This window comes from Paenibacillus sp. JT22N15 (genome assembly GCF_059383755.1).
The window spans coordinates 173,014-403,699 of the sequence record NZ_JBXENV010000003.1 but is presented as its reverse complement, the minus strand read 5'-3'; the positions used below and the strand labels follow the sequence as shown (position 1 = coordinate 403,699).

Sequence of the window (230,686 nt, the reverse complement as noted above, 5' to 3'; positions counted from 1 at the left end):
ATTCAATATAACATATTGAGAACGATCGGTAAAGAATAAAAATGTTATTGCTAATCCATTCAATATCACAAACAATGAAAACGAACTATAGTCCGTAAAAAATGTATAAGATTAGTTTTTCTTATTACTTTGCTTAAGAATCATTTGACCCCAAGTATGCGTGATAAAATCCGGGGCGAACTTCATTGAAAAGCGCATAACTTTGGTAAAACCTACGTTCACGCGTAGTTTATTTCTCAACATGCCTTTAATACCAACATTAACAAGCTTTGTTAAGGGGAAAGAGATCAATTTATTCATCAATCCTTCATCATAAGTGTCCGTGAGATTGGTTTCAGAAATAACTGGTGGACAAAGCTCCATCACATGAATATTTTTTCCTTTGTAACGGATTTGCTCACGTAATGCATCACTGAACATGTGTATGCCAGCCTTCGTTGCAGAATAAGTCGGTGCGTTGGCTACTGTAATATTAGCAAGTAGTGAAGTAACGTTAACAATCATTGCCTCTCTTTGTTTGGCTAATAGTGGCAACAAAGCCTTGGTCACATATATTGTACCATTCAAGTTTGTGTTGATTTCTGAAATAAGATACTCGTAGGTAATACTTTCATCGAATAAGTCAAACTCGTTTATGATACCAGCATTATTGAAAACAATATCCAGTTTGGGATAATGTTTAGCTAATTCTTTGGCAAGTTGCTCAACGCTTTTAGCATCACTAACATCAGCTACCATCCCAATGATTCCAGGATTGTTCTTTACTGCTTGATCAATGCGTTTTTGTGAGCGCCCTGTGATGATCACTGTGTTTCCCATCTCATGAAAACGTTTTGCAAAAGCAGAGCCAATTCCAGACGTGCCGCCTGTCACCAGTATCGTTCTATTATTCAATTTCATTCTTCATCATCTACTTTCAATATGACTTTCCCTTGACTATGGCCTGTCGCAATTTTAGTAATTGCGGCATTCACTTGATCAAAGGGGTACTCAGAATCAATTACCGGCTTAGATTTTGCTTTTTCAAGATACTGTGTGAAAGCTGCTAATTGCTTGCCACTTGGTTGAACGTATATGAAATCATAACTTTTATTATGCCATTTCGCTAGCCCATCAAAAGGCAACCCCAGTAAACTGAAAAGAATCTTCTTCGCCGTTGACAAGTCTGCGCTTCGTTTAGCGAAACGGGCATTGGGACCAGCATTTAACGACAATAATTTACCACCGGGCTTTAATATTTTAATTTGTTTACTAATTTCACTGGCGCCCCGGGTATCAATAACATAATCATAGCCTCTCAGTATGTGAGTATAATCCTGCGTTTCATAGTCGATAAACTCATCTGCACCGAGTCGATTGGCCAAATCACGCGCTGATCCACTACCACTGACGGTCACAAACAGTCCTTGTGACTTCGCGTAAGGTATGGCAATCTGTCCAAAGCCCCCCGTACCTCCAGAGACAAATAATTTACTGCCTTGTTGAGCATCTAAAATATCTAGTGCTTGGATGATCGTCAAAGCAGACAATGGTACGGCTGCTGCTTCTGTAAAGGAATAATTAGCTGGTATTTTAGCCACAATAGATGCATCTACTGCGACATATTCAGCGAACGCTCCCATTGTATCTAGCGGTGGCATAGTGTACACGAAATCACCTGTTTTGAAATTTTGGACACCGGTACCGACTTCAACCACAACTCCAGCCAACTCGTTGCCTAGAGTCAATGGAAAGTTGTAATGATCGAACAACTTAACTTTTCCTGTAATCGCCAAGACAAGGTGTGGATCAACACCGGCTGCCTTAGTCTTGATCAGAACCTGAGTTGATGTGATTGATGGAACATCGACTGAGTTGATTTCCACTTCAAGTGTTTTGGAATATCTAGAAATTTGTGCAGCTTTCATTAGGTGCTCCCCTTAAAATCGGATAATGACTTTTCCTTTAGGATGACCAGTCGCAACAAGCTTCAGAGCCTCATTAATATCTTCAATGTGGAATTCAGTCGGGTCCACCGCTGGTACAATCCCGTTATCTTCAATAATCTTCGTAATTTTCTTTAATTGTTCGCCATCACTGCGAACAAAAATGAAATGATATTGAATCTTCTTTTTCTTCGCTTTGTGATCATACTTAGCCCCGGCAATGGTGAAGAGCTTTTGTTTCCAACCTGGCAAGCCCATATGCTCGGCGAAACGTTTGTTAGGTCCGGTCCGCAGAGAAAGAAGGCGACCTCCTGCTTTAATAATGGAAAGTTCATGATCAAATTCGCTTGGTCCCAACGTATCCATCACATAATCTACATTACTAAGCTGCTCCCAATAATTCTCAGTCGTGTAATCAATATATTGGTCTGCTCCAGTCGCCATTGTCCGTTCACGCGCTTGCGGATTTCCACTAACGATGACCCTCAGCCCCATGCTTTTGGCGATAGGAATGGCCATTTGGCCAAATGAACCAGAACCCCCGGGAATAAACACGCTTTCGCCAGCTTTGGCAGCCAATTCTTCATGCAAACCTTGATAAGCAGTCAATCCTGTTAATGGCGCAGCAGCACCGGTCACAAAATCGAGATTAGCGGGCAAGTGCCCGATGGCATCCGCATGAATCGCCGCGTATTCCGCAAAGGCACCGATTTTTTGTAGTGGCAGGCGTGAGTAAATTGCATCGCCAACTTTAAATCCCTGGACGTTCTTACCAACCTTTTCTATAACACCTGTCAGCTCGTTACCCAGTACCAACGGGAACTCATAATCCTGGATCAGCTTCACGCTCCCGGTACCAATGAGCAATTCCAAATGATTAACCGCCGCTGCTTTCACCTTGACCAAGACTTCGTTATCACTTATTTCCGGGACTGGAATATCATTGACTTCTACTATGAATTTTTTTGAATATTTGGTAATCTGTGCTGCTTTCATAATTAATAGCCTCCTATGCGCTGAATAATAAGTAACATTTATTTGTTTTTGTAACTTATGTGACAAGCATAATGCCAGAGGTTACAAAAGTCAACAATTGTTACTCATTGTTTTATATGATAAAATACAGGCAGGTGTATAAACGATTATTGGGGATTTATTGAAGAAAGAAGGGTTGGCAGCACAGTGGCTAAAATCACACAAGAGCTCATTATTGAAACAGCGGAGACATTAATTGAACGCACGGAAAAATCCGAAGTGACCCTCTCACAAATTGCGGATGAATTAAGTATCACCCACGCAGCGCTTTATAAACACTTTAAAAATAAGCAAGAGCTCTGGGCAGCCGTGTCGAAGAGCTGGTTCAACCGGATGATTTCAGAACAAATCAAAATAGACATGACTAATATGGCTAATCCACAGGAATTGCTCCACGATTGGCTTTGGGCATTTGCTAACGCAAAAAAACGTGCCTATAACGAGAATGCCAAAATGTTCGCCTTGAATACGCAATATGTTGACAGCAATCCACTGGTATTACGTGACGTTCTCTGGGATTCCTACCAAATTATTGACGGCTTAATGGACTATCACGATCCCCACTTGGAACGGGCAGAAGCGATTCTCTCCGCGTTTGCGGTGTTTAGCCTCCCGTCCTTCAAAGAATCCTGGAATTTACCAGACTACCAGGACAGGTTTGAACGCATCTGGAGTTTAATCAAACAGGGTCTCTGAATCCAAACCTCTAGTTGGATTCAAAAAAACCGCAAAAGAACTCTCTCTAAAACCAAGAATGTCCAAACCCTTTTTGGAGCTTCGTCGAATTCCAACTTCATCGTGAATCCCTTTTTTTCGTAGAGATATAGCAGTTGGATATACTAATCCGCATTCATCAGGGGTTCACCTAAAAAACAAAAGCAACTTATCCGCAGACAAGTCGTTTTTTAACGTTTTTATTTTAAAATACTACTTTGTAATTATCATTTCATTTCTTACCGCTTCACCTTATAAAACTCATGATACAGCTTCATCAGTGCTCTTTTCTCAATCCGCGACACATAACTCCGCGAGATCCCCAGCTCCTTCGCAATCTCCCCCTGCGTCCGCTCTTCCCCGCCGGTGTCCAAGCCAAACCGCCCACTACAACTTCCTTCCCCCGGTCATCCAGAATGTCGAGATTGCGGTAAATCTTGCTCTTCTCGATCTTCAGATAGACTTCCTTAACAATATCATCTGCATTGGTCGATTAAATGGAAACGATTTTCTTCACCGTGCAATCCGTAATGTACACATAAACCCCATTGCTGCGGGCTGCAGCTCAATTCAAAACAATACTTTACCTATCGTTCTCAATATGATAATATGAATTTGCAGACAGGAGGTGGGGCAGCAAAAGGGCGTGAGAATGATCATGGCGAGAAGCAAAGAGTTTGAAATCAACGTGGTATTAGACAAGGCAATGGACTTATTCTGGCGTCAAGGCTACGAAAAAACCTCCATACAGGGGCTTGTCCAGGGCATGGGTATTCACAGAAGAAGCTTTTATGATACGTTCGTAGACAAGCATCAGTTATTTATGGATGTCTTGAACCGATATACTTTGACTTTGAATTCAAATATTACGAATCGCATTCATCGCTCAAATTCTGCCAAAGAGGCTATCCAGCAGTTGTTTGAAATGATAGTCAGTTGTGAAGAGAATCAACCCAAGGGCTGTTTAACGGTAAATTCGGCCGTTGAACTGTCACTGCTCGATCCAGAAGTGGCAGTTTAAATTCATGAGCAGTTTTTTTGCTTCAGAGCAATTGTTGTATGATTTGCAGGTGAGCGTTCAGTTCAGAAAACGGGAGAAATTCCCGAACATTATGATGCTGTGAGCCTTTCCCTCTATCTGCATAATGCTTAGGTGGGATTGCGTGTAATGATTAAAACGACAGAAGACAAAGAAAAGCTGGAAAGCATTATTAATACAACTTTAGCAGTCCTGGGATAAATTTTTTAGCATAATTAGAACGATCGTTCTCGATTTAAATCTAAAGCGGCATTAATTTTAGGTATGATGCCAATCCTAAAATCATCAAGGCTAAGTCAAAGGACTGTATAAAATAAATCTTAAAGGAGAATTTAAAAATGACTATAAACATGGACGGCAAAGTTGCTTTTATAACTGGAGGAAATCGTGGCATTGGATTGGAAACGGCACGTCAATTAGGTAAGCTTGGAGCCACTGTCGTTATTGGGTCACGCGATTTGGAGAAAGGGAAGGTTGCTGTGGATACACTTCGTTCGGAGGGAATCCAAGCGGAGAATATCAAATTGGACGTCAATCTAGCCGAAGACCTTCAAGTTGCCTACAATTTTTTTGAACAGCGGTACGGTAAGCTTGATATGTTGATTAATAATGCTGGGATACAGATAGAGATTGAAGATCTTGCACCCATTAATGAAACAAGTACCGTTTCTCCGGTCGTTATGCGTGAAACCTTCGATGCCAATTTCTTCAGCATGGTTGAATTAACTCAGCTACTGCTGCCGTTGATTCGCAAAGCGCCAGCCGGAAGAATTGTTAATGTATCCAGTGCGCTTGGATCGAATACACTCCATTCCGATCCCGCTGCTCAAATTTATGATGTCAAGCTTCTTGCTTACGATGCCTCGAAGGCGGCAATGAATACCTTTACGACCCATCTTGCACATGAGCTGAAGGATACACCAATTAAAGTGAATTCTGCTTACCCTGGTTGGGTGAAGACTCCACTGGGCGGAAAATACGCTGATATGGATCTTGAAGATGGCGGTAAGACAAGCGTAATGCTTGCCACGTTACCTTCGGACGGACCGACAGGCAAGTTCTTTCATATGGACACAGAGCTGCCTTGGTAATACGGTAGTTAATAGAAAAACGTGTTAATACGGCGAGCGCTTTCCCAATATAACGGGAGAGCGCTCGCCTGATTAAAGCGAAAAAAATGATGTGAACTTATTTTGAAAGAAATAAGGTTTAACAGGTACATAACTCCGCGAGATCCCCAGCTCCTTCGTAATCTCCCGCTGCGTCCGCTCTTCCCTGCCGGTGTCCAGGCCGAAGCGGCCCACTACGACTTCTTTCTCCCGGTCGTCCAGAATATCCAGATTGAGGTAAATCTTGCTCTTCTCGATCTTCAGATCCAACTCTTTGATCACATCATCTGCCTCTGAGCCGAGGATATCGATTAACGTAATCTCATTACCTTCCTTGTCCGTCCCTATAGGGTCATGCAGGGATACGTCCTTTTTGTTTTTTAAATGCATCAGGATTTCGTTCTCGATACAGCGGGTAGCAAAGTAGCCAGCTTCGTGCCTCTGTACGCGCGGTAGCTCTCAATGGCTTTGATCAGCCCGATGGTGCCGATGGAGAGCGGATCCTCCATATCTTCACCTGTTTTTTCGATTTTTAAATAAATTGTGTCACAATATATAAAAATATTATATTTATACAGCAAAAAATCATTGGAATTAAACTAAAAGAAATACGGGTTTTGTGAAGATGTCTGTGAGAATCCGCGTAACCACGCGGGTTTATCGGTCCATTTGTCCAGTGATGTCCAGTGACACAAAGTTTATCCCTATATTGATAGCAACTTTACCCCTTTAGATAAAATGACACAATGATAACATAGTCTGAATCGTTAAACATCCTATCTGTTTATTAATCTGTTTATTTATTATGTAGTTTCTAATGGATTTGAAATAATGATATTTCTCATTTTCTCGGTGCTTACCTTGGTGTAAATAGTTGTAGTTTTAGGGTCTGCATGACCTAATAAATCTGCTATTGCCAAAAGATCTGCTCCTTCACCATCATTATATAATACCGCAGCACAAGTATGCCTTAGCTTATGAGGTGTGACCTTTAAATTATTTGCTTTTACTCCCGCGTCACGTGCAATTTCTTCAATAATAAGCTCAATTGCTCTTCTAGTAAGTCTTTGTCCTCGTTTCAAGGAAATAAATAACGCTTCTTCAGCCAAATTGTTTCGTTTCTGAAGAACTTCCCTCAAATACTTTGCCGGCTTTAGGATGATTTTTGGTACTCTTTTCAATTTTTTGAGGATGTCGTAGAGTTCCTAAGAACAATTGAAGATCGTTTGCAGTTATATCCCTTATGTATAAAATGTTACGAGTTTCTTGTAGCCAACAAGAAAGCCTAACCATAGTAGTATTGTAAGCCTGAACGGTTCCTAAAGTTTAGACGACGGGATCTTGGTTCGAATCTCGTTTGAGGCCTTTATAAGACACATAAACATACAAATAACTGAATTAGAGTGAATTTATCATAATTTAATTAAGCAACATAGCACATTCAAAGAAGGACAATAATTCCATTTGTACGTAAGATAATGATCGGGTCCATCCCGAGTTGAAAAAGCATTATTCTTGTTAAGAATATAATTACATTAGTGCTAAAAAGTAAAGATAGAGGGTATCCTTGGAACGAAAAGAATATTGATGGATATATAGCCACGATAAAAAAGAAAGAAACAGACAGTTTCCAAAAAGGCCTGGAATCTATCTGTCTTTTTAGCAGTTCTAAGGTACTTTACTATTTACAACACTATACTTGTTATAGAAGCTTCACTTGGCTATTTAGTACGAAAAGGTTTTTTGATCTCCGTCTCATAAACAGGGATCAGTTCAGTTCTAAGCAAGCCTACTTATTCTTTCGGGGAATAGAAATTATAGCTGCCAGAGCTGATTTTAATTACCCCATAAGGCTGGCCATTCTCCCATTCAGGATCGAACTCCCTTTCCTGCCCAGCCTCTAATACCTTGGCATTCGCTGAAGCAAGTGGAATCTTAACTTGACCTATGGTGTTAGGAGGCAGACTTACCTGTAATCTCACTCCATCTTGCCCATGCGAGAAATCGACTTGGATGATACCTCTAACGGAATGATAGCTTCCTCGCACAAAACGCACCTTATCAAAATAAATCGGCGCGATCCCAATTTCTTGATAAGCGTCTTTTATCGATGAGATACCAAGCATATGCTTATATAGCCACTCTAAGATGTGGCCCATCATATCATGATTGCGTGACCTAGAATCGTCCGTCCAAAATTCAGGCAAAGCCGTCTCGCCCTGCTCCACAAACCGGATATAACTCGGATGCTCCGGCTGCATCATCATATCGAATACGATATCGTTTCGATTTATTTTGGCTAATGCGCCAAATAAATAACGAAGCCCAATCTCTCCCGAGCGCAGCTGATGGCTGGCTGTCGCCTGAAGCAATGCGACTTCAATATCAGCAAGCTTCTCCTCCGGAACCAAGCTAAAATAAAGCGGCATCGCCTGCATGACCTGGTTCTCTGGATCATATTCGCCGTTCAGCTTGCAATAGGCGTAGCGGTTTTGACCTGGAACTGGTTTAAGCAGACGCTCATTATAAAGCTGTTTAGTTCGCTCCGCCTCGGCAGCATAATACGTATGCTCCTCGTTATATCCCAGCATTAAAGCATATTTTGCCATCAAACGGAAGGCTTCGTAATAGAAGGCGGTTTCCACGTTTTCAACATAATCACCGCCTGTCTGCGGTGCAATGCCCCAATCGCCTAATCCATGTCCAATGAATCCGCCATGAATCTCTCTGGTATGCAAGTAAGCCATATAAGCTTTCATAGCCGGATATGCCTCTTCTATAGCGGTCTTATTCCCGTATGTCTGCAACAGCAGCTCTGGCACGAGGATGATCGCGCTTCCCCATGCGATGGAATCACGGAACCCCTCTTCAAACCTGGAATACTCAGGAGCGATATCAGGAATGAGCCCTTCCTCTGTCTGAGCCTCCATCATGTCGCGCATTATTTTCAGCCAGAGCTCTTCCACCTGCTTAACATACATAATGGAGGGTCCCATCAGACTGGCCGTCTCTACCCAGCCCAGCTTCTCAATCGTCGGACAATCCGAATGTACGCTCTGTAAATTACTCTCGATTGCTTTAATGATAATTTTGGCAAGCTGTGTGATGCGCGGATCATCCGCCTCCAACTCGCCCACATTTTTCGCGGCAGAAGTGACAAAGTAACCTTTGACATCGTGTATGACAGGCTTGGCAGGGTCTCCACCATCACGCGTACAGCCTTCGATTTGCACCCATCTGGCCCCGTAGCAGGAAAAGTCAGGCTTCCATACCTCGATCTCACCCGTGCCGGCAAGGATGTATTCAGAAAAAGTAACAATATCCCAAGGCGTTGCAACCGTATTATCTTTATTTCGCAACTCACCCGGCTTGATCGTCACTTTGCTGCCTGCCGGTCCGCTCACATGGATCTCAAACATGCCGGACATGTTTTGTCCAAGATCGTAGACATATACCTGTTCAAGCGGCTCCTCAATTCCAATGGTGTCATATATTTTTCGCACGGTTATTGGTGGCTGATTTTGGCGAACCAATCTGCCTGATGGAGCTGCCAACACCACTGCCTGCTCCCATTCTGCAGCATCAAACGGAGCCTCATACCAGCCGACCGGGTAACGTCTTGCATCAAAATTTTCAGATCCGTACACATTCGCAAGCATCGTTGCGCTATCTCTAACCTTCCAGCGGTCTGCTTCCGTAAGGATTAGCGCTTTGGAGCCATCCTCGTACTCAATATGCCATTCTCCAATGGCAAGCAGGTTCTCTCCGAATGCTTCATACCCTTTTCCTATCGTGTAGAAATGTCTTCCGCCCGCATCTCCCGCATAAAAGCCATTGCCGACCGATAAGCCAATGACATTGGTTCCCATGCAGATATGATCCTTTACATCAAAGCACACATATTGCACGGACTGGTGATAATTCGTCCAGCCAGGGTCCATTTCATGGTTGCCTACTTTGCTGCCATTCATAAACAACTTAAAATGACCCAACCCTGAAACGACAGCATAAGCCCGTTTTACTTTATTTAATATTTGAAATTCATGACGGGCATAGAAAGGCTGCTTTCTTCCGCTGCCGATCCACTTTGCCTTCCATTCCGTTACATGCAAATAGCCTGTCAACAGTAGCTGCTGCTCGCTCCATGCCTGCTTGCCCGCCTGATTCCAAACGGCTACTTTCCAATAATAAACAGTTAGACTCTGGAGCGGCTGCCCCGCGTAATGTATATTCAACTGCTCGGTGGAGCTCACTTTGCCGCTATCCCAGCATAATTCTGTTTCCGCTAACAAGGCCTCCTCCGATTCAGCAACCACTATACGATAATATGCTTGCTGTTCTCCGTGATCTTTGCTTTCCAGCTGCCAAGCAAATATCGGACAATCCGTATCGATCGCAAGAGGGGAGTCATAGTTTTTAATTTGCAAATGAATAGGCCGAATGATGTTCACTCTCCTGATATTTACTTAAGACCATACTTTAATTTTGGCGGTTCCATAAGTCCATAAGGCTTGCCCTGGTACTCGGGCGTATATTCGCCCTCCTCCGGATGAAATGACCACCAATCCATCCAGCTAGGCCGAGGATCAGCAAGGTGGAGCGGCCCAAACAAATTGCGAGGACTGCCCACGACTTTAATGGCTATAGCATTTAAGCCTGGCTTCAGTATGGTATCCAGCTCTATGAACGCTTCGCTTCGCCAAGGAACCGTTTTGCTTGCGGATTCATTCACCTTTACTTCCAGCAAAACAGCCTGGTACTGGCCAAGCTCGAGCCTGCATCCTGTGCTATGCTCCGGCGGATGTTCCATCTCGAAGAGGTAATTCATGCTTCCGCAATAATAAGGATAGCCTTGGCTGCGCCAATCTCCATACGTTAGTTTTAATGGTTCATTTATCAGCTCTCGATGCTCATTAACAGCAAAGTCGCCGATGAGGTATCCATTCTCAAGCTCCATATCATTTTGATACGAAATTTGAATGTCTATTGTGTTAATTCCAACAGTCAGTGCAGGCAGCTTAAGCTTCTTCATGCTGACGTCCAAATAATAACCCTCGGCTTTCGCAGGCACTTCCTTTCCGTTAAGAGTAAAGCTGAAGCGTTCCGCATCCTCAAACACAAAAAACACATCGCTGCTCGGCAAATCGTTTACGTTAAAGGTAAACCGTAGCGAAATAGGAGTTCCATTCCCCGAATGCGGCTCATGAATCCAGAAATAGCGCTGTAAATTACCGGAATGAAACACCTGCCGCATCCCCAGACGTTCCCGAATTAGGCGCTGAGCCTTCCAAACCTCCATCGTCTCTGTCCATACCTCTTCTCCAAAACGATACTGGCATTGATCCAATATCAAAGCATTGGGCGCTGTGCGCTGGAAGCCTATAGGCTCCAAATGAAGGTCTGTCTTTCCTGCTGGAAATATCTTTATCTGCCCGGCTTCATCTTCCGGCTTATTCGAAAATAATACAAACAGCTTCGAGTCAGCAGGACCAAATGAAGCTCGAAAGCTGACCCCATGCTCTGTCGCTTCGGTTTCAATCGTTTTAATCTCACCTGTCCAAGCATCCCACTCCTGCAAGTAGCTGCCGCCTTCTAGTATAATTTGAACCTCAGAGCCTCTTTCACGATCATTATTGACGATGAACGCAATCGATTGCCCCTCAAGTGAACGATGCATATGAATAAAGAATGGGGCTTCCGATCCAGGATGCTCTTGAATACGGAGAGAACGCTTTGTCTCATTATCGAGCAGCCTCTCCAGTTCTTTCAAATCGGCTGCTTGCGTAAATCTTTCGTGTAGCAGCAGCGCAGCCAGCTTGTCTGATGTCTTGCCATCAATTAGCGAAGGCTGCTCACCGTAGGAAGCTACTTTACCACCATGACTCATAAACTCAAGCAGCAACTCCAAGGTAGAGGATAATAAATTCGTTAGTGAAGGCAGCACAACATAGCTGTACATGGCCTCGCCCACAACGATGCTGTCCCCCTGCACCTTGCCGAATTCCTTCATGATTAGTTCATCGCCTAGATCATAATCATGGTGAAGCTGGACAAGCCGATTCACGAATAGGTTGAAATCACGGTCATATTTTTGAAGCTCCTGCTCGTTGCCGGCACTGTTTTTCCAATCGGTTATCTTCACGTCATACCCTAGCCTCGTCCACACCGATGTAGAGGGATGAATAACCAATAGATCACGAGTAAGCTTGCCTTCACTCAGCACGGCGCTTAATCTGGCATAATAATCCTCCATGCCGCGGTTGTGCTCCCACCAGTTCGTATGATAATTAAAGGATGGCGGATAATCGCGCTTCCGGCAGCCGCGCAGCGAATACCAGGAAAGATGATGCGTCAGTACATTGACACCCAGCGCAAATTGCCAATCGCCAATCCATCTACGTGTCTCAAAGGTGAGATCCCAACCCGTTACGCCATACGTTTCGGTTATGACTCTCTTTTTCCCAAGTTGATTTGCAACGCTGGATGCCTGTTTCATCGTAAGATGCTCATCCGTTTGCTCGCATAAGGTATCGACACCGGGAATGTCCAAATACCTATAATGCGGCATTACTGCACCACTGTTCAAAGTGGAACCGATTAGACTGCTCTCCGAATGGAAATGTCCAGTGAATTGGATTCCCTGCTCTCTGCACCAAGCGCCAATTTGCTTCGTATACGATTCGCTGAACGTTTCCGTTATCGTGAGCCAGTAATCATGTCTGATCTGCTCCGAGCCCTCTCCCTGAAAAAAAAGATAGGGAAGCAGGCTTCCGATTGGATATCCTCTTCGATGTTCAAACGATTGCTCTATCACTTCACTCCAAGTCATCCAGGTCAGCTCCGGGTCATTTAAACGTTCTGAAAAACCTTTAACCGTGGGCTCATCTGTAAAAATACCAGGAATCGTCTTGCCGAACTCTTTTCCAACAGCTTGGCGATAAGGCTCATAATTGGCCTCAATAAACAATCGGGTCGTTTCGGGATTCATCAAATCTGTATACGTATCGCCATGGCACCAGTCATTTTTGGCAGCAATCCGTTGTTCGAATACAAGATAAACCTCGTTAGCAGCTTCAAGATACTCGCTTGGTTCATCTATGGATAGTTGTACCAGCGAGTAAAGATGATTTCCCTTGATGACGGCTCGGTAAACAAAACGGAGGTTAGCGCCTGGACGATAATCCCGGCATATATGAAGTGTCAGTGCCTTAGCCCGCACTGCGTCACCGCCAAGCCGTGGAACCATCCCTCCTCCCATACCAGAGGAATATCGATCCTCATCATAAAGCCATGCTTTAAGACCGATCTCCTTCGCTTTGGCGACGCACTCTTTTACACGATCCATAAACATTTCACTGAGATAAGGCGTCTCGAGTCCCTCTCGGACGTGCATCATAAATCCGCCCATCCCCTGCGCATGAAACCCCTCAATTTGACGGTCCAATTCCTCCTGCTTCAGCTCATCGTTCCAAGCCCAGAAAGGTACCGATCGGTAATCGATACCCGGATTCTGGAATGATGCTTTCAATTCATCCCGTTTCATCTCGCACCTCTATCGTTACAAAATTGGCTAACCTTTCACGCTTCCCAGAACAAGACCTTTAACAAAATATTTTTGCAGGAAAGGATAAATGCAAAGGACTGGCAGCATGGAAACAAATAGCTGTGCTGCAAGCACCGTCCGATTTGAAATATTGGCGATTAACGAGAGATCGCTTGCATTCATATTCGTTAAATCTCTAGCGACGATGACCGTTCTTAAATACGTTTGCAACGGGTAATTAGAAGGTGAATTCATATAAATCATGCCATCAAACCAAGAATTCCAATGAAAAATGATTGTAAACAATGCGATCGTAGCCAAGGAAGGCTTCGAGATCGGCAAATAGATGCTCCAAAGCGTCCGCCATACACCAGCTCCGTCCATTTGAGCAGATTCTTCCAGCTCAATCGGCTGCGTACGGAAGAAATTGAGCATGAGCACGATATTGAATACATTTACTGCTGAAGGAATAACAAGTGCCCAAATGGAATCCATAAGACCAGTCTCTTTGACAACCATAAAGGTCGGGATTAATCCGCCATTGAAGATCATCGTGATAACAAAATACCAGGAATAAATCGTTCTCGAACGGAATTTCAAGTTTGACTTAGATAATGGATAAGCAGCCAGTACGGTAAGAATGAGGCTAATCGATACGCCTAGAAACAAACGCTCAAAAGAGACAATCACCGTCTGTAGAAAGATATGATTACCAAATATATATTTGTATGAATCGAGGTTAAAGCCAACTGGCCAAATCGTCACCCAACCAGCCGTGACTGCTGAGTTGCTGCTCAGCGACATCGCCGCCATATGAAGGATAGGGAAGAGGCAAGTTAGTGAAAATAGCGTCAAAAAAGCATAATTCGCGTACAAAAATAAAACTCTAGAAGGCGTGCGCCGTTCGATCATCGTGAGAGTACCTCCCTTTCTTTAAAAGATGCGATAGTTGGCAATTCTGTAGGCCAGCAAATAAGAAACACATATAAAGATGAGCGACACGACCGATTTAAATAATCCAACAGCGGTCGCTACGCCATATTGCATTTGCTCCATCCCGATCCGAAACACGTAAGTATCCAGAATGTCCCCGCTGGAATACACTTGCGGACTATATAAATTAAATACCTGATCGAAGCCGGCATTCAAAACATTTCCGAGACTAAGCACGCTTAGCAGCACGATAATTGGCCTCATGCCCGGCAGTGTAATATGCCAGGCTTGCTTCATATGACCTGCCCCGTCAAGGGCTGCTGCTTCATACAACGACTTGTCGATGCTCAATATAGCAGCAAGATAAACAATCGTATCAAAACCTAATTCCTTCCATATATGAGAGGCTACAATAATGAAACGGAACCAGCCCCCTTCACCGAGAAAATAGATAGGCTCCATACCCAGAAATTGAAGGAAGTTATTTATAATGCCACCTGACGGCGAAAGAATATCAATGAGGATGCCTGATAAAATAATCCAAGATAGAAAATAAGGCATATAGACAATCGTTTGAACCGATCTTTTGAATAAGACATTTTTCACTTCATTTAACAATATGGCAAGCGTCAGCGGAAAAATAATGCCTACGATAATTTTCATAAACGAAATCAGTAAAGTATTACCGATTACCTTCATCGTGTCAGGCATCCCAAACACATATTTGAAATTTTCGAGTCCAATCCACTCTGAACCAAACCAGCCGCGAGAAGGAACAAAATCCTGAAACGCGATGGCAATACCCATGATTGGTCCATAGCTGTAAATAAGCACAAGGATGACCGCTGGCAAAAGCATCATATGATAAGCACCAGTGGAAAACCGGCGTTTGCGGATTCCTTTCATTTCCATAATTGCATACACTCCATCCATCTGAATAAAAATAAGGAGGGACTAGAGTTGCCCCTCCGCCTTCATTTATTTCTTAGCTGCGTCCCAATCGTTAACTTCCTTCGTCACATCTTCCAACCCCAGCTTATTTAGCTGCTCAACAAATTTTTCGAAATTGTCTACCGAATCCGAGCCCATAATCACTTTCGTATAGTACTCTACTACTGCTTGTTCAATGGTTTTCAATCGGTTTTTCATCGCATCTGTAGAAGCGCCGTAAAATTCATCCATTTTAAATAAGTTGTTTTCTACGTACTCATTCATCGATTTGAAGGAGCCTGTCTCGCCAAACACCTTTTCAAATTGAGCATTCGCATTGTCACCCGCTTTAAACTTCTCGATATTATCATAGTAGCCTTTTTCTTCTGCATTCAGCTTAGAGGCATCGCCTGTTTTGAACGCTTCAACAATTTTAAGATGCGCCTGCAAGTTCTTCTGCGCTTTCCATGCTTTTGCAACCGCATAGTGGTGGCCGGGAGCAGGCTCAGGTCCCATAAATTTATCGAACTCCGCTTGTGTCGTATCGCCGTAATTCAAGTCCGTCCAGAAATTCAACAGCTTCATAATAGCTTCCGGATGCTCATACCCTTTGCGTACAACAAAATAGTTTTCCACGTTCAGCTTAATTTGCGGATTAGCAGGTTGGTCATCCTTGGAAACAATCGGATGTGCAAGCCAGTTGGCACTCGGAAAATTATCGATTGTTTGCTGCAGTGGGAACATCCCATTCCACATCGCCCCAATATTAATGCCAACACGGCCAGAAGCGGCAAGTTCAGCAGCTTTGCTTGAATCCTTCGCTCCAAAATCCTTTTCAATCAATCCTTCCTTATACAGCTTGTTCAAATAAACGAGTGCGTCCTTCACTTCCGGCTGTGCGCTTCCGTATACAAGCTTGCCATCAGCTCCGCGAACCCAAGCTTTCGGATAAGCATCAAATGCGTTGAAGATACCAAGTGCTTCAGCTACGCCTGGCATCAAGAAATCTCTGTTCAGCATCATGCCCACTGTGTCCTTCTTGCCATTGCCGTCCGGGTCCTGCTCAACAAACGCTTTCATTACTTTATAAAGCTCATCTGTCGTTTTCGGAACCTGCAAGCCTAGCTTATCCAACCAGTCTTGACGGGCCCACAAGAAGGAAGCGCCGTCGATGGCCGAGTTTGTTCCGGGAATTGCAATCAACTTGCCGCCAAAGGTTGCGGATTCCAATGCAGAATTGCCTTCCTCCGTAATAATCTCCTTAGTAAGCGGTGTAGCATATTGATCATAAATATTCGTTAAATCCTCATACATATCGGTCTTGGAAAGCGTTGCCAGCTGCTCTTGGCTTACGGCCAGCAAATCCGGAATATCGCCAGAAGCAATCGCTACGCTTATTTTCTGTTTACCGGCATCAGCACCTTTGGTATACCATAGCGGCTTGATCTCTATGCCAAGCTCATCGCGATAGGCTTTGATCCACTCGCTGTTTTCCCATTTCTCCTCTGTAAAACCGTCGGCAATTGGATCACCAATCATCACGCCAACCGTAAGTTCAACAGGAGGATCGAACTTTGCTGTCGGATCTACGGGCGTATTGTCTACTGCAGCCCCATTACTGCCCCCGTTTGTTGCCTGTCCGTTATTAGCCGTATTGCTGCCATTACCCGTGCACCCTGCTAGAAGAGATACACTTAAAAGTACGACTGCTGCTGTAGAATACACATTCCTATTTTTCTTCATCATGCTTGCTCCCCCTCTGTTTATCGCGAAATGCTTACAAGTTCATCTTACACTTCGCACAAAAAGAAAACGATTTCAAAATTCCGAGATTTCTTGCACTCTACCGACTTCCTAATCGCTGTGAACGCAAAAAAAAGAAGCTGAGCCTCTTATCTCGAGAACGCTTCCAGCTTCTTCCTTACTCACATGTTATAGCTTACCAGATTTCCACTTATTCACTTCTCTTGTTGCGTCATCCAAACCAATTTTGTTCAGCTTGGCGATGAAGGCTTGAAACCCATCGAGGGACTCTACTCCCATTATTGCCTTTGTGTAATATTCTTCTACCAACTGATCCACCGTTAGAAGTCGAGTATTCATGGCATCTGTTGAAGCTCCATAAAATTCATCCATCTTAAATAGATTTCGCTGCTTGTAATCATTCATGACCGCGTAAGAGCCTGTGCTGCCAAATACTTTCTCATATTGGGCTTTGGAATTATCCCCTGCCTGGTACTTGAGAATATTATCGTAATAACCTTTTTCTTCAGCGTTCAAAATGGTATGATTTCCTGTCTGGAATGCCTCCATAATTTTCAAATGGGCTTGGAGGTTTTTCTCTACTTTCCATACCTTTGCCACCGCATAATGATGCCCTGGAGCAGGTAAAGGTCCAAGGAAATGGTCAAATCTTTCTTGGGTTGTATCACCGTAATTAAGCTCCGTCCAGAAATTGATCAATTTCAATAGCGCTTCCGGATGAGCATAGCCGCTGCGTACGACATAATAGTTCTCTACATTGAGCTTGACCTGCGGATTGGCAGGCTGCTCATCCAATGAAACGATCGGATATGCCCGCCAGTCGGAATCCGCATCATTGTCTTTAGTCAACTGCATCGGATACATCCCGTTCCACATGGAGCCAAACATAACGCCAACTTTCCCGCTGGCTACAAGCTCGCCTGCTCTTCCGGAATCCTTTGCGGCAAAATCCGTCTCCATCAGCCCTTCTTCGAACAGCTTGTTTAGAAAGGCAAGCGCAGGCTTTACTTCCGCCTGTACACTCCCATAAACAAGTTTCCCCTTCTCCCCTTCAACCCATATTTTAGGATACGCATCAAACGCATTAAATAGGCCAATCGCCTCAGCCAAACCCGTATTTAAAAAAGAGTTGCTGAGCGCTAGACCCACCGTGTCCTGCTTGCCATTGCCATCCGGGTCCCGCAGTGTAAAAGCACGAATCACATCATAGAGCTCCTCTGTCGTGCTAGGCACCTGCAACCCGAGCCGGTCCAGCCAATCTTTGCGAATCCATAGGAAAGATGCACCGTCAATGGCTGAGTTTAGCCCGGGAATCGCAACAAGCTTTCCATCAAAGGTCGCTGATTCCAAGCCCCTTAAATCATCTGCACTTATAATCGATTTGGTCAGCGGCGATGCGTATTGCTCGAATATATCCGTTAAATCCGTATATAAGCTTGTTTGGGATAAAGCAGACAGCTGTTCTTGATTAACGGCGATCACATCGGGTATTTTGCCTGAAGCTATAGCAACGCTCACTTTTTGTCTGGCGGCTTCCGCACCTTTGGTATACCATGCCGCTTTCACATCAATTCCCAGCTCCTGTTGGTACGCTTGCAACCAAACACTGTTCTCCCACTTCGCTTCCGAAAACTCCGGCGCAATCACATCGCTTATTCCGACGCCAGTCGTCAGAGCTATGAGCGGAGCAGCTTCATGACCTTTCTCGCTTGGGCCCTCACTTTTGTCCATGGTCACTGTGCTTCCGCTACAAGCCGATAAACCAATCAACATAATGAGTGGAACGAGAACCGTACGGGCTAATCTGTTATTCAAATAAACCAATTCCCTTCACCATTCGTCTGCGCCGTTTGATGTCTGTTTTACCCGCTTGTCCGAAACTCCTGCGGCGTCTGACCTGTTTCCTTCTTGAAGAAGCGGCTGAAATAGCCAGCCGACGTAAAGCCCAGCGACTTGGCTATGTCCTGTATAAGCAATTGCGGCTCAGAAAGCAGCTCTTTCGCTCTTTGAATTTTCAGAACGGCAATGTATTCACTAATCGTTATGCCTTTGGCTTGCTTAAATAAACGAGATAAATAATCCGGATTCAAATAAACCAGCTCCGCCAAGTTCGTCATGGACAGATCGCCATCCAAATGCATCTCGATGTACGTAAGAACCACTCCGAGCACATCGCCGCGCAAGCGGGAGGATTGCGCATTATGATAGCTCTCAAAAACATTAATCATATGTTCAAGCAAAATAATGCCGTCGCTTCGCACAGGAAGTGCTGCTGCATGAAGCAACTTGGCGACATGCGGCCCTGCTAGCGGGTCGCGATCCAGGCCGTATTTGTTGGCAGCCGACAAAAAACGCAGCGCGACTGCAGAATACAGCTCCATATATCTGATTTCATCAATGGCAGGCCAGCCTGAATACATGCTCAGCTCAGCAACGATTGCCTGTACTTCCTCTTTCTTGCCTGTTTCTAAATAGAGATCAAGCGCATTTGCTTTCTTGTGAAAAACATCGATGAAACCGCGTACTTCCTCATCATTCGATTGTGCATCATACGGCAGATTTTTGTCCGTCACGATAATCTGCTTCTCCGCGTAATATTGGGAGAGCAGCGCTTTCAGAGTGGTGAATTGCCTTGCCACTCCTTCGCAATCGACTGCGTTATCTGTGTACGCAAAAGAAAAGGTACGCCCGGTTGATTTTTCCACCGTTTTTTGAATGGTCTCCAGCGAGCCTTGCAAAAATGTCCTCAATCCCTCGGGATGAGGGGGCGTATTTTCTTGCGCCTGCAGGAACAATACATAATATTCCCGATTATAAACGACATCCATCATATTTACGTAGCCTGATAAATAACGAACACAGACTGAATGCAGCGCGGTCAACATCAGCTCTTTCTCAGAAAACCGCAAGGCACTCGACGCCAGATCCAGCCGCGCAGCCACCATAATAAGCGGCTTATTCGCCATTAGCCTGATTCCGAACAGATCAATCGTTGTTTGAGATAGCTCTTCTAAAGGCTGAAGTCCATCAAGCACATCAGAAAGCATCAAGGAGCGATGATGAACGGCCTGCTGTCGCTGCGTTTCCACAGCCTGCTTGAGCAGGGTTTCAACAGCCATTTGCTCATCAAGCTCCGCCACCGTATTGCGAACTGCCTCTACGATCGCTTCGTCTCCCTCGGATTTCAATATATAATTTTGGGCTCCATTGTTTATGGCGTGGTGCACATAGTCAAATTCGTCAAAGCCCGTTAGGAAAATCAGCTTGCATTCCGGCCAACTTTGCTTTACTCGGTCCCCCAGCTCCAAACCAGTCATTTTCGGCATTTTGATGTCCGACATCAAAATATCGATTCTTTGCTGCGACATCACAGTCAATGCATCAATGGCGCTAGAGGCTTTATAAAGCTCAAGGCGATGCCCTTCAGACTCCAAAAACAATTCATATAAGCCATCGAGCAGCAGCTTTTCATCATCTACGATCAGCATTCGGTACATACGCCATCTCTCCATCCCACTCAATAATCATTTTAACCTTAAGGCCGCCAAGATCACTTCTTTCTACCTGCAAACCACTTCCGAGCCCAAAGCTGTATCTCAATCTTCTATGCACATTTAATGTTCCCGTAACCTCTGCAGCCTCCTGCTCTTCTGATAGTAATGCCTGCAGCTTCTCCAGCCCTTCCTCGCTAGCTTCCCCGTTGTCTTCAACCACAATGATTGCTTTACCAGCCTGCTCAACAAAAGAAACCCGCAGCAGACCGCCCTCTGTCACATTTTCAAGTCCGTGTACAAATGCATTTTCGACAAGCGGCTGTATGATCAGGCGCGGTACGGATATGGGCTTCAGCCTCTCTGGAATGTCTCCAAAATCGATGGTCACCCGGTCAGAGAAACGTGCTAGCTGTAACATGACATAGTTTCGAGCATGTGCAGCTTCATTCTCTAAAGGGACCGTATCCCTTGTATTACGTGTAATAAACTGAAAATATTTCGCGAGCTGATTTGTAAACTGCACGGCCTCATCCTCTTTTTGCATCTTGATCAACCGAATAATACTGAACAGGCAATTATAGAGAAAATGAGGATTGATTTGCGATTGCAGCTGCTTTAGCTCCGCATTTTTCCGATGGATTTGCTGGTTGTACACTTCATCAATCGATATTTGGAGATTAACAAGCATTTCATTAAAGCGTTCGTACAAAAAACCAAACTCATCATCCTTGTGATGCCTAATATTCAGATCAAGGTTCCCTTCCTCTACTCGTTTGAACGCGCGCACGATTTTAACCAATGGTTTGTTTATGACCCGGTTAATATAGAAGAGATAGAGCCCTACCATAATAATGGTGGCAGCAAAAAACAACCAAAACCATTGAATATACGGAATGACAGATCGAAACATGGTTGGCTTGTACAGAAAATGATCCAAAAAAATGCCGCTTTCCTTGTCAACTGAGCGCACATAAATATAATCTTCAGCCTTGTCGGAAAATGAACCCTCCGTCAGTTTCTCCGCATCCACGTTAGAAGCATAACTCTGTTCCATTAATCGAGAAAGCTCTGATTTTTTGACAGATATGATCCTGTCTGAACTGCTGCTGAGGCCAAGCACCATTGCTCCCGTAAAGTCGCGTTCTGCTGCAGCCTTTAGACTCCGTTTCAACTCAGTAGCCCGCAATTCGATTTCCACGACAAGCTCCGGTGTCCCGCTGAGTGAGCTATCAAGCGGAAAAGCGACGATAAGCAGCTTGTTTTTGTACGAGATCACATTATAAGGATTTTTCAGTTTTTCTGCCGGAACCGCGTTTTTCTTGAGCTCACCATACCCGTCTACCGCCGATATTTCCACATGTATCGATGATAAATACAACCGGACGTCAAAGATCAAGTCACTGCTGTTCCGAATGGAGACAAGCTTTGCGCGGAGAAAGTTAATCAATTCAATTTTTCGATACGATTCTAAAATATCATACGCATTAACGAGCTGAACCAAATACATGTCGTTCATCATATCGTATTGCAGGGAATTAAACCGCTTAAACGTGCCATTTAGCTCCCTAATGTAGTTTTCGGACTGCGTTTCAGCCGAATTTACGATATCCTGTCTAAGCATGCCCGTCGCCCAGCTATACAAGATGCCTGCCAAAATATAAATTGGAATGGTGGCAATGATAAAGGCTATGATTAACCGCTTATAGATGGAAAACTGCCATTGTCGATGAGACGGTCTCATAATTAGCCCCCTTGCGCTTATTTTAATTTTTGATTATAGCTTACTCCAACCTATGAAAACAATGCTAAAATTCCGACTTGACTAGCATGATTCCGACTTTATGTATATTACAGAATCCCGAAAGAACGTAGCCCAGTAATCAGCTAATGAGTTTCTCCTCGCTTGTCTTCAAATGCTTCGTGACCGCCTTCACTACATTTCCTCATCCAAATCTTAATTTGACCTTTATCTTGTACGCCTAAATGTTCTACGGTTTTCGATAGCACCAGAATGGCATTCTGTTTCAGTAACTTAGGAAAATGTTTAACTTCTGTCCTTTTTTTGCTTACATAAAAGTGCACCCCTTAGAATTTAATCGGATAAACCAAGGGTTTATTCCAAGGTCTATTCTAAGGAGTGCACTTCACTCAAGGATTTCTTAAAAATCCAAAGCGAGTAGGAGGTATTTTTCCCAGTTCAAGATTTCTTGCAGCTAAAACTGTACAGTCCATACCTTGGAATGAAGTTAAGGCAATCGCAGAGCTTGGATCAGGCACTGGTGCCATAACAACGCACATTAATACACATCTAACTGATTCCGCAAAGTTGTTTTTGTTTGAAAGAGACAAAAAAATGAGGGAGAACCTAAAAGTAAAATACCCGGGCTCCATGTTCCATTCTAATGCATCCTATTTAATAAAAAAATGAATCAAGAAAGCGTTCATCAGCTTGACTGTATTATTTCTGGATTACCATTTTCTAATTTTTCAAATGGAATCAAGGAAAATATACTACATCAGATTATTAAAGCACTCAGGCCAGGCGGATATTTAGTTGCCTATCATTGCTCTCGTCGAATGAAAAAGAAATTTGCCAAGCAACTGATCCTCGAAAAAAGTGAGTTTGTTCGCTGGAATTTCCCTCCATCATTTGTTTATATTTTTCGAAAGAAATAAGAAGTCAGCTAAACGCAAATTCAACATACTTTCCCTAACAAAAAAAGCCGCTAGTTGGCGGCTTGTAAAATGAAACTACCTAATATTGACTTTCCTAATAATAAAAATAGCGGTAAGCCTTGGATTCCCTCATGAACGAAGCCTAGATGCTCATGTAATGCTGCAGAACCATCATTAAACGCATATACGTGAGCATTGACCTTTACATACGTAATTCCTCAAAGTATTACCCCAGTAAAGATTCCATGGCATCAGATGAATTGATGCGATGTTTATTCAGAAAACGTTAAACAGCCCCACTTTACTCGAAAGTGAGGTTTACCTGTTATTGACTCCTAGATTTAGGCTATTTTGAACAATGAGTCTTACGGGACATAGAACATTATCATTCTAGTCGGGAGGTAATTATTCAGAAATCTTATTGTTCATTATCGGAATAATTATTTATAGGCAGTCCTAAGATAAACTTGAAGTTGCCATCTTTATGATTGAGTTTTAAGGTTCCCCCATGCAATTCAATAATGTTTCTGGCAATGGAAAGACCTAATCCAGCTCCAGTCTGAATACCTTCTGTACTACGAGCTTCGTCAACTTTATAAAAACGTTCAAACAAATTGTTTTCTTGTTCTGGTGTAAGTGGATTCCCTTTATTTTCTATCGCGATAAAAGCGTTTGAAGCGTCTGATTCTATGTTAATGCTAACAGTTCCAGGTTTTAAAGAGTATTTAAGGGCATTCATAAGCAAATTATCAATGGCTCTGGCGATTTTCTCACTATCAAGAAGAGTGAAAATAGGAGGATTCCCGATTTTTTTTGCAACCGTTATTCCATTTTCTTGAGCGATCGGTTCAAACTCAAAAAGCAATTGTTCCAGAAGTTTACACACATTAATTCTTTTAAGATCCAAACGCGTTTCACTCGAAGTAAGCCTAGTGTATTCAAACAAATCGTCGAGCATGCTCTTTAAATGAATGGCTTTATTAAACGTATTTTGAATAAATCGCCGATATTCATCTTTTGATTGAAATAAATCGTTTCGTAACAATTCAATATAGCCAATAATACTAGTAAGAGGCGTTCGCAAATCATGAGAAATGCCGGAGATTAATTCCATTTTAGATCTTTCAACCTCCCTCTCTTTAGCGATCTGCTGTTGTAAACGTTCAGCCATTAAATTGATATTTAGCGCAACCCTTCCGAGCTCATCTTTTCGAACGACAGGTACCCGGTAATCTAAATCTCCTTCCGAAATAATTTGAAGCCCTTTCTCCAATGTAATAAGATCTGAGACAATTCGCCGTGTCAAAATAAAAAAAGTAGAAACGAAAATTCCTGTAAACATTGGAACAGTAAGGTATGCTAATATTTCGCTTACAGCTACACTAGCAAGATAAGCACAGTACTGCAGAACCGATGTTAGGATAATGGAAATAAAAAAACTAAAAACGGAATTCAATAAAATATTGATCTGAATTTTACTTTTTCTTTTATGTACTTTATTTGTCAATTTTATAGCCAACTCCCCATACCGTCTTAATATATTGAGGTGCTCTTGGAACTATTTCTATTTTCTCCCGCAAGTTGCGAATATGGACCATCACAGTATTATCTGAATAACCATACGGTTCTTTCCACACACTTTCGTAAATTTTTTCCGAGCTGAATACTTGTCCAGGGTAACTTGCGAGCAATTCTAGAATGCCAAACTCCAACGGAGTTAACGAAAGTTCTTTTCCTCTTAACAATACGGAATGTTTGACTTTATCAATGACGAGATCCTTGAGGTGAGTGACAGCTTGGATTTCTTCTTTATTTTTCATTGAACTTCGCCGAAATTGCGCCTTGACCCTTGCAAGTAATTCCAAGGGGTTAAAAGGCTTAATCATATAATCGTCTGCCCCTGTTGTAAGCCCTGTAATCTTATCAATATCTTCCTGCTTAGCCGAAAGCATAATGATGGGAACGTCATAAGACTCCCTTATTTTGAGACAAGTGTGAATGCCATCTAGTTTAGGCATCATAACATCCAAAATGACCAACTGGACTAAGTTTGTTTGGATGACATGTAGCGCTTCTAAGCCGTTTTCCGCTTCAAGAACAAAATACCCTTCATTGCGGAGATAAACATGTATGATATCTCGAATTTCTGAATCATCATCTACAATAAGGACCGTGTTCATTATATATTGCTCCCTTTCTCATGGTTATCTTTTTGCTCTTTACGACAAGTATAAACGAAAGCAGGCGGGAAATTAAGGGGGACAAAATCGATACTGCCTAAACTGAACTTCTCGGATAAACGATTTTTCAACTGACTCAAATTTATAATAATGGGATGATGAAAAATCTTCCGATAACAAAAAACGTCGCTGTCCACAATAAAGCACTCGAATAGGAAATGAGAATGAATGTTCTGAATTTGACATTACCTAACCCAACAAGCATAGGCATAATATACCTGACCACAGGAAGGAAAAAACCAATGACCATTGCCCAATTTCCGTGTCGCTGCAAGATGGTTTGAGCTTTTTGAAAGTAACGGTTTTTTTCTATTTTTTCTTTAAAATGTTTCCCAAAGACTTTTCCCATGAAATAAGACACGGTTACAGCTATTAACAGTCCAAGCAATATAACTAAATAGGTTACCCAAGGATTTAAGGTACCATTACTACTCAGAAAAGCGCCAGTTAATATTGATATTTCGTTTGGTATTGGGATTCCGAAAGGCCCTAGAGAAAAGGCAACTAAGAAAATAAAATACCCATATTGATCAATTAAATGCATGAATGTCTCGCTGATCATGTTGACCCTCCTCATCTCAAATTCCATAGATGAAGAATACCAGTCAAAACTAAGGAACCTATAAGAATTTTTCTAAAGAAATTCTGAAGAAAGGCTGCTACTAATCAAAAAGCACTTCTAAACAGGTCATTAAACCTGGCTTAGAAGTGCTTTGTCATATGTCACACCGAAGTTTCCATCAATCTGGAACGGAGGATGCGCATCAAATAAATTGGCATAACCCTGCAGGAGCTTGCTTATCTCGTTCAAGTTTTCAGAGAAACCAACGAACGTCTTGTCTTGAATGACAATGGTCGGTAACCAAACTCTTGTCCCGCGACACGAATCAAACGAATCAAACGATATGCCGCGCTAAGACTCCAGCTTCCACATTACAAGCAGGAGTACACGACATTTCGCAAGCGTCGCTGAACGTAAGGCTCCTGATTGTTCAGAAGGTGCTGCGCATACATAACGGTAAGCTTGGAATCCGGGTCAATGATAGCCATGCACCCGGCGGCGCCGCTCCATCCGAATTCGCCGAGCGGGCTCAGTGAGCCGCTTAATGACTGGGATACATGAGTACGGACACCAAGGCCATACCCGTATCCACTCATGTGATCCCATGAATAATCGCCGCGGGTCTGCTCGTTCAGATGGTCCTTGCGCATCAGTTCCACCGAGGCTTGTGACAGAATCCGCACGCCTTCGGGACTCGTGCCGTACCCAGTCAGTGCGTTCAGGAACAGTGAATAATCACTAACTGTGGACAACAATCCGGCGCCACCACTCTCAAATTCGCTACCAACCCGGTACCCGTTTCCATCCATACGTACGGCTTTTTCAAGCTCGTCATTGTACATATACTGCGGAATTAGTCGGGTCCGCTGTTCATCGTTCAGATCGAACGCTGTATCGTTCATGCCAAGTGGTCCGGTGATTTCTTCTCGCAGATACGTACCGAAGCGTCTTCCGCTGACAACCTCCACCAATGCCCCGAGCACATCGTGGCACATGCTGTAGTTCCAATGCGTGCCTGGCTCAAACAAAAGGGGTTCCTTGGCAAGCGCTTTCGCGAAAGCACGTGTTGGTAGTGTTCCGTTGGTGTTATGCACAGCTTCCTTAAAAGATGGAGAACCTATATCATAGGAGAACCCCCCAGTCATCGTAAACAAATCGCGTACCGTAATGAGACGGGTTGCTTTTTCAAGCCTAATTTCCCCGTTCGGCAAAGTTTTCCTTACCGTCATCTCGGCATACTCCGGCAGATAGTCGGAAACCGGATCACTTAGCAGCATATCGCCTCTCTCCACCAGTTGAAGCGCCGCCACGCAGGTCATTATTTTCGTCAAGGAGTAGAGATTGAAGATCGCTCTATCACCGATTGGCGTCTGTTCCTCCAAGTTAGCATAGCCGCTACGGTAACGGAAAACGGTATCATTTTGATACATCACCAGTACCTCTGCCCATGGAACTCGCCAGGAAGTGATACGGTCAACAAATGAAACAAGCGGTTGAAAATCCATTTTTTTCCCCTTCCTTCTATGTAGAATCGTTTATCATTGCGTAATGTGGTCCATGTTCTCTCTCATAATCCACATACTAATAATATACGACCATTCGCATGTAATGACCACCATCAATCGTACATCTCATAGGTAACCTAGGAGATGGTTCTCTATCATTTATCTGATTAGCATCCCTTTGTTAACATAATAATTGTTATTGAATCATAGTTACCCAAATCCATAGTCGACAATTGCATTAAAAAGGGTTAACCATTCGAAATGGCTAACCCTAACCTTTTTGCCCATCCCAATCAAATAGAACATCCGAACGTGCTCATTAACAGGCTCGCTGTACAATGCATGATGCTCCCTGTTTACGAACAACGCCCGGCAAAGCTGTGTAATTGGGAACCCTTCGCTCTACTACTTCAATAGCAGGCGTGCAATACGCTCAAGCTCTTCTTGGACCGAACGCCGATCCATGCGCAACGCACAGATGGCTGGAACAACTTCATGCTTGACGCAGGCTTAAGGGCGTCAGGTCGCTCCATACTTCCTTCACATAAGCTAGGCATTCTTCCTTCGTCCCACTCTTGCCGGCATTGCTCCAGCCTTCTGGATTGCTCAGATGCAATGGCCATATCGCATATTGCTCTTCGCCATTGACGACTACTTTGTAGCTGAATTCTAGTATTTCGTTCTCCATCAAAAGTAACCTCCCCTATTCCACAATTAAATTCTGACGCCCATCTGGCGGTCTGCTATTTGCTGCAACTGATCCTTATCTCGTATAATAACGGCATCCGGCACGGCATCCGGCAAGATTGTCTCCATATGACGCAGCTGCCGATAACGCATGCCAAGCAATCCCCAGATGAACAAGATGGCGCCAATCGAAGTGATCAACAGCCCGATACCCATTCCGCCTCCCGATCCAAACAGCCCGGCAGCTTCTGTACCAGCTGGCAGCGCCGATGCAAGCGGAACGAAAACAGATGCAACAAGCGGTCCTGCAAGGAGGAAGCTAAGCGGACGCATGCTGAAGGCCATAACTTGGTTCGTTGCCAATACGCGGCCTTGCAGCTCAAGCCCTACCTTCGTCTGTATGAGTGCCAGCCAGTGCGTATTGATAAGCGCCAGCGCAAAGCCAAAGCCGAACAAGCCGATGGCTGCCGTTACAAGCGAAGGATAGATCCCGGCAACCGCTATCGATAAACCGGTCAGCATAACGAAACCGACCATTCCGTCCGCCCGGCGGTCGAACCCGCCCCATATCGTCATAAGGATCGAGCCGATAAATAGCCCTGCACCCTCAAACGCGATAACGATGCCTACTTTGTCAGCAGTCATGAACTGCAGCAGAAACGGCGTTGTCAGCACGTTATATAAGCTCATGAAAAAATTGACAACGATAAAAAACACGACCATCGCGACCATGCTCTTCCTTTGAATAATGTACTTCCACCCTCCGACGATTTCCCTGCTCATCGGTTCCTCACGTTTCTTGAACATCAGGTTAGGGAATCGGATCAGTGAAAGGATGACTATAGATAAACTCAGCAGTACTAGATCGATAACAACAATGGTTTGCAGACCGATCAATACAACCAAAGCTCCTCCTAGCGCTGGTGCCATAATCCCGTTCAAGGACATGACAAGCTGTCCTAATCCGTTTGCATGTCCTAAGTACCTTTTCGGCACGAGTTGCGCTGTTGCTGCCTGATAAGCCGGCATCGTGAAAGCACCTGAGATTGATCCGATGCCTGCAGCCACATAGATCGCCCATAGTGACAACGCATCCAGATAGAGCATAGTCGCGAGGAAAATTACCGAGCCTAACGCTAACATTTGTCCCGCCAGCATTACCTTTCGTCTATCATAGCGGTCCACAACCGCACCGGCCACCGGAAGCAGCAGCAGCGTGGGCAAAATCGCATAAAGCGAGATCGTCGCATAATCCGAAATCGACCCGGTATGCTGAAATACCCAGATGCCAAGCGCAAATCCGGTCAGTGACGTGCCAATTGTAGCGATGATTAAGCACAGCGTCACCGTGAGAAAAGATTTCACGCTCGGCTGAATATCCTTCTGCTTTTGCTTGTGCTCCATCGCAAGTTTTGGTACTTGCTGAGGAGCAGAAGCAGTCTGAGAAATAGGGCTCATTGTCGTTCGGCTTTCCCCGTTGTCACGCTCTTCCTCCCATGCACGAATCTGCTGCGACATGATTTTCGCGGCATGGTCCGATTGATGCTTGTGAAAATAATGCCCGGCATGCTCAACAACATGCAATCGCACATCCTCGCTGAAATCATACCACTCCATATAACGCTCCTCGTAGAACTCGGTCATTCGATCAGCGCCACCCACGATGCAAGCTACAGGTGCCTTCAGCTTCGGCTTATTCGGCAATGCGTAGAGCGCCGTGTAATAATCCTCCGCCTCCCGTGCATCATGCCGCAGGTTGCGCAGAACGAACTTCTGCTCTTCCGGAGAGATCTCGTCATCGAAGCCGCCAAAGGCGCGGAGCATGTCGCGTGCGAACTTATCAGACGTCCACTTCTCCCGCGGAAACAAGCGATGCCACCATTCCGTCAGCTTGAATGGCAATCTTGCTCCCGGGAAGGTGCCCGCCATAAAAATCCCGCTTACCTCTACATTTGCTTCCTGCAGCAGCAACCCGGTGCGGAGCACCATTGCCCCACCTAAGCAATGGCCGTAGAGATAAACCTCACCCTTGACCTTGCTTTTGATTTCTTGAGCAATCCGAGCCGCCGTTTCCTCATGCGAGGCCAGCAACTGGCTAGGTCGACTGTAATCATGCCCGGGCAGTTCGACCGCATACAGGGCGTAGTTGGGAGGCAATCCCTTCGCCATTGGCTGGAACGTAATTGCGCTGCCGCCGCCATACGGCACGCAGACTAGCGTAATCGCTTTGCCCCCGATATTCGATGCCTTTTTGAATTCGATCAGAAGATCGTCGCTCCGTGTAGCGCCGGATGCGAGATGCTCGGCCAGCTCACGCACCGTCGGATACTGGAAGAGGTCCATTACGCTAAAGGAATTGCCCATCTTGCGTAAGACCTTAATCGCCTTGAATGAATCACCGCCAAGGTCGAAAAATTCATCGTTGATACCGATCTGTTCGAGCCCCAATACTTCCTGCCAAACAGCGGCGATTTCATGCTCTTCCTTGGTCTCCGGCGCAGCAAAGCCATTGTCTCCCGCTCGATTTGCAGCGCTTGGCGCAGGCAGCATTGCACGGTCCAGCTTGCCGTTCGCGTTAAGCGGCAGCCGCTCGATCTCGACAAAGGCCGAAGGCAGCATATAGTCGGGCAAAATGCTTTTTATGTGTTTTCGAATCGCGCTTACATCAAGCTGCGCTCCACGTACAGCCTGCTCCTGAGCGTCTGGTAACAAGCGCTGCTCCGGTACCAAATAGGCAACCAGCCGTTTGTCTCCCGGTTCATCTTCGCGAATAGTCACGACCGCATCGCGTAATCCTCCCATTTGCAGCAGAACATGCTCGATCTCGCCAGTCTCGATCCGATAGCCGCGGATTTTGACCTGTTGGTCCATTCGTCCAATAAACTGAATCATGCCGTTAGGCAAATGGCGAACCAGGTCGCCCGTGCGATACATCCGTTCTCCCGGTCGATCTGTGAACGGATTCGGCACGAATCGCTCGGCCGTCAGATCTGGCCTGCCGTAGTAGCCGCGCGTCACGGCGCTACCGCCGATGTACAACTCGCCGATGACGCCAGCTGGAACCGGCTGCAAATTAGCGTTAAGCACATAGACCGGCGCGTTCGGTATCGGACGTCCAAGCGGAAGCACTGCAAGATGATCTTGCTCGCTTCCACCTACTGGCACCTCATAGGTGAGTACGGAAACGGTTGTCTCCGTAGGACCATAATGATTTTGAATCCGACAGCCCGGACGAAGGCGCCGAATGTCTGCAATTGACCCCCAATGCGAGGCTTCGCCAGCAAGAATCAAGCATTCGCGCGGTATGATGACGCTGGGATTTGCTACGCCGAGCAGCACCTCCATATGGCTTGGAACGATCTTCATAACATCGATCGGATGCGCTTCGCAATAAGCGGCGAAAGCATCGGGATCAGCAGCACGCTCATACGGTATGACATGCAGGGTGCCTCCTGTTCCGAATGCCCCCCAGATCATCGGCGTTCCAAGATCGGCAGCAAGCGTGCTGACGATGGCGAAATGGAGGCCTTCCCGCAGCGCCAAACGCTGCATAATGCCTTCCAAATAGTTGGCATAACTTCGGTGCTCCACCGCCACGCCCTTCGGTTTCCCCGTTGATCCGGACGTGAACAGCACATACATAAGATCGTCCAGCTTTGAGATTACTTCGGGATTATTCGCATCTTCTTGCGCTATCTTATCCCAATCCCGGTCGAGCGAAACCATGCGTATGGGCGCCGACGCTGCCTCCTCGTTTTGCGGCAGCAGATCGGCGAAGGCTTCCTCGGTCACGATGACCGATACCTCAGCCTCCTGCGCAATCATTCGCAAGCGCTCCACCGGCAGCTTAGGATCAAGCGGCACATAGGCGCCGCCTGCCTTCAAGATGCCGACCAAGCCGACGATGATATCGACAGTGCGCTCCATGTAAAGGCCGACGGTTGTATTAGGTCCGACCTGCATACCGCGCAGATGGTGCGCCAAGCGGTTAGCCCGTTCATTCAGCTCAAGATAGGTAAGTGTACGCCCCTCTGAGCATACAGCTGCGGCCATAGGTGTAAGAGCCGATTGACGCTCCACGAGAAGATGCGGCAATTGGAGCTCTGTACCGGTAGACTCGCCAGCATTCCAGTCGACCAGAACCTTCTGCAGCTGTTCGCCCGAGAGAGCTGCAACTGCATATATCGGCAGCGCGGAATTGTCTATTACGCGTTCCAAAATCATGCAGTAATGCTCCGCCATTTGCTGGATTGTCGACTCGCGGAATAGATCTAGGCGATACGTCAATGTAACTTCCATGCCTAACTTTTGATTTTCGAATACCGTCATCGTCAGATCCAGCATCCCGCCTCGCGTACGATCACCCACGAACGGTACAATCTCAAGGTCAGGCAGTTCTCTCAGCGCCTGCCCATGCCGTTCGAACAGAAACATGGTATCAAAAAATAGCGCATGGCCTATAACACGATCTGGATTCATCTCTTCGACGATTCTGTCAAATGGCAAATCCTGATGATCATTCGCCTCCAGCACCGTCTCGCGGACTGCCGAGATAAAGTCGCTGAAGCTGCTGCCCATATCAATCGCGGAGCGAAGCGCGACCGTATTCGCGAAGAAGCCAGCAAGCTTCTCGATTTCCTGCTTGCCTCGATTCGCCATGGGCGTGCCGACAACGATTTCTTGCTTGCCGTTGTAGCTTGCGAGTAGTACCTTGTAAGCGGCTAGCAGCAGGACAAAAGACGTGCAGCCGAGCTGCTTGCTCGCTTCGCGGATACGCTGCGAGAATGATGGATCGAGCGTCAGGCTGAAGAAACCGACTTTGCGCTCAACTTGAATCGAGGGGCGCGGGTAATCCGTCGGCAGATCCAGCGTCGCCGGTGCTGGCATCAGTTTATTTTTCCAGTAGCGCAGCTGTTCTTCGTATTCCGATCCTGTCATCCACTGCCTCTGCCAGACGGCAAAGTCCGGGTATTGAATCGGCAGCTCCGGAAGGGAAAGCGGCTCTTCCAGGGCAAAGGAACGATAAATCGCGGCGAGCTCTTCGTCGAACACGTCGGCTGACCAGCCATCATAGATTAAGTGATGCGTCATCCAGACGAGAACATGCTTTTCGGGATCCAAGCGGAAGAGCATTGCCTTCACAAGCGGCCCGTTCAGGAAATCATACGGTGCCGTGGCTTCCTTCTCCATAAGCTCATAGACCTTGTTTTCATCAGCCAACTCGATAATTGGGAGGTCGATCGTCAGCTCGGGGCGAATGATCTGCACGTAATCGTCGTTCTCATAAGCAACAGCAGCGCGCATGATTTCATGACGCTTGATCATTTCGTTCAGCGTGCGATGCAGGGCAGAGACATTCAGCTTGCCGATGAGCTTGTAGCCGTTGGCAAAATTGTACCGCTCCGTCCCCGGCATATATTCTTCGAAAAACATAATTCGCTGTTGCGGAAATGATAGAGGAAACTTGTTAGCCCCTGCTTGCCTAGGCTGCTTTGGGATTACCGACGAAGCTGCGGCAGCCTTTGCCTTATTCTGTTTGGCTTTCAGGGCAAGGAGCGCCCGTCGTTCGGGCGAAAGCTGCTCGATGCGATCAATCGTTTTACTCATAGTGCGCCTCCTTCAAAGGCAGGGGATGACTTCCGAGCTGGCGCTGCACCAGCCACTGCGATAACAGTGAACGCTTGCCTGCTGATAGTGACTGATTGATCTCATCCAGGCGATGATCAGGCGCGGTCACTGCGCTCGGCAAGGGCTGCTGGCGCTGCGCTGCAACGTAATCAGCAATAAGCTGATCCGAGGCAATGGCGCAGTCGGGCTTGCCGATTACCGATTCCATGGCCGTGCAGGCCGCTGCCATCGTATCATGCTCCGCAATAACCCTTGCCAACTGGCGGCAGCGCTCTTTCACTGTGCTTGTCTGAATGCCTTTTATGGCATTTGCGATCAGCGCGGGCTCCCACTGAAGCGGCGGCAAATAATCACCTATGCCCAGATGCTTGATCCGCATTCCGTTATCTGGACGATCCGTATCGGCTGCGAGCGCCAGCTGCGGCACAGCGGCGGTCATGGCTCCCGTAATCGTACCGATTCCGCCGTGATGGATGACGCTGCTGATTAGCGGATATACACTGGCGAGCGGCAAAATCTTGTACCAGCGAATATGATCCGGCAGCTCGCCTTGAATGAATTCTTCATGCCTCGTAACAAGTATGGTTCGCTGCCCCAGCAGCTTGACGCCCTCGATTGCCGCTTGGTAGAAATTCGGCTTAATCATTTTCCCTGTCCCGCCCGTAATCAAGAGAGGCGGTTCGCCGGCGCGGATAAAATCTAGCAGGTCGTTTGGCAAAGGCTCATATTCGATCGCATCGGCCAGCGGAAATCCGACGGTATCCACCTTCAGCGCCCATTCTGGTGCTTCCACAGCAGCATCAAAGCTCTCATGCCAGAAACCGATGTTTTTTTTCACGGCGCCCATCCATGATGTCCAGCTTGAGACTGGCGTAAGTCCAAGATCGCTGCGAAAAGTGTTAATAAGTGATATCGCAAAGTCCAGTCCAAGCTCTTCCCAAATATGCAGCTGCGTCACATAGCTGGGCGCGAGTACGCCCGTGACGATTGGCACATGCATCATCTCAGATACGATCATTGCAACGAAGCCGTCACGCTCCTTGCAGATCAGCACGGAGTCCTCCGCTTGGCACAGCTCCGTCAGGATGTCATACTCCTGCTGGAATTTCTCTTTCGAATAATACTTGCGTTGGTAAGCTTCATAGAGGTCGGGCTTGTTCAGCGGATCCTCCATCATGTATAGATCCTTCATGATTTCGGTGTATTCCTCTGGTTTATCGATGCCGCGAAAAGCGATGCCGGACTTCTCGGCCAGCGGCGCAAATACGCCGTGAGTCACCAGGGTTGCCTGGTGTCCACGCCGGCGAAGTGCAGACGCTAACCGCAGAAACGGCAGTACATCTCCGTTCGTCATATGCGTGCTAAGAACGAAATTTGCCACGAATCGTCTCCTCCTGATCATCTACTGACTGTTACTTCAGCAGCGCCTCAATTTCCTCTTCCGACAGGTGCTCCATCTCGCTCAACAGCGCTTCGATCTCGGCATCGTCAGTCTCCGCAAGCAGATTGGCTTCAATAATTGACGCGAGGGCGCGAATCGTCGTTCCTTGTGTGAGCATATCCTTCAGCGATACCTTCACGCCGAAAACATGTCCACACCGGACAAGAATTTGAGTTGCGACGAGCGAATGGCCGCCCAAGTCGATGAAATCGTCGTCAAGCCCGAGCTGATCGAAACTGAAAAAACCTGACCAAATCACGGCAAGCTCCTTCTGGATATAGGTTTCCGGCGGAACATACGCCTGGCCAATCATCAGGCGTGACAGCGTCGGACTCGGCAGGAGCTTGCGGTCCGTCTTGCCGCTAGGGGTAAGTGGGAAGGCCTCCATCTCAACGAAATAAGAAGGGACCATATAGTCTGGCAAATGCTGCTGTAGATGGCTCCTCAGCTCGCTGATCGAGGGAGCGAACTCAGCATTTGGAATGAAATAGGCGGTAATGCGCTGGTCTCCGGGCTGATCCTCGCAGACAACCGTCACAGCTTGATTGACTCCTGGATGCTGTTCAAGCACCGTGCTAATTTCGCCCAGCTCGATACGGAAGCCCCGTACCTTCACCTGATCGTCGTTGCGGCCCAGACATTCCAGGTTTCCGTCCGTAAGCCAGCGCCCGAGATCTCCGGTATGGTACATCCGTGCCCCCGGTTCCTTGCTGTATGGATCGGGCACGAATCGCTCGGCCGTCAGGTCCGGTCTGCCGTAATAACCGCGCGCGAGCCCGATGCCACTGATGAAGAGCTCGCCAATCTCACCAGGTGCGACCGGTTCATAGCGGTCGTTTAATACGTACATAGCATTCTCAGGGATAGCCTTGCCAATTGGAATGACCGAACGGTTCAAGCTGCGATCGCTGGTCCAATTGGTAATGAATACCGCTGCCTCGGTCGGACCATACAAGTTGTGAAGCTGCGCGGACATCGTACGGCAGAACCGTTCGTTCAGCGCGGCAGACAACGGCTCCCCGCATAAGAAAACATGTTTCAGAAAGGGGAGGTCCTGAGCCTGCTCCGCACTCAAGAACGTCTGGAGCATCGTCGGAACGAATTGCACGAACGTAATACATTCGCGCTTGATGACCTCCCACATATATTCGTTGTCAAGGTGGCCTTTGGGCTTGGCCATGACAAGGCATGCTCCGCATATATGCGGCCAGAAAAATTCCCATACCGATACGTCGAAGCTGTATGGAGATTTCTGAAGAAGCTTATCATTTTCCTCCATTTCGAAAGTGTGCTGCAGCCAAAGAACCCGATTGCGAATGGCAGCGTGCGTATTCATTGCCCCCTTCGGCCTTCCCGTCGATCCGGAGGTATAGAACATGTAAGCCAGATGGCTCTCATGCAAGGCAATATTCGGGTTTCCCTCCTCATCTCCATATCCATCCAATGGCTCTGACTCGTCTAAAATCAATACATCACCGTCGAACCCAGCGAACTGTTCCGCAAATTGACGCTGCGTAATGATTCGTCTTACCTTGCTGTCCTGAATCATGTAGGCTAGCCGATCCTTCGGATAATCCGGATCCAGCGGCACGTAAGCGCCCCCTGCCTTTAGGACGCCGTACAGCGCGACGACCAGTTCAATCGAACGCTCCATGCAGATGCCTGCCAGCACGTCAGGACCGATACCGATCGCACGCAAGCGATACGCTAGCCGATTCGCGCGGCGGTTCAACTCGGCGTACGTTACTGACTTCTCCTCAAATCTAACAGCTTCACGACTAGGCGTACGTTCCGACTGCTGCTCGAATAACTGGTGAACCAAGCTTTTTGCTTGCATTCAATCACTCCTCATATGTAGTGACCATCACGATAATGCTAAAACATGTGCATAGAATATCCTACTTGAATATGGTAGAAAGCGCTAATGCTGGGATGACTTCTTTAACACTACTTTAACGCTAAAATGACCCTTTCCGGCAATCTCTCAAACATTAGCAAATTGCAGCCACACAACAAGAAGCCTCCGTGGATGGGAAGGCTTTAGAGGGTTTGTTTTATTTGTAAATATTGCATCTATTTTACAGTTCAGTCATTCCACATCCTCACAAAAACAGATGAACTCCAGATTCAAGAGGTCATCCGTCGGCTTGTTGTGTTCTTATTCTTATTGCTTTAAGTTAAAGAAGAAAAAAGTTTCATATCAAGCAGCCGTTTTATATCTATTAGGTATCCCTTCACTTTATTCTTATTTTCTTTTTATTTTTTTCGATCTTATTTGTACAAATAAATATTTACTCCACCTTGCATTAGATGTTGACTCATAGAAAAAATACTGCTACTGTTTCAATGCAGACTTCCTCAGTCAGCACATTCCTCTCTTTTTTACTAGGATTAAGCGGATAATTCTCCACTTGTAATAGGGGCTCAGATGAAGGATGGGAAGTGATAAACAGTGAATGAAACAAATGCAATCTACCGTTCAGAGCGCCGTGATGCCGCCGAGAACCGCCAGCGTATTCTGGATGCGGCTAACAAGTTATTTCAGCTCCACGGCGTCGAGCAGGTCAGCATGAACCAGATCGCCGTCGAAGCGCAAATCGGAGCGGGAACCCTGTACCGGCGTTACCGCAACAAAAGTGATCTGTGCATGCATTTAATCAAAGACAACGTGACGGTGTTGTTTGAGGATATTGAGGAATACTTGCAGGAGAACGCCTACCACCCGCCTAATGACCGATTGCGTGGGCTGCTTGCTGTGTTTATTCAGTTCAGAGAGAAAAATGCGCAGCTGCTTGCCGGTGTCGAGAATTCAGCTTATAATGTGCCGGACCCCAGAACGAAAAGTCCCATCTATGACAAATTTCATAAGCTGCTTCTTGGACTGATTGAAGAATGGATAGCAGAAACCAACCAACCACAGCCCCTCAGCTTATTCAAAACAGACATGCTTATGAACGCCCTCAGCAGCGATTCGTATCTGTTTCAAAAAAATGTGCGCGGCAACTCGCCCGACCGTATTTTGGAGCAGCTATGCCAGACCTTTCTTTAATGCATCACATTAATACGAACAAGCCTAATTCATCGACGGCAGTCTGCCGCTTGAATTAGGCTTGTTTTAAATGAAGCATGTTTTGTCGTCTTTTCCCTAAAAAACGACTGGCAGGGCAGCTAAACTCTGTGAGCTCAGCGCGAAATGCCAGGAGATGTCTGCCCGAGGAATGCTGAGTCGCAGGTTGGGCATCCGTCTCAGCAGCGTTTGAAATGCAATGTCTCCCTCTACGCGAGCTAGTGGCGCGCCCAAGCAGGAATGGATGCCATGACCGAAGGCTAGATGGCGATTAATCGTACGAGTTATATCCAGTTCTTCTGCTTGTGCGAACGGGCATTCATCCCGGTTTGCAGATTTCAATAAAGGGATCAGCATATCTCCCTTTTTAATCTGCTGACCAGCAAGTACAATATCTTGCGTTGCAAAGCGAGGTCCCGACATGGTAGCTGGTCCATTGAAACGAAGCAGCTCTTCGAAGGCGGACGGAGCCAGACTAAGATCAGCTTTGAGCTTCTCCAGCTGCTCCGGATGATCTAACAGCATCAATGTTCCTGTGGCAATGAGATTTGAGGTCGTCTCATGGCCTGCAAAGATCAATAGGGTAATCATGGAGATCAACTCTGGCTGACTCAGCTTGTCCCCCTCTTCTTCGATGGCGATTAACTGGCTGATCAAGTCATCAGCTGGATGCTTGCGTTTGTCAGCAACAAGCTCCGCCGTGTATTCACCGAAAGCACGCAAATGTTCCTCTACTCCCGGTGCGCGCACACCAAGACCCAAACCATGTGAAATCGCTTTAGACCAGTCATGGATCTGCGAGCGGTCTGCTTCAGGTACCCCAAGCATATCGGATATTACGTGAATGGGTAAAGGATAGGCATAATCTTTGACAAGGTCCATCTCACCGCGAGCTTGCACCTTATCCAGCAATTCATCCGCAATCTTCTGCACACGCGGTCGAAGGCTTTCCATGTATTTGGGCGTGAAGGCTTTGGAGACCAGCCTGCGTAACCGCCGATGATCAGGATCATCGACAGATAGCATGGATTTTCCGGTGAAAAAGGTATCTGGAGCGGATGCATCTGCGTTTTCCATAAAGGCTTTTTTAAATTCGTTGCTGCCACCGATCGTTTCTGGGTCTACAGTGAAGTGGGCATGATCCTTAAGTACCTGAGACACTTCTTCCATTCGCGTGACCAACCATTGTTGGCGATCTGTGCCACCCATAGGCACAGTAATAGGAATAACAGCTCCCGTTTCACGCAGCTGCGCGAAAATCGGAAATGGGTTTTCAGGACTGTCACTACTAAACAGGCTAAGCGCTGCTTTTTCACATACACTATTATCGGAATAATTCATCTTAAACCATCCTTTCGCTACTGCCTTTTATTTTAATGAAAATGGGTTATATAAATGGAGACTTACGTTATCCTGCTCCCCTCCTTTTATTGAGATTAAGTGGATAGTTTTCCACATAATCTCTTCTTAAGATTAAACGGAGAACTCTCCTCTTGTCAACTTTAACCAAATACAAGCGTTTTCCCCCTCCCCCTTGCTGCTCCCATACGGCTAAACAAAATAAGCAGCCTGAATTCGATTGTTCGAATCCAGGCTGCCCTGCTGCGCACTGATTACTTTTCAACTTTTAATTGGACTGTAAAGGTTGTGCCCTCTCCAGGTTCGCTCTTAACCGAAATGACACCGCCTACCAATTCAATTACGCGGAGCGAAAGAGCAAGACCGAGGCCATTCCCCTCCGCATGATGGGAAGGATCGCCTTGATAAAATTTATCAAAAATATGCTTCATCGTTTCCTCGTCCATCCCACAGCCTGTGTCTGATACCATGACCGTGATCGCATGTTCATCCGAAATTTGCTTTAGGGTGATCGTTCCCCCGGGAGATGTGAATTTTAAAGCATTGGAGAAAAGATTATGCCACACGATCTCCAACATACTTTCTTCAGCGCGAATGATGGCACGATCCTCTATATCGACCATAAATGCGATCTTTTTTTCTTCCCATGCATTTTCAAAGTATAGCGCGCAATCGCATAGCTGCCTGCACAGATCGTAGGGCTCGGCAACAGGCACAATCTCCTGATTTTCCAATTTGTTCAGCTTAAGGATGTTGACGACGAGTGTTGCTAGCTTATTGGTAGAAGAAATGATGGTAGCCGTATAATCCTTCCGCAGCTCCGGCGGCAAATCGTCCTGCGTCAGTGCTGTAGCGTAACCGTGAATGACGGACAGTGGTGTCTTGATTTCATGGGATACATTGGAAATGAAGTCGTTTTTCAGCGTTTCAATGCTGTTCAGTTCCTCGACCATCTTGTTGAAATCCTCGAACATCACATCCACATAGTTCTTCTTATCCGCTCTGTGTATAGGCTCGAGATAGACCGAAAAGTCTCCTTCTGATACCTGCTTGGCCGCCTCGCTGAGTTTTCGCATGGGCTTGTCAAAAGATTTGTACTTCTGCCTTGCGGTAACCAGGCAAAAAATAAGGCTAACGATAATCCAATAGCCCGAGATTCCGAAAATGTACGGCCAAGGCACGTGTTCGATTGGCCGATAAGCATCATAGATTAGCGCTTGTCCCGCAGTTAGCGTAGACAACACTAAATAAGTGACCACAAATTCTTTCCATGAAAAAAGAGGTGACTTCATTCTCGCATCTGGTTTCTGTTTCTTATTCATTGCAGCACTGCCTTGTAGCCTAGCCCATGCACGGTCATAATTTTGAAACCTTCACAGCAGGAAAACTTGTCCCGAAGCTTGACAATATATACGTCCACAGCGCGCAGGCTGGTTTGACTTTCAATGCCCCAGAACTCGTCCATAAGCTGGGCACGCGAAAAGGTATGTTTGGGATAGGAAAGCATTTTGTACAGGATGTTGAATTCTCGAACCGTCACGGGTACTTCCTTGCCATCTACTGTAGCGGTCATATCGTCTGCGTCCATCAGCAGGCTTCCTACCCTCAGTTTTTTTTCATGGGCAATATTCGCTCTTCGAAGCAGGGCACCCACCCGCAGAACCAGTTCATCCAAATCAATCGGTTTAACCATGTAATCGTCAATGCCGGCAAAAAAACCTTTTTGTTTGGAGGATATATCATCACGGGCAGTAACAAAAAGAATGGGAATGGTCTTATTGATCCCCCTTATTGTCTCTGCAAATTCAAAACCGTCGATCTCCGGCATCATAACATCGGAAATGAGAAGATCATAGATATGGTTATACATTAAATCATAAGCTTCACGCGGGTTCAGACAACCTTTAGCGTTGTAACCATTTTTGGACAAATAGGCGCAAAAAATTTGGTTAAGCTTTGTATCGTCCTCCACTACAAGTATATTGATCATAAAAACATCCTTTCTGACGCATTAGTATCATCATAATAGATAGTTGTTAAAAAATTGTTTAAGCTAAGCCGCGATATCAAGTAACATGAGGCCTGAATCGTTCTTATTTTCACGATTAATATCTCATAAACATTATTTTAACAACTTTGAAACATTATTATTGCATGATTAGGACATCCAATCGATCATTGGAATCTGTTGTAAGTATTTAGTCTATCCGATTAAGACTTAACAGATGCGAAAAAGCGGTTGAGCGATTAACATTCATGAGGAGTGAAGTTACATGATGAAGGCAGCGATCTATTCTGGCAAAAATGACATTCGAGTTGAAGAAAAAGCGATTCCTGTTGTAGGCCCAAAGGATGTTCTCGTAAGAAATCTGCGTGGCGGCATATGCGGTACAGATATTAATATTGTCAAAGTCGGTGCAGGCAATATGGGAATTACTCTTGGTTCGGAATTTGGACATGAAATGGTCGGCGATGTTGTGGAAATAGGGTCCGAAGTTTCTTCCCAGATTGAAATGGGAATGCGTGTAGGCATTAATCCGATTACAGCCAAAAAAGTCGGGAGGCGCAAATCGCTGGAGTGTTCCGGATTTTCACAGTATGTCTTAATAGAAGAAGCTGAACTTAACTATAACTTATATGAAATAGATAAAAGTGTTCCAGTGGAGGTAGCTTCACTGATCGAGCCGATGAGCGTCGGACGACATGGTGCTTTCAGCGCAAACCCGCAGCCTGAAGATCGGATTGTCGTTATGGGTGGAGGTCCTATCGGTCTTCTCGCAGCTGCCAGCTTGATTGCTGAAGGTATGAAGCACGTGTGTGTGGTCGACATTGACGAATGGCGATTGTCCAAAGCCGCTGGATTAGGGGCATTGACCGTCAATACGGCTGAAACGACACTTGAGGAGGGATTGGCTGGACATTTTGGCACCGTGAACGTATATGGTGTTGAAGTACCCAACGTAGACGTATTTATAGATGCGGCGGGTGCTCCCGTTTTGTTTGAAGCCATCATGAAAATCGTGAAGCCTAAAGCCAGAATTTCAATTATTGCAGTTTATAAAACCGATGTGCCGATTAGCTTGCAGCAGGTCATGTCCAAAGAAGTACAGCTTAAAGGCTCCAGCGGGTATACACATGAGGATTTTTCCAAGGTAGCCCAGCATCTTTCTACATTCAAAAATGAGTTGTCCACCCTTATTACGCAGGTTTATAAGCTTGATGATATTCAGGAAGCCTTTACTAAAGCCATTGAAGCTAAAGGTACGGTTAAAGTGGTTGTCGATTTAACATAAAATCTATCATGTAATCACTGAAGCTTTTCCTTTGAGAAGCCAGTGTAAATACAAGACAAGCTCTTGTCCTTTATTGGGACAAGAGCTTGTCTTGTTCAAGGAACGTATCTCACCCCCTGCTCCAGTTAGGAAAGTTCCAATCCTGCCATTTGAAACTGTGAGAACGATCGGATTTAAAAAAACGTTCGAATATACGCTTCTGATCCTGTAGAGAAATGCCAATGCACACGTCGGATATGCGAGCGATTACATTTTTGACATCTTGTTTGATTCTGACTTTACTAAAGCGCCATCCATCTCGAATACTCGACCTTTGTTCTACAGTTTTTTTACAAAAAGCAAAGTCGGCATTATAGATTCATTGACTGGATATGCTCTTTTGTCTCTGCCGTTCCTAGATGCCCTATTGTATTGTATATTTCTTTGAGATAGTAATCATATCCGTCATTCTCGAGATCGTGATGATATGGAATTCCTGGAATGGAGTTTCTTAACAAACTTTCGTTATCGAAATTTTCCATTTCTTCAAACAAATACAACAACTGTTGCAATTCCTCCGACGTTGCTTCGATTTCGAATTCGTATGAGGCATCTCCTTGCCTAGTCATTATAGTTTTGGATTGAACTGAAACATAATATTTTTGCTTCTCCATGCGCGTGCCCTCCTCTTATGACTCCTTCAGGAATATCCATATCATTGCAAGCACGATCGTTATCACAGGGGCGATTACATATATCATGAAGATTGGATTCGCGATGATCGGATGCTTGACCGTTGTTAAACTTACATCCTTGTCAAGGGTCGTATTTTTCACTTGCAGCTTTCGGGAAACCATGATTGATCCGAACACCCCGTAAACACAAGCCACTATTCCTAAAATCGCTAACAAAATATACAATTTGCTAGTCCCCTTTCCTAAAATCTTTGCCACCTTATTTTGTTTCCTTAGATATTTTTTATTCATTTTATGTTAGACAACAAAATTTTGATTTTTTGTCGGCTAAATCGAGTTATTGATACCGATGCTTTCCAAATGAGAGTCCTGCTTTTAAAAAAAGCCCTTGCCCCAGCTAGGGACAAGAGCTTAAGACATTGAGTGAATTCTCCTGCAACTGCGGCTTGGACAATCCGAATTATGTGTAGTGCGACGATGACCCCTCGGATTTACTTAAATCACTTCTCCGCTGAGCACTTTATTTACTTGTTCCATCGTTACAGTGGCAGGATTGTGCCCATTTAACATTCCGTAAGACTGGAATTAGTCTGCTTCATCATAAATTTGAAGATGGTAAGACTTGAGCTGATCATTCATAAACCTCAAGCCGGTAGCCAAGTCCGCGCACCGTCTCGATGCGAAATTCCGGTGTAGTCCCGAACCGTTCGCGCAGACGCTTAATATGTACGTCTATTGTTCGATCATCCCCAGCGTAATTGATCCCCCAAATTTGATCGATCAACTGCTCGCGCGTATACACTTGCCCGGGAGTTCCAGCAAGCTTATACAGCAATTCGAACTCCTTGAGCGGCAAAGTGAGCGACTCGCTCCCTCTCATCACCTTATAGGACTGCCGATCAAGGATGACGTTGCCAAACTGGATCGTCTGCGTGGAGCCAATCCGGTATCGTTTCAGCAATGCCCTAACCCGTACCGTCAACTCCAACGGATCGAATGGTTTCGTCAAATAATCGTCCGTCCCTAGCTCGAACCCCTTCACTTTCTCCCATGTTTCGCCTCGTGCAGTCAGCATAAGCAGCGGCAGATCAGGATTGGCTCTTCTGAGCTCCTTGCATAACGTCCAGCCATCCATTATCGGCATCATAATATCGAGTACAACAAGATCGACATGCGTCGAAGCGTAGACGTCCAGAGCTTCCTTGCCGTCCGCAGCTTCAACTGTTGCGAATCCGTCGTTGCGTAGAAATAAACAGACAAGTTCGCGAATGTTCGCATCGTCGTCAGCAACCAGTATTGTAAGCATTCGGTCCCTCTTTTCCTATTTTCCATCTCTTATTGAAGTAACCATTATACTACAACTAAATGGGGATTGTCCTATTCTTCCTGCATCATGATGCTAGGAAATTGACGATATTTTGAGGCATAGCTTGAGTAACAAGAAGGCTCGCGATACAGTACAAATGCCAAAAAGAAGATGGCCCGAACCAGGGCGATCTCCTTTATTTGTCTAGCGCTTAGCCAAAGCCAATATTTCTTCTGCAACAAGCTCCGGCTGGTATTGATGAATGTAGTGCTCGGTGTCTTTAACAACGATTTGCTTCGGCTGCAAGGACCAGGATGTAAACGCTGCTTGGGTTTTGGTCCACAGCTCTTCGCTCGCCCCTAAATAATCAGCCGTCAATATTGTAAGCGGAAAAGGAAACGGCTGTTTCGCATCCAATACGACCTTTGCATTAGCCTGTGAACGCAGCAGCTCGTCCTCTATATTGGCATTTTCAAGCTTAAGCAACGATGCTGTATGATCAATCTTCTTTAAGTCATCGGACACAAACTTCAATCCGTTGCGAGCAGCAAGCGAGCTTTCGATAACGCTGTCGGATTGAAATAGTAATCGAATCACACCCGTTTTGATCAGGAGCTTACTGAGGGTGCTACTTACTGGCTTTTCAGAATCGTTGTAATAATATTCCGGACTTCCGCCATCCAGCATCACAATTCCTTGAACTTCGTCTGGGTATTTCTGTGCATATCGAATGGTTTCCAGCGATCCCAACGAATGTGCCACTAGCAGATAAGGCGGCTTTTGACCAGATGTCTCCAGCAATTCGTGAATTTCATCCGTTATCGTATCGATATCACGCTTCTTATCTGTTGTATCACTATAGCCATAGCCAAATCTGTCGTAAACGGCGAATTTCACATGAGGTGCGAGCCTCTCATATAGCGGAGAAAAATCCACATAGGGATTGGCGGTGCCCCAACCGGAGGCAAACACAACGGTTACATCCCCTTGGCCGCCCGTATATACATGCATATTTTCCCCATGCACCTTGTAAAGCTTACCGCTAGGTGTGTAAGATTTCAAATCATTTCGGATGCTTGCTTGTTCATATACGGCTCCTGCTCCCAATAGCACAACGATAGCAAGCAAACCAAAAGCTACTGTCTTCCCTAACCGTCTAACCCATTTTCTCATCTGTCCCACTCCCCTTATCGTAGTCACATTATAGCGGTTCAATCTTATGTAAGAGAAAACTCTATCTTAATTCCAGCTTAATTGTTTATTCTGCTAACCTGCCATACGATCCAACTAGCTATTCTTCTTCAAAAAATAAGCTGTGGCCGCCGCAGAATCATGCTCTGCAGCGGCCACAGCCTGGTTACCTACATTTATTTTTTAGTGATACACCGTTGTTTCCCCATGTCGCTGACTGTCATCTGGCTGCAGCGACATAGCAGAAGCATTTTCTTTGTCTCTAAACTTATGTTTATACTGTTCAAAATCCCATTGTTCTAAAAACTTCTCCGCCGCCACTTGACCTGACAATAATAACGATTGCCTATCGTTTTGCGTTAAATCAAACTTTGTCGTCGTTACCGTTCCGGTTGGTATAAAAATCGATCGCTCTTCCGAATGTTCATCCACATGCCGCTGATCATGAGCCTGCAGCATCGTTTTAAATATAGCTTTGAGCATCGACACTGGACCATTAATGTTCTGGGATTGCGCATAAGTGCGTTTTTCCGATAAACGAAAACCAAAAGTTGGCCACCGCGGAATTCCTTGCACATCAAACAGCCAAATTGGATAGTTACTGAGCATGCCGCCATCAAGCATGTAATAGGGCTTCTTATTAATTGCGGTTTGCCACAAGTAAGGCTGAAAAAAGAAAGGAAGCGTAGTACTCATTCTTACAGCCGCCGCTATCGGAAAAGCAGCAGCTGATAAACCATAGTGGGGCAAATCATTAGGAAACACAACGATTTTTCCATTGCTTATGTTTGATGCAAGGATGGACAGCTTCCCTTCGGGAAGATCTCCGAACGTTTCAATTCCCTTTCTCTTTAACCACTCCGTCATAATCTGCTCCAAAATATGGTTGCTATAAATACCGGACTTCACCATCAAAGGAATCGTCTTGTTCAAAATGGGCAAGTTGTTCATTCCTGTGCGCCCGAGTAATTTTACGTAATCTAGAGACTGCATCAGTTGTTTAATTTCGGAACTCGTGTAATCACAGGCTAATAAAGCCGCGACTATCGCTCCAGCTGAAGTTCCCGCCAGCTTGTTCCACGTATAGCCCTTAGCCTCCATAGCTTCAATTGCGCCTACAAAAGCGATGCCCTTCACACCACCGCCTTCAAAAACAGCATCGGCCTTCATTTTCAGCAATCTCCTCCTGTGCATATTTCTGCTTATAGGAGTATTTTGCTTCTTCGCATTTTGTTTTATGCCTGAAATTATGAATCCTTATGATGGTCCAAAATAAGCTGGCCAACCCGGTTCAGCAGCTCCAGTCGGCCTATGGCCGTATAGGAATAGTTATAGTTATCGACATTCGAAATTTTATAAATGTTGCCTTTTTGGACCGCTGTTATATTGTTCCAGACGTTGCTGTCCTCCATTTTATTTTCATCATTTTCCATTAAAAGCATATGATCTGGATTGATCGCGGACAAGCCCTCCAAGCTGATTTGCTTGCCGCCCCAATCCTCGGGATCAGGTATGCCCTTCGTACGTTTCAAGCCTAGATCTTTGTAGATAAGCTCCGCCGATCCCGTAGTAGAGTAAACAACGATGTTGTTCGGATACGTTTCAACCATCCCGAAGGATTCATCCTTGATGACCGGCGCTAGCTTTTCTTTCCATTCCGTTGCTGCTGCATCATAACCGGCTATCCATTGCTTCATTTTTTCCTCTTCATTAAATAGCTCGGCCAAGAAGCTGAACCGCTCTCTCCATTCATAATAGGCATGCGGAATAATAATGGTAGGAGCAATCTGGCTAAGCTGCTCATACATTTCCGTATTAAACGTGGCTCCCAAAATAATCAAATCCGGATCTGCGGCTGTGACCAGCTCAATATTGATAGGCTCTGCATACCAGTCCAGATTAATCGTATCCTTGCTCATCCGGTCTTTAATGGTCGGCGACAGCTCGCTTTGATTTCCATAATCTGCATTTGCAGTAGCAATAGGTTCAATGCCGAGCAGCAGCAGCTCCTCGGTTGCTCCAGAAAGATCAGCAATGCGCTGAGGCTTGAGCGGAATAACAACCTCTTCTCCATTCGGGTTTTTCACCGTTTTCGTTGTTTTTGCCGCTTCGTTGCTTGCCGTCGTTTCAGGCTGGCTAGTCGCCCCCGTCCCATTCGCTGGCTGGCTGCCACAGCCCGCCAATATGATCATACAACTTAACACCAACATCACAACTGCCTTTTTCATCGTTGTTTCTCCTCTCAAAATGTATAAGCTAGATTTTTAGCCAGCTGTCTTAGCTCAGGTTTTAACCTGCCAGCCCTCGGCCTGCTGCTGCAAATGCCATAAACGGGAGTAAATGCCCTGTCCGCCCAGCAGCTGGTCATGTGTTCCTTCCTCGACCAAACGCCCTTGATCGAGCACGATAATGTTATCTGCGTTTTGAATCGTCTTTAAGCGATGGGCGATCAATATCACCGTTTTATCCGCTACCAGCGCATTAATTGCTAGCTGGACAGCCGCTTCATTTTCAGGATCAAGAGAAGCGGTAGCCTCATCGAGTAAAATAATAGAAGCGTTCTTTAGCAGCGCGCGTGCAATCGATATCCGCTGTTTTTCACCGCCTGACAGCGTTGATCCGCCTTCCCCAACTGGCGTGTTGTAGCCTTGCGGCAGTCTGGAAATAAAGTCATGACAGCATGCACGCTTCGCCGCTGCTTCAATTTCCGCTTGACTGGCATTCATTTTTCCAATCCGAATATTGTTTCCGATCGTATCTTGAAACAAATAAACATCCTGAAAGACGATAGAAATGTGCTGCAGCAGTTTTTCAGGAGCAATCGAGCGGATTGATTGCTCGCCGATGCGAATCGTCCCCGCCTGAATGTCCCAAAATCTCGCGATTAGACGAGTAATGGTGCTTTTCCCGCTCCCCGATGCCCCAACAAGCGCCGTAATCGTCTTTGGCTTAATCGTAAAGGATACGCCGCTGAGCACAGGCGTCTTCGCCTCATACCCGAAGGTCACCTGGTCAAAAATAATGCTGGGATGAGCCTCCGCAATATTTGCGCTCCCCTCCAGCGTCTGCTCCTGCTGCACATCCATAATGCGCTGGGCACTGTAGGCGGAATAACGCATTTCTCCGTAATTCATCAGCACAATCGTCAAAGGCTCAAAGATTTTCGTTCCGACGAGCAGAAACAGCAGAAAGACAGGCAAAGACAAGCTGCCGCCGACAAGCAAATAACTGCCGGTCCAAATCATTAGCGTCATTCCCGATCGGGCAAGCAGCATCGCCCCCATAATCATCGGTCCCATAATCGCTTCCAGCCGGATTGATGCTTGTTTTAGTCGGTCAAACGAAAGGCGCAGCCGCTCAAAGCGTTCGCCGCCCAAATGATGAGCTTTAATTTCACGAATGCCCATCAAATATTCCTGAAGACGGCTGGCCGCCTCATTTTTAGCTTGCACGTGGTTTTCGCTCAGCCGTGCTTGAAGCCTATCCGTCAGCCACAATAACAGCGCGCCAAGCGGAACGGCGATAAACATCGCCAGCGCCATTCGATAGTCCAGCCATATAAGACTGGTTAGCGCCATAATGGGCAGCACGACAGCGCTGATGAGCTGCGGCACATTATGAGAAATCGTATGCTCCACCTGTCCATAATCACTCAAAATAAGATTCGTCAAGTCCCCAGGATCACGTTTGCCGAAAAAACCGAGCGATAGATGGCGAATATGCTCTGCCAGCTTTAATCGCCCTGATGCAGCGAGGCTGTAGGCCGCCCGGTACGTTTTATCGTAAAGGGAAGCGTAAGCTGCATATTCCACAAGCAGCCAAGCGAACAGTACTATGCACACGACCCACATGCGGTTCGTATTCAGGCCAAGCTCTGGCTGCGCAAACGACATGTAAATCGTATTAAAAAGATCTACAAGCAGCGCGGCAGGAATGATTTTCGCGATGCCATCCAAAATAGCAGCAATAGCAGACGGCCATAAGCTTTTAGGCGAACCGCCGGAAATGTTATAAAAGTAGTTTCTCACAGCTGAGGCTCCCCTCCTCTAACGCCCAGTTTCCATGAAGCCGCGCTTTGATGGGCCAGCCACATTTGCTCATACAGCCCCTGTTTCTTGAGCAGCTGTTCATGGGTGCCTTGTTCGACAATTTTGCCTTGCTGGACGACTAGAATCTGCTGAGCCGAAAGGATGGTGGAGAGGCGATGGGCGATAATGATGACCGTTTTGCCTTTCACCAGCTGGGCGATGCCCTGCTGAATGTTGTATTCATTTTCAGCATCGGCATAGGCTGTTGCTTCATCGAGTACGAGTATCGGGGCGCGCTTAAGCAAGGCTCGGGCAATCGCAATGCGCTGAGCCTCACCGCCGGATAAATACGTACCGCCTTGTCCAATTTTGGTAGCGTAGCCTTGATCCAGCTTATCGATAAATTCATGGCAGCAGGCCGTTTTTGCAGCTGCTTGCACTTCATCTCTGGTGGCCGCCTTGTTGCCCATCCGAATATTTTCCTCAATCGTATCGTAAAAGAGGTGTACATCCTGAAAAACGAAGGATACGAGCTCCATCAGCTTGTCTGTTCCAATATCGCGAATGGGAATACCGCCAATCGAAATGGTGCCCTCCTGCACCTCCCAAAATCGCAGCAGCAAGCTCGCAATGGTTGATTTCCCTCCGCCTGATGGTCCCACTAGGGCAGTGAGCTCGTCAGCATGAGCTACAAAATTTACATATTGCAGGACTGGCTTAAAATCTTTGCTTTCCGTCTGCTCATAAGCGAAGGACACGTCTTGAAAGGCAATATCGTAATGATGAGGCATTTGGGGCGACGCCGGCTCTAGAGCGAGCTTCTCGGCAAATACAGCCTCAATCCGCTTATGTCCCTCGACAATTTCACGCAGCCCGCTTCCTAGATGCATTAGCTTCAGCAGCGGTGCCGATAGGCTTGGCGTAACGATGAGGAACAAAATAAACGTAATGGCGAAGGACTGGCTGCCTGCTTGACCGCTGAACAGCAATAGGCCGATCGGCACGACGAACGTAAACAGCGAAATAATGATGACAAAAAAGAGGCTGTACGACGTCTTGCAGATATCTGTAATTTTCAAAGAAACATCGCGGTATTTCATAACGGCTTGCTTGAACGTCAGAAATGAATCTGCGGTGATGCCGAACACTTTGACTGCGGGCATTCCCCGCACATATTCAATCCCTGTTGCATTCATCTCTTCAATCGCATACTGAAATTCACGGTACGCCTCTTTGCCAGCTTCACTGCCGAACAATCTGGTTTGCAGCCACACGCCTGCGGCAATTGGGAGCAGTAATACGAGTGCCATTCGGTAATCCAGCCAAAACAAATAACCGATTAACACGATTGGAATGACGATTGCGCTAATGAGATCGGGCAGCTGATGGGCAATAAACTTTTCAATCTTTTCCACGCTAACCTCAATAATCTTCTTGAGCTCTCCCGTTGCCGTTTTCGTATGGTATCCCATCGGCACTTTCGCCACATGCTCTGCAAGCCGCACCCGAAGCTCATAAAGAATGTTGAAAGCGGCAATATGCGAGCACATTCCCCCAACATACATTGCTGCAAGCATGGCAAGCAAGGAGACTAAAGCGACGATTCCCCAATGGATGAGCAGCTCTTTGTTCATATTGGCCGGCTGCTGCGCATGAATGAGCAGCTCCTGGACGATTTTATATACCGCAATAAACGGTACAATTTGCAGCAGGCTCGAAAGGGTCGAGAATATGCTGGCTGTTACTAACAGCCCTTTCCGCTCGCCGGCAATTTGAACTAAACCGGATATTTCAGATTTCGTCTTCATGTCACTCCGTCCCAACATAATTGATATTAAAAATCATTCTCATACATAAAGCGCGATGTATAAGCTAATATCGCATATATTGGGTTTGGGCTGATACCCAAATCGGGAGTAAAAGGTTCCATAAGCGGATTTTTAGCGGCGGTTTCCTTTTAGCGGATAGAATTTGAAATATTCAGAGGGGTTGATCCCGTATTTTCGTTTGAATTGTTCTGAAAAATGACTTGCTTTGCTAAAGCCGACGGCTGCCGCCGCCGCGGTAATATTCAGCTTCCCTTCCTCAAGCAAGCGATAGGCTTCGTCTAATCTTCGATTAATAATATAAGCATGAACAGGCAGGCCGAACAGCAGCTTGAAGCCTTTTTTGAGCTTAAATTCATTCAAGCAAACGAGCTTGCTCAATGCTTCCAAGCTAGGAGGCGTTACTAATTGCGCATCGACGATTTGTTTGGCACGGTGCAGGCTGTCAATATCAGTGCGGGATAATCCTGTCAAGCGTGGCTGTGGTTGCTCTTGCAAAATCGCTTCATTGAAATAAACGGCAAGCAGCTCAAACACCTTCCCGCTTAAATAAAGCTGTTTAATCGCTCCCTGATAATTGCAGTGAAAAATATGTTGCGTAATTCGCTTCATCTCCGGCGTCATCGAGGAATGATGAAAAGGCTCGCGATTTTCTGTCAATATGGATGAAATTTTATGCAGCGGCAGCTGCTGTAAAGCGCCAATCTCCGTTAGGCGATCCAGCTTGAGAGTTACCCCACGAATATGCTGATTGACGTTAAACTGGCAGCTGCTGCTTGTGGGAAGATGTCCGAAGGCTGAAACCTCCCCGTGCTCCAGCTGATATTCTTTTCCAAGCTCTTCTACATTCCATTGAAGCCTTTCCCCAAGACAAAAGCTTAGTTTTAAGCTGTTGTTCCGCTCCAGGCTTTGCAAGGAAGTAGCCTTATGGAATGAGGCGTCACATATGACAAGCTCCATGGACGAATGGATCTGATTGAGCTGCCAGTAACCGCGTCCAAGCTGTTCCGGCATATGTATCCTCTGTTCTGAGGAGCTGGAACGATACAGCTGATTCAAATTATCCGCTAAAGTGCAGTTTCGATTTACCGTATTGGCAATTTCATACCATCTTTCTGCTGCTGATTCCATTCATTGGGCCCCTCTCCCACGGCTGGTGTCGAAATTTTATAGTTGTTCTTTAATCTAAAGCAGGGATATGATCGATCCAATGCACAAACTTTTGCAAATAAGCCTGCAAATATTCCTTCGTCTTCTCATCCGTTAGGCGATGCTGCTCCGCATCTACTTTCGTGTGAACTTGTGAAATAAGCAGCTTCTGAAAAGGAAGCACCTGCGCCTGGACGGACTCTAGGATATGCCGGGTTTGTAGCTGGGCATGAACGGTACCCATGCCGCCCGGCGTTGCGCCAATGAGGCCAAATGGTTTTCTGCGCAGCACGGAGCCGCGAGATGGCCTGGACGCCCAGTCAATTGCATTTTTGAGCACGCCCGGAATGCCGGAATTGTACTCTGGCGATACAATTATAACGCCATCCACTGCTTGAATAGCCGCCTTAAACGCCTGTACCGCCTCTGGTCCGTCTCCCGCCTCCAAATCTTCATTAAACAAAGGAAGCTCCTGTAGCTCAATCCACTTAAATGCAATAGAAGCATCCAGTTCGCTCAGCGTCTGCGCCACCATTCGATTATATGAATTTTTTCGCAAGCTTCCTACGATTAGTCCAATTGTTTTTGTCATTTTAATTAGCCCCTTTCTCCGCAACACTTGATTCGATCTTTAACTTAAATACCATTTTACTTGCTTTCCAAAATATTGACTAGCTTTCCATTCAAATTACGCTCTGCGTTCATCGAATAATATAGCCAATTTTAGCCACAATAACTATGTGATCCGTACGAAAATGACAAGCTTTAGCAAAAGGAGCTGCAGAAAAATGCCCAAGAGCAAGGTAAACACGACGCGCGACCTTTATAATGAGCTAGTGACCGAGCTTGGCAACAGCTCAGATTTATCAACGAGAAACTGCTTAATCGGCGAGGAGCGTATTTCTGCCTCCGTCATTTGGATTGATGGACTCGTTAGCAAGCAAAATTTAAATGCCGATGTCATTTCGCCACTTATTTCAGGAACCCAGCAGCTTAAGCTTCTTCATCAAAGCGAGCCTCCTCATGAGCTCCTTTGCAGCTATATACTGACAGCGAATCATGTGAAAATGGTCAATACCTCTGATGAATGCGTGCCTTTGCTTGTTAGCGGCTGGACGATTATTTTAGTAGAGGACAGCGAAGGAGCCATTGCTGTCAATACGCAAGGCCTTGAAACCCGCAGCATTGATGAACCAGCTTCGTCCAGTGTCATCCGCGGGCCGCGAGATGGCTTCGTGGAATCTTTAAGCGTTAACATTTCGCTCATTCGCAGGCGTATTCGCGACAAGGCTTTTCGTGTGGAGACGCTGACGGTTGGCAATCTGTCGCATACCAAAATAGCAATGGTCTATATCCATGACCGGGCAGACAAGGAAACCGTTGACGAAATACGCAAACGGCTGCAGTCGATCGATATCGATGCGGTATTGGAGTCCCACTATATTGAAGAAATTATTAAAGACAGCCCGACCTCCTTTTTCCCGACGGTATACAGTACCGAGCGGCCTGATGATGTGGCTGGCATTATATTGGATGGGCGTGTAGCTATTGTGGTCGACGGCACTCCATTTGTGCTCGCCCTGCCTTGTACGCTGTTTCATTTGCTCAAGACGACCGAGGATTTATATTTGGCTTACCCTGTGGCTACTTTCATTCGGTGGATTCGTTATGCCGGTTTTTTCATTACGCTGCTGCTGCCCTCTACCTATGTCGGCATTTTGACTTACCACCCGGAAATGGTTCCCCCACAGCTGCTAAGCAGCATATTGTCTGCACGAGATGGTGTTCCTTTCCCCGTCTTGATGGAGGCGCTGATTATGGAAGTCATTTTTGAGGGGCTGCGCGAGGCCAGCATTCGAATGCCGCGGTCTATCGGATCTGCCATCAGTATTGTTGGAGCGCTCGTTATTGGCGAATCCGCAGTACAAGCAGGTATAATCTCTTCCCCATCGGTCATGATTGTTGCCGGCACAGCGATTGCCTCGTTCACGATACCTTCGATTTCTCTGTCGGGAACGATTCGCATGCTGCGGTTTTTCATGCTGCTGCTCGCTTCGCTATTAGGGCTTTACGGCATTATTATTGGGCTATTTATGCTGGGAGTTCAGCTTGCCTCCATTCAATCGGTGGGTTTGCCCTATTTATCGCCATTCGCTCCGTTTAAGAAAAAAGAAGCCGAGAAAGCTATATTTCGTGTTCCTTGGTTTACACTTCGCAATAAACGTTAAAATTGAAGTCCAAGCTGAAACGGCTGTCGCCGTCCTTTGGCGGCGCCGCGCGTTTCAATCCGAGAAATAGAGAGAAAGGATGGAAAAATCATATCCTTTCCTATATTTTAAAAAAGGGGGACTACTATGTGTTTCTCCACCTTAGTAAATATGCCTGTTTCCTTAGTATGCTGCTGCTGCTTAGCGGCTGCTGGAGCCAAATCAATTTTGATCAATTGACCGTTGTTTCAGCCATTGGTTTGGATGTAAATAAACAGGGGCAGCTCCAGGTTACCGTCCAGCTCGTGAATCCGACACTTCCCGTTGCCGCTGGTGGAGGCGGACAGCAGCGCAGAGCGATTGCCACATATTCGGCAAGCGGGTTAACAGTTGAAGATGCACTTGAGACGATTCGCAAGCAGGCGAAGAAAAGCCTCTTTTTCTCCCAGACGAAGGTTCTTCTCATTGGAGAACGTTTAGCCAGACAAGGCTTGGATCATAAGATGGATTTCTTCTGGCGGGAGCCGAATCAGAATTTCAACTGCTGGGTGATGGTTTCACGGCGTCCTGTCAAGGAAGTGCTGACTGATTCCAAAGAGCTGCAAGCTGTAGCCGCCGACGAATGGAAAGCTTATTTTAAAAATAAAACCTACAAGCCGACAAGCGGCGGCATCCAGCTTTATCAATTTTTGCCTAGACTGGAGCAGTCAAGCTTTCAAGTAGCAGTGCCTGGATTGCTTAAGGTTGACAATTCAGGCTCTAAGGATATCGTGATGGAAATTACGGACCTTGCTGTCTTTCGCAATAATCTGATGGTAGGCTGGCTGAACAGCGAGGAAACGCAGGTTGTAAGCTGGTTGACCCAGCTATCCGCGCAGGGCTTATTCCAAATGACTACCGAGGATAAGAAATCAATCATTTTTGATTTGAAAAACATCCATATTGCTATGAAGCCAACATTTGAAAACGGACAGTTGCAAATGAACGTACGTATGAAGTCCAATGCTTCCATTAAGACGTCCACCGATACGCTGGATTTGACGGATAAGAAGACGACAGACTTAATCAAATCAGAGCTGAGCAACGCGATTACGGCATCCATAGAGAAAACCCTGTATAAGCTCTTTCGCTCCTACAAGAGCGACGCTGTCGGTTTTGGAGAAACGATCCATCGCAAAGCCCCAAAAAGCTGGGAAACGCTGAAAGATGGCTGGAACGAGGAGCTTGCTAATATTAAGGTGCAGAGCAGCATTTCGATTGAGATTGTAAAATCCGGATTGCTAATTGACAGCAATATAAAAAAGGATGATGCACAGTGAAAAAGAGTCTAATTTCATCGGGTGAATTCTTTTTCATCATTTTCGTATCGATTACCTCGCTCACATTTTTCTCGGTTCCGAGCCTGCTGATCGCTAAGGTTAAGCAGGATTTGTGGCTGTCGATGGCTTTGGGCGCTTTAATCGATATTTATGTTGCTATTCTGCTTTATCGGCTGGGCAGATTGTACGCTGGCCAATCGTTAATTCAATATACACGCTCCATTTTAGGAAAAGCGGGCAAGGTTGTCGGCCTCATTTTCCTGCTGTTTTTTCTCGGAGTGATGGTTACGGCGATGTGGATTTATTGTGATTTTTTGTCTCGGACGCTTATGCCTGAGACGCCTCGCCTGGTCTTCTCGATCTCGATGACGATATGTGCCGGGCTGGCTGCCATAAAAGGTGTGGAGGCGATTGCAAGACTGAGCCAAATTATTGGCGTCATTATTTTGTTAACCTCCATTGTTTTATTTACCAGCTCCATTCCTTATATCCAGCTGCACTATCTGCTCCCGCCCTTTGAGTACGGCATTTTTCCCGCCATAAAAGGTGCCATCTACCCCGGCAGCTGGTTTGGCATTTGCATAATGATGGGGATGCTGATGCCGCATATCAAACAACAAAAGAGCATTTTAAAAATGAAGGTTTACGCCGTTGTGCTTGGCACTTCGATCATGACAATTTATTTATTGTACAGCATAGTGGTGATGGGACCCGTGATGGCAGCGCATTTTGAAAATCCAATCTATATCCTGTCGAGAATTACTCAGTTTATTATTTTCGAGAGGATCGAGGTGCTGCTGCTGCTCATCTTCATTTCCGGATCGTTCATTACCATCTCAACCTTGTATTACGCGATTACGGAAGGAACTGCGCAGTGGCTTGGGTTGAAGTCACATAAACCATGGGTATATGTATTCGGTGCCGTACTTGTGTTGAGCCCTATGTTTCCGTACAGCAATGAAGGCAGCATGGTTGATCGTTATTTAAGCTATTGGTTTCCGCTCGTATCGCTCATTATTGAAGGAGGCTTAATGACGTTCATTTTTATTTGGGCTATGATTAAAAATAGGGCGAGCCGCTCCTCTTCTTGAGCGATTCACCCTTAAGTCAAACATGATCCAATGTTATACATGAATGGAGCTTGTAGAGTGCCTAATGATCAGCTCGGGCTCCAAAACAATGCGCTCTGCTTTTGCGGCAGCTGATTTGTCCTGCAACGTTTCTACCAGCAAATCAACAACCTTTTTCCCCATCGCTTCAATAGGCTGGGCAATCGTCGTTAGCGGCGGGTCACTGACCGAGGCTAAAATCGTATTATCAAAGCCGATAACCGATACATCACGTGGAATACGAAGCTTAAGCTCCTTCGCTGCTTGCAGCGCGCCGATGGCGAGCAGCTCATTACAACAGAACAATGCGGTTGGCCGCTCCGTGAGCTTCAGCAGTTCCAGCGCTTTGCGCTTGCCGTCCTCCAGCGTATAGTCGCAAAACTTGACGGAGGCGTCGGACCAGGGCAGCCCCGCTGCTTCGACGACACTTCTAAATCCGCTAACCCGCTCGCGGCTGCTGCTGACCTTCATATGTTCGGCAAGCACCGCGACCCGGTGATGCCCTTCCTCAAGCAAATGCCGAGCGCCAAGCGCTCCTCCTTTAAAATCCTCCACGATGACCGTATGCACGGCCAGGGCAGGCATGTCCCGCGCAATGAGCGCTACAGCGATGGACTGTGTCAGCAGCGGCTTAATAATATCTTCGTTATCGATTCCGGTACCGATAATGATGCCGTCCACGCTTTTTTGCCGCAGCAGCGACAAATAACGCTCTACCCGCTCGTCTTTATTGTCCGTGCTGCATATGACGAGGCTGTAGCCTAATCGGCGGCTCTGATCCTCAACGGCGCGGGCAATTTCGGCGAAAAAGGGGTTGGATATGTCTGGAACGAGCAGGCCAAGTGTATACGTCCGCTTCCCGGTAAGCGCGGAAGCGATTACACTCGGCTGGTAGTTAAGCCGCTCCATAATGCGCATCACTTCATTTCGCCGCTCTTCGCTGATTTTCCCTTTGCCGTTAATGACTTGGGAGACCGTCGCAATGGAGACGCCCGCTTCTCTGGCGATATCATAAATAGTAGCTTTCATAAACGACCTCCGTTACTTTTGAACTGGTAGACTTATTATGTATCACAGCATGTTATCTTGCAATGAAATTGGTGTAATTGGCTTAAAATGATAGAAACCAGCCTCCGCAAAACGAAAGCTGGTTTCTACTATTAGTTGTTGCCCTTGTAAAACGGCGCTGCTTTCTAGGCTTTAGCCGTATCTTCAGAAGGCTTCGTCATAATCCAGGCATGGTCCGGATCATTATGAAATTTCCAAATACGGGTAGGTCCAGCCATCACGTTTAAATAATACACCTCATAGCCAGGAGGCGCACTTACAGGGTGGTAGCCGCGCGGCACGAGAACCGCTTCCCCATTGCGAATGACAAGCGTCTCGTCAAGCGAGCGGTCGTCCGTATACACACGTTGAATGGCGAAGCCCTGCTCAGGCTCTACGCGAAAATAATACGTTTCCTCCAGCAGCGATTCTTCCGGCAGCGCATTCCGGTCATGCTTATGCGGCGGGTAGCTGGACCAGTGTCCGCTTGGCGTAAACACTTCAACGACGAGCAGGCTGTCCGCCGGCGCTGTTTCTGGCAAAATATTATGGATTTGCCGCTCCAAATTGCCATATCCGCGCTGCTCTACACCTACAGCATCCGGGGCAATCAGTCTCGCTTGATGCTGGCCTTGGCCAGGAGCAGAGCAAATGGCGATATCCAGCGCAGTTACGGCTTCAATTTGATAAAAATCATCATTGGGCACGTAAACCGAATATGGCGGAATTTTCTCAAATACGCTCATCCGCTGGCCGATATTGCTCCACTCTTCTTTCTGAGTGCGCACATCCGCGCGTCCGCTCAGCAGCACGAGGCATACTTCATTTTCAGCCGTATTCTGCTTAAGCTGCTCGCCCGGCTCCAGATGGACGATGCGAAAACCAACATACTCCCATCCTGCGCTTTGCGGCGTTATGTTCATGAGCTCGCCCTGCTCGCCCGGAGCAGCGCTTGGTTTTACGATTAAATCAGACACTTGCGCACACAACCTTTCTTGTATCCGTCTACTTACGTAAGCTCGTGCAGCTCGCTTAGCTTCACTGGCCGTCTAAGCTTTACTGACAGCTTCGCCGCTCTTGCAATCCGCTCGGCTTGCAGCGCATCGTGACCATCGACCTTTACCTTCTTATCCAGCAGCAGCGCTTCGATAAACAACTGGGTTTCCTCTACATAAGCAGCATTGTAACGTTCAAGGAAGAAGTGCAGCGGCTTATCCCGCACAATGCCCTCGGCTGTGCTAATTTCCGCTGTATTCGGGTGATCATTCGTTGCGGCGGCACTGCCCTTGGAGCCGAATACCTCGACACGCTGATCGTAGCCATATACGGCTTGACGGCTGTTGTCGATTACGCCAAGCGCCCCGTTTTGAAAGCGCAGCGTCACAATCGCAGTATCGAGATCATCGCATTCCGCGAATACAGGATCAATGAGAACATTGCCTTGCGCGAAAACTTCCTCAACCTCGCTGCCTGCCAAAAATCTGGCCATATCAAAATCATGAATCATCATATCCATGAAAATACCGCCGGACACCTTGATGTAATCTTTATGAGGCGGGTTCGGATCGCGCGACGTAATTTTTATAATATGCGTCTCGCCAATCGTTCCCTGTTCCACATGCTCGCGAATCCGTTTAAAGTTGTGGTCAAAGCGGCGGTTAAAGCCGATTTGCAGCTTTACGCCCGCTTTCTGTACCGCTTCGACTGCTTCCTCTGTTTGTGAAAGCGTCATGCTGACCGGTTTCTCGCAAAAAATATGCTTGCCTGCTTCCGCAGCTTGTTTAATAAGCGGCACATGTGTATCTGTTGAAGAGCAAATGAAAATGGCGTCAATTGCTGGGTCTGCGATAAGCGCAGCGCTGTCTTTCGTAACGGTAGCGATGCCGCGTTCAGCAGCCCATGCTTCCAGCTCCGCGTTTGCGAACAAATCGCTGATTGCGGCAATTTCCACCTGCGGGAGCCGCAGCAAGTTGTCGGCATGGATTTTTCCGATGCGGCCTGCGCCGATAATGCCGATTTTAATTTTTTGTACCATTTTGATTGGTCTCCTTTATGCGATTATCCGTTTTTCAATAAGCTACCTATCAGGCTACCAACGAGCGGTCACCATTTTTTTGCGCGTATAAAATTCGACGCCATCTGTGCCGTTGGCATGCAGATCGCCGTAGAATGATTTTTTCCAGCCAGAGAAAGGGAAGAACGCCATTGGCGCTGGTACGCCAAGGTTGACGCCGAGCATGCCCGCTTCAATCGTTTCGCGGAATGTACGGACGTTGCTGCCATCCTTCGTGAACAGGCAGGCGCCATTTGCAAAATCCGACGCATTAGCAAGCTCAATCGCTTCTTCCAGCGTCGCAACCCGTGCAATCGCCAGTACCGGAGCGAAAATCTCATCTTTCCAGATCGTCATTTCCTTCTGTACGCCGTCAAACAAGGTCGGCCCTACAAAATAACCCTTCGCATCTGCCGCAGCATCTTTGCGTCCGTCGCGCAGCAGCTGTGCGCCTTCCTGCTCGCCGATTTCAATATAGCGAAGCGTCCGCTCTTTATGTGGTCCACGAATGACCGGACCGAGGAAAATACCTTCCTCCAAACCGTTGCCAATCGTTAGCGAATCCGCTGTTTGCAGAAGCTTGGCTACGAGTTTGTCAGCCACGTCACCGACAGCGACGACAACCGCACAAGCCATGCAGCGCTCGCCTGCCGAGCCGAAGGCAGCGTTCGTAATTTCTTTAACCGTCAGATCAAGGTCGGCATCCGGCATAACGATGGAATGGTTTTTCGCGCCAGCGAGCGCTTGAACGCGTTTGCCTTCCGCCGTTCCTGTGCGATAGACATACTCCGCTACCGGCTGCGAGCCAACGAAGGAAATGCCTTTTACATCGGGATGCTTCAGCAAGCCGTTAACGACATCATGCGCACCATGAACGATGTTCAGCACGCCAGCCGGAAGACCCGCTTCCTGAAAAAGCTCAGCAAGACGATTCGCAAGCAGCGGCGTCCGCTCCGATGGCTTGAGCACGAACGTATTGCCGCAGGCGATCGCAAGCGGGAACATCCAGCATGGCACCATCATAGGGAAGTTAAACGGTGTAATACCGCCGATTACGCCAATCGGATAGCGGTACATGCCAGATTCTAGTCCAGTCGCAATGTCAGGAAGCTGCTTGCCCATCATCAAATTAGGCGCACCCGCCGCAAATTCGACGCATTCAATGCCGCGCAGCACTTCGCCATAAGCTTCGGCGTAGCTTTTGCCGTTTTCTTTCGTTACAAGCTGTGCCAGCTCTTCCCAGTGATCAACGAGCAGCTGCTGGTATTTGAACAATACGCGTGCCCGTTTCGGTACAGGTGTGCGGCTCCATGAAGTGAATGCTTCCTTCGAATTGGCTACAGCCTGCTCCACATCTTCCTTCGAAGATAGCGGCACATAAGCCAGCACCTCTTCCGTTGCCGGATTGTAAACGGCTTCTGTCTGCTGTGATACGGAGGCTACCCATTTTCCACCAATCCAATTGCTTAATGTTGCTGTCATATCCACTCAATCCTCTCTGTTTTAAAATTAAATGATGATTTCGCCGCGGTTGCAGCGGTCAATATAGTCTTGAACCTGCTCGGCGGACGGCATAGCGTCAGAGCAGCTGTGGCTGGAAATGACGATACAAGCAGCGGCGCTGCCGAACTCCATGCTTTTCTCAATCGACCAGCCCTGCATGCTGCCGTACAAAAAGCCTGCCGCATACGAATCGCCTGCTCCGAACGTTTTAATGACTTTGGCAGGGAAGCTTTTGGCCCGGTGCGAAGCGCCATCCTTCGTGTAAGCAATGGAGCCGTCCTTGCCATGCTTGATAATGACAATTTGTGCGGCATAATTAAACCATTTCGCTGCGGTCACATGGTCATCACGCTCCGGATTAGGCTCGAATGTTTCCATATTGTCAAATTCTTCTCTAGTACCCATAATAATATCGCATTTTTCAGCAGCCAGGTTGTAATAGATCGCCGTTTCCTCCGGCGAGTTCCACGTATATGGACGGTAGTCAAGATCAAAGGCAATAACGACGCCATGCTTGCGGGCATAATCGATGGCCAGGAACACCGCTTCGCGTGAAGGGTTTTGCGCCAGCGCCGTACCCGAGATAAGGAGCATTTTAGACTGGGCAATCAGCTCTTCGCTAACCTCCTGCGGCTTAAGCAACAGGTCAGCGACGTTGTCGCGGTACATTAAGATGCTGCATTCGGACGGGCTTTTAATTTCGGTAAAAGCAAGCCCTGTCACTGCACCGCTGTCATCCGTAACGACGCCCGAGGTGGCAATTTGATTATTTTCCAAATACGTCGTAATAAAACGGCCCATTTGGTCATCGGCAACCTTGCCAATAAACGATGTTTTCATCCCGAGACGGGACATGCCAATCGCAATATTCGCCGGAGAGCCTCCAACGTATTTGGTAAACGTCATGGTCTCTTCCATCGGGCGATTAATTTCATTCGCATTCAGATCGATGCACAAGCGGCCAATGGCCGTAAAATCCAGCGGCTTCGCTGCGTCATAAGTGATATAAGCCATCCGAGGGCCCACCTCCTAAAGTTATTTAATGTTATGAAATACTTAATTAGATTTATTTTAAAATATAAGCATGTATAAGTTTCACACGTATCATCTGCTTATATTTCACCTTCGAAACGGTAGCTTAGCCGCCAAAGGACGGTGACAGCCGTTTCACCTTAACGAAGTTAAGTAACCAATCGCTTTCTTCGCATATTCATATGGATTATGAGTCGCAGGGTCCTGTTCGCCTTCAAGCATCGCCCAGCCGTTATAGCCGCGAGCCGTGAGCTCCTGAATAACTGGCGCAAAATCAAGGCAGCCGTCACCCGGCACCGTAAATACGCCTTTGCGAATACAAGTGACGAAATCGGCCTGCTCTGAGCGGGCTTCATCGAGTACTGACTGGCGAATATCTTTCAAATGAATATATGCGATGCGGTCATAATGTTTATTCAGCACATCCAGCGGCTTCGCTCCGCCATAATAAGCATGACCTGTATCAAACAACAGGTGCACATAGGCCGGGTCCGTCAGCTCCATCAGCTTGTCGATTTCCTCCGGCTGCTCAACTACGGTTCCGCCATGATGATGGTAAGCCAGCTTTAAGCCGTATTCAGCCGCTATTTTTCCGGCAGCGTTAAGGCCTGTCGCCAGCGACTGCCAGCCCGCTTCATCCAGCCGCAGCACTTCCGTCTCATTCGGCGTACGCCGCGGATCAAAATGCAGCGAGCCGCCAACCTCAGCCGTGCTAATGACCTTGCTCCCCATGCTTTGCAAAAACTCGGCATGCTTTCGGTAGCCCTCAAGCTCAGCCTCGCGGTAAGCGGGATCAGAGAACAGCACCGATTTCCACTGGGACACGAGCTGAATGCCTCGCTTGCCCAATTCCTCGCGCAATACGGCAGTGTCGGCCGGATATTTGCGCCCCATTTCCGTTCCGGTCAGCCCCAGCCGCTGAATATCATCCAAAATCTGCTCATAGGTCGTATCCGCCCCATGCTCCCGTACATCCTCGCCAACCCAGTTAATCGGGTGAATGCCGAGTGAAAATGTAAATGGCTTCATCGCTTACCCCAGCTCCTTATTCAAAAATAGGATCAACCTGTTACAGCTGCTTTGCCTTGCTGAGCTTTGCCTGCATCGCTTCATGCGCCTTGAGAACTTTGTCGCTCTCTGATACAGCAGGAACGCCAACATGCCACCAGGATTCATAGCCGCCGGAGTTCGTGCCCGGCAATACGCTAATTTCGATCAGCGTCGTGCGCTCTTCCTGTTTCGCCTGAAGCAAAGCCTCACGCAGCTCCTCCGCATTGGTTGCTTTGTATGCACTGGCCCCAAGACTGCGGGCATGGGCAGCAAAATCAATCGGCAGCGGCTGTCCGGTATATCTGCCTGTGCTCGCTTCGCGGTAGCGGAACTCATTGCCGAAGCCATCACTGCCATGCTCGCGCTGCAAGTTATGAATACACTGGAACCCATGATTGTCAAAAAGCAATATCGTAAACTTGCGCTGTTCCTGCAAACTCGTCACCAGCTCGGAATGCAGCATCAAGTAGCTGCCATCGCCAACCATCGCATACACCTCGCGCTGCGGCTCGGCGAGTGCTGCTCCGAAAGCGCCGCTAACTTCGTAGCCCATGCAGGAAAAACCATATTCCATATGATATGTTTTCGGCTCGGTCGAACGCCATAAGCGGTGCAAATCGCCGGGCAGGCTTCCGGCAGCGCCAACGACGACGGAAGACGAATCAATCGTTTCATTAATAACGCCGAGCGCGCGGGTTTGGGAGAAGCCGCCTTCATGCTCTTCCTTATAAAGACGATCAACCTCTGCATCCCAAGCCGCTTTGCGCTGCGCCACTTCCGCATCGGTGTAGCTGCTCTTGTAATTCGCTGCTTGCAGCGCACTTTGCAGCGCTTGCAAACCAGTGCGGGCATCGGCAATTACCGCTTCACCGCCCAGCTTCGCTGCGTCAGCGCCATTTAAGTTAATGTTGATAAACTGCACATCCGGGTTCGCGTATGCGGACTTGGAGGCGGTTGTAAAATCCGAGTAGCGCGTGCCGACGCCAATAACCAGATCAGCCTGTTTGGCCCATTCATTCGCTGCCAGCGCGCCGGTGACGCCAATGGCTCCTGCATACAGCGGATGGCGCCAATCGAATGCGCTTTTTCCGGCCTGCGTTTCCGTAACCGGAATGCCGAAAGCTTCGGCGAAGGCTTGCAGCTCGGAGGTCGCAGACGCATACAAGACGCCGCCTCCTGCTACGATAAGCGGATGCTTGCTCGCTGCAATGCGCTCTGCTGCACGGGCTACCGCATCTTTCGTCGGTTCGCGGCGGTCAACATAATGCACGCGTTTTGCAAAGAAGCTTTCTGGATAGTCATAAGCCTCCGCCTGCACATCCTGCGGCAGCGCGAGCGTAACCGCTCCAGTCTCTGCCGGATCTGTGAGCACGCGCATCGCTTGCAGCGCTGCGGTAATCAGCTGCTCTGGACGAACGATGCGGTCCCAGTAACGGCTGACGGCCTTGAAGGAATCCGTAGCCGAAAGGGTATAGTCGCTGCTTACCTCAAGCTGTTGCAGCACCGGGTCCGGCTGGCGCGAAGCGAAGTTATCGCCGGGCAGCAGCAGCACCGGAATGCGATTAACGGTCGCTGTTGCCGCAGCCGTTACCATGTTCAGGGCACCTGGGCCAATCGAGGTCGTGCAGGCATAAATCTGCTTGCGGTTACGCTGCTTGGCGAAGGCTGCTGCTGTATGCACCATGCCCTGCTCGTTTTTGCCTTGAATAAAGGTTAAGCGGCCTGCGCTTCTTTCCAGCGCCTCTCCCATGCCGGTCACATTGCCATGACCGAAGATGCCGAATACCCCTTCAACGAACTTCGTTTCCTCGCCATCTACCGAAATGTATTGCTGATCCAGAAACCGCAGCAGCGCTTGCGCCATCGTCAGTCGAATCGTCGTCATGCCCATTTCCTCCTATCGCAAATGTATGATTTTATCCTTTTCACCACAGTTATAATAAGTTGCCTTCTGCTCGTTTTACGCTTTGGATTAAGCGCTTAACTCACCAGAGGAATGGCGCCTAATGTTTTAGATTAAGCGCTTCACCCATAGGCTACTACAACATAGAGCCGCTGACAAGTTTTTTCTTTTGGCCTTGCTTTTACCACATCTTATTTTGCGTTATCGTCGTTTGTTTGCGTTTGCAAATGCCGCTTCAGCTTGGCAACTTCTGTGCCGGCAAGCATCATAATGCCGATACCGTGATTGTCGTTGACAACCGTCCGCAAATCCTGATCATAATAATCCGCTGTGAAAGCGTAGCGCGAGCCGCTGCATACGCCATGCACATTGCCCTGCCGGTCAATGGCGTAACGCGTCAAGCCGTCCCAGGCGCGGAACGCAGCATTCGTGATAGCGGCTGGCTGCTTCACCCAGCCGAAGCGAACGCCCCGAGCGAAGCCATAAGCAAACATTGCCGTGCAGGACGCCTCCAAATAAGTATCTGGACGATTGACTACCTGATGCCATAAGCCGCGATCTGATTGACGAGCGGCATAGCCTTCGCATAGCTCATTAAAGAAGTCCAGCAGTTCATCGCGCAGCTCATGAGCCGCAGGCAAAGCTTCCAGCACTTCTGTCAGTGAAAAAATCGTCCAGCCATTGCCCCGCCCCCAAGGGATGCCTGTCGCCCTGTCATATTTAAAATCATACACATGGGACATTAGCTTCTCACCGGGCATAAACAAATAGTTTTTGAAGCGCAAAAATTGCTTCGCCGCTTCATCCAGCGCCTCCCGATTGCCCGTTAAGCGAGCATAGCGGCACAGAAATGGCGTACTCATGTACAAATCATCGGCCCACATCGTATTGGCAGCATACTCGCCCTCGCAGGTGCGATAAAATGCGCCATCGGGCTTGCGCTCCAGCTTATTTAGCATAAAATCAGCGATGCGCTCGGCAATTGGCTCTACGCTTGCAGTAGCGAGCCCTTGTCTAGACTCCAGCATAGCCGAGCCGAATGAGCCGCAATTATCGAGCATTTTCATCATGACGAGCTGCTGATTAATGGCTGGGAACCCATATTGCTCACGATCCCAGAAGGAATAGTCGTACATTTCCGTACATGCCTCAACATGCTGAGTCGCATAGCTGACGATATCTGGACGATCCAGAAAACGACCGGTTTGCAGCAAGCCGTATATCGTGACGCCAAGCGGATAATCCCACCGCGCATAATTGGATACCGTACCGACTGTCCATTTATTGCTTAGCATGGCATTTTCGTAATAAGGACGTACCCAAGTGTTCGGTTGGTCGAGCTGCCAGTAGGTGTGCAACATCTGTCCCTGCTGAACAGGCTGCGATGCCTTGTTTAGAGCATATAGGCAATCCGTGCGAACAAGCTGCTCCCAAGCAGGGTTAGCCGCCCCAGCTTCAAACGGCCCGACATATAGCCATTGTCCTGCTCCCGAACCATGCACTTGCTGCGGCAGGCTCATTGTGACAGCGCTGCCATCATTGGCGTTAGCCGCCGTCAGCTCAAAGCCCCAAGACTGCTGGCCGCACACGCTGCGAGCTACGAAATGATGCTTGCCAGCTTCCAGCAAAAGCTCAATGCGAAACGATCCTGCCGCTGTGCTTTCACCTACCTGTTTTCCTTCAAGCCACAAGGTAAGCTCGCCAGAGGACTCGCCTTCAAGCACGACTGCTTGTTTCCCAGGCAGCGGCTGATACAATGTCGTCCACGCATAGGCAGCTTTGCCATGCTGCTCTCCGAAAATCCGCTCCAGCTGGCCAAGGCTGCGCTCCTCCTCTGTCCAATCGATAACCGGCAGCCAGTCCAGACCCGGCTCCTGCTGCTGTGATCCCATTAAATCCGGCTGCGCCACTTCTACCCGCTTGCCGGCCTCAAGGGCTGAATCAACCGGCTGCGAGAAAATCCATCCCGACTGCCCATAACGCTCCTCGAATGGTGCACGAACATTCATGATCCTTACTTTGGCCTCGTCGGAGCCGATTTGACAGCCGAAGCCCGCTGGCGTGCAAGTCATCGACAGCCATAAGCTGTTCCAGCCCTTTGCAAATACTAGACTCAGCTTAACCGTTGCATCCGGGCTAATTTCCTCTATTACATTCGAACGAAAAACTAGCTCGCCATTGAAATACAGTCTCACAGGACCAAGGCAGCGTACATTAATATCCAAGCTGCGCTCCTCATCGCTCCATACGAGCCCTGCTCCATAGCTCAGCTGCCCAGGTTTTGCCTCAGGAAACCGTGAAGCAAGATCCAGCTCATACAGTCCCTCTGCATTTTGCAAAACGCCATTTTTGTTGAAAGCGCGGAAAATAAATCCTGCCTGCGGATTCGCACCCACATAACGGTCGGCCAGCAGCTTCAAAATAGCGGTATCTTTGTCGCCAAAACGATGCTGTGCACTTTCCTCTGCTTGAAAATAAATCGACATCGAATGATCACAAATCCTTTCCATGGCGTAGCTTGCTATCCGTTAATCTATTTTATGAAAAAGCGATTAGGTATAGCGCTTAACTTGGTGAAAATGAACCGCGCTTGCAATCGCCAATGAACGGGCAATTTACATGACGCGGTATTGAAATTTAAACCTTATGCAGCCATTATAGCTGAAAGCGCTTCATTCTGTCATCTCTTTTTTTATAAAAAACGCCGCTATTTTTTGCTCGGGCTATTTATTCATTCGCTTGAACAATAAAATCGACCATTGAACGGGCCGTCACGCGGCTATCCTGCTCTGTTCCGCCCGTGCTTGCACCTGCGTTGAAATCTCCCAGTTCATGCGGTATAAACGTGACCGTCTTAACCGTGCCTGGCAGCAAATCAAAGAAATTATCACTGAAGCGGCCTTCACGCTCGCATGTCAGCCAGACGCCTTTGGCCAGCGTATTCGTCTCCAGCGTCCACTGTGCAACGCCGTTGTGCTCGGACTCTGTTATTTTGAGCTCGGCCTGCGCCAGCGTGATGTCCTTCATTGCCTCAAAATAATGCAGCTCGCTTGCCAGGGTGCCGCCATCTGTTTCATCCAGCAGCTCTGCCAGCAATACGCTTGCTGCGGTGTCGGCAGCTCCAAGCAGCTCGGAGCGCTGAAGCGTCAGCACATTAGCCGCAGTATTTGCTGTTACGCGGACAGGAGTACTTTGCTCGCCCAGCAGCTCACCGCTAAAGCTGTACAGGCGCAGGCGCAGCTGGCCTCGTACGGGAACAAGCTGATCGGATACGATGTGGAAGCTGATTTCCCCTGCTTCCTTGCGATCGTCTACCGACAGCAGGCAGTCTGCGAAGCTTCGTGCTGCATAATATTGCAGCGCCTTCCAGCGACCGTAATAATCCATGCCCGCCCAGGAGGCTACAGGCCAGCAATCATTCATCTGCCAATACAAGGAGCCCATGCAATACGGCTTGCGGCGGCGATGTGCTTCAATGGCCGTTTTCATCGCCTCAGCCTGCAATATTTGGCTCATATACAAAAACGAAGGGAAATCCTTCGGCTCGGACATATACATCTCCATATATTGCTTAATGAGACGGTTGCCGGCGCCATTTTTCTGATGGGCGAGCATGACTGTGGATTCCAGCTCCATATCCGCCTCTTCCGCATAGCTGCGCACCGATTTGTATTCCGGGAACGACTGGAAGCCATATTCGCTCATGAAGCGCCCGACGTAGCGATTATAGTTTTCGAATGGCTCTACATTATGCCAGACGCCCCAATAATGAATATCTCCGCTAATCGAGGAAGAATCCGAGTGCTGCGTAAGGTCGCCGGTCAAATCAACCATTGGCGAGGAAGGCCAATAATCGATTCCTACCGTCAAGGACGCTACAGCTTCTGGCAAAATGCGATGGAAAATCGCCTCATAGTCTGCCCATAGTTTCATTTGCTGCTCCTGCGTGTACGATTTTTTCCAGCCCCAGCCGCCATCTGGAATATAATGCGACCATGCGGTATCGATTTCATTATTGCCGCACCATAGGGCGATCGACGGATGATTGCGCAGACGCCTAATGTTATCTTCAGCTTCCAGCTGCACGCTGCGCAGAAACGCTTCGTCACCCGGATACATGCTGCATGCAAACATGAAATCCTGCCACACGAGGAGGCCATATTGATCACACAACTCATAGAAGGCTTTTTCCTCGTAAAAGCCCCCGCCCCAGACACGAAGCATGTTCATATTTGATTGTACGGCGCTTACGATTTCATGTTTATAACGGTCGTAGCCGACTCTCGTCGTAAAGCTGTCATTTGGAATATGATTCGCGCCTTTGGCGAAAACCTGAACCCCATTCAGCTCCATATAAAAGGAAGTGCCGACCTCGCCCTGCTGCCTAACGAGCCGGATTGTGCGAAGTCCCGTCGTTACCTTTTGCGAATCATATCGAACTTCGTTATTGCTATGCCAGCATTCGATCTGGAACGTGTACAGTTCCGGCTCGCCCAGGCCTCTGCACCACCATAGGCGCGGATTTTCAACTTCAAACGGAATTTCAATCGTCTGTTTGCCTGCGGCTAAAGAAGCAGAATGCCCGCTGAACATGCCATTATCGGATGCTGCCAGCTTCAGCAGGACATCGCATTCGCGCTCAGCCTCCAGTTCAATGACGGCTGTAAGCTTCGCTAGCTCTGCCCGCACCTCATCCTGACGGATGTATACATCGGTAATCCGGACATAGGACCAGCCCTCCAAATATACGGGACGCCAAATACCGCTCGTTACGAAACGCGGGCCCCAGTCCCAGCCGTAGTGGTAGGGGGCTTTACGGGCAAATACGCTAATCTTCTTATCGTCAAGTCCGCCTACTTCGGATTGATCATTTGGTGCCGGCAGCGCATAACCAAGCTGAGCCAGCTTCGGCAAATCTTCTTTAATCGGCGAGCGGAACAAAATACGCAGCTCATTGTCGCCAGCTGTCAACCTGTCCGTAACATCAACTCTCCACGTACGAAACATATTATCTGCCGCCAGTACATGTGAACCATTCAAATACACATCCGCATAAGTATCGAGGCCCTCGAACACGAGCTCCTGCTTCGCCCCAGCAAGCTGCTCCGGTGAAGGCTGAAAGCTCGATACGTATTCCCAGTCTTTTTTGTCCACCCACTGCGCGTCCTTCTCATTCGTTCCGTAAAAAGGATTTGTCAGCCGGCCATTTTGAATTAAATCCGTATGTACATAGCCTGGCACGGCAGCAGGCAGCCATTCTCCCTGCTCTTGTTCCTTAAATCTCCAATTCCCAATCGTCCATTGCTCTTTCATCGTATCCTCCTGAAAATGAAAAAAGTCAGCTAAACACATGAAACCTTACTCCGGGGACTGAGCCGCCGAAGCAAGGTTGCCATGCATTTTACCGCTAATTTAACACTAATAAATATATTGTTTATGACTTGTGTTGCTCTATTAAGATAAATCAGCTAGTGGAAGCTGCTATACTTAGTAGCCCAAAGCTGTTTTAGCTTCTTTCCATTTCGCATTCAGCTTGTCGAAAGCTGCTTGCAGATCGTCACCAACCAGATACTCTTGTACATAGTTGCCAGTACCGATGCCGATTTGCGCTTTATTGGCAATTTCATTGAATTTTGGATCTGTAGCTTCGCTTTCCAGCAGTGTTGGGTTAGTTGCTTGGAACTCAGCCAATTGAGCAATTGTCGACTGTGCCGACTTGTCGATTGGCATGAATCCGGATTGCTCTACATAACCGGACTCTTTCACGAAGAAGTTGACCCAAGCTGTCGCAAGCTCTTTGTTTTTGCTGTCTTTGCTTACGCCAACCAAATAATCCGAACCAAGCGGTGCATTGTATTTGCCGCTATTGTCGTATGGAAGCGGGAAGAAGCCAATGTCGTCTGACGATGCGCCAGCGCCTACGATTTGTGGAATGACCCAGTTGCCAAGGAAGTACATAGCCGCTTTACCCGATGCAACCTCGCCTTTCGACATTTCCCAGTTGTTTGTCGACAGATCTTTTTCAACCCAGCCTTTTTCAATGAAAGTACGGCCGATATTGGCAAGAATACCCCAAGCGTTGTCCACTTTGAATGGTGCTTCATCTGTTACGAGCTTGGATACAAACTGCGGATCGCCCGCAACGTACCATGCAGAGCCGTCACCCCAGTTGCCCATTGGCCATTGTGCGCCATAGTTCATATAAAGTGGAATGATGCCTGCAGCTTTCAGCTTTTCCGCATCCGCATACAGCTCATCAAGCGTAGCTGGAACTTTATCGATGCCTGCTGCTGCAAAAGCTTTTTTGTTATACACGATCCCTTGCGTATTTACGCCGGTCGACAATCCATAACGTTTGCCATCGAACAGCGACAGGTCAGCGAAAAAAGTATTGGTGAAAAAATCATCCGGCAGCGGTTCAAAATATTTCGGATATTCCGAAACGGCAAGTCCAGCCGGAAGCATCAATACGTCGCCTGCTTCGCCCGTTGTTAGGCGAACTTGGATGTCTGTCGCATAGTTCGTCAAGCCTTCAAACTCAATTTCAGCTTTCGGATATTTTTCTTTAAAAGCTGCTGCGTATTTATCTAGCGTCCCATCGTTGAGAAAATCGGTACGATGCGTCAAAACTTTAATTTTGCCGCTCAGCTCGCTAGCTGCGCTTGCTTCCGGGCTTGCCGCGGAATCGCTAGGGCTTGCCGAAGCAGAGGCTGCTGGAGCGCTTTCGGCCGGCGTATTATTGCCGCCACAGGCAGCGAGAATGGAAGTCATCAATAAAATTGCGGAAGATAAAGCCAAGCTTTTTTTCATTTTGTTTCCCCCTGAGTCATATTTGGTATCGCTTACATCGTAATCATATACGCTATGAAAGCAAAATAATATGACGCTGTTTTGTTTTTATTGTCATGAATTATGCTAACAGCGTCATCGTTTGTTAGTTTGCTTAGCTGCGGCGCAGAAAAGCGTATTCCGCCTGCTCCATCAATTGGAGATTGCGGCTGATCAGCTCCGTGCGCTGCTCGACGCTTGCCCGGGACCGCAGATGATCCGGCGGCGTTTGCTTCACATAATCGACAAGCTGGTCGATACTCGTTGCAGCAACATGTACTCTTGTATCGGAGGAAGCATAATAAATGTACACTTCGCCGCCAGGAAGCTGGACAGCTCCATTACAAAATACGACATTGGATACATCGCCTATCCGTTCAATCCCCTCCGGGGCAAGCAAATGACCACCTGGTGCGTACGTAACTTTGCTCGGATCATTCAAATCCGTCATGAACGCATACAGGACGTAACGAAGTCCTGCCGCTGTATTGCGCACACCGTGAGCAATATGGAGCCAACCTTCAGCCGTTTTTAGCGGCGCTGGACCCTGTCCATTTTTCACTTCTTTAATCGTGTGGTAAAGCTTGCTGTCGACGATTGTTTCTTCGGCGATGACAGCTGGGTTCATGCTCTCTGACAAGCCCCAGCCGATGCCCCCGCCTGCGCCTGTGTTAATAAAGCCGTCCTGAGGGCGCGTATAAAAGGCATATTTGCCGTCGACAAATTCAGGATGCAGCACGACATTTCGCTGCTGTGGCGACGGAGAAGCAAGATCCGGCAGACGCTCCCAGGTGCGCAAATCCTTCGTGCGGGCAATGCCGCCTTGCGCAACCGCGCTTGACGTATCGCCAGCTGGCGCTTCCGGATCTTTGCGCTCGGTGCAGAACAACCCGTAAATCCAGCCGTCCTCATGCTTCACAAGCCGCATATCATACACGTTTATATCCGGATCTTCCGTTTCCGGCAGCAGTACGGGATAATCCCAGAAGCGGAAGCCTTCTGCCGGAGAGTCGCTTTCAGCAACTGCGAAAAAGGATTTGCGATCAGCACCCTCTACCCGAACCATCAAATAAAACTTCCCACCCAGCTCAATGGCTCCCGGATTGAAAGCGGCATTAACACCAATTCGCTCCATTAAATACGGATTAGTCTCCGGGTCCAAATCATAACGCCAGTACAGAGGCGTGTGCTCATTCGTAATAACGGGATGCTCGAATCTTGCAAATACTCCATTGGACTGCGGAACTTGTTTATTAGGCGCATGAAGCAGCTGCTCATGCCGATCCGATATTTCTTTAAGCTGTTTCAACCATTGATTCATAAGGGCCTCCTTATTATTCATGTCTTATTTATGTCTGCTTTATTTATGTCCATTAATTATTAATGCCATTAATCTTAATTCGTTCCAAGCGCTCGATAGCTTCAAAGCAAGCCCGGCTGTTATGGTACGGACATTTCCATGGATCGATTTTTGGATAGCTTGTATCTGCCACACCTTCACGGGATACTTGCCAGTGCCACTCGCCTGTCTCCTTATCGGATACGCAAGCTGCAATGAACTGCCAGCTGCCCCAAGCGGCATTCAAATACCGCTCCTCCTGCGTCAGCTCATAAGCATTCAGAAACCCAACCATCGCTTCCGCCTGCGGCCACCAATCCTTCGCTGCATCCAGATGTCCGTCTCCGTCGGCTTCATTATAAACGCCGCCATCCGCATCTACGCCCTCGGCAAGCGTGACGTGGGCCATTTGAATAGCAGCTTCCCGCACGCGTTCCTCAAGCGCTTTATCGCCCAGCACTTCAGCCGCCTCCCACAGCAGCCAGCTTCCTTCTATATCGTGGCCATACGAGACATGGCGGGATATGGAGTTCCATGCATCATCAAAAAACAGCTTAAAGTGATGACTTTGCGGATCAATGATGTAATCCAAATGCAGCTCAATGAGCGTCTTCAGCTTGTCGCGAAGCCCTTCCGGCTTCCATACCCGATACAAATTCGTATAAGCTTCCAGCACGTGCAAATGCGTGTTCATCGATTTCCGCTCATTGAGATCCTTGCCGCTGAGGCTCAAATCATCCGTTTCCTGCCAGTTTTGCGCCAGCGCTTCAATATAGCCCAGATGAACCGGATCAAAGGCATGCTTCTCCAGCAATCTGTAAATTTCCTCTGCCCACGGCAGCACGTCCTGCTTGCCAGTAGCCCGTACATATTCCGCTAGCGCATAAATAACGAAGGCCTGCCCATATACTTGCTTTTTCGTCTGAACCGGCTGCCCGTCCTTATCGACCATCCAATACAAACCGCCATACTCCTGATCGTGAAAATGTTCCCGCAGCGCACCCAAAGCCCGCTCTGCCAATTCCAAATAAGGCGCTTCCTTATAAATGCGGTACGCTGACGAGAATGACCACAAAATCCGTGCATTGAGCACGAGGCCCTTATCTGCATTTTCCGAAATGGACCCGTCGCTTGCCATATGTCCAATAAATCCGCCGTTCTTCTCATCTACCGCATGCTTCATCCAGAAGCCAAGAATTTGCTCGCGCACTTCCTCCGTCAGCGATTTTTGCCACTCTACAAAATCCAGCATGTTTTGCGTTCCTGTTACGTTGCTCATTTTTCTTTCGCCTCCCTAGCTTACTGGCTGTCCTTGTCCCTTGGCATAGTAAGCGCGGATGACCGCTGCCGAACGTTTGCCATACATGCAATAATCATCGTTGCGGGCAGCATCTTTCACATCGTAAAGCTGAGCTGGCCAATCCCACAGCATGTAGCCGAGCATCCAATCGCGCTGGGCACAAGCAGCAAACATCGCTTCATAATAACGCTCCTGCTCGATTTCAGACGGCGCGCCTGGCAGCGACCAGTCATTCGGCTTTGCAGCCGAGCCATCACGGCTCGGACAGCCCGCCTCCATGAAGAAAAACGGCTTATTCCACTTCGCAATGCCCGCCTCTATACGATCAAGCTGCTCCTCGAATTGATCAATCGGATAATAGCCGCTGGACGAAATAATATCGACGGCATCCCACCAGCCCACTCGCTCTTCCTGATATTTATCGCAGTTATAAGTAATAGGTCCACTGTATAGCGTCCGTACCAAAGCAATTAAATCGCGCCATTCCTGCTCGCGTTTGTCCGTCTGGACCATTTCACAGCCGATGCAAAACATTTCGCAGCCCTCTTCCTCGGCTATCGCTGCATAATAGGCAATGAATTTTCCGTAGGAAGCGAACCATTCCCCCCAGCTCGGCTCCCCTGGCGTGTCCTGGTCGAAGAAGCCGATATGTGCCCGCCAAGTGCCATTTCCAACATTGACTACTGGCTTGAGGCATACTTTAATGCCGTGCCTTTTCGCCTCGCGAATCGCCCAGCGTATTTCCTCATCACTAACCGTCGGCTCGCTCCAATATGGAATTTCCGTCGATTGCGGCGTATCTTGAACTGCTGCGAACGCAATCGCCGTCCAGTTAACGTTCAGCTTGGCCATTTCAGCGATGGAAGCCGCCGCCGCAGGCCCCGCCCACGTACCACGAACTCCCGTCCAGCCCCATGTCATTCCAAAAACCTGCTCATTCCACTGCTGCAAGTGTGCTTCCCCCTTCAATTCGCTAACCTTGTATTGGATCGCCCTGTTATTTGACCGCACCGCTCGTTACCCCGGCGAAAATAAACTTTTGCATCGAGAGGAAAATCGCTACCGTCGGAATGAAAATTATTAAAATGCCCGCGGATATCACGTTCAGCTGAGCGGCATTCGGCCCGACAAAGGCATAAATAGCCGTCGATACAACCTTTAGCTTCTGGCTTGGCATATACAGATAAGGCGTGTAAAAGTCATTGTAAATCGAGATCGTCTTCAAAATAACGAGCGTCGCTGTTGCTGGCCCGAGCAGCGGGAAAATAATCGAGCGATAAATTTTAAACAGTGAAGCGCCTTCCATCATTGCGCTTTCGTCCAAATCTTTCGGAATACTGTTGACGAATTGCAAATAGATGACGATTTGCAGCACGTCGGCTCCCAAATAAAGAATGATTGGCGCACCCATCGTGTTGTAAAGCGAGAAATACTTAATGACGCTAAATGTAGCAACCTGCGTCGTAACCATAGGAATGACTTGGGCCACAAGGTACATGCCCATAATTCCCTTTTTCAGCTTAAAATCAAATCTTCCCAGCGCGTACGCCACCATCGTGCCGAACATAATGTTGCCCGCTACAGCGATGACCAAAATGATCGCAATATTGCGGAAGCCAAGACCGAGCTTGCCGATGTCGAACACCTTTTGAAAATTATCAAAATTCAAGAAATTTGCTGGCAAAGCAAGGCCGGATTGATAATACTCGACCTGTGTCTTAAACGCCCCGGTTACAATGGAGTACAGTGGGAATAAGACGACGAACAGCGCAAGAACCAGCGTTACATATTTGAAAATTGTAAATAATGGTGAACCTTCTCTACTCTGCCCCATCCTCTATTCCCCTCCTTTGAACAAAAATTTGCGCTGAATAACGATAAAGAGCAGAACCATCAATAGCAGCACAACCGCCATCGCCGAGGCAAGGCCGAAGTTTTGATATTTGAATGCCGTATCCACCGTCTTGATGACGAAGGTTGACGTATCGTTCGCACCTAGCAGCATGACATAAGGAATATCGAATGCTTCAAGCGCTCCTGTCAGCGTTAAAATAAGCATGAGCTCCAGCACTTTGCGAATGCTTGGCAGCGTGATGAATCTGAACTTCTGCCAGCCCGATGCGCCATCGATCGAACCCGCTTCATACAAATCGTCTGGAATCGACTGCAAGGCGCCGATGAAAATAACCATGTTCAGCCCCATATACTTCCACATGGAGATGAAGGCAAGCGAGAAGTTGACCAAATGCTTATCGCCCAGCCAGCTTTGCTGCCATGATTCAAGTCCAATGGCCCCAAGGAGCGTGTTTAGCGAGCCGTATTCCACATGGTAAACGTTTTTGAACATAATGACCGTTGCTACGCTGTGCAGCACATAGGGCAGAAACAAAATGACCCGAAACCCATTGCGTCCCCGCAGCTTGCCAGTCAATATGACGGCAAAATACAAGGAAAAGACAACTTGTATTAAACCACCGATGAAATAATAAGCATTGTTTTTAAGTGCTCCGAATACTTCGGGCTTGGTGAAAATCTCCTTGTAGTTGTCGAGGCCAATAAAATTCATATCCCAGCCAAGACCGCTCCAATCCGTCAAGCTGTAATACAGCAAAGATACGGCCGGGTAATACGAGAAGGTCAGCGACAGTAGGACGGGAATTGTCAAAAACCCGAACAAAATTAAATATCGCTGCGTTTTGTAAGAGAACTGATGCATAAGGCCACCCTCGCTTTCTTTTAATGAACACCATTGTTAGCGTTTTCATCATTATAGGAGATGCCGGGCCCGATTATAATGGTCTTTGTTATGTTTTATTGTCTTCAATTTGGATAACGGGAACCTAACTTTCTTCACCTAACTTTATCGCGATATTCCTTCGGTGTTAGGCCGGTCATTTTTTTGAACACTTTAGTGAAATAAGCCGGATCGGCATACCCTACCCGCTCACCGACCATATACGTTTTCAGCCCCTGCTCCTGCCGCAGCAGCTGCTTTGCTGCCTCAATCCGTACAGAAATCATGTAGTCGGTAATCGTCTCGCCCGTCTCCGTCTTGAACAGCTTGCTTAAATAGCTTGGCGTCAAATATACAATATCCGCAAGGCGCTGCAGCTCAAGCTCCTCGGTAAAATGCTGCTGGATATACGATTTAACTTTATCTATAGCTCTATTATCCGATCGCGCGCTGCCTAGCAAGGCGCTAATTTCCTCCATGCCCGTCCGCATACTTTGGGCGAAAGCTTCCCAATTTTCGCTAGCTTCCGGGTCGATCGGCATATTCACCTGCCCATATGCAAGCTGAACGCTGCGTTTTTTCAGCTCCTCGGCAATGAGTGCTCTAATGCCAAAGCATACCTCCTGCAGCTCCTTCCAGCAAATGCGCTGGGCGGCAGCCTCCTGCAGCCAGCTGTCAAATGCAGTCTGCGCCAAGGCGAAATCATTCATTTGCAGCGCCGGCAGCAGCTCCTTGCCCACAATATGCGTCAAACGCAGCAAATGATCAACAGGTGCAACACGGCTAACAGCGCCGGAGCACCAGCGCGGCTCCGTATTATACCAAGCATGCTGATAGGCGGAAAAAGCTTCGCTATAAGCATTCGTTAGCCAGCTGCTGCCGCGAAAAATGCTGCTGAAGCCTACTTTTGCACGCGTAAAGGCTGGCATTCGCTGAAGCAGTATAACAGCGAGCTCCCTGACGGTCTCGGCATGGTCGGAATCGTGAATGGCGATGAGGATAATCCGTCTGCCGCCTTCACCAGTAATAATCATTCGCTCACGCAGCCAGTCAGCCATAAACCGCTCCAACCGAACTTCGTCCAGCTCAGGGGAAGTCGTTAATAGCAGCACCGCGTAGTGATGGAGAAACAAGGGCAGCTGATCAAGCGTTCCGCACACATCCTCCACGACATAGGAAGGGAGCTGCTTCTCATCCGCGTAAAGCAGCAGGCTGATTAAATCGCCCGACTCCAGGCGGCTGCGGCTGCGCTCCTGCTTCACCTTGCTGTTCACCTTGGCGAGCAGGCGAATGAGCTCATCCAGGTTTACTGGCTTCAACAAATAATCCTCTGCTCCCTGCCGCAGCGATTCTCTGGCAAATTCGAAATCATTAAATCCGCTCAGCACAGCAAATTTAATATTTTTACCTAGCTTCTTTACTTTGGCAATGAGCTGGAGCCCTGTCATCTGCGGCATTTTTATATCCGTCAGCACAAAATCGGGATTAAGATGATCCAGTTGGTCAAGCAGCTCCTGCCCGCTGCCAAATGCGCCAATAATTCGGTATTCCTCGCCTGCCTGCTCAATGAGCTTGCATAATCCCAGCCTAATTCGTTCCTCGTCGTCTACAACAACTATATTCATCGTTGCCACTCCTTCCTTTTCGCTGCGCTTTTCATTCCTGTTCCAGCGGCATCCGAATCGTTACCCGTGTTCCCTTCCCCTGCTCGCTGTCGATCGTTAAGCCATAGCTGACGCCAAAACGCAGCTTCAGGCGCTCATGCACATTGCGCAGTCCAATGCCTCTTCCGTTTGGCTCTAGCGGCTCGGCAGCAGTCAAGGCATTGCGTACCCGAAGCAGCTGTGCTTCCTCCATCCCGCAGCCATCATCGGCAACGGTAAACCACTGCTCTCTGCCGACGATTCCCCAGTCAATGCGAATGAGCATCGTTTCCCGTGAATCCTCATACGCATGGTTGACGGCATTTTCCACAATGGGCTGGAACAGCAGCTTCATAACCCTTATGCCCCAGGCTGCTTCTCCCTCCGGAAGCTCCAGTTGAAACCGATCGCCGAAGCGGTCGTTAATCAGCCGCATATACATGCGCAAATGCTCAAATTCCTGGCTGGCCGTCACCGTTTCATCTCCTGCATGAATGCTGTACCTGAGCTGCTGCCCAAGAAGCTGGACCATCTCAGCTGCCTCAGGATCATCGTTCAGCACAGCGGTCATCCGAATCGACTCCAGCGTATTGTATATAAAATGAGGATTAATCTGGCGCTGCAAGCTCTCCAGCTCGATCTGGTTTTTACGCTGCTCCATGCGGTAAATGTTTTCAATCAGCAGCTGGATTCTCACCATCATGCGGTTAAAGGCATTGCCAAGCATGCCGACTTCATCGCGGCGGCGCACCGGAAAGGCGACATCGAGATTGCCCGCCTGTACCTGCTTCATCAGCTTCACCATTTCGCGCATCGGCTTCGTCAGCGCAAAAATCAGCACAATCGAAATGAGCAGAGCCAGCGTCATAATGGCGATTGCTGCCGCTGCCGTGTAATTACGCGTCTGAATCGCTTCGGCCTCCACCTGCTCCTTCGGAATGAGAATAAGAGTGAGCCAGCCGGATTCCTCGGATTTACGATAAATGACGAGCTGCTCCTTGCCATTTTTATCGACGATGTAGCTGCCGTTTTGTCCTTCTGCCTGCTGGAGCAGCGCATCGCCGGATAAATTTTCAGCAAGAAAGGCTTGCTCGCTGTCATAAATAACGGTACCCGCCTCATCCAATATGAGCGTTGTGCCTTTCGTCGTCTCATCCAGATCATTCACAACGTTCTCAATGACTTCAATGCTGGCATCGACCGCAATCATGCCGACGGAGTGGTAGGTGCTGTCAATAATATTGCGTACGATCGTGAATACATACCGCTTGCGATTCGTATCGCCGCTTACCTCCTGCGTGCTGATCAGCACAGGCTTGCCATTGGCAGCAGCAGCGGTTTCATGCCAGCGATTATAAAACTCAGGCAGATTGGCGCGGGCGCCCCCGCTCTTCATGACATAATAGGGATTGCCGTACGCATCAAATAAATAGACGCTGCTGGCGCCTTCCTTAATATTGTTCATAAAATAAATGCTGCTTTCGATTTTGCGCTGGATTTGCAGCTTCATTTGTATATTTTTTCCGTCATGCAGATTAGGGTTGCCTCCTGTTTCGGCTTCCACCTGCGAATAATAATGATTAGAGAGCTTAAGCCCCTCCTGAATTTCGCCGAGATAGGAAGGTATAATCGAAATTTTTTTCATATCCTTCGTATAGTCGTCGAGCTTGCTGACCATTTTGTCGGAAATTTCCGCTGCATAGGTAACTGTATTTTTCTCAATCGTATTCGTATAACGCAGCGAAGAAATATAAGTAAGCCCGCCAACCGGAATAATGATCAGCAGTACGAACACGATAAACAGCTTTGCTTCCATGCGGGTTGCCGGAAAGAAAGTCCAGCGCCGCAGCCCAAATTTCGAGTCTCCCATCGCATTCGCCCCTTAGCTTTGCGTCATGGAGCTGGAAGTCGATTCACGCATGACGAAATCGCCCGACAGCAAAATTTTCTCTTGCGGGCTGCTCGGGTGCTTCAGCCGGCGCAGCAGCATTTCCACAGCACGGCGGCCGAAAGCCTCCTTCTGCACATCGACGGTGCTGAGCGTAGGCTTTGACCAAGCCGCATCCTCAATATTGTCAAAGCCGACAACGGAGCATTCGCCAGGAACGGCAACATGTAGCTTAGCCAGCACCGTCATGATGCAGATGGCAATGGAATCATTGGCGCAAATGAAGGCGGTCGGCAGCGCTGCTTCCTGGACCATTTTTTTCACAATCAGCTCCAGTGCCTCTGTCATTTCTGATCGGTTATTTCCCTCGAACGTCAACAGCGCAGACTCCTGCTCTTGCACAAGCCCATGCTCCTCCAGCATGGAGCTATACCCGAGAAAACGGTCAAGAAAGCTGCGCGAATAGTGAGTGTTGCCGACAAATTGCAGCTTGCGGTGACCGCAGCCGATTAAATAATTGGTCACTCTGCGCATGCACTCCATATTGTTCATAAAGAGCGTATCCGACGGAATCAGCGGGTCTTCATGATCCACCAGCACGAAAGGAATGCCCAGACTTCTAATTTCAAGCAGCATTTGCGAGGTGATTTGGCCAACGCCAATAATGCCGCAAATGCTGCTCGGGTTAATGAACTGCGAGAAATGATTTTTGAACTGCTCCGTAATCATCATCGTGCCAATTTCCCGCTCCTCCAGCTCCATCGTAATGCCATCCAAAATTTTGCCCCAGAAAAAAGAGTCCCGCGTCTGGTATCTCACGTTAGGCACAAGCAAAATGACTGTATCGCGTGTTTGACGCTCGCTTGCTTTGTCGCCGCTTAAGCTGGCGGAAGGAGCTTTGAGCTTCTGTCCGGAAAAATAGCCGAGCTGCGTGGCAACGCTGACTATTTTCTCGCGCGTCTCCGCACTAACGCCCGGCTTTCCTGAAAGCGCTTTAGAAACAGCGAATTTTGAAACATTTAAATAGTCAGCAATTTGCTGCATCGTCACCTTGTTAGCCATAGCTGCACATCCTTTAGTTAAAATAGAGATATCGGTTAGTTTTGTTAGGTTTCGTTAATCATTTATAAGCTAACATTAGCATACGAACGACTTCCTGAAAAGCTTGTTTGCAAAATAAAAAAGACCCGCTTCAGCAGCGGATCTTTCAGCAGATCAAAATGATAAATTAGGCCTCTCTAACAGCACTCTATTATATATAGAAGAAACACGTCGCACACTGTTCAAATGGCAAGCCTAAATGCTAGCAGCATTTAACGCCGTCCATTCTGTGCTATCCCCATTTATTAAAACATCGCGCGGTTGCTGCTGTTCAGCTTTTGCTCAATCGACTGCTTGCTTTGTTGGGTAAACAGCAATCGCCCTTTTTTTACGACGAATAGCTTCTCTTCTTTCAGCATTTTCATAATTCGATTGACACTGCGCACCGCTACGCCAAGCTGCCGCGCCATTTCCTCACGAGTGGCAAAGAGCTCAAACACGGGCTTTTTCTGAAAATCAGCATGGCCCAATGCCTCGTAAAAATAGGCCAGCAGCTTATGCTCCATTGAATAAAAGCTGTTTTCAAGCGTCTTTCTCCCCTGCTGGAAAAGCTTATTCGCTAGCTGATCGTTCAATCGGTGCAGAAAAGCGGGACTGTTGATGACCCACTTTTTGAAGCGCTGCTTATCGAGGGCAAGCAGCGTAGACTCGCGTGTCGTCTCGACCTGATTAATAAACGGCATATCTAGGCTAATCTCAATATCGCCGATGACGTCGCCCGGCAGCAACATCGCGAGCCGGAACATTTTACCGTCGGATAGCTTTCGCTCTACAGCAAGCTCGCCGGAAATCAAAATATACACGTAGACCATGTCGCTGGCTTGATCACATACCGTCTCGCCCGGATGAAAGCGGCGCACTTCCCAGCAGTTCTGCACCTGCTCTGGAAGCTCGTCAAACATCTCCTTCAGCCAGCCATGTCCCTGAATGATCCGTTCAATGGAATCTGTATCTGTACGCAATTCTGTACGCAATATGGCACCTTCTCTGCTGTCGCTCATCCTCAGTTTCTTAAATGTAAACCTATTTTACCCTTTTAAAAAGGACATATGTCCTTTTTGGCAAAGTTTTTTCAGCCGTCACTTGCTCTCATACTGAATGCTGAGGCCTGCATGGCAAAAAGACAGCAAAAAAGCCGCGAATCATCGCGGCAATCAAGGCTTTTCAAACTTTTAGACGGAGCTGGAAGCGTTCATGCTGGTGATCCTCGCAGATTTACAGTGATTAATACTAGTTCAGTGCGTTCAAAATGCGGCCACATAAATCCATTGTGCCAATGTTGTCCCGACCACTCGAATTCGGCGTCAAATTTTGCTTGCAGCAGGCGATGAAATGGGCCATTTCACCGACAAAGCCGCGCGTATATAGGTCGCCAAAGCAGCCGGACATCGTGGAAATCGACGGCGTCAGCACCGTTGTTTCCTCGGACAGCGTCTGGTACGACGAGGAGCCAGACATAAGCGACTTGTGAATCGACAGCTTTTTGGAATCTTCGGCTACGACATGGCCGTTGTCGAAGGTAACCAGCACGCTTTCACTTTCGCTCGACCAAGCGGTCATGCCTGCAAAATAAACGCTGCCGGAAATACCGTTGTCGAATTTCAAAGAAAACGACTGGGAAATATTTTCGCCCAAATTGTTGTTAAACCCTGCAACTTGCGCCACTTCGCCAAACAAGCCGCGCATGAGATCAACGAGATGGATGGCAGCAAGCTTTAGGAATTGCTCCTCGTTTTTGCTAAAGCCTGTACTATCGCAGGCAAAACGAATTTGGAACGAGCGCGCTGCTCCGAGCTCGCCAGACTCAATCAGCTCTTGAAGCTTCAGATAGATCGGGGCATAACGTTTCATAAAGCCGACCATCAGCACGACGCCAGCCTTCTCAGCTGCTTCCGCAATGGCTGCCGCTTCTTCGGCAGTCCAGCCTAGCGGCTTGTCGACGAATACATGTTTACCAGCTCGAATGCAGTCCATTACGATTTCCGTTTGATCGCCAGGCTGAGCTACAACAATAACGCCATCGCACTCTTCATTTTGCAGCATTTGCTTGTAGTCATCATACGGTGTCCCGCTGCTGCCGAAACGTGTAAGAGCTGCTTGCGAACGCTCCAGGCTTCGGGTGGATACTGCTGCAATTTCAGCTCCTGCTTCTACTGCGGATGGAAAAATATTCGTCGAGGCATGAAAGCCTGCACCGATAAAACAAAGTTTTGCTTGGCTCATCATTTATCGCTCCTGTTCATCATATCGACAACGACATTAGCACATTTTCATACTCTGATACAAGCAAGCGGAAAAAATAAATTATTTTCTGCACGATATTGACTTAAAAATGAGATTTCAGTATGATTGCTCCTTAGAACGAGTGTAATGGCGTATGTATACGAGGAAGGATGATTTATAAATGTTAGATTTAGGGTTATTAATAATCCGTTTAGTTATTGGACTCCTTATGATTGGCCATGGCTGCAAGAAGCTGTTCGGCTGGTTCGGCGGCGAAGGGATTCAAGGAGCAGCTGGTTTTTTTGAGGCGATTGGCCTCCGTCCTGGTGCAATGATGGTCGTATGCGCTGGACTTGCCGAGCTGATCGGCGGAGTATTATTTGCTTCCGGTCTATCGGTTGTGGCGGGTGCAGTGCTGCTGATTTTGACGATGATTGTTGCCATCGTCAAAGTACATGGCAGCAAAGGACTCTGGTCGGTTAACGGCGGGTTTGAGTACAATTTAGTGATGATGGCATCGCTGCTTGGTGTCGCCCTTGCTGGCGGAGGCGCCTATTCATTTATGTAAAGATGAAAATCGACATTAAAATTTAACATTGTCGTTTAATAAAGTGAATTAATAGGGATTTTGTCGTTAAAGATATAAAAGAGGGACAAGTGGACACATAAAAGTCACAGCCGCCTGTTACATTATTAACCTGCAAGTAAAAAAAGGATTTCATTCATCAAGGGGCTGATTGACATGAATAAAAACTGGCTGCCCTCCCTCTGTACATTATTGAATTTGGGAGCCGGGACATTGTCTTTACTTTTTACGATAAAAGCCGAGTATAAGCTTGCTTTCGCCATGGTTATGACGGCTGCTTTATGGGATGTACTTGATGGACTGCTTGCCAGATGGCTTCATTGTGCAAGCGACTTCGGCAAACAGCTGGATTCGCTGGCTGATCTGGTCTCCTTTGGAATCGCGCCTGTATTTCTGGTCCTGCTGTACAAGCTCGACGGTTCATTGTGGCTAGGGCCGATTGCCGCTGTATTATTTCTAGCTTGCGGCGCGCTGCGTCTGGCAAGATTCAATATAAAAGGCCAAGTGAAAGGTTTTGTTGGTTTGCCGATTACAGCCGCCGGGGTTATTTTGGCGCTTGCTCCTTTTTTAAATAGTCAAATGAAGCCTGCTGCTGCTCTCGCCTTAATGGGTCTGCTTTCTGTCTTAATGGTCAGCCGAATTCCATTTCCCGCCTTCAAAAAAGACTACGCAAGGAAGTGAGCCGGTTATGACTTTTGCCATAGAAATGATTTCTCAGTACGGGTATTACGCCGTCTTCGGGCTGCTTGCTCTCGGCATTATCGGGCTTCCGGTTCCAGACGAATTATTAATGTTATTTATCGGATATTTATGTTCGATTATGGTGTTAAATTATTCCATTTCCTTGCTGGTTAGTTTCACGGGAGCTATAACGGGCATGCTTTTAAGCTACACGCTGGGCAAAACATTTGGACAGCCTTTAATCGACAAGCATGGCAAGTGGGTCGGACTCACAACCAAACGTTTTGAAAAGGTAAAGGGCTGGTTTGCCCGCTTTGGCATATGGACGCTGTTTTTCGGCTATTTCATTCCGGGTGTTAGGAGCATGACCAGCTACATTTCCGGCATTACTTCAATGCCTTTCCGCAAGTATTTGCTCATTACGAGTCTCGGCTCACTTACATGGGTGCTTATTTTTGTTACGATCGGCTACTTTCTAGGCGCCAGCATTAAATTTTAAATCAAAACATAAATGTAAAATCAAAACGATTAAGCCCCATCAGAAGAACACTCTCTTCTGACGGGGCTTTTGGTTGTATTTCAGGCCAAGTAAATCTTCCCATTACCTCTTCATTATAGCGGATTCAGATGCTTTTTAAGTGTCCTTCTCCATCAGGGAAAAATAACGGTTGACCTTCACGCGCCGTCAACGTGTACGATAAATTTGTCAGGAGGTGAGCATATGGAATACACCATTCAGAAGCTAGGCTATTTGGCTGGCGTTAGTACGAGAACGCTGCGTTATTATGATGAAATCGGCCTATTGAAGCCGGCACGCATCAACTCTTCAGGGTATCGGATTTATGGACTGAGCGAGGTAGAGCTGCTCCAGCAAATTTTATTTTACAAGGAGCTTGGCGTCACCTTGGAGGAAATTAAAGCGATTATTACGTCGCCTAATTTCGACGTTCATGCGGCACTGCTGGAGCATCGCAGCAAGCTGCTTGAGCGCAGGCAGCAGCTCGATCAGCTCATTGCCAATCTCGACCAAACATTATTGCAGAAGGAAGGGAAACAAACGATGAACGATAAAGAAAAGTTCGCAGGCTTCAAGCAGCAGCTGCTGGATGACAATGAGGCCAAGTATGGCGAAGAAATCAGGGCCAAATATGGGGAAGCAGCCGTCAACCGCTCAAACGATGCTATTAAAAATAGGACAGAAGCGCAGCACGCTGAAGTGGAAAAGCTCGGCGAGGATGTGCTGACGACGCTGGCGGCAGCCTTCCTGACAGGTGATCCTGCGGGCGAGCTGGCACAGAAAGCAGCTGACTTGCACAAGCAATGGCTGAGCTTCTACTGGGGCAGCTATTCGAAGGAAGCGCATGCTGGCGTTGCCCAAATGTACGTTGACGATGAGCGCTTCACTGCCTATTATGATGAGAAGCAGCCCGGTTCTGCTGGATTTTTACGCGATGCGGTGCTCGTTTACACAAGGCAGCCCTCTTAATCCAATGAAAAAGGACGGCACACCAAGCTTTATAGCCTGGATGCCGTCCTTTAGCTCTTTCCTGCTTTTTAGCTTATCGCCAGTAGAAAGTCCGGCAGCACAAGTCCGCTATACGCTCTCGTTAGCGTTCAGCTCTTTAGCTGCAACTTGCCGGGAAAGCAGCTCCACTAGCTGTGCGATGGACATCCCCTGCTGCTCATTCACGCCGCGCCTGCGAACCGAAACCGTCCCTTCGCTCGCCTCCTGGTCCCCGATTACGAGCGTATAAGGAATCTTCGCCAGCTGCGCCTCCCGAATTTTGTAGCCAAGCTTTTCGCTGCGAGCATCGACTTGCACACGAAGGCCTGCTTTCAGAAGCTGTTGCTTGACTTGCAGGGCATAATCCAAATGCACGCTTGAAACAGGAAGCAGCTTCACCTGTACGGGTGCGAGCCACAGCGGGAATGCGCCGCTGAAATGCTCTGTCAATATGCCCATAAACCGATCAATGGAGCCATATACGGCACGATGGATGACGACAGGACGGTGCTTTCCGCCATCCTCGCCGATATAAGTCAAATCAAACTTTTCAGGCATTTGAAAATCAAGCTGGATTGTTCCGCATTGCCAGCTGCGGCCAAGCGCATCGCGAATATGGAAGTCGATTTTCGGCCCATAAAAGGCGCCGTCCCCTTCATTGAGCATATAAGGGACATTTTGCTGGACCAGCACATTTTTGAGCGCTTCCTCCGCTTGATCCCATAATTGTGCCGAGCCCATGGAATCGGCTGGCCTAGTGGACAGCTCCACCCGATAAGTAAAGCCAAAGATCGAATAAATATCGTCAATGAGCGCCATTACTTTAGCGATTTCCTCCTCGATCTGATCGGGCCGGACGAATAAATGCGCATCATCCTGACAAAACGTCCGCACCCGCATCATGCCATTGAGCGCCCCGGAAAATTCATGGCGATGCACCTGTCCATACTCGGCAAGGCGGATCGGCAAATCTCGGTAAGAACGGAGCTCATTTTTGAATATGAGCATATGTCCCGGACAATTCATCGGTTTGAGGGCGAAAACCGCGTCATCAACATTTGTAAAATACATATTGTCTTTGTAATGCTCCCAATGACCGGACTGCTCCCATAACCGATTGTTCAGCATCAGCGGTGTACGAACCTCATCATAGGCCCGTTCGCGATGAATGCCGCGCTCCAGTTCCTCCAGCTCATTACGTATAATCATGCCATTCGGCAAATAAAACGGCATGCCAGGCGCTTCCTCCGAAAACATGAATAGCCCTAGCTCCTTGCCCAGCTTGCGGTGATCGCGCTTTTTCGCTTCTTCGAGCATATGGAGATGCTCCTCCAGCTGCTTGTTTTTCGGAAACGCTGTGCCATAAATGCGCTGCAGCACTTGGTTATTGGAATCACCACGCCAGTAGGCTCCCGCTGTGTGCAGCAGCTTGAACGCCTTAATCCAGCCAGTTGCTGGCAAATGCGGCCCGCGGCATAAATCGATAAATTCACCCTGTTCATAAAGCGAAATAACAGCATTTTCCGGCAAAGCTTGAATCAGCTCGACTTTTAGCGGCTCCTCTAGCTGCTCAAATAGCTGCAGCGCTTCCTCCCTGCTGACAACACGGCGAATGATCGGCAGATTTTGCTCTGCAATTCGGGCCATCTCCTGCTCAATGACGGCGAGCTGTTCATTCGGCAGCGGGCTTGCAATGGCAATATCATAATAAAAACCGTCGCTGATGACAGGCCCAATTCCGAGCTGAACCTCTTGCTTGCCATACAGCCGCTTCAATGCCTGCGCCAAAAGATGCGCTGTGCTGTGCCGATAAATTTCCACCCCCTCCGGACTGTCCAAAATAATGATTTCCACGTCGCTGTCTGCCTCTATGGAATAGCTTAAATCAACAGCTTCCCCATTGATTTTGCCAGCGACGGCTTTTTTTCGCAGCCCAGGACTGATTGATTCAGCGAGCTGTTCCATTGTTGTCCCAACTGGGCACCTTCTAATTGCGCCATCCGGCAGCTTGATTTGTATGTGATTTTGATTTTCGCTTTGATTTTTCATCGCTTGAGCCTCCACTTCTGCCTATTTATGAACGCAAAAAAAACGCCTCTATCCCGGAAAGGGACGAGTGCGTTCGGCTCGTGGTTCCACCCTTATTCGACCTTATCGCCAGCTTGCCACAGCCCTTGCTGCAGCGCCCCGGATAAAAGGCCCTTATTGGTATCCGTTATCGCAGATAAAGCGGTGAAGCTTACTTTCGCACAAGGGAGCGGGTTCAGCAGCACGGCTGCAAAGGGGTAAAACCATATCCGGTATCCGAAGAAGCTTGCAGCAATCGCTTCTCTCTCTGGGCGGCCCGAAATTGGAATCATGTCTTTGGTCAATGCCAGTTATGAAGATGTAGGTATTATATTACGACTGCTGGTTTAAAAAAGTCAAGTAGAAAAATGTTTTTCGGAGGCTGGCTGGCCTGCAGCCGCTTTATTTTTCACGGAAAGCAGTGTAATTCCCATAATGAGCACAATCGCGGCAACCGCGATAAAAGGCAGATGTTTATCCACCTGATATAAGGTCGTGCTTAGTATCGGCGCGATCACAGCGGACACTCCTTGAACCGATGCAACCATGCCTGCGACGCCGCCTTGCTGCTCTGGTGAAACGGAAAGCGAAGCGCCCGCCATAAAGCCCGGCATCATCAATCCCGCACCAATTCCGAATATAAAGAAAGCCGTATAAAAACCAATTAAGCTCATAGCAAAAAGAAAAATAGCCATGCTGACGAGCAAAAGCAAAGCGCCAGCAAGAATGAGCGGCTTTGGCTGCCATTTTGTATTTTTCATTTGCAGCCCTTGGGTAATAATCATCGCGACTCCGCTAAATATGAGGCCAAGCGATACCACGCGTGCGGTTTCCTGCGTCGTCAAAGCGAGCTGATCCTGAAAATAAAAGCCGCCAATGACTTGCAAAGTGACGATGCTCAGCATCGTGGCAAGTCCAGCAAACAAATACAGACGAAGCCCTTTGGCGAACGGATTAACTTTGGGCGGCTTCTCTCGAATGACCGGTTTTTGAGCGGGAATTAACAAGAGGACGACAACAAAGGCAATAAGCGGCAGCGCAGCACCGATATATAACGGCCATAGCAGCCCAATCAGGACAAAAACACCCGCAATTGCCGGTCCGAGCACCAGTCCCAGCCCATTGGCAGCCCCGATTAAGGCCATGCCGGCCGAACGCCCCTTTTCATCGGTCACATCCGCCATATAAGCTTGTGCCGACGAAGGTACGGCTGGAATGAATAGTCCAACCATCGCACGCGCTGCGATCAGCAGCACAACCAGCAGCGTTCCATTTATCATTTTCGACAGCCCAGCATACATGATGACCGTGAACAAAATGTAGCTGACAAACATGCCTATAAAACCGATTAAAATGACCGGCTTCCGCCCTAACGAATCGCTTCTTCGCCCCCATACCGGAGCCATCACGGCCATGGCAATGGAACCTAAGGAAATAATTAAGCCCGAGTGTGTTTCGCTTAGTCCCAATTCGCGGATAAGCGGCGGCATGACAGGAGCTATAATCATCAATCCAACCATGGCAACAAAAACGCTAAAAAATATACTGAGTCTAATTCGTACCATTTTCACCACTTCTCCTTTCGCAGCTGTTGTTTTGGCGCTGCTCTGCTTAAAGCGTAATCCAATGCGAAAATAGCGGCTACCTTAAAACGGATTCTAAATACCGCTAAACGGATTATTATTTAATCGTGCAATCCATTTACATTATGATATATATGGAAATTAATTTATGAAAAGAAATAAAAAAGACGTTTGCAGCGTTGGCAGTCTGAGCATAAACAATCTCAGTCCAACGGTTGCAATCGCCTTTTTGGGTGGAAATTATAGTTTATCAACCTGCAATAAAGAGATTTTTTTCGTTGTAAAGGTATCCTGCAGACTGGTTTCACTAATGACGTTTAGCTGCAGCAGGCTGGATACCTTTGCTGGGTCCACTTTGGAAACGAGGCGCCAGGCATCGGGCTCGGGAAGTGCTGCAAGCAGTTTCGCCTCATCGTATTCCCGCCTCTCCTGTGCGACAATTTTTACTTTATAGCGCCCTACAGTCAGCTCCCCTGCTTCCTGCTCTGCACAATAAGCTAAAATTTCCGTTCGCAGGCCAGCCAGCTCCTGCTCCAGTTCCTTTTGCTTCTGCTTAAGCTGGTAATATTTCTTCACCTTCTCGTTCAATTCATCACGCTCCTTCTACTCCCTATTTATATGCATTAGACACGCCGCTCCATGTCTTGCATAATCTGCTTTTAAACAGCTTTGCCTCATGATTCTGGAGCTAATTGGCAAAGATAGGTTTGACAGATGCTGTCATCGAGGCATATTATTTATATATGAGCACTTATTCATACATTGATAGGAAAGAGGGCTGAATCATGGTTGAGTATCGTGTTAAAGGTCTGACCTGCGGCCATTGCGCCCATACGATGGAGACGGAAATTCAAAAATTGACGTTTGGCGAAGATGCCAAGCTCAGCTATAATTCGGGCAAGCTGCTTGTCAATGCGCAAATTTCGATGCAGAAGGTTGAACAAATTTTGAAGTCGGAAGGCGCTTATTTAGAGAAGCTTTCTGCTCCCGCTGCCGTTAAAGGATCGGGATCGACCCATAGCGCTGATTCTCATGCTCATTCGGCTCATGACCACGCTTGCCATGACGGTCATTGCCATGAGGAAGCTGCTCATTCGCATGGCGACAGCCATGCTCACGACGACCATGGACATGATCATAGCCATGGAGGCGGAAACTCCCATATGCTGAAGCTGCTGCTTGCTTCCGGCGTACTCTATGGCGGAGCGCTGCTGCTGGAGCAGGCGCTAAGCGCACCACTGTTAATCGCTTTATACTTGGCAGCCATTGCCATCAGCGGTTATACGACCTTTTGGCGCGGACTGCGCAATTTGTTCAAGTTAAAATTCAACATTGATACGCTAATGACCATTGCGCTTGTTGGCGCCATCGCCATCGGCGAGTGGAAGGAAGCGACGCTCGTCGCCGTATTGTTCGGCGTCAATGAATGGCTGGAAGGCTACGGCATGGAGAAGGCGCGGCGTTCAATGGAGACGCTGCTGCAGGTAGCGCCAAAGGAAGCGACCAAGCTGATAGATGGAAAGGAATTGGTTATTCCCATTACCTCGCTGAAGGCGCAAGACATCGTCCGCGTCAAGCCGGGCGAGAAAATCCCATCGGACGGTGCTGTTACGGAGGGGAAAAGCTCGGTCAACGAAGCTGCCCTTACTGGCGAGTCGCTTCCGGTCGACAAAGCAGCTGGGGATACCGTATTTGGCGGCAGCATTAACAATGAAGGCGTACTGATCATTCGAATTGATAAAGCCTATGAGGATTCCTCGCTAGCGAAGATTTTGCATTTGGTTGAGGAAGCCCAGGAAACAAAGACGCCAACCGAGCTGTTTATTAATAAATTCGCCAAATATTATACGCCGCTTATTATGGCCATTGCTTTGCTTGTGGCTCTGCTTCCTCCTCTGCTGCTGCAAGGGGATTGGACAAAATGGCTTTATCAAGGCCTTTCTGTGCTGATTGTTGGCTGCCCATGCGCCCTTATTCTCTCTTCGCCCATTGCCATCGTTTCGGGTATTACGCGCAATGCCCGAAACGGCATTTTAATTAAAGGCGGCGTATATTTGGAGCAGCTTGGTAAAATCGATACGATTGCCTTTGATAAAACAGGCACCTTAACCAAAGGTGAGCCGCATGTCGTACAGGTGGAAGTTTATGAGGATGCACTTTTCTATAAGGTTGCCGGCGCGATGGAGCGCTCCTCCTCCCATCCGCTCGCTAAAGCGGTTATGAAGACTGTGCAAGAGAGCGGAGTCAGCTTGCCAGAGCCAGAGGAAATGATCAATGTAGCCGGCCGTGGAATGGAAGCTGTCATTGATGGAGAGCGCTACTGGCTCGGCAATGAGAAAAGCATCGCGCATTTAAGTTTTCCTGATCAGGTGCGCCACACGATCGAGCAGATGAAAGCGTCTGGACTCACGCTCGTCATTGTTGCAAATGCCAATCGAGTGCTTGGCGTGTTCGGAATCGCTGACGAAATTCGCGAGGAAAGCCGTGCGGTCATTGCTGCGCTTCATCAGCAGGGCATTAAACGTACGGTCATGCTGACGGGCGATCACCAAAAAACGGCCGATAAGGTAGCTTCGGCTGTCGGGGTATCTACTTTCTACGCAGGGTTGCTCCCTGAGGATAAAGTAGCGCGCATTAAAGAGCTTGGGGAAAGCGGCAAAGTCGCTATGATCGGTGACGGCATCAATGATGCTCCCGCTCTTGCCTCTGCCCAGCTTGGCATTGCCATGGGCAAGGGCACAGACAGCGCTATTGAAACAGCGGACATTGTGCTCATGCAGGATCATTTGGGCAAGCTGCCCGAGGCTATATCCGTTGCCAAGCAGGTAAACCGGGTGATTCGCTTCAACATTGCGGTTTCACTCGGGCTTAAGGTGCTTGCGCTGCTGCTGACCATACCAGGCTGGCTCACGCTGTGGATTGCCATTTTATCCGATATGGGCGCCACTATTTTCGTCACCTTGGTCAGCTTGACTATTCTCATCCCGCTGCGCAAAGCTCATGCGGTAAAATTAAGCAGCAGCAAGCCGCTGAAATAGAGACAAATTTTCGTTGTTGATTGGCTGGCCATTTTTAAAAAGGCAGAGGAACGGGCGCGCAAGGCCCTCTCCTCTGCCTTTTCTCTTTTTTCTCTCCTATTTCGTTATGAATATAGAAAAACAACGAAATTATCCAACGCAAAACATAACTTATAGATAACATATTGAGTTAACTAATTGGTTATTCTCTTAAATAAATTTAATATTTCATAAAAACTCTTGTCAAAATCAACTTTTAAATGTTAGTATACATTACATTAACTGAATAACGGTTTTACAGTTTACTAGGGTTCCGCCAATTTGGGTCAGGTCCGAGAGTAAACCGCTGCCGCTACCTTAATGCGTCAGTGACACGGAGGGATAAAAACCCGGGAGATTATTTCATAAATAATCTCCCGGGTTTTTATTTTTATTAGGGAGGTGCCTGTGCTTCAGTCTTTTAGAACGATTGGATAAGCAAGCCGATAACGAACACTTGGAGGAATCACCCATGACAAAAAAGCATATGTTTACAACGCTGTCACTTCTCTTCTCCGTAATGCTCCTCATTGCTGGATGCGGAAGCAATAACACACCTAGCCAATCCCCCGCTCTTACAGCTTCCCCATCCGGCGCACAAACCGCGGGTAACAACAGCGAAGGCGGCTCCAAAACGATTCGTTTCGGCTATAGTCCCTGGATCGGCTCTGCAGGGGCGATCATCGCCCAAGCCAAAAACCTTTTTGCGGAGAAAGGCGTTAACGTCGAATTTGTAAAAATGGAAGGCAGCACAAAGGATGCCTTTATGTCAGGCAAACTGGATGTAGTCGTGCAGTCGCTCGATGCTGTCGTGCAGATGAAATCGAAGGAAAAGGCTGATGACCCGATCCAAATTATTGCGGTCGTCGACAAATCCAAAGGTGCAGACGGCATTATTGCCAGTCAGTCCGTTATTTCTTTGGCCGAGCTTAAAGGCAAAAGCGTAGCCGTATCCATTGGCTCTCTCGCCCACTTTCTGCTGCTCCACGCCTTGGATACGGTTGGATTGCAAGAATCGGATGTCAAAATTGTAAATATGGACAACAACCTTGCCGGCTCGACCTTCATGTCCGGACAAGTTGACGCAGCGGTAACATGGGAGCCCTACCTATCTCAGGCGGTAGAAAAAAATGGACATCTGCTCTACTCCACAGCTGATGCACCTGATCTCATTGTCGATACTCTCGTAACCAAGAAAAGCATCATTGACCAATATCCAAATGAGCTGAGAAAAATGGCGGAAGCCTTTGATGAAGGCCTTGCGTTGTTCAACAATGGAGACGAAGGCAAGCAGCTTGTTGGCGATGAGCTTGGTATGGACCTCGAGGCTGTTAAAAGTACAGCAGCAACGCTTGATTTAGCTACACTTGCGGATTCCCAAAAAATGCTCATGGAGGATCAGACAGCTTGGGAGAAGCAAATGTCTGAATTCGTACAATTTTTTATCGAACAAAAAATATTGACCGAGTCGCTTGACACAAGCGGTGCCATTAATCCTTTCCTGTTTAAATAAACAGCTAGCTATGTAAAATATCGATGCGAATGGACAGCAGTCGGACGAATCCGCCTGCCGCCTGTTCGCATAAGCAGGAGGAATAACGTTGATGGACACCTTATCCAACCTTTTTAAAATCCGTGGGGAGATGAGCCGTAAAGCTTATTTGGCTACTGTTGTCGGTACCTTCGCCGCCGTGTTTGTGGTGTGGAGTTTATTAAGCTACTCTCAGCTGGTCGATCCGACCTTTCTGCCAACGCCTGGCACAGTCGGCAAAACCTTTTGGAGCAGCGTCCAGAGCGCTGATTTCTGGAGCTACGTCGGCATTAGCTCCTACCGGGTGCTCATGGGGTATTTGTTCACCTGCCTTCTTGCTATTCCACTCGGCATTTTGGCAGGTACGTTTAAATTTGCTGAAGCTGTGCTTGTACCGCTTACCGAATTCATTCGTTATATGCCCGCCACTGCCTTTATTCCACTCATTATTGTTTGGATTGGGCTTGGGGAGCCCGCAAAAATTATGGTCATTTTCGTAGGCTGCTTCTTTCAAATGCTGCTGATGGTTGCCGACAATGCCCGCGCAGTATCCAATGATTTGCTGCAGGCCTCCTATACGCTTGGCGCCAATAAGCTGCAGGTGCTTCGCAAGGTGCTCCTCCCTGCACTGCTGCCGGAGCTTATGAATACGATGCGCCTTATAATGGGATGGGCATGGTCTTACCTCATCGCATCCGAACTATTTGCCGCCAGCTCCGGGCTAGGATTCATGATTATTAGAGCGCAGCGCTATTTGCAGACGGATATGATTTTCATGGGCATACTCGTTATCGGCATGCTCGGACTCATCATTGATCGTTTGTTTGCTTTACTCAACAAGAAGCTATTTCCATGGGCAGAAGGAGGTCGCTAAGATGAATACTTTCCCCTTGCAAACGGAGCCGCATACAGCCAGCGCAAGCCAAGCAGCCAGATCCAGCAAAATTATCATCGACAGCCTGTCCAAAACCTACACAACCAAATCCGGCAGCTTTACTGCGCTGGATCAAGTTTCGGCACATATTTTAGAAAATGAATTCGTGACGCTCGTTGGCCCGTCCGGCTGTGGCAAATCAACGATGCTCCGGGTGCTTGCGGGCCTTGAGGAAGCAAGCTCCGGCAGCGCCTCCATAGCGGGCAGGCGAATAACCGGGCCTGGCGCAGACCGCGGCGTTGTTTTCCAATCCTATACGCTGTTTCCTTGGCTCACCGTACGCGACAATATTGAATTTGGCTTGGAGCTGAAAGGAACTCCCAAGCTGCAGCGGCGCGAAGTGTCGGATAAATATTTGGAGCTGGTCGGCTTGACGAAATTTGCTGATGCTTATCCGAAGCAGCTGTCGGGCGGAATGAAGCAGCGCGTCGCCATCGCCAGAGCATTAGCCAATTCTCCGGAAATGCTGCTAATGGATGAGCCTTTTGCCGCTCTGGACGCCCAGACACGCAGCGATATGCAGGAGCTGCTCATGAACATTCAGAAGTATGAGCACGCCACTATTTTGTTTATTACGCATGATATTGATGAGGCCATCTTTCTATCTGAGCGTCTATATGTGATGAAAAGCCGCCCGGGGCGCATCGTCCGCGAAATTGAAATTCCGGCTGCTATGCACCAAAATAAAGCGCTCCGAGATTCAGAGCCCTTCATTCAATTAAAACGGGAAATTGTAGATTTGCTTCATGCCTGACCGATGAAAAAGGAGGATCTTTAATGACATCAATTAAACGCTTCTATGTCCTGCTAGTAGGATATGAAATGGTGCCCAAGTCGTTGTCGCTGCGAGGCGGCGATAGCCGCATTATGATTGCAGAGCCGATATGCTGTTATTTGGTTGATACCGATACAGGATGGATTTTAATGGATACAGGCTTAGATGAATCGAGGCTCCGCGATCCCGAGCTCGCGAAGCAATTTTATACGAGCCGCGGCTGGAGCGCCCTTCCTGTCGTCCGTCCCGCCCACTCGCTTCTGGATCAGTTGAACGCCATTGGTGTTCAGCCAGCCGATGTTACCCGCGTGTTTCTTTCTCATATGGAAGCCGATCATACTGGTTATTTGAAGCTTTTCCGGCATGCCAAAGTGTACGTTCAACGCGCAGAGTATATTTTCGCCACGGAGACGCCGCCCTTCTTGGGCAATATTACGGAGGATTATGACTTTCCAGATATCGATTGGCAGCTTCTCGATGGCGACGCCGAGCTGGTGCCTGGCCTGCAAATCATTTCAACACCCGGACATACGCCGGGCCATCAATCTGCTGTCGCAACGCTGCCAAGCGGGACAAGGCTCGTGCTCACGTTCGATGCTGGCGATTTCCTCGAAAACTTTGAGCAGGAACAGCTGCCGGGCTCAGCAAGCGGTGGCGACGAGGCGGCGCTCGCCTCCATCCGCAGGCTGAATGAGCTGGCCAAACAGCCTGGGAGCATGCTTTTTCCCTTTCATGATCCCGTCTTTATTCAAGGTGTTAAGCTTGCTCCGCTCTATTATGAATAGAGGAATATAGCTCATTCGTGTTAATAAAAATGATTAGCCCGCTTTACTTCCTCCACAATAGCCGTTATGCCCTCATCGATTTGCCCTTCACTGGCCCGGGAGATGCTGATTCGCAAAAACTTCTCCCGCTCCAGATACCCTAGCAAATAAAAGCCTTTCCCGTCGACAGTCCGAATATGCTTTGCTGATAGCCGTTCCATGAGTTGTTCCATATTGACGGTAATAGGCAGTTTATATTGGGTGTAGATGCCCGAACTCACTCCAGAAGCTTGAATAAGCCCTGCTCCATTATGCCGATCGAGCGCTTCGTTCAGCAACAGCATTCGCGAGGTGTACAGGCTGCTTATGGCGCGCTTATGGCGTTCATACATCCCATTTTTAATATAAATGTCCAATGCCGCTTGGGAGAGGAATGACGTATCTCCGTATTTTTTATGGCGGTAAAACGTTTCAATGAGCTGTTCCGGCAATACAGCAGCCCCAAGGCGCAAGCCGGGAAAAATGATTTTCGAGAAGCTTTTCAAATAAACGACATGCTCCGTCAAATCATAGCTATAAATCGGATCAAACCCCCGTTCCACCCCTAGATCTGCCATATAGTCGTCCTCGACAATGTAGACATCGTATTTTTTCGCCAAGGCAGCAATTGCTTTCCGTTCCTCGGTTGTGTAGGAGGTGCCCAGCGGATTATGATAACGCGACATCGTGTAAAAAAATTTAATATCCTCGTCGCGAAATAACCGCTCCAGCTCCTGCAAGCTGATCCCAGACGTGGTGCGGGCAATGACCGCTGTCGGCAGCTGCTCGATTTCCAGAAATCGCAAATAAAGATTATAAGTCGGCTGTTCGACGAGAATGGTTTGCTTGCCGTTTGGGAAAGGCATTTTCGCCAATATTTCCAGCGCCTGCTGAGCGCCTGACGTCACGAAAATCCGCTCGGTTTTCGCAAACACCTGATCATTAGCCAAATGGCGAACGAGCGTTTCGCGAAGCTCGGCCATTCCTTGAGGATCGCCATACGTAAACAAATGATATTTGTACGTATCAATGGCTTTATTCAAGCAATGCTGAAAATCCAAATACGGAAACACAAACAAATCCGGCGATGCCGATGAAAAATCGATGCCCTCTCTTTGAATGTCGACTTCATTTTTCCCGCTTCCGCCGCCATCCTTGTCCACCACATAATAGCCGCTCTGCGGGATAGAATAAATCGCATGGCGCTTCTCCAGCTCTGCATACGCACGGGTAATCGTATTTGTGCTGCATCCGTACTGCTCCGCAGCTTTGCGAACAGACAGCAGCTTGCTGCCTGGACGGTAATGCCCGTCGCGAATTTTCCCTTCCATGTCGGACAAAATCGCAAAATACTTTTTCATGCTGTCCCTCCCTGCTCCTGTTACTGCTCTAGCTGTCTTCCTTCTCCCATGATTATACCGTATATCTCCCAACTGTATTGATACAGTTCGCGAAATCAGCTATCGTGCGGCACTGCCGAATGGTTTATCTTTAAATTAACAGATGAGCCGTTCGCGAACACGACCTCGCTTAACCTTAGGAAGGAAGTCATACCTATGAAAGATAAAAGTATTAAGCTCGCCTATATATTCGCTGTATTAAATGCCGTCATTATCGGATTCTCCTTTTTATTCGCCAAGCTGTCGCTCGGAAGCGCCCAGCCGCTAGATACGCTCACGTTCCGTTTTGCATTTTCGTTTCTCATCATGACAATCCCTGTAGCACTGGGCATGATTAAGCTGAATTATCGCGGCAAGCCCCTTTTTAAAGCGCTGCTGCTCGCAGCGATGTATCCGCTCGGCTTTTTCACCCTTCAGGCTTTTGGCCTGCTGCATGCAAGTTCCGCTGAAGGCGGCATTTTATATGCCTTTACGCCCGTTGTGACGATGATCATCGCCTCCATCTTTCTGAAAGAAAGGACGTCCTTGCTGCAAAAGCTATCGATTTTCCTCTCGGTATTTGGCGTTGTGTTCATTTTCATGATGAAGGGCAGCAGCATCGACTTATCCAATATGCTTGGCATTTCCCTGCTGTTTCTGACCTGCTTCGCGTTTGCCGGCTATAGCGTGCTTGCACGCTCGCTTTCCAAGCATTTTAGCCCAGCTGAACTTACGTATTTAATGCTTGGAATTGGTTTTGGCGTGTTTCTCTCTATATCATTGGTGCAGCACACGACTGCAGGGACGATGGACAGCTTCCTTACGCCGCTGCGCAGCGGATCATTCCTGCTATCCATCTTCTATTTGGGCGTTATTTCCTCGCTCATCACTTCTCTGACGTCCAATTACATTTTGGGACGGATCGAAGCTTCGAAAATGAGCGTGTTTACCAATTTATCGACGATCGTATCTATGGCGGGCGGTGCCCTTTTCCTCGGGGAAGAGCTGACGATGTATCATGTCATCGGTTCGCTGTTCATTATTGCGGGGGTTGTCGGCACTAATCTGCTGGGCAGCAAGCGTAAACGGCTGTCGCCGCCAGAGGGCGGCGAAGCGACCGTTTCGAGGGTGTAATATAAGGCGATTATAAGGGTGAAACTTATACATTCTTATATTAAAAAATCCGCCAGAGCGGCTGTGCTAGTGCCTCAAGCCTAAATAAGGCAAAAACAAGCTGCTTGGCGAATCTGTATAAATAATTCATGGCATTAACTAATTAGTTTATAACGTTAAATAATAATGCTTATACTCTGCATCTTGTGTATAGCCATTGCGTTCATACAGCCGCTGAGCCTGCACATTCATAACAGCGGTAGACAGCTCAATGCCTTTCGCTTGCAGCAGGCTGGCATAGCTTCTTGCCTGGTCCAGCAGCAATTGGGCTACGCCTTGCTTTCTGTGGGATTCCAAAACGTATAGATCGTTTAAAATATAGGAACGCTGCATTGATATCGAGGAGAATACAGGATACAACTGGGTAAAGCCGGCTGCCTCCCCACTCCCGGAATGCTTGGCCATAAAGATGACCGAATCCCGCTGCTCAAAGCGATTGAATAAAAAGCGGCGCGCTCCCTGCACATCCGGGGCTTGTCCATAAAACATACGGTACAAATCAAATAACATAGCCGCTTCATCCAACTGCTCTATCCCTGCTTGCTCAACAACATAAGTATTTTCCATTTTTCAGCCTCCTGTCTGAGTAGTATATCAAATCTCTATGCAGGAGAAAACAAGCGTAAACGGCTTTCGCCGACCTTTGGCGGCAAAGCTACCGTTTCGAGGGTGGAATATAGAGAAAGAATAGAAAAATCATATACTTTCCTATATTTTAAATGAAAAATAGCCGGCATGCCGCGAATTTCTCGCTGCACACCGGCTATTTTCTTAAAAACCGCTCAAGCCTTGGCTGCTTAGATTGTTTTTCACAAGCTGGGCGAGCTTCTGGGCACCTGCGTAGTTTGGATGCAGCGAATCGCCACTCATGTATAGGTTCAAAGTCGCTGCAGGGCCAATGGAGGTGAAATAGGCCGAGCTCAGCACATTGAGATCAACGAGCGTCACATTTTCCTCGGCAGCCAGCGCCATTGTCGCGGCTCTGTACCATCTTCCCGTTGAGCTGTGAACATTGCTCGCATTAAAATCAGTAGCTCGGCCTTGCGGCGTGGAAAGGACAACGGTCGCTCCCTTCGCCTTGACCTGAGTAACCATATCGCGCATAATTTCCTTGAACTGCGCTTCGGTCGTTTCATTTTTCGCATTCGTATCGTTTATGCCGAACTGGAGAATGAAATAATCGCCCGGTTTAATATATTTTAAAATCGCTTCCAGCTGTCCATCATCCCGGAACCCTCGCGCGAATTGCCCGCCTGTCGCCATATTCCGCACCTTGAACGTGCTGCCGTTTACATATTGCTCCAGCATTTGCCCCCAGCCGCCCTGTACGCTGCTTGCCAGTGGATAGTAATTCGCGACCGTGGAGTCGCCGCCAATATAAATCGTCCGGTTCGTTACCGGATTGTTCGAGATTTTCGTAATTTCCAGCGAGCTAAGCGTAAAAACAGTACCCGCCTTGCCTTCCGTTACCAAAATATTAAGCTGACCATCGGTAATTGGAATTTGAAAAGAGTCCGTCGCATTATTGCCTGTCATATTCATAATTTGATAAACGCCTTCTGCGGCCACACTCGCTCTCGACGTATTGCCGAGCATAACCTTCACTTCGTACAGGCCGTTCGACAAATCTACATTAAATGTATTTGTACTCTTCGTACCGAATGTCAGGAATCGTACTGCATCACTGCCTACACCCGTACCGGAAGCGCTTACATTTTGCATATTGGCTGGTGTGTTGAAGCCATAACCGGTCGAAGCCAAATAGCCGAGCGTAGCGGAGACGCCAATGTAGCCAGAGGCCACACCACCATTGCCGAAATCAAATTTATAATTGTCCGCTGCGCTAGCCTGCTCCCCCTGCCCCAAGCTTATCCCCCCAAGCAGCAAAGTAAATGCCAAGCACATTAAAAAAGCTTTTGACCAGCGTTTCTTTGTCACTTCAATTCCTCCTTTTTAATAGGTTGTCCTATACAGATGCGATGATATGGAAGCGCATTCAAAAAGGACCTTATAGGAACTTTACCATAAATATCCTTCATTTTCTACATGGTTACAAAAAATAGAATATTTTCTTATCTCCATATGACAAATAGCCCCCGCTATTACGAGTCTAGTTTTTTCCCAGACCTAAGCCCTGTAAAATTGACATCTTGTAGAACTGGAATGGCAACTAACTTGGCAAGTTCTGCGTTTTGCTGGTGATCCTATATTTAAACGCAAAATAAAATAGAGCATCCGGAAGAGCTTCCGAATGCTCCATCCAACCTAATAAATGGGTTGCGTGTTTATTAGCTTTTGGGCAAGTATTTACCCATTTTCTTGTTCTAATTCCTTAATCGCCGTATATACAGCCTGCTTAATCTCTTCGGGTTCATTGTACAAATCTTCTGGAAACTGCACAGAGGCAATGCTTCCTGGCTTAACGACAATGTCCTGAAGCTTCACTTCAAATTTAAAGCCATCAACGAAATCTATAGCGTCACGATCACGATAACAATACATTCCGGAAACATCTTCTTCGTCAACGATCAGTACCGCATTTTCAGTCAGCTTCAATGCTTTTCCCCCATTCCATTCGCTTTACACATTAGTATAAAAGAATTTGGAGAACAATGACAACTCAGCAAGCCTCATTTCAGTAGGCCTTATGCCTTATTACTTTAGCGTCGTATCAATCGGTTTCAACCGTGCTTCGATTGCTTCGCGGCGCGGTTCCAGAAACGGAGGAAGCGCAAGCGATTCACCAAGCGTCTCGAAAGGCTCGTCGGTTACAAAGCCTGGACCGTCTGTAGCCAATTCGAACAAAATGCCATTCGGTTCGCGGAAATATAACGAACGGAAGTAGTAGCGCTCCACAAAGCCGGAGTTTTGCAAGCCCGCCTTATTCAGCACGTCGATCCACGCCATTAGTTCTTCCTTATCCTCTATGCGGAAGGCAACATGGTGAACACCGCCTTTGCCAAGGCCAGCAACGGATAAATCGCTGCGCGGCTCTACCTGTATTTCAGAGCCAGAGCCACCCTCATGAGCCTGCATAATAATAATATCGTCCTGTCCTTCGACGAGAGCAGGAACGCGGCCTGTTTCTTCAAAGCCCAGCAGCTTAAGTGCGTCAACAGTTGAATCAGGCTTGCGGACGGTCAGTTTTACAGGACCAAGACCGGTAATTCCGTATTCTACCGGCACAGGGCTTCGATCCCAAGGTGTTCCGGCTGCAACCCCGCTGTTCGTTTCATCCGAGACAAGAGCAAGCTGCTGCCCTTCTGGATCTTCAAAAAAGATGACGCTGCGACCGGCAAATGGCGTAATTTCCGAATGTTTAACCTCGTGCTGGTCAAAACGCTCAAGCCAATATTCCAGCGCCTTGTCGCTTGCTACACGCAGCGATGTACCGGAGATGCTGCTAACGCCTGGACGATTGCTGCCAATGCCGGGGAAATCAAAAAACGTCAATTCCGTACCCGGATTGCCTCTCTCATCGCCATAAAAGAGATGGTAAGCCGAGGTATCGTCCTGATTTACCGTCTTCTTAATCAGTCTCATGCCAAGCACTTGCGTGTAGAAGCTATAGTTTAAGGATACGCTGCCTGTCATGGCAGATAGATGGTGGATTCCTTTTACGTTCATTATAAACACCCTTTCGAGTTATATTGTAACTTTATAATTGTAAGTATATAACCTTTCGGTTAGAAAAGCAAGTCTTCCCCGCTGCCCATGCCCGCTTGCTAATAAACACGTCAAAAAGCCGGAGCAGCACGTTCGCATGCTCCGGCTTTCCGTCCTCCTTATGCATTTTGCATTCAGGACTTTCCCGATTTGTTCGCCAGCCCGATGATCATGATGACAAGCACGAGTAATTGAATGAGTAGCTCAGCGCTCATTTTCATACCTCCATTGCTGTTCAAAATGCTCCTTCGTTCCGGCTTCTCCTCTGCAAGTGACTTGAAACTTCGCTCCCACTTTATATGTATGCGGCAGCTGTGGTCAATATGACCCTGCTTTCAGAAAGTGGTTACCTTAAGTATTCCAATAATGGATCAAGCATCCTATTACACGGATTTTTCATTAGATTTTTAATGAAAATTTATTTTATTGCAAAATTAGTATTAATATTATTGCATGCTTTGACGATATAGTCCTTAAGTAACAAATTCACAAATTTACCAATTCAATAGAGGTGACTGAATGAAACTCAAAATGAAATTAATGTTAATGTTTGCGATAACAGTCCTTTTTGCTGCCACCCCATTAGTTGCGGTGGGGCTTTATCAAATTGAGAAGCAGGCTGCCCGCGGGGTAGATGCCAAGCTCGATGGAGCAATGGCTTCCGCTGCCAACCAACTTGACAGCTGGCTGAGCAGCAATGCAAAAGTAGTAGAAACGCTCGGTTTTGCAATTCAGGAAGGCATTCCCGAAGGCGAACTCACTGAAAATTATTTTTCAATTATGAATCTCGGTACGAACAAAGAAAACATGTCTGACTTTTACTTTGGCAGCGAATCGGACGGAACATTCATGAATGGCGCTGTTTGGTCGCCGAATACTGGCTACGACTCTCGCCAGCGTCCATGGTATATAGAGGCCAAACAAGCGAACAAGCTCATCTTTACTGATCCGTATCAGGATACGATGACCAAACAATTCGCCGTATCGATTGCTATGCCGGTAAGCGGTAAAAATGGCGGCATCCAAGGCATCGTTGCAGGCGACCTGCTGCTTTCGACTATTACGGAAACGGTAGAAAAAATTAATTTGGATGATCTTGGCTATGCTTTTCTGCTGGATAAGAAGGGCATGATTTTAGCACATCCTGATGAACAGCAGGTCAATACATCTGCTGTGGAAAATGCGGAGCTGAAGCCGTTTCTTGCAGGCATGCAAGCTAATGAAATGGGCCAGCAGACCTTCAGCTTTGAAGGTGAAACCTATTTGCTTTACTACAACCAAATACCTAGTACCGGCTGGATTGTAGGCTCCGTCATTTCAGAAAAGGTTGCTTTTGCCGATTATTACAAGCTTCGTAATCAATATATTGTCATTATTTTTGCTACATTGCTTATCGTCTTGGCGGCATCTTACTTTATAGCCACGCGCTTCGTCAAACCGCTGCAAAGGCTGCGGGCAACGTCCCAGCAAATGTCGGAAGGCGATTTTACCGGGAGGGTGACTTTAAAAGGCAAGGATGAATTTGCTGAGCTGGGCACAGCCTTTAATCACATGTCAGATAAATTAGGTGTCCTGCTCAAGCAGGTTGCCGAGTCTGCGAGCCAAGTTCACAGCGTCTCCCTTGAAATGGACGAGCATACGAATAATACGCGCAGGATATCTGAGCAAATTGCCTTGGCAACGGAAGAGCTGGCGAAAGGCTCAAGCTCGCAGGCCGATTCCGTCTATGCAGGCTCCGAGCGGCTGTCTGAAATGAGCGAATCTGCCCGCGGCATCAGCCACAGTGTGGAACAATCCGTTGCGATGATAAATGAAGCAGGAAGCGCAATGAATGCAGGCCTGCAGGCCGTGGCTCATCAGGTGAAGCTTGCAGCAGACAACCGCCAGTCGATTGATCGCGTTGGCAAGTCTATCGCCCTGCTTGTAGATAAATCGCAAAAAATTGAAGTTATTGTCGGTATTATTCGCGGCATCGCCTCCCAAACGAATTTACTTGCCTTAAATGCGGCTATTGAAGCAGAGCGGGCTGGCGAGAACGGACGAGGGTTTGCAGTCGTGGCAGACGAGGTCAGGAAGCTTGCTGAGCAGTCTACTGGCTCCGCTGGCGACATCATTGTGCTGCTGGATGAAATTCAGGCGGCTAGCCGTCAGAGTGTAAGCGAGGTGTCGCATGCGGAAGGTTTTGTGGAGCAACAAGTAGCAGCGGTAAATGAGACGCGGGATTCGTTCGAGCGAATTCAACAATCCATTGACGGTATTGGCAGCCAAATTCGAGCCGTCTCTGTCTCGACGATGGAGCTGGACGATAATGCCGGCAAAATTTCGGAGGTCATAGCCAGTGTAGCTGCCATGTCGCAGCAAAGCGCAGCTTCGACGGAAGAAGTTGCTTCCTCGACGCAGGAGCAGTTTGAATTTATTTCGAACATTTCTGAGCGATCAAATGAGTTGACCCAGCATGCCAATGCACTCTTTGAAGAAGTGAAAAAGTTTAAAATTTAGCTAGGGCGTGTATGCAAACGTAAGCAAGCCAGATCGTGATCAAATTTAGCGTCAAACGTTTGGCCTCTGCTAGTGAATATACCCTGAACAAAGATAGATTTGGCGGACACAGCAGCCTCTATTTCAACAGAATCATGAGTTAAGGCACAGGCTGCGGACTCAGGAGCCACTATTGTGCTGTAAATGACCTTTTTGATGGGATAATGAGGGGGATTAAGGCTTTCCTGTCCGCTTACGGCCTGAAAGCGGGCAAAAATCCAGAATAGCGGAACCTCAGTCCGCCAAAAAAGGGGAGCGGCCCTAAGCAGCTGTGTGCTCTAAGCAATCGTGTTTTCAGTAACAATCGCATGCTTCGGTTCTCAACTCTAAGTTATGAGTCACCAGATGAGTTTGGCATCGGTTCTCCAGCAGCGAATAAGCTTTGAGCAAGGTGTTGCAGGCTGACTCCGGTTTGAATACACACCCCTAGTCCACAATAAAAAACGCTAAGCCCTCATCGTCCGATGGCTTAGCGTTTTTATTTTCAGATTGACCAATTTCCTGTTTGAGCCTTAATACGTCGCGCCTTGCAAAAACTTCACTCGTTCGCCCATTGGCGGAATTTCATTGCCATCCACAATAATTTCTACGACGATAGGTCCACTTTTGCCTTCAGCAAACCACTGCTGCACGTGCTCGGCTTGAAGCTGCTCTGTGGATTCGACTTGCACATGGCGGATGCCAAGCGACTGTGCGACTGCTGCAATGCTGACGCGCTGCTGCGAGAAATCGCTGAGACAGCGCTCGTATTGCAGCATATGACCATGGTATACCATGCCCAGTCGAGCATTGTTAATGACTACGAAAACGATGGGCAAACCGTATTCTTTCGCCGTCATTACTTCAAGGCCATGCATGAAAAAGCAGCCGTCCCCCGTAATGCAAAGCACGGGACGATCAGGCTCTGCAAACTTCGCACCTAGCGAGCCCGCTATGCCTGAACCCATACCGCCAAAATTAATATTAATATCGAATTGCTGCTGCTCACGAATAAGCAAATTTTGAATCGAATAGGTCATGAATTCGCCGATATCGATGTAAAAGCGGGTTTGCTCCGGAGCGTTTGCCCCAAGCAGACGGATCGCTGTACGTGTATTCCACGTCTCCATCGCCGAAGCATCCGCCGCCGCCTCTAACCGTGCAAGATGCAGCTGCTCCAGCAGCATTTTTCTCTCTGCGGTCAAACCGCTTCCGGCGTGGGCAAGCCCTGCGCTCAGTTCGCGCAATACATCTGCAATTTCACCATGCAGCGCAATGTCCGCTTCATAGCAGCGTCCAAGCTCCCGCTCATCATAATCAACATGAATAAGCTGCTTGCCTGCGGCCAGCCGTGCTTCCCAATTGCAGGTTGCAAGCTCGCCGAGGCTTGACCCCAGCACCAGAAGAAGCTTATGGCCATCGCTGTTTAGAAATTCAACCGCTTTATCATTGCCGGCCAGTCCGTACACACCAAGCGATTGCGGATGGTTCTCAGGGAACGCTCCTTTGCCCCGCGGCGTCGTGGCGACCATCCAGCCTGCCCGCTCCGCAAATTCGAGCACTTCCGCCGGGGCGCTTTTCGCTCCATGTCCGAGCAAGATTGCTCCCCGCTCGCCAACTTGCAGCACGGCTTGCAAGGCCGCGTTGATGAGCACTTTATTTACCGGTTCCATCTGCTCTTGTATTAATGGCAGCTGAGGCAGTACCATTTCGCCTATATCAGCCATTTGCAGGTCGATAGGGATTGACAGGTGCACGGGTCCCGGAACCCCGCTAATCGCCGTCCAATACGCCTCGGCAATAGCCGCTGGCAGCTCCTCCGCATTCGTTACCATTCGGCTGAGCTTTGTGACAGGCGCAAAAATCGGATCAGCTCCGAGCTCCTGTGCGCCTCCTTTGCCCAGCTTCGTCGATGGTACCGAGCCAGTGAGGAAGATGACGGGCAGCTTCTCTTTCCATGCGCTCGCTGCTGGTGTCACCAAATTAGTCGCTCCCGGGCCGCTGGAGCCCACGCAAACTGCCGGGATTCCGGTGATTCGCGTATAAGCTGCCGCCATATAGCCCGAGCTTGTCTCATGCTTGGCGACTACCGCCTGCAGCTCTGGCAAATCATATAAACAATCGTAAAGGGCATTAATCGAACCCGCAGGAATGCCAAATATATATTTAACCCCCTGCTTGATCAAAAAGCGCAGACCCGCTTCGATAGCACGCATTATCTCCGCCCCCTTTTTGGCAGCATAAACGTAAATATGGAGCCTGCTCCTTCATTACTTTCAAACCAGATTTGACCGCCATGCAGTTCGATCAGCTGCTTGGAGATAGCAAGCCCCAGCCCCGTGCCATTAATTTGATTGTTAACCTGGTAAAATTTCGTGAAAATATTTTTTTGCTTCTCAAGCGGTATGCCGATACCATTGTCGCATACTTCCAGCTTCAAATGTTCATCGTCAGAAGAAGCACGGATCGTAATTTGGCCTTGCTGCGGCGTAAATTTCACCGAATTGGACAACAAATTCAGCAATATTTGCAAAATGCGTTCCCGATCGGCCTGAATAATCATGTCGGCCGTCTCTTCGATTTCTATTTCCAGGTTGATTTTCTTCTTATTGACCAGCGACTGGACGATCCGTGCAGCCTCATGAATTAAATCATTGAAATCGGCAACCTTGTAGCTGAGCTCAAATTTCCCATTTTCCATCTTGGCAAAATCAAGCAGCTCGTTTACCTGATTTAATAAACGTTCAATGGATCTGCCCGCCGTATCAAGCAAATCATGCTGCGCATCGTTTAATTGACCAAGCAGCCCTTTGCCCAAAATATCGACGGTGCCCTTGATTGCAGTGATTGGCGTTCTCAATTCATGCGACAGCGTTGCAATGAAATCATTTTTTAGTTCGTTTAAGTATTCGAGTTCCTTGACAAGCCCCTCCAGCTTGAAGTTCGCCTGCTGCAGCTCCATCGAGCGCTCGCTCACCGCCTGATCCAAATGCTCGGTATGCAGAGCATTAGACAAAGCCGTTGCCGTTACATCAGCAATGGAATGGCAAAACTCTATTTTGCCTTCCTCATATGCTGTAGGTTTATGAATTGACGGAATAGCAATAATGCCGAATACGCTGCCCTTGGCAACAAGCGGAATCGCGAGCAAGCTTTTAATACCAAACATTTCACACGCTTTATGATTAGGACGCTCGTCCGCAAAAACATCCGGAATGAAAATCGCCTTCTTGTGCATAATGACTTCGTAAAACAGCTTGTCGCTGTCGATGTTCAGCTTGATTACATCACGATGCTTCCCGCGCCAGTCCTCCTCCTTCACATTCAGAGAAGAGAGATGGAAAGGCTCGACTGTCCGATCCTTCTCATTGAACAGATGAATGGCAACATCATCGGAGCCGCTGGCACGCTGCATATAATAAAAGCAGGTTTTCAAAACTTCGCGCACGGACAGCGATTTGGACAGCGACTTCGTTGCATCAAGCAGCAATTGCTGCTTCTCCAGCAGCTCCTGCGACTGCTCGAACATTTGCAAATTGCGGATCGCCACGCTGGCCATATTGACGAACGCTTCCGTTACATCCATTTGCTCCTGCGTTAAATTCATAGGCTTGCCAAAGTCATGAACGAACACAAGGCCGAATATTTTATCATCGACAATAACCGGAATCCCGAGAATCGACTTGATGCTCAGCAGATTTTTTTTCGTATCGTCAATGCGATTGTCTTTGCTCGTATCGGGAATGTAGCCAATCGTACGATTCTCCATAATATCGTGAACGAAAGCGTCCTTCAATGGATCAATGATTAGCTCTGTTATATCGACAGGCATTTTATTGCCTTTATAGCCCTTGTACGTTCCATCCGGCTGCTTGAGAAAAAAGCCAACAAGGTCGGCCTGGGTAATCTCGCTCGCTATTGCATCAACAAACACTTGTAAAATTTCGGACTGCTCATATTGCGAGTTAATAATCTTGGTCATATGGAAAAGCTTCTTGAAGCTCTTTAATTCCATCACTTCACATCATCCATTCATCGTAGATTACTTCACCGTTATTTGGTGCCTGCCGCCTCGTTTTGAGCCTAACAATGCAGAGTCCGCTTGCGATATCATCTGATGAAGGGTGCTAGAGTCTAAGCTGTATGACACTCCGATGCTAACGGAAACTTGAATCTGCTTTTGAGAAGGATGGCCGACCTGTATTTGATCAACAGCCGCAATAATGGCTTCCGCCGCCTCGAGCGCTGCCCCGCTATCCTGCAATATAACGAGAAACTCATCTCCCCCATAGCGGAAAGTCACATGCACATAAGGAGACAGCACCTGGTACAGGATGTTTCCAATGTCGCGAAGCGTCTGGTCGCCGATCATATGGCCGAAGGTGTCGTTAATCGTTTTAAAATTATCCATGTCGATCATCAGAACGGACTCATAATGCTTATCTCCGTCTTTAATTTGCTGAGCGACCACTTCCAAATATGTACGATTGTAAAGCCCCGTTAGTGCGTCCACATAAGCCAGCTCTGCAAGCTGCTCATTATCCTTCTTCAAATTGAACAGCTTCATTTTTTGCTGCAAGGCAATCGACACCTTCATCTCCAGCAAATCGAGATCATAAGGCTTGGTTAAATAATCGAATGCGCCCAGCTGAAGGCCTTCCAGCATCGCCTTCTTCTGCACATTGGCAGACAGAAAAATGATCGGCACATCAAAATCATCTTTGTCCAGCCAGCGTTTATAAACCTCAAATCCCGACAAATCCGGCATCATAACATCCAGTAAAATCAAGTCCGGCGCAACAGCGTCAATCATTTCCACCGCCTGCCTGCCGTTCTCGGCTACATAAATGTCATAATTCAGCGATGTCAAGAAAACACGGAGTATATGGATGTTGTGAGGCTCATCGTCGACAATAAAAATCCTCTTGCGCATATATGTCCCCAACCTTCTTCACTATAAAATCACTCATCCCAAACCAATCTGTCCATAATCATATGATCATCAAGCATTTGCAGAAATGCCTGCACAAGCCGCCCGTCAAACTGCTTGCCTACGTTGATTTCCAGCTGCCTGCGAACCTCGAAGACAGGCAGGGAGTGCCTGTACACTCTCGTGGAAGTCATGGCGTCGAAGGCGTCTGCCAGACTGACAATCCGCACAAGCAAAGGAATATCATCCCCGCTGAGTCCGTCCGGATAGCCACTGCCATCAATACGCTCATGATGCCAGCGTACGACAGGCAATATTTTCTGAACATCAGGCAAATCCTTGAGCAGCTCGTAACCGATTGCAGGATGCTGTTTGATGACCGAAAATTCGTCATCCGTCAGTCGATCAGGCTTGAGCAGTATCGAATCCGGTATGGCAATTTTACCAATGTCATGCAGCAGTGCCGAGATTTTGAGCTGCTCCAGCTGCTCAGCATCAACCCCTACTTTGGCGCCCAACAAAGATGCGTAGAAGGCCACATTATAACAGTGATTAAGCGTAAAGCCATCCTTCATCCGCAATGTGTTGACCAAATTTTCGTAGGATTGCTGCTTCAACACCTGTTTGCGAAAATAAATTTTCTCGATTAACTGTTCCATTTGCATTGTAACCATCTGGCAGATGTGAAGCTGCTCGTCTGTCAACTGAACTGGGGAACGGAAGCACAATAAAATTGCGCCATAGACAGAACGGTTTAGGTGAAAGGTATATAGCGATTGGAAAGTTGTCATGGACAGGAGTTTAATCGCAGGTTTGGCGCTGCTCATCGTTATACAGAGGTGCATGCCCGAGGACATGTCTGAAAATAAATCGGTGTCTATCGCCATTTGCTGCAGCAGCTTCAGATCCGTTTGATTGATTTTGAAAGAATATGGTATAAGCTTATTTCGCCCATTATCGTGCGGCAGCAATAAACAAATATGCTGGCAACCGATCAATGTCTCCAGGTATTGCCCTAACAACCCAATAGAATCCAAGATCGAATCAGAGTTTATCACACTTTTGAAAAATACTGAATTTTGCATTCATTTACCTCGGATTCTTATTCGTCATGTCTCAAATACTGGTTAAGTAAGTTTCCACACGATTTAGCGAAATCCTCTTCTTTTGGATGTATTTCCAAAAAATACTTCTTCGTTCTCTATTGGGAGTTGGATGAATCATAGAAATAACATAGCATATCTCGGTTTAATCGTACTAGTGCTTAAGACACCGTTTTTCAAAAAATTTTACTAAAAGTGCACGGCATATAAGAAAAAGTCTGGCTCCCCGAGTGCGGGGCACCAGACTGCATGTACAAATGAGACATTTATCGCATTTACCTCTATTAACGCAGCTTGCGATCCAGTAGAAATGGGCCAAATGGTACAAAGGCAGCAGCAACTGCCAAAAAAGAATGAAAGAAGGATAATTGCTTGACGAAAAAAGCGTTGGCTATGCCGATTAGATAGATGACAAACAGCCAGCCATGCAGCATCCCTGTAATTGCAACCGCTTCGTCAATGCCTGCACCGTACTTTAGCGGCATGGCAATAAAGAGCAGCACCAAAAACGAAATCCCTTCCGTTATGCCGAACAGGCGCAGCCGTCCGATCGCTGTTTTCATCGTATGGGTTGACATCTGTGTTACCTCCTGGCGAAATGATCTTCAGACACATCCTAATCATACCAGCAAGGCGGGAGAAATACGCATTCATACTTTGAACAAGTTGTGAATCTACTCCCTGCGCTCCTCGCGCAGAGGCTTCGCATCAAGCGGAATCGGCTGCTTGCCGGTATCGATGAAATAAGCCTGAAAGGAGCCCGTATAACGAAAAATCGTACCCAGCAGCGGATTGTCCACCTGCACCGAAATTCGAAATTTCTCCTGCTCATCATCATACCACTCCGTTACATTGGCTTCGCCAGTAAACAGGCGCGGAAAACGAAACTGCAGAAATCGCTCATAGAAGCGCTGCTCGCCTGAACGGATGCGAATGCCTCCTCCCGGTACGGCAGAAATATCGAGGTCTACAGCGAGATGCTGTTTCGTTCCTAAATAATCGACAATTTTATTGTTTTTTCGACTATAAATCATCGTAGCGTCGAATCTTCGTATTTTTTGCGGGAATTTGAAGGTTCTATTCCATGTTACCGTTTCCCGGCCGAATCGGTCTGCATAGGCATAATTCCCAATCGTAAACGGAATCTGTCTGCCTCCCTGCGGGAACATAATATGGCGCGAGCTGCCAATATAAAGCGGGATGGCTACCCGCTTGCTGTACCAAATTTCCTCCATGACGCCTACGCCAATCGAAGCAATGCCTTCCGTACTGCTAAAGCCAAACCGCTCTTGAATGCGGGGATGCAGCTTTGCAAAGTCCGCTCCTAACACTTGCTCATAAATCGAAGCCATCGTAAATGTCCCCCTTCTATTATTTAGCTTTTGCCTTAGGTTTGCGTAAGCAGCGCGACGCATTGGGCAGATCCTTGCATGTCCTCCACGCTACAAAGCATAGGCCAATCATCGGAATCGTTATGGTTGCCGGATTATAGGAGGCTTGCAGCAGTTCTGGACTGTTCGCCAGAGCAACGGCCGGCAAGAGCAGAAGCAGGACCAGCTGCAAGCAATAAAGGATCGGAAAACGATGAAATACAACGAAAATAATGGCCAGCGCCGCTTCACCGAGCCCAAGAAGGACGAGCGCCTGCTGCTCCCAGCCTGAAAATAGCCCCGAGGCGTGTATTTGTGCAAGCTCTCCCGTCTCCGGGTAAAGCAGCTTGGGCACAATGCCCTGATAAAGCCATAGAACAGCGAGCAGCGCCAGGCTCACATAATGAATGAGTGCGCGCTGAATCGTTGCCGCAGGCGGAATGTGCTGCTCCAGCCATATTTTGAGCACATCGAAGCTCCATGCGGTTGCCCAGCCGAATAACGGGCGAAATAGGAGGCGATCAAACATTTGACCGGCAGCTCCAAAGCGCGTTTGATAATCGTAGCGGGTGAGAAAAATGACGTCGTCTCCTTGCTCGGTATATTGCCAGTAGCCTCTTCCCTTGCTAATCAGCGACAGCTTCTGCTCCGAGCTGAAGGATAGGGTAGATAGGCGGGACTGAATTTTCTCTTTTTCTATCCACCCTGCCCGAGTCGCTCCTGTGCCCTCTATCGCAAGTCCAAAGCCGATGCGTGTTTGATAATGAAATTTCTGCATTTCTTCTTCCGTATGGCGGGGCAAATATAAAATTTCTGTAAAGCGCATATCCCACTGTACATGCTTGCTTGGGATTTGCGTGTAGTTCCAAAGCGTATCCAGATCGGTACGAATGGTCGTTTCGACATAGATCGACTTATCTCTTCGCTTACTTGACATAGGGAGCTGCCTCCTCTCTTTCTTCTATTAAAAGGAATCGCTGATCTTCGTTTGGAAGCAAGCAATGCTCCACTAGTCCAAACCAACCATAGCGCTTAGCCGCAATCCAATCGTAAACAACGTTTCTCAGTAAAGCAGGAAGGATTATTAGGCCATATAACAGCGGCCAAAGTCCCTTTAATTGCCGCAAGACGCGCAGTGCTGCTTCCGATTTTGTGTAGCAGCAGCCATCCTCGATCATGATGAAGGTGTCCAAGTCGCTCGGAGGCAGCAAATACGCTTCCAGCACATATTGCCCTGCTGGCGATTGCAGCGCAGCGAAGCGAAAGTAGGCTTCCGGATCACGTGCAATAACGAATTGCGAGATTTTGCTGCACAGCTGGCATTGTCCGTCAACGAGCAGCAGCGCTCGTCCTGGTTGTTTTTTTCTAGGCGCCTGCATCATGCCCCCTCCGTTCTTCCTTCATTGTAGTAGTAAAAGCGAAGTTTGCTCAGTGCTAACTTTTGTAGCGGGCATACGAAAAAGGGTACTACAAATCGTAGTACCCTCCCCTCGTTTATGCGGTTATTCTTTGTATTCCTCCATGCCGGCGGTCAGCCCTTTGCGCCGTACCTTCTCCACCGCTTCCTTGCGGCTGCGGACGCCAAGCTTCTTGAGCATTTTGTTCACTTGATTTTTCAGCGTGCTCTCCGCCTTATACAGCTTCTGCTCGATTTGCGTCTGCGTATAGCCCTGCTCAATCAGCTCGAATACTTCCCGTTCGGCAGACGTTAAATCCTTTAATTGCTCCTCACGCTTTAACCTGGCAAATTCCTTAAGCAGCGCCTCCATCGGTGCAGGATGATGATAAGCGCTGCGAATCGCTTCCGGCAGTTGGCGAAAATTTGTTTTTTCAATATAATTAATCGCTCCAGCCGTGAACGCCTGGGTCATCACTTCCTCCTCGCTCATTGAGGTTAGCATGATGATTTTGGCGGCGTGAATGCGATGCATTTCTACGGCCGTATAGATTCCATTTTGCTGATGGTCAGCTAATTGAATATCAAGCAATGCGACATCAAACGACAAGGTTCGAGCCAGGCTAAGCGCTTCTTCCGCCGTAGAAGCCGCCCCTACTATGAGCAAATCCGCCTCCTTGTTCAAGAAGAGCGTCATCGCCTTCACCCAATCGGGATCATCCTCTACAAGCAGCACCCGTATATGGCTCATCGAATTCCCTCCTTGATTTCCATCACTTTGCGGGCAGGAACATGCAGCAGCACTTCTGTTCCTTCATAAAGAATGCTGGACAGCTCGATCGTCCATCCGCTTTGGTGTACGACATTATACACATAAGCGAGCCCCAGTCCAAAGTTGCGGCTGCGGTTTTTCGTACTATAAAAAGGCTCCAGCGCTTGCTTCAGCTGTTCCTCATTCATTCCAGTGCCTGTGTCGCTCACGAGGAGTCGCACCGCCTTTTTGTACGAGCTCAGCGTCACGGTTATTTCTCCAGCTATTCCTTCGGGAATCGCTTCAATCGCATTTTGCACCAGATTATTCATGGCTTCCAGCAGGTGAAGCGGATCGCACAGCACGGTTGGCCTACATAACGAATGCAGCTTGAGCCGAATGGGCCTTCCTTCCACCTGCTGCTGCTGCAAGCAGCGCTCGACCAGCTCATCCAAACGGACAGGCTGCTCGCGCAGCACAATGCTTCTAGTCTGGCTGTGAATGCTCGTCACCATCGCAAGCATATGGCTTGAAGCCGTTTCAATGATGCGCAGCTGCTCCGCTGCCTCAGGCGATTGGGCTGATAGCTCGCTTTTTAAATTTTCTGTGCTGATCGCGATTTTCCCGATTTCGTTCTTAATCGTATGGTTAAGTATCGTCGTCCCGGAACTGACCGCCTTGCGAGTGCTTTCCCACTGATCGCGTTCAAACCGCAGCTTGACGCCAAGCACGCCATAAGCAAATGTACATAACACGGCTACAGTAAGCGAATAAAAGATGAAGAGCGAAATGTAACGGAAATAATCGAATGCAGGCGAAATGACGTTCGCTACATTAATAAGAACAAGCACCGCCAGCAGCGTCGGCACCATAATAAGGGCAATTATAAAGCGATTGCGCTTCCGGCGGCTATTTTCCTCGCTCCATAGCGAGACGAGCAGCAAATAGCAGGAGGCTAAATAATAAGGCGCTGTCCAGGCTAGCAATATAGGGTAATCCAGCTCCAGCCTTGGAGTGATCGGCGTGAACAGCAGCATGCCGACTACAGGAAGCAGCAGCAGTCCTTTAAGCAGCAGGCGCATCTTCTCGTTCGCCACTTTATCGGAATAAACGATGCTGAATACCAGTACGCCGTAAGGCGTGAACGTGTGATTCATCATTTGAACGAGATGCGCTAACGTATTCATTTCTGCTGCGGCAAGCGTATCTGCCAGCCCGCCTATGGACGCAAATCCGAGAAAAAAAGCGGCCCAGCGATTCGACTCGCTCCTCGGATTTGTCAGCAGCAGCAGTAAAGCAGCGGCAAGCAGCGCTGCAAAATAATAAAGCATACGGTATCCTTCCCCAAAAAAGCGTGTGATCGCTTTATTTTACCATAATTCATCGATTAAGGTCCTATTTTCAAACCTGCGTTGACGCTTTTGAAACACTTGGCCTTGCCCTATTCCCGAGTTTTACCGTAAAGACGGCAATAACAAAGATGAACGCGCTTATGCTGTAAACAAGGGGCAGCGTCAAGGCTGCCATTAATACGCCGGATAGCGACATTCCGATGACCATCATGCCGGTAAACATGGGCGTAATCGTTCCTCCTACCCGGCCGATGAAGGCTGCATCGGTATTTTGAAGAATAATGGTGTTAATGCCCACCTGAATAAGCGGAACACAGAAGCCGCCGACCATAAGAGAAGCGAGCGTTAGCGGAATGCTCTCCGACCATCCGGTGCCCAGCGTAGCCAGTGCACTTGCCGACAAGCCGAATAGGAGCAGCTTGCGCGGACTTGCCTTTTTCCCGATCGACATAACCACACCTCCGCCAACTAGCATCGCCGCCCCGCTAACCACTAATAAATACTGTAAAAACGACTTATCCTGTCCTAGATTATCGATAGCAATAAACAAAGCCAGCGGCTGGGTAAGTCCAGAAGCGAGGCCGGTTGCTGCAAACGTGAGTCCCAGAGAGCGCAGGGCATGCTGGCCCCATACATAATGAAGTCCCGCCGTAAGCTCTTGCCTGAAGCTCGCTGCCTGCTGTGTACCCTCTGATTGTGCATCGCGCGGCAGAAGCATCAATATGACTGCTGAGCCGCAAAACAGCGCCGCTGCAGCCGTAATCGCCACCTCAATGCCATAGTGCTGATATACAAATGTACCGAGCAGCGGTCCTATAACCATAAATACAGCCATTATGGTCTGATACATGCCCATCATAGCTTGCAGCTGATCTTGTGGTACATGCTGCTTGAACAGCTTCATGCCTGATGGCTGGGAAAATTGCGACAGCACGGCCGAAACTAGCGTCGTCAGCAGCAGTCCTTGCCATGAGCCGCTAAGCAATGCGATCCATACGCCGAGGACGGAAAAAGCGGACAAGAAATCGCAGCCGATCATCGTCCGTTTAGGCTTCCAGCGGTCTGCAAACGTGCCGCCAATGATGGCAAAGACAAAAATCGGCGCAAACTCTGCCACCGAAATAAGCGATACGGCTGAGGGATCGTTGTTCGTGACTTCCGTCACATACAGCAAGATCGCAAAGTTCCTAATCCAAATACCCAATTGGAGCAAAACTCTGGACAGGATGATCGTACGGAAAAATCGATTACTAAACATCTTTGCAACTCCTCTAGATTTTTATTAGACAAAATTAAGTTTTGTTTGTCTATTAATTAGACATGATATTATTTAGTTTGGTTTTAGTCAATAACTTTGTTTTAGCTGGTTATCGTCACCCCGTCAAATTTGCCCGCTAAATGCAAAAAAACTGCCGCTGTGACCTGTTCGGTCATAGCGGCAGTTTGCCGTTGTGTGGCTATATGATTGGCAAAAAGCAATAGCTTGCGTTAGTCCTCGATGGGGTCCCGCCAACATTTTAACGAAAATATACGCTAAGCCTTCGGATCTGACTGGCTTAGCGTTTTTTCTTACTCTAAGCCCAATAGTCCGGGCGGCATAACCCGAACCAACTGGTCATTCAACTTCCTGTTGTTTCAGCGGTCGTAATGAATTGAGAGACGTACTCTGCCTGAAATTGAATTTGTATTCGCCTAAGAAATTGATGTGCTCCCATCCGAGTGGAGAAATGTGGTTTAGTAGTTCTTCCTGAAGCTTTCCTTGCTTTTTGCGGTGTTCTGTTGCTTGCTGGAGATAGACGGTATTCCAAACGCTAATTGCATTGATGATAATGTTCAACGCACTTGCCCTTTGGAGTTGGTCTTGAAGCGCCCGTTCTCGTAGCTCTCCATGTTTGCCGAAAAAGATCGCTCTGGCAAGAGCGTTCATGGCTTCCCCTTTGTTCAACCCCCGGTGGATTCTTCGACGTAGTGCCTCACTTGAAAGGTGATCCAGGATGAATATTGTTTTTTCGATTCGGCCCATTTCGCGGAGCGTGGTAGCCAAACTATTTTGTCTTGCGTAGGAACCGATTTTCCCCATAATGAGTGATGCCGAAACGGTTCCTTCCTGGATGGAGTGAGCCAGCCGGAGAACATCGTCGTAGTTCTCCTGAATGATCCTTGTTTTGATCTGTCCGCGCAGCAATTTCTCCAATTTGGGGAAATCAGAAGGTTTACCGATAGAGTAGAGCTTGGAATCAGCCAAGTCACGTAAACGCGGCGCAAAGCGAAAACCAAGTAAATGCGTTAAACCAAAGACCTGGTCGGTGTAACCGGCTGTATCTGTATAATGCTCCTCGATGGCCAAATCCGTTTCATGGTGGAGCAAACCGTCGATGACATGTACGGCATCCCGCGCGTTCGTATTGATGACTTTCGTGTAAAACGTGGAGAATTGATCACTTACGAATCGATAAATCGCAGCTCCTTTTCCGGTCCCATAGTGGGGGTTGGCGTCTGCATGAAGCGCCGAAACACCGATCTGGACACGCATTCCATCAGATGAAGAGGTAGTCCGTAGAGAGAAAGACTGAAATTCCGGGATTCATCGGGAGAATCTTTCACCAATCGGTCGATGTGCAATTTCCCATTCTCCAAATTAACGCCATCCAGCTCGTCGATATGGTCCGAAACCCAGTTTAATCTTTGAAGAAGTGATTCAGTCCGTTCTTCAAGATATTCCTTTGCGGACAAACTAACGGCAATCTTTGTAGCGTTAGGATTGATGCTATTCCAATCCGCTTTCGTTACAAGGTACTCCTCGAAGTCCTTATGCTGACGGCTTCCGACAATGGATACGTCCCCGGAACGAACGTAATTCCGCAGCTCTGTCAGGACAGCCATTTCGTAATAATGCCGGTTGATCGTTCCGTCATCGTCGTAAACGTGCTTTTGCCAGCGGTTGGATACGAAGTTCAGCGGTGCGCCTTCCGGAACCTTTCGCTTTCCGGTTTCATTCATATCCCGGATGATATCGACCGCCTTCATTAGCGGCTCTGCCGACTTGGTTGACCTAAACGCCAACGATTTTAGCAGCGTTGGCGTGTATTTCCGGAGCGCATAGAATTTCTTTTCCAGCAAGTCCAAATAGTCGTAATCTACGGGCCGCGCCAGCCGTTTAGCTTCTTCTACAGATGCGACGATCTGCTCCCACGGCATAACGGCATCAAGCGCAACGAACGGATCAATACCTTCACTTCGAGCCGTAATAAGAGCGGCTCCAAGATCGGCAAAATGAACAACCTTTTCGTTGATCGATTTACCGTTTTGTTTTTGAAGTTCCTCTTGGGCTTTTCTCCCTTTGGAAAGCAGTATCATGATTTGCCGGTCGTGAATCTCGAAAGACAAGTCTGTCAAATCCTGAATCAATTCCAATAGGTACGCTACTAAAATTGCGTACTTTTTTGGATCATTAAAGCGGCGGAAGGAATGGGGTTCGTAACGCGTACCAATTTTAGAAAGCTGCCGCAGCCGGTTCGGATGGATGCCTTTCGTATCGACTTGCAGCTGCAAATCCCGTATGTATTCAAGCTTTTCAATAACCTTCAAAAAGGAATCCGGAGAGCTGGCACCTGGGATTTCCCTTAACCATGCCAAGTATGTTTTGCTGCTTTCCGGCATGGTGGTTAAGACGCGATCCAGCTTAACAATTTGTAATTCTGTCAATGAACTGCTGAGCATCCTGAATATTTTTTCTTCTGCCCGTTTGCGAGTTTGCCAAACTGCTCTTTCAATCGTGGCCATTGAGGGTAGAATGATTTTACGTTTACGTAAATCTTCGAGTGCGAGCTGAATCAGGTGTAGGGGATTACCGTTTGCCATGGCATGGCTAAAAAGACGCTTGCACAAAGAACGATACTCGCTCGAGACGTAAAGCACGTTCGGTTAATCGATCACCGGTTTTCTCCGATGGAAACAGATAATGACTGTCCGGAGTGAGTTCTGCAGATATTTTTCTAAAGCAGTTCTACACGTAGCGTTCAAAGAAACTTCTCGCTGTTTATTCCTTTTTCCGGAGCGGACCGTAAGCTGGCCGCTGCGTTTACCGATTTGAATATCTCCTGGAGCCAGGTCACACACTTCCATTGTCCATAAGCCGGTGTGAAACATCACGATTAGAATCGTCTGATCCCGTAAAGAACCTCAGTATTCAGCCGCAGCGATCAGTGCAGCTTCTTCTTTGTCTGCTTTGTCTGTCATCTCTCTAGGGCTTACCTTTTCCTCCGGGACCAATTTGACTGGCTTCGAAGGGTCGCGACGAATTTTGGATTCCTGCGTGGCCCACTCGAAAAAACGTTTCAGGGTTATAAGCCGCCAGTTAATGGTCGTCGGTTTCAATTCCATTATTTTTTGTGCAGCTTCCCGGTATCGTGTTAATGTTGGAGTAGCCACATCTTCAATTTGAAATATGACCTCTTCCTCTTGGTGGTCGGCTGTCTCAAACCAGCCAATAAAATGCTTCAAGTCGCTTGCGTACTCTTTCAATGTTTTGGGATTCAAATCTTCGTGGGTGGTGAGAGCGTGAATAAAGTCCTGAATCGTCTGCTCGCCCTGTTCCGAAATCCCGGTCGCCTCTCTCATTAGCAAAGCCTCCAAATCTTGACTTACATTAGCGGACATCAACTATAGGCTCTGAAAACATCAAATGACCGCTAATCTTAATTAGCGGTCATTAATTAGATTCTAAATTTTTTTCAATTTCATATGTTGCAACTAGTTTAAACTGAGAGATTAGGCATTATTTATGGCTCTTTTAAAAAGTCTGATTCCGGTACTACTTTCGTTTACGCCTGGTTCGTATCGTCGATCAGTTGGGTATGTTCTATTTTCATGAATTTATATAACGGCAATGATTTCAAAGCCGTTTTTAATTCGTCAACGCTGTCAGCAATACAAAGGGACCAATGTTCATCCCTTGTGTGGGAGAGATAAAACGTGTTGATCAGCCCCTGTTCCACTAATTCGGCAAATCGTGTTTGTTCCGCAGGTAACAGTTCAGCAATTTCTTCCTTTGATGCTGCTGGATCAATTTTGACATGAACGAGAAAACGCATGTTGTATCCCTCCTAAGCATTACTTTACTACTTGAAAATTCTATTGAAACAATTGCGGGTATAGGGAAGGTACTCCTCCGGCAAGGCCTTGTTGTAAATTCCGGCTCGTATCATCAGCAATAATCTCGTATAGATCAGCTTCGATTCCATCAATCGCGATCTTGGCGATTTCCTTTGGACTAGCCTTAGGTGCTTCGATACCAGCTGTCAGATCCGTGTCCATGAACGCTACGTGCAATCCGGCAACCTTAATGTTTTTAGGGGCTAACTCCAAGCGTAATGCATTTGTTGCTCCCCATTGAGCAGATTTTGCTGCTGAATACGCGCCTGAATCACCGGTATTGAACCAAGATAATGCAGATAGGATATTCAGGATCGAGCCTCCTCCATTTTTTTCAATAACGGGTGCAAAAGCACGAACCATTGAAATTGTGCCGAAAACATTGGTGTTGAATTCAACATGAATATCTACCAGTTCACCTGCGAAAAGGGAAGCACCCGTTGCGGTACCAGCATTGTTGATCAGAAGGGTTGCATCCCCAGCTACCTCGGCCGCTGCCATGACGGATTTCGGATCAGTAATATCGAGCTGCAGCGGAATAGCACCTGGCAGATCGACTGATGCTGGGTTTCTTGCTCCAGCGTATACTTTGGCTCCTCTTGCTAGAAGCTCAAGAGCCAATTGTTTACCTAAACCACGATTTGAACCACTGACAATAGCAACTTGTTTTGAAATATTCATTTTTTATTTCTCCTTTGTTTTTAGAATTATCGTTCTTAAATTTTTGTGCACGCCTTCATTGTATACATCTGCGTGCTTTACCATACAAGTAAATTACTGACCAGACAGCATATCGTTAACTTGGTTTACAAGAACGCTCTCGTTCGGGCCCGGATTGTTACGATACATTTTCGCTGACTCCACCAGAACTTCATTCGTATCTGTACCAAGTACCTTCATCGTTTCTTCAATGAATGCTGTAAGTGGCATCGCATTGGGATCGTAATTGATCATTTGTGTTTGAACCAATGGCGGCGCAATCTCCAGTACTTTCACCGATGTGTCTTTCAGAATGTAGCGCTGGGTGAGTGTATAGGAATGAAGCGCTGCTTTTGTCGCAGAATATACAGCCCCCTGCGCCACAGGTACGAATCCGAGTATTGAAGTCGTATTGATGATATAAGCTTCTTTTTTGGATTTCAAATGTTCCTGCAATGCAGCCGCCATACGGATTGGACCAAGCAGGTTGGTGGTGACTGTTTGAACCAGTATATCTTCGTCAACCAACCCCGACGGATCTTCAGGCGTATACATACCGGCGTTGTTAAACAATACATTAAGATCTGGGTATTCCTTCATTAAGTGCTGGGCAACTGAGTTTACGCTTGCGGGGTCTTGTATATTCAGCTCCACTGCAGACATGCCAGGGTTCGCTTGAATGGTCTCCTCTAGACGCTCTTTACTCCGTCCTGAGATAATAACTTTGTTTCCAAGTTTGTGAAATGCCTCTGCTAGCCCTCGTCCAATTCCTGAACCGCCGCCTGTGATAAAAATCGTGTTGCCTGTTAATTTCATTTTCTTATCCTCCTTAGTTTATAACTATAGTATCTATTGCTTTCTCGTTTAAATGAACCAGGGTTTTGCTTCTGCCCATCGTTTTGAGAACAATGATTCTAGTTATCCCAAAAAAATATTTATAAAGCCTATGACCTACTCTCAGAAATCATATTCTCTGAACTTTGTTTTCCTCTCATTCTGAAATTACTATAGCATAATGAGAACGTTCGGTAAAGATTTTTTTCACTCCTCATATTATTCCCTGAACCTTAATTTCTTTTAGCTAACCAGTCGACTGCTCCTTCCATAGAATCAAAGTTTTTAGTTGCATAACTTCCCTTAAGCTCAGAATCAAGTCGTTTTAAAATGGATCTAGCTACTGCCTTTTCTGGCGTAATCAAAGCCATATATTTCAACCCAGCTTCTTCTGCTTTTGGAAACCAGACTTCAGAGAACCATTGCTGATCCGCTCCTGTAATTGCTGAGAATTTTAATGTATTTGCAATAGATTTAATAGATTTTTTAGCGACCAATAACTCTAAACTTTTGTTCTGATACACTAGATTTATAAATATATAAAATCCTATATCGTTATTCCCGTCGAATATGGTGAACAAAACAAATTAGATGTACCTTAACAGACCCTATTGATCCATTGTCTAGTGATCTAGATCAACGATCTACATGTTCTGTACGTGCTCTTATTTGACCCGTCATTATTTTCCGAGGTAAAAACCGAGGTAGAGATGTAATGAACCGATGAATTGCACCTGGGATGATGAGTGTCTTGCCACGCAAGAAATCGCGATACGCCTCATCTGCCACCATTCCGACTTCCATCACACCGCTTTGGTACAATTTGGATGATCCTACATCTGAACGGTCTACGAAACCAGTTGCCGTTGGGCCGGGGCATAAAACCGTGACAGTCACACCCGTTCCAGTCAGTTCATTCTCAAGCGCTTCTGTGAATGAAAGAACATATGCCTTCGTAGCGAAGTATACTGCCATTAATGGCCCCGGGTAAAAAGCTGCTACCGAAGCCACATTCATTACGCCCCCTTGGCGCCGCTTAACCATGTCCGGTAAGAACAACTTCGTCATAATCGTTAAAGCTTTGATATTGACATCAAACATATTCATTTCTTGTTCCAAATCTGTTTCCAAGAATGACCCATACAAGCCAAAGCCCGCATTATTGACCAGATAGTCGACATTGATTCCTTCCTTTTTAAGATCGGCAGAAATTTCTTCGGCCACACCAGGCAACGATACATCCTTTGCAAATACCTTAACGTGAACACCGTATCTTTCCCTATATCCTTTTGCCAATTCTATTAGCTTAGCCTCGCTTCTTGCCACGAGAACCATGTTGTTACCATCTTTAGCAAAACGATCTGCTAACTCTTTTCCAATTCCACCTGAAGCGCCAGTAATAAGTACAGTTTTTTTTATCTTAAATCCACCTTTTATTGTAAGTGTGTGAATTGATCACAATTTAGTAAAATTTATTTCCACCGAAGGTCCTGGTTACGTCGAACCATTCCCTTTGTTTGCGGCGTTTGTTACAAGTGCTATTCATTTGCTCCTCATTGATGCCATTTTTAGAACTAACATTCTAAAGAGGAGAATGTACTGTGCTTCGATGGTTCAACAGGGAGGTTAACTTCTTTAAAGGGACAACCAAGCTACATGGGAATGAACATTCTAGTAAGTGTAAAAAAAGATTATCCTTGCAAAAGTTTCGTTGATACATTCACAATTCTCTTTAATTTTCTTTTATCAATCGATGTTCTTGCCATTGCTCTTATACCGACAGATATATTATGCAGGTATTCTGCCATTTCTTTGGCATCGTGATCAGAGGAGAACTCTCCATCCCGCTGTCCCCAAAGAATAATCTGCTCGAACATCTGCTCTCCCACTGTGAATGATTCAATAGACCTTGTATCCACGTCCGTATCACGTGCGGCCAGTTCTACCGCCGAATTCACGATTAAGCAACCAGATGGCATACCCTCTGATTCGCTGATCATAAAACCAAAAACTTTATGCAGAGCTTCCACTGCAGTCTTGGACGTTTTGACTTCTGCGAGCAATGTGGCGTTAACTTTGCCGCAGTAACGATCCATAGTCTGCAGAAACAGCGAATGTTTATCGTCAAATGTATCATATAAACTTCTGCGGTGAATGCCCATATGCTCAACAAGGTCACTCATCGATGTCTTCTCGTAACCTTGTTCCCAGAATATCTTCATTGCTTTATCCAATACTTCGTTCACTTCAAACTCTTTACTTCTAGCCATATAAATTCCCTCCCAAAATTATAGTAACATATCGGGAACGATCAGTAAACAATATATATTCGATAATCGTGTATGTAATCCATCGATGGATTTGGTGAAGTTGTATGACCACTCGCCGAGATCAGGCGGTATTTGCAAATATTGCAGCCTTTATTCCGGAGTTAGCAGTTCCCTTACTCTCGCGTACATCACCTCCTTGAATTGGTGGGGGCTATTTGACGCTTACTTTTTTAGCTTAGAGTAAGAAAAAACGCTAAGCCGGTCATATCCGAAGGCTTAGCGTATATTTTCGTTAAAATGTTGGCGGGACCCCTCGATTATTGTCCGCGCAGCGAGACACGGAAACGATAGTCGCGATTCGCTGGAAGCGTATATTCCTGATGAACCCGTGCTCCCCAGCTGTCGTCTCCACCCACGCCCATTTGACGGTAATTGACGCGAACGACGGTTTTATCGCTCACTGGCAGCTTGTAAGGATGATCATGCCCTTCCAGCTCATCGGCTGTATAAGGCAGCACATTCAACTCGAAGCGCGGCTCTCCTTGAAGCGAAATGCCGCTTCCGTTTGCATCGGTTACAGCTGCGAAGCGCACTTCGGTTTTGTTGCCGCACTCCTGTGGACGGATGTAAGGCATAAGCTGATCCTTCACCTTGCCTCCATAACGGCCAAGACGCGCGCTTGTTTGACGGTCCCAATACGATTCATGAGGGCCATTGCCATACCAGGCAATAGAATCAAACGTTTCATTCATTGTGAAAAGCAGGCCGATTTCTGGTATTTCAGGAAGTCCTTCACCTGGCTGCAGCAGCAGCTCAGCTTCAACCAGTCCATCGCCATATATCGTATATGCCAGCTCGCAGCGTGTTTCAGCTGCAGCGCTTAAACGGTATTGCGATCTTACTTTAACGCGATCTCCAAGTGCTTCCCAGCTGAAGCGGATCAATTGGCGCTCCTTCGAAGCAGCCTGCCAAGGCGCACAGCGCTCGACATGTCCATTTCCGCGGTCATTATCCGTGTACGCACGCCAGAAATTCGGGACAATCGGCGAAGACAGCAGCTCAGAGCCGCCGATTTGGTAGGACTCCAGCTCGCCGCTCGCCTGATTGAAGCGAATGTCAAAGCCTTCTCCCGTTAACACAAGAACGCCATTAGATACAGCTTCAACCGCTATTGCACCATACTGCGGCGATGCAATCTCTACAGCAACTGGCGATACAGGCAGTGCAGGCGCAATAAATTGACCGAAGGCCACCTCATGTCCTTGCTCCGCCCATGGCGTAGCTTCCTTAAGCACAGCTCTTACCGTAAGCGTAATTTCTTCATTCAGACCTGCTTCTGTTGGCATCTGGAACGGAATGGCCAGCTCGGCAGAGTCACCCGCTGCGATATCTACGGTCAGCACGCCTTTTTGCATAATAATGCCGTTGCTGTTCAGCTTCCAGTGCAGCTCATACGCATCCAGCGATACGAACAGATTTTTATTGTCGACACGCACCGTTCCAGATTCCCAGTTCGGGCTATGAATTTTGATGTTTTGGTAGCAGGCCTTCACTTCATGCAGCTTAGGGGAAACGGTACGATCAGCAAAAATCAAACCATTGCCGCAGAAGTTGCCATCGTTCGGGCTATCGCCATAATCGCCGCCGTAGGCCATGTACGTAATGCCATCCGGTGTTTGCGTGCGAATAGCCTGATCGATCCAATCCCAGATGAAAGCGCCTTGAAGGATCGGATATTTGTCGAACAGCTCCCAGTATTTATGCAAGCCGCCGCATGAATTGCCCATTGCATGGCTGTATTCGCAAATAATAAACGGCTTTTGCGGATTATTTTTGGCATAGGCTTCTACACCTTCTGGACTTGTGTACATATGGCTCTCAATATCCGAAGCCGCTTCGCTTTCGCGACAATGGAAAACGCCCTCGTAATGCACAATGCGGGACGGATCTGTCTTACGGAAATAGTCGGCCATTTTCAGGAAATTATCCCCGCCAAACGATTCATTGCCAAGCGACCAAATAACGATTGATGGATGGTTTTTATCGCGTTCGAGCATGGAGCGGCTGCGGTCCAGTACATTTGCCGTCCATTCCGGGAAGTTTCCAGGTACGGCGTCTCCAACCTCTTTTTGCCCATATGTCCATGAGCCATGCGTTTCAAGATTGACTTCGTCAATGACATAAAGCCCATATTCGTCGCACAGATCATACCACAGCGGATGGTTCGGATAATGCGAAGTACGCACGGCATTGACATTATGCGATTTCATTAGTTTAATATCGGTAACCATATCCTCGTAGCTGAGCGCACGTCCAGTGTCGCAGGAAAACTCATGGCGATTGACACCTTTAAAAAGAATGCGCTGACCGTTAATTTGCATCAAGCCGTCTTTAATTTCAAACGTGCGGAAACCGACTTTGCAGCTAACGGCTTCTGTCAGCTTGCCCGCTGCATCTTTCAGCGACAGCACAAGCGTATATAAATGCGGCTCCTCAGCGCTCCATTTGAGCGGCTGTGCAAGCTTTGTATTCAGTGCTAATGCTGCAACGGTTTCGCCCTTTTCCTGACGAATCGCCGCGCCGCTTAGCGGCTGCTGCCAAACCGGCTCGCCGGAGGCATCATACAGCATCGCTTCTACAGCTGTTTGCTGCTCAGAGGCTTCCTCCTCGAAACGAACCTTCACTTCCACTGTCAGCTCGCCATCTTCATAATTTTCATCCAGCGTCGGCTTTGCGAAGAAGTCATAAATATGAACCTGTGGCGCGGTGTACAAAAACACCTCACGGAAAATACCGCTCATCCGCCAAAAGTCTTGATCCTCCAGCCAGCTCGCGTCACACCAGCGGTATACTTCCACCGCCAGCTTGTTTTCGCCCGCTTGCAAATAAGGCGTCAAATCAAAATCCGCCGGCGTAAATGTATCCTCGCTATAGCCGACAAGGTCGCCATTCACCCAAACGTAGAAGGCAGATTCCACACCTTGAAAGCTGATAAACACAGGCTGACCATCCCAGCCTTCAGGAACGGTAAAAGTCGTCGCATAGGAGCCGACCGGATTATATTTAACTGGAGCGAAAGGCGGCTTAATATCCTCCTTGCCCACCCATGGGTAAGTCACATTCGTATATTGCGGGTAATCATACCCTTGAAGCTGCCAGTGGCTCGGCACAGGAATCGAAGCCCAACTGCTGCAGTCATAATCCAATTTATAAAAATCCGCGATGCGTGCTTCCGCATTTTCCGCAAAGGAAAACTTCCAATCGCCATTGAGCGAAACATAACGCTCGGAGCCTGTGCGCTCGCCTTGAAGCGCTTCCTCTACGCTTGTATAGGAAATACGGGTTGCATGTGCATCCAACCGATTAAGCTCAAAAATGGTAGGGTTGTTATTCCACTCTGGATATCCGTTAGCTGGAGCCTGATACGTAAATTTGCTCTTCGACACTTAAGGCACCTCTTTCAACTCAGTATAAGTTTAGTTATAATATTCACATTATAAAAGCTAGAAAAGTAAAGATCATTAAACTATTTTCGTATTTTACTTAAAGATTTGAATATTAGCAACTAAGAAGGGATGCTGCCCGTGAATGAAATTATTTATACGACGCTGACGACGACGGATTATCAGCTGCCCGTCTATGTAACCGGTGTGGGGCATTGGGACCATCAGGAGGGTATTCGTCGCCCGGAGGGCTTTCCCGATTACCAATGGACGCAGGTCGTCTCAGGCGAAGGCGAGCTTATTATCGAGCAAGAGCGGTATCTCGTCAAGCAGGGAGACGGCTTCCTTCTCCCTCCAAGACTTACCCACAGCTATTATGCGGTCAAAGAGCCTTGGGAAGCCTATTGGTTTACGTATGACGGGCCGCTCGCCGAATCGCTGAACCAGCTGGCAGGCCTGACCCGCCCTGGCATTTATACGATTAACGACTCGCGCCCTGTATTAGAGATGATGAGCGATATGCTGCGCCTTATGCGGGAGAAGGAACCAGGCCTTGGCATGCTCGGCTCCAAGCAAATTTATAGCGTGCTGCTTGGGCTGCGCCAGCAGCTTGCCGAAGGCAGTCTTGCCACGCAGCAAATGAATGAGCGGCTTCATCCTGTGCTGCGTTATATCGAGGCGAACCTGCATCGCCCGATTACATTGCCCGAGCTGGCGGAGCTGCTTCATGTAACGCCGCAGCATCTATGCCTGCTTTTCAAAAAGACGTTCAAGCTTCGTCCAATTGAATATGTCAATAAAGAGCGGATCAATAAAGGCAAGGAGCTGCTCATTCGCGGCGGCGGCATGAAGCTGTATGAAATCGCCCGCCTAGTAGGGTTTGAAAATCCGACGTATTTTAATACCTTGTTCAAAGCTTATGTAGGCTGTACGCCTGGAGAGTTTAAGCAAATGCATGGATTCAAATAAGGATAGAGTAAGTAAAGGAGCACAAACGATGCTTAAACCAATCATTTATTATGCGGCAGCCTTCCTCCTTGCGATGGCGCTCGGCTTTAGCTCGCGATATTTTGCCAGCCAGCTGCCGTCCTTCGTCGTCGCCCATTTTGGCGATATTTTATGGGCCAGCATGGTTTACTTCGGCTTCCGCATGCTGCAGGTCAGGCGTCCCCTACTCCTTTCGCTTGCTTGCAGCGCTGCCTTCAGCTACGGCATTGAATTCAGCCAGCTATATCAGGCCGACTGGATTAGAAATGTGCGCCATACGACGCTCGGAGGACTTGTGCTAGGACAAGGCTTCAGCGGTATTGATTTAGTCAGATACAGCATTGGCCTGCTGCTTTCCTATGCTATTGATTACTTTGCGTGTAAACGGGTCAAAGCCAAACAAAAAATCGGCTCTGCCCCATAAAAAAGGCTGCATAGCTCTTAATCAGAGCCATGCAGCACAGTATTCGCGTCCATATGTATGCGGGAATACGCCGCATTCGTCATTTTCAGCCAATGGGCGCTCCGCCCAGCGAGGTATTGGCTCTCGCTTCTTTTTCCAGCCATGCCCTCCAGCTCGTAAGCGGCAATTCGACCCCATAACTGTGTGCCGCATCCGGTTACATATGGCAGCTTGATGAAAAATCCATTATCTTCAAGCAGCGCTTGCAGCAGCTTCTTCCGCTCCAGCAGCGGCTTGCTGCGCAAGTCTACTCCGTCATAATAAAGCAAATCAAACACATAATAGCGAACAGGCCATTTTATCGCACCTTCGCGAATGCGTGCTTCCTTCGTCATCTTATATCGGTCAATGAGCGGAGCAAATTCTAGTCGCCGCGTGTCTGGGTTCATATAAGCAAGCTCTCCATCAAGCACGACGTCCACGGGCCGGGACAGCGGCAGCTTGAGCAGCTCTGGATATTGCCGAGTAACCTCATACCCATGCTTTGTGAACAAACGCGCCTTCCTATTAATAAAAGAAAGCAGCAAGCGCTGCCCATCAATGAGCGGCTCAAATATAAATTGCTCGTTATCAAAAGGCTGATTACATGCCGTCATCAGCATCGGTCGCTTAAACATGCCGATTCCCCCTTGCCGTCCTATCATTTTAGCATGGAACGGTTCAGCTGAACGGCGGTAAATTCAGGATAAATTAGTGAATAATCGGATACATTCCTCCACATAATAGCAATAAGCCAGCGCTTGGAAGCCATTTTTCTTTAAAATATAGGAAAGGATTCCTAACGTTATCCTTTCTCTATATTTCTCGGAATGAAACGCGCTGCACCGCCAAAGGGCGGCGAAAGCCGTTTCACCTTGAAATATAGGAAAGCATATGATTTTCCCATCCTTTCTCTATATTTCTCGGAATGAAACGCGCTGCGCCGCCAAAGGATGGCGAAAGCCGTTTCACCTTGTCCAAGGAAAGCTTGGTTTCTTATAAAAATGCTGCCGCTCATTACTTGAGGAGGTCACCCTTATGCCTAGAGGTTCGAATCAGCTGGTTGTACCACAGGCGCGTGCAGCGCTTGAGCAAATGAAGTTTGAGGTTGCACAGGAGCTTGGCATTCAATTGCCGCAGGATGGTTATTATGGACATATGACCACGCGTGACATGGGCTCCATCGGAGGATCCATTACCCGCCGTCTTATTCAAATTGCGGAGCAGCAGCTCTCCGGACGCTGATTGCACAAAAGAGCCGGGCCAAGTGAACGATAAGCAAGCTTTTTACAAGCTTTTCGTTCTCTTGCTCGGCTCTTCTTCTTATTCTTTCAGCTATTTCAGCTTTTTCAGCTATCGGAGCTTCATAAACCGCTCCCAGCCTTCAGCTGCATTGCTTTCTGCCCACTCCAGATGCGTTTGGTCGCTATATTTTCGGAAAGCGCATTCAATTAATAAAATGAGATCCAAATATAAATCATATAAACTGCGTCTTATTTGCTCCTCAGCCGTCAGCGCTCCACGACCGTAGCCCTGTAAAAACGTCTCCGACAAGTTAAAATGGCTAAAATAATGCTCCATCAGCGGATCGCCCCACATCGCCCGTTCAAAGTCAATAATGCCGCAAATTTGCTTATCCTTAATAAAAATATTACCATCCCACAAATCCCAGTGCAGCAGCTTTGGTTTAGTCACCGCATCCAGATAAGGCAAGCGCTCCTTTACCTCCTGTTCAATGACAATGCGCTCTGCCGGAAGCGTAACGCCCGCATCCGTTGCATCATCAAGCACGCCTTGCAGCATCGCCCAAAAAGCATCCGTCCAGCTCGCAAACGCCTCTTTAAGCGGATAATAACCGAACTTTTCCCCGCTGATTTCGTTAATATAGGCATTGTACTCGCCCAACTGAAGCTCAATTTGCTCGCGCTCTTCTTGGGTAAAGCTTTCCTTCACTTTGTTATAAGCCTCTCCTTCCAGCCACTGCATAATAAAATAATCAGTCGGTACAAGCGACCGTGATTGGTCATAAGCGTATACTTCGGGAACTGGAATGCGGTGATCCTGAGACACGAGCCTCATAACCTCTACCTCGGTTTTCATCATCTCTTGCTCATAGCGCATGAGCGCCCCAACCGCCGTAGGAGCTACCTTTACAACCGCCTGGAAGCCGTCCACAAGCGTCAGTTGATACGCCGTATTGGCCCAGCCATCGGTAAGCTCGCGCGAATGCGCAAGCTCCCTGCCGAAATGATGCTGGGCAATCTGTCCCAACTGCTGCGTGTCCAGCTTTAGCTTGATTTCGTTGTCCATGAATATCCCTCACTTATGTAGGATAATAACAATACTGCCGTGTTTATAATCGCATCTGCATGCGTCCGTTCCATGGCATGCGAAGCATGCACACCCGGCCCAATTAGCGCAGCCCGAATATTGCTGCCTCCTCTCAGCGCAGCCGATGCGTCCGAGCCATATTGCGGATAAATATCGACCGCATAGGAAATGCCTGAAGCCTTTGCCAGCTCGATCAGCTTCGAGGTCATCGCATAATCATATGGGCCAGAGGAATCTTTGGCACAAATGGATACATCCCGCTCGCTTGCGGATAAATCATCGCCTAAAGCGCCCATATCAATCGCGATCAGCTCTGTCACATCCGGCGGCATATAGGCGTTGCCATGTCCTACCTCTTCATACGTGGAAAAAATCAGCTTAAGCGTGCGCTCCGGACGCTTCCCTTCCCGTCCAAACCACTCCAGCAGCCCGAACAAGGCAGCGACACTAGCTTTATCATCCAAATGCCGTGATTTTACCCAGCCATTGTCCATTATTTTTGTGCGCGGGTCCCATGAAATAATATCGCCGACCTCGATGCCAAGCCGTTTCGTCTCCTCTTTAGACGTCGTATCCGCATCCAGGCGTATTTCCATGTTTTCCTCGCTGCGCTTCCAGTCCCGTGCCTCTGGATACACATGGACAGACGTTTTCGTCGACAGCACGGTTCCTTCATACTGGCGGCCATCGCGCGTATGAACGAGGCAATATTCGCCTTCCACTGTATGCATGGCATAACCGCCAATGGGCGTAAAGCGCAGCATGCCACTTGGCTTAATCGCTCGCACCATCGCGCCAAGCGTATCCACATGGGCGGTTAACGCAAGCGTGCCCGCTGTACAATTTCCTGTTCCCGGAATCGTAATGATTCCATTGCCTTTCGGTGTCAGCTCCAGCTCAAAGCCATGCTTGCGAGCTTCCTCCTCCAGCAGCCTCATAATCGCCATGCAGTAGCCGCTAGGGCTTGGCGTTTGAAGCAAGCGATTCAAAAATTCCAGTATGTATTCCCGGTTCAATTGTATTTGCAATGGGCTCATCAATGCCATTCTCCTCTTCCTATCCATTTCTGTTTATAGCCACTAGTATAGGCATTAACGGCTACAGTTGAATAGTGAAATTTTTTATAAACTCTAGCTATGCCCGTTTCTCCATATTCATCATCTTAATCGACAAAGAGGTCAGCAATTGAATACAATACAGCTCGGCCGCTTATCTTCACGCGATCACCAGCAAGCTTGCAGTACAAGGTGCCTCCCCTTTTAGAAACCTGTCTTGCCGTCATTTCCTGCTTGCTCAGACGCTCAGCCCAATATGGGATAAAATTGCAATGGGCTGATCCACATACAGGATCTTCATCCACTTTTAATTTTGGAAAAAAGCACCGGGATACGAAATCGTACTGCTCACTTTTAGCAGTAACCAGCACACCGAGTCCTACTGGCAGCGCGGTGAGTTTAGTGAAATCCGGGTTCAGGCTTCTGACATCAGACTCCGATTCCAGCACAAACATTAAATCGCGATCAAGATACGTTTCTACGGGCATCATTCCGAGCGCTTCAACCATCTGCTGTGTGAGCGTATGGGGCTTGGGCATTTTGTTCGGGAAATCCAATTCGTACAGCTCTCCGTCCCTTACAACGATTAAGTCGCCGCTGAGTGTTGTGAAACGAATACGCAGCTGTATCATAAAAGTTCGCAAGCACATAAGCTGCTGCCAGCGTTGCATGGCCACACAAATCAATTTCCCCGCCTGGTGTGAACCACCTTAAATGGTAACCATCATCCGCAATCTTTACCGCAAACGCCGTTTCGGACAAATTGTTCTCGATAGCAATCTTCTGCATGAGCTCATCCGGCAGCCACGCATCCATAATGCAAACACCAGCTGGATTCCCTTCAAAAAGGTGATTGGCAAACGCATCAATGACATAATATTTCATATTCATCAACCTTCCTTCATTTATGCTCCATATATGAGCATTGTATCAAGAGCTCTTGTATGGCTTCAAATGAATAATTGTATGACGTACAATTATTTGATGGTATGGTGAAGCTCTCCATTCATTGACTCATCCGAAAAAGGGATATAGACTTATATATCAACTTATCATGTCAGGGGCATTATAATTCATGAAGCAGCAAATACGCATTCTCCTTATTTGGCTAGGCATTGCTGGCTCCACTGGGCTACTCACGGGAGCTGCTTCTGCGCTGCTGCTGGCGCTTTTGGATGCAGCAACGTATCAGCGGCTGGCGCATCCATGGCTGCTCTGGCTTCTTCCACTAGGTGGAGCTTTGGTCAGCTATCTGTATATGAAGCTAGGCGGAGATGCTGGCAAAGGGAATAACCTTGTGCTGGAGCAGCTGCATGCAGAAGATGGCGGAGTGCCGCTGCGCATGGCACCGCTCGTTCTTTTCGGTACGATGATCACCCATCTATTCGGTGGTTCAGCCGGACGTGAAGGGACAGCCGTGCAAATGGGCGGCAGTATGGCTAGCTATATCGGATGCCTTTGTCGGCTCGGTGGGCTAGAGCGAAAGATGCTGCTTATCTGCGGTATAAGCGGCGGCTTCGGTTCCGTCTTCGGCACCCCGCTTGCTGGCGCCATATTCAGCTTAGAGCTGCTCGCAATAGGCCTCGTCCCCTACTGGCTGCTGCTGCCCGCTTTGGCGGCCGGCTTTACTGGACACGCCGTCGCCCTTGGGTTAGGCACGCATCATAGCCATTATGCCATCGGCAGCCTGCCAGGCTTCAATATAAAGCTGCTGCTCGCTATTGTGCTCGCTTCGGTATTGTTCGGTTTAACGGCGCGGCTATTCGTCGTACTTACACATAAGCTCAAAGCGGTATTCAACCATTATATCCCGAATCCAGCTTTCAAAAGCTTCATCGGTGGTCTGCTTATCATTTTGCTCGTCTACGCCGTAGGGACGCGAGATTATGTTGGCCTTGGGCTCCCACTAATGGAACAAGCCTTTCAAGAAGCATTATCTCCATTCGCTTTTCTATTGAAAATCCTGTTCACCGCCGTTACGCTTGGCGCTGGATTTCAGGGCGGCGAAGTAACGCCGCTGTTCGTCATCGGTTCTGCACTAGGCAGTGCGCTTGGCGGCCTGCTGTCTGTATCTGTGCCCCTGCTTGCGGGCATTGGCTTCGTTGCTGTATTTGGCAGTTCCACCAATACCCCGCTCGCCGCTGCCATAATGGGCATGGAGCTATTTGGCATCAAGGCCTTTCCTTATTTGCTGCTGGGCTGCATCATCAGCTACCTTTTCTCCGGGCATACGGGCATATACTGGTCTCGTCGCACGCATAAGCTTAAGCTTCGGTTTTCATTTTTTAAATTCTCTTCATGACTGTTCTATTCCCATATTGCGCAAACTTCTATATGTTCCTTCGTTCTTTCATACCGATGTCTACACCGATGTATAAGTCGGAGTAGGCATCGGTATATTTTTGTTCATTATCCACAGAAGCCTCTCCACGACTTACTCCTTCAGCGAAAAATATTTCTTTTCAAACAAAGTATCTCACTTGAAATACTACCTTGACAGTCACAGTAGTGTGTCGTATTATAAAAATGCGGAGGTGATTACATGAGCGAGAGCAAAATTACATCCGACCTGCTGCGCGGACATACCGATACGATGATTTTACGGCTCCTATCCGAAGCTGACCGCTATGGGTACGAAATTGTCAAACTGATCGCAGAGCGCTCGGGCGGCGAGTATGAATTAAAGGAAGCCACGATGTACTCCAGCGTCCGGCGGCTTGAAACAGACGGCGATATCGAGTGGTATTGGGGCGATGAATCTCAGGGAGGACGGCGCAAGTATTTTCGGATTACCGACAAGGGCAAGGAGACTTACGCCCGCAACAAAAGCAATTGGGAGTATTCGAAGCGCGTGCTAGAAAATTTATTATAAAGGAGATTTGATGAGATGAATCAGAAATTGACGAACTATTTGAACGGTGTATTTACGCCCTACGATGGGGTAAAAAGCGTCAGCGAATTAAAGGCGGACCTGCACTCCGATTTGCAGGAGCGGTATTCCGAACTCAAAACCGAGGGCAAAGATGATGCAACCGCGTTTCATATGACCATTGAGAGCATCGGCGACATCGAACAAACTATACTGGAGGTCGCTAACCTCTCCCGCTCGCTGGAACGGCAAGTGGTGACGAATTTTAGTGCGAGTTATCTGCCCAAGAGCGATCTTGCGGGCGTTAACGCGCATAAAGGAAAATTTGCTGCGAGTGCGTTACGTGGTACCGACTTTACGGGTGCTGACTTGACGGGCAGCACATTTGCGAGCAGCGATGTGGGTGAAGCTATTTTTGACCATGCCAATCTCACTGACTGCAACCTCTCTGCCATTGACCTTAAGGATTCAAGCTTCCACAAGTCCATCCTTGTACGTACCAACATCAGCAAGTCGGGTCTGGACGGAGCAAAATTCATTGATGTGAAGCTAACTGACGTCCAGTTAACGATGACCGACCTTAGAAAAACAATCTTTGAAAGATGTACCTTTAACGGAGTGGACTTCAAATATTCGGATTTGCGAGGGGTGCGATTTGACGAGCAGACCTTCATAGGCGTCAAGTTTGACAAGTCGGCGCTGAATGAGGTTTCGTTTAAAGGAGCGATACTCAAAAATGTTTCGTTCCTTTCTGGCTTTTCTTTGTCCAAGAAATATTACCGTGCGATCAAAACCATCTGCTTTGAAGGCGCGACGATGGATAAGCTGACCTATGCTGCCCTTAAAGGCATGGATGCTGATTTGTCTAAAGTTACGGTTATATAAGGAGGGAAAAATATGCAGCACAAGTCGATTCAAGTGATTGGCCTGCAAAAGTCCTACAAGCAGCTGCAAGTCCTAAAGGGCGTAGATTTCGAGGTGGAAAAGGGCAGTATTTTCGCCCTGCTCGGCTCCAACGGGGCGGGCAAAACAACCGTTGTCAAAATTCTCACCACGCTGCTCAAAAAAGACAGCGGAACCGCCTACGTAAACGGATTCGATGTTGCTACAGAACCCGACCATGTGCGGCAGGCGATCAGTCTGACCGGGCAATTTGCCGCCGTGGACGAAATTTTAACCGGACGAGAAAATCTTATTATGATTGCCAAGCTGCGATACCTCAAAAATCCGCGCCAGGTTGCGGACGATTTGCTTAAACGCTTCGTCCTGACAGACGCCGCTGACCGCAAGGTGTCTACTTATTCGGGCGGTATGCGCCGCAGGCTCGACATCGCCCTCAGCCTTGTGGGAAAACCACAGATTATTTTCCTCGACGAGCCGACCACTGGACTTGATCCCGAGTCGCGTATCGAGGTTTGGAAGATTGTCAAGGAGCTTGCCGACGGTGGCACGACGGTACTCCTGACCACGCAGTATTTGGAAGAAGCTGAGCAGCTTGCCGACCGAATTGCCATTTTGCACGAGGGTAGAATTATTGCCAACGGCACGCTTTCGGAGCTGAAAATGCTGTTTCCATCGACAAAGGTGGAATATGTTGAAAAACAGCCGACATTAGAGGAGATATTCCTCGCAATCGTCGGCAACAAGGAGGGAAAATAAATGGAGACGGTAAAGAAGCACTTTGTCAGCGATCTGAGCGTTATGCTTGGACGTTCCATGCGCCATATTTTCCGCAGTATGGACACCATTATCTCGGTTACCATCATGCCGATCGCTTTGTTGTTGCTGTTCGTCTATGTCTTCGGCGGTGCAATTGAAACCGGAACGGATAACTATGTGAATTACTTGTTGCCTGGCATCCTACTCATTGCTATTGCTAGCGGTATATCCTACACGGCTTTCCGCCTTTTTACCGATGTGCAACGCGGCATATTCGAGCGGTTTCACTCTATGCCCATTTCACGTTCCACCTTATTGTGGGGACATGTGCTGACCTCGCTGGTATCCAACGCCCTATCGATTGTCGTCATCATACTTGTAGCGCTCGTTATGGGCTTTCGTTCGTCCGCGGGGCCACTGTCATGGCTTGCAGTAGTTGGCATACTTGCTCTGTTTACGTTGGCATTAACTTGGGTCGCGGCAATTGCAGGGCTGTCAGCAAAGTCGGTGGACGGCGCAAGCGCCTTTTCCTACCCGATTATCTTCCTGCCGTTTATCAGCTCGGCGTTTGTACCTACCGAGTCGATGCCTGCGGTCGTTCGAGCCTTTGCCGAAAAACAACCGGTGACCTCGATAGTGGAAGCCATCCGTGCACTACTGTCAGGGCAGCCGGTGGGCAATGATATATGGATCGCTCTTGCGTGGTGCGTCGGGATTTTGCTCATAGCCTATTTCTTTGCAATGAGGGTGTACAATAAGCGGGTATGAAAAAGGAGCGACCATATTCATCCCTTCCCCTGAAAAACTCTTTCTGTTCATTCATACTTCTACAAATATTGGAAGGATTCTGCCTTTAGCTTAATAACAGCAGGAGCAGCTGCCGCTGTGGCAAACTGCTCCTGGATCGCTGAACTAACGTTCGCCTTTAGCATAACAAGGCTTCCTTTTAAATAGCATGGGTTAAAACGATTCTTCCCCATATTCATTCCAATAATGCTTTAAATGCTTTTGTAGCGCAGTATCAAGCTCAGCATTATCATCGTTCACATCTAGTTCGGCAGACCCAATGGCCATGGCCAAAGGTCCGCTGAGTCCCCTTGAACCTCCACTCATGCCAAGCTCAGGTAGCCACTCAGCTTGGGAATACCAGCGTTCTGCATAATCCTTGGTGCCGCCTGCATTTTTAACGATATATAGTCTATGCAGGATGTCAGCATCGTCCCGATAGCCATAGTAAAAATAGCCTTTTTCCTCAAGAGCATCCGTAATATTGATTTTTTCCCCATTGACACTTGCAATGAGCTGTTCCGCGGACTCTTTGACTACCCAATCGCCGTCGTTTTCGCCACCCATGGAGTCTATATGATCTTCGGCAATTTCATAATGAAGGGATGTTCCATTAGCAAAGACAACAGTCTGTCCCCTACCTTTGAAAATCGTCTGATACTTATTTGCGGTAGCATTTGTATAGGCTTGGGCTTGTTCGCTTGTTAATGGTTCAGCCTCTTTTAAAACCGATCTAATGAATTTTTTTCCATTTGGAAGAGCATACTCTTTGGTTTGAAGACAACTAAATTTTATATTAGAAAATAGTTCAATGATTTTTTTGCATCTACATCATGTGCAATTGAAAGTAATGGATCAAAGGCTGATATCTAATTGGATTGACTTACAAAGCTGTCAGCTTGATTTTTTTGAATCGTGCAAGAAACAACTTCTACTTGATTTCTGTTCTGATTGATTAGGGAAACAAATGAAGCATCTCCAACATACTCAATAATTAAATTTGCGATTAATAAATCTGTTTTTGGTAATGTAAATGTAGGATCACAAATATCACAATGCACTAGCTCAAGCGTATTCCCCATATAAGAATATCTTTTTTGACAAGCATTCAAGTAATCTTTGTTTATGTCAAAACCATATATTTTTTTAGTAGTATGTAAATCAATCACGTCTAGTCCATTTCCCCCAGCAACTCCAAGGATACCAACGATTTCGTGCCCATAACTTTCAAACTGCTCTTTTGTGATTTGATTTAAAGTTTGTAATTGAAATACAGCATCAGACTTCATGTGGTTTTCATATATATCCAGTTTAATTTCTTGCCATGGATTGTTCAAAATTTCAGCTCCAAGTCGTTTTATTTTGGGGCTATGTCTAGCCTAAACGCCACCGTTCAAGTCCTCAATAGTAATAATTATAACTAATAAAAACAATGCATGGATAGTCATTTTTGATTATAAGTATGTTGCTCATTCGTTTAATACTCCCCTAGTCTATGGCTGAACGTGGAAAAAACCGGTCTCCTTCAATCAAGGATTCCGGTTTTTCTGTTTTACGTTTATCACGCTCACGTTCGCATGCGCCGTACAAGCTCCATCGTGCTGCATTCGACCCGTATCTTCTTATGCCCCAGCTCCGAAGCGCTTGCGATAGCCGCATTTCCGGCATAGCTCCTCGACCGCTTCCCTGCGGGAGAAACCTTCGACCAGCTTAATCGCCCGATCATCCTCAATAATGTCCGAGAACGGTTTATCATTAATGTTCCCCAGATCAATGACGCCTTCACCGTCGAGGCAGCATGGAACGACCGTTCCATCGACCAAAATGCCTGCCTGATTGCGCAGCCCGTAGCAGAAGCCTTTGCCGTCATCCTCTTCCGCCTTCAAATCCGGCCATTCAAATTCATGATCCTGATTCAAGTAAATACGATCAGCAATTTTCAGTCCTTTACCGGGCGCAACCCGCTCCTCAATGAAGTAATCCAGTCCAAATTGCTGTTCAATCATCGCCAAAACGTCGCGATTGCGCTGGCGCTCCGCATTCGTCGCATTGTCGGTATGCAAATTCCAAAGGCGCAGCGAAATGATCATATTTGTCCGCTCAACCGCCTCACGTGCAAAATCCAATACGCTTCGAACATAACCTTCCTTATTCGTCGAGCCAATGTGTCCGTCAAAGCTATGCAAAGAGAAATTCATTTGGCGCAGCGCAGGCTTTGTCAAAATTTTCTCTTTCACTTTATGAAGCAGCGTCCCGTTTGACGTCAAATTGACTTTGAAGCCGTGCTTTTGGCTCAGATCCAGCAGCTCGTCAATTTTCGGATGCAGCAGCGGCTCGCCTTTGAGATGAAAATAAATATAGTCCGTAAACGGTTTAATCTGCTCCAGCCGCTTCTCAAAATCCTCGACCTGGATAAAGCCTTTCGCCCGCTGTGTCTGGGGACAGAAGGTACAGGCCAGATTGCAGATGCTCGTAATTTCCACATAAAACTTTTTAAACCTCTTCATTGCGCGTTGCTCCATTCTGCTCCATAGTCCTTCCTGCTATTATAGCATGCTCTCCGCTTGCGCGACCATTATGCTATAAAAGCCGCTACTCTCAATGAAAGGACCGCCAAAAAGCGCCTTCTGTTGCAATAATGGTGCTTATTTGGGCATACGGAATGCGGAACGTCGGGAACCCGGCAGCAAACGGTGCAATATCATAAGGGTTAAAATAAAGATGCAGCGCATCCTCCGTCACATAAAAAGGCTGATCCGGCTTAATGCCCATATACGTGTCCGGGAACACATAGCTGTACTGAGGATCCGTCTTAATTTGCTCGCCAACGATATCACTAAGCACCTTTACATAGTTGCTGCCTGGCTGGAACAGATCCCTCAGCTCGTACATCGACCCGTCGATGACATTGATATGGCTGTAAATCATCGTCGGCATCCCATGAGCAGCACCGAACGGGAAATTGTAGCCGTTCAACTGCAAAACGAGCAGGTTTTTGTGGAACCAGGCGACGTCAAAATCGCCATCATACGAATACTCCAGCTGCACATTCGCCGGGACCCTCTTGACCTGCGACAGCTCCTCCAGCTTGCGGTTCACCTGCTGCTGTGCCGCTTGGTTGACCATACCCTCAACGCTTGGATAATACACCAAATAATCGACGTTCGGCTTATATTTATGTTCCTTGACACGCAGTGGAACCCGCAGCGGAATGATCGTGTTGCTTTGCCAAATAAGGCGACCGCTGCGCGTATAATAGGACTCCCGGTTATCGACTATCGCCTGCACAACGCCATCCATAATCGTTAATACGCCTCTTCCGGACAGGCGTGGATACCCCTGTGCAGGCTGCCCTTTTGTATTTATAAAATAGGTCTGTTTCCCGTCCGTAACGGAAGCCAGCCCATATTTATAATCCGCCACATCCGTGAAAAAATAGTCCGTCAGCAGTTTGCCGTCTTGATCTGCAATCGCATACAGCGAGCCGATATACGGCTGATCCGCATTTCTCGCCTTGCCCAGCGCCAGCCGCTGCTCGCCCAGCTGGCGAATATCATTATAGGCCGGCTGCACAACATAGCCGCCCCGCTTGTCAATGACGCCGTACAGCGCGCGAAAATCCTCCGCTGTATTCACAATCGCACGTCCATCCTGAAACGGCATGGCCGCTGTAAACGCCGGATAAATGACCGATTGGCCGCGCTCATTAATGTACCCGTATTTGCCGTTTTGCTCCGGCTGATAGGAAAGCAGCCCCTCTCCGAGCTGGCCTACATCATAAAACGGATATTCCGCAAGCTTGCGTCCACTTCGATCAATTAACGCAAAGGCCTGATCATGCAGCTTTACGACTGCTTTTCCTTTGGCAAAATCGCCAGCGCTTTCGAACTGTGCCGGAATAACCTCCGTCCCTTTACGGTCCAAATACCCATATTTGGAGCTGCTGTCTGCTTCATTCATGACGTAGAACATCGCCCGTTCATCTGCAAACGCAGAGATGTATGAATAGGCTTTAGTCGTCAGCACATTTCCCCGCTCATCGATGATTTTAAAGCCTGCGCTATCAATGATGACCGCACGTCCTTCCGTGAACGGGCCGATAAAATCATAAATCGGCCGTATACGGAAAGCGCCTGACATGTCAATTAGGCCGCTATTGTTGCCTAATTGAACAACTGCTAGCCCATTCGGCTGAAAAGCATCTGCACTGCTGAATTGCGGCGCTATGACGAAGCTGCCTTTTGCATCAATATAGCCCCATTTTGTCCCGCTCGTCGTCTTTACTGCTGCGGGAAGAAGTACCACTCTGCGCTCATTTTCCCTATCTTCCGCATCAAAGCCGTCAATATCGGCAGTTATACCTGCTGCTGGCCGTGCTGCCTCTATGCCCATCTCCCCTCGGCTGCTAGCCAATATGGCATGCTTTAATTGCTTCAGCACCTCAAGCGATGGATAAGGCTGGGGGAAGCTAAGCGCCTTGTGGACAGAGGCAAGCGCCGCCTGCAGCTGGCACGCTTTAAACTGCGCATCTGCCAGATGGAACCAATAAAAACCATAATCCGGATGCTCCGCTACCATTCGTTCGTAATAGTCGACAACTTTGCAAAAGTAATAGGGATACACATCTGGCGCTGGAACAAGCATCCCTTTCGACCAGCGCATGACGTGGACATCATAAGCTTCCCCCGTGTCATGTGCCCATAGCGCCAGCTCAGCTTGACCATCCCTTCCGTTCGGTCCTGGCATATCCTCCACATCCAAATAGCTGAAATTGATGCCATCCGGCAGCACGGGACAAAGCTTGAAATTGCTGTAGGCATACACAGACAGCGTGGACCATATCGCCCCAACCTGCCAGCCAATGATTAAATTACAGCATAAGCAGTTGGTTACAGGCGCGGCAGTCATCACTGTTACGCCGTACCCCATTCCTTTCACACAAGCGGCTACAACCCAGCCAAACTGACAATGCTGCAAAATCATAACAAAATATTCGTTATGCAAACGATACACCGCTGCTACTTCGGGGCAACCGTCCCCATTTAAATCTGCCACTACAACTGCGTAATGTGGCGACGGGCAACAAATTTCAGCAAGCTCCGCACCAATCGGCAAATGAGCGGCAGCCAATCGCACCCACTGCATGTCATCCGCGTTCATTTTCATCACACCCCACCCGTATACGACTGGAATTTATCCTTAACAAACTAAACATATGCAGGAAAAAAGAGAATATGATAGGAGGTTAAGAGAGGCTCCCTCGAAAAAGGTGACATATTATTTTTTATGTAAACAAAATACGTTTATTCGTTTTTCTTAAGTTAAGTAAATGAACTCCTTACAAAAAAATAAAGCCGGTACATTCTCCTATCAGGAGCAACCGGCTTTATTTTTTTCTAAACTAGCCATTCGTTCGATTTAATGTAATAAGATAATTGTATTTGCTTGCATGTTTCATCTCGTCTAAAATAATGCCAAAAACCGTGTCTTTATATACACCCACGGGCAAGCCGAACCAAATGTTGCGGTATTTTTCAACCGCAGCGAGCTCTCCTAATAAAGCCTCCTCTATTCCAGCAAGGTAGGAGCTCACCGGCTGATGGGCTTCATTGCTGACTCCGGTAATTTCCTGGCCAGTAAGTTGTCTATAAATCCCGCGAAACATTTGGTTGTGCCCACGCTCATCATTGCGAATGGACATAATGATCCCTGCCTGCTCGGCATTTGGCGCAAGCCTAATTAGCTCATCATAAAACAACTCGTCATTTCGTTCTCCTTGTACAGCTTCTTTGATTAACGTTAGCGCATGCTGTGGGGTTGTTGCCCATACTGGCATAAAAACCGTGTTTCTCCATTGATGGTTAACCCAATTCATCTATTAGCCTCCACAAATAAGGATCATTATTTAGATCAGCATATGAGTGTGCAGCCCATTTGTTTACAGTGGACTAATTGTCAGCATAATCCTCCAGATTATCTGCATAAAGCTTCGCCATTGCCTTTACCTCTTGAAGCAGCTTCTGGCGCAGCTCTGGCGGCTCTAGAGCTTCAACAGCTGAGCCGAATTTAAGCAAAATTTCGCATGCGGATTCCAGGGTATTAAACAGCACATCCGCCTCTAGCTCACCCTGACAAACAGCACCTGCTTTCGTAAGCGTTACATACCATTGCTGGCGAAATCGAGATAGGTCTGCTTCCTTCATGCGGATTTTCGCCGGATAACGCGGCAGCGCAGACTTGAACTCCGCAATGGATTGCTGCCAGTAGGAGGCTAAGTCGAACCGTTCTGGCCGATCGAACGTCTCCCCTTGCATAGCAGCTTCTTGCAGCCGAGAAATGCGATACGTGCGCATTCCTCCTTCCGTGTCCGCTACAAGGTACCAAGCATTATTTTTAGCCACGAGCCCGAGTGGCTGAACTAGCCGCTCAGCCTGCTCCGCTCCGCGAGAATATACAATGAGCAGCTGACGCTCCAGCCAAATCGCTTCTTGAATAAGCGGGAGCAGCGGAACCTGCTCGCTTGCTTCCCGCCAGCCTGCGCCGTCAATATGAATGCGCTGCCGCACCTTTTCCGCTTCCTCCTGATACATCGACGGAAAGGCGGCAATCAGCTTCTGAAAAGCAGCTTCAAAGTTATCGCTGATTCCTAGAGCTCCGACAATGCCAGTCGGCTGAGACAGAAGCAGCGACTGGATTTCTTCCTTCTTCATCCCGGTCAAATTCGTCCGGTAGCCTTCGGCAAGCATCCAGCCGCCATTCGTCCCCCGCTCGGCCACGATAGGAATGCCTGCAGCGCTTAACGCCTCCATGTCGCGGTGGATCGTCCTCCCTGATACTTCAAGCTTGTCCGCAAGCTCCTGCGACGTCATTCTGCCGCGATTTTGCAGCAGCAGCAATATTGCAATCAATCGATCTGCCCGCAGTTGATTTCCCTCCTGATGTTTATGTCTTTTCGCTGTCGCCCGCTTCCGAGCTTGCATCCGTTCCAATAGTAGCCGCATAGTTTCCCCAATGCGGGCGGCTGCCATCTTCATCGTCAAACCTATATTGTTCCGAAAGCCCCCAAGTGCTCAGCGCTTTCCCTGTTTTGAGGTGTACTTCTGGATCAGCTGCGAGCGCAGCAACTGCTCCGCCAATGTAGGCAGGTGTTTCAGACATGAGAAAATGCGGCTCCTGCGCGGCTGCATCCCGCCAATTCTCCTTCGTCACGCCAAAATGGTCCAGCATCGCTTCCGAACGCAGAAAACCTGGCGTTAATGCTACAGCCGTTACTCCAAAAGGGCGCAAATCCTCCGCCATCGCTTTAGCCAAATGGATAACCGACGTTTTTGCCAAGCTATAATACAAATTGCCCCGATACTCGTTGTCTACTCCATCTGTAATTTCAATAATAAGCCCTTGTTTTCTTGCGGTCATAAGCGGCGCTCCATAATAACTTGTAATCATATGAGAAAAAACAGCACGCTGCTGCATAAGCAGGCCATCCTCCAGCGAATGCTCCCAAAACGGCTTGCCCCACTCAGTTAATGGATCACCGCCCCACACATCATTCACAAGCAGGTCTAGCTGTCCATTCTGCTCAGCTTTAACCCGCTCGAACAATGCCCGAACCTCCGACTCCACCGTATGGTCTACGCGCACAGCAATGCCTATACCCCCAGCTGCGGCAACGAGCTCCGCCGTTTCGTCAATGGTTTCCTGCCTGTTCATATTCGACAAGCCGCCTCGCACACTGCGCCCTGTACAATAGACGGTTGCCCCCGCTTTCCCCAAACCAATTGCAATTCCTCTTCCCGCTCCTCTTGTCGCTCCCGCTACAACAGCAACTTTTCCGGCTAATGGTTTCATTACCAGCCACGCTCCCTTTTCATTGCTTCTTCTAATCTCTCCCATTATATCGTTCGCTAGATGACAACTACTGTCATATATCTCAAACGATTTGGGCTGCAAGCTTAGAAATCAAAGGGCAAAACAAAATCGCTAATGAAGCCTGCGAGCCGCTTCCCCCCGCACCACCATTAGCGATTGCCTTACGTTATTTTACAGACGGCAAACACCCTTCGCACAGGTCGGTGCCGTCGGACATTCACAGTGATGACGAAGCTCATCCAGCTTGAGGATAATAATTTCGCCACGGACGACCTTGATTACCTCTTCATCCTTAAGCGCGGCAAGCATCCGATTGACACTTTCACGCGTCGCTCCAATCAGCTCAGCAAGCTCATTGTTAGTCAGCCGAATATCGAGATGCAGCCCTTCTGGACGCAGCACCCCATACATATTGCTTAGCCGGATCAGCGTCGAAGCGAGCGCCCCGAGTTTGCCGAACTGCGTCAAATCACGCAGCTTTGATTGGCTAATTTGCTGCATGATTCCTAGCCACTTGGCGAAACTGACCGCCATGCTCCCATTTGTATTTAGCAGCAGCTCCAATTCGTCTGAAGCGATAAGCCCAACAACCACTTCTTCTGTGGCCTCTGCGCTCATGCCATGCAAAAGCTCACCTTCACCGCCATATTCACCGAGAAAGTCGCCATGCCCGGCAAAAGACAGCGTCAAGCTTTTGCCATCCGCCATCATTCGGGTCAGCTTAATTCTTCCTGAAACAATCAAATAATGGTAGCTCGCTGCATCGCCTTCCCAAAATAAATGATTGCCCGACTCATAACGGTGCATGCTCATCCGCTCGGTTAAACGTTCCAAATCAGCTGGGGTGAAAAAGGCCGCAATGCCTTCTCCTTGTGCAATGGCAGGGCGAGCAAAGCTGCCTCGTTCGTTGGAGCTATTTGCGCTCATCTGGCTCATCCCCCTCCCGTTTTGTACATCATACCAATATATGACGTCTTTGTGCATACAAAAGAGGAATAAAATTGTTAAAATCCGTAATTATCACGCAAAAAAAGCTGCATCGCAGCCATCAGCGGTTCGTGGAGAACCTTGACTTGTACGATGCAGCCTTCATTTATTTAATTGTGCCCGGGCTCAGTGTCATCTTGCCGAGGGCTTCAACCCGGTGCTTTCGCCGTCATTTTTGTGATGAACAAGACGTTGATACCATTTGCGCAACAGTGGCAGCACGTAGTAGTCAAGACCATATTTGCCAGCATTTGCGCCACCTACGATGATGAAAACACCCAGCAGCACCATCCATGGGTTAACCGATATTGTTCCAGCGAACATGAACATAAAGTTCATCAGAAGTCCGAAAAATACTGCTGTAGTCGTAAGTGCACCAACGATGAGACCTAAACCTACTAAAAATTCGCCAAGCGGGATTAAAAAATTGAACAGCTTTGCATTAGGCAGTGCGAAATGCTCAATGAATGCGGTATACGTCGGGTAGACGGGGAGCCCTGTCGCCTTGTCAGCCACCGGGTTCTGAACAGCATTATTCAAAAATCCTGCCGTATCAAAGCCCCCGCCTGTCAGCTTGCCCCAGCCCGATTCCAGCCAGTGGTACCCGACATATAGTCTAAGCAGTAAAAGCACACCTGCTGCAATTCGATTTTCTCTCAGCCATTTGTATAACATGACCACTCACTCCTTATGTGTTTATGTGTTGTTTGTTTCTGTCTTTATCATAAGGGATCGTAGAACATTAATATGTGATTTTTTTCACAATAGACAAAAAGATTGGCTGATTTCGTCTATTTGTGTCGTATATTTGAACGCATGCACGCAGCTGTTCGACCATTGCGCTGCGCCACCTTTAATCTAGAGTCTGATATTGCTTATTATGTAAGTGGCGCAGAGCAACTGGCTGAAATAAAGAGATAACCTTCTAGCCAGCTGTCGGCTTAAATGGATTGTCTCCGCCGTTCCGGCTTTTGCCAGCGATACGTTGAAACCTCGTTTTCATGTAGGGCAGCAGGTAATAATCCAGCCCGAACTTGCCAGCATTAGCTCCTCCGATTAGAATAATGCCGCCCAGCAGCACCATCCAAGGATTCGTGGATATAGAGCCTGCTAATAAAAACATGAAATTCATGAGCAATCCGAACAAAACAGCCGTCGTGGTGAAAGCTCCTAAAATAAGGCCCAGCCCTACGAGAAATTCACCAATGGGAATGATGAGATTAAATAGATCAGCGTTGGGCAAAGCAAAATGCTCCAAAAAACCCGTGTACACCGGATAAACAAGCAAGCCTGTCGCTTTATCCGTGATCGGATTTTCGACGGCATTCGCCATAAAGCCCGCCGAGCTAAAACCTTCTCCAGTCAGCTTGCCCCAACCGGCCGAAAGCCACTTCACCCCAATATACAAGCGAAGTAATACGAAAAAAGCTGCCGCCATTCGGCTCTCCTTCATCCATGTTAGTACCATCATGATTAACCTCCTTTCGTCTAATTTTGTCGAACAATTTCATTATATAGGAAATTATGAATAATGTAAGTATTTATATTAAATACTAAACAAGTTGAGCTTTATTTACTCTTAAGTAAATTTGAGGATATTATCCTAAGTTACCGTAACTTTAATTATGTAAACTTATTTAATGAAAAAAAACAGGCTATGCGCTGCTCGCTTTCTAATGACATCCCTTTCATAAAAAAACGCTGCATCAGAGATGCAACGCTTCCTTTCCCCTGCTAGACTGAACGGCTAGGCTTTTCTGCTGCCAACCTTCATTTTGCCCGCAATATTATTCATCGCATTTTGCAGCTGTTTATTGTCTATATGCGTATAAATTTGCGTTGTCGCTATACTCGCATGGCCCATAAGCTCCTGCAGTGTACGAATGTCCGTACCGCTGCGAATTTGCAGCGTAGCAAAGGAATGCCGCAGCTTATGGCTGGAAATTTTTTTGCCCGCAAGCTCTGGCAGCCTTTCCTTCATCAGCCCAATCGTCTCATCCGCGACGGTCTGAATCATGCGGATGGACAGCCGCCTGCCGAATTGCGAGACGAACATGGCCTGCTCCTTCAATTGCCCCGGCGCCTTTCGCGTCTCCATCGCCCGGCGCAGCACCTCCTGAAGCGGTGCCGGCAGCGGAACGACCCGCCATTTCCGTCCTTTTCCGAGAATATGAAGCGAGCCGTCGGAATGAAAATGCTGCAAGTTCAGACGATGAACCTCGCCTACCCGCAGTCCCGCATAACACATGAGCAGCATAATCGCGAGATTTCGCTCGTAATATTTTCCACCAATCGCAGAAACAAGCTGCTCCAGCTCCTCCTCCTCCAGGTAGACAGGAATGCGTCCCTTCTCTTGCTTTGACTTGGCAATAAGCGCAGCCGGATTAACGCTGAGAGCCTCAAGCTCGATCAGCGCTTTATAAAAGGAACGCAAGGAGGATAGCTTGCGGTTGCGCGCTTCATCCCCTGCTCCTTTTTCACGGCAAGCCGACATAAATCGCACCATATCCAATTTCCCCACCTGATCCAGCGCCTTCGGATGTACCATATGTAAAAAATGCTGAGTGTCACTCAAATAGGCCCGCTGGGTCGCCGCCGTCATCCCTTTATTTTTCATCCAGATGGAGAACAGCTCCAGCTCCTGCGTATACGTATCGATAATTTCATGCTGCCACATGCTGCTTGCTACCTCCAGCTCCTCAAATTCTAACTTTTCCAGCTAAAATTTGATATATTCCTTATCATAGCTGATAAATATAATGCGCGTAAAGGGAAACTGCGTGAAATATGTATTTCACGCAGTTTTTTCAGCTCTAAAATAGGTTCCAAATGCCGCTTAATCCGGCACTAACGCGTAATTTTAGCCCCATATTCGGTAATTTCCATGTCGATGCTGACTGTAATCGGAATATCAGGAAACAGCTCTTCCCATCGGTCTTTTATTTTCTCCCACTTGCGCGGATGCTGAATACTGAACTGCTTGCCGAAGCCAAGCACATCCGTTCCATATTGCTTCTGCAGCTTTTTCAGAGCCATATTGGTCAGTCTCCGTACTTCCTTCTGGCTGCCTACTTCCGCCTGTTTTTTAAATGCAGGATCAATCGGTTCATTATTGTTCAACCATTCTTCGATCAGCCGTCCCTTCGACTTAATGCTCACATGGAAGGAAATTTGATCACCTGCTACTTTGGCGTCAATTTTGCTTTTCATGCTTTTCACCTCATAGACAATCGGCTGATGGTTGTCCTCATGATAGCTTTTGACCAAGCCACCCACTCCTTTTCCAGTCAGCCATACGCAGCCAATCGTTTCTTCTTCATTTAGTAGCCCTTGCAATTTTTGCGTTTTGCCTTTAATAACGGCCCCGCCGGAAAATTTGACCTCTCCATCTGCGGCAATGACATTTTGCAGCAAATAGCTTTGCTCACCATATATTTTTCCCTCCAGCTTCGATAACGTCATCGGCTCTAAAATTTTTAAGGAGCGGTAACGGTTGTCCACTAGTCCCGAAAGCCGAAAGGACGGAATAATAGAGTTGTCTTTCGCAATCAATGTGCTGCGTGCGCTCCCTTTGCTAATCAGAACGAGACAACTCGGCCGAATTTCATTGTCACGCAGGAAAAAATCGAGCAGCTCATTCATGCTGTATTTCCGCGAAAGCTTCTCATTAATAACAATGACCTTCATATGTTGGCCAATGACTGGACGTTCCATTCGCGCCGAAAACTCGCGAATGAGCTGAAACATGGAATCCCCGGTTTCGGAAATATTAAAATATGGCTTCGCTGAGACTGGCGCCTGTCCGCCACTATGCTGGCTTTCAGATTGCACATTAATAATCTGCAGGGTATAACTTAGAAGCTTGCGCTTGCGATAGTCGTCTCCTTCCTTACGAAATGTTTTTTCCAGTTTCGTTTCACTCGCCGGATCCAGGCTCATGCCGACATAGATGCTTTGATCCTCGATCTCATCCTTGCTCCAGCAGCCCGTCTGCAAGGGCAGAACGACCGCACATAAAACGATAAAGAGCGAGCGCTTGGCTTTATGTCTAATTCGCATGCTTGCTCGCCCTCCATTTCGTCACAATCAATAAAACAATCGGAATAACCCCAAACAAATACAATGCCACTTTTCCAATCCAGTCCCCAAGCGTAAACACATCGTCTAATTTTTTCGGGACAGCAACGAAAATATAAACGAATGGGAGCAGACCATACAGACAGGTTTTTATTTTGCGCTTGTATAGCTGGGAAATGCCCAACGCTGAAAAATAAAAGGCGGTTGTGAAGCTGGAGAAAATTTGCATAATCCAAATAATCAACAGCAAAAATTCGAATCTTTCAAAAATCAAGCCCGACAATTCGAAGCTTCTGGCCATATCAAGTGTAGGCCAGTTTTTCGTTAAGGTGCCATCAACGGACAATGCCCCAATGACCATAAAGACGGTCACAATATAAATAACGAGCGGAATGGCTATCCCTGCGGTCACCGCTTTAATGTTTTTTTGGGGATTTTTCATATAGGCTGTCAAGAAGATAATGACCTCAAAGCCTGTAAAGGCGAGCGAGGTCGTCTGAATCCCTTTTAGAACGGGCCAGATGCCTTGCCCCAATAGCGGACGCAAATTATTTAAATCAAATATAGTAAACCCCATTAACGTTACCAGTAAGTAGATGAAAATCGTCAGTGGCAAAATCAGCTCAAACAGCCGGGCAATGGCACCGAGTCCGCCCAGCATCAAATACAGCCCCACCCACAAAAATACGGAAGTAATCGCCCATTGCGGTGTTCCCTCTAATAATATAAAGCTGGAAACCTCGGCTAAAGAACGCACTTGAAAAGCGGCAGTCGCGGCAAAATATAAGATCATCACTGGACCTAGCAAATGCCCCAGCCACGAACCTATAATTTTTCGACTGTATTCATAAAAGGTTTGACCGGGATAGGCTTGCGATAAAAGCGCCATAATGACCCCCACCACAATGGCTACAAGCCCGCCCAATAAGACCGATATCCAAGCGTCCGGCGTGCCAACCTTTTCCGCTGATACCCGGGGAAGCGATAATATGCCAGAGCCCAGCATGAAGTTAGAAATCATAACCGCGACCTGGATGGTCGTGAGTTTTTCCTGGGGAAGGCCGCCTATAGCCTGTTGGTTCCCGCTCATTGGCTCACCTTTTTCTAGTAGAATCCTGCGGATAAAGCAGCTTTGGCCTCCGCTTCATCATCCGCAGCGGCGCGCGCATAAGAAAATCCTTCCATTCCCCTAACCGGTATGGAGCTGCCGGGCTGGCATAAGGGACGCCAAAGCTTTGCAGCCTCGAAATATGAGCGCCTAACAGCAGAGCATACAAGATAACGCCATACATGCCGAAGGCGGCTGCACAAAACATCGCGGGAAAGCGCAGCATACGTATAGAAATGCCGGCACTATATTGCGGTATCGAAAACGAGCAGATCGCGGTCAGTGCCACGACGATAACGAGAATCGGGCTGACAATTCCCGCCTGAACAGCCGCTTCCCCAATAATGAGACCGCCTACGATTCCCATCGCCGGACCAATCGGTTTCGGCAGACGAAGGCCCGCTTCCCGCAAAATTTCAATCGCAATTTCCATCATTAATGCTTCTACCAAAGAAGAAAAAGGTACACCTACTCTCGTAGCAATGATGGAAATGACCAGTTTAGTTGGAATTAAGCCAGGGTGAAAGGAGATGAAGGAAATATAAGTAGCCGGAACAAACAAGGCCATTATTGCGGCGAAAAAGCGCATAATCCTTAGCAGCGTGCCGGCAAGCCAGCGCTCATAATAATCCTCTGGCGACTGCAGCAGCATGCTGAAGGTTACAGGTGCGATTAGAGCAAATGGCGTACCATCAAGCAAAATGGCCACCTTCCCTTCCATTAGAGCTGCCGTCACTCTATCTGGCCTTTCCGTGTTTTGAATTTGCGGAAAGGGGCTTAAATAGTTATCCTCAATTAGCTGCTCAATATAGCCCGACTCCAGCACGTTGTCGATGCGGATTTTAGATACCCGCCGGCGCACCTCCTCCACTAGATCAGGATCCGCGATTCCTTTCATATAGCCGATATACAGATCCTTCTTCGCCCGCTCGCCAACCTGGAGCTTTAGCAAACACAAGTCCTTATTTTCACCCTGTTTGCGCAGCAAAGCGATATTGTCGGATAAATTTTCATTAAATCCCGCTCTTGGCCCGCGAACCAATGCTTCCGAAATAGGCTCTTCAATGCTGCGGCTTTTGCCCGCGAGCGCGTAGATTAATGTAATTTCTTTTATCCCATCAATTATTAAGGCCGTATAACCTGTAAGCACTTTGGAAAGCATCTCTTCCTGCGTTTCCACTTCCATAATTTCGCTTGTAGATAACAGCGTATTTTGAATAAGCTCCTTCGAAATCGGTCGATCATCAAACGAATAGGACATTAACGCTTGTAACACATGAAAATCAATTTGCTCCCTGTCCGTCAGCCCATCACAATACACAATTGCCGCTTTGATCTCTGTCTGCCCCAGTTCAAATTGCCGTATGCTGACATCTCCGTATTCCTTTATCTGTTCTCTTATAACCTCTAAACGGCTTTCAATGCTGTTTTCCCTATTCATGACTCAATTCCTTTCCGACTCAGCCCATTTGAATACGACCGAGAGTATGACCGGAACGATTAGCACTGCCAGTGCCTGAAGGAAGACGGGGTATTCCGGTATATAGGCTAGAAATGTCTTCACTTTGCACCGCCATCCCTTTGTTTTGCGCTTGATTGAATAAAGTGTATGTTTTCCTGATTTCCCTGTTTTTAACCACTAACTTTGAAAAACAAGGTGAAACGGCTGGCGCCGTCCTCTGGCGGCGCGGCGCGTTTCAGTCCGAGAAATATAAGTAAGCATATGCTTTCTTATATTTCAAAAAAAAAGTACCCACAGTCCGACCACTTTTTTTCAAAGTGTCTGACTATAGGTACCTAATGATTAAGGCTTGCTTTATTTCATTGTTGCTTGCTAATCTAGCTTCACTCGTACGTTTGCAACTCTAGCTTATTTTCCAGAAGCACGCTGCTTAGAGCGGACGAGGCCGAAATAAGCAACCATCCCGAGCATGCTGGCGGTAAAAATAATGACGCCCATCGGGACAGCTGTTTCCTCTCCGGCAATGCCAACGAGCGGAGCCGCTACAGCACCAAGCACAAAAGGCAGCAAGCCAAGCAAAGCCGAGGCACTGCCGGCAATATGGGCTTGGTTTTCCATAGCCAGCGAAAACGAAGCGGTAGCGGTAATACCGATTGAGCATACAAAGAAAAATAAAGGAACGACTAGCGACCACAGCGGCCCCTCCACAAGCACCGCAATCAGCAATGAAACGCTGGATGCCGCGGAGAGCAGCAGCCCGAGCAGCAAAAATTGCTGCTCCGTCCATTTATGGCTGAGGCGCCCGACGATCTGCGAGCCCAAAATAAGGCTGAGTCCGTTGGTGCCGAACAAAAAGGCAAATACTTGCGGCGAGGTGCCGTAAATATGCTGATAAATAAACGGTGTGCCTGAGACATAAGCAAAAATACCGCCGATCATCAGACCTTGCGTCAACGCATAACCGGTGAACTCGCGATCTTTAAGCAACTGCCCGAAATTACGCAGCAGCTCACCGAAATTGCTCGAAATTCGCTTTTCGCGCGGCAGTGTTTCCTCCAGCTGCCACGTTGCAATAAGCGCCAGAGCAAGGCCTATCGCCCCGAGTACGATAAACACGCCGATCCAAGTGGTGAAGGATATAATTCCGCTTCCCGCAACAGGTGCCAGTAAAGGCATAACATTGTTAACCAGCATAATAAGTGCAAAATATTTGGTCAGCTCATGACCGCTATATAGATCACGGACAATAGCCCTTGAAATAACGATGCCTGCTGAGGCTGCAAAGCCTTGTATAAAACGGGCAACGATAAACAAAGTAATATTCGGTGCCAGCGCACAGGCCAGCGAAGCAATTAAATAAACGACCAAGGACAGCAGCAGCGGCTTGCGCCGGCCATGAACGTCACTCATCGGTCCCATGACGAGCTGCCCGAGGCCAAGGCCGATTAAACAGGCGGTTAAGCTCAATTGCACAAGTGAAGCCTTCGTACCAAAATCCTCAGCTATTTGTGGAAACGAAGGCAAATACATATCAATCGTCAGCGGGCCCAGAGCCGAGAAAGAACCGAGCAGCAAGGCCAGCCTGAGCCGGTTACGATTCTGATTCATTTTCATTTGAAGCTTAATTCCTCTCTGGTGTCGTATGAAAATAAACTTGTTATAATTTTATACCATTATAGAGCCAGCAGCTTAACCCCTTTGGGCATTATGGCGCTAATACGCTCTTTAACAGCAGGCTGGCGCATTTCCTCGCCAAAAATGACTACCGTTCCTTCATCGCTGCTCGTGCGAATCAAACGTCCCATGCCTTGTCTTAACCTCAGCAGCATATAAGGCATATCCACTTCCTCGAAAGGCAGCTGGGCATCGGCGCGTCTTGCAGCAAACACCGGATCATTCGGCGGGAATGGCAGCGACCATACAATGACCTGCGATAAAGAAGGCCCCGGTATGTCCAGTCCCTCCCACAGCGTCACCGCGCACAGCACGCTGGTCTCATCGGCTTGGAATGCCCCAATCAAATGGCTAATCTCCGACGTTCCTTCATAAAGGAAACGTCTTTGCTGTGCAAGCGGCTCATCATTCATCGCCTGCTTGAAGCGCGCAAGCTCCTCACGAGAAGGGAACAAAATGAGCGTGCCGCCCTTCGCTTCCCCAAGCAGCTTTACCGTTGCCTGCATTTGGTTCGCGAATTCATCCAAAGCTTCCGACTCGGATGCAAGCACCCGCATTTTATGCTCATAATCATAAGGCGAAGCAACGGAGAACGACTCAGCCTGCTTAATGCCCAGGCTGTCCATCGTATATTCGAAGGAGCCGTCTACCGACAGCGTAGCCGATGAGAAGACGATTGGCATTTTGCGAGAGAACACATGCTCCTCCAGCACTTCCTTCACCATCTTAGGCATAATGACAAGAGAAATGCCCGACTTGTCCTCCATCACCCAGCTAATCGGCTTTTCGGGTTTGCGGAACAGCGAAAGGGCATATTGAATCATCTCCAAATGCTCCTCGACGATTTTGAGCTGATATTCATCAAGCGTGAACAAGCCGCTTTCGAACACAAGCTCCTCCTCGATGAGATCAAGCAGCTGATGCAGCCGGTTTACTTCCTGTATAAGCGTGTTGTCCCACAGCAGCTCGCGGCGATCTGATGCTGCGACAGCACGGCTGCTTTGCTGGATACGCTCAAAAAGCTGCTCGCTTTGCACAATTGCATCCTCAATGGCCAGCGCCAGCGATTCGCGGATTTCCCCTTCCAGCAATCGCGTAATAATGCTCTCAAATACCGCATGGTTGAGCTTATACGTTAGCGCCTGCTGCGCCGCCGTTTCGAGCAAATGCCCTTCGTCGAATACAACTGAGCTATGCTCCGGCAGCAAGGGAAGTTGTCCCTCGCGTTTGCGTGCTTCATAGGTCCATACATGCTCCATATAAAAGTCATGCGAGCAAATAATTAAATCCGTTGATTTGCGGTAATGATCGCGTGACAGCGTTTGTCCGCAGCGATGTCTGCGGCTGCATACCATGCAGTCCTGAAAGACGTCCCAACCGACATGGTCCCAAACTTCATCGCTGAGCTCCGGATAATCCCGGCGGTTGCCATAAGGATAAAAGCTTTGCATCGTTTCTGGCTTATGAACAAAATCCGGCAAGCTGCGATAAATGTCGTCAAAATGCTCTGCGCCCTCTAATTGAGCGTCGCCCCTTGCATCATCCAGCTTGTTCAAGCAGACATACTGATCAGGCGATCTTCCCAATCTGCTGTCGATGGTCAGTCCTAAATGGCGGGACAGCTTGGCAATATCGCCTTCCGGCTTTACCAGCTGCTCAATGAGCGATTCATCAGCGCAGGCAATAATAGCCGGCTTGCGAGTATAACGCGCGTAGCTAATGGCATAAAGCAAATAAACGAAAGTTTTGCCTGTGCCGACGCCTGCCTCAGCGAAAATCGTCTGCTTGTCCGCATAAGCTCGTTCCAGCTGAAATGCCATATAAATTTGCTCATCTCGCAGCTCAAGCCCGGCTTCGGGAAGCTTCTCGTAAAAAACATCCGCGATCCAGTCGCTTGCCTGCTGCATATAAGGCTGCGACGGGTCAAAATCAAACGGATAATGGTGTTGTGTCATGCTTAGCAGCGCCTCCAAATAGACGCCCGAACGGCTGCGCTAAAATCACGCAGCCGTTCGGGCGGTTTTTTTTTCAAATTGAAATTAAAAGTCAGATTTCGGTTTTCTAGGCTGCGGCTTTGGCTTGTTCTGCACGGCTGGCAAATGCTTCATGCTTCGTAGCATCGGTCCTTTGCATATCGGGCAGGTTTGCTCTGCCGAGGCGAATTCATCTCTTACCCACGCTTTGCATTCGGGGTTTTTACATTTCAAAATTTTGGTAGGTAATAATTTCGGTTTCGTAATGTCTTCGCTCGTAGCCAATATATTTTACATCCCTTTCATTTACACGTTCAGGCAATCTGACATAATATATCACTTCTTGGCCGCATACGTCAAGGCTCCCAAACCCGCCAGCCCCCTCTAGCTGGCTAGGAAACGTTACAGCTTCCCTTTGTATTTTCCAGTATTGGTAATCGTTACTTTCACATCGATTTGGCCCAATGTTTTTTGGTTTAGTAGAAGCTGTTTGCTATTACGCAGCTGATGCCACAGCTTGGGTTCACTGCGATAGAGCTCGGCAAATAAATTTAATAGATCGGTTTGAGTGACAAGGCCTTTCTCATAGGTGGCCATCATTTCATCGCGAATCGCCTTCGCTGCAAGAACCTCCATCTCTTTCACCGAAACATCTTTAATCATTTCCTCCACATAGGCTCTCGCCTTAATTTCAATCTTAAACTGCAATGGCTTGCTGTTCTTAACATACCGTATCCGGTAATTCGGTTTAATAATGACGAGTGTAGCGGTCGGAGCTTCTCGATTGCCAATTAGCAGAACGGAGCGCTTATTTCCTTTTTGCACCCATCTTCTTCCGAGCAATTCTGTTTCAGAAAACCAGCTTAAATTCTCGTTTTGCCGAATGAAAAAGGCGCCCGTAATTTTAAACATCGGCATTTTCCGGGCATTCTCCCTCCATACCTCCTTCGTTATGCCAATCGTAGGAATGATGGCGGTATTGCCCGGCTCATTAAATTCGGCAATAAATTTGAAGCCATATTGGGGATCAATGTTGGAGCGCTGGGCATGGGTATCCTCGGGTGTATCCAGAATGGTATCCAAGACAGGCAAATTCAAAATCGATTTTTGCTTAAAAATATCTACGATCGGCGTCTTTGTTGAATAGAGCAATATATTGTAACGAACTTCGCGGTAACGATTGATTGCTTCGTAGCTTTGCCGAACAATCGCTTGTGATTTTAGAAGCTCCTCATCTACCACAACCGCTTTGACATGTCCCCAGAACAATCTAATCTGCGAAGTTTCGGACAGCGAGGACAACGATTCCGTCACCGTCTTTCCTGTGCCGCGGCCGATCCATACCGGTATGTTTTTCCCTATTTCATTTTTATCGGATTTGGCTACATTTAAGAAGTTAAGCACCTGCGCGTAAGATATAAAAACCCCATCCTTATAATCCAGACCGATAGCTGTGACATAAGCCATGTTTTGAATCGGCTTGAATCAAAGCAGCCTGGACTCAGCAGCAGCAAACTAGCGATCAGGCTCCATTTTATCCATACTTTCATGCTAATCTTCCCCTTGCTTGTCCGAATCAACCGTATGCAATGTTTCCGGCCTTTGTTTCTGCTTTACCCAGGGCAGCCGAAGCGCAGCCGTAAGAAGCTCCCTCATTATAGGAGGAGAAAACGGCGACAGGTACGGGACCCCGAAAGAGCTGAGCCGTCCCATATATCCGATAAGCACGACAATCCCTAATATGAATCCGTACATTCCCAATAGGGAAGCAGCTATAAACAACAGAAAACGGATGACGCTCACCGTCGTACTTAACGATTGATTGACAAGTGTCGCTCCAGCAACTGCCGTAATCGCCCCCACAACGACGACGCTTGGTGACACAAAGCCGGCCCGAATAGCAGAATCGCCAATAATTAATCCGCCAATAACGGTTAAGCTTTGGCCGATGGAGCTTGGCAGACGAACGCCGGCCTCTCTGAATATTTCCAGTAGCAGAAGCAAAATTAAAAATTCCAATGCTCCTGAGATGGGCAGTCCAATTCGGGCAGCAGCAATCGTCGACATTAGCCTAAACGGGATTTGATCTTGATGAAAGGCGGAAAGCGCAATCCACAACCCCGGCAGCAAAATAGAAATGAAAAAACTAAAAATGCGCAGCAAGCGCGCAAACGAAACATATTGAAAGTTAAAATATAAGTCTTCAGGCGATTTCAGCATGAGAAAAAAGGTGCTTGGGCCGATTAAAACCATAGGATTGCCATCCACAACAACGATAAATCTGCCTGCGAGCAAGCTGCTTACTGCATAATCCGGCCGTCCCGTAAAGTCGAGCAAAGGAAATAGGCTATACTTCTCTTCCACAAGCATTTCTTCCAATTGATTAATGCTGTATAGTCCATCCACATCAATGCTATTTAATCTATCTCTAACCTCGCTCAGCACATTTGGCGCAATAATATCGTCGATGTACAATAAACCGACCTTCGTTCTCGTTCGTCTGCCGAGCGTTACCGTCTCATAGCATAAAGACTTGCTGCGAATTCGTTTGCGAATGAGCGCGACATTAATGCCTACATCCTCCACAAAGCCGTCTCTAGCCCCTTTAATCGATACTTCTGTTGTTGATTCCTCTGGTGTACGATGAGGGGGATGGCCAAGCGTCATTCGAAATAAGGCATTTGACTCATTAAACAGGAGCAGCAAATCACCTTGAAAAATCCACTCGCAAAGCTGCTCTGGCAGCGTATCCGCAGCTGCTGGAATGAGCGGCAGCGTCCCGTATAGCTTCCCCGTTTGCAAATGAGCAAATCCATTTTTACGGTATAGCTGCTCTAGATCCGGAAGAATATATTTTCCAATTTGGGAAGTATCACATAACCCTTCGCTATAAACAAGAATGATCTCCGATCGGACATCCTCATCAAATTGAAATCGCTGGATCAACACATCCGCAGAATGCGGAAATAAGGCGGATATCGACTGCAGGTTCCATGGCTCAGCAGGCTGAAGTTTGGTTTTGTTCATGCCAGGTTCCCCTCCCTTTGCCGCTTCAGCAAAGCGATTGCGAGGAATACGGCTGAAAGAACCAAAACCGTCGCCAGCGTGACGGGGAAGTAATAGTGATAGAGCCATAGATAAGAGGAATATCCATTAATCGGGATGAACCCGAATAGAATATAGCCAAGTGTCAGCAACATAATGAGTCGCCGCGTTCCTTCCTTTTTCCGAAAGGGAATGAGCTCTCCCAATAAAAACATGGCAAAGCTTGTACGAATAACGGCTCCAGACAGCCATTGAAACTCCGATAAAAAATCCACATGCTCAATGTTGCCGAATTTCACAAGCCTCCATTGCTCAAAAGGGGATTCCATCTGCTTCCCCGCTTCTAAATGTCCAAACTCCGTAATGCCCCCGATAATAGGTCCGAGCGTAATATAAATTAAGAGAACGGCCAAAATGAGGAGCTGCCATGTCTTTACGCGGGACTTGATGCGGTGCTGGACAGCTAAAAGCATAATCATTTCTACAAATCCGCCACCGACATAGATCATGCCTTGAATCGCGGGCTGCCAGCCATTTTCTAGGACAGGCTGCAAAAGACGATAATCTTTCTCCGGCGTATTAGCTATGGCTACAAAGTAACCCAGCAAAATGACTACGGGAAGCATAATCCCTGCAGCAATCGCTATCATGCGAATGCCGGATATTGCAAAATAGCAGCATACTAGACATAGGGTGATAATTAAAGCCGATCTTGGCGTGCTGGGCATATAATTGGTGGTCGCCTATCGGACCGTATCAATTAAGGTAAATCCCCCGATGAAAAGCAATTGCAGACCGAGCGGAATGATCATCAGCCAAGCGATGACCGGATTCGTTTTGGATGCCAGCCAAGGGTGCAGCTTCTGTTGACCCGATCTCTTCATAAATAGCACCAGCAATATGCACCATGGAAGAAACAATACGCCTGTTAATAAGACGGAAATCCATGCATCCCTGCCGGAAGCATCCAAAATTAAAGGATTCATAACGACATGATTCGTTAAGCCAACGGTCATCATGAGAATCATGCATATTTGCAGGAAGCTTACTTTATGAAGTACCTTAACCATTTCAAATCCCACCCAAAGCGTTAATTTAAACGATAATAGCGCTTATAGGTTTCCTTATTGATCCAATTTTATACAGAAAAAAAGGAACACCGCCTTCAAGGCGGTATTCCCATATAAATTTATTAACGTTTAACCGGAACCAAAATCTCGGTCTCCCCCGTATCGAAGCCAACAATCACTTGGGCTGCCATCGAAATAAACAAGCCATTTTCCACTACGCCAGGAATTGCATTCAGCTGTTCATGCAGCTCCGAAGGCGAGGCAATCGTTCCGAAACGGCAGTCAGCAATATAGTTGCCGTTATCCGTTACAAAGGTTCCGTCTGCCGATACCCGCAGCTCGGCGGTGCAGCCAAGCTCTCTCAGCTTTTGCACTGTCAAATTAGAGGCGAAGGGCACAACTTCCACCGGAAGCGGAAAATGTCCAAGCTGGCTTACTTTTTTGGACTCATCCACGATTACGACAAAGGTTTTGCTGTGAGCAGCAAGAATTTTTTCCCGCAATAGCGCACCGCCGCCGCCTTTAATCAAATGAAGCTCGCCGTCTACTTCATCCGCACCGTCAATCGTTAAATCAATCGCCGTAATTTCAGCGAGTGGAACTAACGGAATGCCGTATTCAGCCGCTAAATCCTCCGACTGCTTGGAGCTGGCAACGGCTTTAATGTCCAGTCCTTCGAGCTTCATTCTTTGTGCCAGCTTCAAAATCGCCCAATACGCTGTCGTTCCTGTTCCAAGCCCAACAAGCATGCCATCTTGCACAAGCTGGACGGCTTTCTCTGCTGCCAATTGCTTGACGTTCAAACGTTTCCCTCCGCTCTCTGCGTACCGTTTTAAAGTTACAAGCCTAATATGTGATAGCCTGCATCGACATGCAGCACTTCGCCAGTTATTCCGCGTGACAGATGGCTAAGAAGGAATAGCGTCGCATCGCCGACTTCTTCCTGATCAATATTGCGCCGCAGCGGCGCACGTTCTTCGATCGTCTGCATAATGTCATTGAAGCCGGAAACGCCTTTTGCCGATAGGGTTTTAATCGGGCCAGCAGAAACCGCATTAACACGAATATTATATTTGCCAAGATCCTCCGCCAAATATCGTACGCTTGCTTCAAGCGCTGCCTTGGCAACGCCCATAACATTATAATTTTTCACGACGCGCTCTGCGCCAATATAGGATTGGGTAACGATGCTGCCGCCCTCGGACATGACACCCTTCGCCTGTTTGGCAATCGCCACAAGGGAAAAAGCGCTGGAATTTTGCGCGAGGAGATAGCCTTCACGCGACGTTTCCAGGTACTCGCCCTTAAGCTCGTCTTTATCCGAAAAAGCAAGGGAATGCACGATTCCATCAATGCTTCCCGCCTGCTCTTTAATATGGGCAAAAGCTGCGCTTATGCTTTCATCATCCAATACGTCGCAAGGTACCGTCAGCAGTGGCGTAATGCCTGTCTGCTCCAGCAAGCCCTTCAGCTTCTCGAAAGAGCGTTCCTTTCTGTATGTAAAAATAAGCTGAGCCCCTTCCCGATGCAGCGACTTGGCAATTCCCCAAGCAATGCTGCGCTCATTCGCGACGCCCATGACTACGATTTTTTTGTTGTTCATCATTCCAGACAAAATAATCCCTCCATTAACTAAATCCATAAACCTTTTGCCATTATAGCACAAAACAAGGTGAAACGGCTGTCGCCGTCCATAGGCGGCGTGGCGCGTTTCAGTCCGAGAAATATAGAGAAAGGATAACGTTTGGATATCCTTTCCTATATTTCAAGGTGAAACGGCTGTCGCCGTCCTTTGGCGGCGTGGCGCGTTTCAGTCCGAGAAATATAGAGAAAGGATGACGTTTGAATATCCTTTCCTATATTTCAAGGTGAAACGGCTGTCGCCGTCCTTTGGCGGCGTGGCGCGTTTCAGTCCGAAAAATGCTATAATAAACGTTAGCATCTTATTCATAGAAGGATGATTTATTGTAATGACAGAGCAGGAGCGCATGAATTGCATGAAATGCAGCCATTATTATGTAACTTGGGACCCCGGCGCGCCAAGAGGCTGCAGGGCGTTCGGCTTTAAATCGCAGGCGATGCCAAGCCAAGTTGTGCTAGCTTCCTCCGGGAAGCCTTGCCTGAACTTTGAAGCGAAGGACAAAGGATAAGGCAGCAGACCGTCAAAGAACGGTTTGCTGCCTTATTTTTTTAGAATTTAGAATTTGGCTTCCTGCCTTCTCTTCTTTAGCTAGACAAGAGACAGATTTACATAGAGAGCAGCCTGCTCCATGTGCTGCGCGTATAGCAAAGGCGCATGCCAGCGCGCTCCATATTCCGCTGGCTGCTAGAGCAATAGGCGGCTTGTCCTACTATGAGGCTGCAGCCCGCTTGGACAGCAGCACGCAAGCGCGCTGCAATTAAAGCCGCTTGAACACCTCGCATGCGATATTCCGGCATTGTAGCGGCAAATGTAAGGGATGCAATATGTTCATGGATATGCATGACGCCGACCCCAACAGCGATATGATCGATCTCAGCAGCATAAAACTGCCAGCCTTCCCGGCTGAACAGCATGCGATTATTGTCGGCAATGTGATCTTTCCCCGTTATCGGCAGCCCGCTGCCCAGCGCATGCAGCTCTGCGTAAAGCTCAACCTCATGCTCACTCAGCCTGCGTACGTCAATACCCGTCAGATGCTGCTCCAACTTCCCGTCGGTTTTTTCAGCAATGCTTCCTGCCATACTCGCATGAAAGCCCGTCTGATAAAACCCTTGCTTGGCCAGCGCCAGCAGCGTCTCCCCATCTGTACGCGAAGGCACAATTTCAAATTGTGGGCTCCCGCCCTGCTCTTTATACCACTTTAGCACTTCATCCAGCTGCGCTGCACCTGCACGGCCAAAGCCTTTAACCGTATTAAATTGCGGCCATGGCATTGCTCGGCTGGCAATAGCCACTGCTGGGCCGAAGCGTTGCAGCGCTATTCCCATCGGGTTATGCTCCCGTTCCTGAATGGCCTTCATTCGATCCAGCATATAGACAAGCTCGGAGTTCTCAACGTGCTCCACAAGCTCGGGGGTAGTCATCCATATATTCAACAAGTGAAGCCTCCTTATAATTGGGACAATGGAATATCCTTAATGGCTTTAACGATCCAATCGGCACGGGAAAGATCCTGATCGCCTGAATGAATATTAATATAGCCGATGCAGCGCATGCCCGCCTCTTTCGCTGCGATGACCCCGTTGCGGGAATCCTCCAAAACGACGCAATCCGCTGGCAATACGCCAAGCTGACGAGCTGCCTCCAAATATACATCGGGAGCTGGCTTGCCGCTCGGCACCTCTTCTCCGCTAACGATACTTGCAAAATAATCGGTAATATCGAACTTGCGCAGCACTTCTTCAATAAAAATCCGCGGGGAGGAAGACGCTAAAGCGATTGGCAGGTTCCGTTGCTTGAGCTCGGCAAGAAGGGACAAAATACCCGCAATTGGCGCAAAATCACGAGCGCGAAGCTCCTCTATTTTTCGCCGTAGCTGGTAAGAAATGATCTCCTCCACTGTATGCTCCATGCCATATTCCACGCGAATAAGGCGCCACATGGCCGGATTGGTCATGCCTACGTATTTTTCCAGGTCGTCCTGCGACACCTTGAAGCCCAGATGCTCCATCGTCTCCATATCAACCTCAAAATGCAGCGGTTCACTATCAATAATGACGCCATCCATGTCAAAAATAAATGCTTTCATCGCGCGCTCACCATTCCGCCTTCTTTTTTGTTTACATAATTATATTTATGTAACTAATCCATTGAATTCAGACTATTCAGAAAATACGTCTCTAACATCCTAAGTATGAAGCAAGTGAATTTGCGAAATGTGCGGAAACTCGATTCGTCCTATTGAAGCGACTACCACTTCTGCCGGATAAAACTGCGCCTGCCTGCCGCCTGAGAAATACCATTCCCGGGCTTGCTTCACCACAATAAACAGCCCATGCTCATCGCCGACAGGAGTTAGTCCCTCGCTATCCTCACGCCAATTGGGTATGCCTAAAGCGTTCAGCTCCCGAACGGCAGGGATGACCTCAGCGGTAACAATGCCGAGCTCACTAATTTCAATGCAATCCGAGAGGGCAAACGGATGCTCGGTACTATTTTTCAATTGATGCCTGGCAATAAATTCGATAATATTTCCAGCGGGATCGGCGAAATAAACGGCCCCTGCATCCCATGATGTGAAAAACACTTCGTCTCTGCCCTGCTCCTCAATGAGCGCCACTTTCCCCTTTAGCCAGCTTTTTGCCTCCGCAAGCTTGTTTTCCGGTATATTGATTGCAAAATGATAGAAGGGGTCGGTATGGTCCGTTGTCCCCCGGAAAGTGAGCTGCGTGCTGCCAATTGCTGCCGTGAAGGACTGCTCGTTTCGCTCCAGCACCGGGAAACCAAGCTGCTCCTTGTAAAAGGAATACAGCGCCTCCAGCCTGCTTGTCCATAAAGTGATTTGTTCAAATTTCATCGTGCCTGTTCCTCCCCACAGCGAAGCATTGCTGCCTGTACCCTCGCAAATATTTTGAAAGTCTATTTTACCATACTGACTAGCCTTTAGCTTCAGCGCTGCAAGGGAATGACGACGGTAATCGTCGTGCCTTCGCCGGGTTTAGAGCGCACACGGAGCTCAGCCTGCTCGCCATACAGCAAGGCCAGACGTGAAATGACGTTGCTCATTCCAATTCCTGCACCTTCCTTGCTCCGCGCGTCCGCCGCCTGCTGCGGGCTCATGCCTTTGCCATTGTCGCTTACCTCGAACAACAATCGGTCTTCCACCATCCAGCCGCTAATGTTCACAAGACCGCCCTGCTCGCCCGGTTCACCAGATTCAAAGCCATGAATCATCGCATTTTCCACGAGCGGCTGGAGAAAAAGCTTCGGAACGAGGCTATCCTCCGGCACGCCCTCTATATCATAGGCCACTTTAAAAATGCCTTCAAAGCGATTTTCCATAATATGCGTGTAGCTTTGCAGCCAATTTAAATCGTCGCGCAGCCGGACCATTTCCTGCTTGTTTTTCACCGTGTATTGCAGCATGGACGACAAGCTGACGATCATTCGGCTAATGGCTGGCTCATCCCGGTCAATTGCCATCCAGTTAATAATATTAAGCGTATTGTACAAAAAATGCGGATTCAGCTGGAGATTAAGTGCCATAATTTCCGTTTCCTTCTCCCGCAGCCGGCTTTCGTAGTTTTCTTGAATCAGCTCGCGTATTTTATCATTCATCACATTAAATTTCTTCGTTAAAATGCGGAATTCCAGCTGCGGCTGGTCAGGGATTTTCGCTGTGAAATCGCCTGCTCCGGTCATTTGAATGGCAACCAGCATTTTTTTGATCGGCTGGGTCAGGCGCCCTGCGATAAAGGAGGCAATAACGATTGAAATAATGAGCAGTGCCACGCCTGATAATATATCCATATAGCGAATGGCTGGCAAATTGCCAAGCAGCTGCTTGTACGGCGTCACATTAACCGTCACCCAGCCTGTAACCTGAGAAGTATCGTAGCTGATCAGTACATCCTCCCCGTTTTCCTTAACGAGCGAAGTGCCGAATGGCTGCCGAAACTCTGTCTTGTACCATTGATTGTGGTCAGCTGTACCGAGCTTGCTTAGCTCGGGATGCGTTACGATCTTTCCATCCTTGGAGACGATATAAAAATAGGAGCCTTGAACCGCGGACAAGCTCTGCTGCACACTGCGCTGATAAAAGGATTCATTGAAATTAAGCAGCAGCACCGGTCGCTCGACATGCTCTGGCCAATTGTAAATGGCACCGTCAATAATCGGGGAGCTGTTGAGCAGGCGGGCGCAGGAAAACACCATCCGGAACTTGGCATCCATGTCATATAGCGCCTCCTGTTGGAAAGCGCGGGTTAAATCATAGGTGGGTACCCAAATTAGGCTGCCTCTGCTGGCCAGCACTTCCTTATAAATGGCCGACTTGCGGAAGCCCTGCGGATCCGCCGAGACGAACGGGGAGGAGGACGTATACATGCCGCTGCCTGATCCAAAGCTGAAATAGCTCGTCACAAGCTGAGCGGTATACAAATCCTGATCATGTCCAAAATATTTATTCAAAATAACCGTTGCCTGCCGGTCCATCTGGACCAACTCGTAATCATTTTGCGGCTTAGGGCGGTTGAACAGCCGGTATAAGTCCGGGTCAGAGATGAGTGAAACGGTGCGCTCTTCAATGTTGCTGAACACAATATCGCCGATTTCATTGTTTTTTTTCACAATTTCCAGCATGCTGTCGCGCGCATTCGTGACAATAATGTCAGAGCTTGCACTGTAATGCAGGATGCCGTTTAGCACAGATGGAAGCGTAATCAACAGCACAAAAAACAAAATGAGCCTCGTTCTGAACTTCATATCCCGTACACGCTCGCGAATTTTCCGCAAAATGCTCCCTGCTTCCTCCGGCTTCTGACCTCGGGTCAGGAGCGCTTCATATGACGGGCTATCGACCGATATTCCTCTGGCGTCAGTCCAAATTCCTTTTTGAATACGCGATTAAAATATTTCACATCATGATAGCCAAGGCTTCCAGCTACCTGATAAATTTTATCGTTGCTTTCCTCTAGCAGCTGTCTCGCTTTCGTGAGCCGAACCTGCGTAACATATTGGCTGAAATTGATGTTTAGCTTGCTTTTGAAGTATTGGGAGAAATAGCTGGCATTAAAATGAAAAACGGCCGCAACCGACTCCAGTGACAAATCTTCCATGTAATGCTCGTCAATATATGCGATACACTTGTAAATCAACTGCTCCTTATGATCCCGCTTGGCTTCGGCATGAGCAGTTGCCAGCAAGCCAAGCTGTTCTGAAATGACGGTTTGGAGAGCGCTCAGGCTGGCAGCTTCGCCTAATGCCTGTTCCATACGTCCCCTCCACTCCTCCAGCGTCTGATGCTTTGGCATCGTTAAGTTTTCGGACAACCGTACAAGCAGCTTCTGGACGCAAAGCGTCAGCCGCTCTGGCTGCGGAAGCCCGCTGCCTGCTTCCCCAAGGAGCTTGTGCAGCAGCTCGCCTGCGATAAGCCTAAACTGCCCTTGCTCCTGTTCATGAACAACGGCCTCATGCAGCAAGGCCTCGTGCCGGGCATCCAGTTTAAGCGCAAGCTCAGCACTCACGTTCGTCTGCCGGGCATGGAATACGGTCTGTTCCTCCACATAGAAGCTTTCCGATAAAGCTAACCCTGCTTCTGCATACATCTGCGAAGCGGAAACTAGCATATCCTCCGCGTGACTGCTCACGCCAAGCGTAATTTGATAGGAGCTGGGAACCGCCTGCTGCATTTTCTGCTGCAGCGCCTGCAGCTGCTCCGCGCTGATTGAAGCATTCGTTACTGTAATCAGCCTGCCATGACTGCCCCCCTCCCCTTCATACAGCGGAATGCTGCTGGTTGAGCTACCCGATGCTTGCAGGCAAGCTTCCAATTGCTGCTGGACTCGGGGAAGAAGCATATCCTCCGGCTCCCACGCTGCCTTGCTGCGCAGCCGAATTTCGGTTAACAGCAAAATGCCGGGGCCGCCGAAGCCAAGCCATTCTTCCAGCTCTTTGCTCTCTGCTTTGGATAACGCTTGATTATGCAGCCATTCCTTCATTACACGGCTGCGATACAATGGCGCAATTGTGTTCAGCTTAACCTCAAGCCGGCTATTCGCCAGCTGTGCCTCCTGCTCGGTTCGAAGGCTTCGCTCGGCCTTCTCCAGCACAAGCGCGAATTTTTCCTGATCGACAGGCTTTAATAAATAATCAAAGGTGCCGAGCCCTATCGCTTTTTGGGCATAGTCGAAATAGTCATAGCCGCTCAAATAAATAAATTTCTGCGGCTGATTCGCCGGGGGAAGCTGCTCCAGAAATTCGAGACCGTTCATCAGAGGCATTTGGATATCGGAGATGATCAGCTGAAATGGCTGCTCTTGGCATTTTGATAGCGCTTCCTTTCCATTGCGCGCTATAGAAATGGCATATTGAGGGCGGAGCTTTTGCAGCATTTTGGATAGCCCCGCCAAATGGCCCGGTTCATCATCCACAAGCAAAATGTTGTACATGGACAGCGCTCCTGTTCGTTTCATTTTGGGCACAAGAATACCTTTATCGTACTTCTGTCTGATTTCCGATTGCAAGCGGAGATTTTGTAGAAAAATGTCTGTTTTTGCGGAGGAAAAGCAGCTCCATGCCCTTCATTGCAGAAGGTCACACCCTATCCTAACCTACACTTAACTAGACTTGGTGGACACCGGAACACTTTCCGCCGCAGTTTCGGAAATGACCCCGATTTACTCCCTGCACAAAATACGAAAATAAACTTGGTGGACACAGCAGCCGCTATTTCAACAAAATCAAGGGAATGGAGCAGGCTGCGGACTCAGGAGCAGCTAATGGGCTGTCAATCGCCATTTTGACGGGAAAATGAGGGCAATAGCGGATCTCCTGTCCGCATGCAGCCTAAAATAGGATAAAAAGCCAGAATAGCGGAACCTCAGTCCTGCAAAAAAAGTAGCGAACATCCACACCGTATGGCCTCATCCACAGTAGTCTTTGCAACATTGCTCTTAGCCGTAATCGCCTGCTGCGGTTCCTTAATTCTTGAATCGTCAGATGAGGTTGGCCTCGAATAAGCGCTAAGCAAAGCGCAGCAGGCCGACTCTTGTTTGCATACACACCCTAAATAGACGCACTCTCAACGAGGCGTCTATTTGCCCATCTCATCTATCTAGCTCTTTGTTAGAGTTGCAGGCAGCTTTACGGCATGCAGCGTCCCGCCAGAGCGAACATAGATCATATCGCCTGACTTCAGCGTCGGATCAAATTCGCCCGAGCCGGTCTTCACGCTGAAAACGGGCTTTGTAGTTGCGAAATTATACGCATCCAGCGTTCCGTCTGCGCGAGCGACAAACAGGCCGTTGGCAAATAAGTCCGTCTGCACGGGACTAATACCGCTCGGGAAATGGATTTCTTGTCCGCTCGTCGTCTTTAGAGCGAGAATGGAATTATCGCGGAAGCTCTGATAGAGCAGTTTGCCGCCATAAATGCTATAGAGCGGTTGATATTCTTTCGGATTAGGCGCATTCCACTTCTGAACGGCTTTACCGTTAGGGGTATAGGAGGCGAAATTATATTTGGCAACCGCTTTTCCCTGATAAATATAAAGGTCATTGCCATTCAGAAATGCAGAGCCATTAGCACCGCCGAATTCAATTTGTCCAGGCACTTCAGGCTCTACCATCCAGTTGTAAACTCGCTCGCCTTTCTTCTTCCCAGTCAACAAGTCCAGAACTGCGATATGCAAGCTTCTATTGATGGAATCGTCATCTCCCCTCATGAACGTGTCCATGACCGAATAAACCAGCCCGTCCTTGACCAAAAGCGGGGAAAATTGGGCAAATGACGTCCAAAGCTTTTTGCCTGTTGCCTGATCGTAGGCATTAATCTGATTAGAAGTAAGAGCGCCTTGAACCAAATAACTGCGAAGCACAACACCTTTGCTTACGATAATATCATTTGATCCTGATGAGTATTGGTTCTCCTTCTCCGTTAATTTCCAGCGAAGCTTGCCCGTTGCCCGTTCTAATGCAAAAAGAGTTAAATTTTGCGTCACATAAATCGTATCTCCGACCGGAATGATCTGATCTGCTTTATCGGCACGAATTGCTGTCGTCCACTGCTTGCTGCCATTTTTGGCAACAGCAATGACTGCGCCATCTGTTGTAAGACCATACAAGCTGCCTTGATTATAGGCGAGCACAGGCCTCAATCCAGAACCATATTTCCACAGCTTTCGCCCACTTTTGCCGTCATAAGCAGCAAGCTGCCCCCCATCCACAAGGGCGAACAGTCGTCCCTCCTCTGCAAATGCCGCCGTTATAGCTCTGCCATCCTGATCAAATTTCGCAAGCGGCAAGCTCCATAATGGTTTGACAGCTGGAGCAGAGGCTACTCCATACATAGGGGTGGTACTGCTAATGACAGGCTTCTCAGCAAAAACAACCGTTCCTCCCTGCAAGCCGCAAGCAAGAATGGAGGAAGTGACACTAACAGCGACGATCCTTTTCATTTGTTGTGAAAGATTGATAAACATCTAGCACCGTCCCATTCTTTCCAATTTTAAATAGGATAAATACTTTTTCAACATAAATGACCGGATTACCCCATAAACATGCAAGGGCAATCCGGCTATTGTTTAAACGCCATCACCAGCTATTCAACACTCTCTGCCAATTCGTTATCCTTAGCAAAATGGCATCATATCCATATTATAGGCCAATCAGGGTGGCGATTCTACTTATTTTTATGAAAGTCGCTTCTTTTTACCATATAAATCTAAGCTTCAGCACGATCAAATGGCAGTGGCAAAGAAACGGTAAATTCAGTCCCTTCTCCCAGCTTGCTCTGCACGGCTATTGAGCCGCGATGGAGCTCCATAATTTTATGGGCAATAGACAGCCCGAGGCCGCTGCCTCCTACGGCACGGACACGTGATTTATCCGCTTTATAAAAACGCTCGAAAATACGCGTGTAATCCTGCTCGTCAATTCCCGGCCCCGTATCTGCGATGCAGACGACCGCATGCTCCTCGGTACGCGAGAGGGAAATCGTTATTTTCCCGCTTTCAGGCGTAAACTTGATGCCATTATGAATAAGGTTCAGCCAAACTTGACTCATCAGGTCCTCGTCCGCGCTGATCTCCAGCTCGTCTGCTTCCACGCTCATCTCGATCTTCTTCTCCTCCCACTGCGGCTCACAAGCGAGAATAAGCGATACAAGCTGCTTATCCAGCCGATAAGTGGTCGGATGGAACGGTTGCCTCTCCGAATCCAGAACGGCCAGCTTCAGCAGATTATCGCTAAGCTTCGATAAACGGAAGCATTCCGTTTCAATAATGGTCAAATACCGCTGCCGCTGCTCTACATCCAGCTTGTCATTCTTCAGCGCCTTGGCAAAACCGCTGATCGATGTAAGCGGCGAGCCGATTTCATGCGATACGTTCGAGATGAACTCCTGCCGAAGCTCCTCCATCTCCTTCAAATTGGCTGCCATGCTATTGATGCTGTCAACAAGCTGCACATAGGGATGCCGCTGCTGTTCATTGTTTCTGCCGAACTCCCACTCCAGATTGACGCGAAAGTCGCCCTGTGAAATACGTTTTAATGCTTCAAGCATGTCGTCCAGAAAGTAATGCTCCCTCCGCCGAAAAAACTTGCCTACAATGGCGATGCCCACCCCAAAGATACAAAAACCGAGCACCGCATTTATGAGAAAACTTAGCAAGTCATGCGGGGCCCATGCCACTGCCGAAAAAACGGACTTTGTTATATAAAAAGAAATGATCCAGCAGGCGAGCAATGCCGACAAGGCAATCGTAAAATTCATCGCCAGATGGAGGAGGCTTGGCTTCTGGTTCACGACTGCACCTCCAGCCGGTAGCCTAGTCCCCGGATCGTGCTGATGCGAAAGCCATGCTGCTCCTCAGGAAAACGCTCCCTCAGCCGCTTTATATGCACATCGACGGTTCTTTCATCGCCCTCATAATCGAAGCCCCAAATCTGCTCAATCAGCTGATCGCGCGTGAACGTCTTGCGGGGATAGCTGGCGAGCTTAAACAGCAGCTCGAACTCTTTAAGCGGCAAGGTCAAATCTTGTTCCCCTACGCGGCACTCGAACGTATCGCGGCGCAGCGTTACATTGCCTATTATGACCGCTTGTGAGGATTGAATCCGGTATCGCCTGAATAAAGATTTCACACGGGCGACAAGCACGGATGGATCAAATGGCTTCACCAAATAGTCATCTGTTCCTAGCGTAAAGCCCTTTACGATCTGAGACGCTTCGCCTTTGGCCGTCAGCATCAGCAGCGGCAGGTCCGTCTGCTCCCGCAGCTTGCGGCACAGCTCCCATCCGTCCATGCCTGGCATCATAATATCAAGGATCACCATATCCGCCTTTACCTCGGCAAGCATCCGCAGCGCATCCAGGCCATCAACGGCATGAGCGACCTCAAAGCCTTCCTGCCGCAAAAAATGACCAATTAATTCTCGGATATGCGGATCATCATCAACGACTAATATTCGGGTCATCCCGTTCACCGCCTTTATCCTATTTTATCAACCTTTCACGATTTCCGTAAACCTGAACGCCTTAACCTCTATGTCCGGCGCATATAGGCACTTACCGTTAGCGGAGCAAAGATCGCGACAATGACGGCTGCGCCGACTAGCGAAAATACAAAATCTGCGCCAATTGCACCGTTGTTGGCAAGCTCCCGTACGGCACTAACCAAATGGGAAACCGGATTGATGCTTGAAAACCACTGGAGCCAGCCTGGCATGGTGTCAACCGGCACAAAGGCGTTGGACACAAAGGTGAGCGGAAACAACACGATCATCGAGATCCCCTGAACGCTGGATGCTGTACGGGAAATGACGCCAAAAAAAGCAAAAATCCAGCTAATCGCCCAAGCACAAACGATGACAAGAAGGGCCGCAATAACGACGTAGCCTAAGCCGCCATCAGGTTGATACCCCAAAATATAGCCCATGGAAAAGGTTAATGCAGTCGCAATCGTATAGCGAACCGTATCCGCCAGCAGAGCTCCTGCAAGTGGAGCAATTCGGGCAATCGGAAGGGACTTGAAGCGGTCAAATACGCCTTTATCCATATCCTCCCGCAGCTGAACACCCGTGACAATCGACGTCGTAATTACGGTTTGCACCAAAATACCAGGAATGATAACCGGCAAATAATCAACGACATTTCCTGAGATGGCACCGCCAAAAATATAAGCAAACATCAATGTGAAAATAATGGGCTGCAGCGTCACGTCAAATAATTGCTCTGGTGTGCGCCGAATTTTTAATAATCCCCTGTAGGCCATCGTGAGCGAATTTCGAATCGACTGTCCCAAGCTTGTATGTTTCTTCAACTGGCGAGTATGACGTGTTTGGATCGACGCGCTTTTCATACGGCTGCCCCCTCTTTTTTATTTGATTGATCAGATAGCGATGAAAGGCTATCTTTCACGCCATGGCCTGTAATGGTTAAAAACACCTCGTCAAGTGTAGGCTTCTGTACGCTCATCTCCGCCAAATAAATGCCCGCCTCCCGAAGAGCTACAAGCAGGTCGGTAACTTTGTCGACATCCGCCAGCGGCGCCGTAATTTTTGCATTTTCCGCTGATACAACAGACTCGACCCTAAACACTTGTTCCACAATTTGGCGAGTGGCCGCGATGTCCTGCGGATTTTGGATTTTTAGCTGCAGCGAGGAGGTGCCGACTGATGTTTTCAGCTCATCGACCGTCCCTTCTGCTACGACCTGGCCGCGATCAATGACCGCAATTCGGTCAGCCAACTGGTCAGCCTCATCCAGGTATTGCGTTGTTAACAGCACTGTTGAACCGGTTTTCACCAGCCGGCGGATCGTATCCCACATTTGCGTACGTGTACGCGGATCAAGTCCTGTCGTCGGTTCATCGAGAAAAATAAGCGGCGGCTGTGCAATGAGACTGGCTGCCAAATCCAGCCGACGCCGCATGCCCCCGGAAAAATGCTTCAATGGACGTTTTGCTGCTTCCGTCAGCCCGAATTCCTCCAACAACTCCTCCGTCCTATGGCGCGCCTCTGCCCGCCCAAGCCCTAGCAGCCTGGAAAAGATGACCAAATTTTCCGTAGCGCTGAGCGCTTCGTCGACGGATGCGTATTGACCTGTCACCCCGATCAATTGCCGCACGATTTGCGGGTCCTTCGCTGCATCGTACCCGAAAATGCGTGCCGAGCCAGCATCGGGGCGCAATAGTGTAGCCAGCATTCTGATGGTCGTTGTTTTGCCTGCTCCATTAGGGCCAAGCACACCATAAATGGTTCCGGCCCGCACGTTCAAATCTACGCCATCCACTGCCCGGTTATTGCCGAATGTCTTCACAAGCCCACGTGCTTCAACCGCCCACTCCCCGCTATTTTTCCATAGCTCTTCTTTGTATCGATCATTTACTGTCATTAGTAATGCCTCCCTGTAACGGTTTATAGATGGATGTTAATCCTCGTTTATGAACTGAATGTGAACCAAATAACATGAAGGGTACGGAATGGCAAAAAAAGCCGACCCGGCAACCGGATCGGCCTTTCCCTGTTATTTTTTTAGTGCAGTGTTCGTTTATTGGAGTTCATCCTTCGTCCTAAGCATTCGTTAACGGAAAAAGCATAATGGATAGCTTCATCGGCTGCGGCTTTATTAAATAAGCATCGAGCGTCGGGGCGTAGCCGCAGCTATGATTGCCGAGGCCGCTTTGCTTGGCGTCGATTTTGACGATTGTTTCTGGCAGCCTGGTCAGCTTATGCACGTGGCTGGTGCGCGACATATCCTCCGTGGAATAATGGTGGACGCTAATGTTAAGCAGCTCGCTGCCTGTAATGCCGATTCCAGCACCTTGCCCATCCCTAAGCTTCGCCCAGCGCACATCGCACTTATTGCCGTTTTCCTGAGGCTTCACATAGGGGACAAATTGCTCCGCTACCGTGCCGGTGTAAATACCAAGCTTGCCGCTTTCTTTGCGGTCGGCGTAACATTCATGAGGGCCTCTGCCATACCAGCTAAACTGGTCATAGCCGTCACAGTGGCGCAGCTCCAAGCCAAAACGCGGCAGCGGCGGCAGCTCGCTTCCAAGCGGTTCAAGCGAGGTCTCCACGCTTATGGAGCCGTCGGCATTCATTTGGTGGACCATCCTGCTGCGGAAAGCTGCTGGCTCGCCTTTTGCCCCTATAATTGCGTCAGCTGTTGCTATAACGCTGCCATTGTTGCCAGCAGTTATTGAAAATCGGCGCAGCTGCCATTGGAGCCGGTCATAACCGGCTTTCACCCATTCTTTCGCCAAATGGACATCGTTGTCAAGCGGGGCGCGCCATAGCTGCAGCTGTGGGCCTGCAAGCAGCAGCTCATCGCCATGATAAAGCCAATTGCTAATTGTGCCTGTCATTTGATCGATGTCTACTTGCAACCCGTTCCCGCTTATGCGGTATACAAGCTTGCCGTCTTCCCGCTGCAAATTTTGATACTGAGGATGCATGTGCATGGGAATCCCTTCGGAAGCATCGGCTGCCACTAGACGGACCGTACTAGAAAACTCAGCATTAGCGTTATACGCTGTAGCCTTTTCCTGCGGGGACCAACCCGCCTCCTCAAACAGCAAATCGGCCCAAGCTGTCTCATGGCCAGCGTCACACCACAAGCTGCTATTACGCTCTGTAAAGCAGATATGCAGCGCATATTCGCCCTTTTCCTTCAATTGCTCCGAAGGCAGCGGAATGATTAGCGTCTCTTCCCCGCCCGGCAGCGTATGCAAGCGTGCAAGCTCGCCTTGCGCAATCGCCGTACCGCTGCGCAGCAGCTGCCAATGCCCTTTCAAATGCTCCAGCGACAAAAAACTGTAGCGATTACTAAGGTGAACCCGGCCAAGCTGGGCGGGGTCTGGCTTTATTTTCACCGGCTGAATGATCTTCTTGTATTCCAGCAGGGACGCTTTAACGCTTCTGTCTGGAAACAGCAGCCCATCCATGCAAAATGGTCCGCTGTGCGGGGCATCGCCAAAGTCGCCGCCATAGGCGTAAAACGCTGGTTTGCCGTCGTTTTGCTGTAAAATGCCCATATCTGACCATTCCCAAATAAGGCCGCCCAGCAGTCGTGGATATTCGTACACCGCATCCCAATATTCCTGCAAATTGCCCGTGGAATTGCCCATGGCATGACCAAACTCGACCATGAGATATGGGCGTTCATCCGGCTTCCGGCCTTCTTCTATGAGCATGTCGACCGAAGGATACATGGAGCTCACGATGTCAACGACTGCGGCCTCATAAGCCCGTTCGTAATGTATCGGCCTTGTCGGATCGACGCTGCGTATCCACTCCGCCATTGCATCATGATTTTCACCGTAGCCTGACTCATTGCCAAGCGACCATACGATGACAGAAGGATGATTTTTATCGCGTCCAACCATTTTCTGCGCACGATGTAAATACGCCTCCCGCCAGTCGGGATGTTTGCTCAAATAAGACTCATCGCCCATAAAATGAAACCCGTGCGTCTCCAAATCCGCTTCGTTTATAACGTACAAGCCGAATTGGTCGCATAAATCGAGCCAGCGCGAATCGTTCGGATAATGGGACAGCCGGACCGTGTTAATGTTATGCTGCTTCATCAGCGTTATATCTTGCAGCATCGCTTCAGGCGTCGTTACATACCCGAATTGCGGGTGGAATTCGTTGCGGTTGACGCCTTGGATAACGATAGAGTGTCCATTTATGAGCAGCTTGCCTTTTTCAATTCGAATATCCCTAAAGCCAACCGAAAGCCGCTTTACCTCCGCTACCTCTCCATCCGCCCCATATATCGTCAATAACAGCGCATACAAATAAGGCGTTTCTGCTGTCCATAGCTGGGGCATGGAAATAGGAATCTCGGCGGAAATCGTTCTGAACTCTTTAAGCGAATCGGACGTTGGATAGCTGCCTGTACCCCGTGCATCAGAATGGCAAGAAGGGTCTGGATTGTTCGCATTGAACGATTGCTCTGCAACGGTTTCTCCGTCCGCATCTAATAAGGCGACGCTTAAACGAAAGCCTTCTCCATCTGTATAATCGGTCAAGTTGGCGGATTCTGCCGCACTTCTCAAGAGGCTGCTTTGAGCGAGCGTCATTTGCAAGCTCAAGCTCGCCTCCCGATAGGCAGTATCGGGGACAAAAACAGTTCGCACCAGAACATCCTCAATCGTGACAGCGGCCTGTGCCGTTAAATAAACATCGCGAAATATGCCGCTTAGCCGCCACTTGTCCTGCGACTCCAAATAGCTGCCCTCGCACCATTGGTAGACGCGAACCGCAAGCAAATTACAACCGGGACGGATGAGGCGGGAAATCTCAAACTCTGACATATGGTGGCTTCCCTGACTGTATCCGACCAGCTCGCCATTCAGCCATACATGGAAGGCGGAATCAACTCCGCCAAATACGAGGCGAATTTGGCGCTTTTCCCAATGCTCTGGAACTGTAAAGCTGGTACGATAGCAGCCAGTAGCATTGAGCAGTGGAATATGTGGAGGGTCAAGCGGAAAAGGATAAGGACAGCTGCTGTAATGGGGCTGTCCGTACCCGTGCATTTGCCAATTGGAGGGAACGGGAATTTTATCCCAACCCGTATCATCGCATGCATCCAAATGGCTGCCCTCTGGACCATGCAGCGGCGATTCGAAGTAGCGGAAACGCCAATTCCCGCTAAGCAGCTTGTAATAGGGCGATTCTTCTCGGTCGCCGCGCAGCGCCGCTGCCGGATTGTCAAATGGAATCAGCTCGCTGCGTGGAGGCAATGAACCGCGCTCCAGCACGTTTAAGTTGCAATAATCTGGCAGTTGCTCGTTTTCATTCGTCATATGCTGTCCTCCCTTGCTTCATCCGGGTGAAAAAATCCCGTTCGCCGATTTGTCCACCCTTCAGCACCAGCTCCAGCCCATCCAGCGCAGACTCCTCCGAGAAAGCGCGGCATAGTGGCGCTCCCGGCGTTAGTGCAGCCACGCATTCCAGTGCATAAATGCCCAAGCCGCGCGTTACATAACCAGACGTATCCCCGCCAGCGATGACGATGCGTGTAAGCTGCTCGTCGATGATCAGCTCACGTGCCAGCGCTCCAAGCAAAGCGCCTAATAGGCGGCTGCTTTGCTCAGGCCCATAGCCCTGCGCGGCAAGCGTTTCCCGGAAACGCGGAATGCCTGGATCGTCCACACCTTCTGCTGAATAAAGCAGCAGGCTGCGCCCATCTGCCAGCTTTTCCCGAGCTTCTTTCAGCAGCCGCTGCCTCGCAGCCGCGCCTTTCTTCCCGTCCAGCAGCTCCTCTGCCGGAACGCGAATGCCTGCAAAGCCTGCTGCCAGCGCTGCCTTGATTTGCTGCTCCGTAACTGGCGAGCAGCTTCCCGACACTACGAGCAGACGTTCAACTTCTGCTGCAGAAGCAGCGCTAATTTCTGGCTGCTCCTGCAGCAGACCAAGCTTGCGCCAGCAGGCCCCAAGCGCATACTCCACACCAGAAGAGCCAATGGCAAACAAGCTGTCACGCTGCTGGGCTTCCGCCCAAATCAGCTGTCCAGCCGCTGCCAGCCTAGCTTCGTCGAGCACATCAAACAGCACGAGATCAGGCTGCTCGCGCTCTACTAGTTTAGCGAGCCGTTCGCCCACTTCGAACATGTCTCCCTCCAGCGCCAAAATATCCATCAGCGCCGTCTTTAACTCCGTCTGCTGGGCCAAATGCTGGCGCAAATCCGCTTCCGCCATCGGCGTAATCGGATGGCGCGACATCGTCGGATGGCGGTCAAGCCGATACGTCTCGCCGCCTGCCGCTGCAAAATGGTTGCCGAACAACGTATAGCGGCCTAAATAAGGAACCCCCGCCAGTATCGGAATATAGCCAGAACCGAACACGGAGCGGCCAATTTCCGCTGCTTTGCCGATGCTGCCAACTTCAGCGGATGAATCGAATGTCGAGCATATTTTGTAATGCGTAATGGCAGCCCCTATTTTTCGCAGCTGCTCTAGTACCGGACGCAGCTCACGCTCCGCCTCATCTGGCGTCAGCGAGCGTCCAATGCCCGCTACTCCAATGGCTTCTAAATCTGCAAATTTGCTAGCAAGCAGTTGCTCGCTTGGCGGCTCCAGAAATAACGCTGCCCGCAGACCTGCTCGGAACAGTGCTTCCAGCACATCGGTAGAACCGGTGAAATCGTCGCCATAGTAGCTGAGCAGGCGCTGCGATGCCGGGAGCCGATCACCGGAGCTACCCGAGCTTGCCTCCTTCTGGCGTTGCCCAGTGTCCCCCTTAGTGCCTATGCTGAGTGGCATCTTTCCGCCGCTGTCGCTGCCGCTAGTGTCACAATCGTTTGGCTTATGCGTTAATCCCGCTCTGTCCATCACCGCTCAGCCCTTTCCGTATTTTGCTATAGCCTGCTGCAGCTCCGGATGCCGACTTGCATACTCAGCGAGCGGAATGCCTTGAACCGCAGCTTCCCAGCCCTGCTTCATGCTTGCAAAGCCAGCCGCCGCCCCGCCCGGATGGGCCAAAATGCCGCCTCCGGCCAAATGCATCACATTTACCGTCCCTGTTGCTTCATAAGTAGCCGGAGCAGTCCCTGCCCATTGTGCCGAGGAAACGACTGGCATCGTCCCATAACCGCCATACATAGGCTTCAAACAAGCGCGGATGGAGCTGACAACCGAGCTGTTGCTTTCATAAAATTTGCTGTCTAAACCATTCACATGCAGATGGTCGGCTCCTGCCAGACGGCACAGCTTCTGATAAGCTGGAAAAGCGAAGCCCAGCATCGGACAGCGTGTCATCATGCCCCACTGATTGCGATGGCCGTGAATCGGCACCTCGCTGTATTTGCTCAAGTGAGCAAGCCCCGCCAATCCGACGCTCATTATGCTGACCATGACACAGTTCCCGCCTGCCTTGACGACTAGCTCATGCCCACGCTCCATCTCATCGATATCACCGGTAATGTTGAAGGCGTACATGATTTTTTTGCCTGTTGCATCAGCTGCCCGGTTGACGGCATCCATGACCGCACTGACCCGCTGTGCAAGAGGCGCGTAGGTTCCATTAGCATTCAGCTCATCATCCTTTATAAAATCAAGCCCAGCAGCCGAAACGTCCATAATCATCTGCTGGAGGTCAGCCATAGGAAGCCCGATGCTCGGCTTGACAATCGTCCCTATAATCGGACGGTCATACACGCCGGTTAGCTCCCGAGTACCCGTGATGCCAAATTTCGGGCCGGGGTACCTTGCTGCGAACGCTTCCGGCAGCTCCAAATCGACCAGCCTCAGTCCGGACAATTCCTGCAGCTCGAACAAATTGCCGGCAATTGCAGACATTAAATTCGGAATGGACGGCCCAAAATTGTGCAGCGGAAAGGAAATCGTTACCTCTCCGCGCCGATAAAGACCGTCATGACCCAGCGGCGTTTTGGAGCCCGGCAGCGCCTGTGAGGATACAGGCTGAAGCTCGACAATTTGTTCAATCCGCGCCCCATGCCGCTCTTTCAGCTGATCCGTCTCGCCTGGCACCGCTGTAAAAGTGCCCGTCGATTGCTCGCCGGCAATCACCTCGGCAGCACGCTCCAGCGAATAGGGTGTCTCTATTAAATAGACGGCCGTTACTCTCTCTTTTTCCACGCTATTTCCCTCCCGCTAAATTTGCCTTTGTCCCTTGCTGTAGCTGTTCATGCTAAAATCATTGCGGCTAAAGCAGCCCTCGCTCTGCCAGCATCTCCTTAATTTGCTCGGCAGCAAGCCGCGGGCTGGATAGCACCGGCTTGCCTGTCGCCTCCCGTATGGCTCCCTCCATCCGAGCCATTGATCCTTGGGCAAGTACGATGACATCCGCTTGATCGCTGACCGCAAGCGCCGTCTCCAGCAAAATGCGGTCATGCTCCGCCGGGTTTCCTCCTACCAGCGCATCGAAGGCTCCGACAGCGAGCCCATTCAAGATGGTGACCTCTTTGCCAATGGCTTCCGCCTGCTTCGCCAAAAAGCGCATCGTCGGTTCCAGAGTTGAAGGAAGCGTGGCCAGCACCGCAATCGCGTCGTATTCGGCCGCCGCCTTGGCGGTCATCGCCTCATCAATTTTAACGAGCGGAATGCCAAGCTGTCCCCGCGCAGCATCAGCCACTTCGCCAACTGAGGAGCAGGTATTCAAAATAATATCCGCCCCCAGCTCCTCCCCATGCTGAAAATATTGCGTCAGCCGCTTACTCACTCCCGCCGGAATATGTCCCGCCTTGACGACATCGCCGATCAGGCTGTCATCAATAATATTGACCAGCCGCACGCCCGGCAGCACCTCCTGAAACACAGCCTTCAGCGGATCAGCAAGCCCTTGTCCGGTGTAAACCGCAACTACCGTTGTCATACTCCCAGCCTCCCATTCGAACAATTATTGAACCTGTACTTTAACCTGCTCTATAGAATTGACAGACTAGCAAACTGGCTGAGCTACCAGACCAATTCGTTCTCCACTCGCCGTATGCTGGCTTCGCGCATCGGTGCTTTATCATATACCTCTCTGCCGCTGTAGAATGGATGATGCTCCCCTTCCGGCGAAATGCCAATGACATCATCGCCTTGCCACTGGGTTATGAACGTTTGTCCGATTGCAGTTTCAACCGTCTGGCGGCGCGAAAGCGGGAACGTAATCGTAATCATTTCTCCAGCGGATGCTGCGCCAAGCAGCAAGAAGCATTCATTCACCCAGCGGCTCGGCTCACTGCCTTTGCCCTGCTCCGTGCTGCCGCCCAGCTCGCGGGTAAAGGCTACCTTCGCGAAGCCTGCCCACTCGGGAATGCGCACCTGCAGGCGCGGAATGTCGCGGTGGATATGCAGCACCAGCTTGCCTTCATGCGGCAAATAGCTGTCAACATCGAGCCACGCCGAGCTGCGGTTAAGCAGGAAGTTAACGCTGACGGTACCTTTTTTCTCAGTAACGGTGTTGCTCCAGCCCATGAACAGCCCGCGCGTGCCCGAGCCGAGGCAGCAAATTTGCAAATCATTCGTATGTCCCCGCCCATGGTTGACGTTGCAGCAAAAATCATTCGGTGCCGAGTACCCGGCAAAAGCGCCCCGTGTCCGCTTTGCAATATTTTCATGCGTAATAAGTCCAGGAATGTTGCCGGATCGGTCTTCCGTTTCCTTAACCCAGTCCATATCGAGCAGCTGCGATTCGGTAAGGTGATTGCGAATATAACGCTCGGTCACGCCCCAGTAGCGGGTATAGCCGCTTTGCGCGAGCGTAATGCCCGTGGCGATTAGATCGACCAGCGAGCATGTTTCATGCTCGTAGGCCTGCTCCTTCATGTCGCCCGGCGTCCAGCCGAAAGCGGTACACTGTGTAACAGCCCAAGCGTAGCTTTTTTCCACAAAGCTGAGCAGCGCCGCATCCCCTGTGAATACGCCAAACCGCGCCAACGCATCGAGCGTGCCGAGCCTCGTATGGAAATGTCCGCTGCGGTAAGCGAGCGCATCGTTAAAGCTGCCGTCTGCGTTAAACACGCCGCTGCGCTGCACGATGAGCGCGGTGAAAAACTGGCATAGCTCAAACGCATCCGCATTGCCTGTGAGCTCATGGTATTTCAGCAGCGGCATAACGAGCCGTCCGCAGAAGGCAGCCGGATCTGGCGCAAGACGAAGCATGATACCATTGGACGAAGGCCAGCCGCCTTCCTTATACTCCGACGCCGGATAAAACCACACATCGCGCTCCTTAATCGCAATCCGTTTAAGCGCCGCAACATGGTTATCTGCCGCCTCCTTCACCAACGGATCACCCGTCTCCATAAACCAGCTAGTTAGCGATAAAATGACCGCGCGCTGGTCGATCAGATTCGCATTCGGCTCCCAGTTGAAATTCGGGTTCGTCTGGCGATAGCTAAGACCATCTTCCTTGAAAAAAGAGAGCAGATTCGCACGGTATTTCTCCTCCGTCTCCTTGCCGAACGTCTCACCCGACATATGGCGGGCCAAAATCATCCCGTCCACCATTCGACCATGAGATGAGCCATAGTCCCAGTCCCCATGTGTCAGATTGGCTGGCTCCTTCATCAGGTTTGCAGCAAAAAAAGGAATATCGTTATAGTCGCGGTCTGCCATTCCAACTATCGCATTCATCGCATGTCCGGCTCTGTCCGCAAGGGTCAGCGTATCTGGTATTTGTCTCGTTTGCATCGCAAGTCTCTCCCCTATCATTTATTGCGGCGTTTTTCCAGCTGCGCCGCGGTATTCGCCAATCGTTTGCCCGGTTTTCTTTTTGAAAATTTGACTGAAATAACGGTAGTCGTCATAACCGACAAGCTCCGCTATTTCATAGTTTTTATATTGCGGATAACGCATCAGCTCGGTCGCCTTCGCAATCCGGTATTCGGTTAAATAATCGACAAAATTGCTGCCCGTCGTTTTTTTAAACAGACGGCCTACATAATCGGCATTCAAAAAGCGGCTTTCCGCGATTTGCGGCAGGCTAAGCGGCTGGTCATAATGCAGCTCAATCAGCTTTTGGATTTCACGGACCAGCTGCTCGCCATGCCGCCCTTGGGTGCTGCCGCGCCGGGCAGCAACAGCGGGCAATATTTGCTCCTCGAACAGCCGCTTAACCGATACATGGTCTTTGCGCAGCCGGATCAGCTCCATGTAGGCGAGCGCGCTTTTCCCGCTCAGCTGCTCCAGGCTTGTGTCCGCCGCTTGAAGCTGCCGCTCCAGTGCATGCACCAGCATGGAGGCGCTGCGCCGCAGACCATCCACCGTCCGCGACGGTACTGCAAGCGTTGTGAAAAAACGGTTGAATTCCGCCTTCATCTGCTCCACGTTGCCAAGCTGCAGCTGCACGAGAAACGCTTGCTCCAGCTCCGCCGGATAAAAATCGGCATTTGCAGCACCTATAGGCAAATGCTGCTGTTGCTGTTGTTTACTCGGCTTCTCCTCCGGCTCAAATGCACACTCCACGAATCCCATGATCGCTATTTCTCCCAGCTGCCTCCCATCCAGACGCTGCTGGAGCTTGCTGTAGACAGTTGGAAGCTGGTTGGCAAGACAAGGCTTGCTCCCGGCGATCATGCTGTAGCTTGTGCCCGTCTCCTCATGCAGCATGCTTTGAAGCAAAATCGCAAGCCGCTGTATCTCCACAGGCTCGAAGCGGCTGCCGAACAAGCAAATGGCTATTTCGCCGAGGTTGACAGGGGAGGCGGCTGCAACAAACGACCAGCCTCCTTCAAAATAAAAGGGCTGGCTTTGCTGCAGCGACCGTTCTATTTTCCCAGCTGCCTCTTGAATGCCGGCCTGCTCTGTATAATAGTCCGGCTGAGCGAGCAGCAGCAGCACTTTATTGCCTGAGCCCTCTCCTGGAAGCTCAGGCAAACACTCCGCCCTTACAGCTGTACTTGTCTGTGCAATCCCTGCCGCCTGGGACTGAGCATGCGCTTGGTTCTGACTCTGTGCAGCCTGTTCGCTGCGCAGCAAAACGTCCAGCAGCCAGTTTCTCCGGCTGTCCCGGTGCTGCTGCTCTTGCCGCCTATCTCGTTCATCCAGCACCGTCAGCGCCTTGCCGAGCACCGTAATCAGCTCCTCCCGCTTAAGCGGCTTGAGCAAATAATCAAACGCCTTATGGCGGATGGCCTCCTTCGTATATTCGAAATCCGAATAGCCGCTGACGACGATCGTCACAACGTCCGGCAGTGATTCGGCCAGCAGGCCAAGAAGCTCCTTGCCGTCGAAGCCGGGCATGCGCATATCGAGAAACAGCAGGTCAGGCTTATGCAGCAGCGCCAGCTCGTAGCCCTCTTCGCCGTCAACCGCTTCACAGGCAAGCTCAAGCCCCAGCTCCTCCCATGGAATCATTTGAATAAGTCCCCGCCGTATCCAGCGTTCATCGTCCACAACCATGACCTTGCGCATAACCCTCGCCCCCCTTTTGCTGTCGCCCTCTTTTATTCGCTTAGCCTTTCACAGAGCCTGCCGTCAGACCGTCAATAATGTAGCGCTGCAGGAACAAATAAATGATTAGCACTGGTGTAATGACAACGATCATAAAGGCAAATACGACACCCCAGTTCGTGCTGTACAGCGTAACAAAGTTAAATACTTGCAGCACAATCGTCCATTTCGTGCTGTCCGTGACCAAATAAAACGGGCCGAAAAAATCATTCCATACCGACACGATGACGACGATCGAGACGGTAACCAGCACCGTGCTGATGAGCGGCAAAATGATTTTAAAATATAGCCGGAAGTAACCGCAGCCTTCCAAAATCGCCGCCTCATCCAGCTCGCGCGGCACCGATTTAATAAACCCAACGAGCAGAAAGACGGCAAACGGCAGCAGCACCGCTGTATAGTACATAATGATGCTTAAGTAGCTTCCTTTGATGTGCAGTATATCCATTAGCCGAATCGTCGGGATGATAGATACCGGGACAATCAGTCCCATAATGAAGGCAAGATAGACGCCTTGCAAAAACTTCCCACCGCGCCGCTGGATGACGAATGCAGCCATCGAAGCGAAAAAATTGACACTGACGACGACGAGCGCCGACAGCAGGAAGCTATTTTTGAAACCACGCAGTAGATTATCCTGATTAAATACCTCTTTATAATTGCTGAACACCCAGTTGCTTGGCAGCGACAGCCCGAACAGCGCCGACTCCCGAATATCCTTAAACGAGTTAATGAATATCATAAAAAATGGAATGAGAATGAGCATAGCGAGGCAGATCGCAAGCAGCTCTAGCAGCAAAGGCGAATATTTTCGGCTTCTCACATCTCCACCTCCCTCTTCTTCATCGCCAGCAATACCGGAATGCCGACAAGCGTCACCAATACGAACAACAGCATGTTGATCGCCGTCGCATAGCCCATTTCACCTGAGCTGAACGTATTGCGGATGTATGTGTAAAATACTTCTGTCGTATAGCCCGGACCGCCTTCGGTCAGCACCATTACGATTTCGAACACCTTCATCGAGCCAATCATCGCCAGCAGCACGTTAACCGTGAACGCCGGAGCGAGCAGCGGAAAAACAACATGCTTGAACCGCGTCCAATAGTTCGCGCCATCAATGGATGCGCTCTCCGTCAAATCCTTCGGAATGAACTGCAAGCCCGCTAAATACACGACCATCGAAAAGCCAGCTACCCGCCAAATATCGGTCATAATGACGGTGAACAGCGCGAAGCGCGGATCATTCAGCCAATCCTGAACCATAAAATCCATGCCCAGCAGCCCGAAAAACTGGTTGACGATGCCATGCTCCGGATGATAAATCGCCCGGAAAATGTAACCGATGACGAGCGGAGCGATAACATACGGCATAAAAAAGATCATCCGAAGCAGATTGCGCAGCTTCAGCTTTTCATTCAACAATAGCGCCAAGGCGAGGCCAACTGCATTTTGCAGCAGCGTAACGGCGGCGGCGAAAATAAGGGTGTTTATAAAAGCCTGCTTCAGGCGCGGCTCGTTAAACAGCTCCTTGTAATTTTCAAGTCCAATAAACTTAATCGCATCGGCGTTAATATTCCAGTCGGTAAAGCTGTAATAGATACCGATAATGGTTGGCGTAATGAAAAACAGTAAAAATACGATGACTGCCGGAAATGAAAAATATAACGGATATTTGCTTCTCTCCATAGGGCCTGCCCTCCTGCTCCTGTCCTGTTTGGCCGGGATGGCGGGGCGAAGCCTCGATCGCCTTGATCGTCTTGATGGCCTCGCCCGCAGCACCTGTCCCGTCCGGTAATTAACAGCTTCGGCTTGCCCTGCTGCCGTCTCTGTCCTTTATTTTTTGCTCAGCTCATTTATTCAAAGCCTTCAAGACGCTTCGAGTTGCCGTCCTTCACATAGTTCGCATCCATCTCTTTAATCGCGGTGTCCACGTCGCCTGTGATGTGGAAGTTTTGCAGAATTTTGCCCAAGTCCAGAAACGATGCCGTCAGGCGGTTCTGAACATTGACCTTCGATTTGCCTTGATCAATATAGTCTTTAACCGTCTGCTGCATCGGATACAGCTCGCTCGTTGCATCCTTGAACACCGGAATGCCCGGCTGGCTTTGGTAGAAAATATTGACGCTTTCTTTCGAAATCATAAATTTAACCAATTCTTTGGCTGCCTCCAGATTTTTCGCCTTCGACGGCACCATCAGCTGGTTCGGAGGCGTAATCATAGCTGTACCCGTATCTGTTGCAGTCGGGAATGGGAAGAAGCCGATTTTATTCGTTACAAAATCTTTGCCAAACTTCTTCTCCAGCTGCGGCAAAATGCCGTCCAGCATAAAGGCCATCGCTACCTTGCCTTCGCCCAGCTCGTTTTGCAGCTCATCGAATGTGCCGGAAAGCGTATTTTTTTGGAACAAGCCGAGATCCTTAATTTCCTTCGATTTTACAAAAAGGTCCTTCAGCGCCGCGATGTCCGACAGCTTCAGCTGATTGACGTTCAGCTTCTGCACGCCTTCGTCGCCAATTTCCTGATCTACCTGGCTTACCCAGCCGGTCAAATAAAACACTTGCGTCGGCCAGCCATCTTTTACCCCTTCATAAAACGGCGTTACGCCATCGCCCTTCAGCTTTTTAGCGATTTCAATTAAATTTGCGTAATTTGTTGGAGCGGCAACGCCCGCTTTTTCAAATACATCCTTATTGTAAAAGACGCCCATCATGCCGGTTTTGCCGAATGGCACGCCATAGGCTTTGCCAGCCGTATCCTTTTGGAAGTCTACAATCGTATCGATGACATTGTCCCAAACGCCAGCCTCGCCGGACCATTCGTACAGCGTCTCATCCGCTCTGAGCTTTACATATTGCTTCGTGCCCGGCTGCATGAGGAATACGTCAGGGAAATCGCCCGTCGAGAAGCGGGTTTTCAGCATATTGTCATAGTCGCCGCCCGGCAGCGCCTGCACCTCGACTTTATTGCCTGTCTTCGCTTCAAACTCTTTGAAGATAAGATTGTAAGGCGTGACATCCTCCGTATTCGGAATCAGAAAGGTCAGCGTAACGGGCTTCGCAGACGGCTGCGTGGACGCTTCAGCTGAGCTGCCTGCTGTTGCTGTTCCCTCCGGGGTATTCGTGCTGCCGTTGCTGCTGCCGCAAGCCGTTAGTGAAAATGCTCCCAGCATCAGCGCCATTGTGAGGTAAACCGCTTTCATCTTTCTCATGATAAGACACCCTCTCCTTCATAATTACCTGCACCTTTATTATATTGAAAGCGCTTCCCTGTCTTCTGTACACGATTTTGACTTCTAATGTTGAAAATTCCGACTTTTATGAATGCGCTTCCACATGTTCGGGAATAAGGAGCTTAATTTCCGTGCCTGCACCTTTACGGCTGTTCATATGAAATTCAAAGCGGTCGCCATAACGAATTCGATAACGGGAATAAACATTTTGCACCCCGATGCCGCTGCGCGTATCTGAGGACAATCCTTCGCTTTGTTGCAGCGGAGGCTTCAAGCTGCTTCTGATATCGGCCAAATGCTTGTCGGATATGCCTACGCCGTCGTCTTTTACGGTGAGCGTAATGCTGCCGCCCTCTCTGCTGACGATTATAGCAATTGTACCTTTGCCGCGCTTGCGCTCTATACCGTGAAATACGGCATTTTCAACGAGCGGCTGGAGCGTCATTTTGAGCATTGGAAAGCTGTATAGGTCGTCATCAATTTGCTGTTCAAAGGAAATTTTGTCTTCAAAGCGAATGCGCTGAATGTTCATATAGGCTTCAATTTGGACAAGCTCCTCCTGCAGCGTGACGATTTCATCTTTGTTTTTCGTATTGTAGCGAAAAATATCAGCGAGCGACTGCGCCATTTCACTAATTTCCTGCACTTGGTAATAGTCGGACATCGCCCGGATGCTGTCGAGCGTATTGTACAGAAAATGCGGATTGATCTGCGAATAAAGCATGGCGAGCTGCGCCTCCTGCAGTTTAATCTGATTCACATACCGCGTCTCAATCAAATTTTGCAGCTCATCCTGCATCGCATTAAAGTTCATCCCGATTCTGCCGATTTCATCATTGCGCCGCACCTCGACGCGCACCGAAAAATCGCCGCGTTTAATGCGGTTAACCGTCTTGTACAAGTCCAGAATCGGCTTCGTAATCCGCTGCCCGAACAGTATCGAAATAATCAGCGTAATCGCAAAGGCAATGAAAGCGGTAACAATAACGGTCGTTTTAATGATGTCTAATGCGCCAAAAATATCATGCTTCGGCACGATAAGCACGGCCTTCCAGTTTGAATAAGCAGAATTCGTATAGGACACTAGCCGTTCTTCTCCATCCAGGCTGAGCCAAAACTTGCCCTGGCTGCCATTAATGCGGCTTGTCAATTCCTTTCCTCCGGCATAACGCTGCGCATCACCTGACGCATAAACAAGCCGATTTCCTTCATCAAGAATGACGATGCTGCTGTTTGGCGAAAGGCCATCGTTGCGGCCAATGCTGTTGAACAGCTCAGCACGATATTCGGCTCGCACTAAAATAAACTGCTCGGGATTGGAGAAATCGCGAATCATAATAGAGGAAAAATAGGCTGTTTCCCCATCAACGGTCCGGTCTGCTTCCGGGATGAAGCCGCTGTAAAACACTTCGCCATTCTTCGCCACCGTCTGGCGGAACCATTCCGATCCCCGCACCTTCGCCGGGTTATGCTGTCCGCTCTCATCCGAGGAGCTAAGCAGCTCACCGTTGCTATAATAAATTTGAAAACGCAAAAAATCACGGATTGGCGTTACATTAAAGCTTTTCAAATACAAATCGCCGATTTTCTGACGGAACAAGAAACGTTCGCGATCGCTAAGCTCGGTGTAACGATTAACGCCGTCAATATAGCTTTGCTCATTGTAGGAGGCCAGCAGCAGATTGCGCTTGCTGTGAAAATCATTATCCATATTTTTTTCAATTTGCTGGACGAGCAGCAGGCTGGCAGCCTCCGCTTGGCTTGCCATCGTTTTGTAGGAAATATAGAAGGAGACCGAGCCGACCAGTGTAATGCACACCAAAATAATAATAAAGTAGCTCAGCAACAGCTCATTGCGCAGCCGAATAACAATTCCCCCTCAGGCCATCATGTTTTATTGTTATTATAACGAATTGGACGAACCGAACCTATACCAAAAAGTGTCTAGCTTAAAAAGCCCAAAGCCGCTTCTCTGATGCGAGACGGCTTTGGGCGAATTCATTTGCTCCTTTTCATTAGCAGACTTGGCTAGACTTTGACCTGACTGACGAAGCAGTAGGAACCAGAGCCGATTTCCAGCACCGTTTGGCTGCCAAAGGCTTCAATCAGCTTAACATGATGGCTGCCAGAAGAACTAGTTGGGAATTGCTCCGTTGAATGGTCCTCAAGCGTACCAACAGATGCTCCATCAATCGTATGGACCGTCCCAGGAATGTATACCGTTGCCGTCGTATTAGCGGGAATGATTACGTTAAGTTGGAACTCGCCGGATTTATCGATTTGCCAGTCTACTTCGATTTTTCCATATAACGAAGCAAAATGGGATTTCACAAAAGAAAGGCCGCCGCCCGGCTGGGGACGGATAATTGCATGACGAAAGGCAGGTGCTCCCTTGTCTGCTTCAATGCCTGCCATATAGCGGAACATCCACTCGCCAACAGAGCCTAGCGAATAATGATTGAATGAATTCATCTGCGGCGTCTGGAAGCCATTTTCCTCCGTCCAGCCATCCCAGCGCTCCCAAATGGTCGTCGCTCCATGCTTGATGGAATACATCCACGATGGAAAAGCTTCCTGCGTCAGCAGTTGGTAGGCTACGTCAAGACGGCCGTTATCCGACAGCGCGGGCAGCAAATAACCAACGCCAAGGAAACCCGTCGTCAAGCGGTTGCCGCGGCTGGCAATATCCGCTGTGAGATGGTCTACTGCCTTTAACCGCAGCTCCTCTGTCAGCAGGCCAAATTGCAGCGCAAGCACATATACCGTCTGCGTCTCCCCATGGATGCGGCCCTCCTCCGTTACAAAAGCACGGCGGAATGCTGCGGCAATGCCCTGAAACAACTGCTCCAGCCGGCTAACATCGTCCTCCTTGCCCAGTACGCCGGCAATTAAGCCAAGCACCTTCGTGCTGTAGGCAAAATAAGCGGTTGCCAGCACCTCGTTTGGCGTATCCGCATCAATGGACAGCCAATCGCCATAGTTGGCATAGTTCGGCCTAACAAGCTCATCGGTCGTTGCGTGCAAGTAATCGACCCATCTGCTCATCGCCTCATAATGCGTTTCCAGAATGCGCACATCCCCATACATTAAATACAGTGTCCAGGGGATAATGACGCCCGCATCGCCCCAGCCCGCGTTATCTGGCGCATACCAGTTCAGGCGCGTGCTCCAGTTTTTATAGCGAATCCAGCCTGCATCCGGCGCAACATCGGTGAAAGCGCCCGATGGCTGCTGGCAATCAATCATATCCCACATAAATTTATTGAAAAACCTTGCCACGTCCATATTGTACGAGGCTGTACGCGCAAATATCTGCGCATCCCCCGTCCAGCCAAGCCGCTCATCCCGCTGCGGACAATCGGTCGGTACCGACAAAAAGTTGCCGCGCTGCCCCCATGCAATGTTGGAAAACAGCTGATTAACCATCGCATTCGACGTTTCCAAATGTCCAGTTTCTGGCGTTTCGGAGTAAACGACCTTGCCCACAATCGTATCCAGAGTGGCTTCGCTGGGATAACCAATCAGCTCCACATAACGAAAGCCATGGAATGTAAAATGCGGCTCATAGCTTTCCAGCCCTTCGCCTTTAAGCGTATAATGCTCCTGCTGAACAGCAACGCGCAAATTTTCCAAATACAGCGAGCCATCAGGACTGAGCATTTCCGCATGGCTGATCGTGACCGTTGTACCGCTCTCTCCGCTAACGCGAAGCTCCGTCCAGCCGACCATATTTTGCCCCATATCAAAAATATAGCTGCCGCTTGCTGTTCGCTCCATCCGAATCGGCCTAATCGTCTTCATCACCTTAATCGGCGGTTCGTTAGACGCCACCAGCATCCCGTTATAGCCAGGACGGACATCCGGCTCCTCCCACAGGCTGTCATCAAAGCCCGCTTCCGACCAGCCCTCCATTTCAAGCCGTGCATCATAAGCTTCGCCCATAATAAAATCGGAATATAAAATAGGACCTTTGCTCACCTTCCACGTATGATCGGTTGCGATGCTTTGCTTCGTGCCGTCCTCATACTCCACATTAACCTGCATCATAAAAAACGGACGTTCCCCATAAACCTTTTCACCTAGAAAACCGACCGTGCCTGCATACCAGCCCTCTCCAATAATGACGCCAAAGGCGTTATCGCCTTCTTGCAGCAGCGGCGTAATATCGTAAGCCTGCACCTGCGAGCGGACATTGTAATCGGTAAAGCCGGGGGCAAAATAATCCCCCACCCGCTGCCCGTTAACATACAGCTCGAACAAGCCGAGCGCTGTCGCATAAGCCGTTGCGCGGCGCACCTTGCCGCCTAAGGCGAATGGCTTGCGCAAATGTGGCGAAGGCTGTCTGCCTGCTGCCCCCTCATCATGCTTGCGGCCAATCCATTTCCCCCGGTACGCTGCCCGGTGCAGCAAGCCTGTCGTCCAGAAGGCTGGCTCGCTCCATGCCGATACGCGCCCGTAATTATCCCACACTCGCACTTTCCAGAAGCATTCGGCTTCCGCCTCAAGTGGGCTGCCGCCATATTCCACCTGAATCGACTCGCTCGACTCTGTTTTTCCGCTATCCCAGCGATCGCCGTCATCTACGGCCAGCCGTTCTTTGGAAGAAGCAACCAGCACTTGATACGCCGTTTGGCGGACGGAGCGCTCCTCCGAGCGCAGCTTCCAGAACAAGCGCGGCTTAGCCGCTTCAATACCGAGCGGGTTCGTCATATACTCCGTTTTGCAATCTTCAATGGTTAATGCCATTAAATTTCAGCCTCCCGCAATTCGTTATGAACTAAACGATCATGCAAAAAATCAACGATATGCTGCACCTGCATTTGACCATCACCATGTTTGGCTACTCCAAGCTTCATTTGGAGCAGGCAGCCAGGATTGCTTGTGAGCAAATAATGGGCCTTTGTCGCATTGGCGTGCTCCATTTTGCGTTCTAGCAGCCCGCCTGCCATTTCCGGCTGAACAATATTGTAGGTGCCCGCCGAGCCGCAGCAGCGGTCAGCCTCGAACATTTCCACAAACTCAGCGCCGCTTACTTCTCGCAGCAGCTTCCGCGGAGCATCGGCAGAGCGCATCACATTGCGCAAATGGCAGGAATCCTGATACGTAATCCGAATCGGCTGTTCCTTCGCTTGGGCGGTAGCAAGCTTGCCGGAGCGGATAAGCAAATCGCTAATATCCACCACACGCTTCGCCAGCCACACCGCACCTTCCCTCCACTGCTCATCCTCATGCAGCAAATGATCGTATTCCGTTAAGATAGCGCCGCAGCCGCCCGCGTTGGATACGATATAATCCACACCAGCATCCTGAAAAGCAGCAATGTTCTTCCTCGCTAGTGACCGGGCGTCCTCCGTCTCCCCGCTATGTGCGTGAAGCGCTCCGCAGCAAGCCTGTGTATCCGGTATGATGACCTCAAAGCCAGCTTCCGTCAGCAGCTCCACCGTCTTGATGTTTGTTTCCGTGAACAGCATATCCATGAGGCAGCCGCGAAACATGCCTACTGTAGCTATTTTCATCCCTTTGGCCGGATGGTGGCTGCCGATTTTCTGGACGATGCCTTTGCTTGAGGCATCCGGCAGCACCTCCTCCATCTCGCTCAAATGCGCTGGCAGCAGCTTCATAACGCCAGAGCTGCGCGCCAGCTTGCGAAGCCCGGATTGCTGATACAGCTGCATAGCACCGCCGAGCAGACGCACCCGCTTCTGATGCGGGAAAAGCTGCTTGAACACCACCTGCCTCAGCGGCTTCACCCACCACCGGTGGCTTTCCGTATGCTCTTCAATCGCCTCCCTCGTCTGCTCAATGAGCTGGCCATATTTCACATCTGCCGGACAAGCCGGCTCGCAGGCACGGCAGCCGAGACAATGGCTCATCTGCTCCTCAAAGGACTGGTCGGGCATCATTAAACCGTCGGTAACCGCTTTCATCAATGCGATGCGGCCGCGCGGCGATTCCGCTTCAATGCCCGTTTCACGAAACGTTGGGCAAGCAGGCAGACAGAAGCCGCAGCGCATGCAATTCGTCAATTGATCCTCATCGAGCCGCAGCTTGAGCTTTCCCGCAAGCTGAAGCTGCGGGGAGCGCGGCGTACTGCATGCTGGTTCCGTTTTAACCATGCTGAAGCACCACCCTCTTGCGCGACTGTTTGGCAAATATTTTGCCGGGATTGAGCAGCTGATGCGGGTCGAACGCCTGTTTAACGGCTTTCATCACTTCGATGCCTGCGGAGCCGACCTTCCATTCAAGATAAGGGGATTTCACAAGGCCGACGCCGTGCTCGCCCGTTATCGTTCCGCCGAGCCGTATAGCTGCCTCGAAAATTTCCTCAAACGCCGCCTCGACGCGGTGAATCTCTTCCTGATCCCGTGCATCAGTCGTTGCTGTAGGATGAAGATTGCCATCGCCGGCGTGGCCAAAGGTACAAATGGTCACCTGATGCTTTTGGGCAATCCGGTTAATTTCCAGCACCATTTCGGCAATTTTGGAGCGCGGCACCGTCGCATCCTCAAGAATCGTCGTTGGCCTTAATCGTGCCAATGCGGTAAAAGCACTACGCCGTGCCGTCAGCAGCTTGAGTGCTTCCTCCGCACTTTCAGCGACGCTGACGCTATGCGCCTGCTCGCTGCGGCAAATTTCTTCAATCCGTGCGATATCCCGCTCTACCATTTCGGGTTCTCCGTCCTGCTCAATGAGCAGAATCGCCTCCATATCAAGCGGCAATCCGAGCTTGGCAAAGTCGTCGACCACCCGCACCGTCGCATTATCGAGAAATTCGAGCGTTGAAGGGATGATGCGACTTTCAATAATTTTGGAAACGGTTCGCGCCGCGCCATACAAATCCTTGTACATCGCCAGCATCGTCTTTTTGAACTTCGGCGGCGGCACAAGCCTCAGCGTCGCTTCGGTAATAATCGCCAGCGTTCCTTCCGAGCCAACGAGCAGCTTGGTCAAATCGTATCCAGCTACGTCCTTCATCAGCTTGCCGCCGGTACGAATAATTTCGCCGCTTGCCAGCACCGCCTCAAGGCCAAGGACGTAATCTTTGGTCGTGCCGTATTTCAGCCCGCGCAGCCCGCCGGAGCATTCGGCGATATTGCCGCCAATCGTCGAAATCGCCATGCTGCTCGGATCGGGCGGATAAAACAAGCCGAGCGACTCCACATGGGCGATAAAAGCTTTCGTAATCATCCCCGGCTGCACGACGGCTACCAAATTTTCAAGATCGACCTCCAAAATGCGATTCATTCGGTGCATGACCATCACGATCCCCCCCTCTACAGGGACCGTTCCGCCGCATAAGTTCGTGCCCGAGCCTCGGCCAATAACGGGAATGCGATGCGTATTCAGCACTTTCATAATTGCGCTCACCTGCTCCGTATTCGCGGGATAGATAACGCCGTCTGGCAGTGCTTGAAGCATCGGTGTCCCATCATAAGAATGGGTCACAAGCGACTGCGGATCATCTTTATAATAGTCGCTTCCCACTATAGCGAGCAGTTGTTGTCGGATCGTTTGCTGAAGCATATTGATGTCCCCTTCCCTAAAATAAAGCTGCCATCCCTTAATTAATTAATTAATTAATCAGGTCATCTGATGACTTTAAATTAAAAAAAGTATACAATAAAATAGATAAAAGCGAAAGCGCTATTTTTAAGCACGGCAGTTCGTTGTTTGAAGGGAGTTATTATGGACATTAGCCCAAACCGGCCGCTCAAAAGCTATGAGTGGGTCATGAACGATATTAAACGAAAAATGGACGACGGCTCGCTCGCCCCTGGCGACCGCCTCTCCTCTGTTGCCGACCTTGCCGCCTCCTATGGCGTTGGGCAATCTACAATCCGCGAGGCATTAAGCGCGCTGCGGGCCATGGGCAGGCTGAACATTCGCCAAGGCAGCGGCACGTTTGTCACAGCTCCTCCAGAGCCAGCTTCCCTATCGGCTCCAAGCTTTCTCTATGACGAAGCGTGGATGGACCGTGCGGAGACGCTGCGCCATATTTTGGAGGTGCGCAAGGTGCTGGAAACTGGCTGTGCTGCTCTGGCTGCCCGCAATCGGACCGAAGCCGATCTTGAAGCGCTGGCCTCCATTTTGCAGAGCATGCATGAACGCCTTGGCGATGAAGCCTTCAGCGAACAGGCCGATATCCGCTTCCATCAGGAGCTTGCGAAGGCGACCCATAACCCTGTGCTGCTGGAGATGATGGAATCCTTGTCCACCAAGCTGCACGAAAGCATGAAGGATACACGGGCTTTGTGGTTTTATGCAGAGCGCTCAACAGCGGAGCGCTTGCAAGGCGAGCATCAGGCCATCTATGCCGCCATTGCTGCACAGCAGCCAACAGACGCATCCCTGCTTATGGAGGCGCATATTTCCAAGGTGGAGTCCGTGCTGCTCGGCAAGCTGGCCAGCAGCTAAATGCACCAAGCAAAAACGACTTCGTCGTCCTTCTGGGACGACCGAAGAGCTTTGTCGGAGAAATATAAGCCCATTTATACGTGTAAAACTTATAAATTCTTATATTTCAAGGTGAAACGGCTGTCGCCGTCCTTTGGCGGTGCGGCGCGTTTCAGTCCGAGAAATATAAGCGGAGTATAAGGGGGAAACTTATACTTTCTTATATTTGCAGCAAAGGGAAGGCGCCTGCTCGAACAAGCAGGCGCCTTCCCTTTTTATTTTTCATGGACCTCTTCGTTTTCCTACGTCCTTCTTCCCCTGCTACCCCTTTATTCCCGTCATGGCAATGCCTTCAATAAAATGCCGCTGCGCCACGAGAAAGACGATCAGCGAAGGAATAACAATAACGGACGTTGCCGCCATCATCAGATGCCACTGCGCCGAATAGGAGCCTTGGAACAGCGTTAGCCCCTGCATGAGCGTGTAATTGCTCTCTGAGGTAATGAAAGCCAGCGGTCCTAAATAATCGTTCCAGTTAGCCAAAAATGTAAGCAAGCCAACCACAATCATCGCCTGCTTGCCAATCGGCAAAATGATTTGCAGATAGATGCGGAAATGCCCGGCTCCGTCCACCTTAGCGGCTTCATCCAGCTCCGTCGGAATACCTAAGAAAAACTGGCGCAGCAGAAAAATGTTGAATATGCCGCCTCCAAACCACGCAGGTGCAATGAGCGGTACGAACGTATCGGTCAAATGCAGCGCATTCCAGAACACATATTGCGGAATCATGACGACGAAAAACGGAATCATTAACCCCGTTAATATAAATCCAAACACTTTGTCGCGGCCCTTCCAGTGAATGCGCGAGAAGCTGTAAGCGCAGACCGAGCTGGAAAATAGCACGCCCAGCATCGCCGATGCCGTAATGATGGTACTATTGAGAAAAAATCGTCCGAACGGATAGGCGCCTAGCGCCTGCTCGAAATTTTCCCAGCTTAAATCGTCCGGCAGCAGCTTCGGCGGCATTTGATACAGATCGCCCATATTAATAAGCGAGGTGCGCAGCATCCAAAAGATCGGAAACAGGAAAAACAGGCTTCCGGCAATAAGCAGCGCGTAAATAACGATTCGATTGCCCAATGATTGCTTTTTCATCTGCGTTCCTCCTTGCCCTCATAGTAGACCAAAGACTTGGAGAAGTAGAAAATCGCTGCGGTGAACAGCATAATGACGAGAAACAGCAAGACAGATATCGCACTGGCGCTGCCCATACGTGAAGATTTGAAGCCTTCGTTGAACAAATACAGCACATAGAGCAAGCTCGCATTGTTAGGCCCGCCCTGCGTCATAACGGCTGGCTGCACAAACGTCTGAAACCCATTAATGAACGCAATGACCGTATTGAAAAAAATGATCGACGAGCTCATCGGAATCGTAATATAAATCAGCTTATGCAGCCGATTGCCTCCGTCCAGCTCAATGGCCTCATACAGATGGGCAGGAATGCCCTGCAAGCCTGCAAGAAAAATAACGATCGTATTGCCCAGCGTCCAGAAGCTGAACAAAATGAGTGTCGGCACCACGGAGGTCGTATCGCCGAGCCATCTGGAGGCCCGCAAATGCAGCGCATCCAGCGCATAATTGACGATCCCAAAATCCGGCTGCAGCAGCCACATCCACACCATCGAGGACGCTGCAAGCGGAATAATAACGGGCAAATAAAAGACGCCGCGAAAAAAGCTTTTGCCCGCAACCTGCTGATTCAGCAGTATCGCTAAAAAAAACGATAAAATAATGCCCAGCGGCACGCTCAGTCCAACATAATAAACCGTTGCTTTCACGGCCGGGTAGAAAAAGGGATCTGCCCCGCTGAACAAGCTGGCATAATTGTCAAAGCCGATCCATTTCGGCACAGTGCCGACGCTGTAGGAAGTAAAGCCCAAATAGAAGGTTGCCGCAATCGGCACAATGACGAAAATGACGTAGCCCAGCAGCACTGGAGAAGCGAAGAGCAGGCCGAAGCCCAGCTCTCCGAATTTCCGTTTTTGCCCAGCTCCGCGCTCCGCCTTTAATTCACGCTCATGAACGCTTGCCAGTGGTTTCATAACAGCTCTCTCCAAACTCGTATTATCGTTTATTCGCTCACATCATAGCGGCCCTGGATTTCCGGCTGCACCTTCGCTTCGACTTCCTTCATCGCTTCTGCCGCTGTTTTGCGGCCTAGCCATACTTCATCCATGCCGGAGAAGGTAATGGCATTCACCTTCGAGAAATTTTTAATATAATAAGAGCCGGTCGGAACGCCGTTATTCAACAGATTGTTCATCATCGCATCCTTGAAGCCCGCTGGATGCGCCGGGTTATTTTCTGCCCATTTCGCCACAAGCTCTGGATCGGTGTACCATTTCGTCATTGTTGGCATCCAAAGGCCGCCCTTGTAGAGGTCAATCGAGCCTTCCGGATTTTCCAGGAATTTCGTCAGCAGCCATGCTTCCTCCAAATGCTTCGTCGATTGGTAAATGACCGATGCCCCGCTAATGCCCATTGGCACGCTGCGCTTCATTTTTGGCAGGACGCCAATATCGTAGTTTACTCCAGCCGCCCCGAGATCGAGATTGATCCACTGTCCATGCATCGACATCGCAACCAGCTTCGATTGCAGCGCTACCGCCTGCGAAGGAATCGACTTCATTTGTACCGGAGATGGCGCAACATGGTGCACATTTATTAAGTCCGCTAGACGCTGAATCGCTTCCGTCGCCTCCGGCTGGCTAAAGCCGAATTTGCCATCCTTTGTAATCCATTCGCCTTCATTGTTAATCACCGTTGCATGTACAGGGCCATGCCAGGTTTCAAAGGAAACGCCGTATTGGCGGATGTTTTTCGGATCAAAATCCGCTTCTGAGGCATTTTTGCCGTTTTTGTCAATCGTCAGCTTTTTGGCAACGTCGACAAACTCATCCCAAGTCCAAGCTTCCTCCGGCTTCGATGGCGGATACGCGGCATTCGCCTGATCAAACAAATCCTTGTTGTAAAATAAACCGAACGTCTCGCCCGCTGTGCTAATGCCGTAAGCAAAATCCTCGGAAGATTTGAACCAAATATAGTCGAGGAAATCCTCGCGCTTTAGCTCCTCGTCATTATCCAGCAGCTCAAACAGATTGACGAATTTCCCTTCCTTCTGCCAAGGGTCAGCAAGCTCCCCGTGCATATAACCGAGATCCGGGGAATCGTTGCCTGCAACCATCGCCGTAATTTTCGCATCATAGTCAGCTTCCGGAATATGAATGGCGTTGACTTTAATCCACGGGTATTTTTCCGTAAAGGTTTTGGTCGCCTGCTCCATCGCCGATTTCTCCTGCGGGCTTCCCCAAAACGTAAACTTGAGCGTTACAGGCTCTTTCTCCTCTGGCGTCGCTGTCGCCTCGCCTTTCGGCGATTCCGCGGGCTGCTGGCTGCTGGCTCCTTCACTTGCTGGCGTGTTTCCCCCGTTGCCTGCTCCGCTGCATCCTGCCACAACGAGTGTTAGCGATAATAGCAATGCTGTGAATGCTGATCTTCCTTTGAATCGTGCGATCATATAAAGCCTCCCTTTGCTATTGCAATCTCTTTGTACAGCTCTATCATATTGAATGCGGTTACATTTTAAAATTCGAATATATTTATAATGGTGGACTTTTTATAGCGCTTGCCAAAAACTTGCAAAATAATGGGGCTCACATTAAAATAATGACTGTGGTCATTTATTGACTGTAGTCATTACTAGTGAAAGTGGTGTTCGTATATGGTGTTGAGACAGCAAAGGAAACAGGAGCTTAAAGAACTTATTTTTAGGCATGCCGTGCAGTTATTTCGGGAAAAAGGCTTTGCAAACGTCACCATTGATGAGATTACGCAAAGCTGCGGCGTTGCTAAAGGAACGTTTTATAACTATTTTCCACGCAAGGAAGCCATCCTCCTTGACTTGGGTCAGATGCAGTTGGAAGTGACGGAAGAAAACCTTGAGCGATACGCATTAATTAATGGCATTAAAGAAAAGCTGCTAACGTTATTTCGCGACTTGTTTCAAAAATATGCCGTAAACGCTGGGCTCGCGAAGCTCACCATAACGGAAATACTGCGCTCTCCCCTGCTCATGCAAGAAGAATTTAATGTCATTAATAAATTTGAGAAGCTGCTGAATGGCCTTCTGAATGAGGCACAGCGGCAAAATCAATTGCCAAGCTATCTCGCTAGCGCAGACGTCGCAGCCGTGCTCGCAGGCTTGTATTTTCACGCCCTATTAGCCTGGGCAGCGTCAGTTGAGGAGGCATGGCAAATGCAGACAGGCTTTGAGCGCCGTTTCGAAGTGATTTGGGAAGGCTTGAAAATGAGAGGTGAATTCGCATGATGCTGTGGCTTTCCTTAAGCGGGTTCATTTTGCTGCTGCTGGGCGGTATTCATGTTTATTGGGCTTTTGGCGGCAAATGGGGCGCCAGCGCTGCATTGCCTACGAAGGCGGGATCGCAGCAAACCCTATTTGTGCCGGGAGCAGCAGGTACGATGATCGTAGCCTGCCTGCTGTTTTGCGCGGCGATGCTCTTGCTCATGCAAGGAAGGCTGCTCCCCGTTTTCTTAGGCGCGGCCTTCATCAAGTGGAGCTGCTGGGCATGTGCAGCCGCCTTTATGCTGCGGACGATTGGCGATTTCAACTATGTCGGCCTTTTCCGCAAAGTCCGCACCACCCGCTTTGCCAAATTCGACCTGTATTTGTTTACGCCGCTTTGCCTGCTGCTGTCAGCCGCCTTTTTTGCCGCTGCAACCTTGGCACCTTAACAAAATTAATATAGTTAACCAAATTCAGATGAATTTAACATCACACCTATTTACTCTGTTACCAGCAAGGTCACCCCTCATGAATGTGAATTTGCGTACCGAATGGCAGCTTCATGCGCTTCGTTTCAGCGCTGACTATCTGCACAAAGATAGACTTGGTGGACACAGCAGCCGCTATTTTAACAAAATCACGGGTTATGGCTAGTAAGCCGGACTCAGGAGCCGCTATTGCGCCGTCCGTCGCCATTTTGACGGGAGAATCATGGCAATAACGGCTTTCCTGTCCGCGTACAGCCTGAAATCGGATCAAAAGCCAGAATAGCGAAACCTCAGTCCGCCAAAATCATGGAAGGAGCGGCCGAAAACTGCGTCAAAAAAGCTTCACGGCTTCCTTTAAACACATTGATATCGACGTACATGTCAATACCTGCCACATGTCCGCGGTTATGATATTGCCAGAACTGCCAGCCTCGCTCTCCAAGTTTCGGATGCTTGACAATATCGCGAATCCATATTTCATAGGGAGCAAATACGGTTACATCTTCTACATAAGTATGATAAGTATCATACGTCACATACAAAATAGGCTTTTTGCCATAATGCGCCTCCATGCCGTCCGCCAGCGCCTTCAGCTCCTTATGTACGCCCGCTTGGTCATGGTCCAGGCTGATTTCCAGATCGATGACGGGCGGCAGGCTGTCCTGCTCATTTGGAACAGTTTGTATAAAATGGGCCGCCTGTTCCTCCCCCGTACTTTTCGTTGTGAAAAAATGATACGCTCCCGTCAGAAAGCGCTGCTCCCTCGCTCCTTGCCAATTTGCCTGGAACCACTCATCGGTATAATCCCTGCCTTCCGTCGCTTTCACAAACATGAATTCATATTTCCCCGCCGCTTTTATTTGCTGCCAGTTTATTTCACCTTGATAATGCGAGACATCCAGCCCCTTCACCTCATAGGCATTCGCAAATATGGAATTATGCCAAATGATCCCTTTATACTCTAAAACGCCCAGCAGCACGAGCAAGGCTAGTCCGCCAATGACTATATTTCGCCATTTCTTATTACGTTCCATGGATATGCCCCTTTCGATCATTATGAATATTATACCAATTCAGCAAAGTGAAGCCTACAAAAAAACTCGCCCTGCCTCCCATGTTTGGGAAGCTGGCGAGTTTTTGCAGCAGTGTGCTGGATATGAAGCTATTAAATGGCAAAAATATGATTTCCAATCTGTAAGAGCTGTTCCCTCGTCCAAATCCAAGATGACGTTGCAGTCTTCGGGTTAAAATAATACAGTGCGCCATTCGACGGATCATTTCCGGCAATAGCCTCGACAGCAGCCTTGTAAGCTGTGGAATCTGGCTGCAGTCTATACTGTCCATCATCAACCGCTGTAAATGCGCCTGGCTGCTCGATGACGCCTTTAATCGTATCAGGGAACTGCGAGGAAGCCAACCGATTCATTACGACAGCACCTACAGCGACCTGCCCCTTGAACGGCTCGCCACGCGATTCGGCAAATATAATGCGAGCCAGCAAATTCAGCTCATGCTCGCTGACGGATACTTTTTTCAGCGTCTTCCAGGTTTGCTTGCCCGTAATGCCGTCGGCTTGGAGGCCGTAATCTTTTTGAAAGCGTTTCACGGCATCTTCCGTCATTTTACCGTAGAAGTCCGTTACCTCGGCATTCATAAAATACCCTAAAATCTTTAATCGATACTGAACGTCGGGAACATCTTCCCCTTTGCTGCCATAGCTAAGTGTAGCTGGAGCCGCGGCTCCAACGATTTGAAGCGGCAAGCTGACGACCAAAAAAATCGCAAATATATATGCTAAGCAATTGCGAAATATTCGATTATTTTTCATAATTCTAATATTCCTCCTCTGTAAAACAAGTACAAAAACTTATTTTTCAAAAATATTTTTTATTTTTTTCAGCACTCGTATGAGTTTAACATAGTATTTAAACGAAAGTAACCTTAATTGCATAATTACATGAATTTACTAATGCTTGAACAAGCAGACAAGCATATGCTGTGGGCTAGCGCGCTATACGGGAGTTTTCTCCAGGGAACTGATATAATGAGGGTCAGATGATTGGCAGAGGTGAAATAGGATGAACATTATAAAAGTGAAGGATCGGCAGGAGCTGGACAAACGGGTTCCATCTATGCCTTGGTATATTGAGAAATTTATTAATTACAAGCTGCCCGACCTCTCTCCTTCGTCGCTGCTTGAGTATGTAAGGGATTATGAGCTTTTTTTGAATTGGCTCGTTACGGAAGGGCTTTCTGAGGCGGCGGTCATCAAGGACGTTCAGCTAAGCGAGCTGGAGCAGCTGCATATGGACAGCATTGACAGCTTCCGCATGTTTCTCGCCACCCATCCGAGCCATAATAATCGTAAAACGACGATTACTCGCAAGCTGTCCTCCCTGCGCTCGCTATTTCATTATTTGAGCCAAATCGCTGAGGATGAGCAGTTTTATCCGCTGTTGAAGCGTAATGTCATGGCGAAGGTCGCTATTAAGCGTACAAGCAAGCCTAAGGATACAGCGGCGAAGCTGGAAGGCAAGCTGCTGCAGGAGGAGGAGATTGGGGAGTTTCTTGCTTATATTGCCAGCGGCTACGAAAGCGATCTTGCCGGCAACAAGCAGGCGCTGTATTCCTATGAGCTGAACAAAATACGGGATACGTGCATTATCAGCTTTATTTTGCATTCCGGCCTGCGCGTATCCGAGCTCATTAATCTCAACGTCGACGACATTGATATGAAAAAAAAGCTCGCGCATGTTTACCGCAAAGGTAAAAACGACGATTCGTTTAAAACCCCGGTCTATTTTCGCCAGGAAGCGGTGGATGACCTTCAAGTATACCTGCAAATGCGCGACACGCATTATAAAGCGCCAAAGCGTGAAAAAGCGCTGTTCCTTGCCATTGCGAATGGCAAAAAAGAAGGCTCGCGCATGACGAAACGGGCCGTGCAGGCGATGGTGATGAAATATGCAAAGCGTTTCGGCAAGCCCTACTTATCCGTACATAAGCTGCGCCATTCGTTCGCAACTGACTATTATTTGCGCAATGACCTGTACAAAACGCAAGAGCAGCTTGGGCATGCATCGCCGGAGACGACGCAAATTTACGCCCATTTGACCGATAAGACGATGGCGGAAGCGATTGATCGGGAATAATTCCGGCGTTTTGGCGAAGCCAAGTAGTAAAGTCAACCAGCAAATGCAAGCCAAGTAAAGTCAAATAGCCTTCTTGGCTGCAGCTGAAGCTCAGCTCATGCAAGAAGGCTGTTCGCGTTGCTCTAATTTCTTGCTCAAAAATCTTTGGACAACTCCATATCTGTAGCGGAAATGCCCTCTTCCACCGCAAACTCAAAATCCTCAATGTCGTAAATTTGCACAGGGATCTCAGCTTGAATCAGCTTATCCTGAAACTCAAACTGGTCGGACAGCAGCGGCAAATTAAATTTCAGTGCAGTCAGCAGCAGCTCCGTTTCGATCGGATCGAATGCTTCGCCGTATTGTGCGCTGTCCACAGCATGTACAATTGTAAACTGTATTCGCTCGTTCAGCAGCAGCGGCGAGCTTTCCCGCCACGGCACCTGCATCGTGCGTTCGATTTTTTTACGATTGAGCGGATCTTCGAAAAAAGCAATCAGCTCGCCGATTTTATTTTTGACATGAGCATCATCATCTGGATCCTCCATAACGGGATCTGATCCGTCTCTCATATCATATAGCTCCAAAATGGATGAATAAGGAACAACATAATCAATGGCGCTGCTTGGAACGAGAAGGTGACCATAAGTAGCCACCATTACTGCTTCTATTACAAACCGTCGCGGCATGTTTGACCTCCTTCTATAAAACAACGTTTCCACATTATTATACAATAATCCAACTGGTGTACAAGATAGCCATTCGCCAAATTTGCATTAATTCCACGCGTCGCAGTACAATGGTTGGGAAATCATTATCGGAGGTACATACATGATTAGAGAAGAAGCTATCATTATTGGCGCGGGTCCATGCGGCCTTGCCGCGGCAATTGAGCTGCAGCGCATCGGAATCCGCCCCCTTATTATAGAGAAAAGCCATCTGGTCCATTCGATCTCGCAGTATCCGACCTATATGCATTTTTTCAGCACGCCGGAGCTGCTTGAAATTGGCGGCATTCCTTTCACGACGCCGAATGACAAGCCTTCACGGCTTGAAGCGATGAATTATTATCGCACAGCGGCGCTGCGCCATGAGCTGCGGATTAATCCCTATGAGACGGTAACGCGCGTCGTTCGTGAAAATGGCCGTTTTACGCTCTCCAGCACGAATCGCTTTGGCGAACCGCTGACCTATTCCAGCCGCTATGTTATTATTGCCACAGGTTATTTTGACCATCCGAATTATTTGGGCATACCTGGAGAAGAGCTGGAGAAGGTGACGCATTTTTTCCGCGAGGCCCATCCGTATACCGGCATGGAGGTTGCAATTATTGGGGGCAGCAATTCCGCTATAGATGCAGCGCTTGAGCTCGAACGCATCGGGGCGAAGGTGACCGTCATTTATCGGGGTGAGCACTACTCTTCAAGTATTAAGCCTTGGGTGAAGCCCGGCTTTGAAAGCAAAGTCGCCAAGGGACAAATTGCCATGCGCTTCTGCTCTCGCGTTACGAGCATCGATGACCGCAGCGTCACGCTTGAAGATCCAGAGGGCAAGCATACGATTGCGAATGATTTTGTGCTTGCGCTGACAGGCTTTCATCCGGATCGGGATTTCCTGACGGATACGGGCGTCGTGATGGCGGAGGAAGGGTATCCATTTTTCGACGAAGCTACGATGGAGACGAATGTGCCGAACTTGTTTCTCGCTGGTGTTGTTGCTTCACGTCATGAAGCGAATGAAATATTTATTGAAACCGGACGCTTCCACGGTAGAAAAATTGCTTCGCATATCGCTCAAAGCACCACAGCCGAAGATTAAAACGGATTGTGATGGCAACTTTTAGAGGCTGCCCATGCCCGGAGAGCGCAATATGATGCGCTTGCACCCGGTCATGGGCAGCCTCTTTTTTAAATTCTGTCATTAAGTGGTTATCCCCGCTCGCTCCATGATTCGCCCAATAATTCGCTATTGATGCTTATAGCCGCCATTGATCCCATAGAAGCCGCCGTAACGACCTGATATTTTGGGGAGGCAGCATCTCCGGCACTATAAATGCCCGGCACAGCCGTCTTGCCAACATCATCGACAACAACAGCGCCAGCTTCCGTCATTTCACAGCCCAAAGCCTGCGGCAGGTCCGATCCGATCACTAGCTTCGGCACAAAGAAAATGCCTCCGCAAGCAATCATTGAACCGTCCTCCAGCACGACTTGGTGAACGTTGCCATTTTCTGCTTCAATCCGCTGAATTTTCGAGGCATATACGGGCACATCATGTCGCCTTAACTCCTCACGCTGCTCATTGGTCATTTCGTCAGGGCCATCGGTGCAAATCGTATATTGGCTTGTCCAGCCTGCTATCGTTTTGGCAAAGTGCAGCGCACTGTCTCCATTGGCTATTATGACAAGCTTTCTATCCCTCATCTCCCAGCCATCACAATATGGGCATACAAAAGCGCTTTTTCCATATACGTCGGTTAAGCCTTCAATAGCAAGCGGAATATCTTTCATCCCTACGGCAAAAAGCAGCTTTTTGGCCCCAAAGGTTAATCCTTTGGCAGTCGAAATTATAAATTCCCCATCGCTTCCCGTTACTGCTACTGCTGTGTCATTTTCAAATTGAACGGTGGGGTAGACACTGATCTGCTCGCGCGCAATTTGACGCAGCTCGCTAGGCTTAATGCCGTCTCTCGTCAGAAAGCCATGCGACTCCTTCGTTACCCGATTGCGCGGACGCTCTTCATCAATAACGATAACCTTTTTCCTCGCTCTGCCTAATACAAGTGCCGCACTCATTCCTGCTGGCCCTCCACCAATAATCGCCACATCCATAAGTTGTTTCATATTAACCACCTTCCGAGAGTTTTAATATTTTTAATTGTGCAACAAAAATTCATTCTAAATACTCGTCGTTCTTATTGCGCCACGATTATTTAGAGTTTAGAGAAATATGACACTGTTTTGTTTAGAGTAGCCCTCTAAATAAATCTATTGTAGACACTTAATATCTACTATTGAGCTGCAATATCATTATAGACACAGGGAATCTGTAATTCAAGCTTTATTTTTTGACGGCAGCTGTTCTTTCAAAAACCCGATTTTGGAAATAAATTCTTTCGTATAAATGCTAATCTAAAAATTAGCCCCGCTATGATCATGTTCTTCTTTCTATTCTGAAGATACAAATTGAAGATACAAATAGGTGTCTTCGTCCATTCTACCCTGATCACTAGTATGATCCATCCATTGCTTATTAATTTGTCATCTTTTCTCATTCTCGGGGCATCGCAGAATCTTCATTTGACCTTTCGACCAGGAGCGCGAGGCATACGCCTAGTCATTGTTAAATAACATAGATAGAAAATTATGGATATTTTTATTTCAAGTTGATATAATGGCAAAAAAAGTATGTGCAATCGTCTGATGATGTGGACTGGCTACCTTGTCTATCAAAGGAGGTGAACCTGAGAAAAGTTTAATTCTTAATTCCAGTTTCATACCAATTGGGGAGGGTTATTTTCTCCTTCACCACCCCTGACTGAATGCTGCACAGAAACATGCACTAACGGTAACGGTTTGTTGTTCTATGCATTTAGCTTTAACCATTATAAAGCTTATAGGAGTGTGTCAAATGAGCAAACAAATTTTCCCCAGATTTTTTCGGATTTTTATGGCTTCCTTTTTGCTATTAGTATTTGCCCTACCAGCGACGGCTTCCGCCGGCTATCTTGGCGATAAGCTCACTATAGGTGGCAGCTTTGCAAAGGGCGACTATCTCACCTCCCAAGATGGTAGGTTTTCAGCCATTTGGCAAAATGACGGAAATTTTGTCATCTATCAGAATGGTGCTTCTATTTGGAGTAGTGGTACCAGTAAAAGTGGGGCCATTTCGTTCATATTTGAACCAATTGGGAAACCGGTAATGTACACATATGGCGGAAGTTTTCAACAGGTATACCAATATGGCTTTAATCGTTTTGGATTCAACCATGCTACAGGTAAATTCGAGTATTATACGGGTTGGGGGTTTGATACGGTTTGGGTGATTGATACTTCTAAACGTCAATCCGTTTGGTTTGCCGATACCGCCTCTTGGATTTCAGCCCATCACGGAAGCGGGCTGCCAGCTAACACAACTGGAGACACGCTGATCATGCAAAGTGATGGAAATTTAGTTCTCTATAACACAACCATGACCAATAGCCATTATCCTAATAGCTGGATTCCTGTCTGGGCTTCGGATACGGGTGGGCGATAAAATCAGATTGAGAGCCGCATAATGCGCGGCTCTTTTTATTTATCCAAGTAACCTAATCATTTATCTGCTTAACGAAAAGAGCTCAACCCGTAATAATCGGCGTATGAGCATTCCGATTTCTACCTTTGGAGAAAATTACATTTAAAGGCTTGCCGTTACTTGTGACAAATTATTCATCACCGTCTGTAACGGCAAGTTATGAAGAAAGACCATCAACTAAGGATGGTCTTTCTTTGAACGAAAATGTAAATACCAGTGGATTAATGTGTCTGTTAATATAATGATTTAGTCAATTATCGGATACTATCCTTCATCTAGGCTCAAATATAAGGTCTGAATCTGAGTCTGGGTCTGAATCTGAATCTTGGCGTGTTGCTCTGACGCTCCAACAATCATATGAATGCATACTTTTTAGCATGGTCTGCTTCTGCAGCGGTGAGAGCGACAAGTATGTAGGGCAGAATTTAAATGATCGGTATTTATTAAAGTATTGAATAACAGTATTAGTCTCTTCAGTTGTAATAATGCCTAGTTCTCTTCTTCTTTTAGCATCACGTTTCGCAAATAAAGAATCAACCCATGCTTGAATTTATCCTCATTATTAGGATTATCAAAATACTTATTGATTGCCCATAGTATAAGGAGAGCTGCACCGCATAAAACAAGCAGAGTCGAAATACTAGACATGAGTCAGGCACCAAAACCTTAGGCGAGAGAGAAGCCTAGAACAGGACATAACATAGATTAATAAAAGAATTATTATAATAAGCCCTATCATAATATCTGCCTCCTACGGAAGTAAAATTGAAACGCAAAGTCAATCTTATTACATGTACAGGTTGATTGGCAATATACGAGTTAATACAACCTCTGTTTACCTTTTATCTAGCACTTTGCTAAGGATGAAATCCTGCCTTATCTAATGTTACTAGCAAAAAAAACTTGCCGGTACTTGTGTTACACCCCCATTCAAAACAGCCTGACCGGACCATTCTCCGACCAGGCTGTTTTGAACTATTTACCGCGTTTCTGCTGGCGCGCATACAAGGAGTTTACCGCTTCTTCCTGCGGCTCCTCCTCCTTATAGCGCGCCTCCTCATAAAGCTTGATTAGCTGCTTTTGTTCTGCTTCGCTATAGCTATCCTCAGTCTTCGCAGCCAACTGCCATTTGACCAGCTCATCTGCCGTTTCCCTAGGCGTCAAATGTGCCTCAAACTCATACCCCTTGCTTATGCTGCGCTTCACCCAGCGGCTGTATAAATAACGGATTCGCTCCCTCGTTCCCGTGAGCTCCTCCCACTTAACAGCATGCTCTCCCCTTTTGCTTTTTCTGCGCAGCCGCCAGCCATCCTGCCATTTATTTAAGGTCATTAAACTTTCAACCTCATCCGTATAGCCCTGCTCGTCTCCCAGCCTTTCAGCGGAGCGCTCTGCCATTTTGGCAAGAAATTTTTTCGAGAGACGATACACGACTCGCAGCAGCCAATAGAGGGCCAGTCCGATCGCAGCAATCACGATGATTATAATGACGACTTTCAATAGGTTTTCAATCCAAACGAGCCAAGGGGCAGGATCTTTTTGCTCCACAGGCGGAAAAGCGGGCGGCGTCGATGCTTCCGGCTGCGGTGAATCGGGCACCTCTGCCTCACGACCCGTCATTAATGATAAAATCAGTTGAACGAGGGAACGTACTGCCCATTCTATCCCCTGCGTAATTTGCCTGATGAAGCCTATTGCAATAACAGGAAGCAGCAGCAGAGCAAGCATCCATCTATTTTGACGTTTGAAGGCTTCTACAGAGGCTGAAATTGGACGATGCTGCCCCGTCTGATCAGTCTCGCGCTGCATCAGCCGCTCATTCACCATGAAAAAATAAACAATCAACGCTATGATTCCGCCCGCTGTCATCCATATTGAGTATTGCTGAAGCGGAATGAGCCAAAATTTAGCCAATTGCACCGCTAGATAGCCGAAAATGCCTATCATCATCGTGCTGCCAGTAAACATAATCGGCCAGCTGTACAGCCGTTCATTCATTCCGCGGTAAGCAGCTATGCTGCCTAAAATAGCTAGCGCTGGCCACCAAACCTCCCAGCTTGCTCCTGATGCCGTTGCAATTGCCCCGCATACAGCAAGCAAACCATCAGAAAGCAAAATGCCAATAAGCAAGGCAAGGAATAGTCTAGTTGCCCGATTGCTATTGATCAGCTTCTCTGAGAGGGCAAGCAGCAGAGAACCGACGCCATAGCATAATGGCAAGCTGATCAGCCATACGATAAGGAGGCTGCCTGAAAGCGCATAAGCACCGAAAGGCAAAACGAAAGGCAGAAAAAACAGCAGCTCAAGCAAGCCTTTCCCTACAGCTATGCCTGCGATTTTTCCAATAGGCGATTTGTTCATGATGCTCCACCTGCCTGCTGCTGGTCGCTAGCTAGCCCTTCCAACAGCCAAATCGAAACGGAATTGCCGCCAAAACGCAGCTGCTGGGCAGCAAGCTCCAGCGTTTCATTCCAATACGCGGAAATAATGAGCACATCGCAGCCGCTTACACCACGCTCGCTCTCCCTTTGCAGCAGATCGCTAAACAGCTCCGTCCGGGTTAGCGACAACTTGGCGAGCAGCTCCAATATCGCCAGCCACTGGTCATGTCCGCTGCGGGGCAGCAGCATGGCACTTTCAAGCTCGCCTTGCAGCGGCATATTGGCAGCGAAGCCGACTTCCATGCCGCTGGCCGTGACGGCCTCCGCTGCTCCTGCTGCCCATTCAATGCCCCGTTCGATTAACGCTTCATCCGTAATCGTGCGCCACATGCCCTCATGATCTTCGACATTCAAATAAATCATCAGCTTCCGGTCAGCTGTATAATCATATTGATGAACCTGCAGCTTGCCTGCCCGAGCAGTCGCTTTCCAATTGACCGCCTTGAAGGAATCGCTAGGACGATAATCTCTTGCGCCTACGACAACGAAAGGATCTTCCACAATCCAGCGCCGCACCGACGTCTCGCCCTGCCAGCTATGAGAGGGCAACTCGTCCACCTTCACCTGTGCGGGGAGCGGATATACAAGCAGCTCGCCTTCTATCATCATTTGCTTCATATCATGATGAATGCCAAGCAAATCGCCGCCGGTCAGAGCAACGGAGCGAAGCTTGTATACCCCGCGCCTGGCGCTGACGAACGAATGCGTGCGAGTAATTTTCGTATAAGGCATAAGGCTGAAGAAGCTTTTATGATTCTGGTAATGCTCCCCGCTGCTCACCGCAAGATTATCCTGCGAGCGAAAGATGAGCTGGGAAGACAATTGGGATTCGACGCGCAGCCAAGGAACAGGCAGCCATTTGCCATTTGACAATTGCTCTACTAGTTCCATACGATCCCCACTAAAGCAGGTTTTTTGACTAAAGCGCCTGGAATAGCTAATGTTCCGCAAGGCAAACCTACGAAATACATTAGCTTGTAGCATAACTATAATGATTGCAGCGATAATAAAAGAAACGACGAGCATCGTCTATTTACTAGCCTATTTAGCGAGAAGCCCTGCCTCGGCAGGAACCTCGGTTCGCCTAATAATATCTTCGATAATTTTCTCTGCGCTGCCTTGTGTACGCTGCAGTCCACGAAGCGCGAGACGATGGGCCAGCACGGGCTGCGCCATCGCTTTTACATCATCCGGCGTTACAAAATCTCTTCCCCGCAAAATCGCCTGCACCTGCGAGGCTCTCAGCAGCGCCTGGCTGCCGCGAGGGCTGACGCCCGTCTGTACCTCTTCCCTGCTCCGCGTCTGCTCTACTAGCTTCAGCATATAAAGCAGCACATCATCCGATACGCGTACGGAGGTGTATAGCTTCTGGGCTTCAGCAATTTCGTCTGCTCCAGCAATTGGTGCAAGCTGCTCCAGCGGGTCTCCCTCTTTAAAGCGCTTCAAAATTTGCAGCGCCTCATCCGTTGTGGGGTAGCCCATTTTAACCTTGAATAAAAAACGGTCCAGCTGCGCTTCCGGCAGCGGAAACGTTCCTTGATGCTCGACGGGATTTTGCGTCGCCATAACCATGAACGGCCGCGAAAGCGGCATCGTCTCGCCCTCGAGGCTTATTTGCCGCTCCTCCATACATTCGAGCAGGCTGGATTGGGTACGTGGCGTTGCACGGTTAATTTCGTCAGCCAGCAGCATATTCGTAAACAAAGGACCGGGCCTGAACTCAAAATCCCCCTGCTTCTGATTGTAAAAATGGATGCCCGTCAAATCTGACGGCATTAAATCCGGCGTAAATTGCACACGCCGGAAGGTCAGGCTGAGCGACTTCGCCAGCGATTTGGCAAGCAGCGTTTTTCCCGTCCCGGGTACATCCTCCAGCAGCACATGACCGCCGGTAATTAACGCGATAAACAATAGATCGGCTATATGCTCTTTCCCTACGATAACGCGGCCAATATTGCTTCTCAGCTGTTCAGATAATGCAGCAATGGATTGGTAAGACATGCTAGCAGCTCCTTTTTTCTCACTATAAATAGGATGTTTTATTGACTCCAGCCACAGCGCTCGCGCTGCACACGCTGCAGCTGCGACCAGCGAACGAGCCGGATGCCCTCGGCCTGCAGCGTCTGCACAATCTCGCGGTCGCGGAACAGCTGGAACTCGAGCCCGCGCTTCTCAGGCTGCCCATGGAAGGATAGCAGCTCATCGGTTACGAGCGAAGGATGAATAATAAGCTCTGTCAAACCCGGCGGCAAGCTGCGCAGCTGCTGTTTCATCGCCTCTTTGAACGACGCATATGTTTCTCCAGCCTGCAGCTGAAATGGCAAACCGACTAAATAATCCAATATGATGACGCCTTTGGAATCCGCCAGCATTCCGAGCTGCTTCGCCTGCTCAGCAAGCTCTGGAGAGGCTGTTTGCGCGCGATCACCAAGCAAATGGCGCGGTAGGCGAAAAGGCAAGCCATATTTGGCGCATACGTCGAATACAATAGGTAAAAAATGCTTGCCTGTCGCAAGCCCATACAAGCTGCCCATATGATTGTCAGCATGGCTCGGCTTCATCCCTAATTGCAGGGCAAGCTCTATTTGGGCAACCATTTCTCGCTCTACCTGCTCGGATTCGGCCTGCAGTTCGAATGTTCGGCTGTCTTTCGGGAAATATCCGCCCTCTACGAGCAAGGAAGGAACATCCTCCGGCTTGCTCACGGGGCCCCAGCGATAATTGTCCCACTCGCTTGTAAAAGTGAAATGAATGCCTACATCATGCTCCTGATGCAGCGCGCACCACTTCGCCGCTTCCCGCGCTGCGTGGCACGGCATCATAATCGTTGCCGAGCTTACTGCGCGCTCTTCCAGCAGTTGCTCCACCGCTTTATTGACTGAACCACATAAGCCATAATCATCTGCATTAACAATGAGCAGTCTTTCATCACTGCTGTATCCTAATGCTGCTGCAACACTCATGAGCCCAACTCCTCAAATTATAGTGGTTAATGACTATAATGGTTGTTCAACGCCGGCAAGATGCTTAAGAAATAGCGCTTTCAAACGCGGTTCATTGCTGCCTGTCCAGTTCACGATTTTTGCTGCTTGGCTCACAATTTTCTGCAATACCGCCGCTTCGTCAAGCTGCTCCCGCCAGCGCGTCATAAAATGCAGCGTCACATCAAGCATCCGCAGCTTAAGCAGCAGCGTTATCGCATTTGCTTCCGCCTCCATCAGCCGTAATTCCGACCCAAAGCCTTCACAAAACAAGGCGATTCGCTCCAGTCGCCCTTCATCTGCCCCATCAATCAAATCCACGATAACGACAGCGAGCTCCATCGCCCTTACATCGACTGTGCAAAATTCAAAATCCAGCAATCCGACTACAGCATCCCCACGTGCAACGGAATTGCTGAAATTCAAATCGCCATGAATCCACTGGCGGGGAAGCTCGGCTATGTTTTTCAACTCGTTTTGTAAACGCTCTCGCTCCTGCTGCAAGCAAGCTATCTGCTCCTCAAATTCCGGCAGCAGCCCCGCTTCATTAGCAATTTCCCGCATAGCTGGAATGCCTATGGCTTCATAAGATTGCTCCAGCTTATAATACGGATCATAAATAGGCTCGCCATGAGGCTTAATGGCACTTAATCCCTTGCATAAAGCAGCCGTAGCGATGCCGAGCCCTGTAATGTGGGAAATATTTTCGACCGAAGGCCTCTTGCCTTCAATGAAATGGCATAGCGTAGCCAGCTTGCCGCTTGGCGCCTCCGTTACGGTCTGCCCTGCGCGATTCGCTACAGGCATTGGAACGTCAAAAAGGCGCGCGTCTTGCTCCAGCAGCCCAAATAACACCTCATGCTCCAGCAAAACCGTCGATTTATTTTGATGATTGTTGTAAATACGCAGCACGTAGCGGTTATTTCCCGCCTGCACGATCCGCGTTGTATTGTTCATGCCGCTGTCTCCGGCAGCTATTTCCCATCGTGCGCCAAGCTCATATTGGTCTAAAAACGTTGAAAAATCATGCTGACTCAATAGTTTTGTCCTCCCCTAAGCTACCAGTTGCTGCCTTTATTATACTTGCTGGGAGCAGAAGTTGGCAAAAAAGCGGAAATCAGCCGCGGACATTCGCTATTTCCCCGTAACTGAACCGTCCTTTTACAGGCAAGCTTCGACACATTTTGTATCAGCTTAATGCGGGCTTTTCGCGTTCTTGCGCCTTCATTTTGCCATATCTAGTTTCCCCTGATTTTGCTCCCTCCATCTGTTGTAGCTGGGAAGGATATCCTATGTTTTAAGCTTTATTAGGCAATCGTTAGCCTGCTGTCGAAATCATTTTAAACATGTTGGATTGTGCGCTTCCCCGGGAAATAGACGGCTCATTTCCACCTTTCTATTTCCCGCGATTCCCCCTCATTCCGTTAGCTTGAATTTTCGCTCAATTCTAATAATTTCCCCGTGAGGTTTATTCAGGCGGCTTTGCAGCGTCTCCAGATGACGTCTCCGGTATCGAAAATCCAGCACTGCGGATACAAGCAGCACAGCCCCCGCACCCAGAATACCTTCTTTGCCAAGCACGCTGGCCGCTAGCACAACACTGAGCAGCAGCCAGACCAGGGCTGACATATTCACCGTGCGGCTCCACCTTCCGAGATGCCAAGGCGCATCCATGAGCAGCTTGTGCTTCTTCCCTGAGCGCAGCGCTAACGCAATCGGGATTGCATACGCCGTGTAAAGGCAAATTAGTGTGAAGCTAGGGACAGCAGCTGTGAGCAGGCGCTCTGTAAGGAGCACACAAGAGGCTGCAAGGATAATGAAAAACAATGCGGCTGCTAGCCAGACGCATTTCCTGGGAGATTGAGTTGCAGGGTGAACGCCTGCCAGCTGCTTGCTGAAAGGCAGAGCCTTATCGCGCGTCAGGCTGTACAATAATCGGGAGCAAGCGATCAGCACGCTGCTGCTGCTTGAGTAGAGAAGCACGACTAGGAGCAGGGTCACCAGCGGTGAACGGCTGATAGCTTCCAGCAAACTGCCTGCAAACCACTCGCTCCCGCCAGTCGGTATGCCTCCATTTGAGAAGCCAGGCCACACAAGTGTCAGCACAGCCAGCAGCACAAAGCCGATAATAAACGTGTAAGCCGTCGACAAATAGATCGCCCATGGCACGCGAATGCGGGGATCGGACGTCTCCTCGGCACCTTGGGCAGCGCTGTCCATGCCGAGAAACAGCTTTTGCAGCAGCAGAAAGCCCGCAATCATCCCTAAGGCGGATTGGCCTTTCCCCTCCCCACTAAGGGCAGGAAGCGTAAATAACAGCTCAGGTGCAAAAGCACCCGGCCAATACAGCGCCATTAAAATGACGATTGCAGCGATTGCAGCGACAAGCTGCAGCCATAGTCCACTTCTCAGCAGAACAGCCAGCAGACGGACACCACGACTGTGCAAAGCAGCTTGCGTAACCACCATTGCCAAGGCAATGATTGCTTTCGTCCATATTGAAGGCATGTAACCGAGCCAGCCTGCAAGCATTCCATCCAGCAAGGAGGCGCACAGCAGATTGGTCAGCAGCAGAAGCCCCATATAGCCAGCCATGTGAAACCAGCCCGCATGCCAGCCCCATACACGTCCTCCTAATGCCGAGGACCAATGATAGACGCCCCCGGCGGTCGGAATAGCCGAGGACAATTCGGCCAGCGATGCACTTACCATTAAGGCAAACAACGCGGCAAGCGGAATGCCTATACCGACGACAATTGGCCCGCCCTGCTGCAGGGCAGGCGCCAGAAACAACAAAGCTGCTGCACACAGCCCCATCGTGTTGAAGGAAAGCCCAAATGAAGCTGCCGCTCCAAATTTGCGTCTGAGCTGCTGGGCAAGGCCAAACAAATTCAAATCATGCTTATCCTGCTGCATTTGAATATAGGTGGCATAAGCCGTCATGCTCTGATGGCTCGACGATTTGATACTTTGCTGCGCCTTGACAGCTCCGGCTAATGCAGCAGCACATACAGCGAAAAATAAAGCCAGCCCGATTACGAGCGCAATCATTCCACCACCCCCATCATTAAGCAGTATATGTGAGGGTGGAAGGGCTCATGCCAGCAAACAAACGAAATATATCACGACATTAATATTTTATGACATTAACTATAGGGCGGAAGCAGGCACACTAAACTAGCTAAACTAGCGCGAGTACCCGATTCAGCAATTGGTCGGTGTCAAACGGTTTTTCTATCCACTCGGTAATGCCCAGCTCAGCCGCTGCCTCTATTTTTTCAGGCTCCCCGTACGCGGTAATAAGCAATACTTTAACATTCGCATCGCTTTTGCGAATCGCGCAGAGCACGTCCAATCCGTCCATATCAGGCAGCATAAAATCCAGCAAAATGCAGTCCGCTCCATATCGCTCGAATTGCTCAAGCGCGTTCAGCCCATCTGCAGCTTCATAGACGGTAAATCCCGCCTTCTGAAACAGCTCTGCCAGCATGAGGCGAATGAGCGGCTGGTCGTCAACAATAAGCAGCTTTTTCCCCTCAGCTAGCTTTGCTGCATCCGCGCTGCCCGCCAAAGCTTGGTGCGCCTGTTTGCTGCGACCGTCCTCCAGCTTGCTGGGAACGTTTTTTTTCACTGGGCTGACCTGCAAGCTTGAAGACTGTCGCCGAATGGGGGGCGCCGAAAAGCGCGGCCCCTTGTCCTTTTTCACATACTGCAAATAAACAACGAAAGCGATCGTCGTGACAAATACAGCGCATAATAAAATGATATAAATCATGCTGTCTTCTCTCCTGCTGCAAAGTTGCACATATCAATAATTGACGACCATTGGTCCGAGCGGGCCATTTTCATTAATCATATCCTCAATGTCATAGACGGAGATGGGGAAATACGGAAAACCAAATGCATAAGGCGTCAGCTCATACAGGGCAAAATAAAGCACCAGCGTCCGGTCCGCCACATAATAGTCCTGATCCGGCCTTATCGCTTTGAACGGCGACAGCGTGCTAATATCTCGCGACCTGATTTGAGCGGTGACCAGCGCGGACAGCTTGACGATATAATTGCTGCCAGGCTTAAACAGCTCAGCAAGCGCGTAAGAACGTCCCGTAGTCAGCTTGAAGGTAAGCGACTGCTGCAGTGTCAGTCCATGCGCTCCACCCGTATAGGCGTAGTTGAACAAAGACAGGCTGAGCACATCCTTCTGGTTGTTTTTGAGCTCAAAATATCCTTGCATCTCCGCATGCGGGTCTTCAAGCGTGCCTTGCTCAGCTATGAGATGCTGCGCTGCTGAGTGAATGATCCCATTGATTTGACTATCTGCTGCCTCATTGGATCCCCCGCTAATATGAGGCAGCCACAGCTCGGCCTTTGGAAACGTACTGCGGACAGACTGAACGATTACAGGAGATTGAAACGCCATATCGGGCTACACCTGCCTATTCGCTAGAATGCTCCATTGTATGCAGATTACGCCTCATCTCATGCCACTCAATTCCTCCATGTGTGGAAGAAGCCTTGCCTACGTATGTAAATTTCGCCTGTTCATAAAAAGAAATCAAATGCGGCTCGCACATTAAAATAATCGCATTCAGCCTCTCATTTTCGCATGCCTGGATCAGCTTGTCCAGCAGTTTTGCAGCAATTCCCCTACGCCTGAAAGCCGGATCTACCGCAATAGTCAGTATGCAAAAGTTGTCTCCCGCGTATTCGCCTTGATGGCTTCCCTTCATCTCGTCACCGCAGCTTTCCTGCTCCGTCCGAATTCCATTGGCTATGCCAAGCAACTTGCCGTCATCCGACCAAGCGGACCAGAAATACGAGGGATATTCCTGAAAACGGTACTGGAATCCCGCTTCCGTCGCCGCGGCCTCAGGAGAGTAGCAGCGCTGCTCAAGCTCCAGCGCCTGTGAAAGCTCATGCTGCTGAATCAATCTCAGCTTCACTTCGTTCATAGCTGCATTTTCTCCCGTTCGGTTAAGCGCCTGCCTCTAATGTCTAGAACAAGCTTGCCATTATTGAGACCAATAATGCGGTCCGCAAACCGTTCAGCATAATCGCCTTGATGCAGCACGGCAATAACCGTAACTCGCTGCTCCGTGCAAAGCCGTTTTAAATCGGCGAGCACCTGATCGGCCGTATGCGGGTCAAGTCCGGATACCGGCTCGTCCGCCAAAATGATTTTTGCGCCGTGCACGAGCGCGCGGGCAACAGCGATACGCTGGCGCTCTCCCCCACTCATCTTCTCCGCCTTCAGATGTGCTTTATCGATAAGGCCCAGCTTCTCTATCGTATCCATAGCGCCCATATAATCGTCGCTGCGCACCATGCCGGTCCATCGCCGCCAAGCGGGTGTTTGGGTCACCGATCCGATAATCACATTTTTGAGCCCCGTCTTGCTTGGATACAGTACAGGCTTCTCTTCTAAATAAGCTACCTCGCGGCGAACTTTAAATCTGCCGGTCAGCCCTTGCTTCAAAACATCCGTTCCATTCAGCTTGTAGCTTCCCCGCGTCCATTTTTCCTGCAGCGCCAAGCATTTAAGCAGCATCGACTTCCCGCTTCCGCTCGCTCCCTTAATGGCGATAAACTCGCCATCCTCCACATCCAAATGTATATCGTCGAGCACTTTCGGCCCGCCTGGAATAACCTTCGTCAAATTCGAAATTCTTATCATTTTTCGCGCCCCTTTGTTTCACGCATCATATTTTCAGCATTTTGTATAATTCGATTCGGGTCGCTTCTAGGTGCAATATTTAGAGCGATAAAACCGCTTCGTTCTAATTATTGTACATTGAAAGTCGCTCAGGGGATTTATGCAAAATGCTCTTTTATATAAATCTAGTTTACGGGAAACAAAAAACAGTTTCCACACGAACAAATGTTTGGTATAATGAAAACAGCAAGCGGAAACGGCTGAAGCCCTCCTCTGGTGGCAAAGCTACCGTTTCGCGATGAAATATAAGAGTTTATATGTGTACAACTTATAAATTCTTATATTTGAACAAAAGTTCTGATTGACTATTTATTAAACATCCAATAAGGGAGGCAGGATCACCATGAAGAGCACTTGTGAAAATTTTCGTTTCGTTGAGAAAAGTTGGCCACGTCGAGATTTGACTTTTAAATTTTATTCAAACGGAGAATTGACGATTATTGATAACAGCTCTGAGGAGGTGATCTCTCCGAATGACCTGCGGGGCGACAGCCTGGATTTCTATATCCGCCGCCGCATTGCCTTTATCAAGACAACGCTGCTTGTGTCGCAGCTTAAATATGCATGATTTTTCTGGAAATGACCAGCTAATCTAATTTTCATCCTTAATTTTCCTAATTCAGTGTTGCCGAAACGGGTTTGCTGCGTTGACGTAAGGCTCCTGATACTGTAGATTGATTTCATACACAGTCTATTTTGCGCTAAAGGAGCCGTGCTTTCTATGAAGCAGCACATTATGTTTGACCTCGACGATACATTAATTCATTGTAATAAATATTTCTATTTGGTCATTAGTCAATTTGTTGATGCGATGACCACCTGGTTTGCCGGATATGAAGAAGTAACCGCGGACACTGTACGAGATAAACAAACAGAGATCGACATTGCTGGAATTGCCGTGCTTGGTTTTAAGAGCGAGCATTTTCCTCAATCTTTCGTTGACAGCTATGTTTATTTCTCCGATGTAACCGGAAGGAAGCGCTCCGCTGTAGAACAAGATTTTCTATGGAAGCTTGGGCTCAGCGTGTATGAGCATGATACAGAGCCTTATCCGAATATGGAGGAGACGCTGTATTCTTTAGCTAATCAAGGCCATGAGCTGCATTTGTACACAGGGGGCGAGCAGCTCATTCAATCCCGCAAAATTAATCAATTAAATTTAAGCAAATATTTTAATAACCGAATCTATATTCGCCAACACAAAACGAATGAAGCGCTGGAGGACATTTTAGCTGAAACATCGCTGGATCGCGCACGCACATGGATGATTGGCAATTCTATTCGCACGGATGTTGTTCCCGCCTTGACTGCAGGCATCCATGCCATTCATATGCGCAAGGATACCGAATGGCAATATAATGTTGTCAATATTGAAGTTCAGCCTAAAGGTGCCTTTTTCACTTTGAATGATTTAGTGGAAGTGCCGGAAGCCATCTACGGTTATATCAACCGCTAGCTGAACAAACACAATATTTAACTAGAATAAGCCGCCAAACCAGCATACTCGTTGGTTTGGCGGCTTATTTTGTTGCGATTTTCATTAGCGCTTATTCACATCATTCACATCGAACAACCTCAAGCAGGTTATGGCGGCCTGCTAACTAGTCGGCAGGCCGAATCGTTAGCGTCCCTTTGTCACGGTCGGTCAATACAAGCCTGCCCTTCATGCTGCTTCCATTGGACTGCTTAAAGGCGAGCTGGCTCGTTGCCCCCTTCTCCAGCAGCGAATGGAGCATCGGCAGCGTAATCTTCTTCCCCTGCTGTTCCTTCCAAATCACAAAAGAACAGCCCTCGCGAAAGCTGCTGCAGCCGTAACCGCGCTTGCCTTCAATCACACTGCCGTTGCAGCCCTGCCTCGGGCAGGCAGCGAGCGGCCCTCTTGGAGCCGCAGACGCTGCTGCTTGCTTGGGCGGCTTCACTGCTTCGCTACCCTCAGCTGACCGTGAGGAGCTTCTGCTCTTGCCAACTCCGGCAGGCGACTTCCCCCCTGCTTTCGCTTCTGACGAGCGTGAGCTGCTTGTACGGCTGCCGCTTTTCGTCGAGCCTGCTGCCTTCTTCCCTTTCGCAGATGTGTCCTCGAACGTTCCAGGTGCGGCAGGACGCTGCTGACGAACCTTATCGACGATGACGGCTGCGAATTGCTTAACTTGCGCAATAAAACGATCATCCGAAGCTTCGCCTTTAGAAATTTGGTGCAGACGCTGCTCCCAGCGTCCCGTCATTTCGGGCGAAGCGAGCAGCTCAACACCGGCGTTGCGGATGAGCTCAATCGCAGCGAGTCCTTTCGACGTAATATCCAGCTTCTTTCCTGCTAGCTGGATATAGCCGACATGCTTCAGCCGCTCGATCGTCGCTGCCCGTGTCGCCGGCGTGCCAAGACCGGTATCCTTCATCGCTTCCCGCAGCTCATCATCCTCCATCGACTTCCCTGCGCCTTCCATCGCTTTGAGCAGCGTTCCCTCTGTGAAGGACTTGGGCGGCTGCGTCATTTTTTCCATCGCCTCAACGCTGCTGCAATGAACCGGCCCATTCGGGTCGAGCTTAAAGGGCTGATCGGTTACCATTTCCTCGTCATCGGCTTCCTTGTCATCCTTGGCTTTGGCGCGCTTAGCAGGCTTGGCCGCAGTGTAATCCTGCTGGGGCAACACCACTTTCCAGCCGGGCTCCAGCTGTTCCTTCGCTTTCGTGCGGAAGGTTTCGCCTTCGACGACCGTTAGCACCGTGTGGTTTTTATATACGGCGGGCGGGTAATAGTGCGACAGAAAACGTCTGACAATCATGTCATAGACGTTTTGCTCCTCCTGGCTGAGGCCAGAAGCACGCTTCGGTGTAGGCATGATGGCATGGTGATCCTCGACTTTGGACGGATTACAAACCGCTTTGTTCCCTTTGTGAACGCGAGAGCGGTCTGCTCCTTTCGCAAGCTCGCCATAGCCGCTAGTGCCTTGAAGCATCGTTAATACATTGCCCATGACCGGAATGTTCTCCTCCGTTACATAGTTGGAGTTCGTCCGCGGGTACGTAATCACCTTATGCTTCTCGTAGAGCGCTTGGGCAATATCCAGCGTCTTCTTAGCCGAATAGCCGTGCTTGCCATTCGCTTCGCGCTGCAATAGCGTCAGGTCATAAAGCCTGAACGGATACTCCTTGCTTTCCGCTATCTGGTAATCTTCTACCTTCGCAGGCTTATTTGCTGTTTTCGCTGCCAATGCCTCAGCCTTTGCTTTATCGGTTAGACGCTCCCCCTGCCAAATGCCAGAATACCCAAATCCAGACTGGTCAAATGCCGCTTTAACGACAAAATAAGTCTCCGACTGAAAAGCCGTAATTTCCTTATGACGATCATATAGCAGCGCCAAAACTGGCGTTTGCACACGACCGACAGAAAGCAAGGCTTTATGGCGAATCGTAAATGCGCGAGAAGCATTCATCCCGATCAGCCAATCGGCTTCACTGCGGGCACGAGCCGCTTTCGTCAGCGGTTCATATTCATCATCACTGCGCAGCGTATCAAAACCGCGGCGAATCGTCTCCGCCGTCAAATCCGATATCCATAACCGGTCCGTAGGCTGCGCCAGCTTTAAATATTGCCTGATTAGGTGAAAAATAAGCTGGCCTTCGCGCCCGGCATCGCATGCGTTCACAAGTCTGCCACAGCGCTTCGCAAGCTCGCCAATCGTCTTAAGCTGATCCTTCGTCCGCGGATTCGGCCACAGCTTGAACACCTGCGGAATGATCGGCAAGTCCTGATCATTCCACCGTTTGTAGCGTGCATCGTATTGGTCAGGCTCGGCGAGTGATACCAAATGCCCAATCGCCCATGTAATAATATAGCGGTCGCCTTCCAAATACGTCCGGCGATTAGCTGCCTTTGGTTCAAGCACGGCAGCAATCGTCCTGCCCATATCCGGTTTCTCCGCAATAATTAATGTCTTCAACAAATCGCCTCTTTACTTCTTGCTTGTTGTTTCCACATATTGCTTCATAGAAGCAAAAATCGACCGAACACCATTCGACCAGTTAGGGTCTTCCGCATATTTACGGTTAATCCATGTGAATGGGTCCATGCCTTCAGGTCGTCCCTTGCTTAAATTCACAATCGTTCGCGACGCAATTTCAGCGGAATCGCTAATCGTCGTATTATATTCTTTCCAGCTATGAAACACATTGAATGGATTATTCGCAATTTCCTTCGCCTGTTTGTTCGTGGTTGGTACAAAAGCCTGCTCCTGCCCAGTTATAGCAAATAGCAAGAGCGGATGAATATCAAATGATTTCGCTTGGGCAATAATCGCATCTAAATAAGGCTGCCTGGCAAGTATCGACGATTTGCCTTTCAAATACTGAGTCAGCCTCTTCTTATCAATTTCTACATACCGCAGCTCTTGCGGCAAGCCATCCAGCTCGACGATCTTCACTGGTTCAATGGGAGCAAGAAGGACCGGCTCCGGCTGTGCCCCTCTTAACGCACGCGTCAGAGACTCTCCATACAGCAGCGAGACGCTCACAAGCAGCAAGCTGAGAAATCCGTACACGATAGCTTGATTGCGCCGTTTGCGAGGAACTGGCGCGTTCTGAGGCACTGCCAGCGGCAATGGCAGAGGTATGACATCCGCCAAGCCGGAGGCGCCAGCCGCCCCGGCTGCAAGCGGCTCTTTGGCCAGCTGCTCATCGCCGGCTGGCTGCAGCTCATTTTTCAACTGAAGCCAGCTCTCGTTCACCGACAAACTTGCATTTGGCAAAGAATCTGCGCTCGTGTCCATTCGCTCGGCAGAACTGCGCAGCTTGTCCATCGCCAGCCGATAGCGCTCGATCTCGACAACGCTTTGCAGCTGCTTCTCTACCCATTGATGCATCGGCTGCTCAATATCCTGCTCGCGGTCATCCAGCAATAATAAGCAAGCTGCAAAAATATCATCTGCACGTACAGGGCGCTTCTGCTCCAGCACCGCAGTGCGAATAAGCTGCGCCGTCACCTGGCGCTTAATCGACTCGTCAAACGACGGAAGCTGCTTATGTATAATGCGGTTCACCGCATCGGCAATCATTTCGGTTTTCTTCTCCTGCGGCAGCGCTCCATATTTATGCTGGACATATTTTCGAATATTGCTGACATCTGCCGGGGATAACACATAAGCTTCTTCAGCATGCATGACGAATCGCTCCTTTACGTCATCTCACACTGATTTTACCACAACTTTCCTTATATTGGGGAGGGGAGCTGCCTAATTCTCAGCTGATTTTGCTCCTGCAAAATAAAAGCCGTAATTTGCTCCTTCTCAAATGCAGTAAATTGATATTCACAGTCACAGTCTTCGTCCTGCGGCACAATTTGGGCAATTCTGCCCTCTGGTGTACAAATGACCAGTCCACTAAAATCAATGAGATCATCAGGCGCGGGCGTTGCCTCCGACAGCTCAAACAACAGCTCAATATCTACCCATTGATCATTGCGCCGCTCCATGTTCGCCACGATTTTCTCAAATTTTAGTTCCGTTACTGTATCCAGTCCATATTTAATCATATATCGCTTCATTTCCCTCCTATCGACAAGAAAAGCGCCCTAGGGCGCTTCTCATAAGCTGCTATTCAATTCATCATACCATTAATTTAGGGAAGCAAGGAAGATCCCATCAGGAACTTATCCACTTCACGAGCCGCTTCGCGACCTTCGTTAATCGCCCATACAACCAAGCTTTGACCACGACGCATATCGCCAGCTGCGAATATTTTCTCAGCATTCGTCGTATATTTGCCATAAGGCGCCTTCACATTCGTACGACGGTCCTGCTCTAGGCCAAAAGCATCAATCAGCGTGTTTTCTGGGCCTTCAAAACCAACCGCGATAAACACGAGATCAGCCGGCCATACTTGCTCGGAGCCTTCGATTTCTGTATAAATTCGGCGTCCCGTTTCCGGATCAACTGTACGCTCGATTTGTACGGTGTGAAGCTCTGTAAGCTTGCCATTCTCGCCAACAAATTTTTTCGTCAGAACCGAGAAGGCACGCGGGTCTTCTCCGAACAGCGCTTTTGCCTCTTCATGCGCATAATCCAGCGTGTAGACGTTCGGGAACTGCGGCCAAGGGTTGTTTACGCTATCGCGTACTAATGGAGCCTTAGCGTGCGTACCGAATTGCGTAACCGATTTACAGCCATGACGAAGCGCTGTTGCCACGCAGTCCGTCCCCGTGTCGCCACCGCCGATAACAATGACATTTTTGTCTTTCGCAGAAATGTAGTTGCCATCCTCCAGATTGGAATCCAGATAGCTCTTAATCGTGCCGTTCAAATAATCCATCGCCATATGAACGCCTTCGAGCTCATGTCCTTCAATATCTACCGGGCGCGCTTTCGTAGCGCCGCCGCACAATACGATTGCATCGAACTGGCCTTGCAGCTCATCAGCCGATACATCTTTACCGATCTCTGTGTTAACAACGAAGTCTATGCCTTCCTCCGCCATCAAGTCTACACGACGCTGAACAACCTTCTTGTCAAGCTTGACTGTAGGAATACCATAAGTGAGAAGTCCGCCGATGCGGTCCGCGCGCTCGTACACCGTTACAAGATGTCCCGCTTTGTTAAGCTGCGCTGCGCAAGCAAGGCCCGCTGGGCCCGAACCGACAACCGCTACACGTTTGCCTGTGCGCATCTTCGGAGGCTGTGGAACAACCCAGCCTTCATCAAAGCCACGGTCAATAATCGCTTGCTCGATCGTCTTAATCGTAACCGCAT

Annotated in this window: 191 protein-coding genes, 5 pseudogenes and 1 riboswitch (1 of these 197 cut by a window edge); of the genes and pseudogenes, 38 read left to right on the top strand and 158 right to left on the bottom strand. The window is 48.5% G+C overall.

Annotation, left to right across the window (positions count from 1 at the left end; genetic code table 11):
• Nucleotides 1–111: 111 nt before the first annotated feature.
• The 3 genes from AC50X8_RS07885 to AC50X8_RS07875 are packed head-to-tail and all read right to left on the bottom strand — an operon-like array spanning nt 112 to nt 2,921.
• A complete protein-coding gene (locus tag AC50X8_RS07885) occupies nt 112–900 on the bottom strand; it encodes an SDR family oxidoreductase (protein ID WP_494879223.1) in 789 nt (262 codons plus the stop codon).
• Nucleotides 897–1,907: an NADP-dependent oxidoreductase gene (locus tag AC50X8_RS07880; RefSeq protein WP_056040360.1), complete on the bottom strand. Its 1,011-nt coding sequence runs from the start codon at nt 1,905–1,907 to the stop codon at nt 897–899. The genes AC50X8_RS07885 and AC50X8_RS07880 overlap by 4 nt, the downstream gene beginning before the upstream one ends.
• A gap of 12 nt (nt 1,908–1,919) precedes the next feature.
• Nucleotides 1,920–2,921: an NADP-dependent oxidoreductase gene (locus AC50X8_RS07875; RefSeq protein WP_046230981.1), complete on the bottom strand. Its 1,002-nt coding sequence runs from the start codon at nt 2,919–2,921 to the stop codon at nt 1,920–1,922.
• A 186-nt stretch (nt 2,922–3,107) separates the two neighbouring features.
• Here AC50X8_RS07875 and AC50X8_RS07870 point away from each other — a divergent pair, with 186 nt between their 5' ends.
• Nucleotides 3,108–3,656: a TetR/AcrR family transcriptional regulator gene (locus tag AC50X8_RS07870; RefSeq protein ID WP_494860366.1), complete on the top strand. Its 549-nt coding sequence runs from the start codon at nt 3,108–3,110 to the stop codon at nt 3,654–3,656.
• 257 nt (nt 3,657–3,913) lie between these two features.
• On the opposite strand, the pseudogene AC50X8_RS07865 reads toward AC50X8_RS07870, so the two are convergent.
• Nucleotides 3,914–4,164, bottom strand: a pseudogene (locus AC50X8_RS07865) (sigma factor-like helix-turn-helix DNA-binding protein); the annotation flags it as partial.
• A 168-nt stretch (nt 4,165–4,332) separates the two neighbouring features.
• Between AC50X8_RS07865 and AC50X8_RS07860 the strand changes: the two are divergent.
• Both AC50X8_RS07860 and AC50X8_RS07855 read left to right on the top strand, forming a co-directional pair.
• A complete protein-coding gene (locus AC50X8_RS07860) occupies nt 4,333–4,695 on the top strand; it encodes a TetR/AcrR family transcriptional regulator (protein WP_327204940.1) in 363 nt (120 codons plus the stop codon).
• Between the two features lie 356 nt (nt 4,696–5,051).
• Nucleotides 5,052–5,804, top strand: a complete 753-nt coding sequence (locus AC50X8_RS07855; RefSeq protein WP_200931666.1) for an SDR family oxidoreductase — start codon at nt 5,052–5,054, stop codon at nt 5,802–5,804.
• Between the two features lie 72 nt (nt 5,805–5,876).
• On the opposite strand, the pseudogene AC50X8_RS07850 reads toward AC50X8_RS07855, so the two are convergent.
• The 11 genes and pseudogenes from AC50X8_RS07850 to AC50X8_RS07800 form a co-directional block, all read right to left on the bottom strand.
• Nucleotides 5,877–6,403 (bottom strand): annotated as a pseudogene (locus AC50X8_RS07850) (sigma-70 family RNA polymerase sigma factor); the annotation flags it as partial.
• A 222-nt stretch (nt 6,404–6,625) separates the two neighbouring features.
• Entirely contained in the window at nt 6,626–7,003 is a 378-nt protein-coding gene (locus AC50X8_RS07845) for a tyrosine-type recombinase/integrase (protein WP_494860362.1), read from the bottom strand.
• Nucleotides 6,924–7,115 (bottom strand): hypothetical protein, encoded by a 192-nt coding sequence (locus tag AC50X8_RS07840; protein WP_494879222.1) that lies wholly within the window; start codon nt 7,113–7,115, stop codon nt 6,924–6,926. Before AC50X8_RS07840 ends, AC50X8_RS07845 begins: the two co-directional genes overlap by 80 nt.
• Before the next feature lie 500 nt (nt 7,116–7,615).
• On the bottom strand, nt 7,616–10,273 hold the full coding sequence (locus tag AC50X8_RS07835; protein WP_494879221.1) for a family 78 glycoside hydrolase catalytic domain: 2,658 nt from the start codon (nt 10,271–10,273) through the stop codon (nt 7,616–7,618).
• An 11-nt stretch (nt 10,274–10,284) separates the two neighbouring features.
• On the bottom strand, nt 10,285–13,365 hold the full coding sequence (locus AC50X8_RS07830) for a glycosyl hydrolase (protein ID WP_494879220.1): 3,081 nt from the start codon (nt 13,363–13,365) through the stop codon (nt 10,285–10,287).
• 27 nt (nt 13,366–13,392) lie between these two features.
• Complete coding sequence (locus tag AC50X8_RS07825) at nt 13,393–14,277, bottom strand: carbohydrate ABC transporter permease (protein WP_056040371.1); 885 nt, start codon at nt 14,275–14,277, stop codon at nt 13,393–13,395.
• A gap of 21 nt (nt 14,278–14,298) precedes the next feature.
• Nucleotides 14,299–15,204 carry an ABC transporter permease gene (locus tag AC50X8_RS07820; protein ID WP_494860724.1) on the bottom strand — a complete coding sequence of 302 codons (906 nt, stop codon included), beginning with the start codon at nt 15,202–15,204 and terminating at the stop codon, nt 14,299–14,301.
• Between the two features lie 72 nt (nt 15,205–15,276).
• A complete protein-coding gene (locus tag AC50X8_RS07815) occupies nt 15,277–16,974 on the bottom strand; it encodes an extracellular solute-binding protein (protein ID WP_056040373.1) in 1,698 nt (565 codons plus the stop codon).
• Nucleotides 16,975–17,160: 186 nt separating this feature from the next.
• The gene (locus AC50X8_RS07810) at nt 17,161–18,723 is read right to left on the bottom strand and encodes an extracellular solute-binding protein (protein WP_494879219.1); all 1,563 of its coding nucleotides are present in this window, start codon (nt 18,721–18,723) and stop codon (nt 17,161–17,163) included.
• Between the two features lie 131 nt (nt 18,724–18,854).
• Entirely contained in the window at nt 18,855–20,489 is a 1,635-nt protein-coding gene (locus tag AC50X8_RS07805; RefSeq protein WP_494879218.1) for a response regulator, read from the bottom strand.
• Complete coding sequence (locus AC50X8_RS07800; RefSeq protein WP_494879217.1) at nt 20,464–22,227, bottom strand: sensor histidine kinase; 1,764 nt, start codon at nt 22,225–22,227, stop codon at nt 20,464–20,466. The genes AC50X8_RS07805 and AC50X8_RS07800 overlap by 26 nt, the downstream gene beginning before the upstream one ends.
• Nucleotides 22,228–22,623: 396 nt before the next feature.
• On the opposite strand from AC50X8_RS07800, the gene AC50X8_RS07795 reads away from it, so the two are divergent.
• Both AC50X8_RS07795 and AC50X8_RS07790 read left to right on the top strand, forming a co-directional pair.
• Entirely contained in the window at nt 22,624–22,914 is a 291-nt protein-coding gene (locus AC50X8_RS07795) for an rRNA adenine N-6-methyltransferase family protein (RefSeq protein ID WP_494879216.1), read from the top strand.
• On the top strand, nt 22,911–23,162 hold the full coding sequence (locus AC50X8_RS07790) for a hypothetical protein (RefSeq protein WP_494879215.1): 252 nt from the start codon (nt 22,911–22,913) through the stop codon (nt 23,160–23,162). Before AC50X8_RS07795 ends, AC50X8_RS07790 begins: the two co-directional genes overlap by 4 nt.
• A gap of 418 nt (nt 23,163–23,580) precedes the next feature.
• On the opposite strand, the gene AC50X8_RS07785 is transcribed toward AC50X8_RS07790, so the two are convergent.
• From AC50X8_RS07785 to AC50X8_RS07745, 9 genes are all read right to left on the bottom strand, one after another.
• Nucleotides 23,581–24,669 carry a sensor histidine kinase gene (locus AC50X8_RS07785; RefSeq protein ID WP_155973422.1) on the bottom strand — a complete coding sequence of 363 codons (1,089 nt, stop codon included), beginning with the start codon at nt 24,667–24,669 and terminating at the stop codon, nt 23,581–23,583.
• Nucleotides 24,659–25,342 carry a response regulator transcription factor gene (locus AC50X8_RS07780; RefSeq protein ID WP_056040384.1) on the bottom strand — a complete coding sequence of 228 codons (684 nt, stop codon included), beginning with the start codon at nt 25,340–25,342 and terminating at the stop codon, nt 24,659–24,661. Before AC50X8_RS07780 ends, AC50X8_RS07785 begins: the two co-directional genes overlap by 11 nt.
• Nucleotides 25,343–25,484: 142 nt before the next feature.
• Nucleotides 25,485–25,964, bottom strand: a complete 480-nt coding sequence (locus AC50X8_RS07775) for a DedA family protein (RefSeq protein ID WP_056040386.1) — start codon at nt 25,962–25,964, stop codon at nt 25,485–25,487.
• 129 nt (nt 25,965–26,093) lie between these two features.
• Nucleotides 26,094–26,213, bottom strand: coding sequence for a glycosyl hydrolase family 95 catalytic domain-containing protein (locus tag AC50X8_RS07770; RefSeq protein ID WP_442952553.1), 120 nt, complete (start codon nt 26,211–26,213; stop codon nt 26,094–26,096).
• A 122-nt stretch (nt 26,214–26,335) separates the two neighbouring features.
• Nucleotides 26,336–27,469: a serine hydrolase domain-containing protein gene (locus AC50X8_RS07765; protein ID WP_494879214.1), complete on the bottom strand. Its 1,134-nt coding sequence runs from the start codon at nt 27,467–27,469 to the stop codon at nt 26,336–26,338.
• 493 nt (nt 27,470–27,962) lie between these two features.
• Nucleotides 27,963–28,157: an MbtH family protein gene (locus AC50X8_RS07760; RefSeq protein WP_056040389.1), complete on the bottom strand. Its 195-nt coding sequence runs from the start codon at nt 28,155–28,157 to the stop codon at nt 27,963–27,965.
• Nucleotides 28,158–28,183: 26 nt separating this feature from the next.
• Nucleotides 28,184–33,763: an amino acid adenylation domain-containing protein gene (locus tag AC50X8_RS07755; RefSeq protein ID WP_494879213.1), complete on the bottom strand. Its 5,580-nt coding sequence runs from the start codon at nt 33,761–33,763 to the stop codon at nt 28,184–28,186.
• Nucleotides 33,756–35,165, bottom strand: coding sequence for a glycosyltransferase (locus tag AC50X8_RS07750; RefSeq protein WP_494860337.1), 1,410 nt, complete (start codon nt 35,163–35,165; stop codon nt 33,756–33,758). The genes AC50X8_RS07755 and AC50X8_RS07750 overlap by 8 nt, the downstream gene beginning before the upstream one ends.
• A 31-nt stretch (nt 35,166–35,196) precedes the next feature.
• Nucleotides 35,197–37,062, bottom strand: coding sequence for a non-ribosomal peptide synthetase (locus AC50X8_RS07745; protein ID WP_056040396.1), 1,866 nt, complete (start codon nt 37,060–37,062; stop codon nt 35,197–35,199).
• A gap of 615 nt (nt 37,063–37,677) precedes the next feature.
• On the opposite strand from AC50X8_RS07745, the gene AC50X8_RS07740 reads away from it, so the two are divergent.
• Nucleotides 37,678–38,274 carry a TetR/AcrR family transcriptional regulator gene (locus tag AC50X8_RS07740; RefSeq protein ID WP_494879212.1) on the top strand — a complete coding sequence of 199 codons (597 nt, stop codon included), beginning with the start codon at nt 37,678–37,680 and terminating at the stop codon, nt 38,272–38,274.
• 96 nt (nt 38,275–38,370) lie between these two features.
• Here the strand turns inward: AC50X8_RS07740 and AC50X8_RS07735 are convergent, their stop codons facing one another.
• The 3 genes from AC50X8_RS07735 to AC50X8_RS07725 form a co-directional block, all read right to left on the bottom strand.
• Nucleotides 38,371–39,633 (bottom strand): cytochrome P450 family protein, encoded by a 1,263-nt coding sequence (locus tag AC50X8_RS07735; RefSeq protein WP_494879211.1) that lies wholly within the window; start codon nt 39,631–39,633, stop codon nt 38,371–38,373.
• A gap of 272 nt (nt 39,634–39,905) precedes the next feature.
• Nucleotides 39,906–40,973, bottom strand: coding sequence for a HAMP domain-containing sensor histidine kinase (locus AC50X8_RS07730; RefSeq protein ID WP_494879210.1), 1,068 nt, complete (start codon nt 40,971–40,973; stop codon nt 39,906–39,908).
• Nucleotides 40,970–41,641, bottom strand: coding sequence for a response regulator transcription factor (locus AC50X8_RS07725; RefSeq protein WP_056040404.1), 672 nt, complete (start codon nt 41,639–41,641; stop codon nt 40,970–40,972). The genes AC50X8_RS07730 and AC50X8_RS07725 overlap by 4 nt, the downstream gene beginning before the upstream one ends.
• A gap of 283 nt (nt 41,642–41,924) precedes the next feature.
• Between AC50X8_RS07725 and AC50X8_RS07720 the strand changes: the two genes are divergently transcribed.
• Nucleotides 41,925–42,944 carry a zinc-dependent alcohol dehydrogenase gene (locus AC50X8_RS07720; protein ID WP_494879209.1) on the top strand — a complete coding sequence of 340 codons (1,020 nt, stop codon included), beginning with the start codon at nt 41,925–41,927 and terminating at the stop codon, nt 42,942–42,944.
• Between the two features lie 350 nt (nt 42,945–43,294).
• On the opposite strand, the gene AC50X8_RS07715 is transcribed toward AC50X8_RS07720, so the two are convergent.
• The 10 genes from AC50X8_RS07715 to AC50X8_RS07670 all read right to left on the bottom strand — a co-directional run bounded on the left by AC50X8_RS07715 (nt 43,295) and on the right by AC50X8_RS07670 (nt 53,710).
• Complete coding sequence (locus tag AC50X8_RS07715; protein ID WP_056040405.1) at nt 43,295–43,597, bottom strand: hypothetical protein; 303 nt, start codon at nt 43,595–43,597, stop codon at nt 43,295–43,297.
• A gap of 15 nt (nt 43,598–43,612) precedes the next feature.
• Nucleotides 43,613–43,843 (bottom strand): hypothetical protein, encoded by a 231-nt coding sequence (locus AC50X8_RS07710; RefSeq protein ID WP_155973424.1) that lies wholly within the window; start codon nt 43,841–43,843, stop codon nt 43,613–43,615.
• Nucleotides 43,844–44,249: 406 nt separating this feature from the next.
• Nucleotides 44,250–44,924, bottom strand: a complete 675-nt coding sequence (locus AC50X8_RS07705) for a response regulator transcription factor (protein ID WP_494879208.1) — start codon at nt 44,922–44,924, stop codon at nt 44,250–44,252.
• A gap of 204 nt (nt 44,925–45,128) precedes the next feature.
• A complete protein-coding gene (locus AC50X8_RS07700) occupies nt 45,129–46,097 on the bottom strand; it encodes an alpha/beta fold hydrolase (RefSeq protein ID WP_056040412.1) in 969 nt (322 codons plus the stop codon).
• Between the two features lie 201 nt (nt 46,098–46,298).
• Entirely contained in the window at nt 46,299–47,285 is a 987-nt protein-coding gene (locus AC50X8_RS07695) for a patatin-like phospholipase family protein (protein WP_494879207.1), read from the bottom strand.
• A 77-nt stretch (nt 47,286–47,362) separates the two neighbouring features.
• A complete protein-coding gene (locus AC50X8_RS07690; RefSeq protein WP_494879206.1) occupies nt 47,363–48,343 on the bottom strand; it encodes an ABC transporter substrate-binding protein in 981 nt (326 codons plus the stop codon).
• A gap of 54 nt (nt 48,344–48,397) precedes the next feature.
• Complete coding sequence (locus AC50X8_RS07685; protein WP_494879205.1) at nt 48,398–50,143, bottom strand: ABC transporter ATP-binding protein; 1,746 nt, start codon at nt 50,141–50,143, stop codon at nt 48,398–48,400.
• A complete protein-coding gene (locus tag AC50X8_RS07680; RefSeq protein WP_494879204.1) occupies nt 50,140–51,951 on the bottom strand; it encodes an ABC transporter ATP-binding protein in 1,812 nt (603 codons plus the stop codon). The genes AC50X8_RS07685 and AC50X8_RS07680 overlap by 4 nt, the downstream gene beginning before the upstream one ends.
• Nucleotides 51,952–52,083: 132 nt before the next feature.
• Entirely contained in the window at nt 52,084–53,100 is a 1,017-nt protein-coding gene (locus tag AC50X8_RS07675; protein ID WP_494879203.1) for a helix-turn-helix domain-containing protein, read from the bottom strand.
• Nucleotides 53,101–53,149: 49 nt separating this feature from the next.
• Nucleotides 53,150–53,710, bottom strand: a complete 561-nt coding sequence (locus tag AC50X8_RS07670) for an NADPH-dependent FMN reductase (RefSeq protein ID WP_494860315.1) — start codon at nt 53,708–53,710, stop codon at nt 53,150–53,152.
• A gap of 196 nt (nt 53,711–53,906) precedes the next feature.
• On the opposite strand from AC50X8_RS07670, the gene AC50X8_RS07665 reads away from it, so the two are divergent.
• The 3 genes from AC50X8_RS07665 (at nt 53,907) to AC50X8_RS07655 (ending at nt 57,735) form a co-directional block, all read left to right on the top strand.
• A complete protein-coding gene (locus AC50X8_RS07665; protein WP_494860313.1) occupies nt 53,907–55,346 on the top strand; it encodes a spore germination protein in 1,440 nt (479 codons plus the stop codon).
• A 128-nt stretch (nt 55,347–55,474) separates the two neighbouring features.
• A complete protein-coding gene (locus AC50X8_RS07660) occupies nt 55,475–56,644 on the top strand; it encodes a Ger(x)C family spore germination protein (protein ID WP_494879202.1) in 1,170 nt (389 codons plus the stop codon).
• Nucleotides 56,641–57,735 (top strand): GerAB/ArcD/ProY family transporter, encoded by a 1,095-nt coding sequence (locus AC50X8_RS07655; RefSeq protein ID WP_056040425.1) that lies wholly within the window; start codon nt 56,641–56,643, stop codon nt 57,733–57,735. The genes AC50X8_RS07660 and AC50X8_RS07655 overlap by 4 nt, the downstream gene beginning before the upstream one ends.
• 33 nt (nt 57,736–57,768) lie before the next feature.
• On the opposite strand, the gene AC50X8_RS07650 is transcribed toward AC50X8_RS07655, so the two are convergent.
• The 20 genes from AC50X8_RS07650 to AC50X8_RS07555 all read right to left on the bottom strand — a co-directional run bounded on the left by AC50X8_RS07650 (nt 57,769) and on the right by AC50X8_RS07555 (nt 85,397).
• A complete protein-coding gene (locus AC50X8_RS07650; RefSeq protein ID WP_056040427.1) occupies nt 57,769–58,782 on the bottom strand; it encodes a LacI family DNA-binding transcriptional regulator in 1,014 nt (337 codons plus the stop codon).
• Nucleotides 58,783–58,946: 164 nt separating this feature from the next.
• Nucleotides 58,947–59,777, bottom strand: a complete 831-nt coding sequence (gene iolB, locus AC50X8_RS07645) for a 5-deoxy-glucuronate isomerase (RefSeq protein WP_494879201.1) — start codon at nt 59,775–59,777, stop codon at nt 58,947–58,949.
• A gap of 32 nt (nt 59,778–59,809) precedes the next feature.
• Nucleotides 59,810–60,835 carry an inositol 2-dehydrogenase gene (gene iolG / locus AC50X8_RS07640; protein WP_056040431.1) on the bottom strand — a complete coding sequence of 342 codons (1,026 nt, stop codon included), beginning with the start codon at nt 60,833–60,835 and terminating at the stop codon, nt 59,810–59,812.
• Nucleotides 60,836–60,889: 54 nt separating this feature from the next.
• Entirely contained in the window at nt 60,890–62,335 is a 1,446-nt protein-coding gene (locus AC50X8_RS07635; RefSeq protein ID WP_494879200.1) for a CoA-acylating methylmalonate-semialdehyde dehydrogenase, read from the bottom strand.
• Between the two features lie 27 nt (nt 62,336–62,362).
• The gene (iolC, locus tag AC50X8_RS07630) at nt 62,363–63,370 is read right to left on the bottom strand and encodes a 5-dehydro-2-deoxygluconokinase (RefSeq protein WP_494860301.1); all 1,008 of its coding nucleotides are present in this window, start codon (nt 63,368–63,370) and stop codon (nt 62,363–62,365) included.
• Between the two features lie 153 nt (nt 63,371–63,523).
• The gene (gene iolE / locus AC50X8_RS07625; RefSeq protein WP_056040437.1) at nt 63,524–64,417 is read right to left on the bottom strand and encodes a myo-inosose-2 dehydratase; all 894 of its coding nucleotides are present in this window, start codon (nt 64,415–64,417) and stop codon (nt 63,524–63,526) included.
• A gap of 40 nt (nt 64,418–64,457) precedes the next feature.
• The gene (iolD, locus tag AC50X8_RS07620) at nt 64,458–66,323 is read right to left on the bottom strand and encodes a 3D-(3,5/4)-trihydroxycyclohexane-1,2-dione acylhydrolase (decyclizing) (RefSeq protein ID WP_494879199.1); all 1,866 of its coding nucleotides are present in this window, start codon (nt 66,321–66,323) and stop codon (nt 64,458–64,460) included.
• 209 nt (nt 66,324–66,532) lie between these two features.
• Nucleotides 66,533–68,851 carry a glycoside hydrolase family 88/105 protein gene (locus AC50X8_RS07615; RefSeq protein WP_494879198.1) on the bottom strand — a complete coding sequence of 773 codons (2,319 nt, stop codon included), beginning with the start codon at nt 68,849–68,851 and terminating at the stop codon, nt 66,533–66,535.
• A 217-nt stretch (nt 68,852–69,068) separates the two neighbouring features.
• Nucleotides 69,069–71,654 (bottom strand): beta-mannosidase, encoded by a 2,586-nt coding sequence (locus AC50X8_RS07610; RefSeq protein ID WP_494879197.1) that lies wholly within the window; start codon nt 71,652–71,654, stop codon nt 69,069–69,071.
• Nucleotides 71,655–71,828: 174 nt separating this feature from the next.
• Nucleotides 71,829–73,151, bottom strand: a complete 1,323-nt coding sequence (locus AC50X8_RS07605; RefSeq protein ID WP_494879196.1) for an ABC transporter substrate-binding protein — start codon at nt 73,149–73,151, stop codon at nt 71,829–71,831.
• A gap of 133 nt (nt 73,152–73,284) precedes the next feature.
• Complete coding sequence (locus AC50X8_RS07600; protein ID WP_494879195.1) at nt 73,285–74,490, bottom strand: glycoside hydrolase family 130 protein; 1,206 nt, start codon at nt 74,488–74,490, stop codon at nt 73,285–73,287.
• 52 nt (nt 74,491–74,542) lie between these two features.
• Nucleotides 74,543–75,787, bottom strand: a complete 1,245-nt coding sequence (locus AC50X8_RS07595; protein WP_494879194.1) for an AGE family epimerase/isomerase — start codon at nt 75,785–75,787, stop codon at nt 74,543–74,545.
• A gap of 15 nt (nt 75,788–75,802) precedes the next feature.
• Nucleotides 75,803–76,729 (bottom strand): glycoside hydrolase family 113, encoded by a 927-nt coding sequence (locus tag AC50X8_RS07590; protein ID WP_494879328.1) that lies wholly within the window; start codon nt 76,727–76,729, stop codon nt 75,803–75,805.
• 76 nt (nt 76,730–76,805) lie between these two features.
• Nucleotides 76,806–77,642, bottom strand: a complete 837-nt coding sequence (locus tag AC50X8_RS07585; protein ID WP_056040449.1) for a carbohydrate ABC transporter permease — start codon at nt 77,640–77,642, stop codon at nt 76,806–76,808.
• A gap of 3 nt (nt 77,643–77,645) precedes the next feature.
• The gene (locus AC50X8_RS07580) at nt 77,646–78,524 is read right to left on the bottom strand and encodes a carbohydrate ABC transporter permease (protein ID WP_056040451.1); all 879 of its coding nucleotides are present in this window, start codon (nt 78,522–78,524) and stop codon (nt 77,646–77,648) included.
• Between the two features lie 134 nt (nt 78,525–78,658).
• Nucleotides 78,659–80,167 (bottom strand): response regulator transcription factor, encoded by a 1,509-nt coding sequence (locus AC50X8_RS07575; RefSeq protein ID WP_494879193.1) that lies wholly within the window; start codon nt 80,165–80,167, stop codon nt 78,659–78,661.
• Between the two features lie 31 nt (nt 80,168–80,198).
• Entirely contained in the window at nt 80,199–82,055 is a 1,857-nt protein-coding gene (locus AC50X8_RS07570) for a sensor histidine kinase (protein ID WP_494879192.1), read from the bottom strand.
• A gap of 12 nt (nt 82,056–82,067) precedes the next feature.
• Nucleotides 82,068–83,135 (bottom strand): LacI family DNA-binding transcriptional regulator, encoded by a 1,068-nt coding sequence (locus tag AC50X8_RS07565; protein WP_494860280.1) that lies wholly within the window; start codon nt 83,133–83,135, stop codon nt 82,068–82,070.
• Nucleotides 83,136–83,419: 284 nt separating this feature from the next.
• Nucleotides 83,420–84,175 carry a Crp/Fnr family transcriptional regulator gene (locus AC50X8_RS07560; RefSeq protein WP_494879191.1) on the bottom strand — a complete coding sequence of 252 codons (756 nt, stop codon included), beginning with the start codon at nt 84,173–84,175 and terminating at the stop codon, nt 83,420–83,422.
• Between the two features lie 229 nt (nt 84,176–84,404).
• The gene (locus tag AC50X8_RS07555) at nt 84,405–85,397 is read right to left on the bottom strand and encodes a Gfo/Idh/MocA family protein (RefSeq protein ID WP_494879190.1); all 993 of its coding nucleotides are present in this window, start codon (nt 85,395–85,397) and stop codon (nt 84,405–84,407) included.
• 181 nt (nt 85,398–85,578) lie between these two features.
• On the opposite strand from AC50X8_RS07555, the gene AC50X8_RS07550 reads away from it, so the two are divergent.
• From AC50X8_RS07550 to AC50X8_RS07535, 4 genes are all read left to right on the top strand, one after another.
• Entirely contained in the window at nt 85,579–85,965 is a 387-nt protein-coding gene (locus tag AC50X8_RS07550) for a DoxX family protein (protein ID WP_056040464.1), read from the top strand.
• A 174-nt stretch (nt 85,966–86,139) separates the two neighbouring features.
• On the top strand, nt 86,140–86,664 hold the full coding sequence (pssA, locus tag AC50X8_RS07545; RefSeq protein WP_056040466.1) for a CDP-diacylglycerol--serine O-phosphatidyltransferase: 525 nt from the start codon (nt 86,140–86,142) through the stop codon (nt 86,662–86,664).
• A 7-nt stretch (nt 86,665–86,671) separates the two neighbouring features.
• On the top strand, nt 86,672–87,163 hold the full coding sequence (locus tag AC50X8_RS07540) for a DedA family protein (protein ID WP_056040469.1): 492 nt from the start codon (nt 86,672–86,674) through the stop codon (nt 87,161–87,163).
• A gap of 222 nt (nt 87,164–87,385) precedes the next feature.
• A complete protein-coding gene (locus AC50X8_RS07535) occupies nt 87,386–88,150 on the top strand; it encodes a MerR family transcriptional regulator (RefSeq protein WP_494879189.1) in 765 nt (254 codons plus the stop codon).
• A gap of 108 nt (nt 88,151–88,258) precedes the next feature.
• On the opposite strand, the gene thrS is transcribed toward AC50X8_RS07535, so the two are convergent.
• The 4 genes from thrS to AC50X8_RS07515 all read right to left on the bottom strand — a co-directional run bounded on the left by thrS (nt 88,259) and on the right by AC50X8_RS07515 (nt 92,406).
• A complete protein-coding gene (thrS, locus tag AC50X8_RS07530) occupies nt 88,259–90,217 on the bottom strand; it encodes a threonine--tRNA ligase (RefSeq protein ID WP_494879188.1) in 1,959 nt (652 codons plus the stop codon).
• A gap of 92 nt (nt 90,218–90,309) precedes the next feature.
• A complete protein-coding gene (locus AC50X8_RS07525; protein ID WP_056040474.1) occupies nt 90,310–90,540 on the bottom strand; it encodes a hypothetical protein in 231 nt (76 codons plus the stop codon).
• 51 nt (nt 90,541–90,591) lie between these two features.
• Nucleotides 90,592–91,800 (bottom strand): MFS transporter, encoded by a 1,209-nt coding sequence (locus AC50X8_RS07520; RefSeq protein WP_056040477.1) that lies wholly within the window; start codon nt 91,798–91,800, stop codon nt 90,592–90,594.
• Between the two features lie 258 nt (nt 91,801–92,058).
• A complete protein-coding gene (locus tag AC50X8_RS07515) occupies nt 92,059–92,406 on the bottom strand; it encodes a hypothetical protein (RefSeq protein ID WP_056040479.1) in 348 nt (115 codons plus the stop codon).
• 197 nt (nt 92,407–92,603) lie between these two features.
• On the opposite strand from AC50X8_RS07515, the gene AC50X8_RS07510 reads away from it, so the two are divergent.
• The 5 genes from AC50X8_RS07510 (at nt 92,604) to AC50X8_RS07490 (ending at nt 98,899) form a co-directional block, all read left to right on the top strand.
• Nucleotides 92,604–94,856, top strand: coding sequence for a heavy metal translocating P-type ATPase (locus AC50X8_RS07510; protein ID WP_494879187.1), 2,253 nt, complete (start codon nt 92,604–92,606; stop codon nt 94,854–94,856).
• 273 nt (nt 94,857–95,129) lie between these two features.
• A riboswitch (guanidine-I (ykkC/yxkD leader) is annotated at nt 95,130–95,233 on the top strand.
• 113 nt (nt 95,234–95,346) lie between these two features.
• The gene (locus tag AC50X8_RS07505) at nt 95,347–96,387 is read left to right on the top strand and encodes an ABC transporter substrate-binding protein (RefSeq protein ID WP_494879186.1); all 1,041 of its coding nucleotides are present in this window, start codon (nt 95,347–95,349) and stop codon (nt 96,385–96,387) included.
• Between the two features lie 91 nt (nt 96,388–96,478).
• A complete protein-coding gene (locus AC50X8_RS07500) occupies nt 96,479–97,279 on the top strand; it encodes an ABC transporter permease (RefSeq protein WP_056040484.1) in 801 nt (266 codons plus the stop codon).
• Between the two features lies 1 nt (nt 97,280).
• A complete protein-coding gene (locus tag AC50X8_RS07495) occupies nt 97,281–98,093 on the top strand; it encodes an ABC transporter ATP-binding protein (protein WP_494879185.1) in 813 nt (270 codons plus the stop codon).
• Between the two features lie 23 nt (nt 98,094–98,116).
• Entirely contained in the window at nt 98,117–98,899 is a 783-nt protein-coding gene (locus tag AC50X8_RS07490) for an N-acyl homoserine lactonase family protein (protein WP_494879184.1), read from the top strand.
• A gap of 20 nt (nt 98,900–98,919) precedes the next feature.
• Here the strand turns inward: AC50X8_RS07490 and AC50X8_RS07485 are convergent, their stop codons facing one another.
• A complete protein-coding gene (locus tag AC50X8_RS07485) occupies nt 98,920–100,278 on the bottom strand; it encodes an aminotransferase-like domain-containing protein (RefSeq protein ID WP_494879183.1) in 1,359 nt (452 codons plus the stop codon).
• Nucleotides 100,279–100,473: 195 nt separating this feature from the next.
• On the opposite strand from AC50X8_RS07485, the gene AC50X8_RS07480 reads away from it, so the two are divergent.
• Nucleotides 100,474–101,430 (top strand): DMT family transporter, encoded by a 957-nt coding sequence (locus AC50X8_RS07480; protein WP_056040493.1) that lies wholly within the window; start codon nt 100,474–100,476, stop codon nt 101,428–101,430.
• Nucleotides 101,431–101,577: 147 nt separating this feature from the next.
• Here the strand turns inward: AC50X8_RS07480 and AC50X8_RS07475 are convergent, their stop codons facing one another.
• From AC50X8_RS07475 to AC50X8_RS07460, 4 genes are all read right to left on the bottom strand, one after another.
• Nucleotides 101,578–102,036, bottom strand: coding sequence for a GNAT family N-acetyltransferase (locus tag AC50X8_RS07475; protein WP_056040494.1), 459 nt, complete (start codon nt 102,034–102,036; stop codon nt 101,578–101,580).
• Between the two features lie 204 nt (nt 102,037–102,240).
• The gene (locus tag AC50X8_RS07470; protein ID WP_494860710.1) at nt 102,241–103,374 is read right to left on the bottom strand and encodes a rhamnogalacturonan acetylesterase; all 1,134 of its coding nucleotides are present in this window, start codon (nt 103,372–103,374) and stop codon (nt 102,241–102,243) included.
• Between the two features lie 402 nt (nt 103,375–103,776).
• Nucleotides 103,777–104,025: a hypothetical protein gene (locus AC50X8_RS07465; protein WP_494860260.1), complete on the bottom strand. Its 249-nt coding sequence runs from the start codon at nt 104,023–104,025 to the stop codon at nt 103,777–103,779.
• Nucleotides 104,026–104,124: 99 nt separating this feature from the next.
• Nucleotides 104,125–105,096 (bottom strand): ring-cleaving dioxygenase, encoded by a 972-nt coding sequence (locus tag AC50X8_RS07460; RefSeq protein ID WP_494879182.1) that lies wholly within the window; start codon nt 105,094–105,096, stop codon nt 104,125–104,127.
• A 570-nt stretch (nt 105,097–105,666) separates the two neighbouring features.
• Here AC50X8_RS07460 and AC50X8_RS07455 point away from each other — a divergent pair.
• Nucleotides 105,667–107,634, top strand: coding sequence for a methyl-accepting chemotaxis protein (locus AC50X8_RS07455; RefSeq protein ID WP_494879181.1), 1,968 nt, complete (start codon nt 105,667–105,669; stop codon nt 107,632–107,634).
• A gap of 551 nt (nt 107,635–108,185) precedes the next feature.
• Here AC50X8_RS07455 and AC50X8_RS07450 read toward each other — a convergent pair.
• The 21 genes and pseudogenes from AC50X8_RS07450 to lacZ form a co-directional block, all read right to left on the bottom strand.
• The gene (locus tag AC50X8_RS07450; RefSeq protein ID WP_494879180.1) at nt 108,186–109,868 is read right to left on the bottom strand and encodes a thiamine pyrophosphate-binding protein; all 1,683 of its coding nucleotides are present in this window, start codon (nt 109,866–109,868) and stop codon (nt 108,186–108,188) included.
• Nucleotides 109,868–111,634: a sensor histidine kinase gene (locus tag AC50X8_RS07445; RefSeq protein ID WP_162241932.1), complete on the bottom strand. Its 1,767-nt coding sequence runs from the start codon at nt 111,632–111,634 to the stop codon at nt 109,868–109,870. The genes AC50X8_RS07450 and AC50X8_RS07445 overlap by 1 nt, the downstream gene beginning before the upstream one ends.
• 60 nt (nt 111,635–111,694) lie before the next feature.
• On the bottom strand, nt 111,695–112,585 hold the full coding sequence (locus AC50X8_RS07440) for a GGDEF domain-containing response regulator (protein ID WP_494860250.1): 891 nt from the start codon (nt 112,583–112,585) through the stop codon (nt 111,695–111,697).
• A gap of 29 nt (nt 112,586–112,614) precedes the next feature.
• Nucleotides 112,615–113,409 (bottom strand): HD-GYP domain-containing protein, encoded by a 795-nt coding sequence (locus AC50X8_RS07435; RefSeq protein ID WP_494879179.1) that lies wholly within the window; start codon nt 113,407–113,409, stop codon nt 112,615–112,617.
• 560 nt (nt 113,410–113,969) lie between these two features.
• On the bottom strand, nt 113,970–114,263 hold the full coding sequence (locus tag AC50X8_RS07430) for a DUF3817 domain-containing protein (RefSeq protein ID WP_056040512.1): 294 nt from the start codon (nt 114,261–114,263) through the stop codon (nt 113,970–113,972).
• A gap of 96 nt (nt 114,264–114,359) precedes the next feature.
• Nucleotides 114,360–115,037 carry a DUF4166 domain-containing protein gene (locus AC50X8_RS07425; protein WP_494879178.1) on the bottom strand — a complete coding sequence of 226 codons (678 nt, stop codon included), beginning with the start codon at nt 115,035–115,037 and terminating at the stop codon, nt 114,360–114,362.
• Nucleotides 115,038–115,056: 19 nt separating this feature from the next.
• Entirely contained in the window at nt 115,057–115,992 is a 936-nt protein-coding gene (locus AC50X8_RS07420; RefSeq protein WP_494879177.1) for a DoxX-like family protein, read from the bottom strand.
• A complete protein-coding gene (locus AC50X8_RS07415) occupies nt 115,982–116,434 on the bottom strand; it encodes a thiol-disulfide oxidoreductase DCC family protein (RefSeq protein ID WP_494879176.1) in 453 nt (150 codons plus the stop codon). Before AC50X8_RS07415 ends, AC50X8_RS07420 begins: the two co-directional genes overlap by 11 nt.
• 123 nt (nt 116,435–116,557) lie before the next feature.
• Nucleotides 116,558–117,202, bottom strand: coding sequence for a response regulator transcription factor (locus tag AC50X8_RS07410; protein ID WP_056040520.1), 645 nt, complete (start codon nt 117,200–117,202; stop codon nt 116,558–116,560).
• Nucleotides 117,199–118,533 carry a sensor histidine kinase gene (locus AC50X8_RS07405; protein ID WP_494879175.1) on the bottom strand — a complete coding sequence of 445 codons (1,335 nt, stop codon included), beginning with the start codon at nt 118,531–118,533 and terminating at the stop codon, nt 117,199–117,201. The genes AC50X8_RS07410 and AC50X8_RS07405 overlap by 4 nt, the downstream gene beginning before the upstream one ends.
• Nucleotides 118,534–118,603: 70 nt before the next feature.
• Nucleotides 118,604–119,812, bottom strand: a complete 1,209-nt coding sequence (locus tag AC50X8_RS07400) for an MFS transporter (RefSeq protein ID WP_494860237.1) — start codon at nt 119,810–119,812, stop codon at nt 118,604–118,606.
• Between the two features lie 357 nt (nt 119,813–120,169).
• Nucleotides 120,170–122,466 (bottom strand): annotated as a pseudogene (locus tag AC50X8_RS07395) (Tn3 family transposase); the annotation flags it as partial.
• Between the two features lie 12 nt (nt 122,467–122,478).
• On the bottom strand, nt 122,479–122,679 hold the full coding sequence (locus AC50X8_RS07390) for a site-specific integrase (protein WP_235533275.1): 201 nt from the start codon (nt 122,677–122,679) through the stop codon (nt 122,479–122,481).
• Between the two features lie 57 nt (nt 122,680–122,736).
• A complete protein-coding gene (locus AC50X8_RS07385) occupies nt 122,737–123,174 on the bottom strand; it encodes a site-specific integrase (protein WP_494879174.1) in 438 nt (145 codons plus the stop codon).
• Nucleotides 123,175–123,377: 203 nt separating this feature from the next.
• Entirely contained in the window at nt 123,378–123,647 is a 270-nt protein-coding gene (locus tag AC50X8_RS07380; RefSeq protein ID WP_056040526.1) for a muconolactone Delta-isomerase family protein, read from the bottom strand.
• Nucleotides 123,648–123,687: 40 nt separating this feature from the next.
• Nucleotides 123,688–124,389: an SDR family oxidoreductase gene (locus AC50X8_RS07375; RefSeq protein WP_494879173.1), complete on the bottom strand. Its 702-nt coding sequence runs from the start codon at nt 124,387–124,389 to the stop codon at nt 123,688–123,690.
• A gap of 93 nt (nt 124,390–124,482) precedes the next feature.
• On the bottom strand, nt 124,483–125,223 hold the full coding sequence (locus tag AC50X8_RS07370; RefSeq protein WP_494879172.1) for an SDR family oxidoreductase: 741 nt from the start codon (nt 125,221–125,223) through the stop codon (nt 124,483–124,485).
• Nucleotides 125,224–125,474: 251 nt separating this feature from the next.
• Nucleotides 125,475–125,765: a hypothetical protein gene (locus AC50X8_RS07365; RefSeq protein ID WP_494879171.1), complete on the bottom strand. Its 291-nt coding sequence runs from the start codon at nt 125,763–125,765 to the stop codon at nt 125,475–125,477.
• Between the two features lie 112 nt (nt 125,766–125,877).
• Nucleotides 125,878–126,660, bottom strand: a complete 783-nt coding sequence (locus tag AC50X8_RS07360; protein WP_494879327.1) for an SDR family NAD(P)-dependent oxidoreductase — start codon at nt 126,658–126,660, stop codon at nt 125,878–125,880.
• A gap of 272 nt (nt 126,661–126,932) precedes the next feature.
• Nucleotides 126,933–127,511, bottom strand: coding sequence for a TetR/AcrR family transcriptional regulator (locus AC50X8_RS07355; RefSeq protein WP_056040538.1), 579 nt, complete (start codon nt 127,509–127,511; stop codon nt 126,933–126,935).
• Between the two features lie 317 nt (nt 127,512–127,828).
• Nucleotides 127,829–130,957 carry a beta-galactosidase, LacZ type gene (gene lacZ / locus AC50X8_RS07350; RefSeq protein WP_494879170.1) on the bottom strand — a complete coding sequence of 1,043 codons (3,129 nt, stop codon included), beginning with the start codon at nt 130,955–130,957 and terminating at the stop codon, nt 127,829–127,831.
• 138 nt (nt 130,958–131,095) lie between these two features.
• Here lacZ and AC50X8_RS07345 point away from each other — a divergent pair, with 138 nt between their 5' ends.
• Both AC50X8_RS07345 and AC50X8_RS07340 read left to right on the top strand, forming a co-directional pair.
• Complete coding sequence (locus AC50X8_RS07345) at nt 131,096–131,923, top strand: AraC family transcriptional regulator (RefSeq protein WP_056040543.1); 828 nt, start codon at nt 131,096–131,098, stop codon at nt 131,921–131,923.
• A 28-nt stretch (nt 131,924–131,951) separates the two neighbouring features.
• Nucleotides 131,952–132,365, top strand: coding sequence for a ribosomal maturation YjgA family protein (locus AC50X8_RS07340; protein ID WP_155973432.1), 414 nt, complete (start codon nt 131,952–131,954; stop codon nt 132,363–132,365).
• A gap of 17 nt (nt 132,366–132,382) precedes the next feature.
• On the opposite strand, the gene AC50X8_RS07335 is transcribed toward AC50X8_RS07340, so the two are convergent.
• A complete protein-coding gene (locus AC50X8_RS07335; RefSeq protein ID WP_494879169.1) occupies nt 132,383–133,021 on the bottom strand; it encodes an ATP-dependent DNA ligase in 639 nt (212 codons plus the stop codon).
• Between the two features lie 400 nt (nt 133,022–133,421).
• Between AC50X8_RS07335 and AC50X8_RS07330 the strand changes: the two genes are divergently transcribed.
• Nucleotides 133,422–133,628 carry an alpha/beta-type small acid-soluble spore protein gene (locus AC50X8_RS07330; RefSeq protein ID WP_056040551.1) on the top strand — a complete coding sequence of 69 codons (207 nt, stop codon included), beginning with the start codon at nt 133,422–133,424 and terminating at the stop codon, nt 133,626–133,628.
• Between the two features lie 108 nt (nt 133,629–133,736).
• Here the strand turns inward: AC50X8_RS07330 and AC50X8_RS07325 are convergent, their stop codons facing one another.
• The 3 genes and pseudogenes from AC50X8_RS07325 to AC50X8_RS07315 form a co-directional block, all read right to left on the bottom strand.
• A complete protein-coding gene (locus AC50X8_RS07325; protein ID WP_494879168.1) occupies nt 133,737–134,693 on the bottom strand; it encodes a phosphotransferase family protein in 957 nt (318 codons plus the stop codon).
• A complete protein-coding gene (locus AC50X8_RS07320) occupies nt 134,672–135,742 on the bottom strand; it encodes a M42 family metallopeptidase (RefSeq protein ID WP_056040845.1) in 1,071 nt (356 codons plus the stop codon). Before AC50X8_RS07320 ends, AC50X8_RS07325 begins: the two co-directional genes overlap by 22 nt.
• A gap of 134 nt (nt 135,743–135,876) precedes the next feature.
• Nucleotides 135,877–136,654 (bottom strand): annotated as a pseudogene (locus tag AC50X8_RS07315) (PhzF family phenazine biosynthesis protein).
• 190 nt (nt 136,655–136,844) lie between these two features.
• Between AC50X8_RS07315 and AC50X8_RS07310 the strand changes: the two are divergent.
• The 5 genes from AC50X8_RS07310 to AC50X8_RS07290 all read left to right on the top strand — a co-directional run bounded on the left by AC50X8_RS07310 (nt 136,845) and on the right by AC50X8_RS07290 (nt 141,065).
• Nucleotides 136,845–138,071, top strand: coding sequence for a chloride channel protein (locus tag AC50X8_RS07310; protein WP_056040555.1), 1,227 nt, complete (start codon nt 136,845–136,847; stop codon nt 138,069–138,071).
• Nucleotides 138,072–138,311: 240 nt separating this feature from the next.
• A complete protein-coding gene (locus AC50X8_RS07305; RefSeq protein ID WP_056040557.1) occupies nt 138,312–138,641 on the top strand; it encodes a PadR family transcriptional regulator in 330 nt (109 codons plus the stop codon).
• A 15-nt stretch (nt 138,642–138,656) separates the two neighbouring features.
• Nucleotides 138,657–139,523 carry a pentapeptide repeat-containing protein gene (locus tag AC50X8_RS07300; protein ID WP_056040558.1) on the top strand — a complete coding sequence of 289 codons (867 nt, stop codon included), beginning with the start codon at nt 138,657–138,659 and terminating at the stop codon, nt 139,521–139,523.
• Between the two features lie 12 nt (nt 139,524–139,535).
• Nucleotides 139,536–140,297, top strand: a complete 762-nt coding sequence (locus AC50X8_RS07295) for an ABC transporter ATP-binding protein (RefSeq protein WP_494879167.1) — start codon at nt 139,536–139,538, stop codon at nt 140,295–140,297.
• Nucleotides 140,298–141,065: an ABC transporter permease gene (locus AC50X8_RS07290; RefSeq protein ID WP_056040562.1), complete on the top strand. Its 768-nt coding sequence runs from the start codon at nt 140,298–140,300 to the stop codon at nt 141,063–141,065.
• 192 nt (nt 141,066–141,257) lie between these two features.
• Here the strand turns inward: AC50X8_RS07290 and AC50X8_RS07285 are convergent, their stop codons facing one another.
• From AC50X8_RS07285 to fabI, 22 genes and pseudogenes are all read right to left on the bottom strand, one after another.
• Nucleotides 141,258–141,650: a hypothetical protein gene (locus AC50X8_RS07285; RefSeq protein ID WP_494879166.1), complete on the bottom strand. Its 393-nt coding sequence runs from the start codon at nt 141,648–141,650 to the stop codon at nt 141,258–141,260.
• Nucleotides 141,651–141,952: 302 nt separating this feature from the next.
• The gene (locus AC50X8_RS07280) at nt 141,953–142,420 is read right to left on the bottom strand and encodes a class I SAM-dependent methyltransferase (RefSeq protein ID WP_494879165.1); all 468 of its coding nucleotides are present in this window, start codon (nt 142,418–142,420) and stop codon (nt 141,953–141,955) included.
• A gap of 285 nt (nt 142,421–142,705) precedes the next feature.
• Nucleotides 142,706–143,590, bottom strand: a complete 885-nt coding sequence (locus AC50X8_RS07275; RefSeq protein ID WP_099520280.1) for a radical SAM/SPASM domain-containing protein — start codon at nt 143,588–143,590, stop codon at nt 142,706–142,708.
• 91 nt (nt 143,591–143,681) lie between these two features.
• Nucleotides 143,682–146,249, bottom strand: a complete 2,568-nt coding sequence (locus tag AC50X8_RS07270) for a WG repeat-containing protein (protein ID WP_494879164.1) — start codon at nt 146,247–146,249, stop codon at nt 143,682–143,684.
• 235 nt (nt 146,250–146,484) lie between these two features.
• The gene (locus AC50X8_RS07265) at nt 146,485–146,958 is read right to left on the bottom strand and encodes a ferritin-like domain-containing protein (protein ID WP_056040568.1); all 474 of its coding nucleotides are present in this window, start codon (nt 146,956–146,958) and stop codon (nt 146,485–146,487) included.
• Between the two features lie 73 nt (nt 146,959–147,031).
• Complete coding sequence (locus tag AC50X8_RS07260; RefSeq protein WP_494879325.1) at nt 147,032–148,006, bottom strand: helix-turn-helix transcriptional regulator; 975 nt, start codon at nt 148,004–148,006, stop codon at nt 147,032–147,034.
• A 19-nt stretch (nt 148,007–148,025) separates the two neighbouring features.
• Entirely contained in the window at nt 148,026–148,931 is a 906-nt protein-coding gene (locus tag AC50X8_RS07255) for an SDR family oxidoreductase (protein WP_056040571.1), read from the bottom strand.
• Between the two features lie 192 nt (nt 148,932–149,123).
• Nucleotides 149,124–149,879: a Crp/Fnr family transcriptional regulator gene (locus tag AC50X8_RS07250; protein ID WP_056040573.1), complete on the bottom strand. Its 756-nt coding sequence runs from the start codon at nt 149,877–149,879 to the stop codon at nt 149,124–149,126.
• A 192-nt stretch (nt 149,880–150,071) separates the two neighbouring features.
• Nucleotides 150,072–150,614, bottom strand: a complete 543-nt coding sequence (locus tag AC50X8_RS07245) for a DoxX family protein (protein WP_056040574.1) — start codon at nt 150,612–150,614, stop codon at nt 150,072–150,074.
• A 250-nt stretch (nt 150,615–150,864) separates the two neighbouring features.
• Complete coding sequence (locus AC50X8_RS07240) at nt 150,865–151,407, bottom strand: DoxX family membrane protein (protein ID WP_494879323.1); 543 nt, start codon at nt 151,405–151,407, stop codon at nt 150,865–150,867.
• 279 nt (nt 151,408–151,686) lie between these two features.
• A complete protein-coding gene (locus AC50X8_RS07235) occupies nt 151,687–152,616 on the bottom strand; it encodes a tyrosine-type recombinase/integrase (RefSeq protein WP_056040580.1) in 930 nt (309 codons plus the stop codon).
• 170 nt (nt 152,617–152,786) lie between these two features.
• Nucleotides 152,787–153,998, bottom strand: a complete 1,212-nt coding sequence (locus tag AC50X8_RS07230; RefSeq protein ID WP_063892644.1) for a Ger(x)C family spore germination protein — start codon at nt 153,996–153,998, stop codon at nt 152,787–152,789.
• Complete coding sequence (locus tag AC50X8_RS07225; protein ID WP_056040581.1) at nt 153,988–155,106, bottom strand: spore germination protein; 1,119 nt, start codon at nt 155,104–155,106, stop codon at nt 153,988–153,990. The genes AC50X8_RS07230 and AC50X8_RS07225 overlap by 11 nt, the downstream gene beginning before the upstream one ends.
• A 4-nt stretch (nt 155,107–155,110) precedes the next feature.
• Nucleotides 155,111–156,565 (bottom strand): spore germination protein, encoded by a 1,455-nt coding sequence (locus tag AC50X8_RS07220; protein WP_081419021.1) that lies wholly within the window; start codon nt 156,563–156,565, stop codon nt 155,111–155,113.
• 429 nt (nt 156,566–156,994) lie between these two features.
• A complete protein-coding gene (locus AC50X8_RS07215; protein WP_056040582.1) occupies nt 156,995–158,200 on the bottom strand; it encodes a Bcr/CflA family multidrug efflux MFS transporter in 1,206 nt (401 codons plus the stop codon).
• A gap of 59 nt (nt 158,201–158,259) precedes the next feature.
• Nucleotides 158,260–160,215: an ATP-dependent DNA helicase gene (locus tag AC50X8_RS07210; RefSeq protein WP_494879163.1), complete on the bottom strand. Its 1,956-nt coding sequence runs from the start codon at nt 160,213–160,215 to the stop codon at nt 158,260–158,262.
• 84 nt (nt 160,216–160,299) lie between these two features.
• Entirely contained in the window at nt 160,300–160,467 is a 168-nt protein-coding gene (locus tag AC50X8_RS07205; RefSeq protein WP_231594233.1) for a cold-inducible protein YdjO-related protein, read from the bottom strand.
• 168 nt (nt 160,468–160,635) lie between these two features.
• Nucleotides 160,636–161,709 (bottom strand): Ger(x)C family spore germination protein, encoded by a 1,074-nt coding sequence (locus AC50X8_RS07200; RefSeq protein ID WP_494879322.1) that lies wholly within the window; start codon nt 161,707–161,709, stop codon nt 160,636–160,638.
• Between the two features lie 75 nt (nt 161,710–161,784).
• On the bottom strand, nt 161,785–163,260 hold the full coding sequence (locus AC50X8_RS07195) for a spore germination protein (RefSeq protein ID WP_494879162.1): 1,476 nt from the start codon (nt 163,258–163,260) through the stop codon (nt 161,785–161,787).
• Nucleotides 163,257–164,348: pseudogene (locus tag AC50X8_RS07190) on the bottom strand (endospore germination permease). The gene AC50X8_RS07195 and the pseudogene AC50X8_RS07190 overlap by 4 nt, the downstream one beginning before the upstream one ends.
• A gap of 122 nt (nt 164,349–164,470) precedes the next feature.
• Nucleotides 164,471–165,151, bottom strand: coding sequence for a ribose-5-phosphate isomerase RpiA (gene rpiA / locus AC50X8_RS07185; RefSeq protein ID WP_494879161.1), 681 nt, complete (start codon nt 165,149–165,151; stop codon nt 164,471–164,473).
• 35 nt (nt 165,152–165,186) lie between these two features.
• Complete coding sequence (gene fabI / locus AC50X8_RS07180) at nt 165,187–165,963, bottom strand: enoyl-ACP reductase FabI (protein ID WP_056040594.1); 777 nt, start codon at nt 165,961–165,963, stop codon at nt 165,187–165,189.
• A gap of 355 nt (nt 165,964–166,318) precedes the next feature.
• Here fabI and AC50X8_RS07175 point away from each other — a divergent pair, with 355 nt between their 5' ends.
• Nucleotides 166,319–166,498, top strand: a complete 180-nt coding sequence (locus AC50X8_RS07175) for a uracil-DNA glycosylase (RefSeq protein ID WP_494879160.1) — start codon at nt 166,319–166,321, stop codon at nt 166,496–166,498.
• Nucleotides 166,499–166,595: 97 nt separating this feature from the next.
• Here the strand turns inward: AC50X8_RS07175 and AC50X8_RS07170 are convergent, their stop codons facing one another.
• From AC50X8_RS07170 to AC50X8_RS07060, 23 genes are all read right to left on the bottom strand, one after another.
• Nucleotides 166,596–167,426, bottom strand: coding sequence for a GNAT family N-acetyltransferase (locus AC50X8_RS07170; protein ID WP_494879159.1), 831 nt, complete (start codon nt 167,424–167,426; stop codon nt 166,596–166,598).
• Between the two features lie 14 nt (nt 167,427–167,440).
• Nucleotides 167,441–168,079 (bottom strand): HAD family hydrolase, encoded by a 639-nt coding sequence (locus tag AC50X8_RS07165; RefSeq protein ID WP_494879158.1) that lies wholly within the window; start codon nt 168,077–168,079, stop codon nt 167,441–167,443.
• A gap of 99 nt (nt 168,080–168,178) precedes the next feature.
• A complete protein-coding gene (locus tag AC50X8_RS07160; RefSeq protein ID WP_494879157.1) occupies nt 168,179–168,847 on the bottom strand; it encodes a VOC family protein in 669 nt (222 codons plus the stop codon).
• A 92-nt stretch (nt 168,848–168,939) separates the two neighbouring features.
• Entirely contained in the window at nt 168,940–170,754 is a 1,815-nt protein-coding gene (locus AC50X8_RS07155; RefSeq protein WP_494879156.1) for a cache domain-containing sensor histidine kinase, read from the bottom strand.
• A 65-nt stretch (nt 170,755–170,819) separates the two neighbouring features.
• Nucleotides 170,820–172,463 (bottom strand): response regulator, encoded by a 1,644-nt coding sequence (locus tag AC50X8_RS07150; RefSeq protein ID WP_494879320.1) that lies wholly within the window; start codon nt 172,461–172,463, stop codon nt 170,820–170,822.
• A gap of 641 nt (nt 172,464–173,104) precedes the next feature.
• Nucleotides 173,105–174,445, bottom strand: a complete 1,341-nt coding sequence (locus AC50X8_RS07145; RefSeq protein WP_494879155.1) for an outer membrane protein assembly factor BamB family protein — start codon at nt 174,443–174,445, stop codon at nt 173,105–173,107.
• 266 nt (nt 174,446–174,711) lie between these two features.
• Nucleotides 174,712–175,794: a sensor histidine kinase gene (locus AC50X8_RS07140; protein WP_494879154.1), complete on the bottom strand. Its 1,083-nt coding sequence runs from the start codon at nt 175,792–175,794 to the stop codon at nt 174,712–174,714.
• Nucleotides 175,791–176,465: a response regulator transcription factor gene (locus AC50X8_RS07135; RefSeq protein WP_494860175.1), complete on the bottom strand. Its 675-nt coding sequence runs from the start codon at nt 176,463–176,465 to the stop codon at nt 175,791–175,793. The genes AC50X8_RS07140 and AC50X8_RS07135 overlap by 4 nt, the downstream gene beginning before the upstream one ends.
• Before the next feature lie 68 nt (nt 176,466–176,533).
• Nucleotides 176,534–177,349 (bottom strand): ABC transporter permease, encoded by an 816-nt coding sequence (locus AC50X8_RS07130; protein ID WP_494860173.1) that lies wholly within the window; start codon nt 177,347–177,349, stop codon nt 176,534–176,536.
• The gene (locus AC50X8_RS07125; RefSeq protein WP_494879153.1) at nt 177,346–178,383 is read right to left on the bottom strand and encodes an ATP-binding cassette domain-containing protein; all 1,038 of its coding nucleotides are present in this window, start codon (nt 178,381–178,383) and stop codon (nt 177,346–177,348) included. Before AC50X8_RS07125 ends, AC50X8_RS07130 begins: the two co-directional genes overlap by 4 nt.
• Before the next feature lie 178 nt (nt 178,384–178,561).
• The gene (locus tag AC50X8_RS07120; RefSeq protein ID WP_494879152.1) at nt 178,562–181,807 is read right to left on the bottom strand and encodes a glycoside hydrolase family 2 TIM barrel-domain containing protein; all 3,246 of its coding nucleotides are present in this window, start codon (nt 181,805–181,807) and stop codon (nt 178,562–178,564) included.
• A complete protein-coding gene (locus AC50X8_RS07115; protein WP_494879319.1) occupies nt 181,797–183,335 on the bottom strand; it encodes a four-carbon acid sugar kinase family protein in 1,539 nt (512 codons plus the stop codon). The genes AC50X8_RS07120 and AC50X8_RS07115 overlap by 11 nt, the downstream gene beginning before the upstream one ends.
• Before the next feature lie 6 nt (nt 183,336–183,341).
• Nucleotides 183,342–184,601, bottom strand: a complete 1,260-nt coding sequence (locus AC50X8_RS07110; protein ID WP_494879151.1) for a ribulose-bisphosphate carboxylase large subunit family protein — start codon at nt 184,599–184,601, stop codon at nt 183,342–183,344.
• Between the two features lie 67 nt (nt 184,602–184,668).
• Nucleotides 184,669–185,337, bottom strand: coding sequence for an aspartate/glutamate racemase family protein (locus tag AC50X8_RS07105; RefSeq protein ID WP_494860165.1), 669 nt, complete (start codon nt 185,335–185,337; stop codon nt 184,669–184,671).
• An 83-nt stretch (nt 185,338–185,420) separates the two neighbouring features.
• Nucleotides 185,421–187,145, bottom strand: coding sequence for a hypothetical protein (locus AC50X8_RS07100; protein WP_056040616.1), 1,725 nt, complete (start codon nt 187,143–187,145; stop codon nt 185,421–185,423).
• A gap of 21 nt (nt 187,146–187,166) precedes the next feature.
• Nucleotides 187,167–188,867 (bottom strand): response regulator transcription factor, encoded by a 1,701-nt coding sequence (locus tag AC50X8_RS07095; protein ID WP_494879150.1) that lies wholly within the window; start codon nt 188,865–188,867, stop codon nt 187,167–187,169.
• 40 nt (nt 188,868–188,907) lie between these two features.
• A complete protein-coding gene (locus tag AC50X8_RS07090; protein ID WP_056040620.1) occupies nt 188,908–189,729 on the bottom strand; it encodes a carbohydrate ABC transporter permease in 822 nt (273 codons plus the stop codon).
• A complete protein-coding gene (locus AC50X8_RS07085; RefSeq protein WP_056040622.1) occupies nt 189,726–190,595 on the bottom strand; it encodes a carbohydrate ABC transporter permease in 870 nt (289 codons plus the stop codon). The genes AC50X8_RS07090 and AC50X8_RS07085 overlap by 4 nt, the downstream gene beginning before the upstream one ends.
• Nucleotides 190,596–190,762: 167 nt before the next feature.
• On the bottom strand, nt 190,763–192,118 hold the full coding sequence (locus tag AC50X8_RS07080) for an ABC transporter substrate-binding protein (RefSeq protein WP_056040624.1): 1,356 nt from the start codon (nt 192,116–192,118) through the stop codon (nt 190,763–190,765).
• Nucleotides 192,119–192,224: 106 nt separating this feature from the next.
• Nucleotides 192,225–193,985 (bottom strand): sensor histidine kinase, encoded by a 1,761-nt coding sequence (locus AC50X8_RS07075; RefSeq protein WP_494860150.1) that lies wholly within the window; start codon nt 193,983–193,985, stop codon nt 192,225–192,227.
• Between the two features lie 182 nt (nt 193,986–194,167).
• Complete coding sequence (locus AC50X8_RS07070; protein WP_494879149.1) at nt 194,168–196,885, bottom strand: glycoside hydrolase family 78 protein; 2,718 nt, start codon at nt 196,883–196,885, stop codon at nt 194,168–194,170.
• On the bottom strand, nt 196,885–198,255 hold the full coding sequence (locus tag AC50X8_RS07065; protein ID WP_494879148.1) for a (Fe-S)-binding protein: 1,371 nt from the start codon (nt 198,253–198,255) through the stop codon (nt 196,885–196,887). Before AC50X8_RS07065 ends, AC50X8_RS07070 begins: the two co-directional genes overlap by 1 nt.
• On the bottom strand, nt 198,248–199,663 hold the full coding sequence (locus AC50X8_RS07060; protein WP_494879147.1) for an FAD-linked oxidase C-terminal domain-containing protein: 1,416 nt from the start codon (nt 199,661–199,663) through the stop codon (nt 198,248–198,250). The genes AC50X8_RS07065 and AC50X8_RS07060 overlap by 8 nt, the downstream gene beginning before the upstream one ends.
• A gap of 162 nt (nt 199,664–199,825) precedes the next feature.
• Here AC50X8_RS07060 and AC50X8_RS07055 point away from each other — a divergent pair, with 162 nt between their 5' ends.
• Nucleotides 199,826–200,554: a FadR/GntR family transcriptional regulator gene (locus AC50X8_RS07055; protein ID WP_056040636.1), complete on the top strand. Its 729-nt coding sequence runs from the start codon at nt 199,826–199,828 to the stop codon at nt 200,552–200,554.
• Between the two features lie 300 nt (nt 200,555–200,854).
• On the opposite strand, the gene AC50X8_RS07050 is transcribed toward AC50X8_RS07055, so the two are convergent.
• The 3 genes from AC50X8_RS07050 to AC50X8_RS07040 are packed head-to-tail and all read right to left on the bottom strand — an operon-like array spanning nt 200,855 to nt 204,113.
• The gene (locus AC50X8_RS07050; RefSeq protein ID WP_056040638.1) at nt 200,855–201,688 is read right to left on the bottom strand and encodes a carbohydrate ABC transporter permease; all 834 of its coding nucleotides are present in this window, start codon (nt 201,686–201,688) and stop codon (nt 200,855–200,857) included.
• A complete protein-coding gene (locus tag AC50X8_RS07045; protein ID WP_081419024.1) occupies nt 201,685–202,638 on the bottom strand; it encodes a carbohydrate ABC transporter permease in 954 nt (317 codons plus the stop codon). The genes AC50X8_RS07050 and AC50X8_RS07045 overlap by 4 nt, the downstream gene beginning before the upstream one ends.
• A 29-nt stretch (nt 202,639–202,667) precedes the next feature.
• Nucleotides 202,668–204,113 carry an ABC transporter substrate-binding protein gene (locus AC50X8_RS07040; protein WP_056040640.1) on the bottom strand — a complete coding sequence of 482 codons (1,446 nt, stop codon included), beginning with the start codon at nt 204,111–204,113 and terminating at the stop codon, nt 202,668–202,670.
• A 261-nt stretch (nt 204,114–204,374) separates the two neighbouring features.
• Here AC50X8_RS07040 and AC50X8_RS07035 point away from each other — a divergent pair, with 261 nt between their 5' ends.
• Both AC50X8_RS07035 and AC50X8_RS07030 read left to right on the top strand, forming a co-directional pair.
• The gene (locus AC50X8_RS07035; protein ID WP_494879146.1) at nt 204,375–204,923 is read left to right on the top strand and encodes a TetR/AcrR family transcriptional regulator; all 549 of its coding nucleotides are present in this window, start codon (nt 204,375–204,377) and stop codon (nt 204,921–204,923) included.
• On the top strand, nt 204,920–205,348 hold the full coding sequence (locus AC50X8_RS07030) for a DUF3995 domain-containing protein (RefSeq protein ID WP_494860143.1): 429 nt from the start codon (nt 204,920–204,922) through the stop codon (nt 205,346–205,348). Before AC50X8_RS07035 ends, AC50X8_RS07030 begins: the two co-directional genes overlap by 4 nt.
• A 70-nt stretch (nt 205,349–205,418) precedes the next feature.
• Here AC50X8_RS07030 and AC50X8_RS07025 read toward each other — a convergent pair whose 3' ends face one another.
• From AC50X8_RS07025 to AC50X8_RS07015, 3 genes are all read right to left on the bottom strand, one after another.
• A complete protein-coding gene (locus tag AC50X8_RS07025) occupies nt 205,419–205,658 on the bottom strand; it encodes a hypothetical protein (RefSeq protein WP_494879145.1) in 240 nt (79 codons plus the stop codon).
• Nucleotides 205,659–205,677: 19 nt separating this feature from the next.
• On the bottom strand, nt 205,678–206,421 hold the full coding sequence (locus AC50X8_RS07020; protein WP_056040645.1) for a GH25 family lysozyme: 744 nt from the start codon (nt 206,419–206,421) through the stop codon (nt 205,678–205,680).
• A gap of 131 nt (nt 206,422–206,552) precedes the next feature.
• Nucleotides 206,553–207,215, bottom strand: a complete 663-nt coding sequence (locus tag AC50X8_RS07015; protein WP_056040647.1) for a cell wall hydrolase — start codon at nt 207,213–207,215, stop codon at nt 206,553–206,555.
• A gap of 250 nt (nt 207,216–207,465) precedes the next feature.
• Between AC50X8_RS07015 and xerS the strand changes: the two genes are divergently transcribed.
• The gene (xerS, locus tag AC50X8_RS07010; protein ID WP_056040649.1) at nt 207,466–208,539 is read left to right on the top strand and encodes a tyrosine recombinase XerS; all 1,074 of its coding nucleotides are present in this window, start codon (nt 207,466–207,468) and stop codon (nt 208,537–208,539) included.
• A gap of 134 nt (nt 208,540–208,673) precedes the next feature.
• Here xerS and AC50X8_RS07005 read toward each other — a convergent pair whose 3' ends face one another.
• Nucleotides 208,674–209,207 (bottom strand): ADP-heptose synthase, encoded by a 534-nt coding sequence (locus AC50X8_RS07005; RefSeq protein ID WP_099520235.1) that lies wholly within the window; start codon nt 209,205–209,207, stop codon nt 208,674–208,676.
• A 142-nt stretch (nt 209,208–209,349) separates the two neighbouring features.
• Between AC50X8_RS07005 and AC50X8_RS07000 the strand changes: the two genes are divergently transcribed.
• On the top strand, nt 209,350–210,336 hold the full coding sequence (locus AC50X8_RS07000) for a YpdA family putative bacillithiol disulfide reductase (protein ID WP_056040653.1): 987 nt from the start codon (nt 209,350–209,352) through the stop codon (nt 210,334–210,336).
• A 110-nt stretch (nt 210,337–210,446) separates the two neighbouring features.
• On the opposite strand, the gene AC50X8_RS06995 is transcribed toward AC50X8_RS07000, so the two are convergent.
• Nucleotides 210,447–211,361, bottom strand: a complete 915-nt coding sequence (locus AC50X8_RS06995; RefSeq protein WP_494879144.1) for an NAD(P)/FAD-dependent oxidoreductase — start codon at nt 211,359–211,361, stop codon at nt 210,447–210,449.
• 787 nt (nt 211,362–212,148) lie between these two features.
• On the opposite strand from AC50X8_RS06995, the gene AC50X8_RS06990 reads away from it, so the two are divergent.
• Nucleotides 212,149–212,775 carry a hypothetical protein gene (locus AC50X8_RS06990; RefSeq protein ID WP_494879143.1) on the top strand — a complete coding sequence of 209 codons (627 nt, stop codon included), beginning with the start codon at nt 212,149–212,151 and terminating at the stop codon, nt 212,773–212,775.
• A gap of 1,014 nt (nt 212,776–213,789) precedes the next feature.
• Here the strand turns inward: AC50X8_RS06990 and AC50X8_RS06985 are convergent.
• The 10 genes from AC50X8_RS06985 to AC50X8_RS06940 all read right to left on the bottom strand — a co-directional run bounded on the left by AC50X8_RS06985 (nt 213,790) and on the right by AC50X8_RS06940 (nt 223,910).
• Entirely contained in the window at nt 213,790–215,175 is a 1,386-nt protein-coding gene (locus tag AC50X8_RS06985; RefSeq protein ID WP_494879142.1) for a hypothetical protein, read from the bottom strand.
• Nucleotides 215,172–216,146: a DUF58 domain-containing protein gene (locus AC50X8_RS06980; protein ID WP_056040661.1), complete on the bottom strand. Its 975-nt coding sequence runs from the start codon at nt 216,144–216,146 to the stop codon at nt 215,172–215,174. The genes AC50X8_RS06985 and AC50X8_RS06980 overlap by 4 nt, the downstream gene beginning before the upstream one ends.
• Nucleotides 216,147–216,296: 150 nt before the next feature.
• On the bottom strand, nt 216,297–217,256 hold the full coding sequence (locus AC50X8_RS06975; RefSeq protein ID WP_056040663.1) for an AAA family ATPase: 960 nt from the start codon (nt 217,254–217,256) through the stop codon (nt 216,297–216,299).
• A gap of 38 nt (nt 217,257–217,294) precedes the next feature.
• The gene (locus AC50X8_RS06970; RefSeq protein ID WP_494860133.1) at nt 217,295–218,218 is read right to left on the bottom strand and encodes a polysaccharide deacetylase family protein; all 924 of its coding nucleotides are present in this window, start codon (nt 218,216–218,218) and stop codon (nt 217,295–217,297) included.
• Between the two features lie 33 nt (nt 218,219–218,251).
• Nucleotides 218,252–219,274, bottom strand: coding sequence for a phosphotransferase (locus tag AC50X8_RS06965; protein WP_494860131.1), 1,023 nt, complete (start codon nt 219,272–219,274; stop codon nt 218,252–218,254).
• A gap of 378 nt (nt 219,275–219,652) precedes the next feature.
• Nucleotides 219,653–221,287, bottom strand: coding sequence for an amino acid permease (locus AC50X8_RS06960; protein ID WP_494860129.1), 1,635 nt, complete (start codon nt 221,285–221,287; stop codon nt 219,653–219,655).
• A gap of 130 nt (nt 221,288–221,417) precedes the next feature.
• Nucleotides 221,418–222,011, bottom strand: coding sequence for a response regulator (locus AC50X8_RS06955; protein WP_081419026.1), 594 nt, complete (start codon nt 222,009–222,011; stop codon nt 221,418–221,420).
• Nucleotides 222,012–222,044: 33 nt separating this feature from the next.
• Nucleotides 222,045–222,656 carry a DUF3298 and DUF4163 domain-containing protein gene (locus AC50X8_RS06950; protein WP_056040671.1) on the bottom strand — a complete coding sequence of 204 codons (612 nt, stop codon included), beginning with the start codon at nt 222,654–222,656 and terminating at the stop codon, nt 222,045–222,047.
• A gap of 16 nt (nt 222,657–222,672) precedes the next feature.
• Nucleotides 222,673–223,188 carry a GNAT family N-acetyltransferase gene (locus AC50X8_RS06945; protein WP_056040673.1) on the bottom strand — a complete coding sequence of 172 codons (516 nt, stop codon included), beginning with the start codon at nt 223,186–223,188 and terminating at the stop codon, nt 222,673–222,675.
• Complete coding sequence (locus AC50X8_RS06940) at nt 223,185–223,910, bottom strand: phosphonate ABC transporter ATP-binding protein (RefSeq protein ID WP_056040674.1); 726 nt, start codon at nt 223,908–223,910, stop codon at nt 223,185–223,187. Before AC50X8_RS06940 ends, AC50X8_RS06945 begins: the two co-directional genes overlap by 4 nt.
• A 469-nt stretch (nt 223,911–224,379) precedes the next feature.
• Here AC50X8_RS06940 and AC50X8_RS06935 point away from each other — a divergent pair, with 469 nt between their 5' ends.
• Nucleotides 224,380–224,517: a hypothetical protein gene (locus AC50X8_RS06935; protein ID WP_494879141.1), complete on the top strand. Its 138-nt coding sequence runs from the start codon at nt 224,380–224,382 to the stop codon at nt 224,515–224,517.
• 153 nt (nt 224,518–224,670) lie between these two features.
• Nucleotides 224,671–225,405 carry an HAD family hydrolase gene (locus tag AC50X8_RS06930; protein WP_494860124.1) on the top strand — a complete coding sequence of 245 codons (735 nt, stop codon included), beginning with the start codon at nt 224,671–224,673 and terminating at the stop codon, nt 225,403–225,405.
• 145 nt (nt 225,406–225,550) lie between these two features.
• Here AC50X8_RS06930 and AC50X8_RS06925 read toward each other — a convergent pair whose 3' ends face one another.
• The 4 genes from AC50X8_RS06925 to AC50X8_RS06910 all read right to left on the bottom strand — a co-directional run.
• Entirely contained in the window at nt 225,551–227,887 is a 2,337-nt protein-coding gene (locus AC50X8_RS06925) for a type IA DNA topoisomerase (protein ID WP_494879140.1), read from the bottom strand.
• Between the two features lie 12 nt (nt 227,888–227,899).
• The gene (locus tag AC50X8_RS06920; protein WP_494879139.1) at nt 227,900–229,102 is read right to left on the bottom strand and encodes a hypothetical protein; all 1,203 of its coding nucleotides are present in this window, start codon (nt 229,100–229,102) and stop codon (nt 227,900–227,902) included.
• A 50-nt stretch (nt 229,103–229,152) separates the two neighbouring features.
• Nucleotides 229,153–229,485 carry a hypothetical protein gene (locus AC50X8_RS06915; protein WP_235533270.1) on the bottom strand — a complete coding sequence of 111 codons (333 nt, stop codon included), beginning with the start codon at nt 229,483–229,485 and terminating at the stop codon, nt 229,153–229,155.
• A gap of 74 nt (nt 229,486–229,559) precedes the next feature.
• Nucleotides 229,560–230,686 carry the 3' portion of a glutamate synthase subunit beta gene (locus AC50X8_RS06910; protein ID WP_056040684.1) on the bottom strand. Its footprint extends 361 nt past the window's final position, so the window shows 1,127 of its 1,488 coding nt (coding positions 362–1,488); its start codon lies off the right edge, out of view; it ends in the stop codon at nt 229,560–229,562.

Coding starts and splice junctions, on each gene's coding strand:
- AC50X8_RS07885 (WP_494879223.1), bottom strand. CDS start 900: ATGAAATTGAATAATAGAACGATACTGGTGACAGGCGGCACGTCTGGA.
- AC50X8_RS07880 (WP_056040360.1), bottom strand. CDS start 1,907: ATGAAAGCTGCACAAATTTCTAGATATTCCAAAACACTTGAAGTGGAA.
- AC50X8_RS07875 (WP_046230981.1), bottom strand. CDS start 2,921: ATGAAAGCAGCACAGATTACCAAATATTCAAAAAAATTCATAGTAGAA.
- AC50X8_RS07860 (WP_327204940.1), top strand. CDS start 4,333: ATGGCGAGAAGCAAAGAGTTTGAAATCAACGTGGTATTAGACAAGGCA.
- AC50X8_RS07855 (WP_200931666.1), top strand. CDS start 5,052: ATGACTATAAACATGGACGGCAAAGTTGCTTTTATAACTGGAGGAAAT.
- AC50X8_RS07840 (WP_494879222.1), bottom strand. CDS start 7,115: ATGGTTAGGCTTTCTTGTTGGCTACAAGAAACTCGTAACATTTTATAC.
- AC50X8_RS07830 (WP_494879220.1), bottom strand. CDS start 13,365: ATGAAACGGGATGAATTGAAAGCATCATTCCAGAATCCGGGTATCGAT.
- AC50X8_RS07825 (WP_056040371.1), bottom strand. CDS start 14,277: ATGATCGAACGGCGCACGCCTTCTAGAGTTTTATTTTTGTACGCGAAT.
- AC50X8_RS07820 (WP_494860724.1), bottom strand. CDS start 15,204: ATGAAAGGAATCCGCAAACGCCGGTTTTCCACTGGTGCTTATCATATG.
- AC50X8_RS07815 (WP_056040373.1), bottom strand. CDS start 16,974: ATGATGAAGAAAAATAGGAATGTGTATTCTACAGCAGCAGTCGTACTT.
- AC50X8_RS07810 (WP_494879219.1), bottom strand. CDS start 18,723: ATGGACAAAAGTGAGGGCCCAAGCGAGAAAGGTCATGAAGCTGCTCCG.
- AC50X8_RS07805 (WP_494879218.1), bottom strand. CDS start 20,489: ATGTACCGAATGCTGATCGTAGATGATGAAAAGCTGCTGCTCGATGGC.
- AC50X8_RS07800 (WP_494879217.1), bottom strand. CDS start 22,227: ATGAGACCGTCTCATCGACAATGGCAGTTTTCCATCTATAAGCGGTTA.
- AC50X8_RS07790 (WP_494879215.1), top strand. CDS start 22,911: ATGAATCAAGAAAGCGTTCATCAGCTTGACTGTATTATTTCTGGATTA.
- AC50X8_RS07780 (WP_056040384.1), bottom strand. CDS start 25,342: ATGAACACGGTCCTTATTGTAGATGATGATTCAGAAATTCGAGATATC.
- AC50X8_RS07775 (WP_056040386.1), bottom strand. CDS start 25,964: ATGATCAGCGAGACATTCATGCATTTAATTGATCAATATGGGTATTTT.
- AC50X8_RS07765 (WP_494879214.1), bottom strand. CDS start 27,469: ATGGATTTTCAACCGCTTGTTTCATTTGTTGACCGTATCACTTCCTGG.
- AC50X8_RS07760 (WP_056040389.1), bottom strand. CDS start 28,157: ATGGAGAACGAAATACTAGAATTCAGCTACAAAGTAGTCGTCAATGGC.
- AC50X8_RS07755 (WP_494879213.1), bottom strand. CDS start 33,763: ATGAGTAAAACGATTGATCGCATCGAGCAGCTTTCGCCCGAACGACGG.
- AC50X8_RS07745 (WP_056040396.1), bottom strand. CDS start 37,062: ATGCAAGCAAAAAGCTTGGTTCACCAGTTATTCGAGCAGCAGTCGGAA.
- AC50X8_RS07735 (WP_494879211.1), bottom strand. CDS start 39,633: ATGAATTATTCCGATAATAGTGTATGTGAAAAAGCAGCGCTTAGCCTG.
- AC50X8_RS07730 (WP_494879210.1), bottom strand. CDS start 40,973: ATGAATAAGAAACAGAAACCAGATGCGAGAATGAAGTCACCTCTTTTT.
- AC50X8_RS07725 (WP_056040404.1), bottom strand. CDS start 41,641: ATGATCAATATACTTGTAGTGGAGGACGATACAAAGCTTAACCAAATT.
- AC50X8_RS07720 (WP_494879209.1), top strand. CDS start 41,925: ATGATGAAGGCAGCGATCTATTCTGGCAAAAATGACATTCGAGTTGAA.
- AC50X8_RS07715 (WP_056040405.1), bottom strand. CDS start 43,597: ATGGAGAAGCAAAAATATTATGTTTCAGTTCAATCCAAAACTATAATG.
- AC50X8_RS07705 (WP_494879208.1), bottom strand. CDS start 44,924: ATGCTTACAATACTGGTTGCTGACGACGATGCGAACATTCGCGAACTT.
- AC50X8_RS07700 (WP_056040412.1), bottom strand. CDS start 46,097: ATGAGAAAATGGGTTAGACGGTTAGGGAAGACAGTAGCTTTTGGTTTG.
- AC50X8_RS07695 (WP_494879207.1), bottom strand. CDS start 47,285: ATGAAGGCCGATGCTGTTTTTGAAGGCGGTGGTGTGAAGGGCATCGCT.
- AC50X8_RS07690 (WP_494879206.1), bottom strand. CDS start 48,343: ATGAAAAAGGCAGTTGTGATGTTGGTGTTAAGTTGTATGATCATATTG.
- AC50X8_RS07680 (WP_494879204.1), bottom strand. CDS start 51,951: ATGAAGACGAAATCTGAAATATCCGGTTTAGTTCAAATTGCCGGCGAG.
- AC50X8_RS07675 (WP_494879203.1), bottom strand. CDS start 53,100: ATGGAATCAGCAGCAGAAAGATGGTATGAAATTGCCAATACGGTAAAT.
- AC50X8_RS07670 (WP_494860315.1), bottom strand. CDS start 53,710: ATGACAAAAACAATTGGACTAATCGTAGGAAGCTTGCGAAAAAATTCA.
- AC50X8_RS07665 (WP_494860313.1), top strand. CDS start 53,907: ATGCCCAAGAGCAAGGTAAACACGACGCGCGACCTTTATAATGAGCTA.
- AC50X8_RS07650 (WP_056040427.1), bottom strand. CDS start 58,782: ATGAAAGCTACTATTTATGATATCGCCAGAGAAGCGGGCGTCTCCATT.
- iolG (WP_056040431.1), bottom strand. CDS start 60,835: ATGGTACAAAAAATTAAAATCGGCATTATCGGCGCAGGCCGCATCGGA.
- AC50X8_RS07635 (WP_494879200.1), bottom strand. CDS start 62,335: ATGACAGCAACATTAAGCAATTGGATTGGTGGAAAATGGGTAGCCTCC.
- iolC (WP_494860301.1), bottom strand. CDS start 63,370: ATGGCTTATATCACTTATGACGCAGCGAAGCCGCTGGATTTTACGGCC.
- iolE (WP_056040437.1), bottom strand. CDS start 64,417: ATGAAGCCATTTACATTTTCACTCGGCATTCACCCGATTAACTGGGTT.
- iolD (WP_494879199.1), bottom strand. CDS start 66,323: ATGACGACGATTCGACTGACGATGGCGCAAGCGCTGCTGCGGTTTCTG.
- AC50X8_RS07615 (WP_494879198.1), bottom strand. CDS start 68,851: ATGGAAAGGATTTGTGATCATTCGATGTCGATTTATTTTCAAGCAGAG.
- AC50X8_RS07610 (WP_494879197.1), bottom strand. CDS start 71,654: ATGAAAGAGCAATGGACGATTGGGAATTGGAGATTTAAGGAACAAGAG.
- AC50X8_RS07605 (WP_494879196.1), bottom strand. CDS start 73,151: ATGAAAAAAAGCTTGGCTTTATCTTCCGCAATTTTATTGATGACTTCC.
- AC50X8_RS07600 (WP_494879195.1), bottom strand. CDS start 74,490: ATGAATCAATGGTTGAAACAGCTTAAAGAAATATCGGATCGGCATGAG.
- AC50X8_RS07595 (WP_494879194.1), bottom strand. CDS start 75,787: ATGAGCAACGTAACAGGAACGCAAAACATGCTGGATTTTGTAGAGTGG.
- AC50X8_RS07590 (WP_494879328.1), bottom strand. CDS start 76,729: ATGACATGGGGCTGGACGGGAGTTCGTGGTACGTGGGCGGGGCCTGCG.
- AC50X8_RS07585 (WP_056040449.1), bottom strand. CDS start 77,642: ATGGGGCAGAGTAGAGAAGGTTCACCATTATTTACAATTTTCAAATAT.
- AC50X8_RS07580 (WP_056040451.1), bottom strand. CDS start 78,524: ATGCATCAGTTCTCTTACAAAACGCAGCGATATTTAATTTTGTTCGGG.
- AC50X8_RS07575 (WP_494879193.1), bottom strand. CDS start 80,167: ATGAATATAGTTGTTGTAGACGACGAGGAACGAATTAGGCTGGGATTA.
- AC50X8_RS07570 (WP_494879192.1), bottom strand. CDS start 82,055: ATGGGAGACTCGAAATTTGGGCTGCGGCGCTGGACTTTCTTTCCGGCA.
- AC50X8_RS07565 (WP_494860280.1), bottom strand. CDS start 83,135: ATGGCTAACAAGGTGACGATGCAGCAAATTGCTGACTATTTAAATGTT.
- AC50X8_RS07560 (WP_494879191.1), bottom strand. CDS start 84,175: ATGAGCGACAGCAGAGAAGGTGCCATATTGCGTACAGAATTGCGTACA.
- AC50X8_RS07555 (WP_494879190.1), bottom strand. CDS start 85,397: ATGAGCCAAGCAAAACTTTGTTTTATCGGTGCAGGCTTTCATGCCTCG.
- AC50X8_RS07550 (WP_056040464.1), top strand. CDS start 85,579: ATGTTAGATTTAGGGTTATTAATAATCCGTTTAGTTATTGGACTCCTT.
- pssA (WP_056040466.1), top strand. CDS start 86,140: ATGAATAAAAACTGGCTGCCCTCCCTCTGTACATTATTGAATTTGGGA.
- AC50X8_RS07540 (WP_056040469.1), top strand. CDS start 86,672: ATGACTTTTGCCATAGAAATGATTTCTCAGTACGGGTATTACGCCGTC.
- AC50X8_RS07535 (WP_494879189.1), top strand. CDS start 87,386: ATGGAATACACCATTCAGAAGCTAGGCTATTTGGCTGGCGTTAGTACG.
- thrS (WP_494879188.1), bottom strand. CDS start 90,217: ATGAAAAATCAAAGCGAAAATCAAAATCACATACAAATCAAGCTGCCG.
- AC50X8_RS07520 (WP_056040477.1), bottom strand. CDS start 91,800: ATGGTACGAATTAGACTCAGTATATTTTTTAGCGTTTTTGTTGCCATG.
- AC50X8_RS07510 (WP_494879187.1), top strand. CDS start 92,604: ATGGTTGAGTATCGTGTTAAAGGTCTGACCTGCGGCCATTGCGCCCAT.
- AC50X8_RS07505 (WP_494879186.1), top strand. CDS start 95,347: ATGACAAAAAAGCATATGTTTACAACGCTGTCACTTCTCTTCTCCGTA.
- AC50X8_RS07500 (WP_056040484.1), top strand. CDS start 96,479: ATGGACACCTTATCCAACCTTTTTAAAATCCGTGGGGAGATGAGCCGT.
- AC50X8_RS07495 (WP_494879185.1), top strand. CDS start 97,281: ATGAATACTTTCCCCTTGCAAACGGAGCCGCATACAGCCAGCGCAAGC.
- AC50X8_RS07490 (WP_494879184.1), top strand. CDS start 98,117: ATGACATCAATTAAACGCTTCTATGTCCTGCTAGTAGGATATGAAATG.
- AC50X8_RS07485 (WP_494879183.1), bottom strand. CDS start 100,278: ATGAAAAAGTATTTTGCGATTTTGTCCGACATGGAAGGGAAAATTCGC.
- AC50X8_RS07480 (WP_056040493.1), top strand. CDS start 100,474: ATGAAAGATAAAAGTATTAAGCTCGCCTATATATTCGCTGTATTAAAT.
- AC50X8_RS07475 (WP_056040494.1), bottom strand. CDS start 102,036: ATGGAAAATACTTATGTTGTTGAGCAAGCAGGGATAGAGCAGTTGGAT.
- AC50X8_RS07470 (WP_494860710.1), bottom strand. CDS start 103,374: ATGTGCTTGGCATTTACTTTGCTGCTTGGGGGGATAAGCTTGGGGCAG.
- AC50X8_RS07460 (WP_494879182.1), bottom strand. CDS start 105,096: ATGAACGTAAAAGGAATCCACCATCTATCTGCCATGACAGGCAGCGTA.
- AC50X8_RS07455 (WP_494879181.1), top strand. CDS start 105,667: ATGAAATTAATGTTAATGTTTGCGATAACAGTCCTTTTTGCTGCCACC.
- AC50X8_RS07450 (WP_494879180.1), bottom strand. CDS start 109,868: ATGCGTGCTATCGAAGCGGGTCTGCGCTTTTTGATCAAGCAGGGGGTT.
- AC50X8_RS07445 (WP_162241932.1), bottom strand. CDS start 111,634: ATGACCAAGATTATTAACTCGCAATATGAGCAGTCCGAAATTTTACAA.
- AC50X8_RS07440 (WP_494860250.1), bottom strand. CDS start 112,585: ATGCGCAAGAGGATTTTTATTGTCGACGATGAGCCTCACAACATCCAT.
- AC50X8_RS07435 (WP_494879179.1), bottom strand. CDS start 113,409: ATGAGCAGCGCCAAACCTGCGATTAAACTCCTGTCCATGACAACTTTC.
- AC50X8_RS07430 (WP_056040512.1), bottom strand. CDS start 114,263: ATGTCAACCCATACGATGAAAACAGCGATCGGACGGCTGCGCCTGTTC.
- AC50X8_RS07425 (WP_494879178.1), bottom strand. CDS start 115,037: ATGGCTTCGATTTATGAGCAAGTGTTAGGAGCGGACTTTGCAAAGCTG.
- AC50X8_RS07420 (WP_494879177.1), bottom strand. CDS start 115,992: ATGTCAAGTAAGCGAAGAGATAAGTCGATCTATGTCGAAACGACCATT.
- AC50X8_RS07415 (WP_494879176.1), bottom strand. CDS start 116,434: ATGCAGGCGCCTAGAAAAAAACAACCAGGACGAGCGCTGCTGCTCGTT.
- AC50X8_RS07410 (WP_056040520.1), bottom strand. CDS start 117,202: ATGAGCCATATACGGGTGCTGCTTGTAGAGGATGATCCCGATTGGGTG.
- AC50X8_RS07405 (WP_494879175.1), bottom strand. CDS start 118,533: ATGCTTTATTATTTTGCAGCGCTGCTTGCCGCTGCTTTACTGCTGCTG.
- AC50X8_RS07400 (WP_494860237.1), bottom strand. CDS start 119,812: ATGTTTAGTAATCGATTTTTCCGTACGATCATCCTGTCCAGAGTTTTG.
- AC50X8_RS07390 (WP_235533275.1), bottom strand. CDS start 122,679: ATGGAAGTGTGTGACCTGGCTCCAGGAGATATTCAAATCGGTAAACGC.
- AC50X8_RS07385 (WP_494879174.1), bottom strand. CDS start 123,174: ATGAGAGAGGCGACCGGGATTTCGGAACAGGGCGAGCAGACGATTCAG.
- AC50X8_RS07380 (WP_056040526.1), bottom strand. CDS start 123,647: ATGCGTTTTCTCGTTCATGTCAAAATTGATCCAGCAGCATCAAAGGAA.
- AC50X8_RS07375 (WP_494879173.1), bottom strand. CDS start 124,389: ATGAATATTTCAAAACAAGTTGCTATTGTCAGTGGTTCAAATCGTGGT.
- AC50X8_RS07370 (WP_494879172.1), bottom strand. CDS start 125,223: ATGAAATTAACAGGCAACACGATTTTTATCACAGGCGGCGGTTCAGGA.
- AC50X8_RS07355 (WP_056040538.1), bottom strand. CDS start 127,511: ATGGCTAGAAGTAAAGAGTTTGAAGTGAACGAAGTATTGGATAAAGCA.
- AC50X8_RS07340 (WP_155973432.1), top strand. CDS start 131,952: ATGCTTAAACCAATCATTTATTATGCGGCAGCCTTCCTCCTTGCGATG.
- AC50X8_RS07335 (WP_494879169.1), bottom strand. CDS start 133,021: ATGTTTAAGCGACCGATGCTGATGACGGCATGTAATCAGCCTTTTGAT.
- AC50X8_RS07330 (WP_056040551.1), top strand. CDS start 133,422: ATGCCTAGAGGTTCGAATCAGCTGGTTGTACCACAGGCGCGTGCAGCG.
- AC50X8_RS07325 (WP_494879168.1), bottom strand. CDS start 134,693: ATGGACAACGAAATCAAGCTAAAGCTGGACACGCAGCAGTTGGGACAG.
- AC50X8_RS07310 (WP_056040555.1), top strand. CDS start 136,845: ATGAAGCAGCAAATACGCATTCTCCTTATTTGGCTAGGCATTGCTGGC.
- AC50X8_RS07305 (WP_056040557.1), top strand. CDS start 138,312: ATGAGCGAGAGCAAAATTACATCCGACCTGCTGCGCGGACATACCGAT.
- AC50X8_RS07300 (WP_056040558.1), top strand. CDS start 138,657: ATGAATCAGAAATTGACGAACTATTTGAACGGTGTATTTACGCCCTAC.
- AC50X8_RS07295 (WP_494879167.1), top strand. CDS start 139,536: ATGCAGCACAAGTCGATTCAAGTGATTGGCCTGCAAAAGTCCTACAAG.
- AC50X8_RS07290 (WP_056040562.1), top strand. CDS start 140,298: ATGGAGACGGTAAAGAAGCACTTTGTCAGCGATCTGAGCGTTATGCTT.
- AC50X8_RS07285 (WP_494879166.1), bottom strand. CDS start 141,650: ATGGGTGGCGAAAACGACGGCGATTGGGTAGTCAAAGAGTCCGCGGAA.
- AC50X8_RS07275 (WP_099520280.1), bottom strand. CDS start 143,590: ATGAAGAGGTTTAAAAAGTTTTATGTGGAAATTACGAGCATCTGCAAT.
- AC50X8_RS07270 (WP_494879164.1), bottom strand. CDS start 146,249: ATGAAAATGAACGCGGATGACATGCAGTGGGTGCGATTGGCTGCCGCT.
- AC50X8_RS07265 (WP_056040568.1), bottom strand. CDS start 146,958: ATGAATTGGGTTAACCATCAATGGAGAAACACGGTTTTTATGCCAGTA.
- AC50X8_RS07255 (WP_056040571.1), bottom strand. CDS start 148,931: ATGAAACCATTAGCCGGAAAAGTTGCTGTTGTAGCGGGAGCGACAAGA.
- AC50X8_RS07250 (WP_056040573.1), bottom strand. CDS start 149,879: ATGAGCGCAAATAGCTCCAACGAACGAGGCAGCTTTGCTCGCCCTGCC.
- AC50X8_RS07245 (WP_056040574.1), bottom strand. CDS start 150,614: ATGTTATACAAATGGCTGAGAGAAAATCGAATTGCAGCAGGTGTGCTT.
- AC50X8_RS07240 (WP_494879323.1), bottom strand. CDS start 151,407: ATGGTACTAACATGGATGAAGGAGAGCCGAATGGCGGCAGCTTTTTTC.
- AC50X8_RS07235 (WP_056040580.1), bottom strand. CDS start 152,616: ATGTGGCAGCATGAAATTATCGATACGTATACGCAGGAGCTGGAGCTG.
- AC50X8_RS07230 (WP_063892644.1), bottom strand. CDS start 153,998: ATGCGAATTAGACATAAAGCCAAGCGCTCGCTCTTTATCGTTTTATGT.
- AC50X8_RS07225 (WP_056040581.1), bottom strand. CDS start 155,106: ATGAGCGGGAACCAACAGGCTATAGGCGGCCTTCCCCAGGAAAAACTC.
- AC50X8_RS07220 (WP_081419021.1), bottom strand. CDS start 156,565: ATGAATAGGGAAAACAGCATTGAAAGCCGTTTAGAGGTTATAAGAGAA.
- AC50X8_RS07215 (WP_056040582.1), bottom strand. CDS start 158,200: ATGAAAATGAATCAGAATCGTAACCGGCTCAGGCTGGCCTTGCTGCTC.
- AC50X8_RS07210 (WP_494879163.1), bottom strand. CDS start 160,215: ATGACACAACACCATTATCCGTTTGATTTTGACCCGTCGCAGCCTTAT.
- AC50X8_RS07195 (WP_494879162.1), bottom strand. CDS start 163,260: ATGAACAAAACCAAACTTCAGCCTGCTGAGCCATGGAACCTGCAGTCG.
- AC50X8_RS07175 (WP_494879160.1), top strand. CDS start 166,319: ATGACAGAGCAGGAGCGCATGAATTGCATGAAATGCAGCCATTATTAT.
- AC50X8_RS07165 (WP_494879158.1), bottom strand. CDS start 168,079: ATGAAAGCATTTATTTTTGACATGGATGGCGTCATTATTGATAGTGAA.
- AC50X8_RS07160 (WP_494879157.1), bottom strand. CDS start 168,847: ATGAAATTTGAACAAATCACTTTATGGACAAGCAGGCTGGAGGCGCTG.
- AC50X8_RS07155 (WP_494879156.1), bottom strand. CDS start 170,754: ATGAAGTTCAGAACGAGGCTCATTTTGTTTTTTGTGCTGTTGATTACG.
- AC50X8_RS07150 (WP_494879320.1), bottom strand. CDS start 172,463: ATGAAACGAACAGGAGCGCTGTCCATGTACAACATTTTGCTTGTGGAT.
- AC50X8_RS07145 (WP_494879155.1), bottom strand. CDS start 174,445: ATGAAAAGGATCGTCGCTGTTAGTGTCACTTCCTCCATTCTTGCTTGC.
- AC50X8_RS07135 (WP_494860175.1), bottom strand. CDS start 176,465: ATGACCCGAATATTAGTCGTTGATGATGATCCGCATATCCGAGAATTA.
- AC50X8_RS07130 (WP_494860173.1), bottom strand. CDS start 177,349: ATGAAAAGCGCGTCGATCCAAACACGTCATACTCGCCAGTTGAAGAAA.
- AC50X8_RS07125 (WP_494879153.1), bottom strand. CDS start 178,383: ATGACAGTAAATGATCGATACAAAGAAGAGCTATGGAAAAATAGCGGG.
- AC50X8_RS07120 (WP_494879152.1), bottom strand. CDS start 181,807: ATGACGAATGAAAACGAGCAACTGCCAGATTATTGCAACTTAAACGTG.
- AC50X8_RS07115 (WP_494879319.1), bottom strand. CDS start 183,335: ATGGACAGAGCGGGATTAACGCATAAGCCAAACGATTGTGACACTAGC.
- AC50X8_RS07105 (WP_494860165.1), bottom strand. CDS start 185,337: ATGACAACGGTAGTTGCGGTTTACACCGGACAAGGGCTTGCTGATCCG.
- AC50X8_RS07100 (WP_056040616.1), bottom strand. CDS start 187,145: ATGCAAACGAGACAAATACCAGATACGCTGACCCTTGCGGACAGAGCC.
- AC50X8_RS07095 (WP_494879150.1), bottom strand. CDS start 188,867: ATGCGCAAGGTCATGGTTGTGGACGATGAACGCTGGATACGGCGGGGA.
- AC50X8_RS07085 (WP_056040622.1), bottom strand. CDS start 190,595: ATGGAGAGAAGCAAATATCCGTTATATTTTTCATTTCCGGCAGTCATC.
- AC50X8_RS07080 (WP_056040624.1), bottom strand. CDS start 192,118: ATGAGAAAGATGAAAGCGGTTTACCTCACAATGGCGCTGATGCTGGGA.
- AC50X8_RS07070 (WP_494879149.1), bottom strand. CDS start 196,885: ATGGCATTAACCATTGAAGATTGCAAAACGGAGTATATGACGAACCCG.
- AC50X8_RS07065 (WP_494879148.1), bottom strand. CDS start 198,255: ATGGTTAAAACGGAACCAGCATGCAGTACGCCGCGCTCCCCGCAGCTT.
- AC50X8_RS07060 (WP_494879147.1), bottom strand. CDS start 199,663: ATGCTTCAGCAAACGATCCGACAACAACTGCTCGCTATAGTGGGAAGC.
- AC50X8_RS07055 (WP_056040636.1), top strand. CDS start 199,826: ATGGACATTAGCCCAAACCGGCCGCTCAAAAGCTATGAGTGGGTCATG.
- AC50X8_RS07050 (WP_056040638.1), bottom strand. CDS start 201,688: ATGAAAAAGCAATCATTGGGCAATCGAATCGTTATTTACGCGCTGCTT.
- AC50X8_RS07045 (WP_081419024.1), bottom strand. CDS start 202,638: ATGAAACCACTGGCAAGCGTTCATGAGCGTGAATTAAAGGCGGAGCGC.
- AC50X8_RS07040 (WP_056040640.1), bottom strand. CDS start 204,113: ATGATCGCACGATTCAAAGGAAGATCAGCATTCACAGCATTGCTATTA.
- AC50X8_RS07030 (WP_494860143.1), top strand. CDS start 204,920: ATGATGCTGTGGCTTTCCTTAAGCGGGTTCATTTTGCTGCTGCTGGGC.
- AC50X8_RS07020 (WP_056040645.1), bottom strand. CDS start 206,421: ATGGAACGTAATAAGAAATGGCGAAATATAGTCATTGGCGGACTAGCC.
- AC50X8_RS07015 (WP_056040647.1), bottom strand. CDS start 207,215: ATGAAAAATAATCGAATATTTCGCAATTGCTTAGCATATATATTTGCG.
- xerS (WP_056040649.1), top strand. CDS start 207,466: ATGAACATTATAAAAGTGAAGGATCGGCAGGAGCTGGACAAACGGGTT.
- AC50X8_RS07005 (WP_099520235.1), bottom strand. CDS start 209,207: ATGCCGCGACGGTTTGTAATAGAAGCAGTAATGGTGGCTACTTATGGT.
- AC50X8_RS07000 (WP_056040653.1), top strand. CDS start 209,350: ATGATTAGAGAAGAAGCTATCATTATTGGCGCGGGTCCATGCGGCCTT.
- AC50X8_RS06995 (WP_494879144.1), bottom strand. CDS start 211,361: ATGAAACAACTTATGGATGTGGCGATTATTGGTGGAGGGCCAGCAGGA.
- AC50X8_RS06990 (WP_494879143.1), top strand. CDS start 212,149: ATGAGCAAACAAATTTTCCCCAGATTTTTTCGGATTTTTATGGCTTCC.
- AC50X8_RS06985 (WP_494879142.1), bottom strand. CDS start 215,175: ATGAACAAATCGCCTATTGGAAAAATCGCAGGCATAGCTGTAGGGAAA.
- AC50X8_RS06980 (WP_056040661.1), bottom strand. CDS start 216,146: ATGGAACTAGTAGAGCAATTGTCAAATGGCAAATGGCTGCCTGTTCCT.
- AC50X8_RS06975 (WP_056040663.1), bottom strand. CDS start 217,256: ATGTCTTACCAATCCATTGCTGCATTATCTGAACAGCTGAGAAGCAAT.
- AC50X8_RS06970 (WP_494860133.1), bottom strand. CDS start 218,218: ATGAGTGTTGCAGCAGCATTAGGATACAGCAGTGATGAAAGACTGCTC.
- AC50X8_RS06960 (WP_494860129.1), bottom strand. CDS start 221,287: ATGATTGCGCTCGTAATCGGGCTGGCTTTATTTTTCGCTGTATGTGCT.
- AC50X8_RS06955 (WP_081419026.1), bottom strand. CDS start 222,011: ATGATTTATATCATTTTATTATGCGCTGTATTTGTCACGACGATCGCT.
- AC50X8_RS06950 (WP_056040671.1), bottom strand. CDS start 222,656: ATGGCGTTTCAATCTCCTGTAATCGTTCAGTCTGTCCGCAGTACGTTT.
- AC50X8_RS06945 (WP_056040673.1), bottom strand. CDS start 223,188: ATGAACGAAGTGAAGCTGAGATTGATTCAGCAGCATGAGCTTTCACAG.
- AC50X8_RS06940 (WP_056040674.1), bottom strand. CDS start 223,910: ATGATAAGAATTTCGAATTTGACGAAGGTTATTCCAGGCGGGCCGAAA.
- AC50X8_RS06930 (WP_494860124.1), top strand. CDS start 224,671: ATGAAGCAGCACATTATGTTTGACCTCGACGATACATTAATTCATTGT.
- AC50X8_RS06920 (WP_494879139.1), bottom strand. CDS start 229,102: ATGCATGCTGAAGAAGCTTATGTGTTATCCCCGGCAGATGTCAGCAAT.
- AC50X8_RS06915 (WP_235533270.1), bottom strand. CDS start 229,485: ATGAAGCGATATATGATTAAATATGGACTGGATACAGTAACGGAACTA.